Source organism: Streptomyces noursei (genome assembly GCF_001646665.1).
Lineage (GTDB): Bacteria > Actinomycetota > Actinomycetes > Streptomycetales > Streptomycetaceae > Streptomyces > Streptomyces lavendulocolor.
Map to the genome: position 1 here is coordinate 1 of NZ_LWBU01000017.1, position 221,181 is coordinate 221,181.

Consider the following 221,181-nt stretch of genomic DNA (forward strand, 5'->3'; position numbering starts at 1 on the left):
CCGCGGGGGCGCCCGCCGATGCCGGGGCCGCGCGGGCCGTGGAGGCCTGCCCCGTTCGGCGAGGGCCCGCCCGGGGCGGGGGGGGCGGGGGCCGGGGGGGTTCCGGCCGGGGGGGGGGGCGTTCCGCCGTCCGGCTCCGGCGGGGGGGCGGGGGGGGGTGCCGGGTCCGGGGGGGGGGGGTGCTCGGCCTCCCGCTGCGCTCGTCTTCCGCCCGAGCCCCCCCCGCCTCCGGCCCCGCCACCCTCACGCGCACGTGTGCCCCGGGGCCTCGACCCGCCCGCGGAAGGGGGACGCGCAGTGGGGGGTGTTCCGGGCGTAAGACGACCGAGCTTGCGAGGGAGAGCCCGGGGCACCCGCCACGGAGCGGACCCCAACGGCAACCGGCACCGGGCGGGCGACCCCGAACACGGCAACGCCCCGGGCGCGGAGCCCACGGCAACCGGCACCGGGCGGGCGACCCCGAGCACGGCAACGCCCGGGGCGCGGAGCCCACGGCAACCGGCCGCGAACCGCCCCCTACGCGAAGACGACCGTGCGGCGGCCGTTGAGGAGGATGCGGCGCTCCGCGTGCCACTTCACCGCACGGGCCAGCGCCTGGCACTCGACGTCACGGCCGATCGCGACCAGCTGCTCCGGGGTGACCTCGTGGCCGACCCGCTCGACCTCCTGCTCGATGATCGGGCCCTCGTCGAGGTCGGCCGTCACGTAGTGGGCCGTCGCGCCGATCAGCTTCACGCCCCGCGCGTGTGCCTGGTGGTAGGGCTTGGCGCCCTTGAAGCTGGGGAGGAACGAGTGGTGGATGTTGATGATCCGGCCGCTGAGCTGCTTGCACAGGTCGTCCGACAGGACCTGCATGTAGCGTGCGAGGACGACCAGTTCGACGTTCTCCGCGCGGACCAGCTCCAGCAGCCGGGCCTCGGCCTGCGACTTGGTGTCCTTGGTGACCGGAATGTGGTGGAACGGGATGTCGTACGAGGCGACCAGTTCGGCGAAGTCGGTGTGGTTGGAGACGACCGCCACGATGTCGACCGGCAGCGCGCCGATGCGCGTGCGGAACAGCAGGTCGTTGAGGCAGTGGCCGAACTTCGACACCATCAGCACGACGCGCATGCGCTCGTCGGCCCGGTGGATCTGCCAGTCCATCTCGAAGGAGTCCCCGACGGCCGCGAAGCTCGCGCGCAGCTTGTCCACCGTGACCGGCGCCTCGGCCGAGAAGTGGACCCGCATGAAGAACAGGCCCGTGTCCCGGTCCCCGAACTGCTGACTGTCCTCGATGTTGCAGCCGGTGATGAAGAGGTAACTCGAAACGGCGTGCACGATGCCCTGCTTGTCCGGGCAGGAGAGCGTGAGGACGTACTGGTCGGTCATCCTGGCAGGATGCCACATCCGCGGGAGGCGGCAGGACGCCGGTCCGTCACGCGGACCGGGTCATGATCCGCAGGACGTCCAGCGAGCGCGGCGGCGCGTCCGGGTCCTCACCGTCGTTGACGGCGAGCCGTACGTGGGCGTCGCGGGCCGCCCGCACCGCCTCCGGCCAGCCGTGGTGCCCCATGTAGGCGGAGACGGGCGCGTCCGGGCCGACCTGGTGCATGATCCGCAGCACCCGCAGCACCGCGACGTCGACCAGCGCGGCCTCGCCCGAGTCCCGGAATATGGTGCCGACGTACTTCTCGGCGGACCAGTTGTCCAGCCAGGTGTCCTCGACCAGCCGGTACACGGCGTCGGTGACGTCCCCGTACCCCTCCTGGCCCGTCAGCCAGCACTCCTGGTGGAAGACGGGGTCGGAGAGCATGTGCAGCGCCGAGCGCACGTTGGCGCGCCAGCGCCACCACGGCATGTCTGTGAGCGGCATGCCGCCCATGGTGGAGGAGCGACGGCCGCGACGGGAAGAGTTCACGGAAGCTGACACGTTTCGATCGTACGTTCCCCCGTGCGCCCCGGAGACCGGCCCCCGTAATTCACCTCGACGTCACCCAGCGTTGAACCGTCCTCACATCCGCGTTACCCATGGGGCGGAATTGTGCATGCCCATGACCGGTAATGGCAGGCGACGACCCTTCCCCACGTTCTCCCTCCTCAGGGCCACGGCGGTATTCGGCTCGGCCTGTCTCCTGGCCGGGTGCGGGGTCCTCCCCGGAGCCACGGGGGGCTCCGGGGAACCCCTCACCGTCATGACATGGGCGCCCGACAACACCCGTGCGACCAATATGCCCGGGATGCCCGCCATGGGGCAGGCGTACGCCCGCTGGATCAACGCCCGGGGCGGCATCAACGGCCGCGAGCTGCGGGTGCTCACCTGCAACGAGGGCAACGAGCCCATGGCCGCCGCCGCGTGCGCCCGGCGCGCGGTCCAGGAGGGCGCCGTCGCCGTCGTCGGCTCGTACAGCCAGAACAGCCGCGCCTTCATGCCTCCGCTGGAGGCCGCCGGCATCCCGTACATCGGCGGCTACGGGCTGACGGACGACGAGTTCAAGAGCCCGGTCTCCTACCCCGTCAACGGCGGCCAGGCCGCGCTGCTGGCCGGCAACGGCATCCAGCTCGCGGACGCGTGCGACCGCGTCTCGCTCGTCCGGCCCGACACCCTCACCGGCGCCGACCTGCCGCAGATCCTCAACACCGGCCTCGCGCAGGCGAACCACCGGACCGCCGTGGACATCCCGGCCGCCGACGACGCCGGCGAGTACACCCAGGAGGCCCGGCTGGCCCGCGCCCGGGCCGGCGAGAAGGGCGGCTGCGTCACCGCCGCGCTCGGCGAGTACACCGCCAACTTCTTCGACTCCTTCCGCCGGCTCCCGTCCGACGGGCGGGACGTCAAGGTCTCCTCCGTCCTCGGCAGCGTCGACCAGCCGCTGATCGACCGCACCGGCGGCGTGAACGGCCCCTTCGAGGGGGCGTACCTCACCGGCTGGTACCCGGACGCGGGCGACCCGCGCTGGGAGCCGATGAAGCAGGTGCTGCGCGAGCACGCCTTCGCCGACAACCGGATCGACCCGGCCGACACCGGCGTGCAGACGACCTGGATCGCCTACACCGTCCTGACGGCGGCCGTCGAATCGCTCGGTGACGAGGAGGTCACGCCGGGCCTGATCGGCCGCGCGCTCGACCGGGGGGTGCAGGTGGACACCGGCGGCCTCACCCCGCCCCTGCGCTGGCGCTACGAGGACATGCTCGGCACGCCGAGCGCCCCGAGGTCCGTCAACCACGACGTGACGTTCCAAGTGGTGCGCAAGGGGCGGCTGGTGGCGCAGAAGGAGGGCTTCGTGGACGTCGGCCCGACCCTCCGCAAGGCAGCCGCCCACTAGGCGGGAGCGGGGCCGCTACGTCCGGGGCGCGCCCCGGAGGATCACAGCTGGGCCGGCTGGCGCGGGGTCAGACCGTAGGTGCCCGCGATGCCGTTCCAGAGCTGCGACGCCTCCTTCTTCGCGGCCGTCGCCTCGCCGCTCGCCCGGTTGCCCTCGGCGAACTCGCCCGTGCTGCGCGCCTTGCCGCCCTTGCAGCCCTTCTTGCCCTTGACCTCGACGGCCCAGGCCGCGTAGTGGTCGTCGGCCGAGGCGGACGCCTGCCACGCCTTCGTCAGCGCGGCGCTCAGCTCCGTGTGGGACGGCAGCTTGTCGAGGGACAGGCCCTGGAGGCGGGTCACCAGGTCGCGGCGCTGGCCGGCGGCGCCGCGCAGGTCCGTGGCGGCCTGGTCGAGGCCCTGGCACTTCTTGATGTTCTCGACGGACCGGATCACCGTGTCGCGGCTGTTGTTGCTGTCGGCGAGCAGCTTGTCGAGCGCCTCCGCCTGCGTCCGGGCCGGGTCCGGGGCGGCCTGCGAGGGGTTCCCACCGCCGGGGGTCGGCGAGCTGGCGGCGGCGACGCCGGCCTTGTCGGCCCGGCCCTTCTGGTCGTCCTCGCCCCCGCTGAGCAGGGCGCCCGCGCCCAGCCCGAGGACCGCGCACCCGACGACGACGGCGGCGATCAGCGGCACCTTCGACGACCGGCGCGGCACCGGCTCCTGGTAGGCGTCCTGGTACTGCTGCGCGGCCTGAGGGGCCTGCGGCGCCTGGGGCCCGCGGTGCGGCTGCTGGGCCTGCGTGTGCGGCGGCTGGGCGGCGACCGGCGGCATGTGCTGCGTGGCGGCGGCGTCGTCGCGGAACAGGCTGTCGAACTCCGCCGGGGGCCGGCGGTCGCCCGGCGCCCCGGGACGGATCCCGAAGGGCGCGGCCGACGGCTGCGGCGGCACGGGCGGGAGGTACTGCGTGGCGTCCCCATCCTGGGCGGCGGCCGACCGGGTGCCGAGGAACTGCGTCGACTCGGCCGGGCTCTCCGCCGGTCCGGGCGCCGGCATGGGCATCGGCCCGGCGCCCGGTGCGGCGACGGGCGGGAGGTACTGGGTCGCGTCCGCGTCACCGCCGCCCGCGGGGACCTCGGGCGGCAGCGGCTGGGCCGCGGTCCCGTAGGTCTGGCCCTGCGGGTACTGCTGCTGCGGCGCCTGCGGCGGGTACGGCTGCTGGGGCTGCTGGTACGCCCCGGGCTGCTGGGGGTCGTACCCGCCCGGCTGCTGCGGCGGCACGGACTGCTGCTGCCCGTCCGGCGGGCCCCAGGGGCCGCCCCACGGCCGGCCGCCGGCCGGCTGGGAACCTGCCGCGCCCCAGGCCTCGCCGCCCTCGGCGGGCAGCACGACACCCTCGTGCGCGGGCCGCGCCGCGGGAAGGTGCGGCTCCTGGCCCTGTCCGCTCTGCGTCACCGGGACTCCTACGTGTGAACCTGTAAACCTACGGAAGCGTCGGCTCACGCTACCGGGTGACGAGGAGCCCGCGCACACGTGTGTGGCGGCAGTAACAAGAACCTCCCTCGCGACGCTGATGAGACGGGCCGCGCACCGGATTCAGGCGGCCTGGAGCTCCAGCCGGGCCCCGAACTCCCGCACGGCGGGCTCGTCCGCGTACGGCTCCAGGCGCTGCTGGAGGTCGTCCAGGTACTCCGCGCCCCTCGACGACCGCAGCGAGCCCAGCAGTTCGGCCGCGCGGGTGCCCGTGTGACAGGCGGCCTCCACCTCCCGCTGCTGGACCTGTGCCGTGGCCAGCAGAACCAGACCGATCGCCCGCCGCCGCGCCCGCGTCGCCGGGTGCCCGTCCAGCGCCTCGGTCGCCGCCCGCGCGGCGTCCTCCGGCCGGCCCAGGTCCCGGTAGCAGTGCGCCAGTTCGTCCGCCAGGTACGCCCGGTCGAAGTGGGCGATCCACGCCGGGTCGTCGCCCGACTCCGGGTCGACGCGGTCCATCGCGGTCACCGCCCGCGCCGCCACCTCCTGGCACGTGCGCAGATCACCGAGCAGGGCGTGCCCGCGCGCCTCGGCCGCCAGGAACATCGCCTCCGCCCGCGGCGGGACGTGCCCCCGCGCCCCCTCCTGCGCCGCCCGCGCCAGCTGCGCGATCTCGCGCGGGTTGCCGAGCTGGGCCGCCAAGTGGCTCATGGACGCGGCCAGTACGTACCCGCCGTAGCCGCGGTCCCCGGCGGCCTGCGCCAGCCGCAGGGCCTGGATGTAGTACCGCTGCGCCAGGCCGGGCTGCCCCGTGTCCACCGCCATGTACCCGGCCAGCTCCGTCAGCCGGGCCACGGCGGCGAAGAGCCGGCGGCCGACGTTGTCCCGGTACGAGCCGGAGAGCAGCCCCGACACCACGCTGTTCAGGTAGTGCACCACCACGGGCCGCACGTGCCCGCTGCCGAACCGGTGGTCCAGGTCGACCAGCGCCGCCGTCATCGCCCGTACGGCCTCGACGTCCGCCATCCCGACCCGCGACCCCGCCTGCCGGGCGACCTGCGGGTCGGCGGCCGTGATCAGCCAGTCCCTGCTGGGTTCGACCAGCGCGGAGGCGGCCACCGTCGAACCGGAGAGGAAGTCCCGCCGGCCCACGTCGCTGCGCCACAGCTCGCAGACCTGCTCGATGGCGCCGAGCACGGTCGGCGAGAACTGGAGACCCACGCCGGAGGCCAGGTTCTTGCCGTTGGCCATGCCGATCTCGTCGATCGTGACGGTCCGCCCCAGCTTGCGGCCGAGGGCCTCGGCGATGATCCCCGGCGCCCGGCCGCGCGGTTGCTGGCCGCGCAGCCAGCGGGCGACCGAGGTCTTGTCGTACCGGAGGTCGAGTCCGCGCTCCTGCCCGACCATGTTCACCCGGCGGGCGAGCCCGGCGTTCGAGCATCCTGCTTCCTGGATGAGAGCCTGCAGCCGTTCGTTCGGCTGACGGGCGACGAGCGGCCTCGCTGCCATGACTACCCCCTGTTGCCGCGGTGATCAGTCCCGCTGATCACTGCCCGGCTGATATGCGGAGAATGCAGAAGTTGACCTGCGAATACTGACGAAACCGATGAAGAGCGCGGCTGAGCACGCTCCGTGACCGAGGTACGCGGACGGGACCGGACCGGGCCGTCACCCCCCATGTGCCGACGTGGACCGACAGGTCGTGCGATGGCGTGAGATCGCCACATCCCCACCTCCCCGACTGTGGCTACCCGGGCTCCGCTCCCGGCGCTCACGCGCGCCCCCGTCCATGCATCCATGCGCCCCGAATGCGGAATCGATGCTCCTCGGCCTCCCTTCCCGCGCCCCGTAACCCCGGATCGGGCCGGTAGTTGAGCTGTCCGTGGAAGAGACCATCGGAGTCACGGAAGCCGCACAGATCCCCAAGCAGCGAGGCGAGCAGCTGCTGGACAGCGCCGTGCGGTACGCGGAAGAGCGGCACTGGGACGTGTTCCCCGGCACCTGGCTGGAGGCGGTCGACGGCACGGAGCGGTGCTCGTGCGGCGACACCGCCTGCCCCTCCCCGGGGGCGCACCCCGCGCGCCCGGACTGGGCGACGCAGGCCACCGGCAGCGCCGTGGTGGCGCGCCGGCTGTGGGGCAAGCAGCCCCGGGCGTCGATCCTGCTGCCCACGGGCCGCACGTTCGACGCGCTGGACGTCCCGGAGTCGGCGGGCTTCCTGGCGCTGGCGCGGATGGAGCGGATGGACCTGACGCTCGGCCCGGTCACCTGCACCCCGGACCGCCGGATGATGTTCTTCGTGCTGCCGGGTGCCGCCGCCAAGGTGCCGGACCTGGTGCGCAAGCTGGGCTGGTCGCCGACCGGCATCGACCTGGTGGCCCGGGGCGAGGGGCTGTACGTGGCGGCGCCGCCGACCCGGGTGGGCGGGCACGGCGCGGTGCAGTGGGCGCGCCGCCCCACACCGGCGAACCGCTGGCTCCCGGACGTCGAGGAGCTGATCTGCCCGCTGGCGTACGCGTGCGCCCGGGAGGCCGCCGATGCCCGGTCCCGGCAGGGCTGACCGTCGTTGACTGCCGGTTTCCGGCCCCTGTGCTCGTCCCGGCCCGTACGTACGCTGGCTCTCGTACGCACGGGGACCAGGGGAGGCAGTGACCATGCCGGAGCAGGTGACGGAGGGTCCCGCGGCCGCGGTGCGGGTCGAGGGGTTGTGGAAGCGGTTCGGTGAGCAGGTCGCGGTCGCCGGGGTCGATCTGGTGCTGCCGGCGGGCCGGTTCGTGGGGCTGGTGGGTCCGAACGGGGCGGGCAAGACGACGACCCTGTCGATGGTGACGGGGCTGCTCCGCCCCGACGGGGGCCGGGTCGAGGTGGTGGGGCACGACGTGTGGCGCGATCCGGCCGCGGTGAAGGCGCGGATCGGGGTGCTGCCGGAGGGGCTGCGGCTGTTCGAGCGGCTGTCGGGCCGGGAACTCCTGGCGTACACGGGGCGGTTGCGGGGGCTGCCGGGGGACGAGGTCGACAAGCGGGCGGCCCAGTTGCTGGACGTGCTGGACCTGGCGGGCGCGCGGGACAAGCTGGTGGTGGACTACTCGACCGGGATGCGCAAGAAGATCGGGCTCGCCGCCGCGCTGCTGCACAATCCCGAGGTCCTCTTCCTCGACGAGCCGTTCGAGGGGGTGGACCCGGTGTCGGCGCAGACGATCCGCGGGGTCCTGGAGCGCTACACGGGTTCGGGCGCGACGGTGGTGTTCTCCAGTCATGTGATGGAGCTGGTGGAGTCGCTGTGCGACTGGGTCGCGGTGATGGCGGCGGGCCGGATCAGGGCGCAGGGCACGCTGGCCGACGTGCGGGGCGGGGCCGGGTCGTTGCAGGAGGCGTTCCTGGAGCTGGTGGGCGCGGTGGGCCGTGACACGGGTGAGTCGCTGGACTGGCTGGGCGGTGCCCGGTGACGCTGACGGGGGTCTTCGTCCGGCTCAAGCTGTCGCTGCTGCGCAACGGTCTGCGGCAGTCCGCGGGCCGCACGGCGGCGTACGTCGTCTCCGCCGTGCTGGCGGTGCTGTGCGGGGCGGGTCTGGTGCTGGCGCTGGTGGTGCTGCGGGGCAGCGAACACGCGGCCACGGTCGCGGTGTTGCTGACGGGGCTGCTGGCAGTGGCGTGGGCGGTGATGCCGCTGTTCTTCCCCAGCGGGGACGAGACGCTGGATCCGACGCGGCTGGTGATGCTGCCGCTGCAACCGGGGCCGTTGGTGCGGGCGTTGCTGGTGTCGTCGTTGGTGGGGTTCGGGCCGCTGTTCACGCTGTGCCTGGCGGTCGGGTCGGCGGTGGCGCTGTCGCGCGGCGCGTTCGCCGCGGTGGTGGCGGTGGTGGCGGTGCCGCTGGTGCTGCTGGTGTGCGTGGCGCTGGCGCGGGCGGTCGCGGCGGGGAACGTCCGGTTGCTGACGTCCCGCAGGGGCCGGGACCTCGCGGTGCTGAGCGGGCTGGTGATCGCGGTGGGCATCCAGTTCGTCAACTTCGGCGTGCAGCGCCTCGGCCGGGCGGGCGGCCTGTCGGCGCTGGACCCGGCGGCCGAGGTGGTGCGGTGGGTTCCGCCAGCGTCGGCGGTCGCGGCGGTCGGCTCGGCGGGCGAGGGACGGTACGGGGAGGCCGCGGCGGGGTTGCTGCTGTCGGCGGCGGCGCTGGGGGCGCTGCTGTACGCCTGGCGGCGCAGCCTGGTGAAGCTGATGACGGCGCCGGACGGCTCCACCCTGGCGGCGGCCTCGCGCCCGTCGCGGGCCGGCTCGCCGGGGTGGCGGTGGCCCGAGGGGCGGGCCGGCACGGTGGTGGGGCGGAGCCTGCGGTACGTGGTGCGGGACCCCAAGACCAAGGCGGCGTGGGTGACGTCGCTGGCGATCGGCCTGATCGTGCCGCTGTTCAACGCCTTGCAGGGCACGGGGTCGGTGTACTTGGCGTGCTTCTCGGCGGGGATGCTCGGCATTTTGATGTACAACCAGTTCGGCCAGGACGCCTCGGCGTTCTGGATGGTCGCGCTGACGATCTCCTCGGCGCGGGACGCCTACGCGGAGCTGCGGGCGCGGGCCCTGGCCCTGACCGTGATCACCCTGCCGTTCGTGGTGCTGGTGACCGGGGTGACGGCGGCGGTGCTGGGCGACTGGTGGGCCCTGCCGGGGGCGCTGGGGCTGTCGTTCGGGGTGCTGGGCGCGATGCTCGGTACGGGCGCGGTGGCGTCGTCCCTGTTCCCGTACTCGATCCCGCAGGACAGCGGGTTCAAGAACGTGGCGCCGGGCCAGGCGGGGCTGGCGTGGATCTCCCTCACGGGCGGGATGGTCGCGGCGGCGCTGCTGTGCGCCCCGCTGGTCGCCCTCACGGTGTGGCTGGACGCGACGACGGGCCCGGCGGGGCGCCTGCTGCTGCTGGTCCTGGGGGCCGGCTGGGGCACGCTGCTGACCTGGGCGGGGCTCCGGCTGGCCGCGCCGCGCACGGCGGACCGGCTCCCGGAGATCCTGGCGGCGGTCAGCAGGGGCTGACGTCCTCCAGGAACGGGGCGAGGGCGGCGCGCCAGCCCTCCGGCTGGTCGTAGTGGACGAGGTGGCCGGCGTCCGGAACCTCCGCGTACCGCCCCTGGGGGAGGACGCGGACCATCTCCTGGGCCTCCGCGCGCCCCAGTTCGCCGTCGAGCCCGCGGACGACGAGTGTGGGGCAGCGGACCTGGGCGAGGGAGTCCCAGTGGGCGTCGAACACCCACGTCTCGCGGGAGGTGAGCATCTGGCGCCGGGAGAACAGGGGGCGCCACCCGTCGGGCCCCTCGGCCATGACCTCGGCGAAGAACGCGCCGCGTGCCGGGTTGGGGCGCTCCACCCGGGGGTCGTCCTCGCCGAACCACTTCCGTACGTCGGCGAGGGTGGCGAACGGCAGCGGCCAGGAGCGGAACCAGCTCTCCCACTCGCGCTGCGACGCGGCGCCCAGGGCGGAGGCCCGCATGTCGCTGATGACGAGGGCCTTCACGAGGTCGGGGCGCTCGGCGGCGAGCTGCCAGGCCGTCAGGGCGCCCATGGAGTGGCCGATCAGCACGGCCGGGGCGAGCCCGAGCTGTTCGACCGCGGCGGCGGCGTCGGCGACGTACGCCTCGCGGGTGAAGGGGCCTTCGGCGGGCTTGTCGCTCCGCCCGTGCCCGCGCTGGTCCAGCGCGACGGCCCGGTGCCGCTCGGAGAGCCAGCGGGCGGTCGGCGCCCAGTGGGAGGCGCGGCCCATCAGCCCGTGCAGGAGGAGCACCCCGGGTGCCTGGTCGGCGTCGGCGGACCGGCCCTTGGGCGGGTCGGTGAACTCCCAGGCGGCGAGGCGTAAGCCGTCGGCTCCGGTCAGGTCGATGCGTCGCACCATGTGTCCTGACACCCCCTTCTGTCACGTGCGCGAGCCAGACTATCGAACCTGCATTCGAAAAAGCGGCTCCCGCCCGCAACACCGCTCGTTCGAGTGACCCGGCTCAAGGATTGACGGCCGTCGCCGAGGGGAGATCTTCATCGGGAGGCGGGCCGCTCGGGGAAAACGGTCCGAAGGGGACGACCCTGAGAGCTCGGGGCTCCGGGTCAGCACAGGGGAGGTCGGGCCCCGGCGTCGCAAGGCGCCGGGGCTCTCGCCCTGTCCGGGACGTCCAGGCGGGCGCATCACCTGCTCCCTCCCCGCTCAGGTCATATGCCTGAGCCAAGACTGGCACGGGAGCCGCCCGAGCGCTGCCGTTCGCCCGAAAGCGCGTTCCGAACACCCCGGCCCGCAGGGGCCCGTGCCCCCGGCGGGCCGGTGCGGGGCCCTCTTCGCGGGGGCCGTCCGGCCCCTGGTCCGTGCACGCGGGCAGCCCGGACCGCCGGGGCGCCCGCCGCCGGGGCGGGCCGGGGCGGAAGTGCCGCGGCCTGACGCGACCGGGCAGCCCGACCGGCCGCGGCCCGCCGGGGCCGGGGCGACGCTCAGCGCTTGGCGACGAAGACGTGCGACGCGACGTCCGCGCCCAGCTCCGCGGCCTCGCCGCTGCTGCCGACCAGCACCCCGCCCGCCGACGCCGTGACGCTCACGACCGAACCGGGCTGCACTCCCGCGCGGCGCAGGGTGTACATCAGCTGCGCGTCGGTCTGGATGGGCTCGCCGATGCGGCGCACCACGACGGTCTTGCCCTCCGGGCCCGCGTCCAGCTCGGCCAGCGACACCATGCCCTCGTCCAGGAACGCCTCGGTCTCCGCCTCCTCGCCCAGCTCCTCGAGGCCCGGGATCGGGTTGCCGTACGGGGACTCCGTGGGGTGCCGCAGCAGCTCCAGCACACGGCGCTCCACCGCCTCGCTCATCACGTGCTCCCAGCGGCACGCCTCGGCGTGGACCTGCTCCCACTCCAGGCCGATCACGTCGACCAGCAGACACTCGGCCAGCCGGTGCTTGCGCATCACGCGCGTGGCCAGGCGGCGTCCCTCGTCGGTCAGCTCCAGGTGCCGGTCGCCCGCGACGGTCACCAGACCGTCCCGCTCCATCCGGGCGACCGTCTGGCTGACGGTCGGCCCGCTCTGGTCCAGCCGCTCGGCGATGCGGGCGCGCATGGGCACCACACCTTCCTCTTCGAGCTCGAGGATGGTGCGGAGATACATCTCCGTGGTGTCGATCAGTCCGGACATACGTGCCCCTCGAAAGATTCGTGCGCTGGCCCTGACTCAATTCTTGCGCATCGCGCCGACAACCGTGCCGCCCCGTGGAGATGCCGGTATTGACAGAGCAATGGTCCAGACCGCAACGTGATGCGCGACACGGAGAGAAGGGGCCTGACGCCATGCCTGACACCAGTGGCGGGAGCAAGACGGCCGGGCGGTTCTTCGACGCCGCGATCGGCCTGCTCCAGCGCGTACGGGACGAGGAGGCGCCGAGCGTCGCCGCCGCGGGCGAGGTCCTCGCCGACGCGGTCGCCGGGGGCGGCCGGCTGTTCGCCTTCGGTGCGGGCCACTCGTCGCTGGCCGCGCAGGACGTGGTCTACCGGGCCGGCGGGCTGGCGCTGGTGAACCTGCTCGCCGTGCCGGGGGTCGTCGGCGTCGACGTCATGCCCGCGACGCTGGGTTCCGCCCTGGAGCGGGTGGACGGCCTGGCCGGCGCGGTCCTGGACTCCTCGCCCGCCCGGGCGGGTGACGTGCTGATCGTCGTCTCGCTGTCCGGCCGCAACGCCCTGCCCGTCGAGATGGCGATGAACGCCCGCGCGCTGGGCCTGAAGGTCATCGGCGTGACCTCGGTGGCGTACGCGCGCGAGACGAAGTCCCGGCACTCGTCGGGCACCTTCCTCATGGACCACTGCGACGTCGTGCTGGACTCCAAGATCGCCGTGGGGGACGCCGAGCTGACCTGCGAGGGTGTCGAGGCCCCGTTCGCCCCCGCGTCGACCGTGGTGACGAGCGCCCTGATGCAGGCGACGATGGCGGCGGCCACCGAGGCCCTGGTGGCGCGCGGCATCGAGCCGCCGCTGCTCCGTTCGGGCAACGTCGACGGCGGCCACGAGTGGAACGGCCGGGTGATGAGCGACTACGCGGACCGCATCTTCTTCCGCCACTAGGGAGTGTCCGCAAAGTATCGGCGTCCGCCCGGGGGGCGGGGGCCGCGGTGGGCGTACGGGGCGACGGGGGCCGGGCGGAACCGTGCGGACACGGGCCGAGCACCGTCCGGCCGGGCCGGCGTCACTCGCGGGCCGCCCCCGCCAGGTCCACCGCGGCCGCCACGCGCGCCGCGACGCTCTCCGCGTACACCGCGTCCGGGCGCTCGAAGGCGGGGCGGTTGCCGGAGCGGAGGAAGGTCAGCACGCCCAGCGTCCTGCCGCGGCTGCGGAGCACCGTGCACAGGGCGTGGGCCGCCTCCCGGGGCCACTGACGCTCCGCCGCCCACGCCTCCGTCGAGGCGCCGGTGCTCGCGCTCGCGCTCGCCCGTACGGAACCGATGCGGTCCACCGCCTGGAGGGCGGGGTGGCCCGCCCCGTACCGGACCGGGATGCCCGCACCGGCCGGGCGGGCCATCGGGCCGGGCGCGCCGGCCGGGGAGGCCGCCGCCCGCACGAGGCGGTCGCCCTCGGCCAGGTCGACCAGGGCGTGGTCGGCGAAACCGGCCAGGGCGAAGTCCAGGTGGACGGCGGCCGCCTCCAGGGGGTCCTCGCACTCCGCGGCCGCGTAGCCCGCCCGGTGCAGCTGGCTGGTGCGGAACCGCAGCCGGTCGGCCTCCTGCTCCGCCAGTTTCGCGTCCGTGACGTCCTGGAACAGCCAGCCGATGCCCAGCGGCACCGGTTCCTCGGCGAGCGGTGACGCCAGCCGCAGGAAACCGCTGCGCCAGCAGCGCCGCCGCTCCCCCTCCGGCGTCCTGAGCGTCACCCACAGCTCGACGAGCGCACGCGGCGCGCCCTCGGCCAGTACGTGGTGTAGCGCGCCCTCCAGTTCCTCCACGCCCTGCACGACCAGCTCCCCGAGCGGCCGTCCGAGCAGGGACATCCGGGAGGCGCCGAGCGCCCGGGCGGCGTGGGCGTTGACCACGGTGGGGCGCAGGTCCACGTCGACCAGGACGACGCCCCAGGAGGCGTCGTCGAAGAGGGCCTCGCTGAGGGCGATCGACCGCTCCAGGTCGATCTGGGCGTGCACCTCGCTGAAGGCGCAGTACACCCCGGCCGGTCCGCCGTCCGCGCCGCGCACGCCGGCCGACTGGGTGCGCACCAGCACCCGGCCGCCGTCCTTGCGGAGCAGGGCGAACTCGTGCACCTGCCGGCCGGGCGCGTCCATGACGGCCATCAGCCGCCGGTGCACGTCGTCGGCGTCCGCGCTGCGCACGGCCCACCCGGCGAACCCGCTGCGTCCCACGGCCTCCTCGGCGCTCCACCCGAGGATCCGCTCGGCCTCGCGGTTCCAGTGGGTGACCACCCCGTCGGCGTCGAACGCGCACAGCGCGGCGTCCATCCCGTCGAGCAGCGCGGCGAGCAGGTCCGCCCCCGGCCCCAGGGCCCTCGCGGTCTCGCTCCTGGACGCACTCATCCCGGCACCCCCTGCAGGACGTGTACTCACGTGCATGTGCACGCCACCGGCCATTCAACTGGAACGTGACCCAGAGCACAGCCGGTTCCCGGAAATCACCCGGTGCGAAAAAAGCGGTTGTGGGGCGCGGGCGGGGTTCCTAGGGTGTGGAGCACACGAAGAAAGGAGGTGATCCGGAAGTGGTTTCTTTTCGGATGCGTGAGGTGACTGCGGGCTGAGGCCTGTTGTCGCACTCTGTGCAATGTCGGCAGGCCTCCTGCCGCAATCCCAAGCAGTCACCGACCCGCGGGTTCGCCGGCACATCCGGCCGGCCTCTCCGTCAGGAGAGCCAGAGCCCGCGGGTTTCTGCTTGCCCGGACCGGACGGCGGCGCGCCCCCGGCGCGAGCCGGAACCGGAACGGGCTCCGGACCGGGCTCCGGGACGGCTCTGAGTACGTACACGCGTACGAGGGTGAGTACCGGCGCCGATGCCCCGGCCGCCGCCCGCCGCGCACGATGGCCGCATGAACGCCACCGACCCGACCGCGACCGGAACCACGGCGACCGGCACGGCCGCGACCGCACCGGCGGCCGACGGCGGCCCCGGCGCCCTCGCCCCCGCCACCGCCCCCGGCGGCGACCCCTTCGCGCCGAGCACCGGGGCCGTGCGGGTCTTCGCGGGGACCGGGCTGGTGCTGCTGGTGGGCGCCTTCCTGGTGACCGTGGTCCTGATGCTGCGGCAGTCCTTCGCGGGCGACGGCGCGCCCGGCCCCCTCAAGGAGCTGGCGATGTGGTCCCTGAGCCTGTCCGGGCTGGTGGGACTGTGGGCGATGTGCCTGCCCGGCGACGCGGTGGGCCACCGGGTCCGGCGCGGGGCGGTGTTCGTCCAGTACGCGCTGATGGCCGGCGGTCCGCTGCTGGCGGCCTTCGACCCCTCGTAGCGCCTACGGTGCCAGCCGCTCGACCCGCCACGCCCCGCCCTCGCGCACGTACCGCAGCCGGTCGTGGAGGCGGTTCTCGTGGCCCTGCCAGAACTCGACCGTCCCGGGCACGACCCGGAACCCGCCCCAGTGCGGCGGGACGGGCACCTGCTCGTCCTCCGGGTAGCGGGCCGCGAGGTCCTCGTACCGGGCGAGCAGCTCGGCCCGCGAGGCGATCACCGAGGACTGCTCGCTCGCCCAGGCACCGAGCTGGGAGCCGTGCGGCCGGGTGCGGAAGTAGGCGGCCGTCTCGTCCCGGCCGACCCGGCTCGCGGTGCCCGTGACGAGCACCTGACGGGCGACGGGGTGCCAGGGGAAGAGGAGCGAGACGTGCGGGTTGGTCTCCAGCTCCATGCCCTTGCGGGAGTCGTAGTTGGTGAAGAAGACGAAGCCCCGCCCGTCGTAGTGCTTCAGCAGCACCGTCCGCGAGGAGGGCCGGCCGTCGGGCGTGGCGGTCGAGACGACCATGGCGTTCGGTTCGACGATCGCGTCGCTGTCGGCTGCCTGCGCGAACCAGCGTGCGAACTGTTCCATCGGATCGGCCGCGAGGTCCGCCTCCACGAACTCGGCGGTGCGGTACTGCTCGCGCATGTCGGCGGGATCGAGAGCTGCTGGATCGAGAGCGTCTGTCACAGGGCCATCCTGCCGTAGGGGGCATCTTGCGGATCAGGCCGGGCTCGCGTGCCCCGTCACGCGCATCTGCAGCGTTGTCGTCGGTCGCCGACGTCCCCCGTAGCCCCTTCGGGCACGGGAGGTGCCCCCACCGCGTCGGCTCCCTCCTCCGCCTTGCATCTGCACGCATCGGACCCCGCTCCCTGATCCGGCCTGATCCGCAAGACGCCCCCTGGCACCCGAGTCTGCCCGGCACCGCGTGCCACTAATCTCCCTGACCGGTTCGGCGCAGTGTGCCGGATGTCACGCTTCCCCGCATCGGGTGAACCCGACAGACTCTTGGGCTGGGTCACTGTTCCCTCCCTACGACGGTGAGGATGACCACCAGCCTTACGGGGCATCACCGCACCACCGGAAGACACCCCGACCTGTCGCACACCTCACGAGGAGCCGCCTGATGTCCGACTTCGTACCCGGACTCGAAGGAGTCGTCGCGTTCGAGACGGAGATCGCCGAACCGGACAAGGAGGGCGGCGCGCTCCGGTACCGCGGCGTCGACATCGAGGACCTGGTGGGCCAGGTCTCCTTCGGCAACGTCTGGGGCCTGCTGGTCGACGGGGCGTTCAACCCCGGCCTGCCGCCCGCCGAGCCGTTCCCGATCCCGGTGCACTCCGGTGACATCCGCGTCGACGTCCAGTCCGCGCTCGCCATGCTCGCCCCCGTGTGGGGCCTGAAACCGCTCCTCGACATCGACGTGGAGGAGGCCCGCCACGACCTGGCGCGGGCCGCCGTCATGGCGCTGTCGTACGTCGCCCAGTCGGCCCGCGGGCAGGGCCTGCCGATGGTGCCGCAGAGCGAGATCGACAAGGCCGAGTCGGTCGTCGAGCGGTTCATGATCCGCTGGCGCGGCGAGCCCGACCCCAAGCACGTCAAGGCCGTCGACGCGTACTGGACGTCCGCCGCCGAGCACGGCATGAACGCCTCCACCTTCACCGCCCGCGTCATCGCCTCGACCGGCGCGGACGTGGCCGCGGCCCTGTCCGGTGCCGTCGGCGCCATGTCGGGCCCGCTGCACGGCGGCGCGCCGTCCCGCGTCCTCGGCATGATCGAGGAGATCGAGCGCACCGGGGACGCCGGCGCCTACGTCCGCCAGGCCCTCGACAAGGGCGAGCGCCTGATGGGATTCGGCCACCGCGTCTACCGCGCCGAGGACCCGCGCGCCCGGGTGCTGCGCCGCACCGCCAAGGAGCTGGGCGCGCCCCGCTTCGAGGTGGCCGAGGCGCTGGAGAAGGCCGCCCTGGAGGAGCTGCACAACCGCCGCCCGGACCGGGTCCTGGCGACGAACGTGGAGTTCTGGGCGGCGATCATGCTGGACTTCGCGGAGGTCCCGGCGCACATGTTCACGTCGATGTTCACCTGCGCCCGGACGGCCGGCTGGTCGGCCCACATCCTGGAGCAGAAGCGCACCGGCCGCCTGGTGCGCCCCTCGGCGCGCTACGTGGGCCCGGGCCCGCGCAGCCCCCGGGAGATCGCCGGGTACGAGGACATCGCCGGCTGAGACGGGACACCGACGGCGCCGCACCCCGCGCGGGGTGCGGCGCCGTCGCCGTGGTGGGTGCGGCGGCCGGTCAGCCGAGCGCCTCGTCCAGCAGGGCCGCCCACTGGGCCACCACCCGCTCGCGGCGCGCCGTGTCGTCGGTGAGGAGGTTGGCCAGGCCCAGGCCGCGCGCCATGTCGAGCAGGCCCTGGACCGTCTCGCGGACACCGGGCCGGGACTCGTCCGCGCCCAGCAGCTCGACGGCGATGCGGTGCGTCTCGCGCCCGACCCGGGCCTCCAGCTCGGTGACCCGGGGGCGCAGCTGCTCCTCGTCGGAGGCGGCCACCCACAGGTGCAGCGCCGCCCGGAACAGGGGGCCGGTGTAGAGGCCGACCAGGGCGGCGACGACGGCGGCGCGGTCCTGGCCGGGCAGGGCGCGCAGCGCCTGGGAGCGCTCCTCGGCGACGTACTCGACCGCCGCCGTGAACAGGTCCTCGCGCGTCGGGAAGTGGTGCTGCGCCGCGCCCCGGGAGACCCCGGCGCGTTCGGCGACGACGGAGACGGTCGAGCCCGCCCAGCCGTGTTCGGCGAGGCAGGCGACCGCCGCCGCGAGGAGCCGCTGCCGGGTGGCCCTGCTGCGGTCCTGCTTCGGCTCCTTGGCGGCCGTCGTCACACCACCCATGCGGGGTCCCGTCGTTCGAGGAAGGCGGTCATCCCCTCGCGTGCCTCCGCCGAGGCGAAGAGCGAGGCCGAGCGCTGCACGAAGTCCTCCGCGTCGCGCTCGAAGGTCTCCAGCACCCTAGCCGTGACCAGCCTCTTGGCCTCCGCCAGCCCCTGCGGCGACGCCCGGCGCAGCCCGTCCAGGACGGGGGCGAGCGCCTCGTCCACGTCGTCCCCGACCACGGTGACCAGCCCGATCCGGGCCGCCTCGGCCGCGTCGAACCGCTCCCCGGTCAGGTAGTAGCGGGCGGCGGCGCGGGCGTCGAGGCGGGGCAGCAGGGTCAGGGAGATCACCGAGGGCGCCACCCCGATCCGCACCTCCGTCAGGGCGAAGTCCACGTCGGCCGCCGCCGCGACGATGTCGCACGCCCCGAGGACGCCCAGCCCGCCGGCCCGTACGTGGCCGGTGACCCGGGCCACCACGGGCTTGGGCAGCTCCACGATGGCCCGCAGCAGGGCCACGAACGTGTACGGGCTGGGCGGCGCCTTCAGGTCGGCGCCCGCGCTGAACGTGGCTCCGGCGTGGGTGAGCACCACCGCCCGTACCGCGGGGTCCTTGCCGCAGTCCTCCAGTGCCCGCGCCAGCTCGCCGACGAGCCGCGCCGACAGGGCGTTGCGGTTCTCCGGTGAGTCCAGCGTCAGGGTGGTGATGCCCCGCTCGTGCGCGGTGGTGACGAGACTCGTCATGCGCCTTCCCGCTCCCTCAGTTCGCGCCGGAGGATCTTTCCCGACGCCGCCCTCGGCACGCCGTCGATGAACTCGACGCGCCGGATCTTCTTGTACGGGGCGACCTTCCCCGCCACGAAGGCGATGATGTCGTCGCCGCTCAGGTGGTTCGCCCCCGGCTGCCGGACGACGTACGCCTTGGGGACCTCGTTGCCGTCCCGGTCGTACACACCGATGACGGCCGCGTCCGCGACCGCCTCGTGGCTGAGCAGCAGCGCCTCCAGTTCGGCCGGGGCGACCTGGAAGCCCTTGTATTTGATCAGTTCCTTGACCCGGTCGACGACGAACAGCCATCCGTCCTCGTCCACGCGTCCGACGTCCCCGGTGTGCACCCAGCCGTCGGGGTCGATCATCGCGGCGGTGGCGTCGGGGCGGCCCAGGTAGCCCTTCATGACCTGCGGGCCCCTGATGGCGATCTCGCCCTCCTCGCCGGGCGCGGCGTCCTTGGCCGGGTCGTCCAGGGACAGCAGCCGCATCTCGGTGTTGGGCAGCAGCCTGCCCACGGTGCCGGGCGGGGCGTCGGTGGCGTCCAGGGGGACGACGTGCGTGCCGGGGGACAGTTCGGTCATGCCGTACGCCTGGCGCACCGGCGGCAGGCCGAGGCGGGCGGAGCAGGCCTCGGCGAGGCGGGCGTCCAGCGGGGCGGCGGCGCTGACGACGTACTCCAGGCAGGACAGGTCGTACCGCTCGACCGCCGGGTGCTTGGCGAGGGCCAGGACGATCGGCGGGGCGACGTACAGGGCGTTGATGCGGTGCTTCTCGACGGCCGAGAGGAACTGGTCGATCTCGAAGCGGGGCAGGACGACGACGGTGGCGCCCTGCCGGAGGGGGGCGTTCATCAGGGCGGTCAATCCGTAGATGTGGAAGAACGGAAGCACCGCCAGGACGCGGTCGCCGGGGCCCATGGGGATGGTCGGCTCCAGCTGCGCCAGGTTGGTGGCGATGGAGCGGTGGGTGAGCATGACGCCCTTGGGGACGCCGGTGGTGCCGGACGAGTAGGGCAGGGCGGCGACGTCCTCGTCCGGGTCGATGGTGACGGCCGGTTCGGGGGCGGTGGAGCCGAGCATGTCCAGGACGGACCGGTGGCCCGGTGCCTCGTCGCAGACGAAGATCTCGGCGACGCCGCCCGCCAGCTCGGCCGCCCGCCGCGCGGTGGCGAGGAGCGGCGAGACGGTGACGATCCAGCGGGCGGAGGAGTCCCGCAGCTGCTTGGCGAACTCCTCCGGGGTGGCCAGGGGGTGGACGGTGGTGACGGCCGCCCCGGCGCGTGTCGCGCCGTAGAAGACGACCGGGTAGGCGACCGTGTTGGGGCTGTGCAGGGCGAGGACGTCGCCCTTGCCGACCCCGGCCTCCGCGAGCGCGGCGGCGACCCGCCGGTGGTAGGTGTCGAGCTGCCCGTAGGTGAGGGTCAGGTCGCCCGCCCCGTCGACGAGGGCGGTCCCGTCGGTGTGCGCGGCGGCCGACCGGGCCAGGACCGCTTCGTGGATGGGGAGGGAAACGGCGGGGACGTCCGCGTACGCGCTGTGGAACACCATCACGGCTCCTGTCGGTACGGCTCCGGCACTGGGGTCAGTACGACTTGGGCAGGCCCAGGGTCTGGTGGGACACGTAGTTCAGAATCATTTCCCGGCTTACCGGAGCGATGCGTGCCACTCGTGACGCGGTGATGAGCGAGGCGAGGCCGAACTCGCGGGTGAGGCCGTTGCCGCCGAGGGTGTGCACGGACCGGTCGACCGCGGCGACGCACGCCTCCGCCGCCGCGTACTTGGCCATGTTGGCGGCCTCACCGGCGCCGATGTCGTCGCCCGCGTCGTAGAGGCGGGCGGCCTTCTGCATCATCAGGCGGGCCAGTTCGAGTTCGATGTGGCTCTGGGCGAGCGGGTGGGCGACGGCCTGGTGGGCGCCGATGGGCGTCTTCCAGACCTGGCGTTCCCCGGCGTACGCGACGGCCCGCGCGAGGGCGTGGCGGCCCATGCCGACGGCGAACGCGGCGGTCATGATGCGCTCGGGGTTGAGCCCGGCGAACAGCTGGAGCAGTCCGGCGTCCTCCTCCCCCACCAGCGCGTCGCCGGGGAGGCGCACGTCGTCGAGGGTCAGCTCGAACTGCTTCTCGTGGGCGTCCAGTTCCATGTCGATCCGCCGGCGCCCGAAGCCGGGGGTGTCGCGCGGGACGACGAACAGGCAGGGCTTGAGCTTCCCCGTACGGGCGTCCTCGGTGCGGCCGACGACGAGGGTGGCGTCGGCGATGTCGACGCCGGAGATGAACACCTTGCGGCCGGTGAGGACCCAGTCGTCGCCGTCGCGGCGGGCGGTGGTGGTGATCCGGTGCGAGTTGGAGCCCGCGTCGGGCTCGGTGATGCCGAACGCCATGGTGCGGGTGCCGTCGGCGAGTCCCGGCAGCCAGCGGGCCTTCTGCTCGCGGGTGCCGAACCGGGCGATGACGGTGCCGCAGATGGCGGGCGAGACGACCATCATCAGCAGTGGGCAGCCGGCCGCGCCCAGTTCCTCCAGGACGATGGAGAGTTCGGCCATGCCGCCGCCTCCGCCGCCGTACTCCTCCGGCAGGTTCACCCCGAGGTAGCCGAGCTTGCCGGCCTCCGCCCAGAGCGCCTCGCGGTCGTGGGCGCGTCCGTGGCGCTGCCCGAGGGCGGCGACGGCGGCGCGCAGGGCGCGGTGCTCCTCGGTCTCGACGACGGTGCTCATAGGTCGGTCTCCTTCTCCGGTGCGTCCTGGACGACGGCGAGCAGGGTGCCGACCTCGACCTGGTGGCCGGGGGCGGCGTGGAGCGCGGTGAGCGTGCCGGAGGCGGGAGCGGTGACGCGGTGCTCCATCTTCATGGCCTCCAGCCACAGGAGCGGCTGGCCGGCCTCGACGCGGGCGCCGACCGCGAGGTCGGCGACCCGGACGACGGTGCCGGGCATGGGCGCGAGCAGCGAGCCGGGCGCGGTGCGTGCGGCCGGGTCGGTGAACCGGGGGTGGGTGGTCAGCCGGTGGCCGTCGACGTGGACGACGCCGTCGACGTGGGCGGCCACCTCGAAGGACCGGACGACACCGTCCACGTCGAGGCGCACGCGTGCGGGCGAGACGGCCACCACGCGCGCGTGCGGGTGCGATTCGACGGTGAACCCGCCGTCCCTGGTGTGCCGGTAGCGCACCTCGTGGTCGCCGTACCGGGCGGTCAGCGGCTGCGACGGTACGTTGCGGAAGGCGCCGAAGCGGCCGGTGCGGCCGGACGCGGCGGCGAGGGCGGCGGCGACGGCCGCGAGGTCCTCGCCGGGGGCGGGGGCGGTCAGCGCGGGCAGGTTCCGGTCGTAGAAGCCGGTGTCGGGCCGCCCCGCCGTGAAGTCGGGGTGCCGCAGCGACGCGAGGAGCAGGTCCCGGTTGGTGACCGGCCCGTGCACCCGGGTCCGCGCGAGGGCGTGCGCGAGCCGGCGGACGGCCTCGTCGCGGGTGGGCGCGTGGGCGATCACCTTGGCGAGCATGGCGTCGTAGTGGACGCCGACCGTGTCGCCGGCGGCGTACCCGGTGTCGACCCGCAGCCCGTCGCCCCGGGGGACGTCCAGCGCGTGCAGGACGCCGGTCTGGGGTGCCCAGTCGCGGGCGGGGTCCTCGGCGTAGAGCCGGACCTCCACGGCGTGCCCCTCGGGGGCGGGCGGCTCCGGCGGCAGTGCGGCGCCCTCGGCGATCCGGAGCTGGTGGGCGACCAGGTCGAGGCCGAAGACCGCCTCGGTGACGGGGTGTTCGACCTGGAGGCGGGTGTTCATCTCCAGGAAGTACGCCCGGTCGCCGGTGACCAGGAACTCGACGGTGCCGGCGCCGGTGTAGCCGACCGCCTTCGCGGCCGCGACCGCCGAGGCGCGGAGGGTCTCCAGCAGGGCGGGGCCGAGGCCGGGCGCCGGTGCCTCCTCGACGACCTTCTGGTGCCGGCGCTGGAGCGAGCAGTCGCGGGTGCCGAGCGTCCACACCGTGCCGTGCGCGTCGGCGAGGACCTGCACCTCGACGTGCCGGCCGCGTTCGACGTACGGCTCGGCGAACACCTCGCCGTCCCCGAACGCCGACCGGGCCTCGGCGGCGGCCGCAGCCAGTTCGCCGGGGAGGGCGGCCAGGTCCCGGACGACCCGCATGCCCCGGCCGCCGCCGCCCGCCGCGGCCTTGAGCAGGAGCGGGAGGTCCGCGTCCGTGGCCTTCGCCGGGTCGACGGGGTCCAGCAGGGGCACGCCGGCCGCCGCCATCAGCTCCTTGGCGCGCGTCTTGGACGCCATCGCCGCGATGGCGTCCGGCGGCGGGCCGATCCACGTCAGGCCCGCGTCGAGGACGGCCCGCGCGAAGTCCGCGTTCTCCGACAGGAACCCGTACCCGGGGTGCACCGCGTCGGCGCCCGCCGCGAGCGCGGCCGCCACGACCAGATCGCCGCGCAGGTACGTGTCGGAGGGCGCCGCCCCCGGCAGCCGTACCGCCGCGTCGGCCTCGCGGACGTGCAGCGCGTCCGCGTCGGGGTCGGCGTACACCGCCACCGTGTCGATGCCGAGCGAGCGGCACGTGCGGAAGACGCGGCAGGCGATCTCGGCCCGGTTGGCGACAAGGACAGAAGAGATCATGGAGTGGTCCTCACATCCGGAAGACGCCGAAGCCGCCTCGCGCGCCTTCGACCGGGGCGGTGTGGATCGCCGACAGGCACAGGCCGAGGACGGTGCGGGTGTCGCGCGGGTCGATGACGCCGTCGTCGTAGAGCCGTCCCGAGAGGAACATCGGCAGGGACTCGGACTCGATCTGCTGCTCCACCATGGCGCGCAGCGCCGCGTCGCCCTCGTCGTCGTAGGGCCGGCCCTTGGCGGCCGCGGAGGCGCGGGCGACGATCGACAGGACGCCGGCGAGCTGCTGCGGGCCCATGACGGCGGACTTGGCGCTGGGCCAGGCGAAGAGGAAGCGGGGGTCGTAGGCGCGCCCGCACATGCCGTAGTGCCCGGCGCCGTACGACGCGCCCATGAGGACCGACAGGTGCGGGACCTTCGAGTTGCTCACCGCGTTGATCATCATCGCGCCGTGCTTGATGATCCCGCCCTGCTCGTACTCCTTGCCGACCATGTAGCCGGTGGTGTTGTGGAGGAACACCAGGGGGATGTCGCGCTGGTTCGCCAACTGGATGAACTGCGCCGCCTTCTGGGACTCGGCGGAGAACAGGACCCCCTGGGCGTTGGCGAGTATCCCGACCGGATAGCCGTGCAGGGACGCCCATCCGGTGGTGAGGGAGGGCCCGTACAGCGGCTTGAACTCGTCGAAGTCGGAGCCGTCGACGATCCGGGCGATGACCTCGCGCGGGTCGAAGGGGATCTTCAGGTCGCCGGGGACGATGCCGAGCAGCTCGTCCGGGTCGTACTTCGGGGGCTCGGCCGGGGCCGGGTCGGGGTGCGCCTTGCGGTGGTTGAGGCGGGCGACGATCCGGCGGGCCCGGTGGATCGCGTCGGCCTCGTCGACGGCGTAGTGGTCGGCGAGCCCCGACACGCGCGCGTGCATCTCGGCGCCGCCGAGTGACTCGTCGTCGCTCTCCTCGCCGGTGGCCATCCTGACCAGCGGCGGGCCGCCGAGGAAGACCTTCGACCGCTCCTTGATCATCACGGTGTGGTCGGACATCCCGGGCACGTAGGCGCCCCCCGCCGTCGAGTTGCCGAACACGACGGCGATGGTGGGGATCCCGGCGGCGGACAGGCGGGTGAGGTCACGGAACAGCGCCCCGCCGGGGATGAAGATCTCCTTCTGGGACGGCAGGTCGGCGCCGCCGGACTCCACGAGGCTGATGCAGGGCAGCCGGTTGGCGTACGCGATCTCGTTGGCGCGCAGCGCCTTCCTCAGCGTCCAGGGGTTGGACGCGCCGCCGCGCACGGTCGGGTCGTTGGCGGTGATCAGGCACTCGACGCCCTCGACGACCCCGATGCCGGTGACGATCGACGCGCCCACCGGGTAGTCGCTGCCCCAGGCGGCGAGCGGGGACAGTTCCAGGAACGGGGAGTCGGGGTCGAGGAGCAGTTCGATGCGTTCGCGGGCGAGGAGCTTGCCGCGCTTCCGGTGCCGCTCGACGTACTTCTCGCCGCCGCCGGCGAGGGCCTTGGCGTGCTCGGCGTCCAGCTCGGCGAGCTTGGCGAGCATGGCCTCGCGGTGGGCGGCGTACTCGGGCCCGCGCGGGTCGAGGGCGGTGGGGAGGACGGTCACAGCAGGGCCTCCGGTATGTCGAGGTGGCGGGCGCGCAGCCATTCGCCCAGCGCCTTGGCCTGGGGGTCGAACCGGGCCTGGGCGGCGACGCCCTCGCCGAGGAGCCCGGTGACGGTGAAGTTGAGCGCGCGCAGGTTCGGCAGGACGTGCCGGTGCACGGGCAGGCCGTCCGTCTCGGGGAGCAGTGCGCGCAGCCGGTCGGCGGTCAGGGCGTGCGCGAGCCAGCGCCACGCCGCGTCGGTGGGCGCCCACACCCCGATGTTGGCGTCGCCGCCCTTGTCGCCGCTGCGCGCCCCGGCGACGAGCCCGAGCGGGGCGCGGCGGACGGGGCCGTCCGGGAGGGGGTCCGGGAGGGGCGGTCGCGGGACGGGGTCCAGGGGGCGGGTGCGCACCGGTGGCGGGACCACCAGGCGCTCACCGTCCGGCAGGACCGCGGTGTGCGTGACGGTGCCGGGGTCGACGTACACCGCCTCGAACACCCCGTAGGGCGCGCCCTTGCCCGGCGGGGCCGTGACGTGGAAGCCGGGGTAGCTGCCGAGGGCCAGTTCGACGGCGGCGCCGCTCACGGCGCGGCCCACGGCGTCGGGGTCGGCGTCCCGGACGACCAGCCGCAGCAGGGCGCTGGCCGTCTCCTCGGTGCCGGCGTCCGGCCGGTCGGTGCGGGCCAGCTCCCACCGCACCTCGGCGGGCCTCACCGTGAGGGCGTCCTCCAGCTGCTCGCGGACCAGCCGTGCCTTGGCCTCGACGTCCAGGCCCGTCAGCACGAACACGACCTCGTTGCGCCAGCCGCCGAGCCGGGTCAGCCCGGCCTTCAGCGTCGGGGGCGGCTCCTCGCCCCGCACGCCCGAGATCCGCACCCGGTCGGGGCCGTCCGGGTCCAGGCGGACGGTGTCGAGCCGGGCGGTGACGTCGGGGCCCGCGTACCGCGCGCCGGCCGTCTCGTAGAGCAGCTGGGCGGTGACCGTCCCGGTGTCGACGACCCCGCCCGTGCCGTCGTGCTTGGTGATGACGGCCGACCCGTCCTCGTGCAGTTCGGCGACCGGGAAGCCGGGCCGCCGCACGTCGTGCCGCGTGAAGAAGGCGTAGTTGCCGCCCGTCGCCTGCGTACCGCACTCCAGGACGTGCCCGGCGACGACGGCGCCCGCCAGCCGGTCGTACTCCTCCGGCCCCCAGCCGAACCACCAGGCCGCCGGCCCGCTGACCAGGGCCGCGTCCGTGACCCGCCCGGTGACCACCACGTCCGCGCCGGCGCGCAGGCACGCCGTGATGCCTGCGCCGCCCAGGTAGGCGTTGGCCGTCAGGGCCCCGTCCGGCACGGGCAGCTGGTCGCCCTCGACGTGGGCGACGCGCACGCCGGGGAGGCCGAGCCGCCGCGCGAGGGCGCGCAGCGCGTCGGCGAGCCCGGCCGGGTTGAGGCCGCCGGCGTTGGTCACGATCCGTACGCCGCGGTCGTGGGCGAGCCCGAGGCCCTCCTCCATCTGGCGCAGGAAGGTCCTGGAGTAGCCGAGTCCGGGGTCCTTCAGCCGGTCGCGGCCCAGGATGAGCATGGTCAGTTCGGCGAGGTGGTCGGCGGTGAGGACGTCGAGGCCGCCGCCGGTGAGCATCTCGCGCACGGCGTCGAAGCGGTCGCCGTAGAAGCCGGACGCGTTGCCGATCCGCAGGGGCCGCCTCACGCCGCCGCCCGGGGGGCGCGGCCGGGGCCGGCGGGCCCGGCGAAGGCCTGGGCGAGGGTGAGCCACCGTTCGGCGTCGGCGCCCTCGGCCCGTACGGCGACGTCGTCGCGGTGGGCGCGCTGGGTGACCAGGAGGCAGAAGTCGAGTGCGGGTCCGGTGATCCGCTGGGCGGCGTCCTCGGGGCCGTAGGTCCACAGGCCGGTCCCGTCGGGTGGGGTCAGCTCCACGCGGAAGGGTTCGGCGGGCGGGGTGAGTCCGCGCACCGCGTAGGCGTAGTCGCGGGCGCGGACGCCGATCCAGGCGACGTGGCGGAGGCGGGCGGTCGGGCGGCGTACGGCTCCGAGGGCGTCGGCGACGTCCTGGCCGTGGGCCCAGGTCTCCATCAGCCGGGCGGTCGCCATGGAGGCGGCGCTCATGGGCGGCCCGTACCAGGGGAAGCGGGCGCCCGCGGGGGCTGCGGCCAGGGCGGCGTGGAGGCGGGCGCGGCCGTCGCGCCAGCGGGCGAGGAGGGCGTCGGGCGGCGCGGCGGCGCCCGCCTCCGCACCGTCGTCGACGAAGGTGCCGGGCGCCTCGAGGGCCTCCCCCACGTGGGCGGTGAACCGGTCGGCGTCCGTGACGGCGAGCAGGGCCGCGTCGTCGGTCCAGGCAAGGTGGGCGATCTGGTGGGCGACGGTCCACCGGGGCGCGGGGGTGGGGGCGGCCCAGCCGTCCGGTTCCAGCGCCGCGACCAGCCGGTCCAGTTCCTCGCTTTCGTCGCGCAGATCATCCAGCAGGGCATCGGACACGGTGCGCTCCCTCCGGGACACGGCAGTGCGTGCCCCGGAGCATGGCAGCGCCCCGAGAAACAAGCAAGCATGCTTGCTTTACTTTTTCGCCACCTGTGACCGCACGGCCCCCATGCTGGCCGCGATGACCAGCGCGATCGCCAACGCGTCGGTGACGGAAAGGGCTTGATGCAGGACGAGGAACCCGGCGGTCGCCGCGATCGCGGGCTCCAGGCTCATGAGGACGGCGAAGGTCGGCGCGGGCAGCCGGCGCAGGGCGAGCAGTTCGAGGGTGTACGGCAGGACCGACGACATCAGCGCCACGGCGAGGCCCAGCCCGACCGTCGAGGGCACCAGCAGCTTGGCGCCGGCCTCGGCGACGCCCAGCGGCACGGTCAGCACCGCGCCGAACGCCATCGCGAGTGCCAGCCCGTCAGCCTGCGGGAACCGCCGCCCGGTACGGGCGCTGAAGACGATGTACGCCGCCCACATCGCGCCCGCCGCGAGGGCGAACGCCGCGCCCACCGGATCGAGCCGGTCGAACCCGCCGCCGCTCAGCAGCAGCACGCCGGCCAGCGCCAGTCCGGCCCACACGAGGCTGACCAGCCGCCGGGAGGCGATCACCGACAGGACGAGGGGGCCGAGCACCTCCAGGGTGACGGCGGCGCCCAGCGGGATGCGGTCGGCGGCCTGGTAGAAGAGGACGTTCATGCCCGCCATGGCGGCGCCGAACGCGAGGACCGTCCCCCAGTCCGCCCGGCCGTACCCGCGCACCCTGGGGCGGCACACCGCCAGCAGCACCACGGCGGCGAGCACCAGCCGCAGGGTGACCACCCCGAGCGCCCCGGCGCGCGGCATCAGCAGCACGGCGACGGCGGACCCGAACTGGACGGACAGCCCGCCGGCCACCACCAGCGCGACCGGTCCGGGGGCGGGCCGGCGCCGGCCGCCGCCCGACGGGTGCGCGGCGGCCGCCTCGGGCAGCGTGACGGCCGAGGCACCCGCGCCGCGGACGGCGGAATCCGTACGGGCGTCGTTCACTCCGTGACCCTCATGACTTCCTCTCGAACCAGGTGCCCCTCATTGCACTCGCGGTACAACATACTGCACCACAGGGAGCGGAACCCACCCTTCCACCGTACGGGCGCCCCGGCGCCGCGAGGCCCGGCCGCCGGTCGGGCGCCGGGCGGGCGCCGGGACTGCGCGGACGCGCCCCCATATGCCGCATCGAGCACCGTCCGTCCTGTGATGATGCGTCGGCTTGCCGTGCGGGGCGGCAGCGGACAATCGGAATGATCACGCGGGTAAGCGCGTGCGGGTAACGTTCACCAGCGCGGACCGGGACCGCGACGTGATCCACCACTCACCGTCGACGGTTTCGACTCCCTCCACCCCAAGCACAAGGGCGGCCTGCCGTTTCGGCCCGGAGCCTGGCCAAGCCGGCCGACTTCCCGGACCGCACCCGGTCGAGAAGCGCATCGCGATCGCCTGCGACAACCACTCCCCCCACCTGACGACGAAGCGGTGCCAGCGCTTCGGGACCCGGGCGGCGGCCAACAGGGCTGGAGATCGGCTGCACCCCCACCAACAGCTCCTGGCTCAACCGCATCGAGGCCCGGTTCACCGCCGTGCGCACCTGATGCTAGGAACGGTCGAGGGCGTGTTCTTTGAGAAAAGCGCCCGCATGGGCCGCTGCTTCTTCCGCGGTCGCGTACCGCGGCCCATCGGTGGCCGTGGCGGATGCTCCGTCAGCGCCCACGCCTGTCCACCCCCAGCCACCGGAAGGCGCCTGCACCAGTTCGGCAGTCCCCCCGAAGAGCGCGAGCGTGCTCCTGCCCGCTGTCGCGGGTGCTGAGCGGCGGACGGCGTCGGGCCATTTCTTACGGGCACCCTGCCGGGTGATGCCCCAGACAGCCCCCATCTGCTCGTAACTGGCGCCATAGGAGCCGGCGGTTGCTGCCGCCCGCGCGGTCAACCGCCTGACCTGGGCATCCATCACCTTCCAAGCGGCCAGGACGGACAGTGCCACTTCGACGGGATCCGCTTCCCACATACGGTCCGCGGGCAGCCCGGTCTTTCGGGAGCGAATCGCCGAGGCCAGCGGATTCAAGGCGTCGTACAGCGCCTTGTCGAGTTCGGCCTGCTCTTCCGGGGTGATCTCAGAGACCATCATATGGCAACTATAGTTTCCGAACTGCCCATATGGAAACCAAAGTTTGCAGACTGTCCCGCTCGCAACCCGGCCGCATCGGCGAGACAGGCCCTCCAGCGGGGTCGGCACCATTGAGGGCGAACGTTGCCTGATGCGGGCGCCGGGACGTCGCGGACGCGCCCCTAGGAATCCAGCCCCTCGGCCAGCACCTCCGCCAGGTGCCGGGCGCGCACCCCCGCCAGCTGGTCGAGCTGGGTGCGGCAGGAGTAGCCGTCCGCCAGGACGCCGGTGCCGGGGAGGGCCGCGCGGACGGCCGGGAGGAGCTGGTCCTCGGCGCAGGCGACGGACACCTCGTAGTGGCCGCGCGTGAAGCCGAAGTCGCCGGCCAGGCCGCAGCAGCCGCCGGCGAGGTCGCCGGTGAGCCCGGCGCGGGCGCGCAGGCGGCGGTCGGCCGCGTCGCCGAGGACGGCGTGCTGGTGGCAGTGCGTCTGCCCGGTGACCGCCCGGTCCAGGCGCGGGGGCCGCCAGTGGGGCGCGTACTCCTCCAGCGCCTCGGCGAAGGTCCGCACCGAGCCGGCCAGCCGGCGGGCGCGGGGGTCGTCGGCCAGCAGCTCGGGCAGGTCGGACCGGAGGGCGGCGGCGCAGCTCGGTTCGAGGACGACCACGGGCGTGCCCAGGGCGGGCTCCATGGTGTCGAGGGTGCGGCGCAGGACGGTCCGGGCCCGGTCGAGCTGGCCGGTGGAGACGTACGTGAGGCCGCAGCACACCCGGCCGGGCGGCAGGGCCGGGCGGAGCCCCGCCGCCTCCAGGACGGTGACGGCCGCGCGGCCCACGGACGGGCTCAGGTGGTCGGTGAACGTGTCGGGCCACACGAGCAGGTCGCCCGCCCCAGCGCCCCGGCGGGCGAACCAGGCGCGGAAGGTCTGCGGCGCCAGCCGCGGCAGGTCCCGTTCCGGGGCGACGCCCGCCGCCCGCTTGGCCAGGGCGGCGAGCGGGCGCACCCGCGCGGCGGCGTTGAGGGCCGGGGCGAACGGGGTCGCGAGGCGCAGCCACTGCGGCAGGCGGCCCATCGCGTAGTGGGCGGCCGGGCGGGGGCGCCCCGCGTAGTGGTGGTGCAGGAACTCCGCCTTGTACGTCGCCATGTCGACCCCGACCGGGCAGTCGCTGCGGCAGCCCCTGCACGACAGGCACAGGTCCAGCGCTTCCCGCACCTCCGCCGACCGCCACCCGTCGGTCACCACCTCGCCCGCGAGCATCTCGTGCAGCAGCCGGGCGCGCCCGCGCGTGGAGTGCCGCTCCTCGCCGGTCGCGCGGAAGGACGGGCACATCACGCCGGGGCCCTGGTTCGGCCCGTCCACCCGGCACTTGGCGACGCCGACGCAGCGCCGTACGGCGGTGGCGAAGTCCCCGCCGTCGTGCGGGTAGCCGAACGCAGCCTCCACGCGCTCGCGCGGCAGGACGGCGAAGCGGAGGTTCTCGTCGAGGCGGGCGGGCCGGGCGAGCATGCCCGGGTTCATGCCGCCGTCCGGGTCCCACAGGTCCTTGAACCGGCCGAAGAGGGCGACCAGTTCGTCCCCGTACATCCTCGGCAGCAGTTCGGCGCGGGCCTGTCCGTCGCCGTGCTCGCCGGAGAGCGAGCCGCCGTGGGCGACGACGAGGCCGGCGACCTCCTCGGAGAACCGCCGGAAGCGCCGTACGCCCTCCGGAGTGACCAGGTCGAAGTCGATACGGACGTGGATGCAGCCGTCCCCGAAGTGGCCGTAGGGCGTGCCGTGCAGCCCGTGGGCGGCGAGCAGGGCGCGGAAGTCACGGAGGTACGCGCCGAGACGGGCGGGCGGCACCGCGCAGTCCTCCCAGCCCGGCCACGCCTCGTCGCCCCCGGCGGTGCGCGTCGCCGTCCCGGCGGCGTCCTCGCGCACCCGCCACAGGGCGCGCCGGGCGGCCGGGTCGGTGACGACGGTGCCGTCCAGGGCGTCGGCGGTGCGCAGGAGCCGGGCCGCGTGCGCGGCCGCCTCGCCGGGCGTCGCGCCGCCGGTCTCGGCGAAGAGCCAGGCACCGCCCCGGGGCAGCACGGCGCGGGCGGCCGGGTCGCGGACCAGGTCCTCGGCCATGCCCTCGACGGTGAGGGGGCGGTGCGGGAGGAGGCCGGGCGCCGCCTCGGCGGCCGCGCTCTCGTCGGCGTACCCGAGGACGGCGAGGGCGCGGGCGGGCGGCGACTCGACGAGCCGTACCGTCGCCTCGGTCAGCACCCCGAGGGTGCCCTCGCTGCCGCAGAACGCGCGGGCCAGGTCGGTGCCGCGCTCGGGGAGGAGGGCGTCCAGGGCGTAGCCGGAGATGCGGCGGGGGAGGCCCGGCGGGAAGCCGGTGCGGATCGCCGCCAGGTGGTCGTGGACCAGCCGGGCGAGGCCGTCCGGCGCGCCCTGCCCGCCCGGTCCGAGGCGCAGTTCGGCGCCGCCGTACGTCACGACCGACAGCTCGTGCACGTTGTCGGCGGTGGTGCCCCAGGCGACCGAGTGCGCCCCGCACGCGTTGTTGCCGATCATGCCGCCGAGGGTGCAGCGGCTGTGGGTGGACGGGTCGGGGCCGAAGGTCAGTCCGTACGGGCGGGCCGCGTCGCGCAGCCGGTCCAGCACCGCGCCGGGCCGGACGACGGCCGTCCGTGCCTCGGGGTCGATCGAGACGATGTCCCGCATGTGGCGGGTGAAGTCGAGCACGACGCCGGTGCCGGTGGCCTGCCCGGCGATGGAGGTGCCCGCCCCGCGCGGCACGACCGGCACGCCGTGCTCGCGGCACACGGCCAGCGCGGCGGCCACGTCCGCCGCGTCGCGCGGGGCCACCACGCCGACGGGGACGCGGCGGTAGTTGGACGCGTCCATGGTGTGCAGGGCGCGGGCCGCCGCGCCGAAGTCCACGTCGCCGCGCACGGCGTCCCGCAGCGCCCGTGCGACGGCCGCCGTCTCCCGTAGCTGATCGCCCATGGGGCCAGGATGCCCTCCGCGGGGCCGGCCCGGGGCCGGGGACTCGGCGGGCACGCGGTGGGCGCGCTCGCGGCGGGCGCCGAGCGGGCACGCGGTGGGCGTTCGGCGGGCCCGGGGCGTGCACGGGGCGGGCGTCGGGCGTGCACGGGGCGGGCGCCGGGCGTGCACGGGGCGGGCGCCCACCCTCGGCCGGCTGCCGGTCCGTGTAAGAAAGCACACGGGTACTTCCCAAAGTGATCGTCAATTCTCTTATAGTGACCGGGAATTGTTCGGGAATTGACGGCTCCAGATGCCCCCACGCCCAGAGGACTGACGATTTGCGCCCCTCCCTCCGGCCGGCCGCGCCGACCCTGCTGATCTCGGCGGCCGTCACCGGCCTCCTGTGCGCGGGAGCGGTGGCCGTCGCGCCCGCCTCCGTGCGGGCCCCGCTCGCGTGGGGCTCGGCGGTGGCCGCCGTGCTGCTGACCGCCGCGCTCACCACCGCCGCGTACGCCCTCGACACGGCGCGCCGGCTGCGCGACCGGAACGCCGCGCTCACCACCGAGGCCGCCCGCCGCGCCGCCGACACCGCCCGGACGCTCGCCGAGGCCCGCGCGGAGGCAGCACGCGCCAGGACGGACGCCGACCGGGCCGTCGCCGAGGCCCGCGCCACCGCCGCCCGCGCCGTCGCGGAGGCCCGCGCGGAGGCCGACCGGGCCGTCGCCGAGGCGCGCGCCGAGGCGGAGCGGACCGTCGCCGGGACCCGCGACGAGGCCGAGCGGGCCGTCGCGGAGGCCCGCGCGGAGGCGGCCCGCGCCCGCGCCGACGCGGCGCGCAGCGAGACCAACCGGGCCGCCGCCGTGGCCGCCTGCGCCAACGCGGCCGGCCGCATGCAGGCGCTGGCCACGAGCATGCTCGCCGACCTCCGCGAGATGGAGCACCGGCACGCCGACGAGGACGTGCTCACCGACCTCCTCCACCTCGACCACCGCACCGCCCAGGCGGGCCGCCTCGCCGACTCCGTCGCCGTCCTCACCGGCGCCCGCTCGGGCCGCCGCTGGGCCAGGCCGATCGTGGTGGAGTCCATCCTGCGCGGCGCGATGGGCCGCATCGGCGGCTACCAGCGCGTGCGGCTCCACACCACCAGCGACGCCGCGATCGCCGGCCACGCCGCCGAGGGTGTCATGCACGCCCTGGCCGAACTCCTCGACAACGCGGCGAACTTCTCGCCGCCCACCGCCGAGGTGCACGTGTACGTCGAGGAGGTCCCGGCCGGTCTGGTGATCACCGTCGAGGACAGCGGCCTGGTCATGAGCGACGTCCAGCTGCGCCGCGCCGAGCGGGCCGTCGACCCCGCCGAGGGCACCGACCTGACCGGCCTGTCGGGCACGCGCCTCGGCCTCGCCGTCGTCGGGCGGCTCGCCCGCAAGCACGGCCTGACCGTCTCGTTCCGCCCGTCGGCCCGTGGCGGCACCGGCGCGCTGATGATGGTCCCGCACGAGCTGATCGCCCGTACCCGCCCCGAGGCCCTGCCCGCGCGCCGCGACGCCCTCGAAGCCCCGGCCCGCGAGGACCGCCCCGAGGACCGCGAGCCCCACACGGCCCAGCACCGCCCCGAGGGCCGCGAGCCGGACGAGGACCCGTCGCCCGCGCAGGCCCCCGGCGCCGCCACCACCCCCGGTGACGACGGCCCGTTCCGCGAGCCCCACGAGGTCCACGAGCGCCCCGCGTCCCCCTTCGCCGGCCAGGACGGCACCGGCGCGCGCCCACCCGGCGCCCTGCCCAAGCGCCGCCGGGGCCAGACCCTGGCCGCCGCCCACCCCGAAGGCACCCCCACCACCCCCGCCGAGCCCGCGGACCCCGCCTCGCGGACCCGGTCGGCGTCCCGTTTCAGCAGCTTCCGCCAAGCGGTACGCACCACCACGGAAGGCACCCCCCGATGACCACCGGTACCACCACCGACGAGAAGCTCAACTGGCTGCTGGAGAACCTCCTCCAGCGCACGCCGGGAGCCCGCCACGCGCTCGTGCTGTCCCGCGACGGCCTCAAGCTCTGCCGCACGCCGGAGCTCTCGGTCGACCAGGCCGATCAGCTGGCCGCCATAGCCGCCGGCATCCAGAGCCTGTCCCACGGGGCCTCCATGGAGTTCGGCGACGGGACCGGCGGCGTACGGTCGGCAATGGCGGAGTTCTACGGCGGCGTGCTGCTCATCGTCGAAGCGGGCGAGGGAGCGCACCTCGCGGTGGTCGCCGCCGAGGACTCCGACGTCGGCCTGGTCGGCCACAACATGAGCGAGCTCGTCGAGCAGCTGGGCGAGCACCTGCACGCCGAGCCCCGCACCTCGTGAGTCCGGCGAGCCACAGGGACGAGTCCCCGGACCGGCTGTACACCCTCACCGGTGGCCGCACCCGCTCCGCCCCGGACGCGCCGTTCGACCTGGTGACCCTGGTGGTGGCGGAGTCGGACCCGGCGCCCGGCATGCAGTCCGAGCACGCCGCGATCCTGCGCCTGTGCCGCCGCCCCACGGCGGTCGTCGAGGTGGCGGCCGAACTGGCGCTGCCCGTCGGCATCGTGCGGATCCTCCTCGCCGACCTGCTCGGCACGGGCCGGATCAGCGCCCGCCACCCCCGTACGAGCGGACCGGCCGACCCGTCCGGCTCGTACAGCCTCCCCGACCCCGACATCCTGGAGCAGGTGCTCGTTGGACTCCGCAATCTCTGAACGGACACCGCTCACCAGCACCGCCGACAACGGTCTGAAGATCGTCATCGTCGGCGGTTTCGGTGTCGGCAAGACGACCCTCGTCCGCTCGGTCAGCGAGATACGTCCCCTCAACACCGAGGAGACCATGACCCGTGCGGGCGAGGCCGTCGACGACGTCGCCCAGGTCCACACCAAGACGTCGACCACCGTCGCCTTCGACTTCGGCCGCATCACGCTCGACGCGCACAACGTCCTGTACCTCTTCGGCGCCCCCGGCCAGGAACGCTTCTGGTTCCTGTGGGACCGCCTCTTCGCCGGCACCCTCGGCGCGGTCGTCCTCGTGGACACCCGCCGCCTCGCCGACTCCTGGTACGCGATCGACCGCCTGGAGCACCACGGCATGCCGTTCATCGTCGCCTGCAACGACTTCGGCGGCCCGGCCCACACGGAACAGGAGATCCGCGAGGCGCTCGACCTCGCCGACCACGTACCGCTGGTCGAGTGCGACGCCCGCGACCGCTCGTCCAGCAAGTACGTCCTGATCACCCTCGTCACCCACCTCCAACGCCTGCACGCCCTCCGGGAGACCAGAACATGACCGCCCCCGTGCCCCTGTCCGGGCCCCGGTTCCAGACCGAACCCGCCCAGCTGTACCGGGAGATGCGGCGCGAGCACGGAGCCGTCGCCCCGGTCCTCCTCGACGGCGACGTCCCGGCCTGGCTGGTGCTCGACTACCGCGAACTGCACCAGGTCACCGGCGACCCGGTGCTGTTCAGCCGCGACTCCGACCTGTGGAACCAGTGGGACCGCATCCCCGACGACTGGCCGCTGCTGCCCATGATCGGCCGCAAGCAGCCGTCGATCCTCTACACGGTCGGCGAACGCCACCGCCAGCGCGCCGGCATGATCGCGACGGCGCTCGAATCGGTCGACCCCTTCACCCTGCGCCGGTACGCCGAGGGCTTCGCGGACGGGCTGATCGACGCGTTCTGCGGCAAGGGCGAGGCGGAGCTGATCTCCCAGTACGCCATGCTGCTGCCGGTCCGGGTGCTGGTGAAGATCTACGGCGTGCCCGACGAACAGGGCCCCGGGCTGGTCACCGCGCTCAACGACATGATCGACGGCCGGGAGCGGGCGCTGGACGGCCAGCGGCACCTGGCCGAGGCGGTGTTCGGCCTCCTCGCCGCCAAGCGGGCCGAGCCCGGCGACGACGTGGCCTCCCGCATGCTGGCCGACCCGTCGGGGTTCACCGTCGAGGAGATGGCGCAGGACCTGATGGTCATGATGGCGGCCGGGCACCAGCCGACGGCCGACTGGATCGGCAACTCGCTGCGCCTGATGCTGACCGACGACCGGTTCGCGGCGTCCCTCTCGGGCGGCCGGCACTCCGTCGCCGAGGCCATGAACGAGGTGCTGTGGGCCGACACCCCGACCCAGAACGTGGCCGGCCGGTGGGCGTCGCGCGACACCCACCTGGGCGGGCGGCACATCAAGGCGGGTGACCTGCTGCTGCTCGGCCTGGCGGCCGCCAACGCCGACCCGCAGGTCCACATCGACAACGCGGCCCTCACCGGCGGCAACAGCGCCCACTTCTCCTTCGGCCACGGGGAGCACCGCTGCCCGTTCCCCGCCCAGGAGATCGCCGAGGTCATCGCCCGGACCGGGATCGAGGTGCTGCTGGACCGGCTGCCCGACCTGGACCTGGCGACCGGGGCCGCCGCGCTGACCAGGCGCCCGTCGCCCTGGCTGCGCGGCCTCACCGACCTGCCCGTGACCTTCACCCCGACCCCCGCCCTCGGAGGCACCCCGTGATCCCCGTGAACCCCGCAGCGGAACCCCTCCCCGCCGGCCCCGCGCCCGCCGGCCCCGCGCCCCTCGACCCCATCCCGCTCGACCCCTTCGTCACCGACCTCGACGGCGAGAGCGCGGCCCTGCGCGCGGCCGGACCGCTCGCCCGGGTCGTCCTGCCGGGCGGGGTGCCGGTGTGGGCGGTGACGCGCCACGCCGAGGCGCGGGCGCTGCTCACCGACAAGCGGCTGGTGAAGGACATCGGGGTGTGGGGCGCCTGGCGGCGCGGCGAGATACCGCCGGACTGGCCGCTGATCGGCCTGGCCAACCCCGGCCGGTCCATGCTGACCGTGGACGGCGAGGACCACCGCAGGATGCGGGCCCTGGTGGCGCAGGCCCTCACCCCGCGCCGGGTGGAGCTGATGCGGGACCGGATCACCGAGCTGACCGAGGGCCTGCTGGACGGGCTGGCCGCGTACGGGCCGGAGGAGACGGTCGACCTCAAGGCCGCGTTCGCCTACCCGCTCCCGATGTACGTGATCAGCGACCTGATGGGCATCGACCCGGCGGACCACCCGCGCCTGAAGGTGCTGTTCGACCGGTTCTTCTCCACCCAGACGCCGCCGGAGGAGGTCGTGGCGACCCTGGGGGAACTGGCGGAGATGATGGGGAAGGTGGTGGCCGCCCGCCGCGCGGAGCCCGGCGACGACCTCACCAGCGCGCTGATCGCCGCCTCCGAGGACGGCGACCACCTCACCGACGAGGAGATCGTCTCCACCCTCCAGCTGATGGTGGCGGCCGGACACGAGACCACGATCTCGCTGATCGTCAACGCCGTCGTCAACCTGTCCGCCCACCCCGGACAGCTCGCCCTCGTCCGTTCCGGTGAGGCGGGCTGGGACGCCGTCGTCGAGGAGACCCTGCGGTTCTCCACCCCCACCTCCCACGTCCTGATCCGGTTCGCGACGGAGGACGTCGAGGTCGCCGGCCGGACGCTGCCCGCAGGGGACGCGCTGATCGTGTCGTACGGGGCGATCGGCCGCGACGAGGAGCAGCACGGCCCGACGGCCGGCGTCTTCGACATCACCCGCTCCCCCAACCGGCACATCTCCTTCGGGCACGGGCCGCACGTCTGCCCGGGGGCGGCGCTCTCCCGGCTGGAGGCGGGGGTCGCCCTGCCGGCGCTGTACGCGCGCTTCCCCTCCCTCACCCTCGCGGTGCCCGCCGCCGAACTGCGCCACAAGCCGGTGGTCACGCAGAACGACCTCTTCGAACTGCCCGTCCGGCTGGGTCCGGCCCGCCGCTGAACCTGCCGATCTGTGTCTCATCGGACGGACACGGTCCTCGACCGTGTCCGTGAGCGGCTAGGCTCCGATGCGTGGCTGAGATCCGGATTCCCGCTGACATCAAGCCCGCCGACGGCCGTTTCGGCGCGGGCCCCTCCAAGGTGCGTACGGAGGCGCTGGACGCCCTGGCCGCCACCGGCACCTCCCTCCTGGGCACCTCCCACCGCCAGGCTCCGGTCAAGAACCTGGTCGGCGAGGTCCGCGCGGGAGTGCGCGACCTGTTCTCCCTCCCCGAGGGCTACGAGGTGATCCTCGGCAACGGCGGCTCCACCGCCTTCTGGGACATCGCGACCCACGGGCTGATCGAGAACAAGTCGCAGCACCTGACCTTCGGCGAGTTCTCGTCCAAGTTCGCCAAGGCGTCGAAGCTGGCCCCATGGCTGGCCGAGCCGACCGTCATCTCCTCCGAGCCGGGTACGCACCCGGAGCCGGCGGCCGAGGCGGGCGTCGACGTCTACGCGTTCACGCACAACGAGACATCCACCGGTGTCGCCGCGCCCGTCAGGCGCGTCGAGGGCGCCGACGAGGGCGCGCTGGTCCTGGTGGACGCGACCTCCGGCGCCGGCGGCCTCCCGGTCGACATCACCGAGTCGGACGTCTACTACTTCGCCCCGCAGAAGTCCTTCGCCTCCGAGGGCGGCCTGTGGATCGGCGTGTTCTCCCCGGCGGCGCTGGAGCGGGCCGCCCGGGTCCACGCGTCGGGCCGGCACATCCCGGAGTTCTTCTCCCTGCCGACCGCGATCGACAACTCGCTGAAGAACCAGACGTACAACACCCCGGCCCTCTCCACGCTGTTCCTGCTGAACGAGCAGCTGAAGTGGATCAACGGCCAGGGCGGCCTGGACTGGTCGGTGCGCCGCACGGCGACCTCCGCGCGGACGCTGTACGGCTGGGCCGAGGAGTCCAAGTACGCGACGCCGTTCGTGGCGGACCCGGCGAAGCGCTCGCAGGTCATCGGCACGATCGACTTCTCCGACGAGATCGACGCGGCGGCGGTCGCCAAGGTGCTGCGCGCCAACGGCATCGTGGACACCGAGCCCTACCGCAAGCTGGGCCGCAACCAGCTGCGCGTCGCGATGTTCCCGGCGATCGACCCGGCGGACGTCGAGGCGCTGACGGCCTGCGTCGACCACGTGATCGAGAAGCTGTAGTCAGCGGTACGCCAGTGAAGGGCCCCGTCCCCCCGAGGGACGGGGCCCTTCCGCGTGCGGCCCGGTCGGGTGAGGGACGCGGCCCTTCCGCCTGCGGCCGATAACCGCTCTATCCGCCGCCGCCGCGGGTCCCTACCATCCGTAGCACCCCGGAGGCACTGCCCCCGGATGTGGTTGACATGTGCACAACATCCACGGTTGGACCCCCCACTTCGACCGGCAACCGATCGGAGATCCATGTCCAGAAGACCCCGAGCCCTGCTCGCCGGAGCGGCGCTCTCCACGGCCGTGGCGACGACCGTCCTCGCACCCACCCCCGCCTCGGCGGGCATCGTCGCCCCGCCCGACAAGATCGTCATCGAGATCGCGACCGTCAACGGTTCCGGTTGCCCCCAGGGCACGGCCGCCGTCGCCGTGGCCCCGGACAACACCGCCTTCACCGTGACGTACAGCGACTACCTCGCCCAGGTGGGCGTGGGCGCGAAGCCGACCGACTTCCGCAAGAACTGCCAGCTCAACCTGATCGTCCACGTCCCCGGCGGCTTCACCTACGCCGTCGCCAGCGCCGACTACCGGGGCTACGCCAAGCTGGAGCGGGGCGCCACCGCCGTACAGAAGGCGTCCTACTACTTCCAGGGCTCCCCCGACACGGCCCAGGCCAGCCACCCCTACCAGGGCCCGTACGACAACAACTGGCAGGCCACCGACCAGACCGACTGGGGGCAGCTGGTCTGGGCGCCCTGCGGCGCCAAGCGGAACTTCAACATCAACACCGAACTGCGGGTCAGCGCGGGCACCTCCGACCCCACGAAGACCAACAGCTTCATCGCCATGGACTCCACGGACGGGGACATCAAGACGGTCTACCGCCTGGCATGGAAGGAGTGCCCGAAGTAGACCCCCGGTGACCGGGTGGGCCCGCGCCCCCTCCGCGGGCCCACCCTCCGGCCGGGTGCTACCGGCTCAGCCGCTGGAAGCGCCGTACCGCCAGGGGCAGGAACACCGCGGTGATCACCACGGGCCACACCACGGCCATCAGGACGGCGTGCTGCTCGACCCAGCTGCCGCCCCCGGCCCCGGGGTTGCCGAACAGCTCGCGGGTCGCCGCCGCGGTGGAGGAGATGGGGTTCCAGGCGGCGACGGCGCCCAGCCAGTCGGGCATCGTGCCCGGCTGGACGAACACGCTGGAGATCATGGTGAGCGGGAAGGCCACCGCGAACAGCCCGCCGGCCGCCTCCGGGTCCGGGACCAGCAGCCCCAGCCAGATGCCGACCCAGGTCAGGCAGTAGCGCAGCAGGAGCAGCAGGCCGAAGGCCGCCACGGTGCCGAGGAACCCGCCGTCCGAGCGCCAGCCCATCACGAACGCCGTCGCCGCCAGGATGGTCAGCTCGGCGCAGGCGATGATCACGTCGGTGGCTCCGCGGCCGGTGACCACCGCGGACGGCGCCATGGGCATCGAGCGGAACCGGTCGATGACGCCCTTGTTGGCGTCGGTGACCACGGCGGTCGCGGTGTTGATGAACCCGAAGGCCATCGTCATCACGAACATGCCCGGCATCAGGAAGTCGCGGTAGTCGGCCGCCCCGCCGCCGCCCGGCGGCTTCATCGCGCCGCCGAACACGTACCCGTACAGCAGGACCGACAGGATCGGGAAGCCGAGCTGCCAGGCGATGTAGACGGGCTTGCGGCGGTAGTGGGTGAGCTGCCGGCGCACGATGTTCCCGCAGTCGGCGAGCGCCCAGTACAGCCGGCCGCGCCCGGCGACGGGCTGGAGGGTGCTGGTCATACGGCCACCGCCTCCTTCTCCTCCTCGGTCGCGTGACCGGTCAGGCGCAGGAACACGTCGTCGAGGCTCGGCCTGCGCAGCCCGATGTCCTCGACCTGGACGCCCTCGTCCTGGAGGGTCCGGGCCACCTCGGTGAGCGCCGTGACCCGGTCGGCGACCGGCGCGTGGACGCGCCGCGCCTCCTCGACCACGCGCGGCTCGCCGCTGCACACCCGGGCCACGGCCCTGGCGACGTGCGCGAGGTCGGCCGGGTCGGCGGCGACGACCTCGATGCGGTCGCCCCCGACCCGGTCCTTCAGCGCCTCGGGGGTGTCGTCGGCGATGGCGCGGCCCCGGTCGATCACGGTGACGCGGGAGGCCAGCTTGTCGGCCTCCTCCAGGTACTGCGTGGTGAGCAGGACGGTGGTGCCGCTCGCGACCAGGTCGCGCACCGCGTCCCACACCTCGCCCCGGCCGCGCGGGTCGAGGCCGGTCGTCGGCTCGTCGAGGAACAGCACGCGCGGGGCGAGGATCATCGAGGCGGCGAGGTCCAGGCGGCGCCGCATGCCGCCGCTGTACCCCTCGACGCCCTTGTCGGCGGCCTCCGTCAGCCCGAACCGCTCCAGCAGCTCGGCGGCGCGGGCGCGGGCCCCGCGCCCGCCGAGGTGGAACAGCCGGCCGAACATCTCCAGGTTCTGCCGGCCGGTCAGGATCTCGTCCACCGCCGCGTACTGGCCGGTGAGGCCGATCAGGGCGCGCACGCGGCGGGGGTCGCGGGCCACGTCGACGCCGGCGACCTCGGCGCGGCCGCCGTCGAGCCGGCGCAGCGTGGCCAGCACGCGCACGGCGGTGGTCTTGCCCGCCCCGTTGGGGCCGAGGAGGCCGTGGACGGTGCCGGGCCGCACCGCCAGGTCGAATCCGTCGAGCGCGCGTTTCTCCCCGTACCGCTTCTCCAGGCCCTCGGCCCGTACCGCCCAGTCGTCCATGACGCCCTCCCCTGAAACCGAGTACACCGTACTCACCGGAGCGTACACCGTACCCAGTTCTCGTCCAGTGATTTACGCTGACGCCATGACCAGGGACAGCACGACGGCGACGAGCGGCAGCGGTGACATCGTCCGCAGCCTGGACCTGCTCTGGGGCACCGGCGAGGCCCCCTCCCGGGGCCCACGGCGCGGCCTGACCGTCGACCGGATCGTCGCCGCCGCCGTGGAGGTCGCCGACGCGGAGGGACTCGACGCCGTCTCGATGCGGCGGCTCTCCGCCGACCTGGGCGTCGGGACGATGTCGCTGTACCGGTACGTCCCCGGCAAGGCCGAACTGCTGGACCTGATGCTCGACCGCGTACGGGGCCTGATGCTCGACCCCCGGCCGTCCGCGCCCTGCGACTGGCGGGCCGCCGTCGACGCGCTGGCCCGCGCCGAACTGGACCTCCACCGCCGCCACCCCTGGCTGCTCAAGGTCAACCAGACCCGCACCGTGCTGGGCCCCAGCGCCCTGCGCGGCCTGGAGCACGCCCTGCTGGGCCTGAAGGGCATGGGCCTGACCGACCCGGAACTCATCTCCGTGATCATCGCCGTCCAGAGCTTCGTCTCCGGCATCGCGCGCATGGAGGCCGAGGCGGTCGAGGCGGCCAGGGAGACCGGGGTCAGCGACGAGGAGTTCTGGACCCGGCAGGAGCCCTACCTCGACCGCGCGATGCGCACCGGCGACTACCCCCTGACGGCCGCGCTCTCCCCGGACGCCTTCTCCGCCGACTTCGACCACTTCGCGTTCGGTCTGCGGGCCCTGCTGGGCGGCTTCGAGACGATGGTGGCCGAAGCGGCCGGGCGGTAACGGCGGGCGGTACGGCCGGAGACCCGCGGCACGACGACGGCGGCCTGCCGGCCTGCCTGTCCGCGGTGACGGCGACGGCGACGGGCGCGGGGTGCGATGTTCGGGCGGCGCTCATACGGGGGGTTCGCGCGGCCCGTCATCCGTACGACAGCAGCCACCCGGCACGACGCACGACCACGAGGGGGAAGTCATGATCAGCGACACCCGCACGTCCGCCCGGGCCGACCGGCGGACGCGCCCGCGCAGGCCGTTGACCGCGGTCCTGGCCACGGCGCTGATGGCCGGCGCACTGGGGTTCCTCAGCCCCGCACCGGCCGCGCACGCGGCGGCGTCCGACTGCGAGGGCGGGCGCAACGGCTTCGTCGACATCTCCGACGAGGCGTACGACATGCAGGCCCGCGCCGTCACGCTGTGGGGCGAGGGCATCAACATCAGCGTGCAGTACGGCAACATCAACGGCGTCCAGCGCGGCTGGGCCCGCATCGCCGGTGACGTCCAGGCGGGCAACTCGGTGTGGCTGGACTGGTCGAGGGACGGCGGCCGTACCTGGCTGCAGTGCGGGCCCTTCACCTCCCGCAACGGCGAGAACAAGACCAGTGCCGCGCAGCGCACCAGCACCGATGCGAACTGGAAGTTCCGGGCCTGCGGCTCCACCCGCACCGGCATCCACTGCACCGACTGGTGGTGACCGGGCGCCCCACCGTCCCGGCCCTCCGACGCCCGCCGGCCATCCGGGTGCGGGCGGGAGGGCCGGGTGGCATCCCGGCGATCAGCCCTGCGCGATCAGCCCCGCGCGGTCAGTTCTGCGCGATCAGCCCTGCGCGGTCAGTTCTGCGCGATCGGTACGGCCCGTCCCGTGACCCGGACCCGGTCGTCCTCCGGGGACACACCGAGCAGCAGGTCGCTCGGCCGGCCCATGTCCTCGCCCTGGCGGATCGCGATCGTCGCCGGCCGGGCCACCAGGCCCAGCGCCCGGAGGTAGCCGCCCAGCGCCGCCGCGGCCGCCCCGGTGGCGGGATCCTCCACGACACCGCCGACCGGGAAGGGATTGCGGGCGTGGAACCGCTCCGGCGCCTCGCGCCACACCAGGTTCACCGTGGTCCACCCGTGCTCCCGCATCACCGCGGCCAGGGCGTCGAAGTCGTACGCCAGGTCCGCCAGGCGCTCCCGCGAGGCGGCGGCCAGCACCAGGTGGTCGTTGCCCCCGAACGCGACGTGCGGCGGAAGATCCGGGTCGAGGTCGGCGGCGGACCAGCGCAGCGCGCCCAGCGCGGCGTCCAGCGCGGCGCTCCCGGCCGGCCCGCTGCGGGTGGGGACACTGGTGAGCGTGGCCAGGACCGCGCCCGTGCCGTCCTCGGCCGTGGCCACCGGGATCTCGCCCACGGGGGTGTCGAGCAGCAGATCGCCCACCCCGAGCCGCTCGGCGAGCGCGACGGCGAGCGCGATCGTGGCGTGGCCGCAGAAGGCCACCTCCGCCAGCGGGCTGAAGTAGCGGACCCCGAACCTCCGCGCGGCGTCGTCGCGGCTCGTGACGAACGCGGTCTCCGAGTACCCGAGGGCGGCGGCGACCGCGAGCATCTCCGCCTCGCCGAGCCCGCCGGCGTCGAGGACGAGGCCGGCGGGGTTGCCGCCGCCGGGGTCACTGGTGAAGGCGGCGTAGCGCAGGGGAACTCCGGTGCTGGTCATGCGTCCATGCTGACGCCCGCAGAGGTATCGCGTCCAACGATGCTTTTCGATGACCCCCATGCGGAAAACGCATAGCCTGTCGGTGTGGACACCCGGCTGCTGCACACCTTCACCGTCCTCGCCCGCACCGGCAGCTTCACCGCCGCCGCGGCCGAACTGCACGTCGCGCAGTCCACGGTGACCGTGCAGATCCGCGCCCTGGAGCGGGAGCTCGGCGTCCCGCTCTTCGACCGCCTCCCCACCGGCGCGCTGCTCACCGACGCGGGGCGGCGCCTGCTGGAGGAGGCCGGGAACGTCCTCGACGCGGTGGCGAGGCTGCGGGCCGCGGCGCGCCCCGACGGCGCCGTGCGGGGACAGGTCGCCGTGGGCACCCCCGAGTCGCTGTGCTCCACCCGGCTGCCGGGCGTCCTGACCGCCCTGCGCGCCCGGCACCCCGAGGTCGACGTCCACCTCCACGCCGCCGGCACCGCGCAGTGCGTCGAGGGTTTGCGGTCCGGCCGCCTCGACGTGGCGCTGCTGCTGGAGGACGGGGCCGACTTCCCTGACGTCATGTCCGAACCGATCGCCCACGAACCCCTGGCCCTCCTGTGCGCCGCGAACCACGCGCTGGCCTCGCGGACGCGCCCGGCGTCGTGGGAGGACCTGGCGGCGGAGAACTTCTTCCTGCTGGAGCAGGGCTGTTCCTACAGCGACGAGCTGGAGCGGCGGCTGCTCGCCGTTCCCGGGGCCCGGCCCCGGCTCACCCGGTTCGGGAGCGTCGACGCGGCCCGCAACTGCGTCGCCGCCGGCCTGGGTCTCGCCCTGCTGCCGCTCACGACGGTGGAGGACCAGCTGCGGCAGGGGCGCCTGGCACGGGTGCCCGGTCCGCGCTTCCCCGACGTCCCGCTGCGGCTCGCCCGCCACCGCCGGCGGTGGGTCGCCCCGGCCGCGGAGGCGTTCGCGCGCGAGGCGGTACGGCACTTCACCGGCTGACGCCCCGCCCCGTCGAGGACCACCCGGCCCCGCGCGGCCATCCCGCCGCGCCCGCCGCCCTTCCGCCGTGCGTCAGCCCCGCCGCCGCGCCCGCCGCCACAGCAGGGCCAGCCCGGCGGCGCCCGCCAGCACCAGCGCGCCCGTCGTGGCGTTCCCCCCGCCGCCCTCGGCCGCGCCCTCGCGGCCCTCCGCCCCCGGCGTCGCACCGCTCGTGCCCGGGGCGGAGGAACCCCCGCCGCTCGGCACCGGGCGCGCCCCCTCCACGGGCACCCGCACGACCTCGCTGCCCGCGCCCTCCGAGCCGTACATCAGCGCCGAACCGTCCGCCGTGTACGTCACCGACTCCGACTGGCGCATGATCGGCGCGTTCAGCCGCTTCTCGGCGCCGGGCCGTCCGTCCTTCCACGCGTACGCCCGCGCGCTGAAGTAGCCGCGCAGCACCAGCTCGTCGCCGTCCGGCGAGAACGCCCCGTCCGTGACCCACGGCACCTCGCCGATCCGCCGGAACACGTTCGGGCCGCCCGTGCTCAGCCGGGCCGGGCCTTCGTACAGGCCCCCGCCGTCCTCGTTCTTCGACGCGATGTAGACCCGCCCCGTCGTGGGGTGGACCATGAGCGCCTCGGCGTTCCTCGGCCCGTCGGCGTAGGTGACCGTGTACTGGGTGGCGTCGACGGTCTGGTCCCGCAGCCGCTCAGGCTCCGGGAAGCGGTAGATCCACACGTGCTGCCAGGACCCGTCAAGGTTGTCGCCGATGTCCCCCACGTACACCGCCCCGTCCGCGCCGACCGAGATGGCCTCCATGTCGCGCGGCGTACCGACCCCGCGCAGCGTGACGGTGGCGACGGTCTTCCCCGTCCGGGAGTCCACCGCGAACACCCGGGGCTGGTCCTGGTCGTTGTGCGTCCAGTAGATCCCGGGGTGGGCGCGGCTCGCGGCGAGGCCGCTGGACTCGGTGATCCGGGGGTCCTCGACGGTGAACCCGTCGTCCTCACCCGCCGCCGCGGCGGGGGCCGCGGACAGCACCACCGCGGCGACGGCCGCTCCCAGGGTCGTACGCAACGAACGCATGCCACCAGTGTCCATGGTCACATCGCACACCTGAGCCCCGGTCGGCGATGATGACCCCCATGCGTTTCATGTTCGTCGGCGACTCCATGACCATCGGACGCGCCGGCGACTACACCTGGCGCTACCGCATGTGGCAGCACCTCGAAGCGACCGCCGCCGGCTCCTACGAGATCGTCGGCCCGCGCACGGAGCTGTACGAGGCGACCGCCGACGCCCCCGTGTCCCACGCGTACGCCGACCCCACCTTCCCGGCGGACGCCCGCAGGCACCTGGCCGGCTGGGGTGAGGGCTGGCTGCACATGGCGCCGCTGATCGGCGGGGCGGTCGCAGAGACGCAGGCGGACGTGCTCCTGGTGTCCCTGGGGCTGATAGACCTCGGCTTCTACACCAACAGCGACCAGACGTCCGAGAACGTCCACGCCTTCGCCGCCGCGGCCCGCGCCGCGAACCCGCGTGTCCGGGCCGTCCTGCTCCCCGTGATCCCCAACGTGCGCGCCCAGTACGACGCCCCCTTCGCCGCCGAGTGCGCCCGCTTCAACGAGCTGCTCGCCAAGGCCGTGGCCGACCTCGACGAGCCGGGCTCCCCCCTGCTGCTGGCCTCGGTGCCGGAGTCGTACGACATCGCCACCGACACCTACGACGGCACGCACCCCGGCCCCTCCGGCGAGCACAAGCTCGCGGCCGCCTTCGCGACGGCGATGCACCAGGCATGGGGTCTGGGCGGGCCGTACGCCCCGTAGCCGGCGCCGACCGGGGCCGGACCGCCCTCACCGCACCGCACGGCCGACCATCTCGTGCAGCAGACCCGGCTCCACGAACGGCACGTCCGCCGTGGGCCGCGACCTCCAGTCCAGCGGCCACGTCAGCCCGTGGAGCGCCGGGATCCCCACGAACGCGGCACTCCGACCGCTCCGGCTCAGCGCCCGCGCCCCGGCCGGCCACGCGTACCCGGCCGCCGTCCGCGGCGGCAGCAGGAAGTACACGTTCCGCTCCCCCGCCAGCTCCCGGACGATCGGCCCGGCCTCGAAGTGGGTGAACTCCATGAGCATGTAGGCCACTTCCTCACCGAGAAGCCCCCTGATGCGTACGGCGTCGAAGTGGATGCCCGCGTGCCGCAGGGCGTGCCCGGATGCGGGGATCCAGGACGTATCCCCATGGGGTGAGTTGCACGGATTCATGCGGCCAGCTTCGCGGTCCGGTCCTACCGTGACCAGCACCACAGGGCGTCTGTGCGGGACTGTGCACCCAGGGAGGACGGGCGTGAACATCGGCAGCAACGGCACTCCGGGCGCCGCGAAGGCGTTCGGCAGGCTCCTCCGCTTCCACCGCGAGCGGGCGAAGGTCTCCCAGGAGGCGCTGGGCCGGGAGACCGGTTACTCCAAGTCCCAGGTGGCCATGATCGAACGCGGCGAGCGAAGGCCGAGGGGCAACTTCGTGGAGCTGGCGGACGAGTTGCTGGGTGCACAGGGTGCACTGCTGGAGGTCGCGAAGGAGCTGAAGGCGAGCGGGGTGGCCGCTTGGCTGGAGGACTACCTAGCAGAGGAGGCCAGGGCAGCCGAGGTTCACAAGTATGAGACGCATGTGATTCCGGGGTTGCTCCAGAACGAGTCATACGCTCGCGCGGTGTTCCGCTGCGCCAGCCCACCTCTGGACGAGGACGAAATCGAAGCATCGGTCCGTGCGAGGCTGGCCCGCCAACAGGTGTTCCAGCGCAAGCCCCGCCCGCCGCTCATCAGCTTCGTTCTCGAAATGGCGGCACTCACCCGCCCCATCGGTGGGCCACAGGTGCTCAAGTCCAACCTGCTGCACATCTTGGAGGTCGGACGTCTACGCAACGTCGAAGTTCAGGTGATGCCGGGCGACCGGCATAGTCACGCCGGGTTGGATGGCCCCTTCATCCTGCTCGAAACGGCCCAGAGACGAAGTCAGCTCGTCTACGTCGAAGGTCAGGGCGGCCGGTATTTCCTCAGCGAACAGCCGGACGTAGGCGATGTGTTCGGACGGTATGGCATTCTGCGAGCGCAAGCCCTCAACCCCGAAGACTCGGCCAAACTCATCGAACAGGTGGCACGAGAGCTATGAGTACCAACCTCGACTGGTTCAAGAGCAGCTACAGCGGCAGTCAGCAGGGCGAATGTGTCGAGGTCGCCTTCGTCTGGACGAAGTCCACCTACAGCGGTGACCAGGGCGGCGCTTGCCTCGAAGTGGCAACCTTCCCCCACACCGTCCACGTCCGTGACTCCAAGGACGTGACCCGCCCCGCCCTGGACCTCTCCCCCTCCGCCTGGTCAGCCTTCCTTGTGGAAGACCACCTCCGGGTGCTCGGCGGTCGGGCCGTCGAGTAGCTTCCGGTCGACGCCCTTCAGGTGCAGGTCGAAGAAGGCCGTCACGTACGCGCGCGTGATCTCCTGCGACCGCTTGCCCTTCAGGGGCTCCTCCGGGGGCAGCAGGCCGAGCTGGTCACCGAGGACGGGCACGTCGGTGAACGTGAAGTGTTCCGCTCCGGTGACGTTGATCCAGCGCTTCCAGCCGTCCAGGAGCGGCCAGTCACGCACCCACGAGCGGTCGTCGTCGCCCGTGCCGAGCAGCATGAACGGGCGGCCGCTAAGGCCGGTCGCGGGGATGGGCTCCATGAAGGACCCGTCCATGTTGGCCCCGGCGCGGACCCGGGCGTCGCCCGCCATGGTCGTCGCGGCGGAGGCGCCGCCGATGGAGTGGCCGGCCATGCCGATCCGCTCCCGGTCGATCACGCGGGCGTGCCGCCAGGCGGGGCGCTTGTCGGCAATGAGCCGGTCGAGGAGGAAGGACACGTCCTTCGCCCGGCCCTGGGGCACCACCCCGTACCCGCCCGGCTTGATCTTGTCGCAGGCGACGCAGGTCAGGAGCCGCCCGCCGGGGAAGGCGGTGCCGACCGACTCGTAGGCGTGGTCGACGGCGGCGACGACGTACCCCTGGCTCGCCAGCTCCTCGGCGAGCAGGGTCAGGGTGGAGCGGTTGACGGTGAACCCGGGCGACAGCACCACGAGCGGGAACTTCCCGCGTACGGGGGCGGCGGCGGGACGGGCGTGGGTTCGGGTGCCGCTGAGCGTCGCGGCGGACACCGCGTCGGTCAGTTCGCGGTCGTCGATGAAGGCCTGGGCCTCGCCCTTGGTCATGTACGGGGCCGTCCGGCCACCGCCGGGCCGGGCCGGGTAGTACATCGACACCATCAGCTCGCGCGCCCGGGCCTCCGGGACCCAGGGGTCGGGGCGGCTGGGGTCGACGAGGTGCAGGGTGTCGCGGCCGACGGCGAACGCGCCAGTTGGGGCGGGCAGTTCGAGGCGTACGCGGGTGCGTTCGGCGGCCTCGGTGGCCGGAGACGCCGGTGTGGCCGGGACGGCGGAGGCGACGCCCGTACCGAGGAGGGCGAGGGACAGACCGAGCATTGCGGCGGCAGCGCCGCGGGGCAGTCGATTCATACCGCCGAGGCTAGGCAGCGGGCCCCTGCCGGGTCGTCCGTCCACGGCTTGAACGGGGTCCGACTCCAGGTCTACGGCCGTATCCGACCGGGGGCCGACGCGTTCGCGCGGCCCCCGGTCGGGCGATCACCCCTGTGCAGGGGGCGTCACAGCTTCGGGCATGCCGCCTGCGTGACCTTGCCGGCCTTGGCCGCACTCGTCGGGATGTCCAGCGTCAGGCACTTCCCCGTCCACTGGTTCACGAAGTAGAAGGCGGCCGGGCCGCCTTGCTGCTTCGCCGGAATGACGTTCCACAGCTGGCTGCCCGAGAACCACCGGGTCTCGCAGGGCCACCAGAACAACTGGGTGTCGTTGCCGGGCGGGGTGCCGTTGTTGTAGGGCACGGTCAGGCAGGAGCCGTTCCCGGCCTTGATCCAGAAGAAGTTCTTGCCGTCGTACGACGGCGGGGTGGCGGACCACTGGTGGCTGCTGGGCGCCGGGGTGGCGCAGTTGCGCTGGGTGACCAGGCCGCCCTGCCCGTCCTCGAACTCGTCGCCGCGCACCATGCACCGGTTGGTGGCGATCGTGCTGACGTACTGCTTGCTGGGGCTGACGGTCCAGAGCGCCTGGTGCGGGTCGATGATGACGGCGTTGCGGTTCAGTCCGTCGACCACCGACAGCGGGGTGACACCGGGTGTGTCGCTGTGCTGGTGGAAGTTCACGGCGACGTAGTTCGGTTCGCGCCTGGCGACGTCCCGGCAGTCCTTCTCGACGCGGTTCTTGAGGCTCTGCCCGTTGTCGCCGTGTGACTTGCTCTCAGGGTTGAGCACGCTGGAGTCGAACTGGTTGATGGTGAACAGCGGAGTCAGGTTCGTCCCCATCATCTTCGCGAGGTCCAGGCTGTTGCCGTTGCGCGACACGCACCCGCTCGGCCTGTTGCCGTCGTAGTCGTAAGTCGTCTCCACCGTGCGCTTCCAGGTGTACATGAGGCGCCCGTATTCGACTCCCGCGTCCTTGGTCGACGTGACGGGTACGTCGAAGTCCCACTTGTCCTGGAAGATGACCAGCCGCTCGTTGCGGGCGACCATGTTGCGCACGCGCGGCCAGTTGCTCTTGTCGATGTTGAAGCCCTGTTCCGAAGGCTGGAACAGCAGATCGGTCGCGTTCTTCTCCTCCAGCACCTGGGCGATGGCCTCGGTCAGCGTCTCCTGGCTCGCGTAGTTCTCCAGGAAGATGGTCACGACCTCCTGCGGGTTCTTCTTCAGGAAGTCCACGACCCGTGCGAACTCTGTCTTGAAAGGGCTGTAGCAGGCGATGGCGGAGTGACAGAGCATCACCCCCCTCACCGGTGCCGGATGGCCCTGCACCTTGTAGTGGGTGTCGAACATCAAGCCGCGCACCCCGTCGTCGAGCTGCTCGACGACGCTGCGCGACTGGTTCCGCGGCGGGAGCGCACCGATGTAGGCGTAGGAATTGTGCGTCGTCAGCCACGACCACTGGTCCAGCCGGGCGTCCCCGTACTTGCTCGCCGCCGCCGCGGGCGCCGGGGCGGGCAGCATCCCGGCCAGGAACAGCAGCGAGAGGACCGGAAGGGCCAGGAGGCGCAGCAGTCGGTGGCGGTGGGCGGGGCCCGGTCGCGGGACCGGGCCCCTGGCGTCTGCCGTCACGGCGCGGGCGCTTCGTGTACGCATGTCGTGTTCCGTCTCCCCCACGTGAGGTCGGCCGCCGGGCGCGGAAGGGCGTGGCGCCGGTGACCGGTGGTCGGTGTTGGTGGTCGGGGAGCGCGGATCGGTCGGTCGGCCCCCCGGGTCGCCCCCAGCCAACACCGGTGGATATGGGGTGGACCATGAGGTTCTCCCGGCAGAAGTACCGTCTTGCATACTTCTGCCGGTGGGCCCGTCCGTCCGGACGGACCACGCCGACCCGGGGGGGTACGCAGGCATGGACACCGGTACGCCGGTCACGGACGGGTTCGGCGAGCGGCTGCGCGCCCTGCGCTCGGCCGCCGGGCTCAGCCAGGAGGCCCTGGCGCACGCGGCGGGGGTGAGCGTCCGGGCGTTGTCGGACCTGGAGCGCGGCCGGTCACGGGGTCCGCAGCGTCGCACCGTGGAGGCGCTGGCCGCCGCGCTCGGGCTGGATGCCGCGGGCGCACGGGAGTTGGAGCGGGCCGCCAGTCTCGGCCGGCCGCGGCCCCGCCCCGCGCGGGCCGGCGCGGCCGGCACCGAAGCCACCGGCACGGACAGCGGGCCGGCCCCGTTCCACACGCTCGCGCTCCCCCGCGACCTGCACGACTTCACCGCCCGCGGTCCCGCCCTGGCCCGGCTGCGGGCGCTGGCCGAGCGGCTGGATGCCGCCCACCCGCCGGTCGCGGTGGTGTCCGGACAGCCGGGCCTGGGCAAGACCGCCTTCGCCGTGCACGCCGCGCACACCCTCACGCCGTACTTCCCTGACGGGCAGTTCGCCGTCGACCTGCGCGGCATGGACCCGCGGCCGACCCCTCCGCGCGACGCGTGCGCCCGGCTGCTGCACGCCCTGGGGGTCGCCGCCGGTGCCGTGCCCGCCGCCACCGACGACCGCTGCGGCCTGCTGCGTTCCGTACTGCGCGACCGGCGTGTGCTGCTCCTTCTCGACAACGCCGCCGACGAGGCCCAGGTCCGGCCCCTGCTGCCCGGCCACGGTCCGTCGCTCACCCTCGTCACCAGCCGCAGCAGCCTGGCGGGCCTCGAATCGGTGCACCGCGTCGACCTGGCGCTGCTGCGCCGCGAGGAGGCGGTGGAACTGCTCGGCCGGATCGTCGGCCCGGAGCGGGTACGGGAGGAGGCGCAGGCGGCCCGCGACCTGGCGCACCTGTGCGGGCACCTCCCCCTGGCCGTACGGATCGCGGGGCAGCGCCTGGCCTCCCGGCCGGCCGAACGCATCGGCAAGCTCGTCACCCAGCTCGCGGCGTACGGGAGTCGCCTGGACGGGCTGGAGGCGGGCTCGCTGCGGGTCAGGACCGCGTTCGCCCTCTCGTACCGGCAGCTGGACCCGCCGAGCCGTACCGTCTTCCGCCGGGCCTCGCTCGCCGCCGGCCCCGACTTCGGCCCCGAGACCGCGGCGCTGCTCGCGGGGCTGCCGGTCCGCCGGACGGCCCGGTGCCTGGAGGCCCTCACCGGCGCGGGACTGCTCCAGCCCCACCCGGCCGCCGACCGGTACCGCTTCCACGACCTCCTCGCCCTGTTCGCCGCCGAACAACTGGCGGAGGAGGACGATCCGGCCGACATCGCCGCCGCGGAGGACCGGACCGCCCGGTGGATGCTCCGCCGGGCCACCGCCGCCGCGCTGCGCTTCGACGCCGACCACCGGGGCGTGCCCGACGACGATCCGGACCCGGGCACCGCGCCCCGCGACAACGAGGCGGCCCACGGCTGGCTGGAGGCCGAACGGGCCCAGTGGCTGGCCGCCCTGGGGCGGGTGCAGGCGGCCGGCCGGCACCAGGAGGTCGTCGACGCGGCCGAGGCGATGCACTGGTTCTCCGACCGCACCCTGCAGTGGGAGCTGTGGGCGGAGGTCTTCCGGCGGGCCGTCGACTCCGCCCGCGCGCTGGGCAGCAGGCGTGACGAGGCGGTCCACCTCAACTACCTGGCGTGGGCCTACAACCAGTGCGTCTTCGACCCCGCCGCCGCCCTGCCGACCGCGGAGGCCGCGTTGGAAGCGGCGCGCGAGGTGGGGGACCAGCTCCAGGTCGGCTGGGCGCTGGGCTACGCGGCGGGAGCGCTGAACCGCCTGGGACGGGCCGACGAAGCCATCGCCCGGCTCCAGGAGTCCGCCGCCCACCTGGCCGGCCAGAGCTGCGCGCAGAGCCGCCTCGCCGAACTCAGCGCCCTCAACGCGCTCGGTCAGCAACTGCGCCAGGTCGGCCGCGCCGCGGAGGCCCTGGTCATCCACCGGCGCAGCGAGACCATCTGCCGGGCGGGCGTACCGGGGAAGCCGCAGGAGCTGATCGGCCTGTACCTGGCCGCGACCCGCCAGCACATCGGCAACGACCTGGCGGCCCTGCACCGGTGGAGCGAGGCCGAGGGCCCGCTGCGCCACGCGCTGGCCCACTTCGAGTCGGCGCGGATGCCCGCCTGGAGCGAGCCGTCCCGGCTGGACCTCGGCATCACCCTCCGCCACCTCGCCCGGTACCCGGAGGCGCGCGAAACCCTGACCGCCGCGCGCGAGGGCCTGGTCCGCCTGAACAACCCGCGCCAGCTGGAGGCCGCCGCCGAACTCCGCGCCCTGGAGAACGATCTGGCTACCGGACCTGCCTTGGGGCGGCCGGAGAGCCGGTAGCGCGGCCACCGGACCGGCGGCCCGCCCCGACGCCCGCGTGAGGCGGTCGGCGGACGCCGACAGGGGCCGCCGAGCGGGACGGCAAGGGCGTTGACCTCAATCGCGGTCGAGGTCCTAGCGTCTGCCCCATGACAACGACACCCACCGTCCCCGCCCCTGCCGACCCCGCCGTCACCGAGGCCGAACTCGCCTCCCAGCCGATCGGCTACTGGAGCGGGGTCGTGCACAAGGCCGTCATCACCCACATCCGCGACGCCATGGCCCGCGTCGACCTCACCCAGCCCATGTGGTGGACCCTCAACCGGGTCGACGCCGGCGGCCACGTCACCCGCGAGGTGGTCGCCACCGGGCTCGCCGGCGTCGCGGACACCCCGTACGACGGCTCCCGCGCCGTCGACCACCTGCTCCACCGGGGCTGGCTGCGCCTGGACGGCGACGAGGGCCTGCACCTCACCGACGAGGGCCGCGCCGCCAAGGCCCGCATCAAGGAGCTGGTCACCGGCATCCGGGCGCGGATCCATGACGGCATCACCGACGAGGAGTACGTCGCCGCCCTGAAGGTGCTGCGCCGCATGGCCGACAACGTGGCGGCGGCTACGCCCGCGTGAGGCGGTTGGCGAACGTCGACATGGTGTACGTGCCGATGCCCATGACCACCTCCAGGGCGTTGCGTTCGGTGTAGCCGTGGGCGAGGAAGGCGGCCAGGTCCTCGTCGGCGACCTCGCCCGTCGTGGCGTACACGGCCTCGACGAACCGCCGCACCGCCTCCAGGCGTTCGTCGGGCAGCGGGGTGCCCGCGCGGAGGGCGGTGACGACGGCGGGGGCCGCGCCCAGGGCGCGGAGCTTGCGGGTGTGTAGGTCCACGCAGACCTGGCAGCCGTTGCGGGTGGCGACGGTCATGACGACCGTCTCGCGGGCCACCGGGTCCAGGGTGGTGCGGTCGAACAGGGCGGTGAGGGTCAGGAAGCCCTCCAGCAGTTCGGGTGAGGCCGCCATCCGGGCGACGGCCGGTGGGATGTGGCCGCCCATGCGGTGGGCGACGGCCTCCATGACCGGGCGGGCGGCGGGCGGGGCGGTCTCCAGGGTGTGGTCGGTGAACACGGCCGCTCCTAAGATGGACAACATGGTTGACGACAAGAAGGTAAACCAGGTTGTCGATCCGGGCAAGGGGGATGTCCGGGGCTACGAGCTGCCCCTGCTCCTCTTCGCGGGCTTCCGCACCCTCATCGACCGGCTCCACGCCGAACTCGCCCGGCAGGGCCACCCCGACGTGCGCCCCGCGCACGGGTTCGCCATGCAGGCCGTCGGCGTCGGCGGGGCGACCGCCAGCGAGGTGGGGCGGCGGCTGGGCGTGTCCAAGCAGGCGGCCGGCAAGACGGTCGACCGGCTCGTCGCCCTCGGGTACGCCGAGCGCGCCGACGACCCCACCGACGCCCGCCGCAAACTCGTCCGCCTCACCCCGCGCGGCCTGGACGCCCTCACCCGCTCGGCCGCGATCTTCGACGACCTGCGCGCGGACTGGGCCCACACCCTCGGACCGGAACGCGTCCGGGACATGGAGGACGCCCTGCGCGCCGTCGTCCCCACCGACGCCTTCCGTCTCGACGCGGCGGGATGGCTGGGCGGGACGTGATCCGCCCGCTCGGCCAGTTGTCGCCACCGGCGTGTCGCCCCTGGCGTACGTATCGTTGAGATGCGCGGCTGCATGCGATCACGCGGCAGCGGGGAGGAGCGCCACGATGACCGTCGTAGAGAGCGACAGGATCGACATGGCCGAGAGCGACCCTGAGTGGACCCTCGACGAGATGTTCGAGGCCATCGAGCGGATGCCCCTCTTCGAGGGATACAAGGCCGAGATCGTCGAGGGGGTCGTCGTCATGTCGCCGCACCGGCACGTCCACGCGCGGATCATGCGCCTGATCATGCGAGCCCTCGAGGACGAGTTCGGCATGGACGCACTGGTGTCGTTCGACGAGCGCATCGACTTCCCCGGCCACTTGAACGGCTTCTGCCCGGACGTGGTGAAGCTGCGCGACACCGCCGAGCAGACCTCCAGGGGACTGTGGCGGTACCAGGACGTCGAGTTCGTCGCGGAGGTCGTCTCCCGGTCGACCGGCATGAACGACTACGGGCCGAAGAAGACCGCGTACGCCGCCGCCGAGGTGGCCGTCTACCTCATCGCCGACCCCTACCAGGGCAGGTGCCACGTGTACACCCGCCCCAAGGAGGACGACTACGCCATGGAGACGACCGTCGCCTTCGGCGAGCCCATCGACCTCACGGACACCCCCCTCGGACTCGTCCTCGACACCGCCGGCTTCCCCCGCGACTGACGCACGACCGCGCCGCGCCCGGTGCCCCCTTGCTTCGAGCGCGCTCCAAGGCGTTGGCTGTACGACCATGAAGTACACGCAGCTCGGACGCACCGGACTCAAGGTCAGCCGACTCGTCCTCGGCACGATGAACTTCGGGCCCCAGACCGACGAAGCCGGCAGTCACGCCATCATGAACGCCGCGATCGACGCGGGCATCAACTTCTTCGACACCGCCAACGTCTACGGCTGGGGTGAGAACAAGGGCCGCACGGAGGAGATCATCGGCTCCTGGTTCGCCCGGGGCGGTGACCGGGACAAGGTCGTGCTCGCCACCAAGGTGTACGGGAACATGGCCGCCGAAGGGCCGGTCTGGCCCAACCACGACAAGCTCTCCGCCGTGAACATCAGGCGGGCCGTCGAAGCCAGCCTCAAGCGGCTGAACACCGACTACATCGACCTCTACCAGTTCCACCACATCGACCGGCACACGCCGTTCGAGGAGATCTGGCAGGCCGTCGACGTCCTCATCCAGCAGGGCAAGATCCTGTACGCGGGGTCGTCGAACTTCCCCGGCTACAAGATCGCCCAGGCCAACGAGACCGCCGCCCGGCGCGGGATGGTCGGGCTCGTCAGCGAGCAGTGCCTCTACAACCTGGCCGAGCGCCGCGCCGAGATGGAGGTCATCCCCGCCGCTCAGGACTACGGCCTGGGCGTCATCCCCTGGTCGCCGCTGCACGGCGGGCTGCTCGGCGGCGTGCTCAGGAAGGAGGCGAAGGGCGGCCGCCGCACCAGCGGCCGATCGGCCGACGCGCTCGCCAACACCGACGTACGCCTCCAGATCCAGGCGTACGAGGACCTCCTCGACAAGCACGGGCTGGAGCCGGGCGAGGCGGCCCTGGCCTGGCTGCTGACCCGGCCGGGGGTGACGGGGCCGATCGTCGGGCCGCGCACCGCGGAGCAGCTCGACTCCGCGCTGCGGGCGGTGGAGCTGGAACTGTCGGACGAGGTCCTGAAGGAACTGGACGCGATCTTCCCGGGCACGGGGCCGTCCCCGGAGGCCTTCGCCTGGTGACGGGCGTCACCGCACGGCCGCGGCTCGGCGTCAGCCGAGCGCGGCCGCCACGGCGACGATCACGAACATCAGCACGAGCACACCGGCCATGATCCGGTTACGGGTCTTCGGGTCCACGCTCCGAGGTTAGCTGGCCCCTCCGAGCGGCCAGGACCCGGCCGTCTCGTAGCGCGGGCCCCGGCCCGCGGCGCCACCGCCCGGCAGGTTGCTGCGCACCAGCGTCAGCGCGTCCACCTCCCAGCGGGAGCCCTCGAACTCGCGCAGCCGCTCCACGAAGGGGCGCAGGTCCACCGCGTCCGTGCGGCCGCGGGCCACCGTCAGGTGGGCCTGGTACCGGCGGTGCTCGTCCATCGGGACGCCCGAGCGGCGGGCGGCCGCGTCCGCGCGGTCGGCGAGCAGCCGCATCTCGTCCAGCCCGCCCGCCGCACCGGCCCACAGGACGCGCCGGCCGAACCGGCCGCCGCCGTGCAGGCGCAGCGGGAAGGGCGCGGTGCGGTGGGCGGCGCGGGCGAGCCGGGTGCGCAGCTCCGGCAGCAGCGCCTCGTCCACCTCCCCCATGAACGCCAGCGTGAAGTGCCAGCCGGGACGTCCCGTCCAGCGCAGGTCACCGGCGCCCGGGAGGGCGCGCAACAGGTCCACTTCGGCGGCGAGTTCCTCTACGGCCGCGCTGCTCGGCAGCACGGCGGCGAAAAGCCTCATACCGCGAGTCTGGCATGATCCACGCGCCGTATCCTCGGCCGATGGACAAGGTGGAGATCAGGAGGGGCACGGCGGACGACGTCCCCGCGATACTCGCCGTGCTGGACAGCGCGGTGGTCTGGCTGAACGAGCGGGGGATCACCGACCAGTGGGGCACCGAGCCGTGGTCGTCGAGGCCGCGGGCCGTGCGGCGCGTGCGGGAGACCGTCACGGACGGCTCGCCGTGGATCGCCGAGGTCGGGGGCGTACCGGCGGGGACGCTGACGCTGACGCCGTACCCGGGGCCCGATGTGGCGCCCGCCGCCGAGCCGGAGCTGTACGTGCGCTTCCTGGCGACCGACGGCCGCTTCCACGGGCGGGGCGTGGGCGGCGCGCTGCTGGCGCACGCGGTGGAGGAGACCCGGCGGCAGGGCGTCTCGCTGCTGCGGGTCGACTGCTTCGCCGGGGGCGGCGGGCGGCTCGTGGACTACTACGTGCGCAACGGCTTCACGCCGACCGAGACGTTCACGGTCGGCGACTGGCCGGGGCAGGTGCTGGAGCGCCGGGTGTGACGCCGGGGCCGGCCCCGGCCGCCCCCGGCCCTGCCCTGCCCTGCCTGGGCACGGGGCGCCCCGGGCCCCGCACGGCCGACCGGGCGGGGGCCGGGCGGTCTACGCGGCCGTGGCCAGCCGCTCGCGCGGGACGAACCGCACGTGCGGGTGGCGGCCGTGCATCTCGACCTTCAGGCGCAGCCCGCCCACGCGGGCCAGCACCAGACCGATCACCACGGCGGCGGCCAGCGACACGGCACCGCCCGTGGCGAAGCCGGCGCGGGCGCCGTACGTGTCGGTGATCCAGCCCAGCAGCGGCGCGCCCACCGGCGTACCGCCGACGAAGACCATCATGTAGAGGCTCATCACCCGGCCCCGCATGACCGGGTCGGTGGCGAGCTGGACCGAGGAGTTGGCGGTGACGTTGACCGTCAGGCCGAACATGCCGATCGGGACCAGCAGCAGCGCGAAGAGCCAGAAGGACGGCGAGAACGCGGCGGCGATCTCCAGGACGCCGAACGCGACCGCGCCGCCGACGAGCAGCCGCAGGCGCGAGGTCCCGCGCCGGGCGGCGAGCAGGGCGCCGATGAGGGAGCCGACGGCCATCAGGGTGTTGAGGAAGCCGTACGTGCCCGCACCGGCGTGGAAGACGTCGTCGGAGAAGGCGGTCAACCAGATCGGGAAGTTGAAGCCGAAGGTGCCGACGAAGCCCACGAGGGCGATCGGCCAGATCAGCTCGGGGCGGCCGGCGACGTACCGCAGTCCTTCGCGCAGCTGCCCCTTGCCGCGCGGGGCCCGCTCCACCTGGTGCAGCTCGGCGGTGCGCATGAGCATCAGCGAGGCGAGCGGGGCGAGGAAGGACAGGCCGTTGACGAGGAAGGCGTAGCCGCTGCCGACCGACGCGATCAGCGCGCCCGCGACGGCGGGGCCGACGAGGCGGGCCGACTGGAAGTTGGCCGAGTTCAGGCTGACGGCGTTGCGGACCTGCGCGGGGCCGACCAGCTCGGAGTAGAACGACTGGCGGGCCGGGTTGTCGACCACGGTGACCAGGCCGAGCAGGAGCGCGATCAGGTAGACGTGCCAGACCTGGACGTGTCCGGAGAGGGTCAGGACGGCGAGGGCGAGACCGCACAGGCCGAGCGCGCCCTGGCTGATCATCAGCAGGTTGCGCTTGGGGTAGCGGTCGGCGATGACCCCGCCGTACAGGCCGAGGAGCAGCATCGGCAGGAACTGCAGCGCCGTCGTGATGCCGACGGCGGCGGCGGAGCCCGTGAGGCTGAGGACCAGCCAGTCCTGGGTGATGCGGGCCATCCATGTGCCGGTGTTGGAGACGATGGCACCGGTGAAGAACAGCCGGTAGTTGCGGACCTTGAGCGAGGAGAAGGTCCCGTTGCGGGGTGTCTTGCGGTCGTCGGGGTTGTGTGCGGGTGCGGAGAGTACTCCGGGTCCCGAACTCAAAAGAGGTCGCCTCCTTGGTGCGTCGGTCTACAGGTGCGCGAGCTTCTCCAGCACGGGAGCGGCGGCACGCAGCTTCGCCCACTCGTCCTCGTCCAGACCCTCGGCGAGGGTGGCCAGCCAGGCGTTCCGCTTGCGGCGGGACTCCTCGAGCATGGCCTCGGCCGTCTCGGTCTGGCTGACGACCTTCTGCCGGCGGTCCTCGGGGTGCGGCTCCAGCCGGACCAGCCCCTTGGCCTCCAGCAGCGCCACGATGCGTGTCATCGACGGCGGCTGCACGTGCTCCTTGCGGGCCAGCTCACCGGGGGTGGCGGAACCGCAGCGGGCGAGGGTGCCGAGCACCGACATCTCGGTGGGGCTCAGCGATTCGTCGACGCGCTGGTGCTTCAGGCGTCGGCCCAGCCGCATGACGGCGGAGCGCAAGGCGTTCACGGCGGCTGCGTCAGCGGGGTCGCCGTGGGAGAGGTCAGGCATGTATTTAGCGTAACTCATTACCCTGGCTAAATACCACCCGGTGGGCGGTGAGTGGTACGTGTCACCCGTACGAGTGAGACAAGGCCGGAAAGCGACGCGGCGGGCCGGGCGGGACGGCGACTCTGGCGCCATGGGATCGACCGTGCTCAGCCTGCGGATAGACGGAGAGCTGCTCGACCGGGTCCGGCGCCACGCGGCCCGCAGCGGCATGAGCGTCCAGGACTACGTGGTCCGGACGCTCGTCCGCGACGACTTCGACGAACGCCTCGAAACGGCCGTCGACCGGACCAACCGCTTCTACGACCCCCACGGCCCCCACGGCACCTGACCGCGTACGACCGCGTACGGCCCCGTACGCCCGTGCGGGCGACGGACCACGGCCGGGTACGCGGACGGCCCGGCGCCGCGCGGGGAGCACGGGGCCGGGCCGTCCGGTGGCGGGGCGCGGCGTCAGGTGAGACCGAGCGCCGGCATGGCGTAGTAGAAGGCGAACACCGCCGAGACGACGTACATCGCCGCCGGGACCTCGCGGCCGCGACCGGCCGCCAGGCGCAGGACGCTGAAGGCGATGAAGCCGATACCGATGCCGTTGGTGATGGAGTACGTGAACGGCATCATCACCATCGCCAGGAACGCGGGCACCGCGATCGTGAAGTCGCTCCAGTCGATGTCCTTCACCGACCCGGCCAGGATGAGGAAGCCCACCGCCAGCAGCGCGGGCGTGGCCGCCTGGGACGGCACCATCGTGGCGAGCGGGGTCAGGAAGAGCGCCACCGAGAAGAGCGCGCCGGTGACGACGGACGCCAGACCGGTGCGCGCGCCCTCGCCGACGCCCGCCGTGGACTCCACGAAGCAGGTGGTGGCCGAGGACGAGGTGGCGCCGCCGGAGGCGACGGCCAGGCCGTCGACGAGGAGCACCTTGTTGATGCCGGGGAAGTTGCCGTCCTTGTCCATCAGCTTGGCCTCGTCACCGACGCCGAGGATGGTGCCCATCGCGTCGAAGAAGCAGGACAGCAGCACGGTGAAGACGAACAGGGAGCCGGTCAGCAGGCCGACCTTCTCGAAGCCGCCGAACAGGCTGACCTCTCCGACGAGCCCGAAGTCGGGAGTGGCGACCGGGTTGCCGGGCCACTCCGGCGTGGTCAGGCCCCAGGACGGGATGGTCGCCACCGCGTTGATGACCATGGCGACGATCGTCATGACGACGATCGAGATGAGGATCGCGCCCGGCACCTTGCGGATGATCAGCGCCAGCGTCAGCAGCGTTCCCAGGACGAAGACCAGGACCGGCCAGCCGCCGAGGTGACCGTCGGCGCCGAGCTGGAGCGGCACGGTGGTGTGGGCGGCGTCGGGGATGCGGGAGACGAAGCCGGAGTCGACGAGGCCGATCAGCATGATGAACAGGCCGATGCCGATGGCGATGCCCTTGCGCAGCCCGACGGGCACGGCGTTCATCACCCGCTCGCGCAGGCCCGTCGCCACCAGCAGCATCACCACGACACCGGCGAGCACGACCATGCCCATGGCGTCCGCCCACGACATGCGGGGCGCGAGCTGGAGGGCGACGACCGTGTTGACGCCGAGCCCGGCCGCCAGCGCGATCGGCACGTTGCCGATGACGCCCATCAGCAGCGTGGAGAACGCGGCCGTCAGCACGGTCGCGGTGACGAGCTGGCCGCTGTCGAGCTGGTGCCCGTACATGTCCTTGGCGCTGCCCAGGATGATCGGGTTGAGCACGATGATGTAGGCCATCGCGAAGAAGGTCGCGAATCCGCCGCGTACCTCCCTGGCGACCGTGGAGCCGCGCTCCGAGATCTTGAAGAAGCGGTCCAGACGGCCGTGGGTCGGCTGCTGGGGGGACGGCGGCGTGGCGCCGGCGTCCGTCAGCGTGGTGGCCGAGGAGGGCATGCGAAACCTCAGGGTGCGGGGGTGGGGTGGGGGCCGGACCGGTCTTTTTTGGTCATTCACACTAAAGAAACCGGTCAGACACAAGCCGTTTCAGTATGAACGCATCATGCGAAGATCGGTATCTCCGCGCGTAGAGCCATGCCCCGCAAGGGCCCCGGGCCGCGCCCGGAGCCCCGCCTACACTGTGCGCATGGCGAAGTGGACCCCCAAGCACGAGGCACCCGAGCCCCTGGAGGGGCCCGTCGTCGCCACCATCACCGGCGGCACGATCCTCTGGTTCGTCCTCTTCCTGGTGCAGGTCCCCTTCTACGGCTGGTTCGCCGACCGCGACCTCACGTGGTGGGTGTGGACCTGCCTCGCCGGCGCCGGGCTCGGCCTCATCGGCATCTGGTACGTCCGCCGGCGCGACGCCGCCCTCAAGCGGGCGGCGGCCTCCCCGCCCCCGCACGGCGACACCGCCTGACGCACGCGGCACCGCCCGGCCGCCCGCCCGCGGCACCGCCCGGCCGGCACAGCGGCAGTGGACCACGGCAACGACGGCGACAGCGTCCCGGCGTACGCGTACGGCCACGGGACGATTCGCGTCGTACCGGGGACGGATCTTCCGGCCGCTCACGATGTGCGGGCGCCCGGACGGCCGTACCGTCGAAAACATGACGCAGCGGGCGAAGATCGACACCGACGGCTCCGAGAAACCCGGCGGGCCCACCATCGACGCCGGGGCCGAACTCGACCCCGTCCACCCGCAACGGCCACCCGTCCACCACCGGCCCGCCGGACTGACGGCCGCCGAGGTGGCCGAACGGGTCGCGCGGGGCGAGGTCAACGACGTACCCGTCCGCAGCTCCCGCTCCACCACCGACATCGTCCGCGGCAACGTCTTCACCCGCTTCAACGCGATCATCGGCGTCCTGTGGGTGATCATGCTGGTCGTCGCACCGATCCAGGACAGCCTGTTCGGGTTCGTCATCATCGCCAACACCGGCATCGGCATCATCCAGGAACTGCGCGCCAAGAAGACCCTCGACTCCCTCGCCGTCATCGGCGAGACCAAGCCCACCGTCCGGCGGGACGGGACCTCCACCGAGGTCCACACGTCCGAGATCGTCCTCGGCGACTGCATCGAGCTGGGGCCCGGCGACAAGGTCGTCGTCGACGGCGAGATCGCCGAGGCCGACAACCTGGAGGTCGACGAGTCGCTGCTCACCGGCGAGGCCGACCCCGTGGTCAAGAAACCCGGCGACCAGGTCATGTCCGGCAGCTTCGTCGTCGCCGGCGGCGGGGCGTTCACCGCCACCAAGGTGGGACGCGAGGCCTACGCGGCCCGGCTCGCCGAGGAGGCCTCCCGGTTCACGCTCGTCCGCTCCGAACTGCGCAGCGGCATCTCCACCATCCTCAAGTACGTCACGTGGATGATGGTGCCCACCGCGACCGGGCTCATCATCAGCCAGCTCGTCGTCAAGGACACCGACTTCAAGGACTCCGTCGCCCGGACCGTCGGCGGCATCGTGCCGATGATCCCCGAGGGCCTGGTGCTCCTCACCTCCGTCGCCTTCGCGATCGGCGTCATCCGCCTCGGCCGCAAACAGTGCCTCGTCCAGGAACTGCCCGCCATCGAAGGGCTCGCCCGCGTCGACGTCGTCTGCCTCGACAAGACCGGCACCCTCACCGAGGGCGGCATGGACGTCACCGGACTGCGCACCCTGAACGGCGCCGACGAGACCTACGTACGCACCGTCCTCGGCGCCCTCGGAGAGTCCGACCCCCGCCCGAACGCCTCCCTCCGGGCCATCATCGACGCCTACCCCGACGACGAGGACTGGCGGTGCACCCAGGCGCTGCCCTTCTCCTCCGCCCGCAAGTACAGCGGCGCCACCTTCAGCGAGGGCGACGGACGGACCAGCACCTGGCTGCTCGGCGCCCCCGACGTCCTCCTCCCCGACGGCGACCCCGTCCTCGACGACATCGACGAACTCAACCGGCAAGGGCTGCGCGTCCTGCTCCTCGCCGGCGCCGCCGGCGAACTGGACGACCCCGACGTCACCGCCGGCGCCCGCGCCACCGCCCTCGTCGTCCTCGAACAGCGGCTGCGCCCCGACGCCGCCGACACCCTGGCCTACTTCGCCGACCAGAACGTCGCCGCCAAGGTCATCTCCGGCGACAACGCCGTCTCCGTCGGCGCCGTCGCCGACAAGCTCGGCCTGCCCGGCGCCGCGCACACCGTCGACGCCCGCCGCCTGCCCGCCGAGCGCGACGAGATGTCCCGGGCCCTCGACGAGGGCTCCGTCTTCGGGCGCGTCACCCCCCAGCAGAAGCGGAACATGGTCGGCGCGCTCCAGTCCGGCGGCCACACGGTCGCCATGACCGGGGACGGCGTCAACGACGTACTGGCCCTGAAGGACGCCGACATCGGCGTCAGCATGGGCTCCGGCTCGGAGGCCACCAAGGCGGTCGCCCAGATCGTCCTGCTGAACAACAGCTTCTCCACCCTGCCCGCCGTCGTCGCCGAGGGCCGCCGCGTCATCGGCAACATCACCCGCGTCGCGACCCTCTTCCTGACCAAGACCGTCTACTCGGTGCTGCTGGCGATCCTGGTGGTGTGCAGCGGCATCGAGTACCCCTTCCTCCCCCGCCACCTCACCCTGCTGTCCACCCTCACCATCGGGGCACCCGCCTTCTTCCTGGCCCTCGCCCCCAACACGGAGCGGGCCAAACCCCACTTCGTCCGGCGGGTGATGCGGTACGCGATCCCCGGCGGCATCGTCGCGGCGGCGGCGACCTTCACCACGTACCTGCTCGCCCGCGCCCACTACGACGGGCCCGACGCGCTGAGCGCCGAGACCAGCGCGGCGACGCTCACCCTGTTCCTGGTGTCCATGTGGGTGCTGGCCATCGTCGCCCGGCCCTACACCTGGTGGCGGATCGCCCTGGTCGCCGTCATGGGCGGGGCGTTCCTGCTGGTCCTCGTCGTGCCCTGGCTCCAGGACTTCTTCGCGCTGCGGCTGGTGGGCACGACGATGCCCTGGATCGCCGTGGCCGTCGCGGCGGCGGGCGCCGCCCTCGTGGAAGCGGCGTGGCGCCTGGTGGACCGCAGGATGCCCACGTGAACGCCCCCGCCCGGGGCCGGGCGCGGCGGTGCGGCCGCGGGTCTCAGGTGTGCAGCATGAACGAGGCTTCCCCGTGGGGCCGGCCGTTGACCTGGAGCCGCACCTGGTGGACACCCGCGTGGTAGCGCCGGGTGCTGATCGGCTTGAAGGAGTGTCTGCGGGACGCGCGCCACGTCTCACCGGGAGCCAGGGACCGCGTGGTCAGCTTGAAGACCTTGGGGGTGCGCGTCCCGTTGGCCTTCATGTGGAGGACGACGTAGTCGACGACGAGGTGAGCGGTCCGGTCGTGCGTGTTGGTCACCGAGCAGTCGAACACCAGATGGTCGCCCACCCGGATCTCCGACGCGTGGAGGTGCGGCCCCTCGACGGCGACGGGGCTGTCCGGTGAGTGGCCGAGCAGCGTGAGCGCCCCGGCGTGGCCGGCCTTGATCAGGGTCCGCAGGCCGTGCCGTACCACCCGGTCCGTCGTCGGCGCCGGGTCGTCCAGCCAGCGCGCCGCGACCGCGACGGCGAGGTCGGGGTGGTCACGGCTGATGTCGTTGAGGTGGTTGGCCACCGACCTGCGGACGTACTCGGAGTCGTCCCGGTACAGCGCGTCGAGCAGGGGCAGCGCGGGCGTCGGATCCGCGATCAGCTCCGGCAGCCGGGGCGCCCAGGGCAGTCGCGGCCGTGTGCCCTCACTGACCAGCCGGCGCACGTGCGGGTCCGGATGCGCGGTCCACGGCATCATGACCCTGAGCGCGCGTTCCGGATCGTCGCGGAGGAAGGGCCGTACCGCGGTCTCCGCGGTCAGCCGCGGGGTGAGCTCCGCGAGCAGGGCGAGCGCCGGTTCGAAGACGTCCCGGCCCCGTACGGCCACGGCCTCCGCGACGGGGAAGGTCATCCACCCCGTGAAGTCGCCGTCCCGCAGTGCGGCGCGCAGCACGGCAGCGAAGTCCGGGTAGTCCGGCGGAAGGTCCGCCAGGACGGCGTCCCTGATCAGGGCGACCCGCCCGGTGAAGCTCAGCCCGTCCAGGACCGCGCCGCACGCCCGGGTCTCCCGCGCCGTGATCCCGTCCCCGGCCCGCACCAGGCATGCGGCGAGACCGGCGACGGTGTCCGCGCCGAGTAGTTCGTCTGCCAGGGGCACGGGTCGTTCTCCTCGCTCGCCGGGTCTCCGCCGTGTGCGGTGCGGTACCCGAGCATGCCGCACCGCACTGACAGTGCCGATCCGGCCGGAGACCCGTCCGCCCGTCACCGGTCCTCGCCGGCCCCGGCCTCCGCCTCCAGCCGGTCCAGCGCCGCCGACGCGGACTCCCCGCCGCGGACCAGCCGCCACGTCTCGACGCCGCACATCCCCAGCCCCGCCACCCCGGCCAGCAGGACCACGACGCGCAACGGCAGCCACCAGTGCTCCCGGGCCACCGCCGGCGCCCTCACGAACAGGCTCCCCCCCCTGTCGTCCCTCTAGTCGAACCAGCGGTCCCGGGCCAGCTCCGCCGTACGGGACGGGTCCTCCAGCAGCGCCGCCACCTCGAAGCGGCGCGGCCACTGGCCCGCCGCCCACGCCAGGCCCGCCGCGACGCCCTCCAGGGTGGCCGCGTGGACCGTGCCGTCCGGGGCGTGGCGCCAGTCGAGCTCGACACCGCCCGCCCGCAGCTCCTCGTGCTCCACGTACGTCGCGGGCGTGCCCGCACCGAGCAGGGCGTGCACCGACTCCGGCACCTCGTGCACCTCGCCCGCCGTGGTGACCTCCGCCTCCACGTCCTCGCTCAGCCGCCGCACCTGGAGCAGTTCCGCCAGCTCCGCCGCCCGCGCCGGGGCGACCGGCAGCAGGGCGCGGCGCCCGGCGAGCGGCAGCAGGTCCGGCGCGTCGGCGACCAGCGCGTCGGCCGCGTCCACCACCCGCACCTCGCCGTCGACGACCGCGCGCAGCTCGTCGGGGAGGGTGACCTGCTCGGGGTCGAGGCCGGCGAGCGCGGTGTACAGGCCGTGCAGCTGCGCGGCGGTCACCTCGCGGTCCGGGTCGGCGAGGCGCCCCAGCAGCTCGGCCGCGCCGCCCGGCTCGTCCAGCAGCGCGGCGACCGAGGTCCGCACCCCCAGGGCGCGCAGCACCTGCGGGTCGCGGAAGCCCGTCGCGATGTCGACCGCGTCGTACAGCCCCTCCAGCAGCGGGTCCACCCCGGCGGCCCGCAGCCCGGCCGGGCGGCGGCCGTCCAGCACCGGATGGTCGCGCAGCCACCAGGCGGTGTACGAACGGACCGTCTCGGTCGTGCCGTCCGGCAGCAGGACCCGCACCGGCTGGGTGAGCGCGTCGCGCAGCGGCGGCCGGGCGAGCAGCGCCAGCGCCTCGGGCCACGCGTCGTCGTCGACCAGGTCGAGGTCCCGCACGGCGACGATCTCGGTCGCCACCGGCGGCACCGGCGTCTCGGGCAGCCGGTCCAGCGCGTCCTCGCACCACACGTCGACGGCGTCCAGCAGGCCGACGTCGTCCGGTTCGGCGAAGTCCCCGTCACGGGGCTCCAGTTCGTCCGGGTCCAGGACGACGTCCGTGGCCCGTACGAGGGCGAAGTCCGCGAGCACGCCGCACGCGGCGAGCGGCTGCTCGCCCCACCGCTCGGCCAGTTCGGCGTCCACCAGCGCCAGCTCGTCCTCCCGCATGACGGCGGCGAACGGGCTGCCCGGCAGCACCAGTTCGCCCGCCGGGGCGAGCTCGCCGTCCTCGTCGGGGAGCGCGAGGGCGCCCAGCCACGGCTCGTCGCCCGGCTCCAGCCCGGCGTCGCGCACCAGGGTGAGGACGGTGTCCGCCAGCTCCTCCGCGTCCGGCGCCTCCTCGTCCCACACCTCCCCCGCGTCCAGCGACCCGGCGACGGCCGCCCGCACCTGCGGCGTGGTGAGCACCGCGCGCGGGGTGGCGGGCAGCGCGCCGAGCTTCTCCAGGATGGGGTGGGCCGCGTCCGGGTGCGCGACCTTCAGACCCAGCCTGGTCAGGTCGGTGGGCGTGTCCGCGAGCGGCAGCAGCACATGCCGCGGTCCGGTCGCCGTCCGGCCCCCGACCAGCGGCACGGGCAGGCCGGTCAGCCGGTCGGGATCGACGCCCGCGAGCGACTCGTACAGCCGGTGCCACCACGCGGGGGTGCGCTCGGTGCCCGCCAGCCGGTCGATGGCGTCACCGAGGGACAGGCGGGCCACGCCGAGGGCGCGCAGCTCGGTGCGGCGCTCCAGACCGGCGGGCAGAAGCGTCGGCAGCACCTCCGCCAGAACGCGTACCGTGTCGGCGCCGGCACCCTCGACGACCTCCGCCTCGAACGGGCGCAGCGCGTGCGGCACCTCGTCGCCGGGCGGCGCGGCCGGCGGCAGGAACGCCACCCGCGGCAGCAGTTCCAGCACGGCGCCGCGGATCGCCCCGTCGAGGACGCCCTTGCCGAGCGGGCCCGGCACCAGGTCGATCGACCCGGTGGAGACGGGCCGCCAGTCGGCCAGCAGCTCGGCGTACGCGTCGGCCGCGCGCCGCACCAGGAAGTCGGTGAGCGGACCGGGCGCCGGGTGGCGGCGCGTGGTGTCCAGCGGGAACGTCGCGATGAGCAGGGCGGGGATGCCGAGCGGCTCGTCGGTGGGCGTCGGGGCGTGCACCACGGGCGCGGTACGGGGACGGGCGGGCGCGCCCCCGTCGTCCACCGGCACGGCCCAGGTGACGGACCAGTGCGGCCGCAGGCGCTCCTCGACCGGACGGTCCTTCAGCAGCTCCGGCTCGATCGCGCCCCGGTGGCTGACGGTCCGCCAGCGGCGGGTGCCGGCGGCGGTGTCGTCGACGTGGACGTACCCGTCCTGCTCCCGCCGCGTGAGCGTCCGCGTCCCCTGCGGGGTCTCCACGACGACGTCGGCGAGACCCGGCAGGGTCAGCAGCAGGGCGTCGTCGATCCCGGCGAGCAGCCGTTCCACCAGGTCCACGGCGGCGGCGTCCCGCAGCGGCAGGATCACCACCGTGTCGTAGCCCTCGGGGGCGGTGCCCTCGGCGGGCAACGGCAGCCGCAGCAGCGGTACGTGGCCGTCGCGGCGGCGCAGCTCGTCGCCGAGACCGGGGCTGGCCTTCGCCGCGTCGGCCGCCAGCTCGCGGGCCTCGCGCAGCGACCACCGGACGCCGCCGTGCCGGCCCACGACCGCCGGCTCGTCGCTGACCGCCAGCACGGCGGCGAACCCGACACCGAACCGGCCGACCGCGCCCTCGTGGCCCTCCCGCTTCGCGGACGCGCGCAGTGTGCTGAGCGACTCGACACCGGTCGCGTCCAGCGGCGCGCCCGTGTTGGCGGCGGCGAGCACGGCGGGGCCGTCCGCACCGGCGGGGTGCAGTGTCAGCCGCAGCCGTCCAGGAACACCCGCACGGGCGGCGGCGTCGGCGGCGTTCTGCGCGAGTTCCACCACCAGCCGGTCGCGGTAGCCGCCGAGCGCGAGGTCCTCCTCGGCGTTGGCGTCCTCCCGGAAGCGCGCGGGCCCGGCGCCCCACGCGTCGAGCACCCCGCGCCGCAGCCGCGCGGTCCCGAACGGGTCGGCCCCATCGGTCGCCGTCGCCCTCACGCCCACGTCGTGCTCCGCTCTCTCGCCCTGCGCGTCGTTACGGAGCCCGAAGGTACCCCCTGCGACGGCGTCACCGGCCCGCGCCCTCCGCTCCCCCACCGCCCGGGCCGCCGCGGCGGGGCGCCGTCCGGCTCCTGCCCGGTGGGTGGGACGTTTCGCCGTTCGGCTCCTGCCGGTGGGCGGGACGTTTCGCCGTTCGGCTCCTGCCGGTGGGCGGGGGCGGGCGCCTGGTCCTGCGGCGGGGGATGCTCGGACTCTCGCTTCGCTCGTCTTACGTCCGAGCACCCCCCGCCTCCGGCCCCGACACCCTCACGCACGCGTGCCGCGGGGCCTCGGCCCACCCCGGAAGGGGGACGCGCAGTGGGGGGTGTTCCGGGCGTAAAACGAGCGAAGCGAGAGCCCGGGACACCCGCCACGGAGCGGACCCCAACGGCAACCGGCACCGGGCGGACAACCCCGGCCGCGGAAACCACGGCAACCGGCACCGGGGGGACCCGGACCCACGCCAACCGACGCCCGGACGGGCGACCCCGCGGGCGGGCAAAGCCCACGGCAACCGGCGGCCGGGCCCGCCGGCGAGCGCGCCCGCCCGGCGGGAGGGCTAGCTGTGGCCCAGGTCCTCGGAGGCCGCGTCCGGCGAGACCGGCGGCACCGAGCCGCTGTCGCGGGCCGGGCGCAGCGGGAACGCGTCGGCGCCCATCGAGTCCAGGACCGGCGGCGCGGGGCGCGGCGGCTTGGGCATGACGGCCGCCTCGGAGTGGCCGCCGCAGCCGTACGTGAGGGACACGACACGCCCGTCGGCCGGCGAGAACTCGTTGGCACAGACACCGAACGCCTGCTTCAGCGACCCGCCCAGCGGCATCAGGAACCCGCACGACACGCACGGTGCCGGCGCGGCCTGCGCCATCGGGGTCTTCGCGCCGAAGTTCTCCTCCCACCGGTCGGCCGCCACGTGCAGCCCGTACCGGGAGAGGACGCGGGCCCGGCGCAGGCCCAGCTCCTCCGCGACGGCCGCGATGGAGCCCCGCGACGGGGTGCGGGCGACGAGGTCGGCGTCCTCGGCGTCGACGAGCTCGGCCATCTCCTCCGACACGGGGGAGTTCGGCGGCGGCACGTCCTCGCCGGTGTAGCCGGGTTCCAGCCGCAGGTCGTCCTGCTCGGTCGGCAGCAGGTCGCCGGGGCCGAGGTCTCCGGGGCGCAGCCGCTCGCTCCACGGCACCCACTCGGGCGCCAGGAGGGAGTCGGGTCCGGGCAGGAGGACCGTCTCGTCGAGCGTGACGACCTTCGCGCGGGACGCGCGGGCGACCGTCACGGCCCAGCGCCACCCCCGGTAGCCGGGTTCCCGACACTCGAAGAAGTGCGTGACGACCCGGTCACCCTCGGCCACGACGCCGGTGTGCTCGCCCACCACCCCGGGCGCCGCCACCTCCGCGGCCGCCTCCCGGGCGAGGTCCACCGCCTCGGCGCACAGGCGGTCGGGGGCGGGGGTACGCGCAGTACGGCTTCGCGTCGTCGCAGCACTCACAGGTCTCGCTCATCTCCTACGCCGTCTCACAGATGCGCCGGCCGATTCGCGAAGTACGGGCGGCGGGCGGAGCGGACCAACGGGCCGCATCGACGTCCGCGCCCGACGTGTCTCGGGCACACCTCACGTCATCCATTCTGCGGGATGCCGAAGAGGCGCGCGGCCGAGAACTTCCGCCGGTGGCGCGCTACGCACGCTACCCCCTCCGCAGCCCGCCGCCCACCTGCCCGCCCCAAGTAGCCCTCATCACGGTTCGCCGAAGCGGCTGCTGGGGCACTATGACGGGGTGGCAGCCGTGAGGTCGTCCGACGATGCCGGGCCGCTCCAGAGGGCGGGCCGGCGGGTGGGTCGTGCCCTCCACCTGCCGTTCACCGGTACGGCGCGCGGTATCCGAAAAGCGACGCACGCCCATGGCGCCGGGGAATCGGGCCTCGGCAAGCTGATCGAACTGCACGCGGTGAACGGCGCCGGTGACGTCATGATCACCGTGGCGCTGGCGTCCACGGTGTTCTTCTCCGTGCCGACCGACGAGGCCCGCGGCCGGGTCGCGCTGTACCTGGCCATCACGATGGCGCCGTTCACGCTCCTCGCCCCGGTCATCGGCCCGCTGCTGGACCGGCTCCCGCACGGCCGGCGCGCGGCGATGGCGGGCGCGATGGCCACCCGGGTGGTGCTGGCGATCGCCCTGTCCGGGGCGGTCGCCACCGGCGGCCTGGAGCTGTACCCGGCGGCGCTCGGCGTGCTGGTGGCGTCGAAGGCGTACGGGGTGGTGCGCAGCGCCGTCGTACCGAGACTCCTGCCGCACGGCTTCTCGCTGGTGAAGGCGAACTCCCGGGTGACCCTCGCCGGGCTGCTGGCGACGGGCGTCGCCGCGCCGGTCGGGGTGGGGTTGCAGCAGATCGGGCCGCCGTGGCCGCTGTACGGGGCGTGCGTGCTGTTCACCGGGGGGACGCTGCTGGCCCTGTCGATGCCCCACAAGGTGGATTCGGCGAAGGGTGAGCGCAAGGCGCACATGCTGACCCACGGCGAGCGGAAGCCGAGCCTGCGGACGGTCGGCCCGTCCGTCCTGCACGGTCTCCAGGCCAACGCGGCGCACCGGGTGCTGTCCGGCTTCCTGATCTTCTTCCTGGCGTTCCTGCTGCGCGAGCATCCGCTGCCCGGGCAGAGCGCGGCGGTGTCGCTGGGCATCGTCGGTGTGGCGGCGGGGGTGGGCAACGCGTGCGGCACGGCGCTCGGCGCGCTGCTGAGGTCCCGGGCGCCGGAGCTGATCGTGGCCGCGATGGTGACGCTGGCGATGACGGCGGCGATCGTGGCGGCGGTGTTCTTCGGCGGGCTCGCGGTCGCCGTGCTGGGTGCGGTGGCGGGCCTGTCGCAGGCCCTGTCGAAGCTGTCGCTGGACGCGATGATCCAGCGGGACGTGCCGGAGGTGGTGCGGACGTCGGCGTTCGCCCGGTCCGAGACGCTGCTGCAGATGGCGTGGGTGGTCGGTGGCGCGATCGGGATCGCCCTGCCGCTGAACGGGACGCTCGGGATGTCGGTCGCGGCGGGGATCCTGGCGCTGGGTGTGGCGGTGACCGTCCGGGGCCTGCTGAGCGCCGCGCGGCGCGGCACGCCGCACCCCCGCGTGGCGTGACCGTGGGCGACGTATAGCCTTCGGGCCATGACCGTTGCGTTCTTTTCCGGTAGGGCCCGCCGGGCCGGCGTCGCTCTGGGTGCCGTCTCCGCCGGACTCCTCGTACTCTCCGCCTGCGACAAGCCGACGCCGCTCGCGACCGTGACGGTCGGGTCCGACTCGGTCAACGCCGAGGCGACCTGCTACAACGACGGCAAGGCCATCAAGGAGTCGCAGATCCAGTCCTGCCTGAACAAGAAGGCGGAGAAGACCATCACCGTCTCGGCGGACGACCGGATCCGCTTCGGCGTCGACCCGGAGGTCGCCGAGAACGGCTGGACGCTGTTCATCGGCGGCCAGCAGGCCGAGCAGGAGCCGTACAAGAAGACGTACCGGTCGATCCCGGCCAGCGCGTTCCTCTCCAGCCAGACCGGTGAGACCTCGAACACGGCGCAGATCAGCATCGTGGAGACCAGCGGGAAGAAGCTGACCGGCATCTGGCACTTCCAGCTGAAGAAGGAATCCTGACCCTGCGCGTCCTGGTCGTCACGGCGGTGGCGGCGGAGTCGGACTCCGTCGCCGCCGGTCTCGGCGGCTGTGCGGCGTCCGCCCCGCGCGTCCTGCCGTCGGGCCACACCCTGACGCGTCTGCACCACCCGTCCCCCGCCGTCCCGGCGGACCGGGACGGGGACCGGGACCGGGACTCCGGTCCCTCCGGCTCCCCCGGCGCGCCCTGCGTGGCGGGGCGGCCCGTCCCTGAGGGTGCCGTGGGGGTGGCCGTGGACGTCGTCGCGGGGGGCGTCGGGCCCGCCGCCGCGGCCGTCGCGACGGCCGTCGCGCTCGCCACCGCCCCGTCCGCGTACGACCTGGTCGTCTCGGCCGGCATCGCCGGCGGCTTCGCCCCGCACGCGCCCCTCGGCTCGGTCGTCGTCTCCGACGCGATCGTCGCCGCCGATCTGGGGGCCGACACGCCCGGCGGGTACGTCGCCGTCGAAGAGCTCGGCTTCGGCCGGTCCGTCCACCTCCCGCCGCCCGCGCTGACCGCCCGGATCTCCGGAGCGCTGCACGCGGGCGGGGTGCGGCACGTCGTCGCGCCCGTCCTGACCCTGTCCACGGTCACCGGCAGCGCCGCCCGCACCGCCGAGCTGACCGCCCGTCACCCGCGCGCCGCCGCGGAGGCGATGGAGGGCTTCGGCGTGGCCGAGGCCGCCGCCGCCCACGGTGTGCCCGTCGTCGAGATCCGTACCGTCTCCAACACCGTCGGCCCGCGCGACCGCGCCGCCTGGCGGATCGGTGAGGCGCTGGCCTCCCTGCGGGAGACGTTCCGGCTGCTCGGCTCCACCGTCTTCCTGGAGGACCTGTGAGGATCGCGTACTCCCCGTGCCCGAACGACACGTTCGTCTTCCACGCCTGGGCGCACGGCCTGGTGCCGGGCGCGCCCGCGCTCGACGTGACGTTCGCCGACATCGACGTCACCAACGGGATGGCGGAGCGGGGCGAGCTGGACGTGCTGAAGGTGTCGTACGCCGTGCTGCCCCATGTGCTGGACGAGTACGCCCTGCTGCCGTGCGGCGGCGCGCTCGGCCATGGCGTCGGGCCGCTGGTGCTCACCCGGGAGCCGGGCCATGGGGGTACCTCCCTGCTCGAGCGAAGCCGAGAGCTCGGGGGACTGACGGGCCGGACGGTCGCGGTGCCGGGCGAACGGTCCACGGCCTACCTGCTGTTCCGCCTGTGGGCGGCGGACGCCGTCCCCGGCGGGGTGGGCGAGGTCGTCGTGATGCCGTTCCACGAGATCATGCCCGCCGTGCGGGACGGCAGGGTCGACGCGGGCCTCGTCATCCACGAGGCCCGGTTCACCTACCAGCGGTACGGTCTGCACCGCCTCGCCGACATGGGCGAGCACTGGGAGTCCACGACGGGGCTGCCGATCCCGCTGGGCGCGATCATCGCGAAGCGGTCGCTGGGCGAAGACACCCTGGCGCTGCTGGCCGCGTCGGCGCGCGCGTCGGTCCGCATGGCCTGGGACGATCCGGAGGCATCGCGGCCGTACGTACGGGCGCACGCCCAGGAGATGGACCGGGCCGTGGCCGACCAGCACATCGGCCTGTACGTCAACGAGTTCACGGCCGACCTTGGCGAGGCCGGGTACGCGGCGGTGCGCGGGCTGCTGACCCGCGCGGCGGCGGAGGGCCTGGTGCCGGCCCTGAAGCCGGACGCGCTGTCGTTCCCCTGACCGGCCCCGGTCACGGGATCGGGAGCGGGAGCGGGGACGTGCGCGACGGCCGAGGGGCGGGTGCCGCCCCTCGGCCGTCGACGTGTGCGCGCCCGCGTACGGGTCAGACGTCCAGCTGGTCCGCCACCGCCCGCAGCAGGCCGGCGATCTTCTTGCCGTGGACCTTGTCGGGGTAGCGGCCCCGCTCCAGCATGGGGGTGATGTTCTCCAGCAGCGTCGTCAGGTCCTGCACGATCGACGCCAGCTCGTCCGGCTTGCGCCGCTGCGCCGCCGCGACCGACGGGGTCGGGTCGAGGACCGTCACCGAGAGCGCCTGGTCGCCGCGCTGGCCCGCGACCACGCCGAACTCGACGCGCTGGCCGGGCTTGAGGGCGTCGACCCCGGCAGGGAGCACCGACGAGTGCACGAAGACGTCGCCGCCGTCGTCACGGGAGAGAAAGCCGAAGCCCTTCTCGCTGTTGAACCACTTGACCTTGCCGGTAGGCACGTCTGTCCTCGTCCTCGTACTCGATGAGAAAAACTGGCTGTGGATAGCTGTGGATGGCCCTGCGGCGGGCCGCTCGGCCCTCCCCCGAGCTCTCGGCTTCGCTCGAGCAGGGGGACCCCCAACGCCCCAAGGCTAATGGTCCGGGGGCTGGTGACAAGACGTCGCCGGTCCGTTCCCCCGGCCAGGGAACTACCCTGGCCGGATGCATAGTGAAACCCCCGCGGGCGCCGCCGCGCCCGGTGACGGTCTCGTCCGTGCCGGCGGGATCGTCTTCATCGTCGGTGCCGTGGCCACTCTCGTCACGGTGGCCCCGCTGTTCCTGGGCACCGATCCGTTCCCGCCGATCGCGTACGCCGTGTGCATGCTGATGGGCGTCGGCTTCCTGATCGCCGGCGCCGGCGTGCTGCGTTCGATCGCCGCCCAGCGCCGTCAGGCGAAGTCGGCCCTGTAGGCGTCCCACCAGGCGGAAAAGGCCGTGAGGTCGGCCAGGACGACGTCCGCGCCGGCCGCCCGCAGCTCGTCCGCGCCGCACGGTCCGGTGGGTACGCAGACGGCGAGGGCGCCGGCCGCGCGGGCGCCGCGCACATCACCGACGTGGTCGCCGACGTACACCCGCGCACCGTGCTCGCGCAGCGCCTCCGCCTTGGCCTCCGCCCACAGCCAGCCGATCACGGCGTCCGGCTCGATGCCCAGGTGGGCGAGGTGCAGCTTGGCGTTCGGCTCATGCTTGGCGGTGACGACGACGGCCCGGCCGCCGGCCGCGCGAACGGCTTGAATCGCCTCCCGCGCGCCGGGCATCGCGGGCGTCGGCCCGATGGCGTACTCGGGGTAGATCTCCCGGTAGCGGTCGGCCGCCCCCCGGATCCGGTCCGCCGGGAACCAGTGGGCGAGCTCCTGCTCCAGGGGCGGTCCGAGCCGGGTGACGGCCAGGTCGGCGTTGATCCGGACACCCGTCTCGGCGGACAGCGCCCGGTAGGCGGCGCGGATGCCGGGGCGGGAGTCGATCAGCGTCATGTCGAGGTCGAAGCCGACCGTCAGCGGGAGTGCCATGGGGGCCATTGTGCCTGTCGGGCCGGGCCGCGCCCGGGCGTTCCGGGCGATCCGCCCCGGGCCCCCGTGCGGGGCGGTCAGGCGCGGCGGGCGCGCCACAGGAGGTAGAGGGCCGAGGCGAGGGCCGCCCCGCGCAGCGTCCAGGGCCAGGCGGCGCCCAGCGCGTCGCCCATGGCGTCGCCGCCCGGGGCGATCGGGTCGCCCCAGCGGCCGTCGAGGCGGCCCCACAGCCACACCGCGACACCGGCGGCGACCGCGCCGGGCAGGCCGAACACCGCCAGCTTCGCCTCCGTGCGGCTGAGGCGGCCCGAGGCGTACGCCAGGAGCCAGCCGCCGAGCAGCGCCAGCCACGAGCCGAGGACGACCCCGGCGACCAGCAGCGCCGCCGCGGCCACCAGCAGCGGGTGGCCGAGCCGCAGCGGTGGGCGGAGCCACGCCAGGCGGGCCCGCGCGGGTGCCGGGGCGCCGGCCGCCCCGGGCGGTGACGGGGGCCCGGCGTCGGGGCCGGCCTCCCCCTCCTCCTCGGGCTCGGGGTCCCGCGGCGGGGGCTTCAGCATGTCGGGGATCTCGACCCCGCCCCGGAAGCCCGGCGGCACGCCGTCCACGCCCCCGAACGCGCCCTCCTCGACACGCCACCAGTCCGGCTGCTCCACGGACGCGCCGACCTCGTCCATCCCGGCCAGGTGCGGGCTCCACGCCTCGGACGCGGGCGTCCCGCGCGGCGGCGGCACGTCCCCGGCGTCCGGCGCGCCCGCCCCGTCCGGGGAAGCCTCCGCGCGGCGGCGGAACCGGGTGCGCGGCGTGCGCTGTTCGGGCACGGCGGGCCGTTTCCGGCCACCCGGTGCCGGGCCGCCGGGCGCCGACCGCCCGGCCGACCCGCCCGGTGCGGTCGGGGCGGTCGGGGCGGTCGGGGCGGTCGGGGCGGTCGGCGCACCGGACGCACCGGACGCCGCCGCGGTGACGACCTCGTCCGGTGTGCCGAGGGCCGTCAGGATGCCCCGCACCGCGCCCGGACTGTCGTCCTTCGCGCGCCTGCTGTCGATCTCGCTGCGCAGCGACGCCACGAGCCGCATCCGCGCCTGCGAGGACAGCTGACGCTGCTGGGCCAGGTCACCCACCCGGCTCAGGTAGTCGAACACCAGCTGGTCGCTCTCGATCCCCACCGTCACGACGTTAGCGCCTGCGCAGGGGCTAACGTGGTCCGGATGGGGACCGGTGAGCTCGATCGGGAGGCGCACGTGGCCGCAGGGACCGAAGTCAACGGCGGTACGGCGGCTCCGCGCACCCTCGCGGAGGCCCTCCGGGCCCGCGGCGACGAGGGCTTGGCCGCGCTGCTGCGCGCCCGCCCCGACCTGCTGGTTCCCGTGCCGGGCGACCTGACGCAGCTCGCCACCCGGGCGGGGACCCGCGCCTCGGTCGTACGGGCCCTGGAACGGCTCGACCGGTTCGCGCTCCAGACCGCCGAGGCGCTCGCGGTGGCGCCGGACCCCGCCCCCTACCCGGTGCTGCTCGGGCTGATGGCCGGCGACGAGGGCGACGCGGACATCGAGGCGGCGCTGCCCCGCGCCGTCGGGATCCTGCGCGAACAGGCCCTGGTGTGGGGCGACGACGACCGGCTGCGCCTGGTGCGGACGGCGCGCGAGCTGCTGGCGCCGTCGCCGCAGCACCCCTCGCCCACGGGGCTCGGCCCGACGGTCGCGGAGGCGACGGCGGGCATGTCGCCGACCCGGCTCCAGGAGATCATCGCGACGGCCGGCCTGCCCACGACACACGATCCGGTGTCGGCGGTCGCGGCGTTGACGGACCTGTTCACCGACCGGGAGCGGATGGGCGGGCTGCTGGACACCGCGCCCATGGAGGCGCTCGGCATCCTGGACCGGCTGGTGTGGGGGCCGCCGTACGGCGAGGTGACGCCCGACCCGACGCCGCCGGTGCGCTGGCTGCGCGACCGGGGCCTGCTGCTGCCGGCGACGGCGCGCACCGTGGTGCTGCCCCGCGAGGCGGCCCTGCACCTGCGGGCCGGGCGCGCGCACCGGGTGCCCGAACCGGTGGCGCCCGCCGTCACGCCCGCCCGCGAATACCGTCCACAGGTTGTGGACAGCACGGCGGCGGGCCAGGCGTACACCGCGCTCGCGGCCGTCGAGGAACTCGGCAAGGAGTGGAACGAGGGCGGCCCCGCCGTGCTGCGCGCGGGCGGCATGTCCGTACGGGACCTCAAGCGCACCGCCGTGGCGCTGGACGTGACGGAGCAGGTCGCCGCGTTCTGGCTGGAGGTGGCGTACGGGGCGGGGCTGATCGCGCCGGACGGAGAGGCGGACGAGCGGTTCGCCCCGACCCCCGCGTTCGACGAGTGGCTCGGCCTGCCGGCCGCCGAGCGGTGGGCGCTGCTCGCCGGGACGTGGCTGGCCGCCACGCGCACCCCCGGCCTGGTCGGCTCCCAGGACACCAAGGGCCGCACGCTCGCGGTGCTCGGGCCCGACCTCGACCGGGGCGTCGCGCCCGAGGTGCGGCGCCGGGTGCTGACGCTGCTGGCCGGCCTCCCGGCCGGGGCGTCGCCCGACCCCGAGACGCTGCTGGCCCGGCTGCGGTGGGAGCGCCCGCTGCGGGGCGCCGCGCGGGAGACCGGCACCGACCTGCGGGCGCGCCTGGCGAGCTGGACGCTCACGGAGGCCGAACTGCTGGGGGTGACCGGGCGCGGGGCGCTGGCCGCCCACGGCCGGGCGCTGCTGCCGGGCGCCCCCGCACCGGGCACGGACCACCCCGTGGACGGGCACGCGCCGGAGCACCCGCACCGGGGCGCCGTCCCCGCCCCGGCGGCGGCCGGCCCCGAGGCGGTCGGCGGCCGGCGGCCGGCCCACGCCGCGGTGGCCGACCACGCGGGCGCCGCCGCGCTCCTGGCGCCGCTGCTGCCCGAGCCGGTCGACCACGTCCTGCTCCAAGCCGACCTGACGGCCGTCGCGCCCGGCCCGCTCCAGCGCCCGCTCGCCGACACGCTGGCCGTGCTGGCGGACGTCGAGTCCAAGGGCGGCGCCACCGTGTACCGCTTCACGCCCGGCTCCGTACGCCGCGCCCTGGACTCCGGACAGGCCGCCGCCGACCTGCACGCCTTCCTGGCCGCCCACTCGCGCACGCCCGTTCCGCAGCCGCTCGCGTACCTCATCGACGACGTCGCCCGCCGGCACGGCCACCTGCGGGTGGGCGCCGCCTCCGCGTACGTGCGGTGCGACGACGACGCCGTGCTGGGCGAGATCCTCGCCGACAAGCGGTCGGCGGGCCTGCGGCTGCGGCGCCTCGCGCCCACCGTGCTGGCCGCCCAGACCGACCCGGCGACCCTGCTGGAGGGGCTGCGGTCCATGGGCTTCGCCCCGGCGGCCGAGTCGGCGGAGGGCGACGTCCTGATCACGCGGGCGGACGCGTACCGCACCCCGGCGCGCACGGCGCCCGCGCCGGTGCCGGAAGGACCGCCCGAGCCGGACGCCACGCTGCTGGGCGCCGCCGTCAGGGCGATCCGCGCCGGCGACCGCGCCGCGACGGTCGTGCGCAGGGACGATTCCGCCGCCCCGGACACGGCCGGTGACGGCGCCCCGCCCCGGACCTCCGCCGCCGAGACCCTCGCCACCGTCCAGGCCGCCGCGATGACCGGCTCGGCCGTCTGGATCGGGTACGTCAACGCCGACGGGGCGGCCAGCCAGCGCGTCATCGCCCCGGTGCGGGTGGAGGGCGGCTTCGTCACCGCGTACGACCACACCGCCGACGAGGTCCGCACGTACCCGCTGCACCGCATCACGGGCGTCGCGGAACTCGCCGACGACGCGGGCTGACCCCGCCCGCCGCCGGATCATGCGCGCGGGCGGCGGATTTCCCGCCCGTGAGTGACCGATTGCCCACCCCAGGGGGACCTTCCGCATCCCCCCGGCGTGGCGCGGGCAGCCACCGGACGTCCCGAACCGCATCACACGTGAAAGAGGTCGTCCCCATGCGCCGAGCCGCCACCGTCCTGCTGACCACCGCCGCGTTCCTGTCCGCGCTGACCACCCAGGCCGCCGCCGTGGGCATCGATCTCGCGGGCAGTGTCGGACTGGTCTGACCGCCCTCCCCTCCGCCACCGGGCCCGCACCACCACGGAAGGTGCGGGCCCGGTCCGCTGCCGCCGCCGACGCGAAAGGAACCCGAGATGAGCCGACGCATCGCCCTCCTCCTGACGGGCGCCGCCCTGCTGTTCACCGCCCTCGCCACCCCGGCCGCCGCCACCCCGCTCCCACCCATCGGCGGCCCGCTGGCCGACCTCCAGATCGAGGGCCCGCTGTTCACCAGCCCCCTGATCTGACCCGCCGGCCCCCGCCCCCCTCACCGGTCGCGGCCCACCGTGGCCGGTGAGCGGCAGCACGGCCCGCCCCCCCCCACACACACAGGGCCCCCCGCGAGCCGCGCGTGTCCCGGTGTGGGGCGCCTCATCCCGCACGGCCCGGCCGATCACGCCGCCGATGGGCGACACTGGATGTTTGGCCATCGACCGAGGCCGCCAGGAAAGGGTGAGGCGTGAACGGACCGCTGATCGTCCAGAGCGACAAGACGCTGCTGCTCGAAGTCGACCACGAGCGGGCCGACGCCTGCCGCCGCGCCATCGCTCCCTTCGCGGAGCTGGAACGCGCCCCCGAGCACATCCACACCTACCGGGTCACCCCGCTGGGCCTGTGGAACGCGCGGGCCGCCGGGCACGACGCCGAGCAGGTCGTCGACGCGCTGGTGGAGTTCTCCCGCTACCCCGTGCCGCACGCCCTGCTGGTGGACGTCGCCGAGACGATGGCCCGCTACGGGCGGCTCACGCTCTCCAAGCACCCCACCCACGGGCTCGTCCTCACCACGACCGACCGGCCGGTCCTGGAGGAGGTCCTGCGCTCCAGGAAGATCCAGCCGCTCGTCGGCACGCGCATCGACCCGGACACGGTCGCCGTGCACCCTTCCGAGCGCGGCCAGATCAAGCAGACCCTCCTCAAACTGGGCTGGCCCGCCGAGGACCTCGCCGGTTACGTCGACGGCGAGGCGCACCGCATCGACCTGGCCGAGGACGGCTGGGCGCTGCGCCCGTACCAGCAGCAGGCCGTCGAGGGCTTCTGGCACGGCGGGTCCGGCGTCGTCGTCCTGCCCTGCGGCGCCGGCAAGACCCTGGTCGGCGCGGGCGCCATGGCGCGGGCCAAGGCGACGACGCTGATCCTGGTGACCAACACCGTCTCCGCCCGCCAGTGGAAGCACGAGCTGGTGAAGCGGACGTCGCTGACCGAGGACGAGATCGGCGAGTACAGCGGCACGAAGAAGGAGATCCGCCCGGTCACCATCGCCACCTACCAGGTGCTGACGACCCGGCGGAAGGGCGTCTACCCGCACCTGGAGCTGTTCGACTCCCGCGACTGGGGCCTGATCGTCTACGACGAGGTGCACCTGCTGCCCGCCCCGGTCTTCAAGTTCACCGCCGACCTCCAGGCGCGCCGGCGGCTCGGCCTGACCGCGACGCTGGTGCGGGAGGACGGCCGCGAGTCCGACGTCTTCTCGCTCATCGGACCCAAGCGGTTCGACGCGCCGTGGAAGGAGATCGAGGCGCAGGGCTACATCGCGCCCGCCGACTGCGTCGAGGTCCGGGTCAACCTGACGGAGTCGGAGCGGCTCGCGTACGCGACCGCCGAGACGGAGGAGAAGTACCGCTTCTGCGCCACGACCGCGACCAAGCAGAAGGTCGCCGAGGCGCTGGTGCGGAAGTTCGCGGGCCAGCAGATCCTGGTGATCGGCCAGTACATCGACCAGCTCGACGAGCTGGGCGAGCACCTGGACGCGCCGGTGATCAAGGGCGAGACGCCGAACGCGCAGCGGGAGAAGCTCTTCGAGTCGTTCCGCCAGGGCGAGATCAGCGTCCTGGTGGTCTCCAAGGTGGCGAACTTCTCGATCGACCTGCCGGAGGCGACCGTCGCCATCCAGGTGTCGGGCACCTTCGGGTCGCGCCAGGAGGAGGCTCAGCGCCTCGGCCGGGTGCTGCGGCCCAAGGCGGACGGCCACCAGGCGCACTTCTACTCGGTGGTCGCGCGGGACACGATCGACCAGGACTTCGCGGCGCACCGGCAGCGGTTCCTGGCGGAGCAGGGGTACGCGTACCGCATCGTCGACGCGGACGAGCTGCTCGCCCAGGACACGGACCCGGACCTCAGCGGCGCCTGACGACGCCGGCCTCCTCGGCGAACTCGCCGAGGACGACGACCCCGAACGCCGCTTCGGCGAACACCTTGATCGCACGCAGGGCGTTGCCGAGGCGGTGGGCGGGGTGCCGGGCAGTGCCGAGGGCGGTGGCGCCGGAGGCGTGGTGGTAGGTGGCTGTGGTCATGTCTCCATGATGGTTTCCGAGGCCGGGCGGCACATCGGTCCCCAGACCGAACCCCGGCGCCGTCCCCGTACGACTCCAGGCATACGGCATCCCCTACGGGACGGATATTCGGTCGCCCGCCCCCCGGCGGGCCGTTAGAATCGCCGGCTTGCCCGCCTCCCTTTCGTGGAGTGCCGCCCTCCGGTCGGAAACCGGTCGGCCCGCCATCACCCCGCGCACGACCCCGGAGGCTTTGCCGTGCCCGATCCGCTCGCGCAGGAGCGCGCCCACCTCGCCGCCTCGCGCGCCGCCCTGCGTGCCATGCGGGAGGACGTCCAGTCCCTCGACATCCGCGACGTCACGGCGAACTGGGTCAACGCCGCCGTGCTGTCCGCCCAGATCGACGAGCGGATCAAGGCGCTCGCCGACCTGTCGCACACCCCGCTGTTCTTCGGGCGGCTGGACTACCTGGACACCACCCAGGACGGCCGCCGGTTCTACATCGGGCGGCGGCACGTCCACGACGCGGACGGCGACCCGATGGTCGTCGACTGGCGGGCACCGGTGTCGCAGCCGTTCTACCGGGCGTCGCGGAAGGACCCGCAGGACGTCGCCCTGCGGCGCCGGTTCGGCTACACGGGCGGGCGACTGACCGCCTACGAGGACGAGCACCTGTCCGACCCGGCGGAGGCGGACAAGGCGTCCGAGCTGCTCCAGGCGGAGATCGAACGGCCCCGCGTGGGCCCCATGCGGGACATCGTCGCGACGATCCAGCCCGAACAGGACGAGATCGTCCGCAGCGGCCTGTCCGGCTCGGTGTGCGTCCAGGGCGGGCCCGGCACCGGCAAGACGGCGGTGGGCCTGCACCGGGTCGCCTACCTGCTGTACGCGCACCGGGAGCGGCTGGCCCGCACCGGGACGCTGGTCATCGGCCCGAACCGGTCCTTCCTCCACTACATCGAGCAGGTGCTGCCCGCGCTGGGCGAGCTGGAGGTGCGGCAGGCGACGGTCGCCGACCTCGTCGCCCACGTCGAGGTGCGCGGCGAGGACGAACCGGCGGCCGCCGTCGTCAAGGGCGACGCCCGGATGGCGGAGGTGCTGCGCCGGGCGCTCCGGTCGCACGTGACGCCGCCCACCGAGCCGCTGATGGTGGTGCGCGGCTCGCGGCGCTGGCGGGTACCGGCGTACGAACTGGCGGAGATCGTCACCCAGTTGCTGGACCGCGACATCCGGTACGGGGCCGCGCGGGACGCCCTGCCGCAGCGGATCGCGCACGCCGTGCTGGTGCGCATGGAGGAGGCGGGCGAGGCCCCGGACGACCGCGTGCAGGACGCGGTCGCGCGCAACGCCGCCGTGAAGGCGGTGGTCAAGGCGGTGTGGCCGGCCGTCGACCCGGCGAGACTCGTCCTGCGGCTGCTGTCGGACGCCGAGTTCCTGGCACGCCACGCCGAAGGGCTCCTCACCGCCGAGGAGCAGAAGACGGTGCTGTGGGCGAAGCCGCCCCGCTCGGTGAAGTCGGCCAGATGGTCGGCGGCGGACGCGGTCCTGATCGACGAGGTGGCCGACCTGGTGGAACGCACGCCGTCCCTCGGCCACGTCGTCCTGGACGAGGCGCAGGACCTGTCGCCGATGCAGTACCGGGCGGTGGGTCGGCGCTGCTCGACCGGTTCGGCCACGGTGCTCGGCGACCTCGCGCAGGGCACCACGCCGTGGGCGACCGCGAGCTGGGCGGAGGCGCTGGCGCACCTGGGCAAGCCCGACGCGGTGGTGGAGGAACTGACGGCCGGTTTCCGCGTGCCGCGCGAAGTCATCGCGTACGCGTCGCGGCTCCTGCCGTACATGTCGCCGGGGCTCGCGGAGGTGCGCTCGGTACGGGAGTCGCCGGGCTCCCTGGAGATCGTGACGTGCCGGGCGGAGGACCTGGCGGCGTCGGTGGTGGCGGCGTGCCGCGCCTCGCTGCGCCACGAGGGGTCGATCGGCCTGATCGCGGCGGACGCGCGGGTCCCGCTGCTCGCGGAGGCGCTGCGGGAGGCGGGCCTCGCCGTGCTGTCGCCGGGTGAGGAGACGACCGCCGAGTCCCGCCTCACGCTGGTGCCGGCCTCCCTGGCGAAGGGCCTCGAATACGACTACGTCGTCCTCGACGAGCCGGCGGCCGTGGTGGACGGCGAGCCCGACGAACGCACCGGCCTGCGACGCCTGTACGTCGCCCTGACGAGGGCGGTCTCGGGCCTCACGGTCCTCCACGCGGCCCCGCTGCCGCCGCAGCTGGCCCCCTGACGGGGCGCCGCCCCCTCGCCCCCGGGTCTCGCGGGTCGCCCGCCCGGTGCGGGTTGCCGTGGGCTCGGTGCCCCGGGCGTTGCCGTGCTCGGGGTCGCCCGCCCGGTGTCGGTTGCCGTTGGGGTCCGCTCCGTGGCGGGTGTCCCGGGCTCTCCCTCGCAAGCTCGGTCGTCTTACGCCCGGAACACCCCCCACTGCGCGTCCCCCTTCCGGGGCGGGCCCGAGGCCCGGGGTGGTTTCCGCCGGCGTGAGGGTGTCGGGGCCGGAGGTGGGGGATGCTCGGGCGTAAGACGAGCGAAGCGAGAGCCCGAGCACCCCCCGCCGCAGGACCCGGCACCCGACCCCGCCCACCGGGCAGAAGCCGAACGGCGAAACGTCCCACCCACCGGGCAGAAGCCGGCCCGACCGCACCCACCGGCAGGAGCCGGACGTCAGGCCGCGGGCTTGAAGCCGCGCAGGCGCAGGCTGTTGCCGACCACGAACACCGACGAGAACGCCATGGCCGCGCCCGCGATCATCGGGTTCAGCAGGCCCGCCGCGGCCAGCGGCAGCGCGGCGACGTTGTAGGCGAAGGCCCAGAACAGGTTGCCCTTGATCGTGGCGAGGGTGCGGCGCGAGAGGCGGATGGCGTCGGCGGCGGCACGCAGGTCGCCGCGTACGAGCGTGAGGTCGCCCGCCTCGATGGCGGCGTCGGTGCCGGTGCCCATGGCCAGGCCCAGGTCGGCCTGGGCGAGGGCGGCCGCGTCGTTGACGCCGTCGCCGACCATGGCCACCGACCGGCCCTCGGCCTGGAGGCGTTTGACGACGTCGACCTTGTCCTCGGGCATGACCTCCGCGAAGACCTGGTCGATGCCGACCTCGGCGGCCACGGCCTCCGCGACGGCCCGGTTGTCGCCGGTGAGCAGGATCGGGGTGAGGCCCAGCGCCCGCAGGCGGGTGATCGCCTCGGCGCTGGTTTCCTTGACCGCGTCCGCGACCTCCAGGACCGCGCGGGCCTCGCCGTCCCAGGCGACGGTGATGGCCGTGCGGCCGGCCGCCTCCGCCTCGTGCCGGGCGCGCCCCAGCGCGGCCGGCAGCTCGATGGCCCAGTCGGCCAGCAGCTTCTCGCGGCCGACGAGCACCGCGTGGCCTTCCACGACGCCCTGGACGCCCAGACCCGCGAGGTTGGCGAAGTCCTCGGGGGTGGGGAGCGCGCCGACGCGCTCGGCCGCTCCGGCGGCCACCGCGCGGGCGACGGGGTGCTCGGAGGCGTGCTCCAGCGCGCCCGCGAGGCGCAGGACGTCGCGCTCGTCGGTGCCCTCGGCGGTGTGGACGGCGATCAGCGTCATCCGGCCGGTGGTGACGGTGCCGGTCTTGTCGAGGACGACGGTGTCGACCTTGCGGGTGGTCTCCAGGACTTCGGGGCCCTTGATCAAGATGCCGAGCTGCGCGCCCCGTCCGGTGCCGACCATGAGGGCGGTCGGGGTGGCGAGGCCCAGTGCGCACGGGCAGGCGATGATCAGTACGGCGACGGCGGCGGTGAACGCGGCGGTGAGGCCGGCTCCGTTGCCGAGCCAGAAGCCGAGGGTGGCGAGCGCGAGGCCGATGACGACCGGTACGAAGACGGCGGAGATCCGGTCGGCGAGGCGCTGGGCGGCGGCCTTGCCGTTCTGGGCGTCCTCGACCAGCTTGGCCATGCGGGCCAGCTGGGTGTCGGCGCCGACGCGGGTGGCCTCGACGACCAGTCGGCCGCCGGCGTTCAGGGTGGCGCCGGTGACGGGGTCGCCGGGGCCCACCTCGACGGGCACGGATTCGCCGGTGAGCATGGAGGCGTCCACGGCGGAGGTGCCCTCGACGACCGTGCCGTCCGTGGCGATCTTCTCGCCGGGCCGGACGAGGAAGCGGTCGCCGACGCGCAGGTCGGCGGTCGGGACGAGGGTCTCGCGGCCGTCGCGCAGGACGGTGACGTCCTTGGTGCCCAGCTCCAGCAACGCCCTCAGCGCCGCGCCCGCCTTGCGCTTGGAGCGTGCCTCGAAATAGCGGCCGGCGAGGATGAACGCGGTGACCCCGGCGGCGGCCTCCAGGTAGATGTTCCCGGCGCCGTCGGTGCGGGAGATGGTGAACTCGAAGGGGTGGGTCATTCCGGGCGTGCCGGCCGTGCCGAAGAACAGCGCCCACAGTGACCAGAGGAACGCGGCGGACGTGCCGACGGAGATGAGGGTGTCCATCGTCGCGGCGCCGTGCCGGGCGTTGGTCCAGGCGGCGCGGTGGAACGGCCAGGCGGCGTAGGTGACGACCGGCGCGGCGAGGGTGAGCGAGAGCCACTGCCAGTACTGGATCTGGAGGGCCGGGACCATCGCCATGGCGATGACGGGTACGGAGAGGACGACGGCGGTGAGCAGCCGCTGTCGCAGCGGCAGCAGTTCGTCGGCCGGCCCGGTCTCGTCGTCCTCGGTCTCGGGCACCGGGGGTTCGGGTTCCTGGGCGGTGTAGCCGGTGGCCTCGACGGTGGCGATGAGGTCGGCGACCCGGACCCCGTCGGCGTACGCGACCTTCGCCTTCTCGGTGGCGTAGTTGACGGTCGCGGTGACGCCGTCCATGCGGTTGAGCTTCTTCTCGATGCGGGCCGCGCAGGAGGCGCAGGTCATGCCGCCGATGGCGAGCTCGACCTCGGCGGTGGGGCCGGGTGTCGTCGTCGTGGTGGTGCTCATGCGTGCTGCTCCTCGCCGATCGATACCCCAACAGGGTATGGCGTGCCGTGGGTCTCCTGTATACCCCCCGGGGGTAGTCGCCCGCAAGCGATCACCGGACTTGACTTGATACCCCCCAGGGGTATCGTGGGCGGCATCGGGACCACGCCTCGCCCAGGGAGTCGCCATGCACACCGGAGTGAAGATCACCGCATTCGCCGCAGCCCTCGCCGCCACCTTCGGCACGGCGTACGGGGTGGGCGCGGGCGTCGGCCCGGTCGTGGCGGAGGAGGAGCGCCCGGCCGCACGCCACGGCGAGCGGCAGCCGGGCGGGCACGGCGAGCGGGACGCGGCGGGGCACGGCGAGCCGGACGCGGCCGGGCACGACGCGCCGGCCGCCCGCGCGCCCGGCGGGCTCCAGGTCTCGGAGCGCGGTCACACCCTGGCCCTCGAACCCTCGGCGCTCAGGGCCGGCGAGCGGGGCGAGCTGCGCTTCCGCGTCACGGACGCGCACGGCCGGGCCGTCACGGCGTACGAGCGGGAACACGGCAAGGAGCTGCACCTCGTCCTCGCCTCGCGTGACCTGACCGTCTACCGGCACCTCCACCCCGTCCGGGGCGCCGACGGCACCTGGTCCACGCCGGTCGAGCTGCCCCGGGCCGGGGACTACCGGGCGTTCGCCGACTTCACTCCCGCCGGCGGCACGGCGCTGACGCTGGGGGCGGACCTGGCGGTGTCCGGGGCGTACCGCCCGGCGGCGCCGCCGGCGCCGAACCGGGTCGCCGAGGTCGACGGCTACCGCGTCGAGCTGGCCGGGACGCCCCTGCCGGGCCGGGCGACCCGACTGACCCTGCGCGTGAGCAGGGACGGGCGGCCGGTCACCGACCTCCAGCCCTACCTGGGCGCGTACGGCCACCTGGTCGCCCTGCGCGCCGGGGACCTCGCGTATCTGCACGTCCACCCGCACGAGGGACCGGCGGGGCCGGAGGTGTCCTTCACCGCGACGGCACCGAGCCCGGGGGCGTACCGGCTCTTCCTCGACTTCCGGCACGGCGGGAAGGTCCGTACGGCTGCCTTCACCGTGCACGCGCATTAGGGTGGCATTGGACTAGACCTGTAACGAATGGAGTCGGCAGTGAGCAACCGTGCAGTCCTGGAGGTGATCGCCCTCGACGCGGAGGACGCGATCGCCGCACAGGCCGGAGGAGCGGACCGCCTGGAGCTGGTCACGGACATCGCGGCGGACGGGCTCACCCCGTCCCGCGAGACGTACGGCCGGATCCGTGCCGCCGTGGACGTCCCGCTGCGCGTGATGCTGCGCCTCACGGACGGCTTCGCCGCGGGTGACGTCGACACGCTGGTGCGGGTGGCACGGGAGCTGCGCGAGGAGGGCGCCGACGAGTTCGTCCTCGGTTTCCTCGACGCCGAGGGCCACGTGGACCTGGTGACCGTGGAGCGGCTCGTCGCCGAGCTGGAGGGCTGCCGCTGGACGTTCCACCGCGCCCTGGACCGGGTGGCCGACCGCGACGCGGCGCGCAAGCAGCTCGCGGACCTCCCGGGCCTCGACACCTACCTGACGGCGGGCTCGGCGGCCGGGGTCGACGACGGTCTGCCGGTCCTGCTCGCCGAGGCCGAGGCGGCCCGGCGCGGCGAGCCGGGCTACACGCCCCGGCTGCTGGTCGGCGGCGGTCTCCGGCTGGACCACGTCCCCGCGCTGCTCGCGGCGGGCGTCACCGGCTTCCACATCGGCGGCGCCGCCCGCCCCTCCGGCTGGAGCGCCCCGGTCTCCCCGACGGCGGTCCGTGCCTGGCGCACCGCGGTCGACGCCCGCCCCTGACACGACTCCCGCCACGCCCCGGGGCCCGGCCCCGGGGCCGCGGCGGGAGGGCCGCCCCCTCCGCCGGGCCGAGGAAGCCCTCGGGCCCCCGCCGCACCTCTCTCCCCCCGCCCCCGGACCGCCGGGCGGGTGCCGGGCACCGGCACAATGGCGGCATGGCGCCCCTCCCCGCTCACCCCGCCCATGACGACCTCCGCCGCCGCTGGGCGTCGGCCGTGCGGGACGCGCCGCACGCCGACCGCTACGCCGACGACCTCCTCGCCCGCTGGGCGGAGCCGCAGCGCCGGTACCACACCACCGACCACCTCCTCGCCGTCCTCGACCGCGTCGACGAGCTCGCGGACCACGCGGACGACGCCGACGCCGTACGCCTCGCCGCCTGGTTCCACGACGCCGTCTACCTCCCGGACCGGTCCACCAACGAGGAGCGCAGCGCCCGGCTCGCCGAGCGCGCGCTGCCCGAGCTGGGCGTCGACGCCGCCCGAACGGCCGAGGTCGCCCGCCTGGTCCGGCTCACCGTCACCCACGACCCGGCGGACGGCGACCGCAACGGCGAGGTGCTGTGCGACGCGGACCTCGCCGTGCTGGCCGCCGCACCCGACGCGTACGCCGCCTACGCCGCCGCCGTACGGGAGGAGTACGGCTTCGTGCCGGACGACGCGTTCCGCGAGGGCCGCGCGGCGGTGCTGCGCCAGCTGCTGGGCCTGCCGTGCCTGTTCCGCACGCCGCACGGCGCGCGCGCCTGGGAGGACCGGGCCCGGCAGAACCTGACCACGGAACTGAAGCTGCTGGAGACGGCGGGAATGTAAGGGATCAACGAGGTGTTGACCCCTGGCATGCCGTCCTCCGCCGATCGCACCCGCATGCCCCTGGCCGTCTACATCCTCGGCCTGTCCGTCTTCGCGCTCGGCACGAGCGAGTTCATGCTGTCCGGCCTGCTGCCGCCGATCGCGGACGACATGGACGTGTCGATCCCGCAGGCGGGCCTGCTGATATCCGCGTTCGCGATCGGCATGGTGATCGGCGCGCCGCTCCTCGCGGTCGCCACGCTGCGACTGCCGCGCAAGACCACGCTCACCGCGCTGATCAGCACGTTCGGCGTCGGACAGCTCGTGGGCGCGCTGGCCCCCTCGTACGGGATCCTCTTCGCGTCCCGCGTGGTCAGCGCCCTCGCGTGCGCCGGCTTCTGGGCGGTCGGCGCGGCCGTGGCCATCGCTATGGTGCCGGTCGGCTCCCGCGCCCGCGCGATGGCCGTGATGATCGGCGGCCTGTCGATCGCCAACGTCCTCGGCGTTCCCGCCGGCGCCTTCCTCGGCGAGCACCTGGGCTGGCGCTCCGCGTTCTGGGCGGTCGGCGCCGCCTCCGCCGTCGCGCTGGTCGGCGTGGTGACCCTCATCCCCCGCATCCCCCTCCCCGACGAGAAGCCGCAGCTCCGGCGTGAGCTGGGCATCTACCGCGACCGGCAGGTCTGGCTCGCGGTGGCGGTCACCGCGCTCGCGGCGGGCGGTGTCTTCTGCGCGTTCTCCTACCTGGCGCCGCTCCTCACCGACGTCGCCGGACTCGACGCGGGCTGGGTCCCGACCGTGCTGGCCCTGTTCGGCATCGGCGCGCTGGTCGGGACGACGATCGGCGGCCGGGTCGCGGACGCCCACCTGTTCGGGGTCCTGCTGAGCGGCATCACCGCCTCGACGCTGTTCCTGGTGGCGCTCGCGGTCCTCGCCGCCAGTCCCGTCGCCACGGTCGTCCTCTCCTTCCTCCTCGGCGTCTCGGCGTTCTACACCGCCCCGGCGCTCAACGCCCGGATGTTCAACGTCGCCGGAGCGGCCCCCACCCTGGCGGGCGCCACCACGACGGCCGCGTTCAACCTCGGCAACACCGGCGGGCCCTGGCTCGGCGGCACGGTCATCGACGCGGGCCTCGGCTTCCCCGCGACGGCCTGGGCGGGCGCCGCGATGACCGTCCTCGGGCTCGCGGCGGCGGCCGTGGCCCTGCGCCTGCACTCCTCGACGTCCCGCGTGGTCACCCGGTCGGGCACCGCGAAGGACCGGGACCACGAGGCCGCCCGCCGCTGAGGCGCCCGGGGCACGCGGGCCGGTCAGTCCGCCGCCGGTCAGTCCGCCGGTCAGTCCGCCGGTCAGTCCGCCGGCCCGTCGGCCGCCCGGTCGACCGGCCGGTGCTTCGGCCGGCGCAGGCCCGCCTCCTTCAGCCGTCGTACGAGTTCCTTGGAGCCCACCTCGACGGCGCCCGCCGCCACCGCGTCCGCGTACCGCTCGGAGGGCACGTCGTAGTGGTCGCGGTCGAAGGCGCGGGGCGGGGCGCCGATCCGGGCGGCGAAGTCGTGCAGCTCCTGGTAGGACGTGTCGCTCACCATGTGCGACCACATGCGGCCGTGGCCCGGCCAGTTCGGCGGGTCGATGTACACCGTCACGTGAGGCCGCCGACCCGGGCGACCCGCACGCCGGCCTTGCCGCACACCCAGTGCGGGTCCGGGCCCAGTTCGGGCTCCACGTCCAGCGCGTGCGGATCGCCGGAGCTGCACACCGGGCACAGCGGCCACCGGCCGTACCGCTCCAGCAGGGCGTCCTGGACGTCCTGGGCGACCAGCCCGGCCACGTACTCGACGCCTTCCGGCCACTGCTCGACCCACCATCGGCGGTGCGTCACCGCGTCCTCCACCAGCGAGACCACCTCGGCCTCGGCGACGTTCCGCGCCATGAGGTCGGCGAGGACCAGGGCCCGCGCGGCGTGCAGGGCCTGCTCAAGGGGGTTCACGGCGTCCATGCAGCCCATTGTCGCCCCAGGTCCGGAGGGGTTGACGGCCCACCGGGCTGAAAATACCTTTCAGGAGTGACCAATGATGTGAAGGAAATTTTCAGCAACGGCACCGCCAAGGGAAGACCGGGCGGGGAAGCCGCCCCCGCTCCCGCCGCCCTCGCCGCCAAGGTCCGCACCCTCGCCCCCTCCATGACCCGCTCCATGCAGCGCGTCGCCGAGGCCGTCGCCGCCGACCCCGCCGGCTGCGCCGCCCTCACGGTCACCGGTCTCGCCGAGCTCACCGGCACCAGCGAGGCGACCGTCGTCCGCACCGCCCGCCTCCTGGGCTACCCCGGTTACCGCGACCTGCGCCTCGCCCTCGCCGGGCTCGCCGCCCAGCAGCAGTCCGGCCGGGCGCCGTCCGTCACCGCCGACATCGCGGTCGACGACCCGATCGCGGACGTCGTCGCCAAGCTCGCCCACGACGAGCAGCAGACCCTCGCCGACACCGCCGCCGGACTCGACACCATCCAGCTCGGCGCCGCCGTCACCGCCCTGGCCGCCGCCCGCCGCACCGACATCTACGGCGTCGGCGCCTCCGGCCTCGTCGCCCAGGACCTCGCGCAGAAGCTCCTGCGCATCGGGCTGGTCGCACACGCCCACAGCGACCCGCACCTCGCCGTCACCAACGCCGTCCAGCTCCGCACCGGCGACGTCGCCATCGCCATCACCCACTCGGGATCGACCGGCGACGTCATAGAACCGCTGCGCGTGGCCTTCGACCGCGGCGCCACCACGGTCGCGATCACCGGCCGCCCGGACGGGCCGGTCTCCCAGTACGCCGACCACATACTCACCACCTCCACCGCCCGGGAGAGCGAGCTGCGCCCCGCCGCCATGTCCTCCCGCACCAGCCAACTCCTCGTTGTCGACTGCCTGTTCACCGGAGTCACGCAGCGTACGTACGAGACGGCGGCCCCGGCGCTCTCCGCCTCCTACGAGGCCCTCGCCCACCGCCACTCGCCCCGCACCCGCTGACCGGCGCCACCCGGCCGCACGCCACCGCAGCCCCGCCCCACTCGCCCGAGAGAGCGCGCACCGATGAACCACTCGGAACTGTCCACCCTCGCCACGGAAGCCTTCCGCCCGGAGCTCGCGGACATCGACCGGCTGCCCACCGCCGAGATCGCCCGCATCATGAACGCCGGGGACCGGTCCGTCCCCGGCGCCGTCGCGGGCCAGCTCCCGCGCATCGCCGCCGCCATCGACGCCACCGCCGACCGCATGGCGCGCGGCGGCCGGCTCGTCTACGCCGGCGCGGGCACCGCCGGGCGGCTCGGCGTCCTGGACGCCAGCGAGTGCCCGCCCACCTTCAACACCGCCCCCGGCCAGGTCGTCGGGCTGATCGCGGGCGGCCCGACCGCCCTGCTGGCGGCCGTCGAGGGCGCCGAGGACTCGCGCGAGCTCGCGGCCGCCGACCTCGACGCGCTGTCCCTCACCGCCGACGACACCGTGGTCGGCGTCTCCGCCTCCGGCCGCACCCCGTACGCCGTCGGGGCGGTCGAACACGCCCGCGCCCTGGGCGCCCTGACGATCGGCCTGGCCTGCAACGAGGACAGCGCCCTGGCCGCCGCCGCCGACCACGCCATCGAGGTGGTCGTCGGCCCGGAACTGCTGACCGGCTCCACCCGCCTGAAGGCGGGCACCGCCCAGAAGCTGGTCCTCAACATGATCTCGACGATCACGATGATCCGGCTCGGCAAGACCTACGGGAACCTGATGGTCGACGTGCGGGCCTCCAACGAGAAGCTCCGCGCCCGGTCCCGCCGGATCGTCGCCCTCGCCACCGGCGCATCCGACAGCGAGATCGAGGCGGCCCTCACCGCCACGGACGGCGAGGTCAAGCCCGCGATCCTCGTCCTCCTCGCCGGCGTCGACGCCGACACGGCGACCCGGCTCCTCGCCAAGACGGACGGCCACCTCCGCGCCGCCCTCGACCACTGAGGCCACCACCCACCCGCACTACGCCCCCGCCCGGCGCGCGGCCCCCGCACGGACGCCACCACCCCCGCCCGCCGGACCGCGCCGCACCACCACCCACCCGGACCAGCCCCCGCCACACCACCACCCCGCCCGACGGACCACGGCGCTCGACCAATAGGCGGGCACCACCCGCCCACCGGCGCGCACCCGCCGCCCCGGGCCGCGCCCCCTGGCACCATCCGCGCATGACCGCAGCCGCACCCGCACCCGACGCCCGGACCACCGCCGGCGCCCTCCTCCCCCTCGTCGGCGGCGCCGCGAACGTCACCTCCGTCGCGCACTGCATGACCCGCCTCCGCCTCGGCCTCCTCGACCGGACCCTGGTGCAGGACGAGGCCCTCCGGGCCCACCCCGCCGTCCTCGGCGTCGTCGAGGACGACACGACGTACCAGATCGTCCTCGGCCCCGGCACCGTCGCCCGCGTCACCCCCGAGTTCGAGGCCCTGCTCCTCCAGGCCCGGGGCGCCGCCATCAAGGCCGCGCAGAAGGACAGGAACAGCACCCCCGGCAAGGTCCTCCTCCGCCGGGTCGCCGACATCTTCGTGCCCCTGATCCCCGCCCTCATCGGCTGCGGCATCATCGCCGGCATCAACGGCCTGCTCCTCAACCTCCACTGGCTCCCCGCCCTCACCCCCGCCCTCGCCGCCGTCGCCTCCGGCTTCATGGCGCTGATCGCCGTGTTCGTCGGCCTGAACACGGCGAAGGAGTTCGGCGGCACACCGATCCTCGGCGGCGCGGTCGCCGCGATCGTCGTGTACCCGGGCGTGGCCAAGGTGGAGGCGTTCGGCCAGCAGCTCTCCCCCGGCCAGGGCGGCGTCCTGGGCGCCCTGGCGGCGGCGGTGCTCGCGGTCCACGTGGAGAAGTGGTGCCGCCGCCACGTCCCCGAGGCGCTCGACGTGCTCGTCACCCCGACCCTCACCGTGCTCGTCGCCGGGCTGGTCACCGTCTACGGCCTGATGTTCGTCGCCGGCGGGGTGTCCACCGCCATCGGCACGGCCGCCGACTGGCTCCTCACCCACGCCGGTGCGGTGGCCGGGTTCGTCCTGGGCGGGCTGTTCCTGCCCCTCGTCATGCTCGGCCTGCACCAGGCCCTGATCCCGATCCACACCACACTGATCGAGCAGCAGGGCCACACCGTGCTCCTGCCCATGCTGGCGATGGCCGGCGCGGGCCAGGTCGGGGCGGCCGCCGCCGTGTACGTACGGCTCCGCCACCGCACCGACCTCCGCCGCACCATCCGGTCCGCGCTGCCCGCCGGGCTCCTCGGCGTGGGCGAGCCGCTCATCTACGGCGTCTCGCTGCCGCTCGGGCGGCCCTTCGTCACGGCCTGCGTCGGCGGGGCGTTCGGCGGCGGGTTCGTCGGGCTGTTCCACATGCTCGGCGCCCCGGTCGGCTCCACGGCGATCGGCCCGTCCGGCTTGGCGCTGTTCCCGCTGCTCGACGGCGGCTCCGGCCTGTCCGCGACCACCGTCGCCGTCTACGCGGGCGGGCTGCTGACCGGGTACGTGGCCGGGTTCGCCGCCACGTACCTCTTCGGCATCGGCAGGCCGCTGCTCAGCCCACCACCTGCTCCCTGATCGTCACCTGCCCCTTGCGGATCGTGGCGAGCCGGGGCGCGCGCCGTGCCAGGGCGGTGTCGTGGGTGACCATCACGAACGTCAGCCCGTTCTCCTCCCACAGCCCTTCCAGCAGGTCCATGATCTCGTCGCGCATCGACTCGTCCAGGTTCCCGGTCGGCTCGTCCGCCAGCAGCACCGCGGGCCGCTTCACCAGGGCCCGGGCGATCGCCACGCGCTGCTGCTGCCCGCCCGACAGTTCGCCGGGCAGGTGGCCGCGCCGCTCCCCCAGGCCCACCGACACCAGGGCCTCCGCCGCCCTCTCGCGCCGCTCGGAGGTCTTGAGCCCGAGCGGTACGAGGGCGGTCTCGACGTTCTCCTGGGCGGTGAGCGTCGGCACCAGGTTGAAGCCCTGGAACACGAACCCGATCTTCTCCGCCCGCACGCGCGTCAGCCGCGCCTCCGGCAGGGTCGCCAGGTCGGTGCCGTCCAGGAGCACGCGGCCCTCCGTCGGCCGGTCCAGGCCGCCGAGCATCTGGAGCAGGGTGGACTTGCCGCCACCGGTCGGGCCCTGGATCACCAGCCGCCCGCCGTCCTCGATGATCAGGTCGACCCCGTCGAGGGCACGGACGGTCTCCTTGCCGCGCCGGTAGCGCTTGGTGACGCCACTGAGCTGGTACATGCTGTCAACTCCAGTCGTACGTAAGGGGGGTGCGGGTGCGGGTCATCCGACGCGGCGCAGCGCGTCGGCGGGGCGCAGCCGCGCGGCCCGCCAGCCGCCGAACCCGCCCGCGACGAGGCCGCCCGTGACGGCGAGGGCCACGGCGAGCCCGATCGTGGTGAGCGAGACGGGCGCGGTGAGCGCGACGTCCAGGGCGCGGGTCGCCGTCTCGCGGACCGGCCCGCCCCCGCCTCCGGGCCCGCCGGCGAAGCGCTGCCCGCCGCCGCCACCGGCGCCGCCGCCCAGTTCGGCGGTGAGCGTCGGGCCGAACGCCGTGACGGCCCACGCCCCGGCCAGGCCCGCGCCGATCCCGAGCGCCCCGCCGATCAGCCCGTGCGCCAGCGCCTCGCCGGCCACCTGCCGGGTGACGCGCCCGCTGCGCCATCCCAGGGCCTTGAGGGTGCCGAACTCCCGGACGCGCCTGCTGACCGCCGACGACGTCAGCAGCCCGGCCACCACGAACGCCGCGCCCAGCACGACGATCGACAGCCACTTGCCGACGCCCGTGGCGAGGTCCGAGGCGGTCGACAGGGACCCGGAGACGGTGTCGGCGAGGTCGGCGGAGGTGGTGACGGTCGTGCCCGGGACGTTCTTCTGGACGGCGCCCTTCACCTCGTCGATGCGCTGCGAGGCGGTCGCCCGGACGTACACGGTCGTCACCCTGCCCTTCGCGTCGGCGAGGGTCTGCGCCTCGGCGAGCGGCAGGTAGACGTCGGCGGAGGCGTCGCCGCTGTCGGCGGTGGCGACACCGATGACGGTGTACGCGGTGCCGGAGACGGTGATCTTCTCGCCGACGGTCAGGCCCTGCTCCTTGGCGTGGGCGCTGTCGACGACGGCCACCTTGGCGGACGTCTCGCCGGCCGTGAACGTACGGCCGGAGGTGATCTTCGAGGAGGTGAGAGGTCCGAGACCCTGGTGGGCGACGTCGGTCCCGTACACGGTGTACGAGTCGACGCCGAAGTCCGCGCCGCCGCCGCGCACTTCACCGCCGGCCCCGCCCTGGCCCGGGGCCTGACCGGGCTGCGCGGGCCGGACCTCGCCGCTCGCGAAGCGCCCGTCGACCTTCATCACCCGGGCGCTGAGCCCGCCGACGGCGTCCGCGACCCCGTCCTGTGCGGCGACCTTGGCGACGGTCGACGCGGTGAGCGTCTCGAACCCCTGCACCATGACGACGTCCTGGCTCTGCTGCGCGCTGTCCGTGCCCGCGCCGGCGTCGAACCGGAAGCGGGGCCGCCGGACGGCGTCGCCCTCCCCGGGCGGGGAAGCGGCCTTCGTGACCGTCATGTCGGTGCCGAGTCCGTACAGCGACTCCAGCACCTTGGTCTGGGCCCGGCTCATGCCGGCGGTGACCGAGTCGACCACGATGACCAGCGCGATCCCGAGGGCCAGCCCCGAGGCGACGACGAGCGCCGCCTTGCGTCGACGGCGCAACTCGCGCCGGAGGTAGGTGAAGAACATGCCGCGAAAGCTATGGACGCGGCGTGATGGTGGGTTGAGGCCCCGGTGAGAGTCGTATGAGAAGCGGCAGCACCACCCGGACGGGTGAGAACTCCACGAGACGTCTAACATGTCGTAGACGACATATTACGGTCTGCGGCATGGACGACCTGCACGCGATCGAACTTGAGCCGGAGGTACGCGACTGGCTGGCACTTCTGCCCGACAAGCAGTACCGCAAAGTGGAGGAGTACGCCGGGTTACTGGCAACGCTGGGCACCAGGACCCCCATGCCCTTCGCGCGTCCGCTCAGAGACGGCGTGTACGAGCTCCGGCCGACGCTTGACGGCGAGGACACCCGTATCACCTACTGGTTCACCCCGGACCGGCGGATCGTCCTCCTGACCGTCTTCCGGAAGACCCGCATGCGTGAGGACGCCCAAGTGGACCGAGCCGTGATCGCCCGCAAGGTATGCGCGGAGGATCACGGACCCGCCCACACCACTTACAGCCGTGGCGAGAGGGGATGAGCACCATGAACCACACACGCTGGAAGCTCAACCGTGAGAGGGCGGTGAGCGACGGAAGCACCGAACCGGAGGAAGCCGCGTCCGACCGCGCCGAGATCCGGCTGGCCATGGCCTTTGCCAAAGCCGTCTACGACCGCCGCCAGAGACTCGGACTGTCCCAGTCGGAAGTCGCCCAGCGCGCCGGGCTGACCCAGGCGAAGGTCTCGCGCATCGAAGGGGCCGACGCGGTGCCGACCCTTCCCCTGCTTCGGCGCCTGGCTCAGGCCCTGGACGCCACGCTGAACATCGCCCTGGACAGCGATCGCGAAGAGGTGACGTTCATCGACCGTCGGGCAGCGTGAGGGGATCACGGCAGGCGTCCCCGTTGGTTCAACTCTCGAACGCGCGCCCGCAGCACCTCGCGCGGTGACGCGGGCGTCAGTTCGTCGGCCGGGCAGTCCCACTCCCGGCCGCCGCCCAGCGGGCGCAGCTGCACACGGCCACCGACGTGGCCCATCACCTCGCCGATCCGCCCGTCCCGGGCGTCGATCATGTACTCGGGAGCGCTCATCGCCGCACCTCGCGCAGGACCGCGACCAGCCGGAGGGCGGTGTCCACGTTGCAGCGCCCCAGGTCCACCAGCGGGTACGGCGCCTCGCCCGCGGCCGACACCGGGTCCACCCGCAGGGACGGCAGGGTCACCCCGACCCTGCCGAGTTCGTCGCGCAACTGGCTCACCACGTGCTCCACGGACACCATCCCCATGACCAGGCACCTCCACGCTGAGTGTTCGGCTTCTGTACACAGCGTGGTCGATTCCCGGCTAGTCTGAACACAAAGGCGGCCCAACAACCCCATCTGTGCTAACGGGAGTTGACACATGCCCGGTCCGAAGGATCTCGACCCTTCCTCCTCCCCCAGGGCACTGCTCGGCGCCGAGCTGCGCCATGCCCGCGAGAACGCCGGACTCAGCCAGGACGCGCTCGGCGAGAAGCTCTTCGTGAGCGGCTCGTTCATCGGCCAACTGGAGTCCGGTACGCGGCGGATGCAGCCGGAGATCGCTGCCCGGATCGACCGCATACTGGGCACGAACGGGTTCTTCCAACGCAACTGCCGGGCCGCCAACAAGTCGCGGTACCCCGACCACTTCGCGGAGGCGGCGGAGGTGGAAGCGGTCGCGACGGCCATCAGGGAGTACGCGCCGCTGCTGATCCCGGGCGTGCTGCAGACGGAGGCGTACGCGCGGGCCGTGTTCCGTGGCGGGCGTCCCACGGCTACGGATGACGTCATCGACGAGCTGGTGGAGGCGCGTCTCGCCCGCGCGCACATCCTCGACGACCCGACGAAGCCACTGTTCTGGGCGGTCCTGGACGAGGCGGTCCTCCGCCGGGAGGTCGGCGGACCGGCGGTGATGGCCGAGGCGCTCCGACACATCGCCGAGTTGGGCCGGGCTCACCGGGTGATCGTCCAGGTCATCCCGTTCGCGGCCGGCGCGCACATGGCCCTGGGGGGCGCACTCAAACTGATGGCCTTCGACGACGCGCCACCGCTCGCCTATCTGGAAAGCCTCGGCTCAGGACAGTTGCACGACGATCCCGCCACGGTCCGACACTACGAACTGTCCTACGATCTGCTCGGGGCCGGCGCACTGTCACCTCAAGAATCCCTGGCCCTGCTCACCTCAGTGGCGGAGGATTACGCCCATGAAGATCGACATCCTTGAGTGGCGCAAGTCGAGCTACAGCGATGCCAGTGGCGGCAACTGTCTGGAGGTCGCCCGGTGGCGCAAGTCCACGCACAGTGGCGCTAGCGGCGGTGACTGCCTCGAAGTCACCGACGGCAACCCGGACATCGTTCCCGTCCGTGACTCCAAGAACCCCACCGGCCCGAAGCTCGTGTTCCGGGCCGCCGCCTGGTCCGCGTTCGTAGCGGGCCTCAAGCGATAGAGCGCCACCGCGGCCCCGGGGCTCAGGCCCCGGGGCCGTACCGCGTCTCCAACAGGTGCCGCAGCAGCGCGAGGTCCTTGCGGTTGGCGCGGCGCATCGCGGCGGCCAGGACGCGGCTGCTGCCGCCGCCCCGGTTCCGGAGGGTCATCCGGGTGCGGTCGCCCGTATCTCCGTACGGCTCCCAGGTGTACGTGGTCTCCATGGGGAACGGCCCCTGGTCGGCCCGCATCACCAGCCGTCGGCCGGGCTCGTAGGCGACGATCTCGTACGTGTAGACCAGCCGCCGCCCCAGAAAGCGGGCGACGAACGCGGCTCGTGCGCCGACCGCGACCTCGGCGACCGTCTCCCACTCGACGGACACGATGTTGACGTACCACTCGGGCGCGTTCGACGGATCCGCGACGTACGCCGCGACGCGGTCGCACGGGGCGTCGATCACGGTCTCGGTCAGGACGTCGACGGCCATGACCCCAGCGTAGGCCCGAAGCTCCGGGGCCGGGCGCCGCACGCGGACCGGAGGCGCGTCCGGGCCGCCCGGGCCCGCGCGCGCCTCCGGCCCACCCCGTCAGGCACGGCCCTTCTCATAGGTGACCAGGCCCTCGGTGAGCTTGAGCGGCACGCCGATCAGCTCGACCAGAAGTGCCTTCCACGCGTAGAAGACGTTGACCATCTTGTTCATGTAGACGAACGGGAAGTTGCGGAGGATCCGCACCCACGACAGATGGCGGCGTTTTATCGCATAGATCAGCGGGAGCCACATCAACACCATCTCGAAGCCCAGCCACCACATCAGCGTGGTCCCGACGTCCTGGTGCAGGACGAAGATCAGGAAGAACGGCATGACGTACCAGAGGGGCGCGGTGACGATGTCCCAGCAGGCGATGAGGATCCACAGGAACAGCAGCGGCTTGTGGCAGAACATCTGCCCCGAGTGGATGCGGACGTTCTGGAAGAAGCCCGCCATCCAGCGCCAGACCTGCTTGCGGAGGTAGACGAGGTCGGTCGGGTCCGCCGCCCAGGCGACGGCGTCGCCGACGTAGACCGCGCGACGCCCCTCGATCTGCTTGCTCCACGTGTAGTCCATGTCCTCGACGATGGTCCGCTCGGGGAACCCGCCGAAGCGGCGCAGCTCGTCGGTGCGGAAGGCGGAGCAGCAGCCGGAGCAGACGACCGGGCTGTTGGCGGCGTTCTGGATCGGCCGCTGGAAGTGGAAGCCGAAGAGGTACTCGATGCACCGGCCCCGCTCGGTCGCCGTGTCGTCGAACCGCGTCTGGACGCAGCCGGCGGCGATCGCCACCCGGTCCTCGCGGAAGGGCGCCTTGATCAGTTCGACGTAGTCGGGGGCGAGGAGCGTGTCGGCGTCGACGGGCAGGACGAGGTCCGTGTGTACGTAGGGGAGCCCGTAGTTCTGTGCCTTCGCCTTGCTGCCCCGGTTGTGCTGGGGCCTGACGACGGTGACTCCGAAGGAGCGGGCGACGTCCCCGGTGCGGTCCGAGGAACAGTCGTCGACGACGATGATCTCGTCGAAGGGTTCGGACTGCGCGAGGAGGGACATCAGCGTGTCGCCGAGTCCCTCCTCCTCGTTGTGCGCCGGAACCAGGGCGGTGACGGTCAGGCGTTCCGTCCGGGGGCGGGATGCGGGCGCTGCCGCGAGGTCCGTGGTACCGGTGGCACTCATCAGCTGCCTCGGAACCAGCTCAGCAGCTTGCCGACCACTGCGGCGATGATGCCGATGAGTGCGTAGAGGGGCCAGGAGACTCCGGTGTGTGCGAGCGAGCCGTACATGGTGTCGCCGACTTTCCATAAGAACGGGTCGTGAAGGTGGTGAGAGGCGCACGCTTCTGCGCCGGGAGGATGGCCGCCCACTCCGGTGGGTGCCTGGAGCGGCTGTCCATCTGCTGTATGTTTACGTCGTATGTTTAGAGTGTCCATCTATATCCTGGAAAGTGTCAACCCGTACCGGCGCGTAAGTGGAGGGAACCCGCTTACGCCGTACACGTACGGTGGAACGGAGGCCGCTGTGCCCGGGGCATACCTGCCGAGGGGGACGATCGACGCGACGGAACGGATCGGTGAGCGCCGTGGCCCCTGAGGACGCGCCCGGACGACGTGCCAGCGACCGCGGGAGGTACGGGAAGCTGTCGCGGGAGCGTGTACTGGTCGCCGCCCTCGGGGTGGTCGACGCCGAGGGCCTCTCGGCGCTCAGCATGCGCCGGCTCGGTACCGAACTCGGCGTGGAGGCCATGTCCCTGTACCGGTACCTGCCGGGCAAGGGCGCGCTGCTCGACGGACTTGTCGAGGCGCTGTACCAGCAGGTCGAGGAGCACCTGGCGCGGGAGGCCGGCGACGTACCGGAGGGCTGGGGCGCGCCGGAAGCCGCGGACGTCCCCGCCACCGGCGCCCCGCCCGCATCGCGAGCCGCACCGGAAACACAGACCGCGCCCCAAGCACAGCCCGGCGCACCCGAAGCGCGGCCCGGATCCGAAGGCCCCGGCTGGCGGGCCGGCCTGCAGCGCATCGCGTACGCCGTCTACGCCGTCGGGCTGCGCCACCCGGAGGTGGTGCCGCTGCTCGCCACCCGGATGCTGAGCGTCCCCCTGGCGCGGCGGCCGGCCGCCGTGCTGCGCGTCGACGAGAACGTCCTGCGGCTGCTGCACGCGGGCGGGCTGGACACGGCCACGGCGACGGCCGCGCACCGGGCGTTCACGGCCTGGCTGCTCGGCTATCTCCTGGTGGACCTGCGCGCCATGGTCGACGCGCCCGAGGAACCGGACCCGGCGTTCCGGCTGGGGCTGCACCGCCTGCCCGCCCACGACTTCCCGAGGCTCCGGGAGAGCGCCCCCTCCCTCGCGGGGCGGGGCGGCCGGGCGGAGCTGTCCGCCGGGGTGGACGCGCTGCTGGACCGGGTGATCCGGGGGGCGGCCGGGGCGCGGTGAGCGCCACCGGGGCGGCCGGCCCCGAAAACGCCCGAGGGCGGTACCCCCCTGGGAGTGGGGGTACCGCCCTCGGAACGAAAGGACTGCGTCCGATCCGCGAGGATCAGAAGTCCATGTCACCGCCCGGCATGCCGCCCGGAGCACCGGCCGCGGCCTTCTCCGGCTTGTCGGCGATGACGGCCTCGGTGGTGAGGAACAGCGCCGCGATGGAGGCCGCGTTCTGCAGAGCGGAACGGGTCACCTTGGCGGGGTCGATGATGCCCTCGGCGATCATGTCGACGTACTCGCCGGTCGCGGCGTTCAGGCCGTGGCCGACGGGCAGGTTGCGCACCTTCTCGACGATGACGCCACCCTCGAGACCACCGTTGACGGCGATCTGCTTCAGCGGGGCCTCCAGGGCCAGGCGGACGGCGTTGGCGCCGGTCGCCTCGTCACCCTCGAGCTCCAGCTTCTCGAAGACGCTGGACGCCTGGAGCAGGGCCACGCCACCACCGGCGACGATGCCCTCCTCGACGGCGGCCTTGGCGTTGCGCACCGCGTCCTCGATGCGGTGCTTGCGCTCCTTGAGCTCGACCTCGGTGGCGGCACCGGCCTTGATGACGGCCACGCCGCCGGCCAGCTTCGCCAGACGCTCCTGGAGCTTCTCGCGGTCGTAGTCCGAGTCGGAGTTCTCGATCTCGGCACGGATCTGGTTGACGCGACCCGCGACCTGGTCGCTGTCACCGGCACCGTCGACGATGGTGGTCTCGTCCTTGGTGATGACGACCTTGCGGGCACGGCCCAGCAGGTCCAGGCCGGCGTTCTCGAGCTTGAGGCCGACCTCCTCGGAGATGACCTGGCCACCGGTGAGGATGGCGATGTCGTTCAGCATGGCCTTGCGGCGGTCGCCGAAGCCCGGGGCCTTGACGGCGACGGACTTGAAGGTGCCACGGATCTTGTTGACGACCAGGGTCGACAGGGCCTCGCCCTCGACGTCCTCGGCGATGATCAGCAGCGGCTTGCCGGACTGCATGACCTTCTCCAGCAGCGGGAGCAGGTCCTTCACCGAGGAGATCTTCGAGTTGACGATCAGGATGTACGGGTCGTCGAGCGACGCCTCCATACGCTCCATGTCGGTGGCGAAGTACGCCGAGATGTAGCCCTTGTCGAAGCGCATACCCTCGGTGAGCTCCAGCTCCAGACCGAAGGTCTGGGACTCCTCGACGGTGATGACGCCTTCCTTGCCGACCTTGTCCATGGCCTCGGCGATGAGCTCGCCGATCTGGGTGTCGGCGGCGGAGATGGAGGCCGTGGAAGCGATCTGCTCCTTGGTCTCGACATCCTTCGCCTGCTCCAGCAGCGCGCCGGAGACGGCCTCGACGGCGGTCTCGATGCCGCGCTTCAGGGCCATCGGGTTGGCGCCGGCGGCGACGTTGCGCAGACCCTCGCGGACGAGCGCCTGGGCGAGGACGGTCGCGGTGGTCGTACCGTCACCGGCGACGTCGTCCGTCTTCTTGGCGACTTCCTTGACCAGCTCGGCGCCGATCTTCTCGTACGGGTCCTCGAGCTCGATCTCCTTGGCGATGGACACACCATCGTTGGTGATCGTGGGGGCGCCCCACTTCTTCTCGAGGACGACGTTGCGACCCTTGGGGCCCAGGGTCACCTTGACGGCGTCGGCGAGCTGGTTCATGCCGCGCTCGAGGCCGCGCCGTGCCTCCTCGTCGAACGCGATGATCTTGGCCATGTGAAGTGGTCCTCCCGGACTGGGGTGGATGCTCCGGACCGCGCTGGCGCCCGCGACGGACGGTCTGCCTGCCTGAGGTGGTTCCTTGCCCCACCGGCCTGCGGACCTCACCGACCCGGTCCTTCGTTGTCACTCTCACCTTCAGAGTGCTAACGCAATGATTAGCACTCGACCCATGCGAGTGCAAGCGCCTCCCGCAGATCCGGGACGTCGTCCGGACATGCGCGAGGGGCCCGCGTCCCCTGGAACGCGGGCCCCTCGGCACTTGCGGTGTCGACAGTCGATGGTCGGTCGATCGCGACGCGGCTCTCAGCCGGCGGCGAGCTTGACCATGTCCGCCTGCGGACCCTTCTGGCCCTGCGAGATCTCGAACTCGACCCGCTGACCTTCTTCAAGGGTGCGGTAGCCGTCCATCTGGATCGCGCTGTAGTGGACGAAAACATCCGCACCACCGTCGACCGCGATGAAGCCGTACCCCTTCTCCGCGTTGAACCACTTGACGGTGCCCTGAGCCATGCCTAACTCCCCTATTACTGGCCCTTGCACAGGACCGCACTTCGCGGACCCGGGTCAGACCTCACCCACTGACAGGTGTGAGCGTGCGCCGTAACGCGTCGACCGCCGCTGAATGTATCTGCCCAACTGCCGTCTGCAACAGGTCAGTCGGACGAGAAATCCGAGCACGGATGAACGGAAAATGCGGCCGAAGGGGCCAGAATCCCGGGCAAGTCGGGCCCGGCAAAGGGGCGCAAATGGCGCAACTCGCGGGGGTACATTGACTGCATCTTGTCGCGGCCGCGCAATACTTCATATGCGTCCGGCACACGCGGCGGCGGGGACTTCCCCAACTCTACCGCGCTCAACCATGCAGAATTGCCCCCTCCGCTTCTCTCGCGGAGGGGGCAGGATCCGTCACGCTCGGTACGTCAGCAACCGCCGGCGACGGCCGGGATGATCGAGACGCCGGCGCCGTCGGGCGTGGCCGTCCCCAGACCGTCCTCGAAGCGCACGTCGTCGTCGTTGACGTACACGTTGACGAAGCGGCGCAGCTTGCCCTGGTCGTCCAGGACACGGGCGGCGATGCCCGGGTGGTTCTTCTCCAGCGACTCGATGACCTCGGAGAGGGTCGCGCCCTCCGCCGTGACCTCGGCCTGGCCACCGGTGTACGTACGGAGGATGGTGGGGATGCGGACGTTGACGCTCATGTCGTCGTGCTGCCTTTCGGTCGTTCAGGCCAGGCCGGCGTCGCGGAACGCGTCCAGGCTCGGGCGGATGGTGGCGGTCGGGCCCGTGGTCGGAGCGACCGCGTCGAGGGTCTTCAGGCCGTCGCCCGTGTTGAGCACGACCATGGTCAGCGACGGGTCCAGCGCACCCGCCTCGATCAGCTTCTTCGTCACGCCCACGGTCACCCCGCCCGCCGTCTCGGCGAAGATGCCCTCCGTACGGGCCAGCAGCTTGATCGCGTCGACCACCTGCGCGTCGTCCACGTCCTCCACCGCGCCACCGGTGCGGCGGGCGATGTCCAGGACGTAGGGGCCGTCGGCCGGGTTGCCGATGGCGAGCGACTTGGCGATCGTGTTCGGCTTCTGGGGCCGCACCACGTCGTGACCGGCCTTGAAGGCCGCCGACACCGGGGAGCAGCCCTCCGCCTGCGCACCGAAGATCTTGTACGGCTTGTCCTCGACCAGGCCCAGCTTGATCAGCTCCTGGAGCCCCTTGTCGATCTTCGTCAGCTGCGAGCCGGACGCGATCGGGATCACCAGCTGGTCGGGCAGCCGCCAGCCGAGCTGCTCGCAGATCTCGTACGCCAGCGTCTTGGAACCCTCGGCGTAGTACGGCCGCAGGTTGACGTTGACGAAGCCCCAGCCTTCGCCCAGCGGGTCGCCGATGAGCTCCGAGCAGAAGCGGTTGACGTCGTCGTAGGTGCCCTCGATGCCGACCAGGTCACCGCCGTACACCGCGGCCATGACGACCTTGCCCTGCTCCAGGTCGTGCGGGATGAACACGCAGGACCGGAAGCCCGCCCGGGCGGCGGCCGCACCGACGGCACCCGCCAGGTTGCCGGTCGACGAGCAGGACAGGGTGGTGAAACCGAAGGCGCGAGCCGCTTCGAGCGCCTGGGCGACGACCCGGTCCTTGAAGGAGTGGGTCGGGTTGCCCGAGTCGTCCTTGACGAACAGCTTGCCCGGCTCGACACCCAGCTCGCGGGCGAGGTTGTCGGCCTGGACCAGCTTGGTCCAGCCGGGGTTCAGGTTCGGCTTGCCGGCCACGTCCTCCGGGACGGGCAGCAGCGGCGCGTACCGCCAGATGTTCGCGGGTCCGGCCTCGATCCGCTTGCGCAGGCCCTCCGGGTCGCCGACCGGCAGGTCGTAGGCGATCTCCAGGGGCCCGAAACACAGCTCACAGGCGAAAATGGGACCGAGCTCGAAACGCTCGCCGCACTCGCGACAGGAGAGGGCGGAAGCAGGCCCGAGGTCGACGTTCTTGGCGGTGGCGACAGTCTGTACAGCCATGGAGGCGAGGCCCTTTCTCCTCATCTTCCTCATGGCGCACTTCGCCATGAGACGGATTTGGCACCTTCCCTAGCCGGGGCCTCGCGCAAGACATGCGAGTGCCGACTGGAGGGTTGCCGGGGCTTCAACGGGCCGTGTCCCTCTGCCCCTCTGGATGAGCGGTATTCGGTTGTGTGCGCGGGGGACCCGACATGCGACGGTCATCCGCGTTGTTCAAGACTGTAACCGAACCCCTGGACGCTTGAGATGGTCGTCCGATACGCGAGATGGAGATCACGTGCTGGAAGAGGTGGAGCGCTGGCTGGAGCGGCGGTCCTGGTCCGTGACCGATCGACCGCTCGACCGGCTGCTCGCGGCCAAGCACGGTACGACCGTCAGTGTCGTCCTGCCGGCGCTCAACGAGGAGGCCACGGTCGGCGACATCGTCACCGTGATCCGCCGCGAACTGATGTCCGCCGCGGCCCCGCTCGTCGACGAACTGGTGGTGATCGACTCCGGCTCCACCGACCGGACCTCCGAGGTGGCTGCCGCGGCCGGCGCACGCGTGGTGCACCGCGACGCGATACTCCCCCGCATACCCGCCCTCCCCGGCAAGGGAGAGGTGCTGTGGCGCTCCCTCCTCGCCACCACCGGCGACATCGTCTGCTTCGTCGACGCCGACCTGCGCGACTTCTCGGCCGACTTCGTCACCGGGATCGTCGGCCCCCTCCTCACCGACCCGTCCGTCCACTTCGTCAAGGCCATGTACGACCGCCCCCTCGCCGGCGCGCCCGGCCGGGGCGGGCGCGTGACGGAACTGGTGGCACGGCCCCTGCTGAACCTGCACTGGCCGCAGCTGGCCGGATTCGTCCAACCCCTCGGCGGCGAGTACGCGGCGCGCCGCTCCCTGCTGGAACGGCTCCCCTTCCCCGTCGGGTACGGGGTGGAACTCGGCCTCCTCGTGGACGCCCTGCACACCGTGGGCCTCGACGCCCTGGCCCAGGTGGACGTGGGCGTGCGCAAGCACCGGCACCAGGACGAACGGGCACTGGGCCGGATGGCGGCCGCGATCTACCGGACGGCGCAGCTGAGGCTGTCGCGCGGCCACCTGGTGCGGCCGCGGCTGACCCAGTTCGACCGCGGCGACGACGGGTTCGTACCGCGCACCCACGACGTCGACACCGAGGAACGCCCGCCGATGATCGAGGTGGCCGAGTACGTGCGGCGCCGCCGGGTGGCCTGAGCGCCGTACGTTTGAGCGTTTCCGCTACGGGCTAGGTTCGTTCCCATGGCAGCCCAGATTCTTGTCGCCTCGAACCGCGGTCCGGTCAGCTACGTGCCACGGGAGGACGGGACGTTCGACGCCCGGCGCGGCGGGGGCGGGCTGGTGTCGGGACTGTCCGCGATCGGGCCCGACGCGGGCGCCCTGTGGGTCTGCGCCGCCCTGAGCGACGGCGACCGGCAGGCCGTGCGGCAGGGCGCGGCGGCCGAGCCGGGCGTGAAGATGCTGGACATCGACGCGGCCGTGCACGCCGACGCGTACAACGGCATCGCCAACTCCGTGCTGTGGTTCGTGAACCACCTGCTGTACCAGACACCACTGGAACCCGCCTTCGACGCCGGCTTCCGCCGCCAGTGGGCCTCGTACCGCCTCTACAACCGCGCCTTCGCCGAGGCCCTCGCCGAGGAGGCGGCCGACGAGGCCGTCGTCATCGTCCAGGACTACCACCTTGCCCTCGTCCCCGGCATGCTCCGCGAACTCCGCCCCGACCTGCGGATCGGGCACTTCTCGCACACCCCGTGGGCGCCCCCCGAATACTTCGCCATGCTCCCCGACGACATCGCGGAGGAACTGCTCCTCGGCATGCTCGGCGCGGACCGGCTCGGCTTCCTGACCTGGCGCTGGCTCCAGGCCTTCCAGGCCTGCTGCGCCACGTCGCTGCGGGACATGGACGTGACGACGCAATGGCCCAAGGACCAGGCGCCGAGCGTGCAGTACTGGGCGCACGGCAAGCCCCACCGGACCGAGCTGGGCGTGCACGGCCTCGGCGCCGACGGCGACTTCCTGCGCGAGCGGTCGCGCCGCCCGGACGTCGACGACCGGATGGCGATGCTCCGCGACCAGATCGGTCCCGACCGCAGGACGATCGTCCGCGTCGACCGCACCGAACTGTCCAAGAACATCGTCCGCGGCCTGCTGGCCTACCGGCACCTGCTGTCCGAGCGCCCCGAGTGGCACGAGCGGGTCGTGCACCTCGCCTTCGCCTACCCCTCCCGCCAGGACCTCGCCGTCTACCGCGAGTACACCGCGGAGGTCGCCCGCCTCGCGGACGAGATCAACGCGGAGTACGGCCGCGACGGCTGGACCCCGGTGATCCTCCACGTCGAGGACGACTTCGCCCGCTCGCTGGCCGCGTACCGCCTGGCCGACGTCGCCCTGGTCAACCCCATCCGCGACGGCATGAACCTCGTCGCCAAGGAGGTCCCGGTCGTCTCCGACGCGGGCTGCGCGCTGGTGCTGTCCCGGGAGGCGGGCGCGTACGAGGAGCTGCGCGACGACGCGATCACCGTGAACCCGTACGACATCACGGGCACGGCGGACGCCCTCCACGAGGCGCTGTCCATGCCCCCCGCCGAGCGCGCCGACCGCACCAAGCGCCTCGCCGCGGCCGCCACGTCCCTCCCCCCGGCCCGCTGGTTCCTCGACCAGCTCAACGCCCTGCGCTCCCTCTGACCCCGCGCCCCCGCGTGGCCCCTCGCGGGGCGTGCGCGGGGCGTGCCTGTGCGGTCGGTTGCTGCCGGTGGGCGGGGTACGGGGCCCCTCCGGGCTCACCTCCTCGCGGTTGGCGGGGCGCCCAGCCGGCTTTGTCACCGTTGCTCGCCGCCAATCCGCTGCGGGGGCGACCCTGCACGGCCCCTCCTCGCCGAGTCCGGGAACATCCCGCCAACGCCCAGCAGACCGCCTACGCGCCGGTGCGAGGCTGCGCCCCCTACCCCACCGGCCGGCTGATGGCCGACGGCCCGAGGGTCGAAGCCACTCACCGGCCTGCAGCCGGGGGACGGCCCGGGGTGGGGCCGTGCAGGATCGCCCCCGCAGGGATGGGGGTACCCCCTGCTCGAGCGCAGCGAGAGCTTGGGGGAGGCAAGGGGCGGGCTCCCTTACGCGTGACCCAAGGCCGCCGGCCCCGAGGAGGTGAGCCCGGAGGGGCCACGCCCCGCCACCCACCGGACAGGCACCGCACGGGGGGCGCACCGGGAGGGGGGCGCCACCCGGGCGGCGGAGGGGTCAGGCGGCGGCCAGGGCGGACAGGAAGCCGGCCACCCCGGCGGGGCCGGGGACCTGGAGGTCGGCGCGGCGGGCGACTTCGGTGACCTCGTCGCTGCCGCTGCACACCAGCAGGCCGGGCACCCCGTCGGAGCGCAGCTTCTCGACGGCGGTGAAGGCGGGCAGGTCGCCCAGGTCGTCGCCGGCGTACACGACGGTCCGCGCGCCGGTCTCGCGTACGTACTCGGTGAGCGCCACGCCCTTGTCGACGCCCGGGGGGCGGAGTTCCAGGACCATGCGGCCCGGTTCGAGGACCAGGCCGTGGTCGGCCGCCAGGTCGGCGAGGGGGCCGCGCAGGGCGTCGAACGCGGCCTGCGGGTCGTCGGCGCGCCGGGTGTGGACGGCCACCGCGCGCCCCTTCTCCTCGATCCACGTGCCGCGCCACGCGCCCGCCCGGTCGAGGAAGCCGGGCAGTTCGGCGCGGACGGCGGCGACGCCCGGGTGCTCGGGGGCCGCCTGGACGGTGCCGGTGACGGCGTCCCACCGTTCGGCGCCGTAGTGGCCGAGGACCACCAGGTGCTCCAGGCCCGGGACGCCGGCGAAGCCGCCGTACCGTACCGCCACTCCGGCGGGGCGGCCGGTGATGACCACCACGGAGGCGACGCGCGGGGCGAGCGCGGCGATGGCGGGGACGGCGCCGGGGTGGGCGCGGGCCTGCTCGGGGTCGTCCACGATGTCGGCGAGGGTGCCGTCGAAGTCGAGTGCGACGACCGCCCGCTCCGGGTGGGCCAGGAAGGCCGCCAGGCCCTCGCGGCCGGCGGGCGTGGCGGGACGCGGCAAGGAATCCGGTTGGGTGCCCATGACCCGAAACCTATCCAGGGCCCCGGCCGCGCACACCTACCGCCGCGCCTCCCGCGACGCGCGCAGCCGCCGCAGCCGGTTGACGGTGACGGGGTCGTGGGCGAGGGCCGCCGGGTCGTCGAGGAGCGCGTTGAGCAGCTGGTAGTAGCGGGTGGGCGAGAGGCCCAGCTGTTCGCGTATGGCGCGTTCCTTGGCGCCGGGGCCGGGCCAGGAGAGCCGTTCCACGGCGAGGACGGCGCGGTCCCGGTCGGTCAGGCCCGGGCGCCCGCCCGGATCGGGGCGCTCACCCGGATCGGGGCGCGCGTCCGGCTCGGGGCGCGCATCCGGGGCCACGGCCTGGCTCGGGTCCGGTGCCGGGGCCGGGGCCCGGTCGGGGACGCGGTCCGGGGCCCGGTCCGGGCGGCGGGGAGAAGCGGTCATATGAGCAACATAGTTACTCGGCCGCCTCCGCGTCCTTCGCGTCCCGCGCGATGCCCGACAGCACCGCGTCCGGGTCGCCGCCCGGGGCGACGGCCTTGCCGATGTTCTTCTTGATGCTCTCGCTCACCTTGGCCCACGACGTGTGGCCGACCGGGTACAGCTCGGAGGTGGGCAGTTCCTCCAGGAACGGCCACAGGTCCTGGTGCTTGGGGTCGTTGCGCATCGCGGCGGTGGCGGTGGAGGTGACGGGGAGGATGTCGTACCGGTCGGAGAAGGCGAGCACGTTCTTGTCCTCGTACACGTACGTGAGGAACGTGCCGATCTCCTTGCGGTGGCCGTTCTGCTTGAACGCCATCATCCAGTCGGCCACGCCCATCGCGGGTCGGCCCTCGCCGTCGGGGCTCGGCAGGGGGAGCTTGCCGACCTTCACGCCGGCCTTCTCGGCGGCGTCCATCAGGGTGGGGTGGCCGTTGAGCATGCCGACGTCGCCCTGGACGAAGGCGTCGAAAGCCTCCTGGCGGTCGAGCTCGCCGGGGGCGACGGGGCCGGTGAGGCCCTTGCCGACGAGGTTGTTCTTCAGCCAGGTGAAGGTGGTGACGTTCTCGTTGGAGTTGATGTCGTAGGAGATGTTGCCGGAGTCGCGGTAGCCGCCGCCGCCCGCCAGCATCCACATCATGGTCTCGGCCTGGGACTCCTCGGTGCCGAGCGGGAGGGCGAAGGGGTACTTCACGCCCTCGCCCTTCAGCTTCTCGGCGGCCGTGCGGATCTCGTCCCAGGTCTTGGGCGGCTTGGCGCCGGCCTTCTCGAAGAGGCCCTTGTTGTAGAAGAGCAGGCGGGTGCTGGCCGCGAAGGGCATGCCGTACTGGGCCCGCTCGACCTGGCCGGCGCGGGCGAGGAGGGGCAGGAAGTTGGCCTGGGTGGGGATGGGGAGGATGTCGTCGACCTTGTACAGCCGGTCCGCGGCGGCGTGGTCGGCGTAGGCGCCGATCTGGGCCAGGTCGGGGGCCTCGCCCTTGGCGACCATCTCGGCGACCTCGCGGTCGACGTCCTTCCAGGACATGACGTCGACGTCGACGGTGATGCCGGGGTGGGACTTCTCGAACGAGGCGACGAGGTCGTCCCAGTACTTCTGGGAGGTGTTGGCGTCACCGCTGCCGTAGTCGGCGGCGACGAGTTTCAGCGTCACGTCCTCGGCGCCCTCGCCGGCTCCGCAGCCGGCGAGCGTCGCCGCCATGCCCAGTGCGGCCACCGCCGCGGTCAGTCGTATGTAGCGGCGCTGCACAGAGCTCATCCCCACTTTTGTTTCCTGCCTGCGTGGTGATTTTCCCACAACGCGGGATGAGGTCTACACCACCTGGGTATCGCTTGGCCGAAACCGTCTCCGCAGCCGTAGGAGCCCTGGCATGTCACGTACCGCAGCAGAGATCGCCACCCAGCCCGCCTGCTGGCGCCGGGCCGTCGAGGCGGCGGGGGCGTTCGGGGAGGGGCTGCCGCGCCCCGGGGAGCGGGTGGCGGTGACCGGCTGCGGGACGTCGTGGTTCATGGCGATCGCGTACGCGGCGCTGCGGGAGGCGGCGGGCGAGGGCGAGACGGACGCGTTCGCGTCGTCGGAGTTCCCGTCGTCGCGTGCGTACGACCGGGTCGTGGCGATCACCCGTTCGGGTACGACCACGGAGGTGCTGGACCTGCTGGGGGTGCTGCGCGGGCGGGGGGTGCCGGCGCTGGCGCTGACGGCCGATCCGAAGACGCCGGTCATGGGGGCGGCGGACGCGGTGGCGGTGCTGGACTGGGCGGACGAGGAGTCGGTGGTGCAGACCCGGTTCGCGACGACGGCGCTGGCGTTCCTGCGTGCCGGGCTGGGCGCGGTGCGGGGGGTGAAGCCGGTGGCGGAGGCGGCGGTGGACGCGGAGGCGGCGCTGGCGGAGCCGTTGCCGCCGGCGGTGACGGGGGCGGAGCAGTGGACGTTCCTGGGCCGGGGGTGGACGTACGGGCTGGCGCTGGAGGCGGGGCTGAAGATGCGGGAGGCGGCGGGGGCGTGGACGGAGGCGTACCCCGCGATGGAGTACCGGCACGGCCCGATCTCGATCACCGGTCCGGGGCGGGTGACGTGGGTGTTCGGGGACGTGCCGGAGGGGCTGGCGGGGGACGTGGCGCGGGTCGGCGGGACGCTGCACGCGCACGCGACGGCGGATCCGATGGCGGATCTGGTGCGGGCGCAGCGGCTGGCGGTGGCGGTGGCGGAGGCGAAGGGGTGCGACCCGGACCGGCCGCGGAACCTGACGCGCAGCGTGATCCTGTCCTCGTAGGGGGCGTGCCGGGTGCCGGGGCGGCGCCCGTTCCGTCCCGGTGGGCCCATTTGTATGCGCGGACAACAATCCGGGCGAGTGGACTAGACCTTTCACGGGTTCACGAGTGACACTGTCTCCCGTGAGACACGTCATCGCCCTCGATGTGGGCGGCACCGGGATGAAGGCCGCCCTGGTCGGAGCCGACGGGGCCCTGCTGTACGAGGCGCGCCGCGCGACCGGCCGCGAGCGCGGCCCCGACGCGGTCGTGGAGTCCATCCTCGGCTTCGCCGCCGAGCTGCACGCCCACGGCCGTGAGCGGTACGGCGCGGCTGCCGTCGCCGCCGGTGTCGCCGTGCCCGGCATCGTCGACCCGGACCGGGGCCTCGCCGTGTACGCGGCCAACCTCGGCTGGCGGGACGTCCCGCTGCGGGCCCTCCTCGCGGAGCGGCTGGGCGGCCTGCCGGTCGCCCTGGGGCACGACGTGCGCACCGGCGGGCTCGCCGAGGGCCGCGTGGGCGCCGGGCGGGGCGCCGACCGGTTCCTGTTCGTGCCGCTGGGCACCGGCATCGCGGGCGCGATCGGCATCGGCGGCGTCATCGAGGCGGGCGCGCACGGGTACGCCGGCGAGATCGGCCACATCGTCGTGCGCCCCGGCGGGCCGGCGTGCGGCTGCGGTCAGCGCGGCTGCCTGGAGACGCTCGCCTCGGCCTCGGCCGTGTCGCGGAACTGGGCGGCGGCGAGCGGCGACCCCGAGGCGGACGCGGCGGACTGCGCCAAGGCCGTCGCCTCGGGCGACGAGCGGGCGGTACGGGTGTGGCGGGACGCCGTCGACGCGCTCGCCGACGGGCTGGTCACCGCGCTCACCCTGCTGGACCCCCGCACGCTCATCATCGGTGGCGGTCTCGCCGAGGCCGGGGAAACGTTGTTCACACCCCTTCGGGCGGCCGTCGAGGAGCGCGTGACGTTCCAGAAGCTGCCCGCCATCGTGCCGGCGGCCCTCGGGGACACCGCCGGATGCCTGGGCGCGGGCCTCCTCGCCTGGGACCTACTCGCCAGTTCGGAGGTATCCGCCTGATGGCCGATCACAAGGTTCTCGCCGGCGCCCGCGTGGTGCTGCCGACCGGGATCGTGGACAGCGGGCGGGTGATCGTCGCAGGCGGCCGTATCGTGGGCCACGCCCCGGCGGACGCCCCCTCCGTCGACCTCACCGGGCACTGGGTCGTCCCCGGCTTCGTCGACATGCACAACCACGGCGGCGGCGGCGCGTCCTTCACCTCCGGCACCGTGGACGAGGTCCTCAAGGGCGTCCACACGCACCTGCTGCACGGCGCCACCACCGTCGTCGCCTCCACCGTCACCGGCGACATGGACTTCCTCGCGCACCGCGCCGGGGAGCTGTCGGAGCTGGCCGAGCAGGGCGACATCGCGGGCATCCACTTCGAGGGCCCGTTCATCTCGCCGTGCCGCAAGGGCGCCCACAGCGAGGACCTGCTGCGCTACCCGGACCCGGCCGAGGTGCGCAAGCTGGTCGACGCGGCACGCGGCCACGCCCGGATGGTCACCCTCGCCACCGAACTGCCCGGCGGCCTCGACTCCGTACGCCTGCTGGCCGAGCACGGCGTCATCGCCGCGATCGGGCACACGGACGCCACGTACGAGCAGACGGTCGCGGCCATCGACGCGGGCGCCACCGTCGCCACCCACCTGTTCAACGCGATGCCCGCCCTGGGCCACCGGGCGCCCGGCCCGATCGCCGCGCTGCTTCAGGACGAGCGGGTCACGGTCGAGCTGATCAACGACGGCACCCACCTGCACCCGGCCGCGCTGGAACTGGCGTTCCGTCACGCCGGACCGGACCGGGTCGCGTTCATCACGGACGCGATGGACGCGGCGGGCTTCGGCGACGGCGTCTACCACCTCGGCCCGCTGGAGGTCGAGGTGCGCGACGGCGTCGCCCGGCTGGTGGAGGGCGGCTCGATCGCCGGCTCCACCCTCACCCTCGACACCGCGTTCAAGCGGGCGGCGACCATCGACCGGCTGCCCGTCGAGTCCATCGTGCGCGCCGTCTCCGCCAACCCGGCGAAGGTGCTGGGCCTGTACGACAGGGTCGGATCCCTGGAGCCCGGCAAGGACGCCGATCTGGTCGTCCTGGACGCGGAGTTCACCCTGGTGGGTGTCATGCGCAAGGGTGAATGGGTGGTCGAGCCCCGGCCGGCCTGATGCCGGCCGCCGCGCCGCCGGGCGGTCGGGCCGGGGGACTGGGCCAACCGCCTTCCGTTTGGCATGATCAGAACCCGGAGGCCCCGACCACGGGGCAGGAGCAGGCGCGTACTTCTCGGGGGTGTGACGGGTGATCCTGACGGTCACGCTCAACACCGCGCTCGACATCACCTACAAGGTGGACGCCCTCACCCCGCACGCCTCGCACCGCGTCACCGACGTCGCCGAGCGTCCCGGCGGCAAGGGCGTCAACGTCGCCCGCGTCCTCGCGGCCCTCGGCCACGACACCGTGGTCACCGGCTTCGCGGGCGGCCCCACCGGAGACGTCCTGCGCGACCTGCTGGCCCCGCTGCCGGTGCGCGACGCGCTCGTCCCGGTCGCCGGCACCACCCGCCGCACCGTCGCCGTCGTGGACGCCTCCACCGGCGACACCACCCAGCTCAACGAGCCGGGCCCGGCGGTCACCGCCGACGAGTGGTCGGCCTTCCTCACCGGCTACGACGCGCTGGTGCGCGAGGCCGACGCGGTCGCCCTGTGCGGCAGCCTGCCGCCCGGCATCCACGTCGGGGCGTACGCCGACCTGGTGCGCCGCGCCCGGGCCGCGTCCGTCCCCGTGGTCCTGGACACCAGCGGCGAGCCGCTGCGCCGGGGCATCGCCGCCCGGCCCGACCTGGTCAAGCCCAACGCCGAGGAGCTGGCCCGGCTCACCGGCGCCCGGGAGCCGCTGCGCGCCACGCGCGACGCCCGCCGCCGCGGCGCCCACGCCGTGGTCGCCTCGCTCGGGCCGGAGGGGTTGCTCGCGGTGACCCCGGACGGCATCTGGCAGGCCGCCCCGCCGTCCGCGGTGAAGGGCAACCCGACCGGTGCGGGCGACTCGGCGGTGGCGGGCCTGCTGTCGGGTCTGGTGGAGGGCCTGCCGTGGCCCGATCGGCTGGCGCGGGCGGTGGCCCTGTCGGCGGCCACGGTGCTGGCACCGGCGGCGGGCGAGTTCGACATGACGACGTACCGGGAACTGCTGTCCCGAAGCACGGTGACGGAGCACGCCACGGCCGCTTGACGGAGGTACGCACATGCCCCTCGTTCCCACCGGTGAACTGATCGCCCGGGCCAGGTCCGCCGACGGCGCCGTCGCCGCGTTCAACGTCATCACCCTGGAGCACGCCGAGGCGATCGCGGCCGGGGCCGAACGGGTGGGACGGCCCGCGATCCTGCAGATCTCCGAGAACGCCGTCAGGTTCCACGGCGGCGACCTGTCCGCCGTCGCCGCCGCGGCGGCGGCCGTCGCCCGCGCGTCCTCCGCGCCGCTCGGCCTCCACCTGGACCACGTGGTCACCCCCGACCTGCTGCGCGCCGCGCACACCGAGGGCTTCAGCTCCGTGATGTTCGACGCGTCGGCGCTGGGCTACGGCGACAACGTGAAGGCCACCGCCGAGGCCGTGCGGTGGGGGCACGAGCGGGGCATCTGGGTCGAGGCCGAGCTGGGGCGGGTCGGCGGCAAGGACGGCGCGCCGCCGCCGGACGCCCACACGCCGGGTGTCCGCACCGATCCGGCCGAGGCGGCCGCGTACGTCGCGGACACGGGTGTGGACGCGCTCGCCGTCGCGGTCGGCTCGTCCCACGCGATGACGCGGCGCACGGCCGCCCTGGACCACGCGCTGATCGGCGCCCTGCGCGACGCCGTCCCCGTCCCGCTGGTCCTGCACGGCTCGTCGGGCGTCCCGGACGACGGGCTCCGCGCCGCGGTCGCCGCCGGCATGACGAAGATCAACATCGGTACGGCCCTGAACAGCGCGTTCACCGGCGCGGTCCGCGGCCACCTCGCCGAGCACCCCGACGCGGTCGACCCCCGGAAATACCTCGTCCCCGCTCGCGAGGCGATGGCGGGGACGGTGGCGCACTTCCTGTCGGTGGTCAGCCCTTGACCTGGCCCTGCTGGAGCCAGACCTGGTCGAGGTAGGCCTCGCACTGGTTGCCCGCCTCGCACGACATGGTCATCGTGTTGGAGCCCTTCTTCAGCTCGGCGTAGGAGTAGGTGTACGTCCACCCCTTCTCCCAGTCGCCCTCCGGCGCGTGCGCGAAGTTCTTCATCCGGATCTCGCGCGGCGACCCGCCGTTCACGGACAGCGTCGCGTTGGCGTCCTTGCCCGGGACGCTGTAGCTGAGGAACAGCGTGTAGGGGCCGTCCGCCGGGACGTCGACGGTCCAGCTCGCGGAGCCGCCGGTGCCGTTGAACATGACGTACGCGCCGTCGGCGCCCTTGGCGCCCTTGATGTCCGTGCCCAGCCGGGCCGGACCGCCCAGCCGGAGCGTCGCCGCGTCCTGCTTGGGCAGCTCCACCGGCTCCTCGGCGGACTGGGAGGGCTTCGGCGACGGGGACTGCTGGACCGCCGTCGGCGGCGCCGACCCGCCGCCGCCCGCGTTGCCGCCCTTGGGGTCGTCCTTGGTGTTCGTCAGGACGGCGACCGTGATGCCGATCACCACGACCAGGACGACCGCGATCGCGCCGATCAGCAGGCCCTTGGTGTTGGGGCCGCCGCGCTGCGGGGACGGGACCGGGGGCACCGGGCGGGTGCGGTCGGCGCCCGGGTAGGACTCGGGTGCCGCGTACTGCGGGTTCGGCTGGGCGTACTGCTGCTGGTACTGCGCCTGCGGCGGCACCTGGCCGCCACCGCCGCCGTACTGGCGCTCGCCCACCGCCCTGACCTGGTTGTACGACGTTCTGGGCACCCCCGGCTGAGCGGCCGGACCCGGGTAGCCGTAGCCGCCGCCCTGACGCGCCTGGGCGCCGGCCGTCTGTCCGTCCGCGTACAGGTAGCCGAACGGATCGTCGTCCTCGGGCGTGCTCGCGCCGTTGTTACCGGCAGCCATCCCTGGTCACTCCTCATTCCCTGCTCGCCAGCGGTCACCGACCGGGCGAGCCTACCCCGAACGGCCGAGGGGGGACGTGTTCCCCGATCCGGCCGGAGCCCCCCACAGCCCCTAGCCCGCCCGGCGGTGGACCTTGGAGCGGGAGCGCTTCTCGATGTACATCCGCTGGTCGGCGGAGTTCAGCACCTCTTCGACGGACATGCCGCACTCGGCCCAGCCGATGCCGAAACTGGCACCCACCCGCACCGCGCGCCCGTCCACCCGGATCGGCGGGATGATCGCGTTGCGCAGCCGCACGGCGAGGTCGGCGGCGTCGGCCGCGCCGAGCCCGTCGGCGAGGACGACGAACTCGTCACCGCCGAGCCTCGCCACGGTGTCCCCGTCCCGCACCCCGGCGGTCAGCCGGCGGGCCACCTCGATCAGCACCGCGTCACCGGTGTGGTGCCCGAACCGGTCGTTGATCGACTTGAATCCGTCCAGGTCGCAGAAGAGGACGGCGAGCCCCTTCGTCCCGTCGTCGACCTCGTCGTCCGGCGCCACGGCGTGCACGTGGTGGTCGTACGCGCCGCCCTCGGCGCCCGCCCCGAAGTCGAAGCCGTCGCCCCGGTAGGCGTGGTCCCCGTACTCGTAGTCGCCGCTGTCGTACGCGTCGGCCTCGTGCGTCCCGGCGGTCGACCGCACCGCGTGCGGCCGGGAGCAGAGCCGGGAGCTGAGCCGGGCGCGCAGTTCGGCGCTGTTGGGCAGGCCGGTCAGCGCGTCGTGCGAGGCGCGGTGGGCGAGCTGGAGCTCGTGCCGCTTGCGTTCCTCGATGTCCTCGACGTGGGTGAGCAGGAAACGCGGCCCGTCGGCGGTGTCGGCGACCACCGAGTTCCGCAGCGAGACCCACACGTAGCTGCCGTCCCGCCGGGCCAGCCGCAGCTCGGCGCGGCCGCCCTCGGCGGAGGTGCGCAGCAGGGTGCCGATGTCCTCGGGGTGGACGAGGTCGGCGAAGGAGTAGCGGCGCATCACGGAGGCGGGTCTGCCGAGCAGCCGGCACAGCGCGTCGTTGGCGCGCAGCAGCCGGCCGTGCTGGTCGCCGCCCATCTCGGCGATGGCCATGCCGGAGGGCGCGTACTCGAAGGCCTGGCGGAACGACTCCTCGCTGGCGCGCAGCGCCTGCTGCTCGCGCTCCAGGCGGACCAGGGCGCGCTGCATGTTGGCGCGCAGCCGGGCGTTGCTGATCGCGATGGCCGCCTGGGAGGCGTACATCTGGAGCGCCTCCTGGCCCCAGGGGCCGGGGCGGCGGCCGTTGCGGGGCCGGTCGACGGAGATGACGCCGAGGAGTTCGCGGCCGCTGCCGGAGGCGTACATCGGGGCGTAGAGGCGGTCGCGGGGGTGCCACTCGTCCTCGAAGCGCGGCTCGGGCCCGTCGGTGTGCCACTGGGGGACGTCGTCCTCTATCAGGACCCAGCCCTCGGTGTGCGGTATGAAGCGGAGCTCGCCCCACGCCTCGCCCATGCCGAGGCGGCGCTCCCAGGACGCGCGGGAGCCGACCCGGCCGGTGATCAGGGCCTCGGCCGCCGGGCTGCCGGCGAACGCGGCGACGACCAGGTCACCGTCGGGGCGGACGAGGTTGACGCAGGCCAGTTCGTAGCCGAGCCCGGCGATCACGCCGTCGGCGACGGTCTGCAGCGTGTCGGCCAGGCTGCGGGCCGTGTTGAGGTTGGCGACGACCTGATGCAGCTGCCGCAGGGTCGCAAGACGGACGTACGGCTCCGACTCGGTCTCCATTGCTCGCTCTCCCCGAGACCTCGACAGCAACTCCAGGGTTCTCATCGGCGCTCGTGTTGCACTGTCACGCCACTGAATCACAGCGAGCTGTGCCCCAGGTACACAGGGTCAACAAAACCTGCGCTCTGTGACTCAAGTCACAAAGGATGATGTTGTTCACGGAAGCCGGTCGAACCGGTGGTAACCGGCCGCTGAACTCCGCGTGAACGCACAGTATGGGGCCATGACCGCGCCGGGTCCTAGGACCGCGGTCCGGGCCCTCCGCCCGATGCGGGCGCGGCGGAGGCGCGACTAGCGTTCCCGGTGTGCTGCCGACGACCCAGACCCACGCCCCCGCCGTCCCCCATCCTGAGGGGGTGAGCAACGACGAGTTCCGGGCAGCGATGTCCCGACTGGCCGCCGGCGTGGTGCTGGTCACAGCCCATGACCCGGACGAGGGCCCGCGCGGCGAGGACGTCGGCATGACCGCGACGGCGTTCCTGTCCGTGTCCCTGGACCCGCCCCTGGTCATGGTGAGCCTGCGCGAGGGCTCCCGGATGGACGACCTGCTGGCCGAGCAGCCGCTGTGGGGCGTCTCGATCCTCGCGGAGGGCCAGCGGCAGGTGGCCGGCCGGTTCGCGATGAAGGGCCGGGTGAGCGACCGGCTGCTGTTCGCGGACCTGCCCACCGTGCGCGGCGCGGCGAGCGGCGCGCTGCTGGTCGGCGGGGCGCTGGCGACGCTGGAGTGCCGCACGGAGAAGCGCGTCGAGGCGGGCGACCACACGCTGGTCGTCGCCCGTGTCCTGGCGGTCGGCTTCCCGGGCCCGGACGCCGGCCCGCTCACCTACTTCCGCGGCAACTACCGCCACCTTTCCTGACCCCGGCGGGCCTGCGCCTCGGGGCGGCCCGGCGGTGTCCTCCGGTCCGGGCCCGGCGCGGGGCGTCAGGACCAGTCGCGGGCGGACCGGCCGCGCTTCGTCTCCGACCGCTGCTTCTTCTGCCGCAGACGCCGCTCGTTGATGCCCCGCGGCACCTTCGTCGCACGGCGCGGCTTCGGCGGCGGGGCCGTCGCCTCGGCCAGCAGGGACGCGAGGCGCACCGCGGCCGTCTCCCGGTTGCGCCACTGAGAGCGGTGCTCCGACGCGCGGACCGTGAGCACCCCGCCGACCAGCCGGGACGCCAGCCGCTCCAGCGCCCGCTCCTTCCAGACCGCCGGCAGCGCCTCCGTGCGCGCCAGGTCGAAGCGCAGCTCCACCTGGGAGTCGCTGGTGTTCACGTGCTGCCCGCCCGGCCCGGACGACCTGGAGAAACGCCACATGAGCTCGGCCTCCGGCAGGGAGACCGAACCGCGGATGACATGGGGACCGGACATGCCCTCCATGGTCCCCGCACAGAGGCGGTCGCGTCATCCCGTTTTCCGGTCGTGGAACCAGTCCGCCGCGCGGTGCGTTATCCGGTACGACGCTAGGTACGAGGAAAGGGACTCTCCATGGCTGTAAGCCTGTCCAAGGGCGGCAACGTCTCGCTGACCAAGGAGGCGCCGGGTCTGACCGCCGTCACTGTGGGGCTCGGCTGGGACGTCCGCACCACCACGGGTACCGACTTCGACCTCGACGCGTCCGCGATCGGCGTCGACGCGGCCGGCAAGGTCGCCTCCGACGCCCACTTCGTCTTCTTCAACAACAAGTCCACCCCGGACCAGACCATCGTCCACACCGGTGACAACCGCACCGGCGAGGGCGGCGGCGACGACGAGCAGATCAACGTCAACCTCGCGGGCCTCCCCGCCAACGTCGACAAGATCGTCTTCCCGGTCTCGATCTACGACGCGGTCAGCCGCTCGCAGAACTTCGGCCAGGTCCGCAACGCCTACATCCGCATCATCAACCAGGCCGGCGGCGCCGAGATCGCCCGCTACGACCTGAGCGAGGACGCCGCCACCGAGACCGCCATGGTCTTCGGCGAGCTGTACCGCAACGGCGCGGAGTGGAAGTTCCGTGCCGTCGGCCAGGGCTACGCCTCCGGCCTCGAGGGCATCGCCCGCGACTTCGGCGTCAACATCTGACCGGCGCCCCCACGTGGCGGCCCCGGCGGCGAAGTCCGCGCCGGGGCCCTACTGTTTCCGCATGATCGTCGAACCGCTGGAGGTGGGCGAGGACGGCGCGCTGCCCGGCCCGCTGCTCACCGAGCTCACCGAGCTGTACGCGTCCAACCGGGAGTTCCAGCAGCTCAGCGGGGACTTCCCGGACCCCGACGACATCCGGCCCGAGCAGGTCGCCGCGTCGCTCGCCCAGGAGCTGTCCCATCCGGACACCGAGGTGCTGCTGGCCCGTTCGGCCGGGCACGTCATCGGCGTCTCGGTGACCCGCGCCCACCACCCCGACCCGGACGACCCCGACCCGTGGATCGGGCTGCTGATGGTGCACGCCCGCGACCACCGGGCCGGCTTCGGCCGCGAGCTGGCCGAGATCGTCGAGAAGCGCTTCCGCGCGCTCGGCCGCGAGGGCATCCGCATCGCCGTCCTCGACAACAACCCGAACGGCATCGCGTTCTGGACGGCCCTCGGCTACGAGGAGGTCGACCGGCGCAAGGACCACCGGCTCGCCCGCGACTGCATCGTCATGAGGAAGGCGCTGTAGGCCGGTCCTGCCCGTACAGCCACACGTCCCACAGGTCCGTCAGGTCCTCGCCGGCCTGCTCCTCCACGTACCGGACGAAGTCCTCGGTCGAGGCGTTGGCGTGCCGGTACTTCGCCGGCCAGCCGCGCAGGACGGCGAAGAACGTCTCGTCGCCCACCGCCTCGCGGACCTTGTGCAGCACCATCGCGCCCCGGAAGTAGACCGGCGGGTCCGACAGGTCGACGGCCGCGGGCGGCGCGGCGGGCGGGAAGGCCCAGTTCTCCGCCTCGGCGAACGCCTCGTCGAAGTTGTCCTGCACGGGCGTGCCCTCGTAGTCCTCCGCGTACAGCCATTCCGCGTACGTCGCGAAGCTCTCGTTCAGCCACATGTCCCGCCACGACTTCGGCGAGACGGAGTTGCCGTACCACTGGTGGGCCAGCTCGTGCACCAGCGTGGCGGCGGTGAAGGTGCCCTTGTCGAAGAACGGCCGGCTCTGCGTCTCCAGCGCGTAACTGACGTCCAGCAGCGGCTCGACGATCGCGCCGGTCGAGGAGAAGGGGTACGGACCGAACTTCTCCACCTCCCAGGCGAGCAGCTCGGGGATCTCGCCGAGGAGGGCCGGCTCGCCCCGGGCGGCGGTGTGGACGGGCAGGCCCTCCGGCGTGCGGGAGGTCCGCGTCTCGTACCGGCCGATGGCGAGCGTCGCCAGGTAGCTCGCCATCGGTTCGGTGGAGCGCCAGGTGTACGTGGTGCGTCCGCCGCTGGTCCGTTCCGGGCCCGGTTCCCCGTTGGAGACGGCGCGCAGCCCCTGCGGGACGGTGACGGCCAGCGTGTACGTGGCCTTGTCGGACGGGTGGTGGTTGCCCGGGAACCAGGCCGTGGAACCGGTCGGCTCGCCGAGTGCGACCGCCCCGTCGGCGGTCCTGAGCCAGCCTTCCCGCGCCCCTTCGGCGTCGGTGATCGTGGCGGGTGTGCCGGAGTAGCGCACGACGGTACGGAAGGTGGCGCCGTCCGCGATGTCCTCGGCGGGGCGCAGGGTCAGTTCGCCGCCCGCGCGGCGGACGCCGGCGGGCTCACCGTCGACGGTGGCGCCGTGGACGGTGAGCCCGGTGAGGTCGAGGTTGAAGGCGCCGAGGTCCTGCGTGGCGCGGGCGGTGATGTCGGCGGTGCCGGTGAGGCGGCCGGTGCCCGGCTCGTAGGCGAGGGTCAGGGCGTAGTGGCGCACGTCGTAGCCGCCGTTGCCGAGGGCGGGGAAGTACGGGTCGCGCAGGCCGGCCGCGCCCCGGGCGGCCCGGTCGCCGCCGTCCCGGCCGTCCCGTTCGCCGGTGCATCCGGTGAGGGCGGCGGCGAGGAGGACGGCGACGGCGGCGAGAGCCCGGGGGCGGCGTGGGTCCACCCGGTGATCGTAGAGGGGCGGGGCGGGCGGCTCAGCGGGCGAGGGCGGCGACACCCGCCTGGGCGAACTTCTCGTCCAGGGCCCCGCTGGGGGCGCCGGCCACCCCGATGCCCGCGATCGGGGCGCCCTTGGCGGCGACGGGGGCGCCGCCCGCGAGGAAGAGGGTGCCGGGGATGTCCTTGAGGTTCGGGGCGCTCTTCAGCCGCTCGGCCAGTTCGGACGTCGGCGCGTTCCACGACACGGCGGTGAACGCCTTGCGGACGGCCGACTCGTACGACTGCGGCCCGGTGCCGTCGCCCCGCAGGGTGACGACGGTGTTGCCGTTGCGGTCGACGACGGCCACGGTGACGCGCTGGTTCTCGCTCTCGGCCGCGTCCAGGGCGGCCTGCGCGGCCCGGGTGGCGGCGTCGATCGTCAGGTGGGTGGACTGCGTCAGGTCGCGCGGGTGGGCGGCGGCCGCGGCGGCGGGTGCCGGGGCCGGCTCGGCGGCGTTCGCGGAGATCGCGCCGAAGGTGCCGGCGCCGAGCGCGGCGGCGGCGACGGTGCCGGTCAGGAGGCGGGCGCGCAGCGACATCGTGTTCCTGGTGTGCTTGGTCATGCCTTCGATCCTGGGCCCGGGAACGGGTGCCCCGGGTCAGCCGATCGGTTGATGCCCGCCGGGTCCGGCCGGGTGAGGATGGGCACGGAGATCGGTTACGAGGAGTGGTGGACGTGGAGCCGGACCCCGACGCCCGCGGGCTGGCGCGGGTGATGCACGCCGCGTTCTTCGCGCTGCTGGGCGCCTCACTGGCGCGGTTCCTGCTGCGCCACCCGTGGCTGGAGCTGGGCCCCTGGGTGGTGGCGCTCTCGGCGGCGCTGGCCGTGCTGTACGTGCTGCCCGTGCCGCGCAGGCTGGCGTGGCTGTGCTCGGTCGTGGCCGTGTGGATGGTGCTGGTGGTGCTGGCGCCGAGCTTCGCCTGGTGCGCGGTCCCGCTGTTCTACACCGGGCTGCGGACGCTGCGGCCGCGCGCCGCGCTGGTGCTGGTCGCCCTGCTGACGGTGTTCGTCGTGGTCGCGCAGCTCCGGCTCGCGGACGGCGCCCCCGACCCGAACCTGCTGGTCGCCCCGCCCGCCGTCGCGGCCATCGCCACCGCCGTGTTCGTGCACGCCCAGCGTCAGGCGGAGCGGCTGGCCGCGACCGAGCGCCGGGAGGGCACCCTCGCCGAACGGCAGCGGCTGTCGATGGAGATCCACGACAGCCTGGCCCAGGGGCTGTCCAGCCAGCGGATGCTGCTCCAGGCCGCCGACCGCACGTGGGACGCCGACCTGCCGGCCGCGCGCCGCCATGTCCGTACGGCCGCGTCGATCGCCGAGCACAGCCTGGCGGAGGCCCGGCGGTTCGTGCACGACCTGGCGCCCGCCGACCTGGCCGGGGGCGGCGGCCTGGAGGACGCGCTGCGCGCCCTGGCGGCCCGCGAGTCCGGGGCCGCGCTGCCGGTCGGTTTCCGGGTCGACGGCCCGCCCGTGGACCTGCCCGACCGGGTGGGGGCGGCGCTGCTGCGGATCGCGCAGGGCGCCCTGGCCAACGTACGGGAGCACGCGCGGGCCACGTCGGCCGCGGTGACGCTCACGTACCTGGGCGACCAGGTGGTGCTGGACGTCGCCGACGACGGGCGGGGCTTCGATCCGCGGGCCGTGCCGCCGCCCGGCGCGCGGGGCCACGGTCTGCCCGCCGTCCGGGCGCGCGCCGAGCAGCTGGGCGGCACCCTGACCGTCGAGTCCGCGCCCGGCGAGGGCACGGTGCTGTCCGTCTCGATCCCCTTGGAGGAACCCCGGTGATCCGCGTCCTGATCTGCGACGACCACGCCGTGGTACGCGCCGGGCTCCTCGCGCTCCTCGCCAGCGCGCCCGGCATCGAGGTGGTCGGCGAGGCCGCCGGCGGCGAGGAGGCGGTCGCGACGGCCGCGAAACTGGCGCCGGACGTCGTCCTCATGGACCTCCAGCTGGGTCCCGGCATCGACGGGGTGGAGGCCACCCGGCGCATCGCCTCCCCCGACGTCCGCGTCCTGGTCCTCACCACCTACGACACGGACGCCGACGTCACCCGGGCGATCGGTGCCGGCGCCACCGGCTACCTGCTGAAGGCCGAGCGTCCCGAGGAGCTGTTCGCCGCCATCCGCGCCGCCGCGCAGGGCCGTACCACCCTGTCGGCCCCCGTGGCCCGCCGCGCCGCCTCCGCACCGGCCGCCCCGGCGCTCACCGACCGCGAGCGGGACATCCTCGGCCAGCTCGCCCGCGGCCTGGGCAACCGCGAGATCGCCCGCGCGCTGTTCATCAGCGAAGCCACCGTCAAGACCCACCTGGGCCGCATCTACACCAAGCTCGGCGTCGACACCCGCGCGGGCGCGGTGGCCGTCGCCAAGGAGCAGCGCCTGCTGCCGTGACGGTCAGAACCGGCCGGTGTCGAGGTCGAAGCCGAGCGGATCGGGCAGCGGGACGACCTCGCCGAGCTTGTACGCGGCCTTGGCCCCGTAGTCCTCCCCGGACGGCTCCGTGCACACCACGGCCTGCTCGGACTCGCGGTCGATGAGCAGGTACACCGGGATCCCGGCACGGGCGTAGCCACGGATCTTCTTCACCCGGTCGTTGCCGGCGGTGGAGCGCGAGGTGACCTCGGCGACGAGCAGGACGGCGGAGGGGTCGTGGTACTCCGCCTGGTCGTCGAAGCTGCCCTTGGGGGCGAGGACGATGTCCGGTTCGACCTTGCCGCTGACGGAGGCGCCTGGCAGGAAGAGCCCGATACCGGTGTAGCGCCCCAGGTCCTTTCGGTGATCCCGCACCTGGCCGGTCACCTCGGACACGATCTCTTCGTGCTCACCATTGGCAGGAGGCGTCACGTGGATCTCCCCTTCGATCAACTCCACGCGCCACCCCTTAGGGGCGACCGCACTGAACATGTCGAAGGCTTCCTCCACGGACAGGCCCGGAACCTGGTCCTTGAGCAACTCGGCCATGGACCGGTAGTCGACCGGCTCGCGCTCGGGAACGGGCAGTGCCACGGCGGACCTCCTTCGATGCGGAGCAACGTTCCCAGCGTAGGCCGCGCCCCGTCCGGGAGATCGGGTGCCGTTCACTCGCACGTGTGAGCGCACGCCCGGCCGTGACACCATCGACCACGTGCTCGACATCGGCTACTCCCTCTCCCGCCGCTTCCCGGACCCGCCGCAGACGGACTACCGCCACGCGGACGTCCACGCGCTGCGGCACGACCTGTTCTGCGGGGACGTGTACGTCGCCGACACCAAGGCCGACCGCGAGATCTCGACGGCCTGGGGATGGGTGCCCGTGCTCGACTTCGCGTGGGCGCTGTGCGACATCGTCGAGCGGCTCGACCGCGACCCGCGCGGCAGCCGGTCGGCGCAGCCGCAGTACGCCGAGCTGGACTTCACCGAGTCCACGGACCGGATGCTGTTCGAGCGCCGCTTCGGGTGGGTGGACGTCGAGGCCGACTGGATGCCGGCCGAGGAACCGCCGCTGACGTTCAACCACGGGGTGCTGCGGCGGGAGGCCCGCGACTTCCTCCACGACCTGATCGCCGACCTCACGGACATGCACGAGGGCCTGGCGGACAACCCGGCGATCTGGACCCTCCAGTCCCGCTTCCCCCGCGTCCCCTGACCCCCACCGCCCGGACACCCACCCGCCCGGCGGCACCACACCCCACTGCCCCGCACCCGGCACACCACCCCGGCGGGGCCGTGCAGGGTCGTCCCCGCAGGGGTCGGCGGCTCCGTGACGGCTCCCTGACCGGCGCCCAGGGCCGCCGGCCCCGAGGAGACGAGCCCGGAGGGGCCACGCCGGCCACCCCCGGCCGGCCCCGAGGCCCACCGGCACCCGCACCGCCATGGACCCCCGCACCCTGCACCCGGCCCGCACCCACCCGCGCCCCCACCCGGCCCGCACCCGCGCCCGCGCCCGCCGAGGGCCCGCATCCGGCCCGATGTCACACATCGCACCGCCCCACCCGTCATCCCCGAGGAACGGCCACACAACCTTCGGGAGAGACACCATGCCCACCCCCATCACCATCATCGGCGGCGGCTTCGCCGGCCTCACCGCAGCCATCACCGCCGCCGAAGCCGGCGCTTCCGTCACCCTCCACGAGGCGCACCGCGGCCTCGGCGGGCGGGCCCGCACCGCCGAGGGCCCGTACCGCACGAACGAAGGCCCCCACGCCCTCTACAACCGGGGCCCGCACTGGTCCTGGCTGGCGCGGCGCGGCCTGCTGGGGCCGATGGCCGCGGTGCCGCCCCTCGAGGGCGCCCGGTTCCGCTTCCACCTGGACGGCGAGCTGCGCCGCATGCCGCCCCTCGGGATGCTCCGCCTGACGCGCCGCAGGCCCGAGAAGGCCCCGGTGGACCTGGACTTCGCCACCTGGTCGCAGAATCTCGTCGGCCACCCCGCCGGCCGCGCCGCCGCGCACTTCGCGGCCGTCGCGCTGTTCCACCACGACCCCGGCTCCCTCTCCGCCCGCTTCGTGCAGGAGCGGCTGCGCCGGGCCACCGCGCTGCCGCCCGAGGCGCACTACCCGCGCGGCGGCTGGGGCGGGGTCATCGACCGGATGGCCGCCCGTGCCCGGAACCTCGGTGTACGGATCGAGACCTCCGCACGTGTCGACGCGCTGCCCGACCGGGACGGCCCGGTCGTCGTCGCCACGTCCCTGGACGCCGCAAGCCGCCTCCTCGGCGACCCGTCCCTCACCTGGCCCAGCGGGCGCACCGTCCTGCTCGACCTCGCGCTCCGGCCGCACCGCGGCGACCCGTTCGTCATCTCCGACCTGGACGCACCCGGCTGGCTGGAACGGTTCACCGCCCAGGACCCCTCCCTCGCCCCGGCCGGGCGGACCCTCCTCCAGGGCCAGTTCCCGATCGCCGCGCACCAGTCGAAGGCGGACGGCGTCGCCCATGCGGAGCGGCTGCTCGACAAGGGCTTCCCCGGCTGGCGGGAGCGCACCCTGTGGCGGCGCGAGGCCGTCGCCAACGGCCGTACGGGGGCGGTCGACCTGCCGGGCACCACTTGGCGCGACCGCCCGGCGATCGACCGGGGCGACGGGGTCCTCCTGGCGGGCGACCAGGTCGCGGCGCCCGGTGTCCTGAGCGAGGTGTCGTTCACCAGCGCGGTCGAGGCGGCCTCCCTCGCCCTGCGGGCCGCGCGTGTCACGCCGTCCCGTACGCCCGCCCCTTGACCTCAAGCGAACTTGAGGCTGAAGGCTCTCCCCGTACCCGCGGAACAGCGGCACCGCGAGCCCGCACCACCGCGAGCCCGCGGCTCCGCACGCCGTCCGCCCCGCCCAGCAAGCAAGCAAGCAAGGGAGAGCCCGCCATGCACGCCATCCGCCTCCACGCCTTCGGCCCCGCCGAGAACCTCGCCCTCGAGGAGGTGCCGGACCCCGCGCCCGCCCCCGGCCAGGTCCGGATCGCCGTCACGGCGGCCGGGGTGCACGTCCTGGACACCGCCCTGCGCCGGGGCATGACCGGCCCGTACCCCGTCCCCGTCGAGCTGCCCACCGTTCCCGGCCGCGAGGTCGCCGGCACGGTGGACGCCCTCGGCGAGGGCACCGACCCCGCGTGGCTGGGCAAGCGCGTGGTCGCCCACCTCGGCATGGTGCCGGGCGGCTACGCCGAGCTGGCCGTCACCGATGCCGCCCGGCTCCACGAGATCCCGCCCGCGCTCGGTGACGCCGAGGCCGTCGCCATGATCGGCACCGGCCGCACCACCCTCGGCATCCTCCAGTTCACCGACCTCGGTCCGGACGCCGTCGCGCTGGTCACCGCGGCGGCCGGCGGCATCGGCACGCTCCTCGTCCAGTACGCCAAGAACGCCGGCGCCACCGTGATCGGCCTCGCCGGCGGCCCCGAGAAGGTCACCCGGGTGCTGGCCAACGGCGCGGACCTCGCGGTCGACTACCGGCGGCCGGACTGGCCGGACCGGGTCCGCGCGTACCTGGACGGCCGGCGGGCGACCGTCCTGTTCGACGCCGTCGGCGGCGCCACCGGCCGCGCCGCCCTCGACCTCCTCGGCAGGGGCGGGCAGCACGTGGTCTACGGCTGGGCGGGCAAGGGGCCGCACGACGGCGAGCCGCTGACCCTCACCGACGAGGAGCTCACCCGGCGCGGCATCACCGCCCCGCCGATCCTCGGACCCGCCATGATCGAGAAGGCCGGCGGGGACATCCGCACCCTGGAGCTCCGCTCCCTGGACGAGGCCGCCGCCGGCCGCCTCCGCCCCGCCGTTCAGCGCTTCCCGCTCGCCGACGCGGCCGGCGCCCACCGCGCTCTGGAGACCCGCGCCACCATGGGCAAGGTGGTCCTCGTCCCGTGACCGGGCTCCCCGGCCGGTCGGGCTCCCCGGCCAGGACCCCGGACCCGCCCGGGTTCCGTGGCCGGGGTCTCGGGACCGGGTCCCGGGACCGGCCCGCCCATGACGCCGCCCGGGTGAACCGGCGTAAGGGAACCGGCGCAGTCCCCGCGTGGGGCGGACGTCACGGGCGTGCGCCTCCCGCACCATCCAAGCCGTCCGAGCCGACCGGGCCACCGAGCCCGCCGAGCAGGAGGCACCGATGAGCACGAGACCCCCCGCCAGGCTTCACGTACTGGGCGCCCTGGGCGCGCTGCTGCTGTGGACCGTCACCGCCGCGCACGCCACGCCGCCGCCCGCCCGGGCCGGCGCGGCCGCGCCGCCGCCCGCCACCGGCCCGGTCACCCACTGCGCCCCCGGCGGCACCCTGCGCGGCCCGCACGGCCAGTACGCCGACATCGCCCTGTGCGTCACCAACACCGGCGCGACCATGACCGTGTCGGCCGCGGCCACCTGCCGCCGGGGCACCACGCGGGTCCGGCCCGTCTGCCGCACCTCCGGCACCTGGACCGCCCATCTCGCCGGCGGCCCCGCCGACCGCCCCGCCGCGACCGGAACCCTCGCCGGGCGCGCCGACTACCCGGGCCCGGGCACCTACGAGATCGACGCGGCCGTCCACGTACGCTCCGACGCGCAGGAGACCGACCTGCACGGCGACGCGCACGCCACCGTCACCCTCACCGACGCCAAGCCGCAGCCCAGCCACCGCGTCGACGTGACCACCGCGGGCGGCGCACCCGGCGTCCTGCGGCCGGGCACCACGTCCACCCTCACGTACACCGTCGCCCGCGTCGGGGACCAGGGCGACGGCAGCGCCCGGCTCGGCCTCATCGGCGAGGAGTCCTCGGGCATCCGGCTCACCACGACGGACCCGCGCTGCGTCAACCCGCTGCCCGGCCGCTACCCGTCCACGGCCCGGAGCATGTACGCGCTCGACTGCGCGCTCACCGACCTCCAGCCGGGCCGCCCGGCGACCGTCACCGTCCGGGCCACCCTGGCCGCCGCCTGCTCCACGATCGTGTCCAAGCTCGGCTACTGGACGCCCCGGGGCCAGGAGAGCACCGGGGGAATGCTCACCGGCCCCACCCTCACCTGCGACCCCGCGCGCACCTGACCGCACACGCTGCCGCACCCGCGCACATGGGCCCGGGCCCGCACCCGCCCCGGGCCCGCACCCGTCCGAGCCGCGCACCCGTCCGGGCCCGCCCCCGCCCCGGGCCGCGCACCCGTCCGAGCCCGCCCCCGCCCCGGGCCGCGAGCCCACCCGGGCCAGGCCGGCCCGGGCCCGCCCCGCCCCGCGCCTACCCGCGTCGGCCCAGCTCCGCCAGCGCCTCGTCGGTCAGCCGGTACACCGTCCACTCGTCCTGCGGCCGCGCGCCCAGCGACTCGTAGAAGTCGATCGACGGGGTGTTCCAGTTCAGCACGGACCACTCCAGCCGTTCGTACCCCCGGGCCACACAGATCCGCGCCAGCTCCCGCAGCAGCGCCTTCCCGTGCCCGCCGCCGCGCAGCTCGGGCCGCACGTACAGGTCCTCCAGGTAGATGCCGTGCACCCCGCGCCACGTCGAGAAGTTGAGGAACCACAGGGCGAAGCCGGCGACCTCCCCCTCGTCGGTCTCCGCGATGTGCGCGAAGGCCGCGGGTCGCTCGCCGAAGAGCGCCTCCCGCAGCTGCTCCTCGCTCGCCCGCACCTCGTGCAGGGCCTTCTCGTACTCGGCGAGTTCACGGACCATCGCGTGGATGGCGGGTACGTCGTCGACGACAGCGCTACGAATCATGACCGCAGCCTGCCCCGCGCACCCCCCGCCGCGCCAGTAGCGTCCACACCCTGAACCCCTTACCGGCCCAGCAGCAGCCGCGCCACCTCCGGCCGCTCGCCCTCCAGCACCGTCTCCCCGTCCTCCACGCACCACAGCGCGTCCTGCAGCACCCGCCCGAGCGTCCACGCCCCGGCCCGTTCCCGGTCCAGGCCCAGGACCTCCGTCAGCAGGTCGAACCGCCACAGCACCTCGTCCCGGTCGAAGCGGTTGAAGAGCGCCGGCAGCAGTTCGAACCCCGGGTCCCCCGCGAGCGGCTTGGGGTCGATCGCCAGCCACGGCTCCCGACGGGACGCCAGTACGTTGCCGAAGTGCAGGTCCCAGTGGAGCAGCCGGTCCCCCGGCTCGCCGGCCACCTCCCGCACCGCCGCCGCGCAGTCCCGCACCAGCCGCCGGTCGTCCTCCCGCTCCAGCTCCCCCACCGCTTCGGTGACGTCGTCGAGCATCTCCGCCGCCATGTCGCCCAGGTTCCGCATCCCGGCCGGCGCCGCCACGGCCACCAGCCGCGCCATCAGCCCGGCCAGCACCCGCGTCGCCTCCCGCGAGTCGGCCGTCCCCGCCAGGTCACGTCCCTCGTCCAGCCGTTCCAGCAGCAGCGTGCCGGTCCCCGGGTCCTCGGCCAGCAGCCGCACCGCGCCGTCACCGTCCCAGGCGCGCAGCGCCGCCGCCTCCCCCTCGTTCTCCTCGTCCAGCAGCTGCAACTTCAGCGCGGCCGGCGCCCCGTCCGCCACCACCGTCACCGGCAGCACCAGCGACACCATCCCGTACATCGCGGGACCGGTCCGCCGCAGTCCCCACTCCTCCAGGAACCGCTCCGCCCGCGCCGGCAACGCGGCGACGAACGCCCGCCCCTCCTCGCCGTTGAACCGGTCCTGCGCCGCGGCCAGCTCGGCCGGCACCTCGATCACCACGCACCCCATCCGATAGCGTCCACACCCACTCACCGGCGACGCACCCGAGGAACCACATGAACACCGTCAACGGCGGCATATCGTTCTGGTACGCCCAGGAGGGCACGCCCGCAGCGCGAGAGCCCCTCCCCGGCGACACCACGGCCGACGTCTGCATCGTCGGCGGCGGCTACACCGGCCTGTGGACGGCGTACTACCTCAAGAAGGCCGTCCCGTTCCTCAACATCATCGTCCTGGAAGGCCACTTCTGCGGCTACGGCGCTTCCGGCCGCAACGGTGGCTGGCTCTACAACGGCATCGCCGGCCGCGACCGCTACGCCAAGGCGCACGGGCACGAGGCCGCCGTACGGCTCCAGCAGGCGATGAACGCCACCGTCACCGAGGTGATCGAGACGGCCGCGGCCGAGGGCATCGACGCCGACGTCCACCGCGGCGGCGTCCTCGAGGTCGCCCGCACTCCGGCGCAGCTGGACCGCCTGAAGGCGTACCACTCCGTCGAGGTCGCCTTCGGCGAGACCGACCGCCGGCTGCTCGGCGCCCGCGAGACCGCCGAGCGCGTCCGCGTCACCGGAGCCGTCGGCTCGACGTGGACCCCGCACGGCGCCCGCATCCACCCGGTCAAGCTGGTCAAGGGCCTCGCCGCCACCGTGGAGGCCCTCGGTGTCACCATCCACGAGGGGACGCCGGTCACCGGGATCGAGCCCAAGCACGCCGTCACCCCCTACGGCACGGTCCGCGCCCCCTACGTCCTGCGCTGCACCGAGGGGTTCACCGCCGGCATCAAGGGCCACCGGCGGACCTGGCTCCCCATGAACTCCTCCATGATCGTCACCGACCCGCTCTCCCCGTCCGACTGGGACGACCTCGGCTGGACCGGCCGCGAGACCCTCGGCGACATGGCGCACGCCTACATGTACGCGCAGCGCACCGCCGACGACCGCATCGCCCTCGGCGGCCGCGGCATCCCCTACCGCTACGGATCGCGGACCGACAACGACGGCCGCACGCAGCCCGCCACCGTCGACGCGCTCCGCGAGGTCCTCATCCGCATGTTCCCCCGGCTCGCGGGCACCGGCATCGCCCACGCCTGGTCCGGTGTCCTCGGCGTCCCGCGCGACTGGTGCGCCACCGTCACCCTCGACCGCTCCACCGGCCTCGGCTGGGCCGGCGGTTACGTCGGCTCCGGCGTCGCCACGGCCAACCTCGCCGCCCGCACCCTCCGCGACCTGATCCAGCAGGACTCCGGCCAGTCGGGGCCCACCGACCTCACCACCCTGCCGTGGGTGAACCACAAGGTCCGCCCCTGGGAGCCCGAACCCCTCCGCTGGCTCGGCGTCCGCACCCTCTACGCCGCCTACCGCGCCGCCGACCGCCGCGAGGCCACCGCCCACACCCCCACCACCGACCGCGTCGCCGCCCTCGCCGACCGCGTCTCCGGCCGCCACTGACCCCGCCCGCGACGAGGGCCCCGGACGTCGTCGCCCGGGGCCCTTCGGCTCCGCTCCCGCCCGCGCGTCTCCCGCCCGCGCGTCTCCCGCCTACGCGACCTCGATGCCGAAATCACCCACCAGGGCCGCGAGACCTCCCGGGTAGCCCTTGCCGCCGAGGACGAAGTCCCAGTCGCCTCCCGCCCGGCGCCGGAAGGACCCGAGCACCAGGGCCGTCTCCCCGGCCCGGCCGTCCGACACCGTCAGCCGGTCGAGCTCCACGCCCGACGCGTCGCGCAACCGGATCCCGGCGTCCGTGAACCCCGACAGGTCCGCGTCCGGATTCACCTCCGGGTCCACGGCGGCCACCAGCACCAGGCGGTCGGCCCGTTCGGGCAGCCCGTCGAACTCCACCCGGACCGCGGCCCGGTCTCCGGAGAACGCCCGCATCATGCGCACCGAACCGTCCGGTGTCCCCGGGTTGTTGAAGAAGACGAAGTGATCGTCACTGATGACGCGCGAGCCCGTGCACACCAGCGCGCACACGTCCAGGGCCACCGACCCCGACCAGTCCATGCCCAGGACGTTGAAGTCGGCCGTGTCGTCGTCGACCGACGCGTGGGAAGCCCCCGGTCCCGGATCGGACCCCGCCGCCGTCCCCGCCCCCGTGCCCGTGGCGGTCCCCGCGCGCGCCCCCGGCCCCGCCCCCGGTCCCGTCGCCGTCGCCGTTCCCGTCGCCGAGGACGTGTTCCCGAGCCGCCCGCGCAGACCATGCCGGTGCAGCAGGTCGACCAGTTCGGGACCGGAGACCAGCGTCAGCGGCTTGCCGTTGGCGAAGGCGTACGAACCGGGCCCGAAGCCCGACGTGGTGACCAGCACCCCTTTGTTCGCGCCCGCGCCCTGCACCGTCCCGTACAGGTCACGCACCGCGCTCGGCGGAACCGTGTTCCGGTACCGCTTCACCTGGACGATGATCGACCCGCCGCTGATCGGATCCGGGTCGACGGCGTCGACGTCCACGCCACCGTCGTTCGACCGCTGCGTCGTCACCGCCTGGAGCCCCCGGGCCCGGAACAACTCGGCGACCAGCCCCTCGAACTCCACCGGGTCCATCGCCAGCAGGTCCGGCTCCTCACCACCTCCGTGCGACGCGACCCCCGACCCCACCCGGTCGGGCGAGCGAACCGGCCGCACCGCCGCGCGCTGATCGGGCCGTGCCGACAACTGCCCCCGCAGCGCGACCGTCAGGCACTCGACGGCGTCCACCAGCTCCAGGTGGAGCCCCTCGAACACCTCCCGCTCCACCGCGACCGTCGCGAGCACCACCCGCGCCGGCCGCCCCGTCGCGGGGTCCCGATCGTCCACGAACCCGTTGAGCGCCACCGACCCGAGCGCACCCGCCTCGTCCGCGACGAACACCTCGCGCAGCGCCAGCAGCACGCACTGCGCCACCACGTCCCGGTAGAGCGCACGCCGCTGCGTCACCGGCCGGGGAACCGGCTTCTCCTGATCCGTACCGACCAGGTACCGCACCCCCTTCGCCTCCGGCACCACGTCGAACCCCGGCAGCGCCCAGTCCAGCACCAGCTGCCGGGCCCCCCGGTCGTAGGCGGCCGACACCTCCCGCGGAAAACCCTCCGGCCAGGCGGACGACGCGTACAGGGCGGCCGAGAAGAACTCCACCACCGTCTCCGGCTCGCCCCGCCGCATCGCCTCGGCCAGGCCCGCGAGCCCCGCGTTGTGCTCCCGCGCCTGCCGCACCGTGTCGGCGGCCCACTCGTCGTACTGCCGCCGGTACTCCCGCAACTGTTCCGCGCGCCGGCTCTCCGCCGCCTGCGCCGCGTACCAGTCCCGCTCGTAGCGGGCCCTCGCCTCCCGCTCCGCCTGCGCCCGCCCGCTCGCCGTCCATCCGCCCTGCGCCTGGTACAGCGCCGGGTCCGGCATCGCCACCGGCCGGCCCAACGGCCCCGGCGAGAAGGGCTCCACGGACTCGTCGCGCCGCAGCGCCGACACCCGGAACGCCGGCGCACCGCACCCCGCCGCGAGCAGCCCCTCCAGCTCCGCCACCCGGGCGTCCAGCTCCTGCGTCCGCCGCAGGACGTCGGCCTCCCGGCGGCGCCGGTACTCCGCCCGCTGCTCCCGGTGCATCCGCGCCATGTCCCGCTCGTACGCCCGCTGCTCCCGCTCCGCCCGCTGCCGGTCGCGCACCACGGCCGTCCGCCGGGCCTCCGCCTGCCGCTGCTGCTGCCGCTGGGCCTCCGCCCACGCACCGATCAGCCCACCGGAACGACGACTCATCCGACGCACCCCTCCCCAGGCACACCAGCCATTCACCCTCGAACGCAAAGTGTCCCGGACCAGAACGGTCCGGGACACGGTTTTGCTGGAGCCTCCTGTCGGAATCGAACCGACGACCTCGAGATTACAAGTCACGCGCTCTAGCCAACTGAGCTAAGGAGGCAACGCCCACGTGCCGCGCACGTGAGAGGCATCACCACTCTACACAGCACCACATCCCCGGACCATGGAGTTCCCCGGCGCCACCGGGCACCGGCCGCGCTGCCGCCGGGGTGCGGCGCTCCGCCGCCGCCAGACCGCGGAATATCTTTCCGCCGCCTGCTGACAGACCGCATATCGGCAGGTAGCGTCACCCCAGGTCCGTTTGCCCGGACCAGACCACTCCCTCCCTCTACTCGGATCGTCCGGCACGTTCCTGCCGGTGAAGGGACTGCATCACCATGGCTTCTGTCACGTTCGACAAGGCGACCCGGATCTACCCCGGGGGCACCAAGCCCGCCGTCGACCAGCTGGAGATCGAGATCGCCGACGGCGAGTTCCTCGTCCTCGTCGGCCCCTCCGGCTGCGGCAAGTCCACCTCGCTGCGCATGCTCGCCGGTCTGGAGGACGTCAACGGCGGCGCCATCCGCATCGGTGACCGCGACGTCACGCACCTGCCGCCGAAGGACCGGGACATCGCCATGGTGTTCCAGAACTACGCGCTGTACCCGCACATGACCGTCGCCGACAACATGGGCTTCGCGCTCAAGATCGCCGGCGTGAACAAGGCGGAGATCCGCAAGAAGGTCGAGGAGGCGGCGAAGATCCTCGACCTGACCGAGTACCTGGACCGCAAGCCCAAGGCGCTCTCCGGCGGTCAGCGCCAGCGGGTGGCGATGGGCCGTGCCATCGTGCGCGAGCCGCAGGTGTTCCTCATGGACGAGCCGCTGTCGAACCTCGACGCCAAGCTCCGTGTCTCCACCCGTACGCAGATCGCCAGCCTCCAGCGGCGGCTCGGCATCACCACCGTCTACGTCACGCACGACCAGGTCGAGGCCCTCACCATGGGCGACCGGGTCGCGGTGCTCAAGGACGGTCTGCTGCAGCAGGTCGACACCCCGCGCAACATGTACGACCGCCCGGCGAACCTCTTCGTCGCCGGCTTCATCGGCTCCCCCGCCATGAACCTGGTCGAGGTCCCGATCACCGACGGCGGCGTGATGTTCGGCAACAGCGTGGTGCCGGTCTCCCGTACGGCGCTGTCGGCCGCGGCGGACAGGGGCGACCGCACCGTGACCGTCGGTGTCCGCCCCGAGCACTTCGACGTCGCGGGCGCCGAGAGCGACCAGGGCCTGGCCGTCTCCGTCAACGTCGTCGAGGAGCTGGGCGCCGACGGGTACGTCTACGGCTCCACCAGCGTGGGCGGCGACGCCAAGGACCTGGTGGTCCGCGTCGGCGGCCGCTCCATCCCGGAGAAGGGCTCCGTGCTGCACGTCGTGCCGCGCCCGGACGAGATCCACGTCTTCTCGACCTCGACCGGCGAGCGCCTCACCGGCTGACCTTCCGGCAACCCGCCCGCACGGCCCCGTACTTCGGTGCGGGGCCGTCGGCGTACCGTCCGGGACCGCCCTGGCCGACGGCCGGGAAGACGGTCAGGATGTCGACAAATACCCCGGCACAACAGGCAATCCGGACAGTTGTCGTCAACATGTGATTCGAAAAGGAGCATCGAACCATCCCCCGTGGGGGTGACTGCGTGTCTCCTAATCATCACTGCCCGCTACGCTCACGTCCGTGACCCACACCGCACGCCGAATCGGCCGCTCCCTCGCCCTCGTCCTGCCCGTCGTCCTGGTGCTCTCCGGAACTCTCGCGGTCACCAGTGTCCCGTGGGCCGGAGGCAGCTCCCAGACCCAGATGCTCACCGCCTCCTCCGAGAACGTCTCGGTACGGGCCAAGCCCCGCGCCCCGCAGGACGTTCTCCGCGACAAGCTCCTCGCGGAGCTCCAGGAGAAGGACCCGGGCGTCGCGCTGACGCACCTCCAGCGCACCGTGGAGGAGCGCCCGTCGCTCGCCAAGCACTGCATGTCGATCGCCCGCGCGCTCGGCAAGGCCGCCGTCCAGCACTACGGACCCGTCCGGGCGCAGACCTTCTCCCGGCCCGTGTGCGACACGTCCTACGCCGCCGGCGTCGCCCACGAGAGCTGAGCCTGTCAGCCGCACCCGGGTGCGCCTATCGTGCGCGGTATGCACACCTCTCCGACGCAGGCCGTGGTCCTGGCGGGCGGCCAGGGTTCACGACTGCGCCCATACACCGACGACCGCCCCAAGCCGATGGTCGAGATCCCGGGAACCGGGACCCCGATCATCGGCCATCAGCTTTCCTGGCTGGCCGCCGAGGGCGTGACCGACGCCGTCGTCTCCTGCGGCCACCTCGCCGAAGTCCTCCAGCGATGGCTGTCGACGGCCGAACTGCCCCTGCGGGTCACCACCGTTGTGGAGCCGGAGCCGCTGGGCCGCGGCGGCGGCCTCAAGTACGCGGCGGCGCGCCTGCCGCACCCCGACGAGCCGTGGTACGCCACGAACGGTGACATCTGGACCCGTTTCTCGCTGCGCGAGATGGCCGCGTTCCACGCCGAGCGCGACGCCACCGCGACCCTCGCCCTGGCCCGTCCCCGTATCCCCTGGGGGGCCGTCGAGACGGACACCTTCGGGCACATCACCGACTTCATCGAGTCGCCGCCGTCGCCGTTCCTCATCAACGCGGGCGTGTACGTCTTCTCCCCGGCCTTCACGGCCGCCCTGCCCGACCGCGGGGACCACGAGCGCACCACCTTCCCCCGGCTGGCCCGTGAGCGGCGCCTGGCGGGCTTCCCGCTGCCCCAGGGGGCGTACTGGAGGGCCATCGACACCGCGAAGGACCTCCAGGAGGCGGCGAAGGAGCTGGCGGCCTCCTGACGGCGCCCGAAGGACCGCTGAGTGGCCCTGAGAGGCCCTGAGAGGTCCTGAGAGGCTCCCGCGCCCGCCGGCCGGAAGGACGACGCACGGCACGCACCGCGCGGGCCGGGGGCGGGACCGACGGCAGGAGGGGCGGGCACCGTGGTCCGGTGCCCGCCCCTCCTGCGTGGGTGTGCGTCAGCCGAGCAGGCCGCCGATCGGGTTGCGGTTGCCGCCGGTGGACGAACCGCCGTCGTTCCCGCCGGAGCCGTTGCCGCCGCTCGTACCGGTGTCGTCGCCGCCGCCACCGCCGGTGCTGCCGCCGGTGCCGGAGCCGCCCGTGGAGGTGGGGCCGGCGCTGCTGGTCGGCGGGGGAACCGGCTCGGACTCCTCCGGCGCCTCCTGGCCGGTGCCCTGCGAGGCGGTCGGCCGCTCCTCCTCGATGCGCTCCTCCTCGGTGACCGTCTCGGCCGGGGAGGACGACTCCTCCTCGGCGGTCGGGCCCTCGGACGCGGACACCGACGGCTCGGGGCTCGGGGAGGACCGGCGGGCCGACGGGGTGCTCTCGCCGGGCTCCTCGGGGAGCGGCCGGCCGGGCAGGTGGTTGGTCGGGTCGTCGTTGGGTCCGGGGACGGTGACCATCTCCGTGGACCGTACGGCGCCGCCGAGGACCGAGCCGATCAGCAGGGTGAGGCCGACGACCACGGTGGCGACGACCACGCCGCGCCGCAGCACCCGGCGGCGCAGGTCCCAGAGGGCGGAGCGGGGGCCGAGGGTGCGCCAGGCCTCGCCGGCGAGGCGTCCGTCGATGGAGTAGACGGGCGCGCCGGCGATGATCAGCGGGGACCAGGCGGCGAGTTGCATGATGTCGGGCGCGTCGTAGACGGGGACGGTCTTCCAGCTGACGGTGAGGAGCAGCGCGGCGGAGAGCATCACCCCGAACACGGCGGCGACCCGCTGCCAGAGGCCCAGCACGGTGAGGACGCCGACGATGACCTGGGCGAAGGCGACGGTGAGGCCGGCGCCGACGGGGTGGGCGAGGGCGAAGTCGCGCAGCGGCTCCGCGAGGGCCCACGGGTGGAGGGAGTTGAGCCACTTCACCATGGAGCCGCGCTCGCCGCCGTCGAAGTAGACGGGGTCGCAGAGCTTGCCCATGCCGGCGTAGATGGAGATGAAGCCGAGGAACACGCGCAGCGGCAGCAGGACGACGCCGAGGTTCATCCTGCGGCCGGGGTAGTACGCGTGCCGGTGGGCCGGTCCGGTGTACGCGCCGTCCGCCGCGCGGTCGTCGTCGCGGCCGGGGCGGCGGTCGTCGCCGTCGTACGGATCGGTGGGGGAGTCGGTGTACGGGGCGGGCTGTTCGTCGTAGTCGCTCATGGCGCGGCGCATGGGCGGCAGGAGCGGGGGGGCGTCGGGGCCGCGGCGGGTGCCGACGACGGGGGTCGGCATGGTGTCGTCGAGGCGGGGGATGACCTGGGTGGCGCCGGCGTCGAGGGTGTCGACGGCCGTGGATTCGCGCACCGCCTGGAGCAGTCCGGTGGCGCCCGGGTCGCCGGGCGAGGACTTCCCGCTCCAGACGACGGGGGCGCGCCGCCGGGCCACCGCGCCGCCGGCGCCGCTCATGGCGGGCACGCGGGCGGGGCCGGCCGACCGGGGCTTGTTCGCCGGGGCGAGCTGCACACGGAAACTGGCGTGGTTCACGATGACCTGCGCGGGATCGCAATCCACCTTGACCATGCTCAGCGCAGGCTGATCGTCGAAACCGGGCCGGGGCGTTCTGGTGTCCACACTCATCTAACCGAGTGACGGTGGTTTAGGACACTGCCTTGACGGCCGGGAAATGTCCGAGACCCGTCAAGATCATGACGGGTCCCGGGGTCGTGCGGGGTCAGGCGCGGCGGCGGGCCGCCTCGTACAGCACCACACCGGCGGCGACACCGGCGTTGAGGGACTCGGCGCCGCCCGGCATGGGGATGCGGACGAGGTGGTCGCACGTCTCGCCCACGAGGCGGGACAGGCCCTTGCCCTCGCTGCCGACGACGATGACGACCGGGCCGCCGAGGGCCTCCAGCTCGCCGACCTCCATGTCACCGTCGGCGGCGAGGCCGACGACCGTGATGCCGGCCTTCTGGTACGCCTCCAGGGCGCGGGTGAGGTTGGTGGCGCGGGCGACCGGGGTACGGGCGGCGGTGCCCGCGGCGGTCTTCCAGGCACCGGCGGTCATCCCGGCGGCGCGCCGCTCGGGCACGACCACGCCGTGGCCGCCGAAGGCGGAGACGGAGCGGACGACGGCGCCGAGGTTGCGCGGGTCGGTGACGCCGTCGAGGGCGACGATCAGCGGGTCCTCGCCGTTGTCGAAGGCGACCGCGGCCAGGTCCTCGGGGTGGGCGTACTCGTAGGGCGGGACCTGGAGGACGAGGCCCTGGTGGTTCAGGCCGTTGGTCATCCGGTCGAGCTCGGGCCGCGGGGCCTCCATGAGGTTGATGCCGCCGCGGTCGGCCGCGAGCTTGAGCGCGTCGCGCACCCGCTCGTCGTTGTCGATGAACTGCTGGACGTAGAGCGTCGTCGCCGGGACGCCGTCGCGCAGCGCCTCGAAGACGGGGTTGCGGCCGACGACCATCTCGGAGAGGCCCTTGCCGCCGCGCCGGGCGACCTGGCGGCGGTGCGCCTGCTTGGCCTTGGCGTTGGCGGCCCGGTTCTTCACATGGCCCTTGCGGGCGGACGCGGGCGGCGTGGGGCCCTTGCCTTCCAGGCCCCGGCGCCGCTGGCCACCGCTGCCGACCGTCGCGCCCTTCTTGTTGGACGTGCGGCGGTTCCTGCGCTGGCTGTTCCCGGCCATGACTTACCTGCTCTGTCGATGCGTGTCGTACGTACGTGTATATGAAGTGTGCCAGCGCGGGGCTCAGCGCGCGCCGAGCGTCCAGCGCGGCCCGTCGGGGCCGTCCTCGATGACCAGTCCGGACTGGCCCAGCTGGTCGCGGATGGCGTCGGCCGTGCTCCAGTCCTTGCGCGCCCGGGCGGCCTCGCGCTGGTCCAGGACCATGCGTACGAGGCTGTCGACGACGCCGTGGAGGTCCTCGCCGCGGTCGGTCTCGCCGGCCCAGTGCGGGTCGAGCGGGTCCAGGCCGAGGACGCCGAGCATGGCGCGGACCTCGGCGAGGCGCGCGACGGCGGCTTCCTTGTCGTCGGCGGCGAGCGCGCTGTTGCCCTGCCGGACGGTGGTGTGGACGATCGCGAGCGCCTGCGGGACGCCCAGGTCGTCGTCCATCGCCTCGGCGAAGGCGAGCGGGACCTCGGCGGCCGGCTCGACGGGCCCGGCCTTCTCGACGACGCGCTGGACGAAGCCCTCGATGCGGGCGAAGGCCGACTCGGCCTCGCGCAGGGCCTCCTCGCTGTACTCGATCATCGACCGGTAGTGCGGGGTGCCCAGGTAGTAGCGCAGGACGATGGGGCGCCACTGCTTGACCATCTCGGAGACCAGCACCGAGTTGCCGAGCGACTTGGACATCTTCTCGCCGCTCATGGTGACCCAGGCGTTGTGCACCCAGTAGCGGGCGAACTCGTCGCCGTACGCCTTGGCCTGGGCGATCTCGTTCTCGTGGTGCGGGAAGACGAGGTCGAGGCCGCCGCCGTGGATGTCGAAGGCGGAGCCGAGGTACTTGTGCGCCATGGCCGAGCACTCCAGGTGCCAGCCGGGGCGGCCGCGGCCCCACGGCGTCTCCCAGTCGGGCTCGCCGGGCTTGGTGGCCTTCCACATGGCGAAGTCGCGCGGGTCGCGCTTGCCGGCGACGCCCTCGTCGGGCTGCCGCAGGTCGTCGATGTCCTGGTTGGACAGCGACAGGTAGGCGGGGAAGGAGCGGACGTCGAAGTAGACGCTGCCGTCGGCGACGTAGGCGTGGCCGCGCTCGATGAGGCCGCGCATCATCTCGATCATCTCGGGGACGTGCCCCGTGGCGCGCGGCTCGTAGGTGGGCGGGAGGCAGCCGAGGGCCCGGTAGCCGTCGTTGAACGCGCGCTCGTTCTCGTACCCGATCGACCACCAGGGGCGGTCCTGGTCGGCGGACTTGGCGATGATCTTGTCGTCGATGTCCGTGACGTTGCGGACGAACGTCACGTCGTAGCCCCGGTGGGAGAACCAGCGGCGCATGATGTCGAAGTTGAGCCCCGACCGGATGTGGCCGATGTGCGGGGCCGCCTGCACGGTGGCACCACACAGGTAGATCGAGACACAACCCGGTGTGAGCGGGACGAAGTCACGGACCTGCCGGGCGCTGGTGTCGTACAGACGAATAGTCACCACTCCAGGGTAGTGGGCCGGTGCCGGTGCCCCGTCCCCCAGGTGCTCGCGGGGTCCCGCCGGGCGGGGCGCGACGGCGGGACGTACCGGGCCGCCCGCGCGGTCCGGCGCGGCCGGGCGGGGCGCCCCGGGCGGCTGCTCAGACGTGCCGGACGAGCAGGGCGGTGGCGACGGCCGCGAGGCCCTCGGCGCGGCCGGTCAGCCCGAGGCCGTCCGTGGTGGTGCCGGACACCGACACGGGGGCGCCCGCGGCCGTGCTCAGCGCCTTCTGGGCCTCGTCGCGCCGCTTGCCGATCTTCGGGCGCACGCCGATGACCTGGACGGCGATGTTGCCGATCTCGAAGCCCTCGGCGCGGACGATCCGGGCGGCCTCGGCGAGCAGGGTCACCCCGGAGGCGCCCGACCACTCGGGGCGCGAGGTGCCGAAGTGGGCCCCGAGGTCGCCGATGCCGGCGGCGGAGAACAGCGCGTCGCAGGCGGCGTGGGCGGCCACGTCGCCGTCGGAGTGGCCCGCGAGCCCGTACTCCTCGCCCTCCCAGAGAAGGCCGGCGCACCACAGCTCACGGCCGCGTTCGAAGGCGTGGACGTCGGTGCCGATGCCGACGCTGGGCAGGCTAGAAGCCATCGTTGGCCCTCCTCCGGGCGAGCACGGCCTCGGCGAGCACGAGGTCGAGGGGGCGGGTCACCTTGAACGCCTCCTCGTGGCCGGGCACGACGACGACCGGTTCGCCGAGCTGCTCGACCATGCTCGCGTCGTCGGTCACGTTGTCGGTGACGGTGGCGTGGGCGCGGACGAGGGTGTCGCGGGCGAAGCCCTGCGGGGTCTGCACGGCGCGGAGGGCGGCGCGGTCGGGTGTGGCGAGGACCCGCTCGGGCTCGCCCTTCCCGCGCGGCTCGACCTGCTTGACGGTGTCGGCGAGCGGTACGGCGGGCACGACGGCGACGGCGCCGTCGCGGACGGCCTCGATGACCGCGTCGACGGTGTCGACGGGCACGAGCGGGCGGGCCGCGTCGTGGACCAGGACGGTGGTGATGCCGTCGGGCAGCGCGTCCAGGCCGAGGCGGACGGACGCCTGGCGGGTCTCGCCGCCGGGCACGACCAGGTAGTCGGTCCTCTCGGGCAGCGCGTGCGTGTCGAGCAGGTTCTTGACCTCGGGCGCGCCGTCGGGCGGGGCGACGACCACGACGAGGGACACCGCGCGGGAGGCCGCCATGGCGCGGACCGCGTGGATCAGCATGGGCGTGCCGCTGAGGGCACGGAGCGCCTTGGGGGCGCCCGGGCCGAGCCGTACACCGCGGCCGGCCGCGGGGATCACCGCGGCGGTGCGGGCGGGGGGGCTTGCGTCTGACATCGGTTGCACTCCGGCAGGTTTGTCGACTCGGCCGACGTGGGTATGGCCTCTGCGGGGCGGTGCGACGCCTCGTCCGGGACCCTTTCCGTGACCCCGGGCGAAACGGGCGCCATCCGCCCGGCAGGAAGCACGTGCGGGCTGTGGCCGGGCTTGGAGCTGGACATGCCGCAGCGCCCGGCGACATTGCTGCTTGTCACAGCATGTCAGCGGGCACCGCGGCATCGCTTCACATCAGCTGCGCGTCACGCCGGCCCGTGGCCGCGCGGGACGCGTCAGGACGCGAGGACCTCGTCGAGCAGGGCCTCGGCCTTGTCCTCGTTGGTGTTCTCGGCGAGTGCGAGCTCACTCACCAGGATCTGGCGCGCCTTGGCGAGCATGCGCTTCTCTCCGGCGGAGAGACCGCGCTCACGCTCACGGCGCCACAGGTCGCGCACCACTTCGGCGACCTTGATGACATCGCCGGAGGCGAGCTTCTCGAGATTTGCCTTGTAGCGACGGGACCAGTTCGTCGGCTCTTCGGCGTACGGCGCGCGAAGCACCTCGAAGACCCGGTCCAGTCCGTCCTGACCGACCACATCGCGCACGCCGACGAACTCCGCGTTGTCCGCTGGCACACGAACCGTCAAGTCGCCCTGGGCGACCTTGAGCACCAAGTAGGTCTTGTCCACGCCTTTGATCTGGCGAGTTTCGATGGCCTCGATCAGCGCGGCCCCGTGATGGGGATAGACCACGGTGTCGCCAACCTTGAACGTCATGTGACAGGTACCCCTTCCGTGGCTATCCAGGGTAACACGGATACGGCTTCTTCTGAATGGCGTTTTCGCAGGTCAGGGCATATCTCGGGGCTTGACAACAGCGATGCGAACGTGCTTCGGAGGGCTTCCGGAAGGGGGTATTCGCAGGTCGGAGCGGCTGCGCGGGCGGCCCGAAACGGGCACGTCACACCCCTTGACGGGACGCCGCGCGGGTCGAATCATCCCGATATGTCGGGTTCCACGAGGTGAACTTCCCGTACTCCGTTCGGCCGCCGCTCACTCGTACGGACGGCAGTCCCGGTTGTTTGTCGAAATTGACGGCCACGGGCCGCGCGTTGACGGCGGAGCTTGATCGGGAGCGCGATCGGGAGGGGCTTTTCCCGGGAATGCGGGACGGCCGCGGAATTGATCAAGAGCGGTTTTGTGAACGCGGTGCGAAGAACCGGGACGGGCGGGCGCGCCGCCGGAGCGGGGCGGACGGGAGCCGAGCCCGAGGGGGGCGTGGGGCGGGTCGGGTGCGGGGCGGGGTGGAGGGGTCGGTAACCTGAGCGCGCCGACTGATCTCCGGGCCGTGTCAAGGCGGGTTCCGGGGTCGGCCGGACACAGCCAGTACCACCAGACCGTGCCCGTCCCTCCGTCCGTACGTCCTAGGAGTTGCCGCCGCCGTGAGCCGCAGCCTTCGACGCGGCGCCCTCGCCGCCACCGCCATCGTGTTCTCGATCGCCTCGCTCTCCGCCTGCGGTGCGGGCAACGACGCCCAGACCCTCGGGGTCAAGCCGGACAACGCCGCCACCTCGGTCGGCACCGTCAAGGTCCAGAACGCCGTCGTGATCACGCAGCCGAAGCCGGACGCGGAGGGTCCCGCCGTCGTGTCGGCGATGCTCTTCAACAACGGCGCCAAGGCGGAGACGCTGGAGGCGATCGAGCTGCCCGGCTCGAAGCTCCCGGTCAAGCTCACCGCCGCGGGCGGCTCCGGCCCCATCACCGTCCCCGCGGGCGGCTCGGTCCTGATCGGCGGCAAGAACAACGCGTCGGCGGTCATCGAGCAGGGCCGTGAGACGGCGAAGAACGGCGACGTGCAGGAGGTCGTCTTCAAGCTCAGCGAGACGGGTGACGTCCGGCTGAAGGCGTTCGTCGTCCCGGCGACCAGCTACTTCGCGGGCTACGGCCCGGAAGAGGTGCCGCAGAAGCCGGCGGAGCAGCCGTCGTCCACCCCGCCCGCGCCGCCGTCGGGCGCCCCCACCGCCAGCCCCAGCGGCTCCCCCGCCGCCCCGGACGCCCCGGCGGAGGGCGACGAGGCCCCGGAGGTCCCGTCGGACTCCGCCTCGGCCTCGCACGGCGAGGACCACTGACGTACGCGAAGGGAGGGGCGCCCCACCGGCCGGTGGGGCGCCCCTCCCTCATGTCCGCGCGGCCCGCGCTCCCGGGCGGGCGGCCCGGGCGGGGCGCTCCCGCGCCGGCGGACCGGGCACGCGGCGGGCACCCGGCCGGTCCGCCCGGCCCGCGGCGTCCCGCGCGGCCGGACCGGCGGGGCGCCGGCCCCCTCAGGGCTCGAACTTGTAGCCGAGGCCGCGGACGGTGACCAGGTACCTGGGGGCGCCCGGGTCCGGCTCGATCTTGGCGCGCAGGCGCTTGACGTGGACGTCGAGCGTCTTGGTGTCGCCGACGTAGTCCGCGCCCCACACCCGGTCGATCAGCTGCATCCGGGTCAGCACCCGGCCGGCGTTGCGCAGCAGCATCTCCAGCAGGTCGAACTCCTTCAGCGGCAGGTCGACCTTGCCGCCCGCGACGGTCACCACGTGACGGTCGACGTCCATCCGGACCGGCCCGGCCTCCAGGGCCGCCGGGGCGACCTCCTCCGGCTCGCCGCGGCGCCGCAGCACCGCGCGGATCCGGGCGACCAGCTCGCGGGACGAGAAGGGCTTCGTGACGTAGTCGTCCGCTCCTATCTCCAGGCCGACGACCTTGTCGATCTCGCTGTCCTTGGCGGTCACCATGATGACCGGGACGTTCGACCGGCCGCGCAGCTGGCGGCAGACCTCGGTGCCGGGCAGGCCGGGCAGCATGAGGTCGAGCAGGACGAGGTCGGCGCCGTTGCGCTCGAACTCATCCAGCCCCTCGGGCCCGGTGGTCGCCACGGCGACCTCGAAGCCTTCCTTGCGGAGCATGTAGGACAGGGCGTCGCTGAAGGATTCCTCATCCTCGACGACGAGCACTCGGGTCACGGAAGGACCTCCGGGGCTGTGAGCGGTTCGGTGGTGGTGTGGTCGTGGTGGGACCGCGTGGCGCGGTCCCGGCCGGCGCCGGCCTCGGGGAGGCGGAGGGTGAAGGTGGAGCCCTGACCCTCGGTGCTCCACACGGTGACCTCCCCGCCGTGCGAGGCGGCCACGTGCTTGACGATGGCGAGGCCCAGTCCCGTGCCGCCGGTGGCGCGGGAGCGGGCGGGGTCGACGCGGTAGAAGCGCTCGAAGATGCGCTCCTTGTCCTTGTCGGGGATGCCGATGCCCTGGTCGGTGACGGCGATCTCTATCAGGTCGCCGCCGGGCGCGGTGACGCGGCGGGCGGCGATGCCGACGCGGGTGTGGGCCGGGGAGTAGTTGACGGCGTTCTCGACGAGGTTGCCGAGGGCGGCGGCGAGCTGGCCGCGGTGGCCCCAGACGTGCAGGTCGGCGGTGCCGCCCGCGGCCATGGTGATCTGCTTGGTGGAGGCGGGCTGCCGGGAGCGGTCGATGGCCTCGGCGACCAGTTCGTCCACCCGGACGGGCTCGGCGTCCTCCAGCGGGTCGTCGTTCTGGACGCGGGAGAGGTCGATGAGCTCCTGCACGAGGTTGGTGAGGCGGGTGGCCTCTATCTGCATGCGCCCGGCGAAGCGCATGACCGCCTCGGGGTCGTCGGAGGCGTCCATGACAGCCTCGGAGAGCAGGGAGAGGGCGCCGACCGGGGTCTTGAGCTCGTGGCTGACGTTGGCGACGAAGTCGCGGCGTACGGCTTCGATGCGGCGGGCCTCGGTGAGGTCCTCGACCAGGAGCAGGACGAGGCGGGAGCCGAGGGGGGCGACGCGGGCGGAGACGGCGAGGGCCTCGCCGCGTCCGGTGCCGCGGCGGGGGAGGTCCAGCTCCACCTGGCGTATCTCGCCGTCGCGGCGGGTGTCGCGGGCCATGTGGAGCATCGGCTCGACGGCGAGCTTGCCGCCGCGGACGAGCCCGAGGGCGTACGCCGCCGAGCTGGCCTTGACGACGGAGTCGCTCTCGTCGAGGACGACCGCGGAGGAGCGCAGCACGGACAGGACCGTGTCCACGCCGGGCGGCAGCACCGCGTCGGTGTGCAGGGAGGTCCTGGTGGGTCTGGCCTGGTCGCGCTCGCTCCAGCGGAACGCCAGCATGGCGATCACGCCGGTGCACGCCCCGGCGATCGCGGCCACTGCGGCGACCGCCGCGTTCACGTCCATGCGTCCAGGTTATGCGGGTGCTCGGACACTCTCCCAGCCGTCGGGGGGCGACCTCGGACAGTCGTCGCCCAGAGTTCACCGAGGGGAAAGTGACGGTTCACTTGTGAGGGAGGCCCCGGACTTTTTGGACTCCGACCGTGGGAGCGTGGGGGTCCGAGGCCCCACCGGACCCCTGTTGGGCGTAGTGAGAGAGGGACATCCATGCGGGACGCGTACCACGAGGAACTGGACTCGATCGGCGAGAGTCTGGTCGAGATGGCCCGGCTGGTCGGGTCGGCCGTCGGGCGCGCCACCACGGCGATGCTCGACGCGGATCTGAAGCTGGCGGAGGCCGTGATCGCCGCCGACCAGAAGGTCGACGACCTCCAGCACGAACTGGAGGCCAGGGCCATAGCCCTGCTGGCGCGCCAGCAGCCCGTCGCGACGGACCTGCGGATCGTGGTGACCTCGCTGCGGATGAGCGCGGACCTGGAGCGCTCCGGCGACCTGGCGCAGCACGTGGCCAAGCTGGCGCGGCTGCGGTTCCCGGACGCGGCGGTGCCGCGGGACCTGCACGCCACGATCCTGGAGATGGGCCAGCTGGCGCAGCGTCTGATGGCGAAGGCGGCGGAGGTCATCATCACCAAGGACGTCGACCTGGCGCTCCAGCTGGAGCACGACGACGACGAGATGGACCGGCTGCACCGGACGCTGTTCCAGCACCTGATGGACGACCGCTGGAAGCACGGCATCGAGACGGCGGTCGACGTCACCCTGCTGGGCCGCTACTACGAGCGTTTCGCCGACCACGCGGTGTCGGTCGCCAAGCGGGTGGTCTACCTGGTCACGGGCGAGCACGCCGACGAGCTCCAGCAGTCGGAGGCTCCGGTCGAGGGCGCGTAGGGGGTGGCCCGGGGGGTGCGGGCGCAGGGCGCGCCGGCGGGGGTTCGCACATCTGTGCGCCGTTGATGCGCCTTGGCGGCTGGGCATGCAATGGGGAGAGGCGACGTACGCCTTGGAACGTACGGCCTTCGAGGAGGGACCCCATGGCAGACACGCCCATGACCGACCCCGAGCAGGAAGTATCCGTCGAAGTGCTCCGCCTGCCCGTGCTGGGTGCCTGCGGCTGCGGCTCGGGCTGCGGCTGCGGGTGCCAGTCGGGCGCACCGTGCCAGTGCGGCGGCTGCTGCGGCTGACCGGCCGGGCGTTCCCGGCAGGGCCCCGTCCGTGCCCCGGGCGGGGCCCTTTCCCGTGCGCTCGGGCGGGGTGCGGGAAGCCCGGTCCGGTTGTTACCGGTGAGGACCCGTTGACATGGGTGGGCGGCCGGAGAAACGTGGCCCTCGGACGCCGCATCGTCCGTCCCGCAGGTGAAGACGGATCGAGGAGGCTGAGCGTCAGATGACTTCGACCAGAAAGCGCGTGGGCGCGGCGATCGCCACGGTGGCCGCTTCCTTCGCCCTCGGGCTCGGTGGCGCGAGCATCGCCGAGGCGAAGATCCAGCCGGTGGACGTCTCCTGTGAGAACCGGGGCGGCCAGGAGCCCGGCGGCCAGCAGCCGTCGTGCAAGGGCGGCGGCCTGGTGCAGGAGAGCGAGAACCAGAACCCGTCGGGCCACGCACCGCCCGGACAGAACTGACCGTCGCACAGGAGAGCGAGCCCCCGGCGCCATCTGCCGCGTCCGGGGGCTCGGCGCGTCCCGCGGCCCGGGCCGGGGCCCGGACGGACCGGCTCCCCCGCTCGCCCGGGGCGGGGCGGGCGGGGGAGCCGGTCACGCGGAGGGCGGGGCTCCCGCCCTACTTCTTCTTGCCCTGGTTCTTGACCGCCTCGATGGCCGCCTTGGCCGCCTCGGGGTCCAGGTAGGTGCCGCCCTTGACGAGGGGCTTGAAGTCGGCGTCCAGCTCGTAGGCGAGCGGGATGCCGGTCGGGATGTTCAGGCCCGCGATGTCCTCGTCGGAGATGCCGTCCAGGTGCTTGACCAGGGCGCGCAGGCTGTTGCCGTGGGCGGCGACGAGGACCGTGCGGCCGGCGAGGAGGTCGGGGACGATGCCGTCGTACCAGTACGGCAGCATGCGGACGACGACGTCCTTGAGGCACTCGGTGCGGGGGCGCAGCTCCGGCGGGATGGTGGCGTACCGGGCGTCGTCGGCCTGCGAGAACTCGTTGTCGTCGGCGAGGACCGGCGGCGGGGTGTCGTAGGAGCGGCGCCACAGCATGAACTGCTCCTCGCCGAACTCGGCGAGCGTCTGCGCCTTGTCCTTGCCCTGGAGCGCGCCGTAGTGCCGCTCGTTCAGGCGCCAGGAGCGGTGCACCGGGATCCAGTGGCGGTCGGCGGCCTCCAGCGCGAGCTGCGCGGTGCGGATGGCGCGCTTCTGGAGGGAGGTGTGCAGCACGTCGGGGAGCAGACCGGCGTCCTTGAGCAGCTCACCGCCGCGGACTGCCTCCTTCTCGCCCTTCTCGGTGAGGTTGACGTCCACCCAGCCGGTGAACAGGTTCTTCGCGTTCCATTCGCTCTCGCCGTGGCGGAGGAGGATCAGCTTGTACGGTGCGTCGGCCATGTGTACGAGATTAATGGACGCCGGGACACTTGACGGCTCCCGTCAAACGAGTGGCTCCCCGCGGTGCGCTGCCCGTAATTTTCACTCACCGGGTCGGCCACTTACGGGGGGTTACACATGTCCGTCTCCACGCTCAAACGGGCGGTGAGGGAGAGCGTCTCGGGCCTGCCGCGGGCCTTCTGGTGGCTGTGGGCCAGCACACTGATCAACCGGCTGGGCGCCTTCGTGGCCACCTTCATGGCCCTCTACCTGACCCTGGACCGGGGCTACTCCGCCTCGTACGCGGGTCTCGTCGCCTCCCTGCACGGCCTGGGCGGTGTCATGTCGTCGGTCGCCGGCGGGGTGATGACCGACCGGCTCGGCCGGCGGCCCACCATGCTGATCGCCCAGGTGGCCTCGGCCGTCTCCGTCGCCGTCCTCGGTTTCATGGAGCACCCGGTCGCCATCGCCGCGGTCGCCTTCTTCGTCGGCGCCGCCTCGAACGCCTCGCGGCCCGCCGTGCAGGCGATGATGGCGGACATCGTGCGCCCCGAGGACCGGGTGCGGGCATTCTCGCTCAACTACTGGGCGATCAACCTGGGGTTCGCCGTCTCGGCGGCGGGCGCCGGTTTCCTCGCCGAGTACAGCTACCTCGCCGGTTTCCTCGGCGAGGCCGCCCTGACCCTGGCCTGCGCGGTGCTCGTGTTCCTGCGCGTCCCGGAGTCCCGGCCCGTCCGCGCCGCCGCCGGCCCCGGGAAGGCCGCGGAGCCGGAGATCGGCATGGGCGGCGTGCTGCGCGACGGCCGGTTCATGGGCGTGGTGGGGCTGTCCTTCCTCATCTCGCTGATCTTCCAGCAGGGGTACGTGGGGCTGCCGGTCGCCATGGGCGCCGACGGCTTCGGCTCGGCGGACTTCGGGCTGGCCATGGCGGTGAACGGCGTCCTCATCGTGGCGCTCCAGATCCCCGTCACGCGCGTCATCGAGCACCGCGACCCGCGCGGACTGCTGATCGCCTCGTCGCTGCTCGCGGGGTACGGGTTCGGGCTGACCGCCTTCGCCGGGTCGGTCGGAGTGTACGCGCTGACCGTCTGCGTCTGGACGCTCGCCGAGATCGTCAACGCCCCGACCCAGACGAGCCTGGTGGTGCGCCTCTCCCCGCTCCACGGGCGGGGCCGCTACCAGGGCGTGTACGGCATGTCGTGGTCGGTCGCGGCGCTGATCGCGCCGCTGATGTCGGGGTGGACCATCGACCGGTACGGCGCGGAGTGGCTGTGGGCCGCGTGCGCGGTCATCGGGACGGTGGCCGGGCTCGGGTACTGGCTGCTGATGCGGAGCCTGCCCGAGGAGGACGGGACGCCCGCGCCGGTGCCGGCCGCGCAGGCCCCGGAGACGGTCGGCGCCTGAGGGGCGGCGGCCGGGAGGGGCGCACAGGTTCCGGGGGCGGACGGTCACGGGGGTGCCGTACGCCCCCGGTCGGCGGTGGCCGGCAGGGGTGTCGCCCGTCGGGGCGCGCCGGTGGGGGCTACTTGTCCGGGCGGGTCAGATGGGCGAACGCCTCCAGGTTGCGCGTGGACTCGCCGCGCGCGACCCGCCAGGCGTACTCCTTGCGGATCGCCGTCGCGAAGCCCAGCTCCAGGAGGGTGTTGAACGCCCCGTCCGCCGCTTCCAGGACCGAGCCGAGCACCCGGTCCAGCTCCTCCGGGGTGACCACGGAGAGCGGCAGTCTGCCGGTCAGGTAGACGTCGCCGAGGCTGTCGACCGCGTACGCCACGCCGTACAGCCGCAGGTTCCGCTCCAGCAGCCAGCGGTGGACGGCCGTCTCGTTCTCGTCGGGGTGCCGGATCACGAACGCGTTCAGCGACAGCGAGTGCCGGCCGAGGCGCAGCGACAGGGTGGTGGAGAGCTTGCGCGTACCGGGAAGGGTGACGACGTACGAGCCGGGCTCCGGGGACTCCCAGGTCAGCTCGGCGTCGGTCAGCGCGGATTCGATGATCTTCCGGGCGTCAGCCATGACGCGAGCGTACGCCACGGCGGTGTTCGTGCATGGCGGCGGTGTACACGTCCGCCGTACCCGCCGCCGCGGTGTCCCAGCCGAACGAGCCGGCGTGCCGGGCCGCCGCCTCGCCCAGGCGCCCGGACAGCGACGGGTCGGCGACGAAGCGGCGCAGCGCGGCCGCGTAGTCGCCCGGGTCGTGGCCGCGCACCAGGTAGCCGGTCGAGCCGTCGCGCACCGCCACCGGCAGCCCGCCCACCGAGGCGGCCACCACCGGCGTCCCGGCCGCCTGCGCCTCGATGGCGACGAGCCCGAACGACTCGCTGTACGACGGCATGACGAGCACCGACGCCGCCCGGAACCAGTCGGCGAGCCGTTCCTGGTCGACCGGCGGGTGGAAGCGCACCACGTCGGCGATGCCGAGGCGGGCGGCGAGCTTCTGCAGGCCCTCGGGCTTGGCCAGGCCGCTGCCGCTGGGCCCGCCGACGACGGGGACGAGCATCCGGCCCCGCAGTGACGGGTCCTGCTCCAGCAGCAGGGCGGCGGCGCGCAGCAGGATGTCGGGGGCCTTCAGGGGCTGGATGCGCCCGGCGAAGACGGGGATGAACGCGTCGGCCGGGAGTCCGAGCCGGGCGCGGGCGGCGGCCCGCCCGTCGGCCGGCCGGAACCGGTCGAGGTTGACGCCCGGATGCACGACGGCGACCTTCGACGGCTCGGCCTCGTAGAAGCGGACGAGCTCGTCGGCCTCCCCCGCGGTGTTGGCGATCAGCCGGTCGGCGGCCCGCACGATCTGGGTCTCGCCGATGACCCGCGCCGCCGGTTCCGGGGTGTCGCCGTGGGCCAGCGAGGCGTTCTTGACCTTGGCCATGGTGTGCATGGCGTGCACCAGCGGGACGCCCCACCGCTCGGCGGCGAGCCAGCCGACGTGGCCGGAGAGCCAGTAGTGGGAGTGGACCAGGTCGTAGTGGCCGGGCCGGTGCCCCGCCCAGGCCCGCATGACGCCGTGCGTGAAGGCGCACAGCTGGGCGGGCAGCTCCTCCTTGGCGAGCCCTTCGTAGGGGCCGGCGTCGACGTGCCGGACGAGGACGCCGGGCGCCAGCTCCACGGCCGGGGGGAGCCCGCCGGTGGTGGCCCGGGTGAAGATCTCGACCTCGATGTTGATCGCCGCCAGGCGCTTGGCCAGCTCGACGATGTAAACGTTCATGCCGCCGGCGTCGCCCGTGCCGGGCTGGTGCAGGGGGGAGGTGTGGACGCTGAGCATGGCGACCCGGCGCGGCGCCCGCGCCCGGCCGGGCAGCCGCAGCCGGTGGGGTCCGGCGGCCCGGTGCGGCCCGGCCAGGGTGCCGGCGAACCGGGACACGTACTGGCTCACGTCGGCAGTCCTTCCGCTGTGCGGGCATGGCAAGCGGAGGACACGCCCGCGCCTGTGCGTACGGCCCTCCCGACAGCGACAACAGCGGACGGGGTCCTCCGCATTTCCGCTTTGCCAATTCATTACGCGCGCGGGGAGGCGCCCGCGCGCGTACCGCACCGCCCGGCGCGGGGAGGCGCCCGCGCGTACCGCACCGGCCGGGGCTCCGGCCGCGCACCGCTTACCCTCGTGCCCATGGCCCCGCGCACCGCCCGCCCCGCCGGGACCCGCCCCGTCGGCACCCCGACCCGCGGGACCACCAACCCCAACCGCCTGCGCCGCATGGACCGGTGGATCGCCGCCGTCCACGGCGCCGGGCTGCGGCGTGCCGAGCGGGCCCCCACGGCGGTGGACCTGGGGTACGGGGCCGCTCCGTGGACCGCCGTCGAACTGCTCCGGCGGCTGCGCGACGACGCCGATCCGCGCACCCGGGTGGTGGGCGTCGAGATCGAGCCGGCCCGGGTGGAGGCCGCCCGGCCGTACGAGCGGGACGGGCTGACGTTCGTCCACGGGGGCTTCGAGGTCCCGGTGGACGGTTCCCCGGCGCTGATCCGGGCGGCGAACGTGCTGCGCCAGTACGACGAGGACCAGGTGGCGGCGGTGTGGGCGCGGCTGTGCGCGCGGCTCGCGCCGGGCGGGCTGCTGGTGGAGGGGACGTGCGACGAGATCGGGCGGCGTCACGTGTGGGTGGCGCTCGGGCCCGAGGGGCCGCGGACGGTGACGTTCGCCACGCGGCTCGCTTCGCTGGAGCGGCCGTCGGACCTGGCGGAGCGGCTGCCGAAGGCGCTGATCCACCGGAACGTGCCGGGTGAGCCGGTGCACGCGTTCCTGCGGGACTTCGACCGGGCGTGGGCGGCGGCCGCTCCGTACGCCTCGCTGGGGGCCCGGCAGCGGTGGATCAGGACGGCGGCGGACCTGGCGGCCGACTGGCCGCTGGTGGACGGCCGACGGCGGTGGCGCCAGGGCGAGGTGACGGTCCGGTGGTCGGCGCTGGCGCCGGGCTCGTACTGAGCGGAACGCTTCTCCACGATCTTTCGTCCCCCCTGTGGGTGACACCCTGTCGTTTTCGCCACCGCCGTGGCACCATCTCGATCGGCACCCGAAGTTACTGACGGTAAATCAGATGGGGAGATGGGGGACGTCCGTGAACCGACGCCGCTGTGCCACCGCCGCGCTCACCGTGGTCTGCGCGCTGACCGTGCTGGCGTCTCCGGCCCAGGCGGCGTACGCGGCGCCCGTCCCGCCCGTCGCCCCTCCCCCGCCCGTGGCGGCCACCCCGCCCCCGGCCTCCGCCACCTCGGGCAGGAGCCTCGAAGAGGTGCGCCGCGAGATCGACGCCCTCTACCGCCAGGCCGCCTCCGCCACCGACGCGTACAACCTCGCCGACGAACGGGCCAGGAAGCAGTCGGCCGAGATCGTCCGGCTGTCGCAGGCGATCGTGGACGGGCAGGCCCGGATCGCGGACCTGAGGAACCGGGCCGGTGCCGCCGCCCGCGCCCAGTACCGCAACGGCGGGATTCCCGACGAGGCGCAGCTCGTGCTCGCCGACGACCCGCAGCTCTTCCTGAGCGGCGTGGGCCGCCTCCAGCAGGGCCAGAAGGCCACCCGCGACCTCCTGGCCGAACTGGCGGGGCGGCAGGCCGACTTGGAGGCCTACACCAAGGAGGCCAGCGCGCACTGGACCCGGCTGGAGGCCAACCGGCTCCAGCAGGCCAGGACGAAGAAGCAGGTCGAGACCAAGATCGCTGCCGCGAAGGCGCTGGAGTCCCGGCTGGAGACCGAGGAGCGCGAGCGGCTGCTGAGGCTGGAGCAGGCCGAGCAGGCACGGGCGCAGACCGCGTGGCTCGGGTCCGGAGTGCTCGACCGGGCCGGGCGCGAGGCCGGGCCCCAGGGAAGCAGGGCGATCGCGTACGCGAGGGCTCAGCTCGGCAAGCCGTACGTGTGGGGCGCCGAGGGTCCGGGGTCGTTCGACTGCTCGGGGCTGACGTCGCAGGCGTGGGCCGCGGCCGGCACGGACATCCCCCGCACCTCGCAGGAGCAGTGGCGGCTGCTGCCCCGGATCGACGTCGAGGACATGCGCCCCGGCGACCTGATCATCTACCACGCGGACGCCAGCCACGTCGGCCTCTACATCGGCGACGGTTCGATCATCCACGCCCCCCGGCCGGGACGGAACGTGACGGTGGCGGGCGCCGGCTCGATGGCGATCCTCGGAGTGGTCCGCCCCGGCGGGTGACGCTTCCCGCGCCCCGCGCCCCGGCCGATGAGACCCGCGCCACCCTGTCGTATACGTCCGGGATGTGACGGGGCCTACACGCGGCGCGTGACGTTCGTCATGAGGGGCTGCCCAACTACCTCCCACTGCGCGGCATATGCCAACGGCTCTTCGCCGATCACCATTCCGTTCGGCCGCCGCGGGCCGCTATGGTCCCCGTCGGTGGTGTGTCGTCCGACGCGCCACCGTGCCCTCGGGGGGAGGGAAGGAAACCGAACCGATGCCCGTACCCGTACCGCGACAGAGGGTGAGCACGCCGAGCAGTCCCAGTGCCCCGGGCACGCCGGGCGGCTCGAGCACCCCGGACACCCCGGCGGCCGCCCCCGCCGCGCCCGGAACCAGCGACCTCGTCCTCCTGGTGATCGAGGACGACCCCGCGGGCACGTTCACCGTCCCCGAGCTGGTCGACCCGTCCGGCAACCGGGTCCGCATCCGCACCGCCCGCAACCTCACCGAGGCCGAGCGGCTGCTCACCGACGACGTGCACTGCGTGCTCGTCGACCTGGCGCTCGCCTCCTGCCGGACCGGCGACGACCGGCTCGGCGCGCTCCACCACGTGCTGCGCCTCGCGCCGCGCCACGCCGTCCTGGCGCTGACCCCGTCCGGTGACGCCGAGCTGGCGGCCGAGGCGGTACGCGTCGGGGCGCAGGACCACCTGTGCCGCGAGGAGCTGGACGGGCCGCTGCTCAGCCGGGCCATCCGGTACGCGGTGGAGCGCAAGCGGGCCGACTCGGTGCAGGTCAAGCTGGCCGAGTCCCGGCTGCGCGCGCAGGAGAACGCCCGCCTGGAGCGGGGCCTGCTGCCCACGCCGCTGCTCCAGGGCTCCGAGCTGCGCTTCGCCGCCCGCTACCGGCCCGGACGCTCCCGCGCGCTGCTGGGCGGCGACTTCTACGACACCGTCCGCACCCCGGACGGGACCGTGCACGCCATGATCGGCGACGTCTGCGGGCACGGGCCGGACGAGGCCGCGCTCGGTGTCGAGCTGCGGATCGCCTGGCGGGCGCTGACGCTGGCGGGCCTGTGCGGCGACGAACTCCTCTCGACGCTCCAGCAGGTGCTGGAGCACGAGCGGGACAACGAGGAGATCTTCGCGACCCTCTGCACGGTGGACATCGCGCCGGACGGGCGCCGCGCGGGGCTGTGCCTGGCGGGCCACCCCTCGCCGCTGATCGCCCGGCACGGCAGCCAGGCGCGCCTCCTGCCGTACGAGGACAGCGGTCCCGCCCTGGGGCTGCTGCCGCGCGCCCGCTGGCCGCGCCGCCAGGTGGAGCTGGGCGGCTCGTGGAGCCTGATGATGTACACGGACGGCCTGATCGAGGGCCGGTCGGCGGGCCCCGGCTCGCCCCGGCTGGGCCAGGACGGCATGGTCGAGATGATCAACCGCCAGCTGTCGCAGGGCCTCGGCGGCGAGGAGCTGCTGGAGGCCGCGGTGGCGGAGGTGCGGGAACTGAACGGCGGCGAGCTGACGGACGACGTGGCGGTGCTGCTGCTCGCCCGTGAGCGGACGGCCGCCGACCGGGCGGCGCGCCCGGACCGCGCGCCGGGCCGGCGCGCGTCCCGCCGCCGCTGAGCCCCGGGCCGGGGGCGCAAGGGGCCCGGTGGCGTGCGGAACGGCGGCGTGAGGGGCCCGCTGGTGCCGGGAGCCCGCGGCTTCAGGGCCCGGGGTGCCGGAGGCTCGCGCCGGTCGATGCGGTGACGCGGCCGGTCAGCGGCCGCCGTTGTACGGGCCGTAGGGCCCGTCGCTGCTCGACCCGCCGCGCCGGCGGCCCTTGCCGCCGGAGACCTGCTGGAGCGCGGGCCGTACGTCGACCATGAAGACGATCGAGGCGACGAGCCCGGCGATCTGCAGGAACAGCATCGGCACGAGCAGGTTCACCGCGACCGTGACGCCCAGGATGATCAGCCAGAACGTCTTGGTCTGCTTGTCGGCGGCGCGGTAGGCGTCCTCGCGGGCCGTGACCGCGATGAACAGCGCGACCACGGCGATCAGGAGCATCGCCAGGTTGAGCAGGAAGAGGAACGTGCTGAATCCAGCGAGCAACATGCTGAGCACCGCCTAGTCAGTGAAGGGGACACCTCGCGGCCAAGGTACCCGTACAACGTCCCGGCCACCCCGTACGTGCCCGGCCGGGGCCGCGCGCCGCCGGGGGTGACCGACGGGCGGGCGGACCCGGCCGGGTGCCGCGCCGGGGCGGACCGTCAGGAGTCCGAGGCCGTCGCCTTCTTCGCGGCGGGCTTGCGCGGCGCCGGGGCCTTCTTGGCCTGGGCGGCCTTCTTGGCGGCCGCCGCCTCCGGCTCGGCGGCGGCCCTGGGCTCCGGGTCGGGCTCGACGGCGATGGCGATCTCGTTGATCTCCTCGGCCGCCTCACCGCGCCACTGCTTCACGGCCTGCTCGCCGTGCTCGGCGACCTTTTCGTAGGCCTCCCGGGCCCGGACCGCGTACTCGGCGGCCACGCCGACGCCGCGCAGCGCCAGGTGCTGGGCGTTCTCGCCGAGCTTCTTGAGGTCCGTGTCCAGGGAGCCGAGCACCTCGGTGACCTTGGCCTGGGCCTCCTTGGCCTGGACGGTCACCTTCTCCTGCACGGCCTTGGGGTCGGTGTTGCGCACCGCGTCGATGCGGGCGGGCGCCTCCGCGGCGATCTGCTCGATCAGACCGGGCACCTTCCTGGCCTGCCGCACGGCCAGGTCGGCCGTACCGGCGGCGAAGTAGAGGGGCGTGCGGAGTTCTTCGATGATGGCCACGACTGTGGTCCTCCCGGATCGCAGAGTCAGAGTTCGGGTGAGGTGCCGTCCTCAGTGGTGTTGTCGGCACCTTTCGTCTCCGTATCGAGTCCGTTCTCCTTGCGGAACGATTCGTAGATCTGGAGCAGCACCTGCTTCTGCCGCTCGTTGATCGACGGGTCGGCGAGGATGACGGCACGCGTCTCCACGTCCTCGCGCTCCCGCTCGTCCAGGATTCCGGCCCGCACGTACAGCGTCTCGGCGGAGATCCGCAGGGCCTTGGCGACCTGCTGGAGCACCTCCGCGCTCGGCTTGCGCAGCCCGCGCTCGATCTGGCTCAGATACGGATTGGACACCCCGGCGGCATCGGCGAGCTGCCGCAGCGACAGCTGGGCGTTACGCCGCTGTTCGCGCAGGTACTCACCGAGATTGCCGACGTTGAGTGATGCCATGCCTCGATGGTGCACCCACTTGCTAACTATTGCAAGCGAGTGCTTGCAAGAGTGCACTATCGAGCCATCCACACCACCCCCTCGCACGGGGACGACGGTGTCCGTTCTCAGTAGATGTGGCGAGTCCCCGTGGTCCTGGCTAACGACCTGACGGAGTCCCGGCGAAGCTGGCCTGTACGGTCCACCGCATGGTTGACGAGTTCGATGTGGCTCAAGTTCTGCGCGGCGGGATACCCCACAGGGCACGAGCCTGGGCCTTCGTTCGGGACTTTGCCGCAACGTGGGCGGAGCCGCTCGCCGACAACGCCGGTGCGCGATTGGAGGAGCTGGAGCGAGCCGAAGAGACGCTGGGGCTCGCACTGCCGACTGCGTTGCGTGAGGCCTACTCGCTTCTCGGCACGCGCCACGACCTCACCGGCAACCAGGACCCTTTGCTACGGCCCTCCGAACTGTTCGTGCATGACGAGTTCGGCGGAGTACTCGTCTTCCGCACCGAGAACCAGGGGTGCGCATTCTGGGGAGTCCGACTGCGGGATCTCGACCAGGACGATCCGCCGGTGTTCGTCCAGTCACGGGACGGCTGGGTTCTCTTCCTGGAGCGAGTCTCCCTGACCTGGATCGAGCTCATCCTCAGCGAGACGCTACTCGGCCGCGAAGAACGGCTCTACAACGCCTGTGAACTTCCCGCCGGGCTGATCCGAGAGCTGCCGAGCCAGTTCTCGCGGGTGGAGTTTCCCGAGTACCCGATGTGGACGGGGAAGGAAGAGTCACCCGTGTGCTGGTTCTCCGCACCGGGGAAGCTCTTGCGGCTCGACGGCCTGAGTGACCACAGCTGGCTGCACGTCCGGGGGAGGACGCCGGCCGACCTGGAGTCGCTCTGCGCGACCGTTCCCGGGCACTGGGTACGTGGGTACTCAGAACCGTTGGAAGCCGACGAACTGCCTTTCTAGTCACCCGGTGGTCTGCTTGGATGGCTGGGAAGGTCTGTGAATCGAGCGCAACGGGGGTGTGGGAATGGCTGATCCGTACATCACTCTCAACGAGCTCGCCCAGGAGCTTCGGCCGATGTCACAGGGCATCGAGTGGTTCGAGAGCCTCTCCGCTGAAGAGCAGTCCAACACCCTGCGCCTCCTTTCACATTTCTGCATCCAGGCCCGCGCCACCACCGAGGACGGCCCGGAAAGTATCCGACGTGCCGGACTTCGCGCCACGCACACACCGGCAGTTCTGATCGCACGAGGGCGGATCGACCAGCAACTCGGGAAGATCGTCAGCCTCACTCCCCACGACGAGCGCCTCAAGTCATTCCGGCTACTGATCGCGGTGCTGGCCGTCGCCGACGGACGTCGACGGGAGCGCTACTGCTCCGACGGTTGCAGCCACGAATGGCATCGCCTGTCCGTCGACACCCTTGCCGAAACGCTGACCTGATTCCTCGAGCTGTCGCCCCTACCGGGCTAGCGGCCCCAGAGGAAACATCGCGCTCAGCCGAGGCAGTTTGCGCGCCGCCTCGGCTTCGCTCCGCACGTCCCACTGCTCGCCGAGCGGCCCTCGGCTGCGCCCCATATCGCCTTGCTCGGCTTCGACGGCTTCATAGAAGGCGTCGCCGCAGTCGTCGATGCCGGTAAGGAGCCCGTACGCCTCCTTGGCGGCGTAGTCGAGAGACTCCCACTCGGGCCAATCGTCGTTCCAGAGCTCGTGAGGGCGAGCCACCAGGCACTGGACCTCAGGGGCATCGGCCAGAGTGTCGGGATCGGCCACTGCCCGAGAAAAGGCGTCCCGGCCGAGCCCCACCATCCACAGGCCGAAGTAGCAGAACCCGTCGTCCGAACACCAGCCGCCGAAGATACGCTCCGCCGCAGCCCATAGATCCCAGGTGAAGGCTTCATGCGTCACTTCGTCCAGGCGAACCTGGAATTGCACAATCTCTGTCAGCGGCCTCCGCAACAACTCGTCACGCAACCACGCCAGGCCTTCGTCCCGGTCCCGCGTCTGCCGTCGGCACTCTTCGATGAGCTTCCAGAAGGAATCGATGTCCACGGCGGCACTGTGCCAGGCACCTCTGACACCGCGTGGTCGGCGAACTATGTTCGAGCAGTGGAGAACGCGGAGATCATCATCAAGCTCACCCCTGATGAGGCACTGGTCCTGTCCGATTGGCTGGAGAGGGTGCAGATGACGGACCTCAGCCGTCTCGTCGACGATGAGGCGGTCTGGGCACCCATTCATAGGCTGGCCGGCACGCTCGACAAGTCCCTGCCGGGGATCTTCGCGGCGGACTACGACGAACGCCTGTCTGCGGCACGTCGCAGGCTTCGACCCGCCTCAGACGATGCCGCCAATGATCACACAACCTCTGACTGAGCTGGCTCGCAGCATCACTCACTTGAGGGGTTTCATCCCAAAACTTCTGGTGGATTCCCGTTGATTCTGGACAGTGAAGTCCATGGGGCTGGGTGGGACGAGCGATACGGCACCGCTACACGTAGACGAATTCGAGGTCGGTTGGCGGGATGCCAGAGGTGAACACCGACGACCGCTGAGTGAGGCGGAAGAGGTCGAGTTCGAGACGGGACTACCAGTACGTGGCTTCCCTTCATACCGCGGTCAGCGGAACTTCCCGGGCCTGTACTGGTCGGCCACGACGGGCGGGCACGTGGTCGGCGTCCCGATCGACATGCTGCAACGCTCCCTCCCCGCCTTCGCCCGTCTCGCCGCCCGCGCCAACGGCACTGGAGAATCCGTCCACGCCCACTACGACCTCTACGTCGTCTGTCGGCTCTGCATGCTGCGACATGGCATCCACGAGCCCGTGCTGGCACACATGGCTCCGGCCCTTCGGCTCTGCCGCAGGCACGCCATCTGGCTCGACGGTGCATGCCACCCCCACGTCGGCCATCTCGACGGACTGATCAAGGCACAGCGCCAGCACTTCGGGCTGGTCCGTCGTTTCCCCGACACTATCGACATGGCCACGAAGGAGGCGGACAAACTCGTCCGCTCCTGGTTGATGACGAACTACCAGCCAGTTCTTCAAAAGCGTTGGCAGAAACGGCTGGTGCAGCTCCCTCGGGAGGAACCGCGCTACAGCGACGTGGTCCGCCAACGCCATGATGAGTGGGAGCGCATCGTGACCTACCCCGAGTTCGTCAGCCTCCTGGGACTCATCGCTGATCCACGTTGGCGAGCCCACCGCGTCCCCACTGACCGGCACGTCAGCGTTGAAGATCACCACGACGCCATCGCCGTCATTTTCGCCGAGGCCGAACGCCGGCTCTCCGTTCCGACGCTCCGCGTCATGCCCGAACGCAGGACCTTCCACAACGACCCCCTGTTCCGCTGGACCGACCCCAGCGGCAGAGTCCGCTTTCCACGCAGAGACGAACCGCACACCGTCATCCGACGTCCCAGCCACGCTGGATGAGCACAGGTCAACCGCACCGGCCGCCGCCAGTTCTACTGGGACACCATGAGGCCAGCGATCACACGAATTCCCACAACCACATGCGCTGGGACGCCAAGGACTCACGGTGTTCCGCTCCAACTGACGGGACTCTGGTCAGAGGCGTCGCTCTCCGCCGCTTCTACGGGGAACGGACAACGACGGGCGCTCAAGACGTCTCTTTTCGAACAATCCGCTACGGACCCACTGGGTACGCTGGGGGAATGACCGCCATGTCGCCCGCCCGTACCGAGCCCGACCTCTCCTTCCTCCTGGACCACACCAGCCATGTGCTGCGTACCCGGATGTCGGCCGCGCTGGCCGAGATCGGCCTCACGGCGCGGATGCACTGCGTCCTCGTCCACGCCCTGGAGGAGGAGCGCACCCAGATCCAGCTCGCCGAGATCGGCGACATGGACAAGACGACCATGGTGGTGACGGTCGACGCCCTGGAGAAGGCCGGGCTCGCCGAGCGCCGTCCGTCCAGCACCGACCGGCGCGCCCGGATCATCGCGGTCACCGAGGAGGGGGCCCGGGTCGCCCGGCGCAGCCAGGAGATCGTCGACCGGGTGCATCAGGAGGCGCTCGGGTCGCTGGACGCCGGGGACCGCGAGGTGTTCCTGCGGGCGCTCGGGCAGCTGGTCGGAGGGCATCTCGCCACCCCGGTGGAGGGCCCCCGGCCGGCCCGGCGGGCACGGCAGCGCGAGAAGTAGGCGTCACAGCATCCGAAACAGATCGTCTATAACAAAACTATCTGCTACGGTCTCTCCTGTCGGGTCCCATGACAGGAGAGACCGCCATGTCCCTCGCTCCACGCACCCTCGCCCTCGGCGTCATCGCCACCGGCATGCTGATGACCGTCCTCGACGGCAGCATCGTGACCGTCGCCATGCCGGCCATCCAGAACGACCTGGGCTTCTCCGCGGCCGGCCTCAGCTGGGTCGTCAACGCCTACCTGATCGCCTTCGGCAGCCTGCTGCTGCTGGCCGGCCGGCTGGGCGACCTCATCGGCCGCAAGCGGATGTTCCTCGCCGGAACCGGCGTGTTCACGGCCGCCTCGCTGCTGGCGGGCGTGGCGGGGTCGCCCGCCGTGCTGATCGCCGCCCGCTTCCTCCAGGGCGCCGGGAGCGCGATGGCCTCCGCCGTCAGCCTCGGCATCCTCGTCACGCTCTTCACCGAACCCCGCGAACGCGCCAGGGCCATCGCCGTGTTCAGCTTCACCGGCGCGGCGGGCGCCTCGCTCGGCCAGGTCCTCGGCGGAGTCCTCACCGACCTCCTGGACTGGCACTGGATCTTCTTCATCAACCTGCCGATCGGGGTCGCCGCGCTCGCCGTCGCCGTCCCCGCGCTCCCCGCCGACCGCGGCCGCGGAGGGGCCGCCGGCGCCGACGTGCTCGGCGCGGCACTGGTCACGGCCGGCCTGATGCTCGGCATCTACACGGTGGTCGGGGTCGAGACGTACGGCTGGACCTCCGCGCACACCCTGGGCCTGGGCGCCCTCTCCCTGGTGCTGCTCGTCGCCTTCGCCGTACGCCAGGCCACCGCCGCCGACCCGCTGATGCCGCTGCGGATACTCCGCTCGCGCAGCGTCGCCGGAGCCAACCTGGTCCAGGTCCTCATGGTCGCCGCGCTGTTCTCCTTCCAGGTCCTCGTCGCGCTCCACCTCCAGAAGGTCCTCGGGTACGGGGCCGCCGCCACCGGCCTCGCGATGCTGCCGGCCGCCGCCGTGATCGGTGCCGTCTCCCTCGGCGTGTCCGCCCGCCTCAACGCCCGCTTCGGCGAACGGACCGTCCTGCTGGCCGGACTGGTCATGCTGATGGGCGTCCTCGGACTGCTCACCCGCGTCCCGGTGGGGGCCGACTACGTCGTCGACCTGCTGCCCGTGATGCTGCTCGCCGCCGGCTTCGGGCTCGCCCTCCCCGCCCTCACCGCGCTCGGCATGTCGGACGCCGGCGAGGACGACGCCGGCCTGGCGTCCGGGCTGTTCAACACCACCCAGCAGATCGGCATGGCGCTCGGCGTCGCCGTCCTGTCCACCCTGGCCTCCTCCCGCACGGAGAGCCTGCTGGCGGCCGGCAGCGGACGGGCCGAGGCCCTCACCGGCGGCTACCGGCTCGCCTTCGGCGTCGGCACCGGGCTCCTCGTCGCCGCCTTCGCCGTCGCGCTCACCGTGCTGCGCCGGCCGCGCCCCACACCCGGCGCCCCCGCCGGGCAGCCCCTCAAGCCCGCCGCAACGGCGTAGGCAGCGGCAGGCCGTGCACCACGTCGAGGCGCGAGACCGCGCGGGTGAGGACCACGTACAGGCGGTTCAGCCCGCGCGGCTCGGCCGCGACCACCTCGGCGGGTTCGGCCACCACGACGTGGTCGTACTCCAGGCCCTTGGCGAGCGTGGCGGGCAGGAGCGTCACCCGGGGGCCGGTGAGGCCCGCGGCGTCCAGCGCGGCGCGCAGCCCGGCGACCGCCCGCTCGGCGGCGATCACGCCGACGGAGCCCTCGCGGTCCAGCGCCGCCCGCACCGCGGCGACCACGCCCTCCCGCACGTCCCGCACCTCGCGGAACGTCACCTCGCCGTCCCGGCGCAGCGACCGGCCGGGCGGCACGTCCACGCCGAGCGCGCCGAGCAGCCGGTTCGCCAGGGCCACGACCCCGGCCGGCACCCGGTAACCGGTCGTCAGGGCGACCACCGGCACCGACGTCCGCCCCAGGTGCGCCAGTTGCTCCGCCCAGTCGCGGGCGGCCCACGGGGTGGTGCCCTGCGCCAGGTCGCCGAGGACGGTCAGGGTGCCGAAGTCCGCGCGGCGGGCGATCGCCCGGCACTGCATCGGGGAGAGGTCCTGGGCCTCGTCGATCACGATGTGCCCGTAACCGGCGGGGCGTTCGATCAGCCCGGCCAGCTCGTCGAGCAGCAGCAGGTCGGCCGCGCTCCAGGGCGCCGAGCGGTACGAGCGCGGTGACCGCCGCCGGCGGATCGCCTCCCGCTCCGCGCCGGTGAGCGCCGGGTCGGACGGGTCGGCCAGCACCCCGGCGAGGACCTCCTCGGGCGTGACCTTCGGCCAGCAGGCGTCCACCAGCGCGGTCACGGCCCGCGTCCGCCCGATCCGCCGCGCCCACGCCGCGCCCCTCGGCCCGGCCCGCCGCTCCGCCCGCAGCCGGACCGCGGACACCACGCGGCTGAGCACCCGCTCCCTCCCCACCGCGTAGGGCGGCGCCTCCTCCCGTACCGCGGTGACGACGGCGGCGAGCTCGCCGGCCGGCACCCGCCAGCGGTAGGAGCCGTCCGGGACGACCAGGTCCTCGGTGGGCGGGGCGACCCGGGCGTACAGGGCGCGGTGCAGGACGCCGGCCATGCGGGCGTCGTGCTTGACCGCCTCGGCCTCGGGCGCGTCCGTCTCCCGCACCGGGTGGCCCCGGTCGATCTCCTCCTCGATCGTGGACTGCCGGACGTCCGACTCGCCGAGCGCGGGCAGGACTTCGGAGACGTACGACAGGAACGTGCGGTTGGGGCCGAGGATCAGCAGGCCGCCGCGCCGGATGCGCTGCGGGTGGGTGTAGAGCAGGTACGCGGCCCGGTGCAGCCCCACGGCGGTCTTCCCGGTGCCGGGGGCGCCCTGGACGCAGAGGGACTCGGTGAGCCCGGCCCGCACCAGGTCGTCCTGCTCGGGCTGGAGGGTGGCCGCGATGTCGCGCATGGGCCCGACGCGGGGGCGCTCGATCTCCCCGGTGAGGATCGCGCCGGGCGGGGCGTCCTCCCCGGCGGCCAGGTGCTCGTCCTCCAGCCCGGTCAGGTCGGCGGAGTCGCCGTCGCTGAACGGCGCCCACCCGAACCGGCGGCGCACCAGCACGCCCTGGGGGTCGCGGGTGCTCGCCCGGTAGAAGGCGCGGGCGACGGGGGCGCGCCAGTCGACGACCAGGGGCGGCGCCGCCGGGTGCTCCCCGATGCGGCGGCGGCCGATGTGGTGGTGCCGGCCGTCCTCGTGGTCGACGCGGCCGAAGAACAGCGGGCCCGGTGCCTCCTCGCGCAGCGCCTTGGCGCGGCTGCGCAGGTGACGGCCGAGGGTCTCCGCGTCGGCGCCCGAGGCGGAGACGTCCTCGCCGGTGACGACGTGGTGGGCGGCCCCGTCGATCATGCGGCTCAGGGCGGCGCGGCAGGCGTCGTGGTGGGCCCGTTCCCTGCTCAGTTCCTCGTCGAGTGATGTCATGGGCCCAGAATAAAGCAACTCGGTAATATTTTTGTCTCGGTTGCTCAATGCCGGGGACGAGTGGCACGCATGGTGATGGCATGCGTACGCACCGGTAACGGCCGAGCGTCCATTGACACTCTCCGTGTCCGGAAGCTAACTTCACGGCGTCGTCGCCACACCAGGAGCACGAGGCTCCTTCCGGGACTAGCGACGCGAAGGACTTCCCAGTTGACGACTGAAGCCGTCTTCGAGATTCGGCCCTTCACCTCTCCGGACACCGCTGCCGGACCGTTCACCGTCCGGCCCTACACCGCCCACTGCGGGGTGATCCACGCCGAGGGCGCCCACGCCGTGATCGGCGTCTCGCCGGGCAACAGCTACTTCTCCGCGGGGCGCGTCACCGACCTGGCCCGCTGGGGCGCCGCCCACTTCGACCGGGTGGACCTCGTCTACACCGACCTCCACGTGGCAGAGATGTACGAGGCCTCCGGCTACACGCCCGAGGACGCCCGCCGCAAGGCGGTCAAGAACCTCCGCGGCGTACGGGCCAAGGTCACCAACGCGGTGGCCGCCGTCGACCCCGAGGGGCGGCGCCTGCGGGCCCGGCCCATGTCGGCCTTCCGCGACGAGCCGGCCTACCGGGAGATCCACCGGCACCTGCTGCGCCGGCTGGAGACCGACACCGACTTCCGCGCCACCTGCGACGCGCTCATCGACGCGTTCCTCTCCTCCAAGGTCCTGGCCGGCAGGACACCCACGGCACGGCAGCGCGAGGTGTGTTTCGCGTACGTGTGCGCCGAGGCGCCGCTGTTCCTCGACACCCCGGCCATCGTGGGCGTCCCGTCCTCCCTGAACTGCTACCACCAGCTGCTGCCGCTGGCCGAGTTGCTCTACGCGCGCGGCTCCGGGCTGCGCGCCTCGCGCAACCAGGGCCACGCCGTCGTCACCCCCGTACGGCGCGGCCGGCACGCCGCCGAAGGAGAGCCCTCCCATGTCCGTTGAGACACCGCCCGACCAGCTTCCCGACTTCCCCTTCTCCTGGCGCGGCGACCGGCTGCCCCCCGAGATCGAGCTGCTGCGCGGCGAACCGGTCAAGCGGGTGCGGACCATCGCCGGTGACGAGGCGTGGCTGGTGTCCTCCCACGCCCTGTGCAAGCAGGTCCTGGAGGACCCGCGCTTCAGCCTGAAGGACACCTCGGCGCCGGGCGTGCCCCGGCAGTACGCGCTGACGATCCCGCCCGAGGTCGTCAACAACATGGGCAACATCACCGGCGCCGGCCTGCGCAAGGCCGTGCTCAAGGCGCTCAACCCGAAGGCTCCCGGACTGGTGGAGTGGATGCGGTCGGCCGCCGCCGACCTGGCCGACCGCATCCTCGGCGACGGCGCGCCGGGGGACCTGCGCGGCTCGTTCGCCGACCCCTACTCCGCCGCCCTGCACTGCCACATCCTGGGCATCCCGCAGGCGGACGCGCCCCGGCTGATGCGCAGCCTGGACATCGCGTTCATGAACTCCGCCTGCCCGGTCGCCGGCGCCCGGCTCAACTGGGACCGCGACATCGCCTACATGGTGGAGCGCCTCGACGACCCGTCCACGACCGGGCTGATGGCCGAACTGGCGGCGCTGCGCGGGGATCCGCAGTACGCCCACCTCACCGACGAGATGCTGGCGACGGTCGGGGTGACCATGTTCGGCGCCGGGGTGATCTCCACCTCCGGCTTCCTGACCATGGCCCTGGTCTCGCTGATCCAGCACCCGGAGCTGAAGGACGCGCTCCTCGCCGACCGCGGGCTGATCCCGGCGGCCGTCGACGAGCTGCTGCGGATCAACCTCTCCATCGGCGACGGGCTGCCCCGCCTGGCGACGCGGGACGTGACGCTCGGGGACGTGGAGGTGCGCGAGGGCGAGCTGGTCCTGGTGCTGGTCGAGGGCGCCAACTTCGACCCGGAGGTGTTCGCCGACCCGCACACCGTGGACCTCGCGCGGGAGAACAGCGCCGCCCACCTGTCGTTCGGCGGCGGCCGGCACTACTGCCCGGCCACCGCGCTGGGCAAGAGGCACGCGGAGGTCGCGCTGGAGACCCTGCTCGACCGGATGCCCGGGTTCCGGCTGGCGGTGCCGATCGAGCAGCTGGTGTGGCGCACCGGCTTCATGAAGCGGATCCCGGAGCGGCTGCCCGTGATGTGGTGACGGCGACCGGGGGTCCGCGGGCTCCAGGCGGGGCGGCGGACCCCCGGACGCACGCCGCCGTTCACAGGGGCAGGCCCTCCGCCAGCCGTCGGAAGGCCAGCCCCGCGGCGGCCAGCGCGTCCGGCTCCACCGCGCCGGCGGTCTCGCCCGCCTCGATCCGCCGCCAGTTCTCCTCCGCGAGGATCCGCTGCACGGCGACGATCTGGCCCGCCGCGATCCGGTCCTGGACACCGCCTCCCCCCAGCGCGCCGGCCAGCGCCGCCTCGGACTCCCGCTGGTACGCGTACAGGCGCGCGACCAGCGCGGGGGTGCCGTACAGCAGCCGGTGGAAGGCGAGCACGTCCGGGTCGTCGCAGAGCCCGGTCACCGGGTCGCGGCGCAGGAGCCCGCCGGTGAAGTGGCGGTGCAGCGCCTCCAGCGCGCCGACCCCGCCGGGTCGGCCCGCGACCACGCGCGCCGCCTCCTCGCGGTGGTCGGCGAACCGGTGCAGGACCAGGTCCTCCTTGGCGGGGAAGTACCGGAAGAGCGTGGGCTTGGAGACCTCGGCGGCCGCGGCGACCTCGGCGACCGACACCCGGTCGAAGCCGCGCTCCAGGAAGAGGGCGATCGCCGTCTCGGAGATCGTCCGGTACGTCCGCTGCTTCTTGCGCTCGCGCAGACCCGTCTCACCGCTCATGCCGCCGAGCCTACGCACCTGTTGACCTCAACCGGACTTGACGTTCCAGACTCGTCCCCGCGGGCGCCGGACGGACCGGCCGAGCCCGCCTGCGGGAGGGGTGTGAGCGTGATGCGCGTGGCACGGGCGACGGGGTTCGGCGGACCGGAGGTCCTGGTGACGGCGGACGTGCCGGAACCGGCGGCGGGGCCGGGGCAGGTGGTGGTGGAGGTCGCCGCGGCGGACACGATCTTCCTGGACACCCAGCTGCGGTCCGGCTGGGGCGGCGAGTACTTCACCCTCGAACCGCCGTACGTCCCCGGCGGCGGCGTCGCCGGGACGGTCCGGGCCGTCGGGGCGGGCGCCGACGCGGCCGCGTGGCTCGGCCGCCGGGTGGCCGCCTCGATCGGCTTCACCGGCGGGTACGCCGAGCGGGCGGTCACCGGCGTCGAGTCGCTTGCGGCGGTCCCGGACGGGCTGGCGCTCACGGACGCGGCGGCCCTGGTGCACGACGGGGTCACGGCGACCGCGCTGCTGGACCTGACGGAACCGAAGCCCGGCGAGACGGTCCTGGTGGTCGGCGCGTCCGGCGGGATGGGCACGCTGCTGGTCCAGCTGGCGAAGGCGGCCGGCGCCCGGGTCGTCGGCACCGCGCGCGGCGGGCGCAAGACCGCGCTCGTACGGGAGCTGGGCGCCGACGCGGTGATCGACGCGGGCGCCCCCGACTGGGTCGTGCGGGCCCGCGAGGCGCTCGGGCCCGCCGGGGCGGACGTCGTGCTGGACGGGGTGGGCGGCGAGGTGGGCGCGGCGGCGTTCGCGCTGGTGGCGGACGGTGGCAGGTTCTCCGCGCACGGGGCGCCGACCGGCGGTTTCGCCCCGGTCGACCCGGCCGCGGCGCGGCGGCGGGGGGTGCGGCTGCTGGGCATCGGGGACGTCCAGCTGTCGGTGCGGGAGCACGCGGCGCTCCTGGAGCGGGTGCTCGCCGAGGCGGCGGGCGGGCGGCTGCGGCCGGTGATCGGCGGGCTGTTCCCGCTGGAGCGGGCGGCCGGGGCGCACGCGGCGATCGAGGACCGGAGCCTGCTGGGCAAGGTGGTCATCCGGGTGTGACCCGGTCCACCAGCACCTGGATCCCGTCCAGGACGCGGTCCAGCCCGAAGGTGAACTCGAAGTCCGGGTCGTCCGGCTCGTCCATCACTCCCGAGGCCAGCATCCGCGCGACGGCCGGGTAGCGGTCGGGGTCCGCCAGCCGGCGCAGCGTGCGGGCGTGACGGCTCATCACCTGCTGGGGTGTCCCACCGGTCGCGCGGATCGCTGCGTCGAGGTCGGCCATGAGGCCGGCCTCGCTGCGCACATAGCCGCTGACCAGCAGGATCACCGAGATCTTGGCGCCCTCGTCGAGTCCGGTGCCGTCGAGGGCGACCATGCCCCGCTCCCACCAGGCGACCGAGTTCGGGGTGATCGGCGGTCCCGAGACGGGGACGCGCAGCATCCAGAGGTTGCGCCGCAGGGCGTCGCGCTGCTGCCACGCCCAGGCGGCGAGGGCCTCGCGCCATCCGGTGCCTGGGGCGGGCGGCGGGGGCGGGGCGCCGATGGCGCGGTCCAGCATCAGCACGTACAGCTCGTCCTTGGCGCCGACGTACCGGTAGAGGGACATCGTGGAGGCGCCGAGCTCCTTGGCGACACGGCCCATGGAGACCGCTCCGAGCCCCTCGGCCGCGGCCAGGCCGACCGCCGCGTCGACGATCCGCTCCAGGCTCAGCCCCGGCCTGGGGCCCTTGCCGGGGCGTTCCCGCAGGCCCCAGGCGGCCTCGAGGCTCGCCGACAGCCCCGTACCGTCGCTGTCGCTCATCGGTCCGCCTCCCTCTGCTTGACGCCCATCCTAGTTATGCGTAACCCTTACGCAGTAGTGCGTATGGCATACGCAGAAGGGGGAGCCCCATGACCCGGCACCCGGCCATCGAGGCCACCGGCCTCCGCAAGACCTACGACGACGTGCCCGTGCTGGACGGGATCGACCTGCGCGTCGAACCCGGCACCGTCCACGCCCTGCTCGGCCCCAACGGCGCGGGCAAGACGACCACCGTCCGCATCCTCGCCACGCTCACCCGCGCGGACGCGGGCACGGCCCGGGTCGCCGGGTACGACGTGGTCACCGAGCGGGCCCGGGTCCGCCGCGCCCTCAGCCTCACCGGACAGTTCGCGGCGGTCGACGCCATGCAGACCGGCGAGGAGAACCTGCGGATGATGGCCCGGCTGACGGGACTCTCCCGCACCGCCGCCGCCCGCCGCGCCGACGAGCTGCTCGAACGCTTCGGACTCGGCGACGCCCGGAGCCGTCTCGCCGGCACCTACTCGGGCGGCATGCGACGGCGCCTCGACCTCGCGGCCGGCCTGGTCGGCGACCCCGAGGTCGTCTTCCTCGACGAGCCCACCACCGGCCTCGACCCGCGCAGCCGCCGCGAACTGTGGCAGGTGGTCGCCGAGGTCGCGGCCCGGGGCGCGACGATCCTGCTCACCACCCAGTACCTGGAGGAGGCCGACCGGCTGGCCGACCGCATCGGCGTGCTGAACGCCGGGCGGCTGGTCGCCGAGGGCACCGCCGACGAACTGAAGACCCGCGTCGCCGGACACCGCCTCGACCTCGTCCTCGCCGACCGGGCCGCCTACCGGCGCCTCGCCCCGCACGCCGTCCACGAGGCCCCGGAGACCCTCACCCTCGGCATCCCCACGGACGGCACCGCCGCCCACGTACGCGCCCTGCTCGACGAACTCGACCCCGCCCGCACCGACATCACCCGCTTCACCCTGCACAGCGCCACGCTCGACGACGTCTTCCTCGCCCTGACGGCCAAGGAGCCGGCCCATGCCTGACACCGTCACCCACGCCCTGACCCTGACCGGGCGCGGCATCCGGCTCAGCCGCCGCAACGTCGACGCCGTCATCACCGCGCTGGCCCTGCCGGTCATGCTGATGCTGATCTTCGTCTACTTCTTCGGCGGGGCCATCGACACCGGCACCGCGTACGTGACCTACGTCGTCCCCGGCGTCCTGCTGCTCTGCGCCGGCTTCGGCTCCTCGACCACCGCCGTGCGCGTCAGCGAGGACATGAAGGAGGGCATCGTCGACCGCTTCCGGTCGATGGACGTCGGCGCCACCCCGATCCTCGCCGCGCACGTCGCCGCGAGCACCGCCCGCAACCTGCTGTCGACGGCCCTCGTCCTCGGCGTCGCGTTCCTGATCGGCTTCCGCCCCTCGGCCTCGGCGGCCGGGTGGCTCGCCGCCCTCGGCGTCCTGCTCGCCTTCGTGCTCGCCGTCTCCTGGCTGTCGGCGGCGGTCGGACTGCTGGCCCGCACCCCGGAGGCGGCGAGCGGCTTCACCTTCCTCATGATGTTCCTGCCCTACCCGAGCAGCGCCTTCGTCCCCATCGACACCATGCCGTCCTGGCTCCACGGCTTCGCCGACCACCAGCCGGTCACCCCGGTGATCGAATCGCTCCGCGGCCTGCTCCTCGACCAGCCGGTCGGCACCGCCCCCGCCCTGGCCCTCGCCTGGTGCGCCGGGATCCTCGCCGTCGCGGCCGGCCTGTCAGGCGCGCTGTTCCGAGTACGTACCCGCTGAGCGCCGGGCCGCCGCGCGCACGGCGGCGAGCACCGGCTCCAGCGACTCCACCACCCGCTCCGCCCCCGCCCCGCGCAGCAGGTCCACCGCCCGCTCGTCGGGGCCGTGGCCCAGGAACGGCACCCCCGCCTCCCGCGCCGCCGCCAGCTCCGCGGGCGTGGCGCCGACCATCAGGGACGCGGCCGGGCGGGCCCCCAGCGCGGCGAGCGCGCCGGCGACGTCCCCGTACACGTGCGTGCCGAAGCAGCCGGCCAGGCCCCGGCCCGCGAGGTAGGCGCGCACCGTGGGCGCGGGCGTCGCGCCGCCGACCACGGCGAGGCCGGTGCCGACCGCGGCAAGGGTGCGGACCAGGGGATCGGCGTACGGGGTGGGCCAGGCGGCCGCCCCGCCGCGGGTGCGGCACAGGGGGCCGTCGAAGCCGAACAGGACGTGCTCGGTGCCGCCGATGACATCGACGAGGTCGTCGTACACAGCTGCCGCCTGGGGGTCGGGGGCGGGGGGTAGGTCGAGGGTGCCAGATCCCGGCGGGCCCGCACAGGCCCCCGCCCGCGGGGCGCCCGCCCGGCGGACCGCCGTCCGGGTCGGAACGCGGTCAGAACATGTCCGGGCACCACGGCCGGCGCGAGGTGCGCAGCAGCGCGTCGGCCGCCGCCGCCGCGCCCGGCCGGCACTCCTCCACCCGCCCGAGGGCCGCGAGCCGCACCGCGGACTCGTCCCCCAGGTACAGCGTCCCCAGCGCCGCCACGTCCATGGAGAGGTCCGCCGACGCGGTGGTGGGCACGCACGACGCGCCCTGCGGGGAGGCGTCCAGCCGGTAGCGGCCGCCCGCGAGCCCCGCCGGGTCGGCCAGCTCCAGCACGAGGGCGCCGGAGGCCGCGTACGTACGCGTCTCCAGGGCCCGGACGACGTCGAGGATCCGCAGCCACACCAGGTCGGCATGGGTCGTGACGCGCGCCGCCCGCGGGTCGGGCAGCAGCAGCGGCAGCAGGTCGTCGGGGGCGCGGTGACCGGACCTCACCGTGGTCGTCCAGTCGTGCGAGCAGACGAAGTGCCACAGGGCCCGCTCGGCCGCCGGGGTCACGGCGATCAGGTCGCGCACGGTCGCGCTGCACAGCGGCTGCTTGTCCTCCCAGGTGTCGTCCGTGGTGTAGCAGACGTACCCCTCCACCTCCCCCGCCGCCGAGCGGTACGTCGCATACAGGGGCTCCGTCCACGGCCGGCCGGGCAGCACCACGGCGCCCGTGCCGATCTCCCAGGCCCGCCGGTCCCGGTCCACCACGCCGTGCCGGACGGCGCCGAGCCGGTCGTGGAGGCCGGGGCCGAACGCCCGGACGTCCGCCGCCTCGACCAGGTCGACGCGGCCGCCGTCGTCCGGCCCCGCCCAGCGGGGGTCCAGACCGGCCCGCCGCACGTCGACGGTCCACTCGGTGATCCAGGTCGCCGGGCCGTACCCGTACCGCCCGTAGATCGGGTACTCGGCGGCGACCAGCGTCGACACGGCGTCCCCGCGCTCCTTGGCCTCCGCCAGCTCCGCCGCCATCAGACGGCTCAGCAGCCCGCGCCGCCGGTGCGTCGGCAGGACGCTCACGTTGGTCACCGCGCTCGCGCCGATCCGGGCACCGCCGGGCACCGTCAGCCGCTGCGCGAACGACCGCAGCGTCGCGACGCAGCGCCCGCCGTCGAACACCCCCCGGGTGCGCCGGAGGTCCACGTACGGGAGCCGCTGCGCGACCTCCTCGTCCGGGACGACGGGCGGCTGCAGGAACGCGATGCGGCGGGCGCGCAGCCAGTCGGGGAACTCCGACTCGGTGACCGTACGGACCTCATGGCTCATGGCGGCCACGCTAGGCGCGGCATTCCGCCGCCCGCATCCGGTTTTCCGGCGCCCCCGCGCGGGCCGTACGGGGGCACCCACCGGGCCCGCCCACCGGGGCCCGCGCCCGGGCACCCCACCGGGGCCCGCCCGGGCCGGCGTACCGCCCGCGTCCGCGCCTCCCGGGCCCGTCAGAAGGCCGCCCGGACCTCCCCCACCCGCTGCCCGCCGCCCAGCAGCGGGACGTCGGCGATGCGGTCCACCACCGGGGAGTCGACGCCGAGGATCCGCAGCGCCCGCGCGAGGACCGGGCCCGTCGCCCGCCCGGAACCGTCGTCGATCTTGAAGGCGAGCGCCCGCCCGTCCGCGAGGGCGACCGCCTGGACGGCCTCGGCGCCCATCTTGGACAGCGCCCCCGGCACCTCCCGCATCAGCCACGTGTCCGGCCGCCGGGTCCCCGCCACGTACTCCGGGTGCGCCCGCATCGCGTCCGCGACCCGCCGCTGCGGCGTCCCCGGCTCGGCGAGCACGTACGAGCGGAACGCCCGCGCGAGGCCCACCAGGCCGACCGCCATCAGCGGCGCACCGCACCCGTCGGTGCCGACCACCGCCACCGTCTCGCCGGTCGCGGTCTCGATCTCGTCGCGGACGAGCCGCTGCAGCGGGTGCTCCGGGTCCAGGTAGGCGGCCGGGTCCCAGCCGTTGTGCGCGCAGGCGGCCAGCATCGCCGCGTGCTTGCCCGAGCAGTTCATGACGACCCGCTCCCGGACGCCGCCGGCGGCCAGGTGCGCCTCGGCCTCCACCTGGTCGAGCGGCAGGCCGGGCGGGGTCCGCAGGTCGGACTCGGTGAACCCGTGCTCGGCGAGCATCTTGCGGACCAGGTCCAGGTGGAACGGCTCGCCGGAGTGGCTGGAGGTGGCCAGCGCCAGCCGCTCCCCGGTCAGCTCCGCACCGGCCCGCAGCACCGCCGCGGCCTGGAGGGGCTTGTTCGACGAGCGCGGGAACACCGGGGCCGACGGGTCGCCGGCCGACATCTCGACGGTGCCGTCCGCGCCGAGCAGGACGAGCGACCCCCGGTGGTGCCCCTCGACGTACCCGGAGCGGACCACCTCGGCGAGGACCGGGGGGATGACTGCGGTGCTGGTGGAGGAACTCATGGCGGCCGGCCTTCCTTCCGGGGAACGGTGCCCCGCCGCCTCGCGGCCTCAGCGGAGCAGGTCGTCCACTTGTGCTTCGCCCTCACGGTACCGGCGGGCGATCTCGGCGCTGCAGTCGTCGGCCGTGCGCTGGAGCTGCTGCCGGCGCCGGGAGACCTGCTGTTCGTAGCGTGCCAGCCGTCCCATCGCGGCGTGCAGCTCTTCGTCCGTTCGGGCGGTCAGGTCGGACAGCTCGACCTCCGCCAGCATCTCGGCGGCCAGCCGCCGGTACTCCTCGCCGCGGGGGGTGGCCACCGTCACGTGGCGGGCGGACGACCGGTGCCGCGACGGGGTGTCGGCGAGGATCTCCGACAGCCGGTCGACCACCGGCACCTCCGTCCCGCCCCGCCGCGCCAGCTCGGCGCGGAGGATGTCGATCCGGCCCTGCAGCAGCCTGCGCACGTAGCTCAGGTCCGCCTCGTCGCCGTGCGAGTCCCGGCGCAGGGCCCGCAGCTCCGGCAGCCGCAGGTTCGTGAGGTCGTGCTGCCGCGCCTCCGGCAGGACGGCATCACCGGTCCGCTGGGTGGGGGGCCGCAGCGGCCCCCTGCCGGCGGCACATGTCATCGGTACGGGATGCGGCGTCTGCCCGGCGCCTGGTGTGCTCATAGGAATCCGTCCCCTCGACCGGTGCTCGAGGTCTCCCCGGGCCCGAAGGGCCGAGGGGAAGCACCGCCTGAGAGGCATGGTGCCATTTGTGCCGGTGCCGATGCAGTCGCGTGCACCCGTTCGGACGCGGATAGGTTGGTCCGCATGCGTGCAGTGGTACAGAGGGTCGACGGGGCCGAGGTCGTCGTCGACGGTGAGACGGTCGGCGCGATTCACGGCGAGGGGCTGTGCGTCCTGGTGGGCGTGACCCACGAGGACACAGCCGAGAAGGCCGCGACGCTGGCCCGGAAGCTGTGGTCGGTGCGGATCCTGGAGGGCGAGAAGTCCTGCTCGGACGTCGGGGCACCCCTGTTGGTGATCTCGCAGTTCACCCTCTACGGGGACGCCCGCAAGGGCCGTCGCCCCACGTGGAACGCCGCGGCGCCGGGCGAGGTCGCCGAGCCGCTGGTCGACGAGGTGGTGGCGCGGCTGCGGGAGCTGGGGGCGACGGTGGAGACGGGCCGGTTCGGGGCGGACATGCGGGTCTCGCTCACCAACCACGGCCCGTTCACCATCGTCATCGACGTGTGAGGCGCCCGGATCCAGGCGCCCCGGCGGCGCCTACGCCTCGACCACGACCTCCTGGGCGGCGGCCGTACCGCCCGCCAGCAGGTCGGCGTCCACCGGCACGTTCCGCTTCACCAGGGCGAGCGCGATCGGGCCCAGCTCGTGGTGGCGTACGGCGGTGGTGACGAACCCGAGCTGCCGGCCCTCCTCGCCGTCGGCCTTCAGCCGGATCGGGGTCCCGTGCGCGGGCAGGTGCACCTCGCTGCCGTCGAGGTGCAGGAAGACCATCCGGCGCGGCGGCTTCCCCAGGTTGTGGACGCGCGCCACGGTCTCCTGACCGCGGTAGCAGCCCTTCTGGAGGTGGACGGCGGTGCCGATCAGGCCGATCTCGTGCGGGATGGTGCGGTGGTCGGTCTCGAACCCGAGCCGGGGCCGGTGCGCCTCGACGCGCAGCGCCTCGTACGCCCAGATGCCGGCGAGCGGGCCGTGGCTCCCGGCGTACGCCTCCAGGTCGCCGCGCGGCAGGAACAGGTCCCGGCCGTGCGGGGTCTCCCGGACGACGACGCCCTCGGGGACGTCGGCGATCGAACCGGCCGGCAGGTGGACGACGGCGATCTCGTCGGTCCGGTCGGCCACCTCGACCCGGTAGAAGAACTTCATCGACTCCAGGTAGCCGATCAGCGCCTCCTGCGTGCCGGGCTCGACGTGCGCCCAGACCGTCTCGCCGTCGTCGACCAGGTACAGCGCGTGCTCGATGTGGCCGTTGGCGGAGAGGATCAGCGCCTCGGTGGCCTGCCCGGCGGGGAGTTCGCTGACGGCCTGCGTGAGGAGCAGGTGCAGCCAGCCGAGCCGGTCGGGGCCGGTGACGGTGACGACACCGCGGTGGCTCAGGTCGACCAGGCCGGTGCCGGCGGCCAGGGCACGCTGTTCGCGGAACAGGTCGCCGTAGTGCGCGGCGACGCCCTCGTCCGGCCCCTCGGCGGGCACGGCGCCTGGCAGGGACAGCAGGGGGCTGGTCGGTGATGGTCGCAGCATGTGATCAGCCTACGACTCGCCGCCGGACGGGGCGTCGGCGTCCTCGGCCTCTTCGCCCGTCCCGGCCTTCCGCGCACAGTTCTCGCACAGCCCGAAGATGGCGAAGTGCTTCATGTCGGTGTCGAAGCCGAAGGTGCGGCGGAGCTTCGCGGTGAACTCGGCGGCCACCTCCACGTCCGCCTCGATGACGCCGGTGCAGTCGCGGCACACCAAATGCAGGTGGTGGTGCCGGTCGGCGAGGTGGTAGGTCGGGGCGCCGTGGCCCAGGTGGGCGTGGCTGACCAGGCCCAGTTCCTCCAGCAGCTCCAGCGTCCGGTAGACGGTGGAGATGTTCACGCCGGAGGCGGTCCTGCGCACCTCGCCGAGGATGTCGTCGGGCGTCGCGTGCCCCAGGACGTCCACCGCCTCCAGGACAAGCTGGCGCTGGGGAGTCAGCCGGTAGCCGCGCTGCCGCAGGTCGCTCTTCCAGTCGGTGCTCACCACGCGCTCCAGTGTAGGAGCACCGACCGCGAAGCCCCAGGGCTACTTGAAGAACGCGATGCCGTCGTCCGGCAGGTCGCCGAGGTCCTTGGCCCAGGCCTCGACCTGCTCGGGCGTGACGACCTTCTTCAGGTGGGCCGACATGTACGGGCGCAGCGGCACCTCGGGCGTCGACTTCTCGCCGACCCACATCAGGTCGCCCTTCACGTAGCCGTACAGCCGCTTGCCGCCGCTGTACGGCCCGGAGGCGGCCGTCCGCGCGACGGCGTCGGTGACCAGGTCGATCTGCGGCTTCTGGTCGGCGAGCTCGCCGTACCAGACCTCGACGATGCCCTGGTCGCGCACCATCACGATCTCGACCTTGCGCTCCTTGTCGATGCGCCAGTAGCCGCTCTCGGACTCCAGGGGCTTGACCTTGTTGCCCTCGGCGTCCAGGACCCAGGTGCGGGAGGTGTACTCGATGAAGTCCCGGCCGTCGTGGCTGAAGGTCACGGACTGGCCGAAGTTGCACTTCTCGGCGCCGGGGAAGTCGGAGACGCCCGCGCCCTCCCACGTGCCCAGGAGGAACGCGAGGGGGACGAGGTCGGGGTTCAGGTCGGACGGAATCTCGATCATGAGCAGCTCAGTCGATCTGTAGGAGTGGTCAGCGCTGGCCCTGGTACAGCTTCTTCACGGTCAGCACGGCGAAGCCGAGCACGCCGACGCAGACCAGGACCAGCAGGGCGGAGAAGAAAGCCTCAAGCACAGGGTGCTCCTCGGTGAGCGGTATGGGCGAAGAAAAGGGCCGGGTCCCAGCGTAATGGGTGGGGGCACGGCCCTCCGTGTGAGGTTGCGCCCAGGCGGGCGCACTACAGTTCCGCACATGGCGAAGAAGCTCGTGATCAAGGTGACCGCAGGTGCCGACGCCCCCGAGCGCTGCTCGCAGGCCTTCACGGTCGCGGCGGTCGCCGTGGCCAGCGGGGTGGAGGTCTCGCTCTGGCTGACCGGCGAGTCCTCGTGGTTCGCGCTGCCGGGGCGGGCGGCGGAGTTCGAGCTGCCGCACGCGGCGCCGCTGCCGGACCTGATCGACTCGGTGCTGGCGGCCGGGAAGGTCACGCTGTGCACGCAGTGCGCGGCGCGGCGCGGCATCACGGAGGAGGACGTGCTGGAGGGCGTGCGGATCGCGGGGGCGCAGGTGTTCGTGAGCGAGGCGCTGGGCGACGGCACTCAGGCGCTCGTCTACTGACGCCCGCGCACGGCGGTACGCCGGCCCGGGGTCCCGGGGCCGGCCGTCACCGGCGTCTCCGCTTGCCGTCGAGCTCGTCCCACCACTCGTCGGACTTCGGGTCGCCGCTGGGGTCGTCCCACCAGCGGTCCTCCGGGCCGCGCCGGTTCGCGACCATCGCGGCGACCGGCGGGATGACCATGGCGACGAAGCACATGGCGACGGCGGCGGGCGTGGACCACAGCCGTACGACGGCCCAGGCGCCCACGAAGAGCACCAGGCAGGCCGTCATCATCGCGAAGTAGACGTGCCGACGCCGGGCGTACATACGTCCAGCGTAGGACGGGAACGACCGAAGGGCCGCACCTCGGTCCCGGTAAGCGTCCAACCCCCAGGAGGCGCGGCCCTTCGGCCAGTACAGCGGTGCCGTCAGACGGCGATGGCGACCTCGGCCAGGCCGCCCTGCTGGGCGACGACCGTGCGGTCGGCGGTGCCGCCGGGGACGAGGGCACGGACGGTCCAGGTGCCCTCGGCCGCGTAGAAGCGGAACTGTCCGGTCGCGGAGGTCGGGACCTCGGCGGTGAACTCGCCGGTCGAGTCCAGCAGGCGCACGTAACCGACGACGGGCTCGCCGTCCTTGGTCACCTGGCCCTGGATGGTGGTCTCACCGGGCTTGATCGTCGAAGCGTCCGGGCCGCCGGCCTGTGCTCCACACATGGGTACTCCTGAGGGGTCTTCGGGGGAGGGGGAGGACGGGAGGTCCGGGACTACTTGTTGGCGCCGAGCTCGATCGGCACGCCGACGAGGGAGCCGTACTCGGTCCACGAGCCGTCGTAGTTCTTGACGTTCTCCTGGCCGAGCAGCTCGTGCAGCACGAACCAGGTCAGGGCCGAGCGCTCACCGATGCGGCAGTAGGCGATGGTGTCCTTCGCCAGGTCGACCTGCTCGTCGGCGTAGAGCGCCTTGAGCTCCTCGTCGGACTTGAAGGTGCCGTCGTCGTTGGCGTTCTTCGACCACGGGATGTTGCGGGCGCTGGGCACGTGGCCGGGGCGCTGCGACTGCTCCTGCGGGAGGTGCGCCGGGGCGAGCAGCTTGCCGCTGAACTCGTCGGGGGAACGCACGTCGACCAGGTTCAGGTTGCCGATCGCGGCCACGACGTCGTCGCGGAAGGCGCGGATGGAGGTGTCCTGGGCCTTGGCCTTGTACTCGGTGGCCGGGCGGCTGGGGACCTCGGAGCCGTCGACCAGGTCGCGGGAGTCGAGCTCCCACTTCTTGCGGCCGCCGTCGAGGAGCTTGACGCTCTCGTGGCCGTACAGCTTGAAGTACCAGTAGGCGTACGAGGCGAACCAGTTGTTGTTGCCGCCGTAGAGGACGACGGTGTCGTCGTTGGCGATGCCCTTCGCGGAGAGGAGCTTCTCGAAGCCCTCCTGGTCGACGAAGTCGCGGCGGACCGGGTCCTGGAGGTCCTGCTTCCAGTCGATCCGGACGGCGTTCTTGATGTGGTTCTTGTCGTACGCCGACGTGTCCTCGTCGACCTCGACGATGACGACCTTCGGGTCGTCGATGTGGGCCTCGACCCAGTCGGCGTCTACCAGGACGTCGCTGCGGCTCATGCTGTTTCTCCTCCGGGGCAGTGTGCGGCGGGGTGTGGCGGGGTGGTGCCGGGTGCTCTTCGCCTCTGCGCGCTTCCCGGTACGGGGGGTACGGGTCCACGCGGCGGATTCGGCACAGGGGTGGGCCTCGGGGTGCGTGACGGGCCCTGGGATACGGGAGGCCGGGCTCCCGCTCAGACGGAGCGACAGAGCATGGCGGCGACGCGGCACAGGTCTACTGCCCGCCGCTTCGTGAGGTCCGCCTGTCGCTTCATGACGCCGATCGTAGGGACGGTCGGGCCGCCGTGTCACCGGCGTGTCGTATCGTGAGACACGATCGTCCGCGATGTGGGACGACGTACCGCCCGGGAGGGGCTCCGCCGGGCGCGGGGCGGAGTCCGGCCGCCGACCATCTGCGGATCGGACGCCACCGTCTCACCATGTGGCCGAAGAGCGGTTTTTCAGCCGGTCAGCACGACGTCCTCGCCGGTGACGGTGACCACGACGCCCTCCGGCGTCGCCTCGACCTTCCGCAGCTTCAGACCGGCCGGCAGCCCGCCGACCTGGCGGTCGAAGTCGGTGCGCTCGCGGACGCGCTCCTCCACACCCGGCAGCCCCTCGCCGGGGACCTTGTCGGCGCGCACGCGGATGGTGTCGTCACCGGCCAGGCTGACCGAGGACAGCACGCTGCGGGTGACCCGGCCCAGCACCGGGATCTCGACCGAGCCGGTGACCTTGACCTTGCCGTTGCCGCCGTAGCCGACGGTCACGTCCTCGCTGGACGCCGCGCCGAGGTCGGCGTACGAGATGCGGGCGGTGCCGTCGGCGGAGGCGGCCACCGCCCGCGAGAAGTTGCTCTCCAGCCGTACGTCGTGCAGGGCGGCCTTCATCTCGGTCACCCGGACCTTCCGCCCGCCGGCCGTCGCCTCGACGTCGGTGAGGGTGACGTCGACCCGGTCCAGCTCCTTGCCCATGACCTGGGTCAGGAAGGGGAAGCCCGCTATGCGGACGTCGGCGGAGCCGGCCCGGCCCTGAGCCGCCCGTATGCGCTCGGCCGCCTCGGACTCGGCGTAGTTCACCGCCAGGCGGTCGGCGATGACGAAGAGGCCACCGAGGACCACGGCGGTGATCAGCAGTATTCGCAGTGCTCGCATTGCTCGGTGTTCCCCCACCCTGTCCGCGACCGGCCCCCCGTCACGTCATGATCGACGCGCGGGTCCGCTCGTTGGTTCCCCTTCCCCCACACACGCCGCTCAGGCCAGCGCACGCCCCAGCAGGTACACGGCGGGCGCGGCGAGCGCGAGCGGCAGCGCCACCCCGGCCGTCATGTGGACGAAGCGGGACGGGTAGTCGTAGGCGGCCACCCGGTGCCCCACCAGGGCGCACACCCCGGCGCCCAGGCCCAGCAGCGCGCCCTGCGCCCCCATGCCGGTCAGCCCGCCGGCGGCGGCACCCGCGCCGGCGGCCGCGAGGAGCGCCACCACCAGCGTGGCGACGCCCGGCAGCGGCAGGGCGCGGGCCACGATCGTGACGGCGACCGCGAGGCCGCCCACGACGACCGCGTCGGACGCGGCGGCCAGGTACCCGGTGGCGACGACCGCGAGGGCCGACGAGGCGACGGTGGCCATCAGGCCGTACTGGCGCTCGTCGGAGCCCGCGTGGCTGCGCAGCTGGAGCACGATCACCAGCAGGACCCACACGCCGAGCGTGCCGAGGATCGCGGCGGGCGCGTGCTCCTTGCCGACCGCCAGCAGCGCGGCGTCCGAGACGAGGCCGCCCGCGAAGGCGAGCGCGATGCCCTGGCGGGCGGGCCACATGCCGTTGAGCCGGAACCAGCCGGCGGCGGTGACGGCCTGGAGCAGGACGAGCGGGACGAGCAGCCCGTACGGCCCGAGGGCGGCGCCCGCCGCGAGGAGGCCGCCCAGGGCGGCGGTCAGCACGGCCGGCTGCATGCCCGGGTCGATGATCGGCGAGCGGCCCTCGGCGCGGGCCCGCTGGGCGTCGGTCAGCCGCACGTGCCCCGCGGTGGTGGGCGCGCCGTACCCCGGTGCGGCGGCCTCGGCGGGTGCGGGGGCGGGCGTGGGGGCAGCGGCGGCGTGCGCCGGGCCGTGCGCGTGCGGCTGCGCCTGGTCGTAGGCGTGCGCCTGCTCGTACGCGGCTGCCTGGTCGTACGCCGGTGCCTGGTCGTACCCGGGCGCGGGCTCCTCGCCGGGGGTCACCGGCCGCAGATACGCCGTGGGTGTGTCGTACGGGACCTCCGGCGGCAGCGGGTGGCCGGCCGGGCCCTCCGGAGGCAGCGCGTGGGCCCCCGGGCCACCGGCGCCCTGTGCCGGGAGGTGGGCGGAGTCCGCCGCGTACGGCGGGCCGGGCTGCTGCTGCGGCTGCGGCTGCGGCTGCGGCTGCGGCTGCTGGTACGCCACGGGGTGGACGGCCGGCTGGTACTGGGTGTCCCAGGTCTGGCCCTCCCACGTCTGCGCGACGTCCGGGTCCTGGTACCCCTGTCCGTACGGGTACTGCTGATCGCTGCTCATGCTGTGGGGTTCACCCTCCTGCGAACGGCGGGAGCACCTCGACCGTGCCGCCCTCGGCCAGCCGTACGGTCTCATGGCTCCGGGTCCCGACGGGGTCACCGTCGACCAGGAACGAACACCGCAGGAGCACCCGCGTCAGCTCCCCGGGGTGCCGCTCGCGCACGGCGGCCAGCGCCTCGGCCAGGTTCTCCGCGGCGTACGGCTCCTCGGCGGTCCCGGCGGCCGCCTTGGCCGCGGCCCAGTAGCGGATGGTCCCCGCTGCCATAGCGGCACTCCTTTCGTCGGCCTCGTCGGCATCCATCATGAGCTATGGCACGGACAGCCAGTCCGCGATGCGGGCGAGCAGGGCGTCGCCGGCCGCGTTCTCGGCGTGGCCCATGCCCTCCTCCAGCCACAGTTCGGCGGGGCCCGCGGCCGCCAGCGCCCGCGGGTGGTCGACCGGGAAGTACGTGTCCCGGTCGCCGTGCACGATCAGCAGCGGCGTCGGGGCGATCAGCGGTACCGCCTCCACCGGTGGCATGGGCACCGGGTCCCAGTCCCGGTGGTGGATGCGGGTCCGCAGCCCGTAGCGGCCCACCAGCCGCCCCGCGGGCCGGGTGATCACCCAGTGGACGCGCCGCATAGGAGCCGTACCCCGGTAGTACCAGCGCGCGGGCGCGCTCACCGCGACCACGGCGTCCGTGTGCTCCGGCGCCGCGTCCTTGAACAGCGCCGCGTGCCGCAGCACCACCGAGCCGCCCATCGAGAACCCGACCGTCGCCACGCGCGCGTACCCCAGCTCACGGGCCCACCGCACCGCCGCGGCCAGGTCCAGCACCTCGCGATCGCCGACCGTGGACCGGCCGCCGGAGCCGCCGTGCCCGCGGAAGGAGAAGGTGACGACCCCGGCCCGCCGGGCGAACGCCCGTGCCGCGCGCCGCACCGCGGGCCGGTGGACCGAGCCCGTGAAGCCGTGGGCGACAACGACGGCCGTGTCCGTGACACTGGCTGTATGCGGTGGCGCGAACGGCGTATGGACCGCCTCGATCCGGACCCCGTCGGATGTACGCAGCATGGCGCGGAGCGGACGGGGCGTGAGCGAGGGAACATCCACGATGTGAAATGCGCCCTCTTCCTCGGGAGTCATGTGGGCTATTCTCCTGGGCAGAGGATCCGGGCGACGCAGCCCCCGGATCCTTTTGTGTTTTCCGTCCGTTGTTACAGACAGGTGAACAAGGGCTCTCAGGGCGCGGGAGCCTCGTACGAAGCAGTGCCGCAACGTCCTCGCAGGGACCGAGGAGGGACCGACGTCATGGGCCGGCTAACCGTGCACGACCACAGGACCACCCGGGTACGGAGGGCGCGATGAGCTCTCTGCTGCTCCTGACCAATGCCCTCCAGCCGTCGACGGAGGTGCTCCCCGCCCTCGGACTGCTGCTGCACAACGTGCGCGTGGCCCCCGCCGAGGGGCCTGCGCTCGTGGACACCCCCGGCGCGGACGTGATCCTCGTCGACGGCCGCCGCGACCTGCCGCAGGTGCGGTCGCTGTGCCAGCTGCTCCGCTCCACCGGGCCGGGCTGCCCGCTGATCCTGGTCGTCACGGAAGGCGGCCTCGCGGCCGTCACCGCCGACTGGGGCATCGACGACGTGCTGCTGGACACGGCCGGACCGGCCGAGGTCGAGGCGCGGCTGCGGCTCGCGACGGGCCGCCAGCAGATCACCGCGGACGACTCCCCCATGGAGATCCGCAACGGCGACCTGTCGGTCGACGAGGCGACGTACAGCGCCAAGCTCAAGGGCCGGGTCCTGGACCTGACCTTCAAGGAGTTCGAGCTGCTGAAGTACCTGGCGCAGCACCCGGGCCGGGTCTTCACCCGCGCGCAGCTCCTCCAGGAGGTGTGGGGCTACGACTACTTCGGCGGTACGCGCACGGTCGACGTCCACGTGCGGCGGCTGCGCGCCAAGCTGGGCCCCGAGCACGAATCGCTCATCGGCACCGTCCGCAACGTCGGCTACCGCTTCGTGACGCCCGAGAAGGTGGAGCGCGCGGCGGAGGAGGCCCGGACGAAGGAGACGAAGGCGCCCAAGGCGACCGCCGTCACCCGTCCGGAGGACACCGATCAGGTGGAGGAAGCCGCCGTACGACCTGCCCAGAGGTAGGTCACCCCGCGTAGACTGCCGCGCGTGGCCAAGGTGACGCGGGACGACGTGGCACGACTTGCGGGTACTTCGACCGCGGTCGTGAGCTACGTCATCAACAACGGACCCCGGCCGGTCGCACCGGCCACGCGCGAGCGGGTACTCGCAGCGATCAAGCAGCTGGGCTACCGGCCCGACCGCGTCGCGCAGGCGATGGCCTCGCGGCGCACGGACCTCATAGGCATGATCGTCCCCGACGCCCGGCAGCCGTTCTTCGCCGAGATGGCGCACGCGGTCGAGAGGGCCGCCGCCGACCGCGGGAAGATGGTCCTGGTCGGCAACTCCGACTACCGCGACGAGCGGGAGATCCACTATCTGCGCGCCTTCCTCGGCATGCGGGTCGCCGGGCTGATCCTCGTCAGCCAGGGCATGAGCGAGCGGGCCGCCCAGGAGATCGAGGCGTGGGACGCGCGCGTGGTGCTGCTGCACGAGCGGCCCGAGGCCCTCGACGACGTCGCGGTCGTCACGGACGACATCGGCGGCGCGCAGCTCGCCACCCGCCACCTCCTGGAGCACGGCCACGAGTACGTCGCCTGCCTCGGCGGCGTGGAGAACACCCCCGCCGTCGGCGACCCGGTCGCCGACCACGAGGAGGGCTGGCGCCGCGCGATGCTGGAGTCCGGCCGCTCGGTCGAGGGCCGGCTGTTCCAGGCGCCCTACAACCGCTACGACGCCTACCAGGTGGCTCTGAAGCTCCTGGCGGGCCCGGACCGCCCCCCGGCCATCTTCTGCTCCACGGACGACCAGGCCATCGGCGTGCTGCGCGCGGCGCGCGAGCTGCGCCTGGACGTGCCGGGCGACCTGGCGGTGGCCGGCTTCGACGACGTCAAGGAGGCGGCGCTCACCGACCCGCCGCTGACGACGGTCTCCTCCGACCGCCCCGCCATGGCCCGCGCGGCGGTGGACCTGGTGCTCGACGACGGCCTGCGGGTGGCGGGGTCGCGCCGGGAGCGGGTCAAGCAGTTCCCGTCGGCGCTGATAGTGCGCCGGTCCTGCGGCTGCGACGGCCAGTAGCGCCGCACGCGGCGGCACCTCCGGCGGGCCGCGGCCCGCACGGCGGGAGCCCGCCCGGCCCCGCCTCCTCGCGCGGACCGGCCCGCCTCCTCGCCCCGCCCGGCCCCGCCTCCTCACCCGGACCGGCCCAGCTCCTCGCCCCGACCGCCCCACGTCCTTACATCGGGCATACGAGACTCTTCCCGGACTCTCAGGGCGTCCTCAGACGGCTCTCATGTACGGATCCGAGAGTCGTACCCATGACGGACCACTCCTCCCCCGAGCCGCACTCGCCCTTCGCCTTCCCGCCGCCCCCGTCGTACCCGCCCACCGCGCACCGCCGCGCGGGGAGCAGGCGGCCGGTGGGGCTGATCGCCGCCGTCGCCGTCGCCGCCGCCCTCGTCGGCGGGGGTGCCTCCGCGGCCGTGCAGGAGTTCACGGGCGGCCCGCACACCGCTTCCGGCACCGGCGCGGTGTCCGGCACCAACGTGTCGCGCTCCGGCAAGGGCACCGTCGCGGATGTCGCCAGGGCGGTGTCCCCCAGCATCGTGGAGATCGCCGCGACGACCGGTTCCGGCTCGTCCACCGGATCAGGGGTGATCATCACCGCCGGGGGCGAGATCGTCACCAACAACCACGTCGTCGCCGGCGCCTCCACCGTCAAGGTCCGGCTCGGCGACGGCAGGACCTACAAGGCGGACGTCGTCGGCACCGACCCCGCCAAGGACCTGGCCCTGATCGCCCTGCGGGGCGCGTCGGGACTCCCGGCCGCCACCCTCGGCGACTCCGGCAAGGTCCGGGTCGGCGACCAGGTCGTCGCCATCGGGTCCCCGGAGGGGCTCACCGGCACCGTCACCAGCGGCATCGTCTCCGCGCTCGACCGCGACGTCACCGTGGCCAAGGACGACGGCGGCGCCCAGCAGGAGCAGCCGGACACCGGCGGTGCCCGGGGATGGCCGTTCGAGTTCGACGGGCAGCGGTTCAACGGCGACACGGGCGACTCGAAGACCACGTACAAGGCCATCCAGACCGACGCCTCGCTCAACCCCGGCAACTCGGGCGGCGCGCTGATCGACATGAACGGCGAGATCATCGGCATCAACTCCGCCATGTACTCCCCCAGCTCCGCCACCGGCTCCACGGCCGGCAGCGTCGGCCTGGGCTTCGCCATCCCCGTCGACACCGTCAAGGCCGACCTGGACGACCTCCGGTCCGGTTCCTGACCGCGTGCGACGCTGACCCCATGAACACTGACGCCGACCGCATCCTGATCGTCGACGACGAGCCCGCCGTGCGCGAGGCGCTCCGGCGCAGCCTCGCCTTCGAGGGGTACGGGACGGACGTCGCCGTCGACGGTGCCGACGCGCTCGCCCGGATGGACGCGTACGCCCCCGACCTCGTCGTCCTCGACGTCCAGATGCCCCGCATGGACGGCCTGACCGCCGCGCGCCGCATCCGCGCGGCCGGCTCGACCGTGCCCATCCTGATGCTCACCGCCCGCGACACGGTCGGCGACCGCGTGACGGGGCTGGACGCGGGCGCGGACGACTACCTGGTGAAGCCGTTCGAGCTGGACGAGCTGTTCGCGCGGATCCGCGCGCTCCTGCGGCGCAGCTCGTACGCGGCGGCCTCCGGCGCGCCCCGGCCCGAGGGTGACGCCCTGGCCTTCGCGGACCTGCGGATGGACCTGGCCACGCGTGAGGTGACGCGCGGCGGGCGGCCGGTGGAGCTGACCCGCACAGAGTTCACGCTCCTGGAGATGTTCCTGTCGCACCCGCGGCAGGTGCTCACCCGCGAGCAGATCCTCAAGGCGGTGTGGGGCTTCGACTTCGAGCCCAGCTCCAACTCGCTGGACGTGTACGTGATGTACCTGCGGCGCAAGACCGAGGCGGCGGGCGAGCCCCGCCTGGTGCACACCGTCCGGGGCGTGGGGTACGTGCTGCGCGGCGGGGCCGCCGAGTGACCGGACCGCTGCGCCGCTTCCGCGCGCTGCCGCTGCGCTCCCGGCTCGCCCTGCTGACGGCGACGGCGGTGGCGGTCGCGGTCGCGGCGGTGGCCGTGACGTGCTGGTTCTTCACCCGTGCCCAGCTGCACGGCGAACTGGACACGTCGCTGAAGAACACCAGCGCGCCCGACGAGGTGCTGCGCCAGGCGTTCGGCGCGTGCGGGGTCCGCCCGCCGCAGCCGTCCGCGCAGGGGGCCAACTTCGCCTACGTCCAGCTCGTCCTGCCCGACGGTCGGCGCTGTGTCGCCCCGTACTATCCGCCGGTCAAGGTGCGGCCGGAGGACCTGGAGGTGCTGGGCGGCGGGCCGGCGGACTCGCTGCACGACAGCTCGACCGACGGCGGCGCCCCCGTGCGCGTGCACAGCTACCGGACCACGGTCGGCGGGGTGCCGGTGACCGCCTCGGTGTCCCGGCCGCTGGCCGAGATCGACGCCACGCTCAGCCGTCTCGCCCTGGTGCTCACCGCGCTGGCCGGCATCGGGGTCGTCGGTGCCGGTGCCGCCGGGCTGTGGGTGGCGCGGACGGGGCTGAAGCCGGTGGACCGGCTGACCGGGGCGGTGGAGCACGTGGCGCGCACGGAGGACCTCACGGTGCGGATCCCGGTGGACGGCGAGGACGAGATCGCCCGCCTCTCGCGGTCGTTCAACGCCATGACCGCCGCCCTCGCCTCCTCCCGCGACCGGCAGGCGCAGCTGATCGCCGACGCGGGGCACGAGCTGCGCACGCCGCTGACGTCGCTGCGCACGAACGTCGAGCTGCTGGCGCGCAGCGAGGAGACGGGGCGGCCGATCCCGCCGGAGGACCGGCGGGCCCTGATGGCGTCGGTGAAGGCGCAGATGACGGAGCTGGCGGCGCTCATCGGCGATCTCCAGGAGCTGTCCCGGCCGGACGCGGCGGCGCCGGGGAGGCTGGAGGTGGTCGCGCTGCACGGCGTCCTCGCCACGGCGCTGGACCGGGTGCGGCTGCGGGGCCCGGAGGTGTCGGTCACGGCGGACGACGTGCGCCCCTGGTACGTGCGGGCGGAGCCCGCGGGGCTGGAGCGCGCGCTGGTGAACGTCCTGGACAACGCGGTGAAGTTCTCGGCCCCCGGCGGGACGGTGGAGGTGGCGCTGGTGGACGGGGAGCTGACGGTGCGGGACCACGGGCCGGGCATCCCGCCGGACGAACTGCCGCACGTCTTCGACCGGTTCTGGCGCTCGCCGTCGGCCCGCAGCCTGCCGGGCTCGGGACTCGGCCTGTCGATCGTGGCGCGGACGGTGCGGCAGTCGGGCGGCGAGGTGGTGCTCACGGCGGCGGAGGGCGGCGGTACGCGGGCGGTGATCCGGCTGCCGGGCGCGCCGACGCCGCCGCCGTCCGAACCCTCCGAACCCTCCGAACCGTCCTCGCCGTCCGAACCATCCGCGCCCGGAGCGGTGTGAGGCGTCCGGCCGGGGCCGGTTCCCCCTCGGTCCCGGCCGGACGTGCGCCTACATAGCTATCCGGCCACGAAGGCGTGGCGCAAACCGGATGGGCCGATGTACGCCATGACGTTTTTCACCGCCGGTCCGGGGAACCCCGGGGCGGGAAATCCCGTGCGCCCGCTCAGGGGTTGTGGCGGATCAGGGACTCGACGAGCCCGGCCCGGGTGTTGGGGAAGTCCATCGGGACGATGCCGAGGCCCTTCCAGCCGGAGGCCTCGGCCCCGTCGAGGAAGCCGTGGACGCGCGGGTTGAGCCGGTCGGCGTTCCAGCGGGGCGGGAGCAGCGCGGCGGTGGAGACGTGGTTGACGTACAGCCTGCCGGGCTGCGTGGCTGCCCTGCGGAAGTGGGCCTCGATCTTCGGGTACTTGGCGGACGGTTCGGCCATGTAGTCGTCCTGGACGTCGAAGAGCGCGCCGTCGCCGTACCGGACCCCGGGCAGGCCGCCGTTGTCGGCGAGGAGCACGACCCTGCCGCGTGCCTCGCCGAGCGCGGGGAGGCCGTCGCCGATGCGGAAGAGGGGGCGCCAGCCCTTGGCGTCCAGGTAGAGGTCGAAGATCCGCCGGAAGGTGGCGTCGGGCTCCTCGGAGTACTCCTGCTTGACCCGCATCAGCACCGTCTCGGTGGGGTGCGCGGCGAGGAAGTCGCGGCAGGCGATGAGGACGTCGCCGAACATCTGGTTCTGGTAGTACGCCCCGTGGTGGATGGCGAACGCGTCGCCGGTGACCCGGCACCGTACGTCCAGGTAGCGGATGCCGCTGCTCAACTGCTGGGCGACGCCGGTGTTCTGGCACGCGACCCACGGCCCGCCGGCGGGGGCCGCGGAGTTGTGCGTGCCGGGGATGGTCAGCGTCCGCAGCGGGGTGTCGCCGGGGAGGCGGGCCATCCAGTCCTGGGTGCCGAGCGTCCGGGTGCGGGCGCGGGCGGGGGTGCCCAGCAGGGCGGTGGCGGATACGGCGGCGGTGGCCGCGAGGAAACTCCGTCGGCTCAGGTCCGGGGCGAGGTCCATGCGCGGCAGTATGACGCGTACACGACATTGACGGCCAGACGTGTGCGCGGACGGACCCACCGGCCCGGGCCCCCGAAGACGGGCGCGGGGCGGGGGAACCGTTTCACCGGCTCCGCCGCCCCGCGCTCGTACCGCGTCCTACTTGACGACCGTGATCCGGTCGGCCTTCGGCGGCGCGATCGGCGCGCTCGCCGACGAGTTGGCCGCCAGGTAGGCGTTGAAGACGTCCAGGTCGGACGCGCCGACCAGCTTGTTCTTGCCCTGCGCCAGGGCCGGGAAGCCGTCGCCGCCGCCCGCGAGGAACTCGTTCATCGCGACGCGGTAGGACTTGGCCGGGTCGATCGGCTCACCGTTCAGCTTCACGGAGTCGACCACCACACGCGCCGCGCCCGTCCTGGTCATGTCGAGCGTGTAGGTGAAGCCCTTCGAGACCTGGAGGATCTTGGGGGAGGCCTCGTTCGAGCCGCTGACCTGCTGCTGGAGACCCGCGATGAGCTGAGCACCGGTCAGGTCGACCACGTTCATCATGTTGGTGAACGGCTGCACGGTGAACGCCTCGCCGTACGTCACCACCCCGTCGCCCTCGGCGCCGGACGCCTTGTACACCAGGTCCGAGCGGATGCCGCCCGGGTTCATCAGCGCGATCTGCGCACCGCCCTTGTCGGCGGGGGCGAGCCCGGCGAGCTGCGCGTCGGTGATCAGGTCGCCCAGCGGCTTCTCGTAGTCCGTGGAGCCGCGGCCGTTGATGTCGGCGGAGATGTAGCCCTGCGGCCTGTTGGCGATCGGCGCGGCCAGCGTGTTCCAGCGCTCGATCAGCGACGTCATGTCGGCGGCCTTCGGCACGTCACGCGACACGACGTGGTTCGCCGACTCCACCGACGTACGCACGATGTCCTTGGTCCGGCGGTCGTACGTCAGCGTCGTGTCCGTGTAGAGCTTGCCGTACGAGGACGCCGAGGTGACCATGCGCGGCTTGCCGGACGGGTCCGGGACGGTGCACACGTACGCCTGGTGGGTGTGGCCGGTGACCAGGGCGTCGACCTGCGGGTTCAGCTTCTTCGCGATGTCGACGACCGGGCCGGAGATGCCGTCGCCGGCCCCCGGGCTGTCGCAGTTGTAGTTGTACGAGGACGAGGCCGGCGCACCGCCCTCGTGGATCAGGGCGACGATCGACTTGACGCCCTTGCGCTCCAGGACCTTGGTGTACTTGTCGATCGTCTCGACCTCGTCACCGAACTTCAGGCCCTTGACGCCCTCGGCGGTGACGATGTTCGGCGTGCCCTCCAGGGTCACCCCGATGAAACCGATCTTGACGCCCTTGCGCTCCCAGATGAAGTACGGGTCCAGGATCGGCTTGCCCGTCTTCTCGTTCGTCACATTGGCGGCGAGGTACGGAAAGTTGGCGCCGGGGAAGGTCTTGCCCTCCTCGTAACAGCCGCCGGTCGGGTGGCAGCCGCCGTTCTGCATCCGGGCCAGCTCCTTGGCCCCCTCGTCGAACTCGTGGTTGCCCACGGACGAGACGTCCAGCTTCAGCTTGTTGAGCGCCTCGATGGTCGGCTCGTCGTGGAAGAGGCCCGACATCAGCGGGGAGGCGCCGATCATGTCACCGGCGGCGGCGGTGACGGAGTACGGGTTGCCCTGGCGCGCGGTGCGCAGGTGCGTGGCGAGGTACTCGACGCCACCCGCCTTGATCTTCTCCGTGGTGCCGTCCGCGTGCTGGTGGACGACCTCCCCGGACGAACCGGCCGGCGGCTCCAGGTTGCCGTGCAGGTCGTTGAAGGAGAGCAGCTGCACGTCGACGGTGCGGCCCGGGTGGTGGCCGGCGGGCTTGCCGCGGTCGTCGGCGCCGGCCGGCAGGGCGGCGACCATCGCGCCGACGGTGGCCAGTCCGGCGGCGGTGGCGAGTATCCGCCGCCCCGCACGGTTCTTCTTCGGTGTCGCTGACATCTGTCCCCTCGTGGTCAACAAGTCGTGTACGGCCCAGCGCAGCCTAGGGTCAACGCGCGTAGCGCAACAGGGGGTGGAGGGTTACAAGCCGGTTGCCATCGGCCGCCGTAGGCTCGTACGCATGACGACTGACGCCCCGGTACCGGCCCTCGAGCCCGGCCGCCGTATCGACACCTTCGACGAGCTCACCCACGAGCAGGCCCAGGACGTCCTCGCCCTCCTCGCCGAGGCCGCCCGCGCCGACGGCATGCAGGCCGTCTCCGAACAGGGGCGGCTCCAGCTGCGCGGCGGTCGCCGCGAAGGGGTGTCGCACCTGCTGCTCACCGTCCGCGGCGAGCTCGTCGGCTACGCCCAGCTGGAGGACACCGACCCCGTCGAGGCGCCGGCCGCCGAGCTGGTCGTCCACCCCTCGCACCGCGGCCGGGGGCACGGCCGGGCGCTGGGCTCCGCGCTGCTGGCGGCCTCCGGCAAGCGGCTGCGCGTGTGGGCGCACGGCGGCAAGTCGGCCGCCCGCCACCTGTCCCAGGTGCTGGGGCTCACGCTCTTCCGGGAGCTGCGGCAGATGCGGCGCCCGCTCGCCGGCCCGGCGGACGTCCCGGAGCCGGTGTTCCCGCCCGGCGTCACCGTCCGCACGTTCGTGCCCGGCCAGGACGACGCCGCCTGGCTGGCCGTCAACGCCGCCGCGTTCGCGCACCATCCCGAGCAGGGCGCGCTGACGCAGCGGGACCTGGACGACCGCAAGGCCGAGCCGTGGTTCGACCCGAAGGGCTTCTTCCTCGCCGTACGGGAGCCGGACGGCGAGATCGTGGGCTTCCACTGGACGAAGGTCCACGCCGAGGAGCAGCTGGGCGAGGTGTACGTCGTGGGCGTCAGCCCCGAGGCGCAGGGCGGCGGCCTGGGCAAGGCACTGACCTCGGTCGGGCTGCGGCACCTCGCGGCGGAGGGCCTGCCCACGGCGATGCTCTACGTGGACGCGGACAACACCGCGGCGGTGCGGGTGTACGAGGGGATGGGCTTCACCACGCACGAGGTGGACCTGATGTACCGCTCGGAGACGTGACGGCAGAGGTCTGAGAGACGGGCGGGGCATTGACACCCCGCCCTCTCTTGCACCACCCTTTCACTACTTCATTAGTGAAAGGGTGGTGCAGGACGTGGTCGAGTACCGCATCGACCGGCGCAGCGGCGTCGCCACCTACCTCCAGATCGTCCAGCAGACCAAACAGGCCCTCCGCCTCGGCCTGCTGGAACCCGGCGACCGGCTGCCCACCGCCCGCGAGGTCGTCGAAGCCACCGCCATCAACCCGAACACGGTGCTCAAGGCCTACCGCGAACTGGAACGCGAGGGCCTCGTCGAGGCCCGCCGCGGCCTCGGCACCTTCGTACGGAGAACCCTGGGCAGCGCCCCCGCCGACTCCCCGCTGCGCGGCGAACTCGCCGACTGGGCCGCCCGCGCCCGCGCGGCCGGACTGGAACGGGACGACGTGACCGCGCTCCTCGCCTCCGTACTCGACCAGCTCTACGAGGGGGACGACACATGACCAGCGCACTGGAGGCCCACGGCCTCACCAAACGGTACGGACGGCGAGGCTCTCCCGCCCTGGCCGACTGCGCCTTCCGGGTCCCCGCCGGCCGCGTCTGCGCGCTCGTCGGCCCCAACGGGGCGGGCAAGTCCACGCTCCTCACCCTGGCCGCGGGGCTGACACGGCCGACCGCCGGCACGGTCCGGGTCCTCGGCACCGACCCGGCGACCGCCCGCGACCGCATCGCCCACGTGGCGCAGGACAAACCGCTCTACCCCCAGCTCACGGTCGCCGACACCCTCCGCATGGGCGCCGAGCTCAACCCCGGTCGCTGGGACGCCGCCACCGCCGACCGCATCGTCGCCCCGCTCGACCGAGGGGCCCGCGTCCGCGCCCTCTCCGGCGGCCAGCGCACCCGCGTCGCCCTCGCCCTGGCGCTCGGCAAACGGCCCGAACTGCTCCTGCTCGACGAGCCGATGGCCGACCTCGACCCGCTCGCCCGCCACCAGCTGATGGGCACTCTCATGGCGGACGCAGCCGAGCGCGGCACCACCATCGTGATGTCCTCGCACGTCCTGGGCGAACTCGAGGGAGCCTGCGACCACCTCCTGCTCGTCGCCGGCGGCCGCGTCCGCCTCGGCGGCGACATCGACGACGTCCTCGCCGCCCACACCCTGCTCACCGGCCCCGTCGGCGACCTCGCCCCGCACACCGTCGTCGAGTCCCGCGTCACCGGCCGCCAACTCACCGCGCTGGTCCGCCACGACGGCCCGGTCGACCCCACTGCCTGGCACGCCAGGACACCGACCCTGGAGGACCTGTTGCTCGCCCACCTCCGCTCCCCCGAAGCCCCACCGCTCCTCACCCCGAGCACGTCCCCCGGCACGGACGGGACGGTGGCGGCGTGAGCACCCTCGCCCCCCGGGGGCTGACCTGGACGGTGCTCCGGGTGCACCGGAGGGCGCTGCTGATATCCGGCGCCTTCCTCGCGCTCGCCGCCGTCGCCCTGGTGTGGCTGCGCACGGAAGGGCGGGAGGCCGCGACGTCACCCACGTCGTGCGCCACCCCCGCGAGGCCCGGGGTACCGCTCTGCGACGCCGCGTTCTTCCAGGCGCCGCTCTCCGACTTCCCCGGAGACATGAGCCTCGCCGCCACCGTCATCGCCTGGCTCCCGCTGGCCGTCGCCCTCTACGCCGGCGCCGTGCTGTTCGGCGGGGAGATGGAACGCGGCACGGCCCGCCTCGCCTGGACCCAGTCCATCACTCCCGGCCGCTGGTTCGCCACCAAGCTCGTGCTCCCCGCCGTGGTGATCACCGCCGGATTCGCGCTGCTCTCGCTGCTGTACGGCTGGGCCCGCGGCTCCGCCCCCCGAAGGCTGTCCGACCGGTGGTACTACACGGACGTCTTCGTCGCGACGGGCCCCGCGGTCCTCGCGTACGCCCTGCTCGCCCTGGCCGTCGGCGCGCTCGCGGGCCTGCTGGTGCGGCGGGCGCTGCCCGCCGGGGGCATCGCACTCGCCGTCACCGGCCTGGTGATGGTCCTGTGCGAACGGTGGCGGTCCGACTTCTGGACCCCCGTGGAGCAGGTGTGGAAGAACTCCCGGGGCGAGCTGGGCAACAGCGCCTGGCAGCTCGACATGGGCCTGATCACACCCTCCGGCCGGCGCATCCACGACTGCCTGCAGCCGGGCGTCCCGGCGCCTCCGGGCTGCTACGAAGCCCGCTCGGCCCGCCAGTGGTACGCCCTGCACCACCCCGGCGACCACTTCTGGCCCATCCAGCTCGTCGAGACCGGCATCGTCCTCGCCCTCGCCGCACTGGCCACGGTGCTGGCCTTCCGGGTGCTGCGCCGCCACCACGCGTGACCTCGGCCCCCGGGGCGGACGGCCGGGACGGGGGTCCGGCCGTCCGCCCCCAGCGCGTCACGTCACCGTTACCGACCATTCAGACACGCTTGCGAAGCTCGCTCAATGAAGCCCGCCGTGTCCGCGGCCCCCTCCGACGCGCTTGACCAGCCCATCGCGCGGAAGAATGGTGCCATGAGCCAGCAGCCCGCCGAGGTCCAGGTCCCGCAGTCCCAGCCGTCCGTCGGCTCCATAGCCGCGCACCGGCCGCACACCGTGGCACACGTGCCCGTGTCCGACCTGGCGCGGGATCTGGACGCCGACCTCGACACCTACGAGGAGGACGGCACCGGCGCCGAACTGCCCGCCGGCCGCTTCCTCGACCGGGAGCGCAGCTGGCTGGCGTTCAACGAACGGGTGCTGGAACTCGCCGAGGACCCGGCGACCCCCCTCCTCGAACGGGCGAACTTCCTCGCGATCTTCGCCTCGAACCTGGACGAGTTCTTCATGGTCCGCGTGGCCGGCCTCAAGCGCCGCATCGCCACCGGCGTGGCCACCCGCTCCGCCTCCGGACTCCAGCCCCGCGAGGTCCTCGACCTCATCTGGACCCGGTCCCGGGAACTCATGGCCCGGCACGCGGCCTGCTTCCAGCAGGACATCGCCCCCGCCCTGGCCGACGAGGGCATCCACCTCATCCGCTGGCCCGAACTGACCGAGAAGGAGCAGGCCCGGCTCTTCACGCTGTTCCGCCAGCAGATCTTCCCCGTCCTCACCCCGCTCGCCGTCGACCCCGCGCACCCCTTCCCCTACATCTCCGGCCTCTCCCTCAACCTGGCCGTCGTCGTGCGCAACCCGGTCAGCGGCCACCGCCACTTCGCCCGCGTCAAGGTTCCGCCGCTGCTCTCCCGCTTCCTCGAAGCCTCCCCGCAGCGCTACGTCCCCCTCGAGGACGTCATCGCCGCCCACCTGGAGGAGCTGTTCCCGGGCATGGAGGTGCTGGCGCACCACATGTTCCGCGTGACCCGCAACGAGGATCTGGAGGTCGAGGAGGACGACGCCGAGAACCTGCTCCAGGCCCTGGAGAAGGAGCTCATGCGGCGCCGCTTCGGGCCGCCGGTGCGCCTGGAGGTCGAGGAGTCGATCGACCCGTACGTCCTCGACCTCCTCGTCCGCGAGCTGAAGGTCTCCGACGCCGAGGTCTACCCGCTGCCCGGCCCGCTCGACCTGACCGGCCTGTTCGGCATCTCCGCCCTGGACCGGCCCGAGCTGAAGTACCCCAAGTTCGTCGCCGGGACGCACCGCGACCTCGCCGAGGTCGAATCGGCCTCCGCCCCGGACATCTTCGCCGCCCTGCGCGAACGGGACGTGCTGCTCCACCACCCCTACGACTCGTTCTCCACCTCCGTCCAGGCCTTCCTGGAACAAGCGGCGGGCGACCCGGACGTCCTGGCCATCAAGCAGACGCTCTACCGCACCTCCGGCGACTCGCCGATAGTCGACGCCCTCATCGACGCCGCCGAGTCCGGCAAGCAGGTCCTCGTCCTCGTCGAGATCAAGGCCCGCTTCGACGAACAGGCGAACATCAAGTGGGCCCGCAAGCTCGAAGAGGCCGGCTGCCACGTCGTGTACGGCCTCGTCGGCCTCAAGACCCACTGCAAGCTGTCGCTCGTCGTCCGCCAGGAGGGCGACACCCTGCGCCGCTACAGCCACGTCGGCACCGGCAACTACCACCCCAAGACCGCCCGCCTCTACGAGGACCTGGGGCTGCTGACCGCCGACCCGCAGGTCGGCGCCGACCTGTCCGACCTCTTCAACCGGCTCTCCGGCTACTCCCGCCGCGAGACCTACCGCCGGCTCCTGGTGGCACCCAAGTCGCTCCGCGACGGCCTGGTCTCCCGCATCAACAAGGAGATCGTCCACCACCGCGCCGGACGGCCCGCCCACGTCCGCATCAAGGTCAACTCGATGGTCGACGAAGCCGTCATCGACGCCTGCTACCGCGCCTCGCAGGCCGGCGTACCGGTGGACATCTGGGTGCGCGGCATCTGCGCCGTACGGCCGGGAGTGGCCGGCCTGTCGGAGAACATCCGGGTCCGCTCCGTCCTCGGACGCTTCCTGGAGCACTCCCGCGTCTTCGCCTTCGGCAACGGCGGCGAGCCCGAGGTCTGGTTCGGCAGCGCCGACATGATGCACCGCAACCTCGACCGCCGCATAGAGGCACTGGTACGGGTCTCCGACCCGGCCCACCGGGCCGCCCTCAACCGGCTGCTGGACACCGGCATGGCCGACACCACCTCGTCCTGGCACCTCGGACCGGACGGCGACTGGACACGGCACGCCACCGACCACGACGGCCAGCCCCTGCGGCACGTCCAGGAGATGCTGATCGACGCGCGGAGGCGCCGACGTGCCAAACCCTGACCTGATCCCGCCCGGTTCCGCGGGCGAGGCCCTGACGCCCTACCTCCACGCCCGGGCGGCGGACTTCCTCCGCAGCCTGCGCCACCACACCGAGTGCGGCGCGGACACGGCGGGCGCCGAGGAGGCCACCCGCGGGCTGCGCGCCGCGGCCCGCCGCATCAGCGGGACGCTGCACACCTTCCGGCCCCTGCTGGACCCCGCCTGGGCGGACCAGCTGCGTGCCGAACTCGCGTGGCTGTCCGGCACCCTGGCGGCCGAGCACGCCTGTACGTCACGGCTCGTCCGGCTCGTCGACGCGCTCGCCCGGCTGTCCGGCGGCACGGCCACCGTCCCCGCCCCGCGCAGCGGCGGAGGCTCCGGTGCGCAGTCCCTGGCCGTCGGCGCGGCCCGCGCGGGCGCCCTGCTGGAACGGCAGCTCACCCTCGCCAGGACCCGAGCCCACTCCGCCGCCCTCCAGGCCCTGGGCTCGTCCCGGTTCCACGCGGTCGCCGACGCGGTCGCGCTGCTCGCCTCGGAGGTGCCGCTGGGGCCGGCCGCCGCCGCGCCGGCCTCCGAGGTGCTCGGCCCGCCCGCGGAGGTCGTCGAACGGCTCCTGCTGGACGCCGTGGCCGCCCTGCCGATGGCCCCCGCGGTGGGCGGCGAACAGCTCGACGGGCCCTGGCACCAGGTACGGCTCCTGCTGCGGCTGCACCGGTACGCCGGTGAGGTGCGGGGCGCGGAGCCCCTGCTGTACGAGGCGGGCCGGGCGCTGGACCGCCACCGGGACGCCGCCGAGGCCGCGGCCGCCGCCGCGACCGCCGCGCGCACGCCGCGCATCGCCCCCGCGACGGCGTACGCGCTCGGGGTCCTGCACGCGGACCAGCGGCACGAGGTGGAGGCGGCGCGGTACGCCTTCCAGCGCGCCTGGCAGCGCACGGCGGTGACGACGTGATCCGCGCGGCGGGCTGCGTGCTGTGGCGCCGGGCCCCGTCGGGCGACGGGATCGAACTGGCGGTGATCCACCGGCGCAAGCACGCCGACTGGTCGCTGCCGAAGGGCAAGCTGGAGCCCGGCGAGGAATCCCGGCACGCGGCGGTACGGGAGGTGCTGGAGGAGACCGGCATGACGTGCGCGCCCGGCCGGGAGCTGCCGACCGCCCGCTACAAGGTCGCCGGCCGCGCCAAGGAGGTCCGGTACTGGTCCGCCGAGGCCACGGGCGGCGTCTTCCGCCCCAACCGGGAGGTCGACGAACTGGTCTGGCTCACCCCGGACGCCGCCCGCGCCCGCCTGACCTACGACAAGGACAAGGACCTCGTCACCGCGTTCCTCTCCCTGGGCCCGGCCACCTGACGGCGCCGCCGCCCCCGGACCACCTCGCCCCCGCCGGGGCGCGCCCCGGCGGGTGGCAGGTCGCGGCCCCTCCGGCCTCGCCCCCCGGGGGCCCGGCGACCGGCCTCCGCACGGTTCCGCCCGGTGCGGCACCGGTCCGGCGGGTGGCGGGGTGCGGCCCCTCCGGGCTCACCCCCCGGGGGCCCGGCGACCGGCTTCCGCCCGGTGCGGCACCCGTGCGGTGCCTGTCCGGTGGGTGGCGGGGTGTGGCCCCTCCGGGCTCACCTCCTCGGGGCCGGCGGCCCTGGGTCACATGCAAGGGAGCCCACCCCTTGCCTCCCCCAAGCTCTCGCTGCGCTCGAGCAGGGGGCACCCCCATCCCTGCGGGGGCGACCCTGCACGACCCCACCCCGGGCCGTCGCCCGTCTGCCGGCCGGTGGGTGAAGGGCTCGGCCTCGTACCGGCGTGTATGCCGTCTGCAGGTTGACTACGGCGGGTTGTGCCCCGGAGTACGGCGAGGAGGGGCCGTGCAGGGTCGCCCCCGCAGCGGATTGGCGGCGAGTGACGGTGACAGAACCGGCTGGGCGCCCCGCCAACCGCGAGGAGGTGAGCCCGGAGGGGCCCCGTACCCCGCCCACCGGCAGCAACCCATGCCGGCCACGTGGCGCAGGCGCCCGCACCGGACAGGGACTCCCCGCACCCCGCACCCCGCCGGGACCCGCACCCGCACCCCGCCACCCGCCCCGGAGGGGCCACGCGCCCGTCTCACACCAGCGGGGTACCCCGCCGCCCCCCGCGCGCCCCCCGCTCGGGTGGTCGGCGCACCGCCCCGCGTACCGCACGCACCGGCGCACGCCCCCGCCCCCGGCCCGCGGCGCACCGTGCCGTCCCGCGCGGGAGGCATCACGCGGCCGGCAGCACACCGTCCCGCCCCGCGCAAGAGGCACCGCGGGGCCCCGCCGCGCCGCTGGAAAATGAGCCGCGCCACGCCTCACCACGGCTTCCGTCACGGTTCACCTGCCGTTCACTCTCCTCGGTCGGCCACTTCACCTGTTCTGCCTAATTTCGGCCGTACACGGTGAACGGCGCCGCCCACCCGCGGCGCGCCGACCGCCATCCGCTCCCCGACACACGCCGCCCACGACGTACACCGCATGTACACCGGACCGGCGGCTTCTGGAAGGAACACCCGAAAGTGAAGCTTCAGCGCAAGAACGGGCTTCGCGCCACCGCGCTCGGCGCCCTCGCCGTCTCCGGCGCCCTGGTCCTCACGGCGTGTGGTTCGGACGACAACACCGGCGCCTCCACCGGCGGCAAGAAGACCGGCGCCGCGTCGAACATCGCGTGCGAGGGCGCCAAGGGCCAGCTCCTGGCCTCCGGCTCCTCCGCGCAGAAGAACGCCATGGACCTGTGGGTCAAGAACTACATGGCCGCCTGCACGGGCGTGGAGATCAACTACAAGTCCTCCTCCTCCGGCGAGGGCATCGTCGCCTTCAACCAGGGCACCGTCGGCTTCGCCGGTTCGGACTCCGCGCTGAAGCCCGACGAGGTCGCCGAGTCGAAGAAGATCTGCAAGGGCGGCCAGGGCATCAACCTGCCGATGGTCGGCGGCCCGATCGCGATCGGCTACAACCTGCCCGGCGTGAAGGACCTGGTCCTCGACGCCCCCACGATCGCCAAGATCTTCAACGACAAGATCAAGAAGTGGGACGACCCGGCGATCGCCAAGCTCAACCCGAACGCCAAGCTCCCGAGCACGCCGATCCAGGCCTTCCACCGCTCCGAGGACTCCGGCACCACGCAGAACCTCGGCAAGTACCTGGGCAAGGCCGCCAAGGCGGACTGGCCCTACGAGGCCGAGAAGAAGTGGCCCGCCCCCGGCGGCCAGGCCGCGTCCGGCTCCTCCGGCGTCGCCGCCCAGGTGAAGCAGGCCGAGGGCGCCATCGGCTACTTCGAGCTGAGCTACGCCACCTCGCAGAGCATCCCGACCGTCCAGATCAACACCGGCGCCGCCGCCCCGGTCGCGGCCACCTCGGAGAACGCCTCCAAGGCCATCGCCGCCGCCAAGGTGAAGGGCACCGGCAAGGACCTGGCGCTCGAGCTGGACTACGCCACCAAGGCCGAGGGCGCGTACCCGATCGTCCTGGTGACCTACGAGGTCGTCTGCGACACCGGCAACAAGGCCGAGACCCTCGACACGGTCAAGTCCTTCCTGACGTACACCTCCTCCGACGAGGGCCAGAAGGTCCTCACCGAGGCCGGCTACGCCCCGATCCCCGCCGAGATCAACGCCAAGGTCCGCGAGACCGTCAAGGGCCTGTCCTGACCGAGGGCCGGCCCGGCCGCTCGCCGGGCCGGCCCCCACCCATCCGGTGCACCGCCGCCAGGGGAGCCGCCACAGCGGACTTCCCCCACACAGACCGGAAAGACCATGGCTATAACGACTGACAACGCACCGGCTCCGCCGGTCGCCGGAAAGCCGGGCGCCACCTCGACCGGCCGAGCGGGCGACAAGATCTTCCTGGGCCTCTCGCAGGGCTCGGGCATCCTGCTCCTGGTGATCATGGCGTCGATCGCCGTGTTCCTCACCTACCGCGCCTCGCTCGCGCTGGCCGAGAACGAGGGCAACTTCCTCACCACCTTCGACTGGAACCCGGCCGGCGACCCGCCCGTCTTCGGCATCGCGGTCCTGCTCTTCGGCACGATCGTCAGCTCGATCATCGCGATGGTGATCGCGGTCCCGATCGCCGTCGGCATCGCGCTGTTCATCTCGCACTACGCGCCCCGCAGGCTGGCCGCGCCCCTCGCGTACGTCGTCGATCTGCTGGCCGCCGTGCCGTCGATCATCTACGGCATCTGGGGCGCCCTCTTCCTCGTCCCGTACCTGGAGGGCCTGAACTCCTGGCTGGACGAGTTCCTGGGCTGGACGTACATCTTCGAGAAGACCGAGGTCGGCGTCGCCCGCTCGCTGTTCACCGTCGGCATCCTGCTCGCGATCATGATCCTGCCGATCGTGACCAGCGTCAGCCGTGAGGTCTTCCTCCAGGTGCCGCGCATGAACGAGGAGGCCGCCCTGGCCCTCGGCGCCACCCGCTGGGAGGTCATCCGCCTCTCGGTGCTGCCGTTCGGCCGCTCCGGTGTCATCTCCGCCTCGATGCTGGGCCTCGGCCGCGCGCTCGGCGAGACGATGGCCGTGGCCACGGTCCTCTCCCCGAGCTTCGTGATCTCGCTGCACCTGCTCAACCCGGGCGGCGGGACGTTCGCCCAGAACATCGCCGCGAAGTTCGACGAGGCCAACGAGCTCGGGCGGGACGCCCTGATCGCCTCCGGCCTGGTGCTCTTCGTCCTCACCCTGCTGGTCAACGGCGCGGCCCGCCTGATCATCGCGCGCCGCAAGGAGTACTCGGGGGCGAACGCCTGATGAGCAACGTGATCCAGGACGCGACCCCCGCCCAGGCCGTCACCGGCCCGGGCAAGGACACGCTCAGCCAGCGGCACCTGCCGCGCTGGGCCCCGGCCGGCTTCGCCGCCGTGTCGGTCGCCCTCGGCATCGGCATCGGCGCGGGCGCGGGCCTGCAGAGCCGCATCCAGTGGGGCCTGATCTCCGCCGCCCTGTTCGTCGTCATCTCCTACGTGGTGACCTCGACCGTCGAGAACCGCCGCCAGGCCAAGGACCGGCTCGCCACCAGCGTCGTCTGGGTGTGCTTCCTCCTCGCCGTGATCCCGCTGCTGTCCCTGATCTGGACGACGGTCAGCCGGGGCATGAAGGTCCTCGACGCGTACTTCCTCACCCACTCGATGGCCGGCGTGCCCGGCTTCGAGGCCGGCGGCGGTGTCTACCACGCGCTGATCGGCACGCTGGAGCAGGTCGGCCTCGCCACCCTCGTCTCCGCACCGATCGGCCTGCTGACGGCCGTCTACCTCGTCGAGTACGGCAAGGGCGCGCTCGCCAAGGCGGTGACGTTCTTCGTCGACGTCATGACCGGCATCCCGTCGATCGTCGCCGGCCTGTTCATCCTGTCGATCATGCTGATCGCGGGCCTGGCACCGTCCGGCCTGATGGGTGCGCTGGCGCTGGCGATCCTGATGATCCCGGTCGTGGTCCGCTCGACCGAGGAGATGCTCAAGCTCGTGCCCAACGAGCTGCGCGAGGCCGCGCTCGCCCTCGGCGTACCGAAGTGGCGCGTCATCCTGAAGGTGGTCATCCCGACCGCGATCGGTGGCATCACGACCGGTGTGATGCTCGCCATCGCCCGCATCGCCGGCGAGACCGCCCCGATCATGCTGCTGGTCTTCGGCAGCCAGCTGATCAACACCAACCCGTTCGAAGGCGCCCAGTCCTCGCTCCCGTTCTACATCTGGGAGCAGTACAAGGTCGGCAGCGAGGCGTCGTACGACCGCGCCTGGGCCGCCGCCCTCGTCCTGATCGCCTTCGTCATGATCCTCAACCTGGTCGCCCGCGGCATCGCCCGCTGGAAGGCCCCGAAGACCGGCCGCTGAGGCCACCCGGAAGTGAGTGAAATGGCCAAGCGAATCGACGTCAGCGGCCTCACCGCCTATTACGGCTCCCACAAGGCGATCGACGACATCTCGATGACCGTCGAGCCCCGCTCCGTGACGGCCTTCATCGGCCCGTCCGGCTGCGGCAAGTCCACCTTCCTGCGCACCCTGAACCGGATGCACGAGGTCACCCCCGGTGGCCGCGTCGAGGGCAAGGTGATGCTGGACGACGAGAACCTGTACGGCAAGGACGTCGACCCGGTCGCCGTGCGCCGCACGGTCGGCATGGTCTTCCAGCGCCCGAACCCCTTCCCCACCATGTCGATCTTCGACAACGTGGCGGCGGGGCTGCGCCTCAACGGCTCGTACAAGAAGAACCAGCTCGCGGAGGTCGTCGAGCGCTCCCTCAAGGGCGCGAACCTCTGGAACGAGGTCAAGGACCGCCTCAACAAGCCCGGCTCCGGTCTCTCCGGCGGCCAGCAGCAGCGCCTGTGCATCGCCCGTGCCATCGCGGTCGAGCCGGACGTGCTGCTGATGGACGAGCCCTGCTCGGCGCTCGACCCGATCTCCACGCTCGCGATCGAGGACCTGATCAGCGAGCTGAAGGAGCGGTTCACGATCGTGATCGTGACGCACAACATGCAGCAGGCGGCGCGCGTGTCCGACCGTACGGCGTTCTTCAACCTGGCCGCGGTCGGCCAGCCGGGCAAGCTGGTCGAGATCGACGAGACGGAGCGCATCTTCTCCAACCCGTCGGTGCAGGCGACGGAGGACTACATCTCCGGCCGCTTCGGCTAGGCCGGCGACGTGCCGGTCCGCCCGGGAGAGCGGGCCGGCGACGTGCCGGTGTCCGCCCGGGAGGGCGGGGCCGGACGGGCGTCGCGGCCACGGCCGGAGCGCCGCGGGGTCGTCCCAGGACGTCCGGCCCCGCGGGCGGGAAGACCACCGGGGCAGGCAGGCCCGCCCCGGGACGTACGTCCTGCGGTGCTGCATGGCGGTGCCACCGCAAGGCGAAGGGCCCGCCCCCTGTCCCAGGGGGCGGGCCCGTTTCACCTGCGTGCCGCTCCGACCGCGGCGGCGCCGGCCGCGTCAGCCGAAGAACAGCTGGACCACGAAGAAGCTCACCGCCGCGACCAGTGCCGCCGCCGGCATGGTGATGAACCAGCCGAGGATGATGTTCTTCGCGACGCCCCAGCGCACCGCGTTCACGCGCTTCGTCGCACCCACACCCATGATCGCCGAGGTGATCACATGCGTGGTCGAGATCGGCGCGTGGAAGATGAACGCCGAACCGAACATGATCGACGCGCCCGTCGTCTCCGCCGCGAAGCCCTGCGGCGGGTCCAGCTCGATGATCTTGCGGCCCAGCGTGCGCATGATGCGCCAGCCACCCGCGTACGTACCCAGCGACAGCATCACCGCGCAGGCGACCTTGACCCAGATCGGGATCGCGTCGCCCGCGTCCTGCACATCGGCGATGACCAGGGCCATCACCACGATGCCCATGGTCTTCTGGGCGTCCTGGAGGCCGTGCCCGAGCGCCATGCCCGCCGCCGAGACGGTCTGGGCGATGCGGAAGCCGCGCTTGGCCTTGTGCGGGTTCGCCTTGCGGAAGAGCCACAGGATCACGCACATGACCAGGTAGCCGGCGATCAGGCCGACCACCGGCGAGACGAACATCGGGATGACGATCTTGTCGACGACGCCGCCCCAGTAGACGGTCGTGCCGCCCGCGAGCGCGGCGCCGACCATGCCGCCGAAGAGCGCGTGCGAGGACGACGAGGGCAGCCCGAAGTACCAGGTGATCAGGTTCCAGACGATCGCGCCGACCAGCGCCGCGAACAGGATGCCCATGCCGCGCTGGCCCTCGGGCGTCTGGATCAGGCCCTCACTGACCGTCTTGGCCACGCCGCTGCCCAGGAAGGCACCGGCGAGGTTCATGACCGCGGCCATGGCGAGCGCCGCGCGCGGGGTCAGCGCCCGGGTGGAGACCGACGTGGCGATGGCGTTCGCCGAGTCGTGGAAGCCGTTCGTATATGTGAAGCCGAGCGCGACACCGATGGTCACGACCAGTGCGAAGGTGTCCACGAAGCTCAGGACTCCTTGACCGCGATGGTCTCCACCGTGTTGGCCACGTGCTCGAACGCGTCGGCGGCCTCTTCCAGCACGTCCACGATCTGCTTCAGCTTGAGGACCTCGATGGCGTCGTACTTGCCGTTGAAGAGGTGGGCCAGCAGCTTGCGGTGGATCTGGTCCGCCTGGTTCTCCAGCCGGTTGACCTCGATCCAGTACTCGGTGAGGTTGGTCATCGTCCGCAGGTGCGGCATGGCCTCGGCCGTCAGCTCGGCGGCCCGGGCCAGCACCTCGATCTGCTGCTCGACACCCTTCGGCAGCTCCTCCACGTTGTAGAGGACGACGAGGTCGACGGCCTCCTCCATGAAGTCCATGATGTCGTCGAGCGACGACGCGAGGGAGTAGATGTCCTCACGGTCGAACGGCGTGATGAACGACGAGTTCAGCTGGTGGAAGATCGCGTGGGTGGCATCGTCGCCCGCGTGCTCCGCTGCCCGCATCCGCTCCGCGATCTCGGCCCGGGCGGAGTGTTCCGCTCCGAGCAGTTCCATCAGGAGCTTGGAGCCCGTGACGATGTTGTCCGCGGAAGCGGAGAACATGTCGTAGAAGCTCGTCTCCCTGGGGGTCAGACGAAAGCGCACGTGGGGTCCTCTAGGTGCATGGGTTCGGTCAGGCTGATGCTAGGCGCATCATCCGGCCACGGCTAACCGGCGTTCTTCAGTGTCGCCCATCAGGCACAGTGAACAGAACCGGCCCCCGCCCGCGCGGACAAAGGATCGGTACCATATACCCACGAGGGGTATGCATGGCCCTCGAAGGACAACGGGAGGACGCGATGACGACCACCGAGGCGGCCGGCCTTCCGGTCACGGAAGACGGCTCCGCGGCGACGGACCACGACCACGGCGTGCACGGCTACCACAAGCAGAAGAGCGAGCACCTGAAGCGCCTGCGGCGGATCGAGGGCCAGATCCGGGGTCTGCAGCGCATGGTCGACGAGGACGTCTACTGCATCGACATACTCACCCAGGTCTCCGCGTCCACGAAGGCCCTCCAGTCCTTCGCCCTCCAGCTGCTTGAGGAGCACCTGCGGCACTGCGTCGCCGACGCCGCCGTCAAGGGCGGGGACGAGATCGACGCGAAGGTCGAGGAGGCGACGAAGGCGATCGCCCGCATGATGCGGACCTGACCCGGGACCCGGTCCGGCGCCTGACCCGGGAGCCGGTGCGGGCCCGGTGCCCGAGCCGGCGGTCGGAGCCGGTCCGGCCCCGCCCGGCGCGCTCCGGCCGGGCGGAATCCGGCCATCGAGAACCCGGCTCTCGAGAACCCGGCGCGGGTGTGCCGGGTTCTCACCGGGGCGCTGCTGCTCCGCCGCGCCCCTCGGGTATCACGTTCAGCACCGCGTCGATGAGGTCGGAGCTGAGCCGCTCACCGTCCGCGGCGGACGCCGCGATCATCAGCTCTCCGCACAGCTCGATCTCGGCGAGGGCCACGTGGTCCTGGACTGTCGTCGGAGTGGGCGGGGCCACGCGCATCACCTCTTCCTGCCGGTGTCGGCTTCCTAGCGTAGGGAGCACGACACGCACCGCGCATGGCACGTCCGGACCATTCTGCGATGGTCAGGCCCTGACCCTGCCGGAGTAGATGTCCTCGCGGGCCGGCAGCCGTACGTCGACGGGGGCGCCGAACTCGTACAGCAGCGTGGTGGAGGCGACGGCGACCGTACGCCCCTGGTTGGTGAAGCTGAACCGGTGGCGCACCTTGCGCAGCCGCCCCTCGCGGTCCAGGTACGCGTCGAACGGCACCGCGTCCTTGGCGAACCCTTTCGCCGCCGCCTCGAGCGCCCCCCGCACCTGCGGTGACGCCCCCCGCGCCGCCCGGCCCAGGTCGCTGACCCCGCGGTAGTGGACGACCCGCACGCCCGCGAGGTCCTCCTCGCCGACGCGGGTCACGTCCCGGGCGCCGCGCAGCAGCTCGGCCGCGGCGGCCGGATCGGTCGCCCCGCCGGTGACGAGGTTGCCGTCCTCCAGCGTGGTGGTGTCGACGCGCACCCACTTGTCGGCGGGCACGCCGGCGCCGCGGTTCTTCATGTACAGGGCGCCGGGGGCGAGGAGTTCGGTGATCGGGCGGTGCCCGTCCGTCCCGGAGGGGTCCTCGGGCAGGACGACCCGGAGCCGGCCATGACGTCTGGCGAAGTCGTACACGCCCTCGCCGCGGATGGTGACGCGCGTCCCGCCGGTCGCCATCTCCATGGACGTACGCGCCTTGGACGTGCCCGCCCGCGTCAGGGCGTCGGGGGCACCGCGCACCGCGTCGCCCGGGTCCGTGCCGGGCGAGGCGTCGGCCGCCGCCGAGCATCCGCTGACGAGCGCGCCCACCACGGCGACCGTGACGGCGAACGCGCCGACCCCGTGCCTCTGCTGCACCACCATCGCCTGCCAACCCCCAACACTGTGCCGCCGGCTGCCGGGGCCCGTCCCTCCCCGGGGCTCTGGGGAAGCCGGGAGACCCCAACCACCTAACGAACGCCCGGGCGCACCGTCACGCCGGTACCGTGGAGGGGTGCACGCGCATGATCAGACGCCCGCAGTCCCGGACGTCGGGAACGGCCACGACGCCACCACCACCGAGCGGGGTTCCTTCGCGGTCGCCCGCTGCATCTGCGGCTGGGCCGGGCCGGCGAGGAGGTCGCGCGACCGGGCGCGGCTGGACGCCGCGGGGCACATGGCCGCGCCTCCGGGGGTCCGGGGCGCCTAGGGCGCGGCTTCTCGGACCGGGCCGGACCGGGCCGGATCGGGGAGCGGGATCCGGTGCGTGCGGACGCGCGGCGGAGGAAGGGGCCGACGGGCGGGGGCCCGGGTCTCAGGCCGCGAGGTCGTTCTCGTCCGGGCCGGAGGCGGAGCCGGACCCGAGCCGTGGATCGGCGATGTCCAGCGTCTCGTGCCGCTCGCGCGCGGGGGCCCTGCGCGACCGGACGAGCCGGCCGGCCCGCCCGGAGCGCGCCACGGCGGACACCAGCGGCGTCAGCAGGGCGAGGGCGACGGGGGCGAGGAGCAGCGCGACCGCCGTACCGAGGGCGAAGCCCCCGACGACGTCCGTCGGGTAGTGCACGCCCATGTAGACGCGGCAGAAGCCCTCGACGAGGGCGAGGCCGATCGCGGCGAGGCCGAAGCGGCGGTTGGCGACGAAGACCCCGACGCCGATGGCCATCGCCATGGTGGCGTGGTCGCTCACGAACGAGAAGTCGGTCTTGCCGTCCACCAGGACCTCGAGCCCCTGATGGTCCTTGAACGGCCGCGGGCGTTCCACGAATCCGCGGATGGGGATGTTGACGAGGAGGGCGATCCCGGCGGCGAGGGGCGCCCAGAGCAGTCCGGCGACCGCGGTGACGGAGTCCTCGGGACCGCCGCGCCGGCGCACGCTCCACCAGCACCAGAGCACGACCAGCACCATCGCCAGCATGATCCCGTACTCGCCCGTGAACTCCATGACGCGGTCGAACCACGAAGGGGCGTCCTTCGCCAGGCCGTTGATGTCGTAGAGCAGGCCGACATCGGGGTTCGAACCGTCCGATGCGAGAACAGCCATCTGCTGCGGCCCCTTGCCTTGTGTCACCCGGTGAGTGTCGCCATCGTCAGTCCAGGGAACGACCCGCAGGAGGGGTACGTTCCACTCTCCACGGAACGATCACGACGACGTTACCGAAGAGTGATACGTACGCGCAGCTCAGGGCCGGGTCGTGGGGAGCGCTTTCGCGCCATCCTCGGTCACCCGGGTGGCTCCGAAGTAGTCGGGCGTATCGATCTTGTCGAACCGGATGACGGCCCCGGTGTACGGGGCGTTGATCATGTATCCGCCGCCCACGTAGAGCCCCACGTGCCGGATGGCGCGCGAATTGTTCAAGTCATCCGAGAAGAAAACCAGATCACCCGGCAGCAGCTCGTCGCGCGACGGGTGCGGACCGGCGTTGTACTGGTCGTTGGCGACGCGCGGCAGCTCGATGTCCACCGTCCGGTACGCGGCCTGCGTCAGGCCCGAGCAGTCGAACCGGCCCTGTTGTTCGGGGGTTCCGTTGCCGCCCCACAGGTAGGGCGTGCCGAGCTTCTTCTGGGCGAAGTAGATGGCTCCGGCCGCCTGGCGGGACGGTTCGACGCGGCCGACGGGCCGGGCGAAGCTCTTCTCCAGGGAGCGGATGATCCGCACGTAGTTCTGCGTCTCGCTGATCCCGGGCACCCCGCCGGCCTTTATGACCCGGTAGGCGCCGGCGTTGTAGGCGGCGAGCATGTTGTTCGTCCTGTCGCCGGGCACGTTCTTCACGTACCCGGCCAGTTCGCAGTCGTACGAGGCGGCGGACGGGATGGCATCCGCCGGGTCCCAGACGTCCCGGTCGCCGTCCTTGTCGCCGTCGATCCCGTGCGAGGCCCATGTGCCGGGGATGAACTGGGCGATGCCCCGGGCGTCGGCGTGGCTGACCGCCCGGGGGTTCCATCCGCTCTCCTGGTACAGCTGGGCGGCGAGCAGGGCCGGGTTGATGGCGGGGCACAGGTTCCCCCACTTCTGCACCAGCGGCTGGTACGCGGCGGGCACGGCGCCCTTGGCCAGCCCGACGGCCCCGCGCAGGGCGCCCCCGGCGCCGCCGAGCAGTCCGGCGGCGGCCGAGTACGTCCCGACGACGAGCAGCGCGACGAAGCTCAGGCACGCCCCTACGGACACCCCGGCGACGAGCCACGCCTTACGCACCGTCAACCACCCCTCACGACATGGCAGTCCACCGAGCGTCAGTGTAGGCGGCGGGTCCCCCTTTCAGGGGGTGGTCCGGCCGCTATGGCTTGCGGCCGACACCGCCGTACATGGCGACCGGGTCCGCGGGGGCGTCGGGGCGCCACTGGGAGCAGGGCACGACGCCCGGGTCGAGCAGTTCCAGGCCGTCGAAGTAGCGGGTGACGGCTTCCGGTGTGCGCTGGGTGAGCCGGGGGGTGCCGTTCTCGTTCCAGAAGGCGACCGCCGCGTCCACGTCCGGCATCGAGGGGTGCACGACCGTGTGGGAGAGGACGAGGTGGCTGCCCGGCGCCAGGGCGTCGAGGAGGCGGCGGACGACGGCGTACGACTCGGCGTCGTCCTCGACGAAGATGACGACGCCGAGCAGCATGAGCCCGACCGGCCGGTCCAGGTCGAGCGTCCTGGCCGCCGCCTCCAGGATGGTGTCGACGTCGCGGAGGTCGGCGTCCAGGTAGTCGGTGCGGCCCGCGGGGGTGCCCACGAGGAGCGCGCGGGCGTGGGCGAGGACGAGCGGGTCGTTGTCGACGTACACCACGCGCGCGTCGGGGGCGACGCGCTGGGCGACCTCGTGCGTGTTGTCGGCACTCGGCAGTCCGGTGCCGATGTCCAGGAACTGGCGGATGCCCGCCTCCTCGGCCAGGTGCCGCACGGCCCGGCCGAGGAAGAGCCGGTCGGCGCGGGCGTACGCCCCGATGCCGGGGTGGAGTTCACGGATCCGGTCGCCGGCCTCCCGGTCGACGGGGTAATTGTCCTTGCCGCCGGTCCAGTAGTTCCATATGCGGGCCGTGTGGGGGCGGCTGGTGTCGATCCTCGCTTCGATGTCGGTCACGCCACCACCGTAGGGCCGCCGCGCTCACGCGGAGGGCCGCTTCAGGATCTCCACCAGGCTCGACGTGCTGTCCGCGCCGTGCCCGGCGGCCACCCCGCGCCGGAAGACGTCCAGGACGGCTGCGGGGAGGGTGGTGTCGACGCCCGAGTCCCTGGCCGTGTGGAGGACGTGCTCGACGCTGGCCGTGCCCATGGTGAGCCGGTCGACGTCGCCGGAGTGGTCGCCGGCGTCGACGCGGGGCGTGTAGAACTCCAGGAACGGGCGGAGGTCGAGGGCGTCGACGGCGAAGGGCAGGACGTCGGCGGCCTTCAGGCCGTTCGCGGCGGCCATGGCGACGGTCTGCCAATAGCCCGTCAGGGCGGTCCAGAACATGGTCATGTTGAGCTGGTAGAGCAGCGCGGCGAGTCCGGGGTCCTCGCCCCGGTGGTCGGCGGCGGTCAGCACCTCCAGGGTGGCCCGGTGGGCGTCGAAGGCGTCGCGGGGGCCGCTGTAGAAGGCGGCGGAGCCGGGTTCGCCGATGCCGGAGGGCGGGACCAGCACGCCGCCGGTGAGCTGCGTGGCGCCCCGGTCGGCCGCCCAGGCGGCGGCCTTGCGGGCCCGGTCGGGGGTGTCGGAGGTGAGGTTGGCCAGCACGCGGCCGGTAAGCGCGGCGGGGTCGGCGTCGCCCAGTACGGCGTACACGGCCTCGTAGTCGGTGAGGCTCAGCACGACCAGCTCGGAGGCGGCGAGGGCCTCGTCGACGGTGGCCGCGCGGTGGGCGCCGCGCGCCACGAGGGCGTCGGCGCGGGAGGCGGTGCGGTTCCAGACGGTGACGCGGTGGCCGCGGTCGAGGTACGTGCTCGCCATGGCGTGGCCCATGGGGCCGAGACCGATGACGGTGACGGGTGCGGCGCCGGGTGTGGTGGGCATGGAGGACTCCTGACGAACTAGAACGAACGCTCTATCCAGAGCACGGGCACGACCGTAGCACGGCTCTAGAACGAACGCTCTACTCAATTGCTCGTTAGGATCGGGGCATGCAGACCAGCACCCGCGACCGCATCGTCCTCGCCGCCTCCCGCCTCGTTCAGCGGCAGGGCTACGTCGGCACGGGCATCAAGCAGATCGCCAAGGAGGCCGACGCCACGCTGGGCTCCGTCTACCACTTCTTCCCGGGCGGCAAGGAGGCCGTGGCCGTCGCCGCCATCCGCCACGGCGACCAGGAGTTCGCGGCGCTCCTGCGCGAGGCGCTCGACAGCCAGGAGGACCCGGCCGCGGCCGTCGACGCCTGCGCCCGCCTCCTCGCCACCGCCCTGCGCGCCTCGGACTGGGTCGACGGCTGCCCCGTCACGGCCGCCGCCCTGGAGACACTCGGCACGGACTCCGAGATCCAGCAGGCGTGCGCCGACGCGCTCCGCGGCTGGCAGGACGTCGTCGCCGACAAGCTCGTGCGCGCGGGCATCGCCCGGGCCGACGCCCGGGAACTGGCCGGCACGGTCATCAGCGCCCTGGAGGGTGCCGAGGTGACGGCCCAGGTCATGCGCAGCGAGGAGCCCCTGCTCCAGGCCGGCCGCCAGCTCGCGCGCCTGGTGGCCACGTACCGCTGACCTCGGCCTCAACGGCCCCAAGAGTGCACCAACGACAGTCATTGCCCGGAGTCACCCTCCGTGATACACAGAGTGACGATACGCGCACTCGCACCCGTCCGGTCCGCCGCCTTCGCAGGTCAGGGCACCCGGACCGGTCAAAGGTGCGGGGATCGGGTAAAGAGACCAGCCAAGTCGGCGCACATGGGCGGTTTCATCAGCGAAGATAGTGCGGTGACCCGTGCCATGGGGCAGGGGCGTCGAACTACCCAACAGGGGCGGTGAGTTACATGTACCTGGCGGCCGAAAAAGGCGACATCACCACCATCATTGGAGGAATCGCCCCCAACTGGGGGCCCTTCGGGAGCCTGGGGAACGAGGCCCGCGTGATGATCGAGGTGGTCATGGCCGTGGCCATCCTGCTGTGCCTCGGCATCGCGATCTGGGGTGCGGCCAAGCAGCGCATCGGCGCGACCGCACTCCGGGACACGTTCAGCGCCGAACAGGGCAAGGGGCTGATCGTGGCGGGCCTCACCGGGGTCTTCATCATCGGATCACTGGGAACGCTGTTCACCATCGTGTACGGAATGGCCGTCTAACCCTCCGTCAGCGCAGTAACCCGTCCGATGTCCAGTCACCAAGCAGATCAGCAACCGGTTGAGGGGGCGTACCCGTCATGAGCCTCGGCGACGAGCACGACGGCGCCAGCGCGGGAGGCGGCGGTACGGGACAGACCCGTACCCGCCTGCCCGACAGCGGCGCCGGTGACGTCTACGGCGGCGTCTACGGCGGCGCCCGCCGCCCAGCCCGCAACTCACGGTCGCTGATCACCGTGGTGGGCGTGGTGGTGCTGCTGATCGCCGCCATCGCCTTCGCCAACCGCAGCGGTGGCGGCGACGACACCCCCTCGGACGCCCCGGCCGACCGCGCCGCCGCCCCCACGGCCGCGACCGGCGTCAGACCCGTCGCGGGCAAGAACGGCACGATCCCCTCGGGCTACGCCCGCGACGAACAGGGCGCCCAGAGCGCGGCGGCGAACTACGCGGTGGCGCTCGGATCTGACGGAATGTTCAATCCAGTGCGACGCCAGGAAATCGTCCGGGCGGTTGCGCACGCCGACTCCCTGACCAAACTTCAGTCGGGCTTCGACGCCGACTACTCGGAGGCGTTCCTCAGCCAGATCGGCCTGAAGGCGGACGGCAGCGCGCCGTCCGGTTCGACGTTCGTCAACCGGACGCTGCCGGCCGGAACGAAAGTCAAGAACTTCGCGGCGGACACCGCCGACGTCGACGTTTGGTGCATGGGCCTCTTCGGCCTGACGGGCGAGTCGTCCACCAAGCCGGTGACCAGCGGCTGGTTCACCGTGAGCCTGAAGCTGCGGTGGAACGGCTCCGACTGGAAGGTTCTGGAAACGTCCCAGAAGACCGGGCCGACGCCGGTCACCGGAGACAACCCCGTCTCGGGCTCCGACGAGATCGCAGGAGCGGTCAACGAATACGGAGGGTTCACGTATGCCCGTTAACCCTCGGCACCGCGGACGTTCCGTCCTCGTGACGCTGGCGGCCGTCCAATCCGCCCTGTTCCTCTTCGCGACCCGTGCCACCGCAGCACCCACTCCGACGCCCTCGCCCAGTCCGAGCGGCAATGGCTGCGAGCTGATTGCGGGACCCGCCCGCGACCTGTGCGAGAACGGCGCGCCCGGCGGCGCCGCCCGCTCCACCCCCGCCAACCCCGCCGACCCCACCGCCGCCCTCGACCCGCTCGCGTCCCTCGCGCGGGGCTGCGCGGACGCCGCCGCGTGGATCGTGGGCAAGCTCAGCGAGGCCGTGAAGAGCACCGCCGAGGTGGACTTCACCAACCCCAAGTTCCTCCAGCAGTACGCCGTCGTCTTCGCCGCCTCCACCGTCCTGACCCTCGTCCTGTGGCTCCTCGCCGTCGCCAAGCGCGCCATCCGCGGCGTGCCCCTGGCGACCGCGATCTCGGAGGCCATCGGCTTCCTGTGGCTCACCGTCCTGGCGTCGGCGTTCACCCCACTCATCCTCTACACCGTCGTCTCCGCGACCGACGGCGTCACCGAGGTGATCGCC

The 221,181-nt window shown here is 73.4% G+C and carries 221 protein-coding genes, 1 tRNA gene and 1 riboswitch (1 of these 223 only partly in view); of the genes, 114 read left to right on the forward strand and 108 right to left on the reverse strand.

Translation table 11 applies throughout. The annotated features are described in order from the left end of the window. Positions 1-516 precede the first annotated feature (516 nt). Entirely contained in the window at positions 517-1,368 is an 852-nt protein-coding gene (gene purU / locus A4V12_RS02130) for a formyltetrahydrofolate deformylase (RefSeq protein ID WP_064067442.1), read from the reverse strand. 46 nt (positions 1,369-1,414) lie between these two features. Further along, complete coding sequence (locus A4V12_RS02135; RefSeq protein ID WP_064067443.1) at positions 1,415-1,861, reverse strand: SCO4402 family protein; 447 nt, start codon at positions 1,859-1,861, stop codon at positions 1,415-1,417. Positions 1,862-2,030: 169 nt separating this feature from the next. On the opposite strand from A4V12_RS02135, the gene A4V12_RS02140 reads away from it, so the two are divergent. Continuing rightward, complete coding sequence (locus A4V12_RS02140; RefSeq protein ID WP_064067444.1) at positions 2,031-3,302, forward strand: ABC transporter substrate-binding protein; 1,272 nt, start codon at positions 2,031-2,033, stop codon at positions 3,300-3,302. Between the two features lie 41 nt (positions 3,303-3,343). Here A4V12_RS02140 and A4V12_RS02145 read toward each other — a convergent pair whose 3' ends face one another. Further along, positions 3,344-4,729 (reverse strand): hypothetical protein, encoded by a 1,386-nt coding sequence (locus A4V12_RS02145; RefSeq protein WP_199831202.1) that lies wholly within the window; start codon positions 4,727-4,729, stop codon positions 3,344-3,346. 141 nt (positions 4,730-4,870) lie between these two features. Next, positions 4,871-6,253, reverse strand: a complete 1,383-nt coding sequence (locus tag A4V12_RS02150) for a hypothetical protein (RefSeq protein WP_064067445.1) — start codon at positions 6,251-6,253, stop codon at positions 4,871-4,873. Positions 6,254-6,626: 373 nt separating this feature from the next. On the opposite strand from A4V12_RS02150, the gene A4V12_RS02155 reads away from it, so the two are divergent. The 3 genes from A4V12_RS02155 to A4V12_RS02165 all read left to right on the forward strand — a co-directional run bounded on the left by A4V12_RS02155 (position 6,627) and on the right by A4V12_RS02165 (position 9,764). Further along, positions 6,627-7,304, forward strand: coding sequence for a bifunctional DNA primase/polymerase (locus A4V12_RS02155; RefSeq protein WP_064067446.1), 678 nt, complete (start codon positions 6,627-6,629; stop codon positions 7,302-7,304). A 94-nt stretch (positions 7,305-7,398) separates the two neighbouring features. Beyond that, entirely contained in the window at positions 7,399-8,190 is a 792-nt protein-coding gene (locus tag A4V12_RS02160) for an ABC transporter ATP-binding protein (protein ID WP_064067633.1), read from the forward strand. Beyond that, positions 8,187-9,764 (forward strand): transporter, encoded by a 1,578-nt coding sequence (locus A4V12_RS02165; RefSeq protein ID WP_234372044.1) that lies wholly within the window; start codon positions 8,187-8,189, stop codon positions 9,762-9,764. The genes A4V12_RS02160 and A4V12_RS02165 overlap by 4 nt, the downstream gene beginning before the upstream one ends. Here the strand turns inward: A4V12_RS02165 and A4V12_RS02170 are convergent. Both A4V12_RS02170 and A4V12_RS02175 read right to left on the reverse strand, forming a co-directional pair. Then, entirely contained in the window at positions 9,751-10,617 is an 867-nt protein-coding gene (locus tag A4V12_RS02170; protein ID WP_064067448.1) for an alpha/beta fold hydrolase, read from the reverse strand. The two genes, A4V12_RS02165 and A4V12_RS02170, sit on opposite strands and share 14 nt — an antisense overlap. A gap of 581 nt (positions 10,618-11,198) precedes the next feature. Next, positions 11,199-11,891, reverse strand: coding sequence for a metal-dependent transcriptional regulator (locus tag A4V12_RS02175; protein WP_064067449.1), 693 nt, complete (start codon positions 11,889-11,891; stop codon positions 11,199-11,201). Positions 11,892-12,043: 152 nt separating this feature from the next. Between A4V12_RS02175 and A4V12_RS02180 the strand changes: the two genes are divergently transcribed. Then, positions 12,044-12,811, forward strand: a complete 768-nt coding sequence (locus A4V12_RS02180; RefSeq protein WP_064067450.1) for an SIS domain-containing protein — start codon at positions 12,044-12,046, stop codon at positions 12,809-12,811. A gap of 121 nt (positions 12,812-12,932) precedes the next feature. On the opposite strand, the gene A4V12_RS02185 is transcribed toward A4V12_RS02180, so the two are convergent. Continuing rightward, complete coding sequence (locus A4V12_RS02185) at positions 12,933-14,264, reverse strand: PAS domain-containing protein (RefSeq protein ID WP_064067451.1); 1,332 nt, start codon at positions 14,262-14,264, stop codon at positions 12,933-12,935. Positions 14,265-14,767: 503 nt separating this feature from the next. On the opposite strand from A4V12_RS02185, the gene A4V12_RS02190 reads away from it, so the two are divergent. Further along, positions 14,768-15,184, forward strand: a complete 417-nt coding sequence (locus tag A4V12_RS02190; protein ID WP_064067452.1) for a hypothetical protein — start codon at positions 14,768-14,770, stop codon at positions 15,182-15,184. A gap of 3 nt (positions 15,185-15,187) precedes the next feature. Here the strand turns inward: A4V12_RS02190 and pdxH are convergent, their stop codons facing one another. Further along, entirely contained in the window at positions 15,188-15,814 is a 627-nt protein-coding gene (gene pdxH, locus A4V12_RS02195) for a pyridoxamine 5'-phosphate oxidase (RefSeq protein WP_064067453.1), read from the reverse strand. Positions 15,815-16,292: 478 nt separating this feature from the next. Here pdxH and A4V12_RS02200 point away from each other — a divergent pair, with 478 nt between their 5' ends. Beyond that, entirely contained in the window at positions 16,293-17,393 is a 1,101-nt protein-coding gene (locus tag A4V12_RS02200) for a citrate synthase 2 (RefSeq protein WP_064067454.1), read from the forward strand. A 70-nt stretch (positions 17,394-17,463) separates the two neighbouring features. Here A4V12_RS02200 and A4V12_RS02205 read toward each other — a convergent pair whose 3' ends face one another. From A4V12_RS02205 to A4V12_RS02255, 11 genes are all read right to left on the reverse strand, one after another. Next, a complete protein-coding gene (locus A4V12_RS02205) occupies positions 17,464-18,054 on the reverse strand; it encodes a TetR/AcrR family transcriptional regulator (protein WP_064067455.1) in 591 nt (196 codons plus the stop codon). Then, positions 18,042-18,779 (reverse strand): enoyl-CoA hydratase family protein, encoded by a 738-nt coding sequence (locus A4V12_RS02210; protein ID WP_064067456.1) that lies wholly within the window; start codon positions 18,777-18,779, stop codon positions 18,042-18,044. Before A4V12_RS02210 ends, A4V12_RS02205 begins: the two co-directional genes overlap by 13 nt. Continuing rightward, the gene (locus tag A4V12_RS02215; RefSeq protein ID WP_064067457.1) at positions 18,776-20,353 is read right to left on the reverse strand and encodes a 4-coumarate--CoA ligase family protein; all 1,578 of its coding nucleotides are present in this window, start codon (positions 20,351-20,353) and stop codon (positions 18,776-18,778) included. Before A4V12_RS02215 ends, A4V12_RS02210 begins: the two co-directional genes overlap by 4 nt. A 34-nt stretch (positions 20,354-20,387) precedes the next feature. After that, positions 20,388-21,521 (reverse strand): acyl-CoA dehydrogenase family protein, encoded by a 1,134-nt coding sequence (locus tag A4V12_RS02220; RefSeq protein WP_064067458.1) that lies wholly within the window; start codon positions 21,519-21,521, stop codon positions 20,388-20,390. Continuing rightward, positions 21,518-23,416, reverse strand: coding sequence for an acetyl/propionyl/methylcrotonyl-CoA carboxylase subunit alpha (locus A4V12_RS02225; protein ID WP_064067459.1), 1,899 nt, complete (start codon positions 23,414-23,416; stop codon positions 21,518-21,520). Before A4V12_RS02225 ends, A4V12_RS02220 begins: the two co-directional genes overlap by 4 nt. A gap of 10 nt (positions 23,417-23,426) precedes the next feature. After that, positions 23,427-25,025: an acyl-CoA carboxylase subunit beta gene (locus A4V12_RS02230; protein ID WP_064067460.1), complete on the reverse strand. Its 1,599-nt coding sequence runs from the start codon at positions 25,023-25,025 to the stop codon at positions 23,427-23,429. Then, on the reverse strand, positions 25,022-26,698 hold the full coding sequence (locus tag A4V12_RS02235) for an acyclic terpene utilization AtuA family protein (RefSeq protein WP_064067461.1): 1,677 nt from the start codon (positions 26,696-26,698) through the stop codon (positions 25,022-25,024). The genes A4V12_RS02230 and A4V12_RS02235 overlap by 4 nt, the downstream gene beginning before the upstream one ends. Beyond that, positions 26,695-27,483 carry a TIGR03084 family metal-binding protein gene (locus tag A4V12_RS02240; RefSeq protein WP_064067462.1) on the reverse strand — a complete coding sequence of 263 codons (789 nt, stop codon included), beginning with the start codon at positions 27,481-27,483 and terminating at the stop codon, positions 26,695-26,697. The genes A4V12_RS02235 and A4V12_RS02240 overlap by 4 nt, the downstream gene beginning before the upstream one ends. Before the next feature lie 78 nt (positions 27,484-27,561). Next, the gene (locus A4V12_RS02245) at positions 27,562-28,503 is read right to left on the reverse strand and encodes an EamA family transporter (protein ID WP_064067463.1); all 942 of its coding nucleotides are present in this window, start codon (positions 28,501-28,503) and stop codon (positions 27,562-27,564) included. Positions 28,504-29,104: 601 nt separating this feature from the next. Beyond that, the gene (locus tag A4V12_RS02250) at positions 29,105-29,635 is read right to left on the reverse strand and encodes a hypothetical protein (protein ID WP_064067464.1); all 531 of its coding nucleotides are present in this window, start codon (positions 29,633-29,635) and stop codon (positions 29,105-29,107) included. A 161-nt stretch (positions 29,636-29,796) separates the two neighbouring features. Beyond that, positions 29,797-32,592: an FAD-binding and (Fe-S)-binding domain-containing protein gene (locus A4V12_RS02255; RefSeq protein ID WP_064067465.1), complete on the reverse strand. Its 2,796-nt coding sequence runs from the start codon at positions 32,590-32,592 to the stop codon at positions 29,797-29,799. Between the two features lie 317 nt (positions 32,593-32,909). On the opposite strand from A4V12_RS02255, the gene A4V12_RS02260 reads away from it, so the two are divergent. From A4V12_RS02260 to A4V12_RS02295, 8 genes are all read left to right on the forward strand, one after another. Then, positions 32,910-34,514, forward strand: coding sequence for an ATP-binding protein (locus tag A4V12_RS02260; protein WP_064067466.1), 1,605 nt, complete (start codon positions 32,910-32,912; stop codon positions 34,512-34,514). After that, entirely contained in the window at positions 34,511-34,918 is a 408-nt protein-coding gene (locus tag A4V12_RS02265; RefSeq protein ID WP_064067467.1) for a roadblock/LC7 domain-containing protein, read from the forward strand. The genes A4V12_RS02260 and A4V12_RS02265 overlap by 4 nt, the downstream gene beginning before the upstream one ends. Continuing rightward, positions 34,915-35,292 (forward strand): DUF742 domain-containing protein, encoded by a 378-nt coding sequence (locus A4V12_RS02270; RefSeq protein ID WP_064067468.1) that lies wholly within the window; start codon positions 34,915-34,917, stop codon positions 35,290-35,292. The genes A4V12_RS02265 and A4V12_RS02270 overlap by 4 nt, the downstream gene beginning before the upstream one ends. Continuing rightward, the gene (locus A4V12_RS02275; RefSeq protein WP_064067469.1) at positions 35,273-35,872 is read left to right on the forward strand and encodes a GTP-binding protein; all 600 of its coding nucleotides are present in this window, start codon (positions 35,273-35,275) and stop codon (positions 35,870-35,872) included. Before A4V12_RS02270 ends, A4V12_RS02275 begins: the two co-directional genes overlap by 20 nt. Continuing rightward, positions 35,869-37,086 (forward strand): cytochrome P450, encoded by a 1,218-nt coding sequence (locus A4V12_RS02280; RefSeq protein ID WP_064067470.1) that lies wholly within the window; start codon positions 35,869-35,871, stop codon positions 37,084-37,086. The genes A4V12_RS02275 and A4V12_RS02280 overlap by 4 nt, the downstream gene beginning before the upstream one ends. Before the next feature lie 71 nt (positions 37,087-37,157). After that, complete coding sequence (locus tag A4V12_RS02285) at positions 37,158-38,369, forward strand: cytochrome P450 family protein (protein WP_064067634.1); 1,212 nt, start codon at positions 37,158-37,160, stop codon at positions 38,367-38,369. A gap of 71 nt (positions 38,370-38,440) precedes the next feature. Continuing rightward, positions 38,441-39,559 (forward strand): phosphoserine transaminase, encoded by a 1,119-nt coding sequence (gene serC / locus A4V12_RS02290; RefSeq protein ID WP_064067471.1) that lies wholly within the window; start codon positions 38,441-38,443, stop codon positions 39,557-39,559. Between the two features lie 237 nt (positions 39,560-39,796). After that, the gene (locus tag A4V12_RS02295; RefSeq protein WP_064067472.1) at positions 39,797-40,456 is read left to right on the forward strand and encodes a DUF4360 domain-containing protein; all 660 of its coding nucleotides are present in this window, start codon (positions 39,797-39,799) and stop codon (positions 40,454-40,456) included. A gap of 58 nt (positions 40,457-40,514) precedes the next feature. Here the strand turns inward: A4V12_RS02295 and A4V12_RS02300 are convergent, their stop codons facing one another. Both A4V12_RS02300 and A4V12_RS02305 read right to left on the reverse strand, forming a co-directional pair. Further along, positions 40,515-41,345 carry an ABC transporter permease gene (locus A4V12_RS02300; protein ID WP_064067473.1) on the reverse strand — a complete coding sequence of 277 codons (831 nt, stop codon included), beginning with the start codon at positions 41,343-41,345 and terminating at the stop codon, positions 40,515-40,517. After that, positions 41,342-42,310, reverse strand: a complete 969-nt coding sequence (locus tag A4V12_RS02305) for an ATP-binding cassette domain-containing protein (protein ID WP_064067474.1) — start codon at positions 42,308-42,310, stop codon at positions 41,342-41,344. Before A4V12_RS02305 ends, A4V12_RS02300 begins: the two co-directional genes overlap by 4 nt. Positions 42,311-42,395: 85 nt before the next feature. On the opposite strand from A4V12_RS02305, the gene A4V12_RS02310 reads away from it, so the two are divergent. Both A4V12_RS02310 and A4V12_RS02315 read left to right on the forward strand, forming a co-directional pair. Continuing rightward, positions 42,396-43,160 carry a TetR/AcrR family transcriptional regulator gene (locus A4V12_RS02310; protein WP_064067475.1) on the forward strand — a complete coding sequence of 255 codons (765 nt, stop codon included), beginning with the start codon at positions 42,396-42,398 and terminating at the stop codon, positions 43,158-43,160. Between the two features lie 190 nt (positions 43,161-43,350). After that, on the forward strand, positions 43,351-43,848 hold the full coding sequence (locus A4V12_RS02315; RefSeq protein ID WP_064067476.1) for a hypothetical protein: 498 nt from the start codon (positions 43,351-43,353) through the stop codon (positions 43,846-43,848). Between the two features lie 137 nt (positions 43,849-43,985). Here A4V12_RS02315 and A4V12_RS02320 read toward each other — a convergent pair whose 3' ends face one another. Next, positions 43,986-44,846 (reverse strand): PhzF family phenazine biosynthesis isomerase, encoded by an 861-nt coding sequence (locus A4V12_RS02320; protein ID WP_064067477.1) that lies wholly within the window; start codon positions 44,844-44,846, stop codon positions 43,986-43,988. Between the two features lie 84 nt (positions 44,847-44,930). Between A4V12_RS02320 and A4V12_RS02325 the strand changes: the two genes are divergently transcribed. Next, on the forward strand, positions 44,931-45,818 hold the full coding sequence (locus A4V12_RS02325) for a LysR family transcriptional regulator (protein WP_064067478.1): 888 nt from the start codon (positions 44,931-44,933) through the stop codon (positions 45,816-45,818). Positions 45,819-45,890: 72 nt separating this feature from the next. Here the strand turns inward: A4V12_RS02325 and A4V12_RS02330 are convergent, their stop codons facing one another. Beyond that, a complete protein-coding gene (locus tag A4V12_RS02330; protein ID WP_079136750.1) occupies positions 45,891-46,886 on the reverse strand; it encodes a hypothetical protein in 996 nt (331 codons plus the stop codon). A 59-nt stretch (positions 46,887-46,945) separates the two neighbouring features. Between A4V12_RS02330 and A4V12_RS02335 the strand changes: the two genes are divergently transcribed. Continuing rightward, positions 46,946-47,626, forward strand: coding sequence for a GDSL-type esterase/lipase family protein (locus tag A4V12_RS02335; protein WP_064067479.1), 681 nt, complete (start codon positions 46,946-46,948; stop codon positions 47,624-47,626). A gap of 27 nt (positions 47,627-47,653) precedes the next feature. Here A4V12_RS02335 and A4V12_RS02340 read toward each other — a convergent pair whose 3' ends face one another. Then, entirely contained in the window at positions 47,654-48,064 is a 411-nt protein-coding gene (locus A4V12_RS02340; protein ID WP_064067480.1) for a hypothetical protein, read from the reverse strand. An 82-nt stretch (positions 48,065-48,146) separates the two neighbouring features. On the opposite strand from A4V12_RS02340, the gene A4V12_RS02345 reads away from it, so the two are divergent. Both A4V12_RS02345 and A4V12_RS02350 read left to right on the forward strand, forming a co-directional pair. Continuing rightward, positions 48,147-48,968, forward strand: a complete 822-nt coding sequence (locus tag A4V12_RS02345; RefSeq protein WP_064067481.1) for a helix-turn-helix domain-containing protein — start codon at positions 48,147-48,149, stop codon at positions 48,966-48,968. Then, positions 48,965-49,231 (forward strand): DUF397 domain-containing protein, encoded by a 267-nt coding sequence (locus A4V12_RS02350; RefSeq protein WP_064067482.1) that lies wholly within the window; start codon positions 48,965-48,967, stop codon positions 49,229-49,231. The genes A4V12_RS02345 and A4V12_RS02350 overlap by 4 nt, the downstream gene beginning before the upstream one ends. Here A4V12_RS02350 and A4V12_RS02355 read toward each other — a convergent pair. Continuing rightward, positions 49,175-50,344 (reverse strand): alpha/beta hydrolase family protein, encoded by a 1,170-nt coding sequence (locus tag A4V12_RS02355; RefSeq protein WP_064067483.1) that lies wholly within the window; start codon positions 50,342-50,344, stop codon positions 49,175-49,177. The genes A4V12_RS02350 and A4V12_RS02355 overlap by 57 nt on opposite strands. Positions 50,345-50,490: 146 nt before the next feature. After that, complete coding sequence (locus A4V12_RS02360; protein WP_159028808.1) at positions 50,491-52,014, reverse strand: hypothetical protein; 1,524 nt, start codon at positions 52,012-52,014, stop codon at positions 50,491-50,493. A gap of 250 nt (positions 52,015-52,264) precedes the next feature. Here A4V12_RS02360 and A4V12_RS02365 point away from each other — a divergent pair, with 250 nt between their 5' ends. Both A4V12_RS02365 and A4V12_RS02370 read left to right on the forward strand, forming a co-directional pair. After that, the gene (locus A4V12_RS02365) at positions 52,265-54,637 is read left to right on the forward strand and encodes a helix-turn-helix domain-containing protein (protein WP_079136752.1); all 2,373 of its coding nucleotides are present in this window, start codon (positions 52,265-52,267) and stop codon (positions 54,635-54,637) included. 128 nt (positions 54,638-54,765) lie between these two features. Then, positions 54,766-55,245, forward strand: coding sequence for a MarR family winged helix-turn-helix transcriptional regulator (locus A4V12_RS02370; RefSeq protein WP_064067485.1), 480 nt, complete (start codon positions 54,766-54,768; stop codon positions 55,243-55,245). Here A4V12_RS02370 and A4V12_RS02375 read toward each other — a convergent pair. After that, the gene (locus tag A4V12_RS02375) at positions 55,232-55,762 is read right to left on the reverse strand and encodes a carboxymuconolactone decarboxylase family protein (RefSeq protein ID WP_199831203.1); all 531 of its coding nucleotides are present in this window, start codon (positions 55,760-55,762) and stop codon (positions 55,232-55,234) included. The two genes, A4V12_RS02370 and A4V12_RS02375, sit on opposite strands and share 14 nt — an antisense overlap. Between A4V12_RS02375 and A4V12_RS02380 the strand changes: the two genes are divergently transcribed. From A4V12_RS02380 to A4V12_RS02390, 3 genes are all read left to right on the forward strand, one after another. Further along, positions 55,761-56,270: a MarR family winged helix-turn-helix transcriptional regulator gene (locus A4V12_RS02380; protein ID WP_234372045.1), complete on the forward strand. Its 510-nt coding sequence runs from the start codon at positions 55,761-55,763 to the stop codon at positions 56,268-56,270. The two genes, A4V12_RS02375 and A4V12_RS02380, sit on opposite strands and share 2 nt — an antisense overlap. Positions 56,271-56,376: 106 nt before the next feature. After that, entirely contained in the window at positions 56,377-56,970 is a 594-nt protein-coding gene (locus tag A4V12_RS02385) for a Uma2 family endonuclease (RefSeq protein ID WP_064067488.1), read from the forward strand. Positions 56,971-57,037: 67 nt separating this feature from the next. Next, a complete protein-coding gene (locus A4V12_RS02390) occupies positions 57,038-58,024 on the forward strand; it encodes an aldo/keto reductase (protein WP_064067489.1) in 987 nt (328 codons plus the stop codon). Between the two features lie 126 nt (positions 58,025-58,150). Here A4V12_RS02390 and thpR read toward each other — a convergent pair whose 3' ends face one another. Beyond that, positions 58,151-58,723, reverse strand: coding sequence for an RNA 2',3'-cyclic phosphodiesterase (gene thpR / locus A4V12_RS02395; RefSeq protein WP_064067490.1), 573 nt, complete (start codon positions 58,721-58,723; stop codon positions 58,151-58,153). A 41-nt stretch (positions 58,724-58,764) separates the two neighbouring features. Between thpR and A4V12_RS02400 the strand changes: the two genes are divergently transcribed. Beyond that, complete coding sequence (locus A4V12_RS02400) at positions 58,765-59,274, forward strand: GNAT family N-acetyltransferase (protein ID WP_064067491.1); 510 nt, start codon at positions 58,765-58,767, stop codon at positions 59,272-59,274. Between the two features lie 99 nt (positions 59,275-59,373). On the opposite strand, the gene A4V12_RS02405 is transcribed toward A4V12_RS02400, so the two are convergent. Beyond that, entirely contained in the window at positions 59,374-60,711 is a 1,338-nt protein-coding gene (locus A4V12_RS02405) for an MFS transporter (protein ID WP_064067492.1), read from the reverse strand. Positions 60,712-60,738: 27 nt separating this feature from the next. After that, positions 60,739-61,182, reverse strand: a complete 444-nt coding sequence (locus A4V12_RS02410; protein ID WP_064067493.1) for a MarR family winged helix-turn-helix transcriptional regulator — start codon at positions 61,180-61,182, stop codon at positions 60,739-60,741. A 130-nt stretch (positions 61,183-61,312) separates the two neighbouring features. Between A4V12_RS02410 and A4V12_RS02415 the strand changes: the two genes are divergently transcribed. Continuing rightward, positions 61,313-61,510, forward strand: a complete 198-nt coding sequence (locus A4V12_RS02415) for a hypothetical protein (RefSeq protein ID WP_064067494.1) — start codon at positions 61,313-61,315, stop codon at positions 61,508-61,510. A 122-nt stretch (positions 61,511-61,632) separates the two neighbouring features. Here A4V12_RS02415 and A4V12_RS02420 read toward each other — a convergent pair whose 3' ends face one another. Beyond that, positions 61,633-63,090: an NCS2 family permease gene (locus A4V12_RS02420; protein ID WP_064067495.1), complete on the reverse strand. Its 1,458-nt coding sequence runs from the start codon at positions 63,088-63,090 to the stop codon at positions 61,633-61,635. A gap of 190 nt (positions 63,091-63,280) precedes the next feature. Between A4V12_RS02420 and A4V12_RS02425 the strand changes: the two genes are divergently transcribed. After that, positions 63,281-63,553 (forward strand): DUF2530 domain-containing protein, encoded by a 273-nt coding sequence (locus A4V12_RS02425; protein ID WP_064067496.1) that lies wholly within the window; start codon positions 63,281-63,283, stop codon positions 63,551-63,553. 190 nt (positions 63,554-63,743) lie between these two features. Next, on the forward strand, positions 63,744-66,197 hold the full coding sequence (locus A4V12_RS02430) for an HAD-IC family P-type ATPase (RefSeq protein WP_064067637.1): 2,454 nt from the start codon (positions 63,744-63,746) through the stop codon (positions 66,195-66,197). A gap of 43 nt (positions 66,198-66,240) precedes the next feature. On the opposite strand, the gene A4V12_RS02435 is transcribed toward A4V12_RS02430, so the two are convergent. The 4 genes from A4V12_RS02435 to A4V12_RS02450 form a co-directional block, all read right to left on the reverse strand. Next, a complete protein-coding gene (locus A4V12_RS02435; RefSeq protein ID WP_064067497.1) occupies positions 66,241-67,326 on the reverse strand; it encodes a hypothetical protein in 1,086 nt (361 codons plus the stop codon). A 104-nt stretch (positions 67,327-67,430) separates the two neighbouring features. Beyond that, on the reverse strand, positions 67,431-67,616 hold the full coding sequence (locus A4V12_RS02440) for a hypothetical protein (protein WP_064067498.1): 186 nt from the start codon (positions 67,614-67,616) through the stop codon (positions 67,431-67,433). Between the two features lie 27 nt (positions 67,617-67,643). After that, on the reverse strand, positions 67,644-70,757 hold the full coding sequence (locus A4V12_RS02445; protein ID WP_423551029.1) for a sacsin N-terminal ATP-binding-like domain-containing protein: 3,114 nt from the start codon (positions 70,755-70,757) through the stop codon (positions 67,644-67,646). A 595-nt stretch (positions 70,758-71,352) separates the two neighbouring features. Continuing rightward, positions 71,353-72,276, reverse strand: coding sequence for a DUF3027 domain-containing protein (locus tag A4V12_RS02450; protein WP_064067499.1), 924 nt, complete (start codon positions 72,274-72,276; stop codon positions 71,353-71,355). A 286-nt stretch (positions 72,277-72,562) separates the two neighbouring features. Between A4V12_RS02450 and A4V12_RS02455 the strand changes: the two genes are divergently transcribed. From A4V12_RS02455 to A4V12_RS02470, 4 genes are read left to right on the forward strand one after another with little or no spacing between them, the layout of a single operon-like run. After that, positions 72,563-73,909 carry a hypothetical protein gene (locus A4V12_RS02455; protein WP_064067500.1) on the forward strand — a complete coding sequence of 449 codons (1,347 nt, stop codon included), beginning with the start codon at positions 72,563-72,565 and terminating at the stop codon, positions 73,907-73,909. A gap of 27 nt (positions 73,910-73,936) precedes the next feature. After that, positions 73,937-74,416, forward strand: coding sequence for a hypothetical protein (locus A4V12_RS02460; RefSeq protein ID WP_064067501.1), 480 nt, complete (start codon positions 73,937-73,939; stop codon positions 74,414-74,416). After that, positions 74,413-75,252, forward strand: a complete 840-nt coding sequence (locus A4V12_RS02465) for a futalosine hydrolase (protein ID WP_267893177.1) — start codon at positions 74,413-74,415, stop codon at positions 75,250-75,252. The genes A4V12_RS02460 and A4V12_RS02465 overlap by 4 nt, the downstream gene beginning before the upstream one ends. Positions 75,253-75,254: 2 nt before the next feature. Further along, entirely contained in the window at positions 75,255-76,121 is an 867-nt protein-coding gene (locus A4V12_RS02470; protein WP_064067639.1) for a 1,4-dihydroxy-6-naphthoate synthase, read from the forward strand. Positions 76,122-76,224: 103 nt separating this feature from the next. Here A4V12_RS02470 and A4V12_RS39660 read toward each other — a convergent pair whose 3' ends face one another. Then, on the reverse strand, positions 76,225-76,608 hold the full coding sequence (locus A4V12_RS39660; protein ID WP_031073201.1) for a cold-shock protein: 384 nt from the start codon (positions 76,606-76,608) through the stop codon (positions 76,225-76,227). A 202-nt stretch (positions 76,609-76,810) separates the two neighbouring features. Between A4V12_RS39660 and A4V12_RS02480 the strand changes: the two genes are divergently transcribed. After that, positions 76,811-77,059 (forward strand): hypothetical protein, encoded by a 249-nt coding sequence (locus A4V12_RS02480; protein WP_064067503.1) that lies wholly within the window; start codon positions 76,811-76,813, stop codon positions 77,057-77,059. On the opposite strand, the gene A4V12_RS02485 is transcribed toward A4V12_RS02480, so the two are convergent. Together A4V12_RS02485 and A4V12_RS02490 are read right to left on the reverse strand one after the other, a co-directional pair. Next, positions 77,038-77,667, reverse strand: coding sequence for an HAD family hydrolase (locus A4V12_RS02485; protein WP_064067504.1), 630 nt, complete (start codon positions 77,665-77,667; stop codon positions 77,038-77,040). The two genes, A4V12_RS02480 and A4V12_RS02485, sit on opposite strands and share 22 nt — an antisense overlap. A gap of 68 nt (positions 77,668-77,735) precedes the next feature. Beyond that, complete coding sequence (locus tag A4V12_RS02490; protein WP_064067640.1) at positions 77,736-78,821, reverse strand: hypothetical protein; 1,086 nt, start codon at positions 78,819-78,821, stop codon at positions 77,736-77,738. 42 nt (positions 78,822-78,863) lie between these two features. On the opposite strand from A4V12_RS02490, the gene A4V12_RS02495 reads away from it, so the two are divergent. The 3 genes from A4V12_RS02495 (at position 78,864) to A4V12_RS02500 (ending at position 83,865) form a co-directional block, all read left to right on the forward strand. Beyond that, positions 78,864-81,479, forward strand: a complete 2,616-nt coding sequence (locus A4V12_RS02495) for a helicase C-terminal domain-containing protein (RefSeq protein WP_064067505.1) — start codon at positions 78,864-78,866, stop codon at positions 81,477-81,479. A 353-nt stretch (positions 81,480-81,832) separates the two neighbouring features. Further along, the gene (locus tag A4V12_RS37335; RefSeq protein WP_159028809.1) at positions 81,833-81,985 is read left to right on the forward strand and encodes a hypothetical protein; all 153 of its coding nucleotides are present in this window, start codon (positions 81,833-81,835) and stop codon (positions 81,983-81,985) included. A 212-nt stretch (positions 81,986-82,197) separates the two neighbouring features. Next, positions 82,198-83,865 carry a DNA repair helicase XPB gene (locus tag A4V12_RS02500; RefSeq protein WP_064067506.1) on the forward strand — a complete coding sequence of 556 codons (1,668 nt, stop codon included), beginning with the start codon at positions 82,198-82,200 and terminating at the stop codon, positions 83,863-83,865. On the opposite strand, the gene A4V12_RS37895 is transcribed toward A4V12_RS02500, so the two are convergent. Then, on the reverse strand, positions 83,852-84,028 hold the full coding sequence (locus A4V12_RS37895; protein ID WP_199831204.1) for a hypothetical protein: 177 nt from the start codon (positions 84,026-84,028) through the stop codon (positions 83,852-83,854). The genes A4V12_RS02500 and A4V12_RS37895 overlap by 14 nt on opposite strands. A gap of 300 nt (positions 84,029-84,328) precedes the next feature. On the opposite strand from A4V12_RS37895, the gene A4V12_RS02505 reads away from it, so the two are divergent. Further along, positions 84,329-86,284: a HelD family protein gene (locus A4V12_RS02505; protein WP_199831206.1), complete on the forward strand. Its 1,956-nt coding sequence runs from the start codon at positions 84,329-84,331 to the stop codon at positions 86,282-86,284. A gap of 431 nt (positions 86,285-86,715) precedes the next feature. Here A4V12_RS02505 and A4V12_RS02510 read toward each other — a convergent pair whose 3' ends face one another. Then, on the reverse strand, positions 86,716-88,974 hold the full coding sequence (locus A4V12_RS02510; RefSeq protein ID WP_064067508.1) for a heavy metal translocating P-type ATPase: 2,259 nt from the start codon (positions 88,972-88,974) through the stop codon (positions 86,716-86,718). 166 nt (positions 88,975-89,140) lie between these two features. Here A4V12_RS02510 and A4V12_RS02515 point away from each other — a divergent pair, with 166 nt between their 5' ends. The 4 genes from A4V12_RS02515 to A4V12_RS02530 all read left to right on the forward strand — a co-directional run bounded on the left by A4V12_RS02515 (position 89,141) and on the right by A4V12_RS02530 (position 92,862). After that, positions 89,141-90,049, forward strand: coding sequence for a hypothetical protein (locus A4V12_RS02515; RefSeq protein ID WP_064067509.1), 909 nt, complete (start codon positions 89,141-89,143; stop codon positions 90,047-90,049). 39 nt (positions 90,050-90,088) lie between these two features. Then, the gene (locus A4V12_RS02520) at positions 90,089-90,790 is read left to right on the forward strand and encodes a copper homeostasis protein CutC (protein WP_064067510.1); all 702 of its coding nucleotides are present in this window, start codon (positions 90,089-90,091) and stop codon (positions 90,788-90,790) included. Positions 90,791-90,945: 155 nt separating this feature from the next. Then, positions 90,946-91,599 (forward strand): HD domain-containing protein, encoded by a 654-nt coding sequence (locus tag A4V12_RS02525; RefSeq protein ID WP_064067511.1) that lies wholly within the window; start codon positions 90,946-90,948, stop codon positions 91,597-91,599. Between the two features lie 54 nt (positions 91,600-91,653). Then, positions 91,654-92,862: a Cmx/CmrA family chloramphenicol efflux MFS transporter gene (locus A4V12_RS02530; RefSeq protein WP_064067642.1), complete on the forward strand. Its 1,209-nt coding sequence runs from the start codon at positions 91,654-91,656 to the stop codon at positions 92,860-92,862. A gap of 62 nt (positions 92,863-92,924) precedes the next feature. Here the strand turns inward: A4V12_RS02530 and A4V12_RS02535 are convergent, their stop codons facing one another. Then, positions 92,925-93,218, reverse strand: coding sequence for a DUF4031 domain-containing protein (locus tag A4V12_RS02535; RefSeq protein ID WP_064067512.1), 294 nt, complete (start codon positions 93,216-93,218; stop codon positions 92,925-92,927). Next, entirely contained in the window at positions 93,215-93,571 is a 357-nt protein-coding gene (locus tag A4V12_RS02540) for a hypothetical protein (protein WP_064067641.1), read from the reverse strand. Before A4V12_RS02540 ends, A4V12_RS02535 begins: the two co-directional genes overlap by 4 nt. A 66-nt stretch (positions 93,572-93,637) precedes the next feature. Here A4V12_RS02540 and A4V12_RS02545 point away from each other — a divergent pair, with 66 nt between their 5' ends. The 3 genes from A4V12_RS02545 (at position 93,638) to A4V12_RS02555 (ending at position 97,164) form a co-directional block, all read left to right on the forward strand. Further along, on the forward strand, positions 93,638-94,582 hold the full coding sequence (locus A4V12_RS02545; protein WP_064067513.1) for a MurR/RpiR family transcriptional regulator: 945 nt from the start codon (positions 93,638-93,640) through the stop codon (positions 94,580-94,582). Between the two features lie 63 nt (positions 94,583-94,645). Beyond that, positions 94,646-95,548, forward strand: a complete 903-nt coding sequence (murQ, locus tag A4V12_RS02550; RefSeq protein ID WP_064067514.1) for an N-acetylmuramic acid 6-phosphate etherase — start codon at positions 94,646-94,648, stop codon at positions 95,546-95,548. 224 nt (positions 95,549-95,772) lie between these two features. Next, complete coding sequence (locus A4V12_RS02555) at positions 95,773-97,164, forward strand: PTS transporter subunit EIIC (protein WP_079136754.1); 1,392 nt, start codon at positions 95,773-95,775, stop codon at positions 97,162-97,164. On the opposite strand, the gene A4V12_RS02560 is transcribed toward A4V12_RS02555, so the two are convergent. Both A4V12_RS02560 and A4V12_RS02565 read right to left on the reverse strand, forming a co-directional pair. Continuing rightward, on the reverse strand, positions 97,142-97,825 hold the full coding sequence (locus A4V12_RS02560) for an ABC transporter ATP-binding protein (RefSeq protein ID WP_064067515.1): 684 nt from the start codon (positions 97,823-97,825) through the stop codon (positions 97,142-97,144). The genes A4V12_RS02555 and A4V12_RS02560 overlap by 23 nt on opposite strands. Before the next feature lie 42 nt (positions 97,826-97,867). Further along, positions 97,868-99,322 carry an ABC transporter permease gene (locus tag A4V12_RS02565; protein ID WP_064067516.1) on the reverse strand — a complete coding sequence of 485 codons (1,455 nt, stop codon included), beginning with the start codon at positions 99,320-99,322 and terminating at the stop codon, positions 97,868-97,870. Positions 99,323-99,462: 140 nt separating this feature from the next. Between A4V12_RS02565 and A4V12_RS02570 the strand changes: the two genes are divergently transcribed. Then, a complete protein-coding gene (locus A4V12_RS02570) occupies positions 99,463-99,831 on the forward strand; it encodes a type II toxin-antitoxin system RelE/ParE family toxin (RefSeq protein ID WP_064067517.1) in 369 nt (122 codons plus the stop codon). Further along, entirely contained in the window at positions 99,828-100,172 is a 345-nt protein-coding gene (locus tag A4V12_RS02575; RefSeq protein ID WP_423539837.1) for a helix-turn-helix domain-containing protein, read from the forward strand. Before A4V12_RS02570 ends, A4V12_RS02575 begins: the two co-directional genes overlap by 4 nt. A 5-nt stretch (positions 100,173-100,177) precedes the next feature. Here the strand turns inward: A4V12_RS02575 and A4V12_RS02580 are convergent, their stop codons facing one another. Continuing rightward, positions 100,178-100,381 carry a hypothetical protein gene (locus A4V12_RS02580; RefSeq protein WP_064067518.1) on the reverse strand — a complete coding sequence of 68 codons (204 nt, stop codon included), beginning with the start codon at positions 100,379-100,381 and terminating at the stop codon, positions 100,178-100,180. Beyond that, positions 100,378-100,575 (reverse strand): hypothetical protein, encoded by a 198-nt coding sequence (locus A4V12_RS02585; RefSeq protein ID WP_064067519.1) that lies wholly within the window; start codon positions 100,573-100,575, stop codon positions 100,378-100,380. Before A4V12_RS02585 ends, A4V12_RS02580 begins: the two co-directional genes overlap by 4 nt. Positions 100,576-100,690: 115 nt before the next feature. Here A4V12_RS02585 and A4V12_RS02590 point away from each other — a divergent pair, with 115 nt between their 5' ends. Beyond that, entirely contained in the window at positions 100,691-101,533 is an 843-nt protein-coding gene (locus A4V12_RS02590; RefSeq protein ID WP_064067520.1) for a helix-turn-helix domain-containing protein, read from the forward strand. Further along, a complete protein-coding gene (locus A4V12_RS02595; RefSeq protein ID WP_064067521.1) occupies positions 101,514-101,756 on the forward strand; it encodes a DUF397 domain-containing protein in 243 nt (80 codons plus the stop codon). The genes A4V12_RS02590 and A4V12_RS02595 overlap by 20 nt, the downstream gene beginning before the upstream one ends. A 22-nt stretch (positions 101,757-101,778) precedes the next feature. Here A4V12_RS02595 and A4V12_RS02600 read toward each other — a convergent pair whose 3' ends face one another. Continuing rightward, positions 101,779-102,222 (reverse strand): SRPBCC family protein, encoded by a 444-nt coding sequence (locus A4V12_RS02600; protein ID WP_064067522.1) that lies wholly within the window; start codon positions 102,220-102,222, stop codon positions 101,779-101,781. Between the two features lie 99 nt (positions 102,223-102,321). After that, positions 102,322-103,434, reverse strand: a complete 1,113-nt coding sequence (locus tag A4V12_RS02605) for a glycosyltransferase (RefSeq protein WP_079136755.1) — start codon at positions 103,432-103,434, stop codon at positions 102,322-102,324. Positions 103,435-103,837: 403 nt separating this feature from the next. On the opposite strand from A4V12_RS02605, the gene A4V12_RS34170 reads away from it, so the two are divergent. Next, positions 103,838-104,692, forward strand: coding sequence for a TetR family transcriptional regulator (locus tag A4V12_RS34170; protein WP_234372054.1), 855 nt, complete (start codon positions 103,838-103,840; stop codon positions 104,690-104,692). 103 nt (positions 104,693-104,795) lie between these two features. Here A4V12_RS34170 and groL read toward each other — a convergent pair whose 3' ends face one another. The 4 genes from groL to thrC form a co-directional block, all read right to left on the reverse strand. After that, positions 104,796-106,418: a chaperonin GroEL gene (gene groL, locus A4V12_RS02615; protein WP_064067523.1), complete on the reverse strand. Its 1,623-nt coding sequence runs from the start codon at positions 106,416-106,418 to the stop codon at positions 104,796-104,798. 309 nt (positions 106,419-106,727) lie between these two features. After that, positions 106,728-106,934 carry a cold-shock protein gene (locus A4V12_RS02620; RefSeq protein ID WP_008743607.1) on the reverse strand — a complete coding sequence of 69 codons (207 nt, stop codon included), beginning with the start codon at positions 106,932-106,934 and terminating at the stop codon, positions 106,728-106,730. Positions 106,935-107,344: 410 nt separating this feature from the next. Then, entirely contained in the window at positions 107,345-107,623 is a 279-nt protein-coding gene (locus A4V12_RS02625) for a ubiquitin-like small modifier protein 1 (protein ID WP_064067524.1), read from the reverse strand. 24 nt (positions 107,624-107,647) lie between these two features. Beyond that, positions 107,648-108,955 (reverse strand): threonine synthase, encoded by a 1,308-nt coding sequence (thrC, locus tag A4V12_RS02630; protein ID WP_079136756.1) that lies wholly within the window; start codon positions 108,953-108,955, stop codon positions 107,648-107,650. Beyond that, positions 108,949-109,092, reverse strand: a riboswitch (SAM riboswitch). Its footprint overlaps the gene before it by 7 nt. 116 nt (positions 109,093-109,208) lie before the next feature. On the opposite strand from thrC, the gene A4V12_RS02635 reads away from it, so the two are divergent. Both A4V12_RS02635 and A4V12_RS02640 read left to right on the forward strand, forming a co-directional pair. Further along, positions 109,209-110,153 (forward strand): glucosyl-3-phosphoglycerate synthase, encoded by a 945-nt coding sequence (locus A4V12_RS02635; protein WP_064067526.1) that lies wholly within the window; start codon positions 109,209-109,211, stop codon positions 110,151-110,153. Positions 110,154-110,198: 45 nt separating this feature from the next. Next, positions 110,199-111,644: an alpha,alpha-trehalose-phosphate synthase (UDP-forming) gene (locus A4V12_RS02640; RefSeq protein WP_064067527.1), complete on the forward strand. Its 1,446-nt coding sequence runs from the start codon at positions 110,199-110,201 to the stop codon at positions 111,642-111,644. Positions 111,645-112,196: 552 nt separating this feature from the next. Here the strand turns inward: A4V12_RS02640 and otsB are convergent. The 3 genes from otsB to A4V12_RS02655 form a co-directional block, all read right to left on the reverse strand. Then, entirely contained in the window at positions 112,197-113,036 is an 840-nt protein-coding gene (otsB, locus tag A4V12_RS02645; protein WP_064067528.1) for a trehalose-phosphatase, read from the reverse strand. 36 nt (positions 113,037-113,072) lie between these two features. Beyond that, positions 113,073-113,369: a DUF3263 domain-containing protein gene (locus A4V12_RS38240; RefSeq protein WP_064067645.1), complete on the reverse strand. Its 297-nt coding sequence runs from the start codon at positions 113,367-113,369 to the stop codon at positions 113,073-113,075. Positions 113,370-113,469: 100 nt separating this feature from the next. Next, positions 113,470-114,747, reverse strand: coding sequence for an extracellular solute-binding protein (locus A4V12_RS02655; RefSeq protein ID WP_064067529.1), 1,278 nt, complete (start codon positions 114,745-114,747; stop codon positions 113,470-113,472). A 112-nt stretch (positions 114,748-114,859) separates the two neighbouring features. Between A4V12_RS02655 and A4V12_RS02660 the strand changes: the two genes are divergently transcribed. From A4V12_RS02660 to A4V12_RS02680, 5 genes are all read left to right on the forward strand, one after another. Next, positions 114,860-115,762: an SIS domain-containing protein gene (locus A4V12_RS02660; RefSeq protein WP_064067530.1), complete on the forward strand. Its 903-nt coding sequence runs from the start codon at positions 114,860-114,862 to the stop codon at positions 115,760-115,762. Positions 115,763-115,883: 121 nt separating this feature from the next. Continuing rightward, positions 115,884-116,819 carry an ROK family protein gene (locus tag A4V12_RS02665; protein WP_064067531.1) on the forward strand — a complete coding sequence of 312 codons (936 nt, stop codon included), beginning with the start codon at positions 115,884-115,886 and terminating at the stop codon, positions 116,817-116,819. Next, on the forward strand, positions 116,819-117,964 hold the full coding sequence (nagA, locus tag A4V12_RS02670) for an N-acetylglucosamine-6-phosphate deacetylase (protein ID WP_064067532.1): 1,146 nt from the start codon (positions 116,819-116,821) through the stop codon (positions 117,962-117,964). The genes A4V12_RS02665 and nagA overlap by 1 nt, the downstream gene beginning before the upstream one ends. 130 nt (positions 117,965-118,094) lie before the next feature. Next, positions 118,095-119,021 carry a 1-phosphofructokinase family hexose kinase gene (locus A4V12_RS02675; RefSeq protein WP_064067533.1) on the forward strand — a complete coding sequence of 309 codons (927 nt, stop codon included), beginning with the start codon at positions 118,095-118,097 and terminating at the stop codon, positions 119,019-119,021. A gap of 13 nt (positions 119,022-119,034) precedes the next feature. After that, a complete protein-coding gene (locus A4V12_RS02680) occupies positions 119,035-119,886 on the forward strand; it encodes a class II fructose-bisphosphate aldolase (protein WP_064067534.1) in 852 nt (283 codons plus the stop codon). Here the strand turns inward: A4V12_RS02680 and A4V12_RS02685 are convergent. Both A4V12_RS02685 and cdgB read right to left on the reverse strand, forming a co-directional pair. Beyond that, positions 119,876-120,832, reverse strand: a complete 957-nt coding sequence (locus tag A4V12_RS02685) for a hypothetical protein (protein ID WP_064067535.1) — start codon at positions 120,830-120,832, stop codon at positions 119,876-119,878. The genes A4V12_RS02680 and A4V12_RS02685 overlap by 11 nt on opposite strands. 111 nt (positions 120,833-120,943) lie before the next feature. Continuing rightward, complete coding sequence (cdgB, locus tag A4V12_RS02690; RefSeq protein ID WP_064067536.1) at positions 120,944-122,602, reverse strand: diguanylate cyclase CdgB; 1,659 nt, start codon at positions 122,600-122,602, stop codon at positions 120,944-120,946. Positions 122,603-122,907: 305 nt separating this feature from the next. On the opposite strand from cdgB, the gene A4V12_RS02695 reads away from it, so the two are divergent. Next, the gene (locus tag A4V12_RS02695) at positions 122,908-123,459 is read left to right on the forward strand and encodes a flavin reductase family protein (RefSeq protein WP_064067537.1); all 552 of its coding nucleotides are present in this window, start codon (positions 122,908-122,910) and stop codon (positions 123,457-123,459) included. 65 nt (positions 123,460-123,524) lie between these two features. Here the strand turns inward: A4V12_RS02695 and arfB are convergent, their stop codons facing one another. Then, positions 123,525-123,962 carry an alternative ribosome rescue aminoacyl-tRNA hydrolase ArfB gene (arfB, locus tag A4V12_RS02700; protein ID WP_064067538.1) on the reverse strand — a complete coding sequence of 146 codons (438 nt, stop codon included), beginning with the start codon at positions 123,960-123,962 and terminating at the stop codon, positions 123,525-123,527. A 108-nt stretch (positions 123,963-124,070) separates the two neighbouring features. On the opposite strand from arfB, the gene A4V12_RS02705 reads away from it, so the two are divergent. Together A4V12_RS02705 and A4V12_RS02710 are read left to right on the forward strand one after the other, a co-directional pair. Next, the gene (locus A4V12_RS02705; protein WP_064067539.1) at positions 124,071-124,646 is read left to right on the forward strand and encodes a TerD family protein; all 576 of its coding nucleotides are present in this window, start codon (positions 124,071-124,073) and stop codon (positions 124,644-124,646) included. 61 nt (positions 124,647-124,707) lie between these two features. Further along, positions 124,708-125,220, forward strand: coding sequence for a GNAT family N-acetyltransferase (locus A4V12_RS02710; protein WP_064067540.1), 513 nt, complete (start codon positions 124,708-124,710; stop codon positions 125,218-125,220). Here A4V12_RS02710 and A4V12_RS02715 read toward each other — a convergent pair. Both A4V12_RS02715 and A4V12_RS02720 read right to left on the reverse strand, forming a co-directional pair. Next, positions 125,201-126,595: a M1 family metallopeptidase gene (locus A4V12_RS02715; RefSeq protein WP_064067646.1), complete on the reverse strand. Its 1,395-nt coding sequence runs from the start codon at positions 126,593-126,595 to the stop codon at positions 125,201-125,203. The genes A4V12_RS02710 and A4V12_RS02715 overlap by 20 nt on opposite strands. 31 nt (positions 126,596-126,626) lie before the next feature. After that, positions 126,627-127,193 carry a GlcG/HbpS family heme-binding protein gene (locus tag A4V12_RS02720; protein WP_423563754.1) on the reverse strand — a complete coding sequence of 189 codons (567 nt, stop codon included), beginning with the start codon at positions 127,191-127,193 and terminating at the stop codon, positions 126,627-126,629. Positions 127,194-127,345: 152 nt separating this feature from the next. On the opposite strand from A4V12_RS02720, the gene A4V12_RS02725 reads away from it, so the two are divergent. Together A4V12_RS02725 and A4V12_RS02730 are read left to right on the forward strand one after the other, a co-directional pair. Next, complete coding sequence (locus tag A4V12_RS02725; protein ID WP_064067648.1) at positions 127,346-128,413, forward strand: sensor histidine kinase; 1,068 nt, start codon at positions 127,346-127,348, stop codon at positions 128,411-128,413. After that, complete coding sequence (locus A4V12_RS02730; protein WP_064067541.1) at positions 128,410-129,018, forward strand: response regulator; 609 nt, start codon at positions 128,410-128,412, stop codon at positions 129,016-129,018. The genes A4V12_RS02725 and A4V12_RS02730 overlap by 4 nt, the downstream gene beginning before the upstream one ends. 3 nt (positions 129,019-129,021) lie before the next feature. Here the strand turns inward: A4V12_RS02730 and A4V12_RS02735 are convergent, their stop codons facing one another. Further along, the gene (locus tag A4V12_RS02735; protein ID WP_423563756.1) at positions 129,022-129,633 is read right to left on the reverse strand and encodes a Uma2 family endonuclease; all 612 of its coding nucleotides are present in this window, start codon (positions 129,631-129,633) and stop codon (positions 129,022-129,024) included. Between the two features lie 118 nt (positions 129,634-129,751). Here A4V12_RS02735 and A4V12_RS02740 point away from each other — a divergent pair, with 118 nt between their 5' ends. The 4 genes from A4V12_RS02740 to A4V12_RS02755 all read left to right on the forward strand — a co-directional run bounded on the left by A4V12_RS02740 (position 129,752) and on the right by A4V12_RS02755 (position 134,105). Then, on the forward strand, positions 129,752-130,252 hold the full coding sequence (locus A4V12_RS02740) for a hypothetical protein (protein WP_064067650.1): 501 nt from the start codon (positions 129,752-129,754) through the stop codon (positions 130,250-130,252). A 391-nt stretch (positions 130,253-130,643) separates the two neighbouring features. Continuing rightward, positions 130,644-131,819, forward strand: coding sequence for an FAD-dependent oxidoreductase (locus A4V12_RS02745; protein ID WP_064067542.1), 1,176 nt, complete (start codon positions 130,644-130,646; stop codon positions 131,817-131,819). A 137-nt stretch (positions 131,820-131,956) separates the two neighbouring features. After that, entirely contained in the window at positions 131,957-132,955 is a 999-nt protein-coding gene (locus tag A4V12_RS02750; protein WP_064067543.1) for a zinc-binding dehydrogenase, read from the forward strand. Positions 132,956-133,193: 238 nt separating this feature from the next. After that, positions 133,194-134,105 carry a hypothetical protein gene (locus tag A4V12_RS02755; RefSeq protein WP_064067544.1) on the forward strand — a complete coding sequence of 304 codons (912 nt, stop codon included), beginning with the start codon at positions 133,194-133,196 and terminating at the stop codon, positions 134,103-134,105. A 187-nt stretch (positions 134,106-134,292) separates the two neighbouring features. Here A4V12_RS02755 and A4V12_RS02760 read toward each other — a convergent pair whose 3' ends face one another. Continuing rightward, positions 134,293-134,769 carry a GNAT family N-acetyltransferase gene (locus A4V12_RS02760; protein ID WP_079136760.1) on the reverse strand — a complete coding sequence of 159 codons (477 nt, stop codon included), beginning with the start codon at positions 134,767-134,769 and terminating at the stop codon, positions 134,293-134,295. Positions 134,770-134,828: 59 nt separating this feature from the next. After that, positions 134,829-135,728 carry an aminoglycoside phosphotransferase family protein gene (locus A4V12_RS02765; protein WP_423563759.1) on the reverse strand — a complete coding sequence of 300 codons (900 nt, stop codon included), beginning with the start codon at positions 135,726-135,728 and terminating at the stop codon, positions 134,829-134,831. A 47-nt stretch (positions 135,729-135,775) separates the two neighbouring features. Here A4V12_RS02765 and A4V12_RS02770 point away from each other — a divergent pair, with 47 nt between their 5' ends. After that, on the forward strand, positions 135,776-137,167 hold the full coding sequence (locus tag A4V12_RS02770) for an NAD(P)/FAD-dependent oxidoreductase (protein ID WP_064067546.1): 1,392 nt from the start codon (positions 135,776-135,778) through the stop codon (positions 137,165-137,167). A 90-nt stretch (positions 137,168-137,257) separates the two neighbouring features. Here the strand turns inward: A4V12_RS02770 and A4V12_RS02775 are convergent, their stop codons facing one another. Both A4V12_RS02775 and A4V12_RS02780 read right to left on the reverse strand, forming a co-directional pair. Beyond that, on the reverse strand, positions 137,258-139,444 hold the full coding sequence (locus A4V12_RS02775; RefSeq protein WP_064067547.1) for a restriction endonuclease: 2,187 nt from the start codon (positions 139,442-139,444) through the stop codon (positions 137,258-137,260). An 86-nt stretch (positions 139,445-139,530) separates the two neighbouring features. Further along, a tRNA-Thr gene (locus A4V12_RS02780) sits at positions 139,531-139,607 on the reverse strand. Positions 139,608-139,884: 277 nt separating this feature from the next. Between A4V12_RS02780 and A4V12_RS02785 the strand changes: the two genes are divergently transcribed. The 3 genes from A4V12_RS02785 (at position 139,885) to A4V12_RS02795 (ending at position 142,381) form a co-directional block, all read left to right on the forward strand. Further along, on the forward strand, positions 139,885-140,982 hold the full coding sequence (locus A4V12_RS02785) for an ABC transporter ATP-binding protein (RefSeq protein ID WP_064067548.1): 1,098 nt from the start codon (positions 139,885-139,887) through the stop codon (positions 140,980-140,982). A gap of 235 nt (positions 140,983-141,217) precedes the next feature. After that, a complete protein-coding gene (locus tag A4V12_RS02790; protein ID WP_064067549.1) occupies positions 141,218-141,631 on the forward strand; it encodes a hypothetical protein in 414 nt (137 codons plus the stop codon). 39 nt (positions 141,632-141,670) lie between these two features. After that, positions 141,671-142,381 (forward strand): nucleotidyltransferase family protein, encoded by a 711-nt coding sequence (locus tag A4V12_RS02795; RefSeq protein WP_064067550.1) that lies wholly within the window; start codon positions 141,671-141,673, stop codon positions 142,379-142,381. A 177-nt stretch (positions 142,382-142,558) separates the two neighbouring features. Here A4V12_RS02795 and A4V12_RS02800 read toward each other — a convergent pair whose 3' ends face one another. The 6 genes from A4V12_RS02800 to A4V12_RS02825 all read right to left on the reverse strand — a co-directional run bounded on the left by A4V12_RS02800 (position 142,559) and on the right by A4V12_RS02825 (position 148,764). Further along, positions 142,559-144,154, reverse strand: coding sequence for a DoxX family membrane protein (locus tag A4V12_RS02800; protein WP_079136761.1), 1,596 nt, complete (start codon positions 144,152-144,154; stop codon positions 142,559-142,561). Positions 144,155-144,248: 94 nt separating this feature from the next. Continuing rightward, on the reverse strand, positions 144,249-145,199 hold the full coding sequence (gene rlmB / locus A4V12_RS02805; RefSeq protein WP_064067552.1) for a 23S rRNA (guanosine(2251)-2'-O)-methyltransferase RlmB: 951 nt from the start codon (positions 145,197-145,199) through the stop codon (positions 144,249-144,251). Positions 145,200-145,262: 63 nt separating this feature from the next. After that, complete coding sequence (gene cysS / locus A4V12_RS02810; RefSeq protein ID WP_064067553.1) at positions 145,263-146,657, reverse strand: cysteine--tRNA ligase; 1,395 nt, start codon at positions 146,655-146,657, stop codon at positions 145,263-145,265. Between the two features lie 139 nt (positions 146,658-146,796). After that, positions 146,797-147,282, reverse strand: coding sequence for a 2-C-methyl-D-erythritol 2,4-cyclodiphosphate synthase (ispF, locus tag A4V12_RS02815; protein ID WP_064067554.1), 486 nt, complete (start codon positions 147,280-147,282; stop codon positions 146,797-146,799). Further along, the gene (gene ispD, locus A4V12_RS02820; RefSeq protein ID WP_064067555.1) at positions 147,272-148,009 is read right to left on the reverse strand and encodes a 2-C-methyl-D-erythritol 4-phosphate cytidylyltransferase; all 738 of its coding nucleotides are present in this window, start codon (positions 148,007-148,009) and stop codon (positions 147,272-147,274) included. The genes ispF and ispD overlap by 11 nt, the downstream gene beginning before the upstream one ends. A gap of 272 nt (positions 148,010-148,281) precedes the next feature. After that, positions 148,282-148,764, reverse strand: a complete 483-nt coding sequence (locus A4V12_RS02825) for a CarD family transcriptional regulator (RefSeq protein ID WP_003953493.1) — start codon at positions 148,762-148,764, stop codon at positions 148,282-148,284. A gap of 665 nt (positions 148,765-149,429) precedes the next feature. Between A4V12_RS02825 and A4V12_RS02830 the strand changes: the two genes are divergently transcribed. After that, positions 149,430-150,116, forward strand: a complete 687-nt coding sequence (locus A4V12_RS02830; RefSeq protein ID WP_064067556.1) for a hypothetical protein — start codon at positions 149,430-149,432, stop codon at positions 150,114-150,116. Between the two features lie 192 nt (positions 150,117-150,308). On the opposite strand, the gene A4V12_RS02835 is transcribed toward A4V12_RS02830, so the two are convergent. Both A4V12_RS02835 and A4V12_RS02840 read right to left on the reverse strand, forming a co-directional pair. Beyond that, a complete protein-coding gene (locus A4V12_RS02835; RefSeq protein ID WP_064067557.1) occupies positions 150,309-150,989 on the reverse strand; it encodes a response regulator transcription factor in 681 nt (226 codons plus the stop codon). Then, positions 150,986-152,212 (reverse strand): sensor histidine kinase, encoded by a 1,227-nt coding sequence (locus tag A4V12_RS02840; RefSeq protein WP_064067558.1) that lies wholly within the window; start codon positions 152,210-152,212, stop codon positions 150,986-150,988. The genes A4V12_RS02835 and A4V12_RS02840 overlap by 4 nt, the downstream gene beginning before the upstream one ends. Before the next feature lie 201 nt (positions 152,213-152,413). On the opposite strand from A4V12_RS02840, the gene phoU reads away from it, so the two are divergent. From phoU to A4V12_RS02850, 3 genes are all read left to right on the forward strand, one after another. After that, the gene (gene phoU, locus A4V12_RS02845; RefSeq protein WP_064067559.1) at positions 152,414-153,094 is read left to right on the forward strand and encodes a phosphate signaling complex protein PhoU; all 681 of its coding nucleotides are present in this window, start codon (positions 152,414-152,416) and stop codon (positions 153,092-153,094) included. Positions 153,095-153,237: 143 nt separating this feature from the next. After that, positions 153,238-153,387 (forward strand): hypothetical protein, encoded by a 150-nt coding sequence (locus tag A4V12_RS37900; protein WP_199831205.1) that lies wholly within the window; start codon positions 153,238-153,240, stop codon positions 153,385-153,387. A 202-nt stretch (positions 153,388-153,589) separates the two neighbouring features. Beyond that, the gene (locus A4V12_RS02850; protein WP_064067560.1) at positions 153,590-153,826 is read left to right on the forward strand and encodes a hypothetical protein; all 237 of its coding nucleotides are present in this window, start codon (positions 153,590-153,592) and stop codon (positions 153,824-153,826) included. 157 nt (positions 153,827-153,983) lie between these two features. On the opposite strand, the gene A4V12_RS02855 is transcribed toward A4V12_RS02850, so the two are convergent. Further along, a complete protein-coding gene (locus tag A4V12_RS02855) occupies positions 153,984-154,745 on the reverse strand; it encodes a phosphoglyceromutase (protein WP_064067561.1) in 762 nt (253 codons plus the stop codon). 117 nt (positions 154,746-154,862) lie between these two features. On the opposite strand from A4V12_RS02855, the gene A4V12_RS02860 reads away from it, so the two are divergent. After that, a complete protein-coding gene (locus A4V12_RS02860) occupies positions 154,863-156,128 on the forward strand; it encodes an MDR family MFS transporter (protein ID WP_064067562.1) in 1,266 nt (421 codons plus the stop codon). A 118-nt stretch (positions 156,129-156,246) separates the two neighbouring features. On the opposite strand, the gene A4V12_RS02865 is transcribed toward A4V12_RS02860, so the two are convergent. Both A4V12_RS02865 and mshA read right to left on the reverse strand, forming a co-directional pair. Beyond that, positions 156,247-156,735, reverse strand: coding sequence for a YbjN domain-containing protein (locus A4V12_RS02865; protein ID WP_064067563.1), 489 nt, complete (start codon positions 156,733-156,735; stop codon positions 156,247-156,249). After that, entirely contained in the window at positions 156,728-158,089 is a 1,362-nt protein-coding gene (gene mshA / locus A4V12_RS02870) for a D-inositol-3-phosphate glycosyltransferase (RefSeq protein ID WP_064067564.1), read from the reverse strand. The genes A4V12_RS02865 and mshA overlap by 8 nt, the downstream gene beginning before the upstream one ends. Before the next feature lie 234 nt (positions 158,090-158,323). Between mshA and A4V12_RS02875 the strand changes: the two genes are divergently transcribed. From A4V12_RS02875 to A4V12_RS02885, 3 genes are all read left to right on the forward strand, one after another. Further along, the gene (locus tag A4V12_RS02875; RefSeq protein WP_064067565.1) at positions 158,324-159,139 is read left to right on the forward strand and encodes a class I SAM-dependent methyltransferase; all 816 of its coding nucleotides are present in this window, start codon (positions 158,324-158,326) and stop codon (positions 159,137-159,139) included. Positions 159,140-159,272: 133 nt separating this feature from the next. After that, positions 159,273-160,364: a C40 family peptidase gene (locus A4V12_RS02880; protein ID WP_064067566.1), complete on the forward strand. Its 1,092-nt coding sequence runs from the start codon at positions 159,273-159,275 to the stop codon at positions 160,362-160,364. 259 nt (positions 160,365-160,623) lie between these two features. Beyond that, complete coding sequence (locus A4V12_RS02885) at positions 160,624-161,973, forward strand: PP2C family protein-serine/threonine phosphatase (protein ID WP_064067567.1); 1,350 nt, start codon at positions 160,624-160,626, stop codon at positions 161,971-161,973. A gap of 135 nt (positions 161,974-162,108) precedes the next feature. Here the strand turns inward: A4V12_RS02885 and A4V12_RS02890 are convergent, their stop codons facing one another. The 3 genes from A4V12_RS02890 to A4V12_RS02900 all read right to left on the reverse strand — a co-directional run bounded on the left by A4V12_RS02890 (position 162,109) and on the right by A4V12_RS02900 (position 163,576). Then, entirely contained in the window at positions 162,109-162,447 is a 339-nt protein-coding gene (locus tag A4V12_RS02890; RefSeq protein ID WP_064067568.1) for a DUF2516 family protein, read from the reverse strand. Between the two features lie 155 nt (positions 162,448-162,602). Then, positions 162,603-163,145: a hypothetical protein gene (locus A4V12_RS02895; RefSeq protein WP_064067569.1), complete on the reverse strand. Its 543-nt coding sequence runs from the start codon at positions 163,143-163,145 to the stop codon at positions 162,603-162,605. 26 nt (positions 163,146-163,171) lie between these two features. Then, positions 163,172-163,576 carry a helix-turn-helix domain-containing protein gene (locus A4V12_RS02900; RefSeq protein WP_064067570.1) on the reverse strand — a complete coding sequence of 135 codons (405 nt, stop codon included), beginning with the start codon at positions 163,574-163,576 and terminating at the stop codon, positions 163,172-163,174. A 188-nt stretch (positions 163,577-163,764) separates the two neighbouring features. On the opposite strand from A4V12_RS02900, the gene A4V12_RS02905 reads away from it, so the two are divergent. Then, on the forward strand, positions 163,765-164,526 hold the full coding sequence (locus A4V12_RS02905; RefSeq protein ID WP_064067571.1) for a hypothetical protein: 762 nt from the start codon (positions 163,765-163,767) through the stop codon (positions 164,524-164,526). Positions 164,527-164,590: 64 nt separating this feature from the next. Continuing rightward, positions 164,591-165,007 carry a DUF5958 family protein gene (locus tag A4V12_RS02910; RefSeq protein WP_064067572.1) on the forward strand — a complete coding sequence of 139 codons (417 nt, stop codon included), beginning with the start codon at positions 164,591-164,593 and terminating at the stop codon, positions 165,005-165,007. Between the two features lie 18 nt (positions 165,008-165,025). On the opposite strand, the gene A4V12_RS02915 is transcribed toward A4V12_RS02910, so the two are convergent. After that, entirely contained in the window at positions 165,026-165,616 is a 591-nt protein-coding gene (locus A4V12_RS02915) for a DUF4240 domain-containing protein (protein WP_064067573.1), read from the reverse strand. Between the two features lie 57 nt (positions 165,617-165,673). Here A4V12_RS02915 and A4V12_RS02920 point away from each other — a divergent pair, with 57 nt between their 5' ends. The 4 genes from A4V12_RS02920 to A4V12_RS02935 all read left to right on the forward strand — a co-directional run bounded on the left by A4V12_RS02920 (position 165,674) and on the right by A4V12_RS02935 (position 169,260). Then, complete coding sequence (locus A4V12_RS02920) at positions 165,674-165,940, forward strand: hypothetical protein (RefSeq protein ID WP_064067574.1); 267 nt, start codon at positions 165,674-165,676, stop codon at positions 165,938-165,940. Between the two features lie 82 nt (positions 165,941-166,022). Next, on the forward strand, positions 166,023-167,000 hold the full coding sequence (locus tag A4V12_RS38245; protein ID WP_234372047.1) for a hypothetical protein: 978 nt from the start codon (positions 166,023-166,025) through the stop codon (positions 166,998-167,000). A 242-nt stretch (positions 167,001-167,242) separates the two neighbouring features. After that, positions 167,243-167,731, forward strand: a complete 489-nt coding sequence (locus tag A4V12_RS02930; RefSeq protein ID WP_064067576.1) for a MarR family winged helix-turn-helix transcriptional regulator — start codon at positions 167,243-167,245, stop codon at positions 167,729-167,731. An 86-nt stretch (positions 167,732-167,817) separates the two neighbouring features. Then, entirely contained in the window at positions 167,818-169,260 is a 1,443-nt protein-coding gene (locus tag A4V12_RS02935; RefSeq protein ID WP_234372048.1) for an MFS transporter, read from the forward strand. Here the strand turns inward: A4V12_RS02935 and A4V12_RS02940 are convergent. Then, the gene (locus A4V12_RS02940) at positions 169,238-171,217 is read right to left on the reverse strand and encodes a HelD family protein (RefSeq protein ID WP_064067578.1); all 1,980 of its coding nucleotides are present in this window, start codon (positions 171,215-171,217) and stop codon (positions 169,238-169,240) included. The genes A4V12_RS02935 and A4V12_RS02940 overlap by 23 nt on opposite strands. A gap of 210 nt (positions 171,218-171,427) precedes the next feature. Between A4V12_RS02940 and A4V12_RS02945 the strand changes: the two genes are divergently transcribed. Both A4V12_RS02945 and A4V12_RS02950 read left to right on the forward strand, forming a co-directional pair. Then, entirely contained in the window at positions 171,428-172,201 is a 774-nt protein-coding gene (locus A4V12_RS02945) for a tRNA-dependent cyclodipeptide synthase (protein ID WP_234372049.1), read from the forward strand. Beyond that, positions 172,191-173,387 (forward strand): cytochrome P450, encoded by a 1,197-nt coding sequence (locus A4V12_RS02950; protein ID WP_064067579.1) that lies wholly within the window; start codon positions 172,191-172,193, stop codon positions 173,385-173,387. The genes A4V12_RS02945 and A4V12_RS02950 overlap by 11 nt, the downstream gene beginning before the upstream one ends. Positions 173,388-173,448: 61 nt before the next feature. Here A4V12_RS02950 and A4V12_RS02955 read toward each other — a convergent pair whose 3' ends face one another. Then, positions 173,449-174,063: a TetR family transcriptional regulator gene (locus A4V12_RS02955; protein ID WP_064067580.1), complete on the reverse strand. Its 615-nt coding sequence runs from the start codon at positions 174,061-174,063 to the stop codon at positions 173,449-173,451. A gap of 111 nt (positions 174,064-174,174) precedes the next feature. On the opposite strand from A4V12_RS02955, the gene A4V12_RS02960 reads away from it, so the two are divergent. Beyond that, complete coding sequence (locus tag A4V12_RS02960; protein ID WP_064067581.1) at positions 174,175-175,149, forward strand: zinc-binding dehydrogenase; 975 nt, start codon at positions 174,175-174,177, stop codon at positions 175,147-175,149. Here the strand turns inward: A4V12_RS02960 and A4V12_RS02965 are convergent. Then, entirely contained in the window at positions 175,136-175,891 is a 756-nt protein-coding gene (locus A4V12_RS02965) for a TetR/AcrR family transcriptional regulator (protein ID WP_064067582.1), read from the reverse strand. The genes A4V12_RS02960 and A4V12_RS02965 overlap by 14 nt on opposite strands. Before the next feature lie 89 nt (positions 175,892-175,980). Here A4V12_RS02965 and A4V12_RS02970 point away from each other — a divergent pair, with 89 nt between their 5' ends. Both A4V12_RS02970 and A4V12_RS02975 read left to right on the forward strand, forming a co-directional pair. After that, positions 175,981-176,913, forward strand: a complete 933-nt coding sequence (locus tag A4V12_RS02970; RefSeq protein WP_064067583.1) for an ATP-binding cassette domain-containing protein — start codon at positions 175,981-175,983, stop codon at positions 176,911-176,913. Next, on the forward strand, positions 176,906-177,661 hold the full coding sequence (locus A4V12_RS02975) for an ABC transporter permease (protein WP_064067584.1): 756 nt from the start codon (positions 176,906-176,908) through the stop codon (positions 177,659-177,661). The genes A4V12_RS02970 and A4V12_RS02975 overlap by 8 nt, the downstream gene beginning before the upstream one ends. Here A4V12_RS02975 and A4V12_RS02980 read toward each other — a convergent pair. The 4 genes from A4V12_RS02980 to A4V12_RS02995 form a co-directional block, all read right to left on the reverse strand. Continuing rightward, entirely contained in the window at positions 177,629-178,132 is a 504-nt protein-coding gene (locus A4V12_RS02980; RefSeq protein ID WP_064067585.1) for an HAD family hydrolase, read from the reverse strand. The genes A4V12_RS02975 and A4V12_RS02980 overlap by 33 nt on opposite strands. A gap of 121 nt (positions 178,133-178,253) precedes the next feature. Further along, entirely contained in the window at positions 178,254-179,495 is a 1,242-nt protein-coding gene (locus tag A4V12_RS02985; RefSeq protein ID WP_064067653.1) for a GNAT family N-acetyltransferase, read from the reverse strand. 170 nt (positions 179,496-179,665) lie between these two features. Beyond that, entirely contained in the window at positions 179,666-180,631 is a 966-nt protein-coding gene (locus A4V12_RS02990) for an asparaginase (protein ID WP_064067586.1), read from the reverse strand. A gap of 48 nt (positions 180,632-180,679) precedes the next feature. Next, entirely contained in the window at positions 180,680-181,276 is a 597-nt protein-coding gene (locus A4V12_RS02995) for an RsiG family protein (protein ID WP_079136764.1), read from the reverse strand. 144 nt (positions 181,277-181,420) lie between these two features. Between A4V12_RS02995 and dtd the strand changes: the two genes are divergently transcribed. Further along, positions 181,421-181,846: a D-aminoacyl-tRNA deacylase gene (gene dtd / locus A4V12_RS03000; RefSeq protein WP_064067588.1), complete on the forward strand. Its 426-nt coding sequence runs from the start codon at positions 181,421-181,423 to the stop codon at positions 181,844-181,846. A 30-nt stretch (positions 181,847-181,876) separates the two neighbouring features. On the opposite strand, the gene A4V12_RS03005 is transcribed toward dtd, so the two are convergent. From A4V12_RS03005 to A4V12_RS03015, 3 genes are read right to left on the reverse strand one after another with little or no spacing between them, the layout of a single operon-like run. After that, entirely contained in the window at positions 181,877-182,857 is a 981-nt protein-coding gene (locus A4V12_RS03005) for a YgfZ/GcvT domain-containing protein (protein ID WP_064067589.1), read from the reverse strand. A 9-nt stretch (positions 182,858-182,866) separates the two neighbouring features. Beyond that, on the reverse strand, positions 182,867-183,340 hold the full coding sequence (locus A4V12_RS03010; RefSeq protein ID WP_064067590.1) for a Fur family transcriptional regulator: 474 nt from the start codon (positions 183,338-183,340) through the stop codon (positions 182,867-182,869). A 39-nt stretch (positions 183,341-183,379) separates the two neighbouring features. Beyond that, complete coding sequence (locus A4V12_RS03015; protein ID WP_064067591.1) at positions 183,380-183,952, reverse strand: FABP family protein; 573 nt, start codon at positions 183,950-183,952, stop codon at positions 183,380-183,382. Between the two features lie 247 nt (positions 183,953-184,199). On the opposite strand from A4V12_RS03015, the gene A4V12_RS03020 reads away from it, so the two are divergent. Then, entirely contained in the window at positions 184,200-184,562 is a 363-nt protein-coding gene (locus A4V12_RS03020) for a DsrE family protein (RefSeq protein ID WP_064067592.1), read from the forward strand. 46 nt (positions 184,563-184,608) lie between these two features. Here the strand turns inward: A4V12_RS03020 and A4V12_RS03025 are convergent, their stop codons facing one another. The 8 genes from A4V12_RS03025 to A4V12_RS03055 form a co-directional block, all read right to left on the reverse strand. Beyond that, a complete protein-coding gene (locus A4V12_RS03025; protein ID WP_064067593.1) occupies positions 184,609-184,869 on the reverse strand; it encodes a DUF3099 domain-containing protein in 261 nt (86 codons plus the stop codon). Between the two features lie 101 nt (positions 184,870-184,970). Then, complete coding sequence (locus A4V12_RS03030) at positions 184,971-185,258, reverse strand: DUF1416 domain-containing protein (protein WP_064067594.1); 288 nt, start codon at positions 185,256-185,258, stop codon at positions 184,971-184,973. Positions 185,259-185,308: 50 nt separating this feature from the next. Continuing rightward, on the reverse strand, positions 185,309-186,154 hold the full coding sequence (locus A4V12_RS03035; protein WP_064067595.1) for a sulfurtransferase: 846 nt from the start codon (positions 186,152-186,154) through the stop codon (positions 185,309-185,311). A 173-nt stretch (positions 186,155-186,327) separates the two neighbouring features. Then, positions 186,328-186,408 (reverse strand): putative leader peptide, encoded by an 81-nt coding sequence (locus A4V12_RS39665; RefSeq protein ID WP_350497993.1) that lies wholly within the window; start codon positions 186,406-186,408, stop codon positions 186,328-186,330. A 186-nt stretch (positions 186,409-186,594) separates the two neighbouring features. After that, positions 186,595-187,287 (reverse strand): LmeA family phospholipid-binding protein, encoded by a 693-nt coding sequence (locus tag A4V12_RS03040; RefSeq protein ID WP_064067596.1) that lies wholly within the window; start codon positions 187,285-187,287, stop codon positions 186,595-186,597. A gap of 99 nt (positions 187,288-187,386) precedes the next feature. Continuing rightward, the gene (locus A4V12_RS03045) at positions 187,387-188,664 is read right to left on the reverse strand and encodes a hypothetical protein (protein WP_064067597.1); all 1,278 of its coding nucleotides are present in this window, start codon (positions 188,662-188,664) and stop codon (positions 187,387-187,389) included. A gap of 10 nt (positions 188,665-188,674) precedes the next feature. Further along, positions 188,675-188,929 (reverse strand): MoaD/ThiS family protein, encoded by a 255-nt coding sequence (locus A4V12_RS03050; protein WP_064067598.1) that lies wholly within the window; start codon positions 188,927-188,929, stop codon positions 188,675-188,677. Between the two features lie 42 nt (positions 188,930-188,971). Beyond that, entirely contained in the window at positions 188,972-189,790 is an 819-nt protein-coding gene (locus A4V12_RS03055) for an alpha/beta hydrolase (protein WP_064067599.1), read from the reverse strand. Positions 189,791-190,008: 218 nt separating this feature from the next. Here A4V12_RS03055 and A4V12_RS03060 point away from each other — a divergent pair, with 218 nt between their 5' ends. Genes A4V12_RS03060 through A4V12_RS03080 form a run of 5 tightly spaced genes read left to right on the forward strand, consistent with a single transcriptional unit; the run spans position 190,009 to position 195,258 of the window. After that, positions 190,009-190,803, forward strand: coding sequence for a response regulator transcription factor (locus tag A4V12_RS03060; protein ID WP_064067600.1), 795 nt, complete (start codon positions 190,009-190,011; stop codon positions 190,801-190,803). Between the two features lie 24 nt (positions 190,804-190,827). Continuing rightward, positions 190,828-191,856 (forward strand): LacI family DNA-binding transcriptional regulator, encoded by a 1,029-nt coding sequence (locus tag A4V12_RS03065; RefSeq protein WP_064067601.1) that lies wholly within the window; start codon positions 190,828-190,830, stop codon positions 191,854-191,856. Further along, positions 191,841-193,058, forward strand: a complete 1,218-nt coding sequence (locus A4V12_RS03070) for a S1C family serine protease (protein ID WP_423563779.1) — start codon at positions 191,841-191,843, stop codon at positions 193,056-193,058. The genes A4V12_RS03065 and A4V12_RS03070 overlap by 16 nt, the downstream gene beginning before the upstream one ends. Before the next feature lie 20 nt (positions 193,059-193,078). After that, complete coding sequence (locus A4V12_RS03075; RefSeq protein ID WP_064067603.1) at positions 193,079-193,798, forward strand: response regulator transcription factor; 720 nt, start codon at positions 193,079-193,081, stop codon at positions 193,796-193,798. Then, complete coding sequence (locus A4V12_RS03080) at positions 193,795-195,258, forward strand: sensor histidine kinase (protein WP_064067604.1); 1,464 nt, start codon at positions 193,795-193,797, stop codon at positions 195,256-195,258. The genes A4V12_RS03075 and A4V12_RS03080 overlap by 4 nt, the downstream gene beginning before the upstream one ends. A gap of 163 nt (positions 195,259-195,421) precedes the next feature. Here the strand turns inward: A4V12_RS03080 and A4V12_RS03085 are convergent, their stop codons facing one another. After that, entirely contained in the window at positions 195,422-196,306 is an 885-nt protein-coding gene (locus A4V12_RS03085) for a phosphatidylinositol-specific phospholipase C (RefSeq protein WP_064067605.1), read from the reverse strand. A gap of 138 nt (positions 196,307-196,444) precedes the next feature. Continuing rightward, a complete protein-coding gene (locus tag A4V12_RS03090; protein ID WP_064067606.1) occupies positions 196,445-198,253 on the reverse strand; it encodes a bifunctional metallophosphatase/5'-nucleotidase in 1,809 nt (602 codons plus the stop codon). A 121-nt stretch (positions 198,254-198,374) separates the two neighbouring features. Between A4V12_RS03090 and mshD the strand changes: the two genes are divergently transcribed. The 11 genes from mshD (at position 198,375) to pstB (ending at position 210,646) form a co-directional block, all read left to right on the forward strand. After that, a complete protein-coding gene (mshD, locus tag A4V12_RS03095; protein WP_064067607.1) occupies positions 198,375-199,313 on the forward strand; it encodes a mycothiol synthase in 939 nt (312 codons plus the stop codon). A gap of 94 nt (positions 199,314-199,407) precedes the next feature. Continuing rightward, entirely contained in the window at positions 199,408-199,794 is a 387-nt protein-coding gene (locus A4V12_RS03100; RefSeq protein WP_064067654.1) for a GntR family transcriptional regulator, read from the forward strand. Beyond that, on the forward strand, positions 199,791-200,684 hold the full coding sequence (locus A4V12_RS03105; protein WP_064067608.1) for an ABC transporter ATP-binding protein: 894 nt from the start codon (positions 199,791-199,793) through the stop codon (positions 200,682-200,684). Before A4V12_RS03100 ends, A4V12_RS03105 begins: the two co-directional genes overlap by 4 nt. Then, positions 200,681-201,640, forward strand: coding sequence for a hypothetical protein (locus A4V12_RS03110; protein ID WP_064067609.1), 960 nt, complete (start codon positions 200,681-200,683; stop codon positions 201,638-201,640). Before A4V12_RS03105 ends, A4V12_RS03110 begins: the two co-directional genes overlap by 4 nt. Before the next feature lie 174 nt (positions 201,641-201,814). After that, positions 201,815-204,040 (forward strand): RNA degradosome polyphosphate kinase, encoded by a 2,226-nt coding sequence (locus A4V12_RS03115; protein WP_064067610.1) that lies wholly within the window; start codon positions 201,815-201,817, stop codon positions 204,038-204,040. Continuing rightward, positions 204,027-204,971, forward strand: a complete 945-nt coding sequence (locus A4V12_RS03120) for a CHAD domain-containing protein (protein WP_064067611.1) — start codon at positions 204,027-204,029, stop codon at positions 204,969-204,971. Before A4V12_RS03115 ends, A4V12_RS03120 begins: the two co-directional genes overlap by 14 nt. Next, entirely contained in the window at positions 204,968-205,369 is a 402-nt protein-coding gene (locus A4V12_RS03125; RefSeq protein ID WP_234372052.1) for an NUDIX hydrolase, read from the forward strand. The genes A4V12_RS03120 and A4V12_RS03125 overlap by 4 nt, the downstream gene beginning before the upstream one ends. A gap of 1,174 nt (positions 205,370-206,543) precedes the next feature. Next, positions 206,544-207,674, forward strand: a complete 1,131-nt coding sequence (gene pstS, locus A4V12_RS03130; RefSeq protein WP_064067613.1) for a phosphate ABC transporter substrate-binding protein PstS — start codon at positions 206,544-206,546, stop codon at positions 207,672-207,674. A gap of 105 nt (positions 207,675-207,779) precedes the next feature. Further along, complete coding sequence (gene pstC / locus A4V12_RS03135) at positions 207,780-208,769, forward strand: phosphate ABC transporter permease subunit PstC (protein WP_064067614.1); 990 nt, start codon at positions 207,780-207,782, stop codon at positions 208,767-208,769. Then, positions 208,769-209,848, forward strand: coding sequence for a phosphate ABC transporter permease PstA (gene pstA, locus A4V12_RS03140; protein WP_064067615.1), 1,080 nt, complete (start codon positions 208,769-208,771; stop codon positions 209,846-209,848). The genes pstC and pstA overlap by 1 nt, the downstream gene beginning before the upstream one ends. A gap of 21 nt (positions 209,849-209,869) precedes the next feature. After that, the gene (pstB, locus tag A4V12_RS03145) at positions 209,870-210,646 is read left to right on the forward strand and encodes a phosphate ABC transporter ATP-binding protein PstB (protein WP_064067616.1); all 777 of its coding nucleotides are present in this window, start codon (positions 209,870-209,872) and stop codon (positions 210,644-210,646) included. A 291-nt stretch (positions 210,647-210,937) separates the two neighbouring features. On the opposite strand, the gene A4V12_RS03150 is transcribed toward pstB, so the two are convergent. Further along, a complete protein-coding gene (locus tag A4V12_RS03150) occupies positions 210,938-211,936 on the reverse strand; it encodes an inorganic phosphate transporter (RefSeq protein ID WP_064067617.1) in 999 nt (332 codons plus the stop codon). A 5-nt stretch (positions 211,937-211,941) separates the two neighbouring features. Continuing rightward, positions 211,942-212,562: a DUF47 domain-containing protein gene (locus A4V12_RS03155; protein WP_064067618.1), complete on the reverse strand. Its 621-nt coding sequence runs from the start codon at positions 212,560-212,562 to the stop codon at positions 211,942-211,944. Positions 212,563-212,756: 194 nt separating this feature from the next. Here A4V12_RS03155 and A4V12_RS03160 point away from each other — a divergent pair, with 194 nt between their 5' ends. Further along, positions 212,757-213,110, forward strand: a complete 354-nt coding sequence (locus A4V12_RS03160; RefSeq protein WP_064067655.1) for a metal-sensitive transcriptional regulator — start codon at positions 212,757-212,759, stop codon at positions 213,108-213,110. Between the two features lie 160 nt (positions 213,111-213,270). Here the strand turns inward: A4V12_RS03160 and A4V12_RS03165 are convergent, their stop codons facing one another. Both A4V12_RS03165 and A4V12_RS03170 read right to left on the reverse strand, forming a co-directional pair. Beyond that, positions 213,271-213,456, reverse strand: coding sequence for a hypothetical protein (locus A4V12_RS03165; protein WP_064067619.1), 186 nt, complete (start codon positions 213,454-213,456; stop codon positions 213,271-213,273). Between the two features lie 84 nt (positions 213,457-213,540). Continuing rightward, positions 213,541-214,353: a hypothetical protein gene (locus tag A4V12_RS03170; RefSeq protein WP_064067620.1), complete on the reverse strand. Its 813-nt coding sequence runs from the start codon at positions 214,351-214,353 to the stop codon at positions 213,541-213,543. Between the two features lie 130 nt (positions 214,354-214,483). Here A4V12_RS03170 and A4V12_RS34200 point away from each other — a divergent pair, with 130 nt between their 5' ends. Beyond that, complete coding sequence (locus A4V12_RS34200; protein WP_079136765.1) at positions 214,484-214,678, forward strand: hypothetical protein; 195 nt, start codon at positions 214,484-214,486, stop codon at positions 214,676-214,678. A gap of 105 nt (positions 214,679-214,783) precedes the next feature. Here A4V12_RS34200 and A4V12_RS03175 read toward each other — a convergent pair whose 3' ends face one another. The 4 genes from A4V12_RS03175 to A4V12_RS03190 all read right to left on the reverse strand — a co-directional run bounded on the left by A4V12_RS03175 (position 214,784) and on the right by A4V12_RS03190 (position 218,438). After that, complete coding sequence (locus A4V12_RS03175) at positions 214,784-215,509, reverse strand: phosphatase PAP2 family protein (RefSeq protein ID WP_064067621.1); 726 nt, start codon at positions 215,507-215,509, stop codon at positions 214,784-214,786. A 138-nt stretch (positions 215,510-215,647) separates the two neighbouring features. Continuing rightward, complete coding sequence (locus tag A4V12_RS03180; RefSeq protein WP_064067622.1) at positions 215,648-216,661, reverse strand: NlpC/P60 family protein; 1,014 nt, start codon at positions 216,659-216,661, stop codon at positions 215,648-215,650. Between the two features lie 82 nt (positions 216,662-216,743). Further along, positions 216,744-217,529, reverse strand: coding sequence for an SAM-dependent methyltransferase (locus A4V12_RS03185; protein ID WP_064067623.1), 786 nt, complete (start codon positions 217,527-217,529; stop codon positions 216,744-216,746). Between the two features lie 24 nt (positions 217,530-217,553). Beyond that, a complete protein-coding gene (locus tag A4V12_RS03190) occupies positions 217,554-218,438 on the reverse strand; it encodes an NAD(P)-dependent oxidoreductase (protein ID WP_064067624.1) in 885 nt (294 codons plus the stop codon). 107 nt (positions 218,439-218,545) lie between these two features. On the opposite strand from A4V12_RS03190, the gene A4V12_RS03195 reads away from it, so the two are divergent. From A4V12_RS03195 to A4V12_RS03210, 4 genes are all read left to right on the forward strand, one after another. Beyond that, on the forward strand, positions 218,546-219,115 hold the full coding sequence (locus tag A4V12_RS03195) for a TetR/AcrR family transcriptional regulator (protein WP_064067625.1): 570 nt from the start codon (positions 218,546-218,548) through the stop codon (positions 219,113-219,115). Positions 219,116-219,384: 269 nt separating this feature from the next. Then, entirely contained in the window at positions 219,385-219,693 is a 309-nt protein-coding gene (locus A4V12_RS03200) for a hypothetical protein (RefSeq protein WP_017945892.1), read from the forward strand. A gap of 77 nt (positions 219,694-219,770) precedes the next feature. After that, complete coding sequence (locus A4V12_RS03205) at positions 219,771-220,616, forward strand: hypothetical protein (protein WP_064067626.1); 846 nt, start codon at positions 219,771-219,773, stop codon at positions 220,614-220,616. Continuing rightward, positions 220,606-221,181 carry the 5' portion of a hypothetical protein gene (locus A4V12_RS03210; protein ID WP_064067627.1) on the forward strand. The gene runs 804 nt beyond the window's last position, so 576 of the gene's 1,380 nt are visible here — the first part of the coding sequence; its start codon is at positions 220,606-220,608; its stop codon lies off the right edge, out of view. Before A4V12_RS03205 ends, A4V12_RS03210 begins: the two co-directional genes overlap by 11 nt.

Excerpts from the sequence above, each read along its gene's own strand:
- A4V12_RS03190 (WP_064067624.1), bottom strand. The coding sequence starts at position 218,438 with ATGCCCACCACACCCGGCGCCGCACCCGTCACCGTCATCGGTCTCGGC.
- A4V12_RS02720 (WP_423563754.1), bottom strand. The coding sequence starts at position 127,193 with ATGACCAAGCACACCAGGAACACGATGTCGCTGCGCGCCCGCCTCCTG.
- ispD (WP_064067555.1), bottom strand. The coding sequence starts at position 148,009 with ATGTCAGACGCAAGCCCCCCCGCCCGCACCGCCGCGGTGATCCCCGCG.
- A4V12_RS02745 (WP_064067542.1), top strand. The coding sequence starts at position 130,644 with ATGCCCACCCCCATCACCATCATCGGCGGCGGCTTCGCCGGCCTCACC.
- A4V12_RS02705 (WP_064067539.1), top strand. The coding sequence starts at position 124,071 with ATGGCTGTAAGCCTGTCCAAGGGCGGCAACGTCTCGCTGACCAAGGAG.
- A4V12_RS02860 (WP_064067562.1), top strand. The coding sequence starts at position 154,863 with ATGTCCGTCTCCACGCTCAAACGGGCGGTGAGGGAGAGCGTCTCGGGC.
- A4V12_RS02565 (WP_064067516.1), bottom strand. The coding sequence starts at position 99,322 with ATGTTCTTCACCTACCTCCGGCGCGAGTTGCGCCGTCGACGCAAGGCG.
- A4V12_RS02570 (WP_064067517.1), top strand. The coding sequence starts at position 99,463 with ATGGACGACCTGCACGCGATCGAACTTGAGCCGGAGGTACGCGACTGG.
- A4V12_RS02190 (WP_064067452.1), top strand. The coding sequence starts at position 14,768 with ATGAACGCCACCGACCCGACCGCGACCGGAACCACGGCGACCGGCACG.
- A4V12_RS02760 (WP_079136760.1), bottom strand. The coding sequence starts at position 134,769 with ATGATTCGTAGCGCTGTCGTCGACGACGTACCCGCCATCCACGCGATG.
- A4V12_RS02620 (WP_008743607.1), bottom strand. The coding sequence starts at position 106,934 with ATGGCTCAGGGCACCGTCAAGTGGTTCAACGCGGAGAAGGGGTACGGC.
- A4V12_RS02680 (WP_064067534.1), top strand. The coding sequence starts at position 119,035 with ATGCCCCTCGTTCCCACCGGTGAACTGATCGCCCGGGCCAGGTCCGCC.
- pstB (WP_064067616.1), top strand. The coding sequence starts at position 209,870 with ATGGCCAAGCGAATCGACGTCAGCGGCCTCACCGCCTATTACGGCTCC.
- otsB (WP_064067528.1), bottom strand. The coding sequence starts at position 113,036 with ATGGGCACCCAACCGGATTCCTTGCCGCGTCCCGCCACGCCCGCCGGC.
- pdxH (WP_064067453.1), bottom strand. The coding sequence starts at position 15,814 with ATGCGCGAGCAGTACCGCACCGCCGAGTTCGTGGAGGCGGACCTCGCG.
- A4V12_RS02640 (WP_064067527.1), top strand. The coding sequence starts at position 110,199 with ATGGCAGCCCAGATTCTTGTCGCCTCGAACCGCGGTCCGGTCAGCTAC.
- A4V12_RS02785 (WP_064067548.1), top strand. The coding sequence starts at position 139,885 with ATGGCTTCTGTCACGTTCGACAAGGCGACCCGGATCTACCCCGGGGGC.
- A4V12_RS02605 (WP_079136755.1), bottom strand. The coding sequence starts at position 103,434 with ATGAGTGCCACCGGTACCACGGACCTCGCGGCAGCGCCCGCATCCCGC.
- A4V12_RS03090 (WP_064067606.1), bottom strand. The coding sequence starts at position 198,253 with ATGTCAGCGACACCGAAGAAGAACCGTGCGGGGCGGCGGATACTCGCC.
- A4V12_RS02890 (WP_064067568.1), bottom strand. The coding sequence starts at position 162,447 with ATGTTGCTCGCTGGATTCAGCACGTTCCTCTTCCTGCTCAACCTGGCG.
- A4V12_RS03020 (WP_064067592.1), top strand. The coding sequence starts at position 184,200 with ATGGCGAAGAAGCTCGTGATCAAGGTGACCGCAGGTGCCGACGCCCCC.
- A4V12_RS02950 (WP_064067579.1), top strand. The coding sequence starts at position 172,191 with ATGTCCGTTGAGACACCGCCCGACCAGCTTCCCGACTTCCCCTTCTCC.
- purU (WP_064067442.1), bottom strand. The coding sequence starts at position 1,368 with ATGACCGACCAGTACGTCCTCACGCTCTCCTGCCCGGACAAGCAGGGC.
- thrC (WP_079136756.1), bottom strand. The coding sequence starts at position 108,955 with ATGAGGAGAAAGGGCCTCGCCTCCATGGCTGTACAGACTGTCGCCACC.
- A4V12_RS03055 (WP_064067599.1), bottom strand. The coding sequence starts at position 189,790 with ATGACTCCCGAGGAAGAGGGCGCATTTCACATCGTGGATGTTCCCTCG.
- A4V12_RS03175 (WP_064067621.1), bottom strand. The coding sequence starts at position 215,509 with ATGGCTGTTCTCGCATCGGACGGTTCGAACCCCGATGTCGGCCTGCTC.
- A4V12_RS02205 (WP_064067455.1), bottom strand. The coding sequence starts at position 18,054 with ATGGGTGGTGTGACGACGGCCGCCAAGGAGCCGAAGCAGGACCGCAGC.
- A4V12_RS02970 (WP_064067583.1), top strand. The coding sequence starts at position 175,981 with ATGACCCGGCACCCGGCCATCGAGGCCACCGGCCTCCGCAAGACCTAC.
- A4V12_RS02425 (WP_064067496.1), top strand. The coding sequence starts at position 63,281 with ATGGCGAAGTGGACCCCCAAGCACGAGGCACCCGAGCCCCTGGAGGGG.
- A4V12_RS02315 (WP_064067476.1), top strand. The coding sequence starts at position 43,351 with ATGATCAGCGACACCCGCACGTCCGCCCGGGCCGACCGGCGGACGCGC.
- A4V12_RS39665 (WP_350497993.1), bottom strand. The coding sequence starts at position 186,408 with ATGAAGCGACAGGCGGACCTCACGAAGCGGCGGGCAGTAGACCTGTGC.
- arfB (WP_064067538.1), bottom strand. The coding sequence starts at position 123,962 with ATGGAGGGCATGTCCGGTCCCCATGTCATCCGCGGTTCGGTCTCCCTG.
- A4V12_RS02530 (WP_064067642.1), top strand. The coding sequence starts at position 91,654 with ATGCCCCTGGCCGTCTACATCCTCGGCCTGTCCGTCTTCGCGCTCGGC.
- A4V12_RS03195 (WP_064067625.1), top strand. The coding sequence starts at position 218,546 with ATGCAGACCAGCACCCGCGACCGCATCGTCCTCGCCGCCTCCCGCCTC.
- A4V12_RS02480 (WP_064067503.1), top strand. The coding sequence starts at position 76,811 with ATGCATAGTGAAACCCCCGCGGGCGCCGCCGCGCCCGGTGACGGTCTC.
- A4V12_RS02355 (WP_064067483.1), bottom strand. The coding sequence starts at position 50,344 with ATGAATCGACTGCCCCGCGGCGCTGCCGCCGCAATGCTCGGTCTGTCC.
- A4V12_RS02825 (WP_003953493.1), bottom strand. The coding sequence starts at position 148,764 with ATGACGTTCAAGGTTGGCGACACCGTGGTCTATCCCCATCACGGGGCC.
- A4V12_RS02250 (WP_064067464.1), bottom strand. The coding sequence starts at position 29,635 with ATGATGGTCTCTGAGATCACCCCGGAAGAGCAGGCCGAACTCGACAAG.
- A4V12_RS02770 (WP_064067546.1), top strand. The coding sequence starts at position 135,776 with ATGAACACCGTCAACGGCGGCATATCGTTCTGGTACGCCCAGGAGGGC.
- A4V12_RS02330 (WP_079136750.1), bottom strand. The coding sequence starts at position 46,886 with ATGCGTTCGTTGCGTACGACCCTGGGAGCGGCCGTCGCCGCGGTGGTG.
- A4V12_RS03060 (WP_064067600.1), top strand. The coding sequence starts at position 190,009 with ATGAGCTCTCTGCTGCTCCTGACCAATGCCCTCCAGCCGTCGACGGAG.
- A4V12_RS03160 (WP_064067655.1), top strand. The coding sequence starts at position 212,757 with ATGACGACCACCGAGGCGGCCGGCCTTCCGGTCACGGAAGACGGCTCC.
- A4V12_RS02380 (WP_234372045.1), top strand. The coding sequence starts at position 55,761 with ATGGTTGACGACAAGAAGGTAAACCAGGTTGTCGATCCGGGCAAGGGG.
- A4V12_RS02885 (WP_064067567.1), top strand. The coding sequence starts at position 160,624 with ATGCCCGTACCCGTACCGCGACAGAGGGTGAGCACGCCGAGCAGTCCC.
- A4V12_RS03205 (WP_064067626.1), top strand. The coding sequence starts at position 219,771 with ATGAGCCTCGGCGACGAGCACGACGGCGCCAGCGCGGGAGGCGGCGGT.
- A4V12_RS02555 (WP_079136754.1), top strand. The coding sequence starts at position 95,773 with ATGACCGCAGCCGCACCCGCACCCGACGCCCGGACCACCGCCGGCGCC.
- A4V12_RS02595 (WP_064067521.1), top strand. The coding sequence starts at position 101,514 with ATGAAGATCGACATCCTTGAGTGGCGCAAGTCGAGCTACAGCGATGCC.
- A4V12_RS03085 (WP_064067605.1), bottom strand. The coding sequence starts at position 196,306 with ATGGACCTCGCCCCGGACCTGAGCCGACGGAGTTTCCTCGCGGCCACC.
- nagA (WP_064067532.1), top strand. The coding sequence starts at position 116,819 with ATGGCCGATCACAAGGTTCTCGCCGGCGCCCGCGTGGTGCTGCCGACC.
- A4V12_RS03035 (WP_064067595.1), bottom strand. The coding sequence starts at position 186,154 with ATGAGCCGCAGCGACGTCCTGGTAGACGCCGACTGGGTCGAGGCCCAC.
- A4V12_RS02515 (WP_064067509.1), top strand. The coding sequence starts at position 89,141 with ATGCACACCGGAGTGAAGATCACCGCATTCGCCGCAGCCCTCGCCGCC.
- A4V12_RS02225 (WP_064067459.1), bottom strand. The coding sequence starts at position 23,416 with ATGATCTCTTCTGTCCTTGTCGCCAACCGGGCCGAGATCGCCTGCCGC.
- A4V12_RS02220 (WP_064067458.1), bottom strand. The coding sequence starts at position 21,521 with ATGAGCACCGTCGTCGAGACCGAGGAGCACCGCGCCCTGCGCGCCGCC.
- A4V12_RS02755 (WP_064067544.1), top strand. The coding sequence starts at position 133,194 with ATGAGCACGAGACCCCCCGCCAGGCTTCACGTACTGGGCGCCCTGGGC.
- A4V12_RS03170 (WP_064067620.1), bottom strand. The coding sequence starts at position 214,353 with ATGGTGGTGCAGCAGAGGCACGGGGTCGGCGCGTTCGCCGTCACGGTC.
- rlmB (WP_064067552.1), bottom strand. The coding sequence starts at position 145,199 with ATGGCCGGGAACAGCCAGCGCAGGAACCGCCGCACGTCCAACAAGAAG.
- A4V12_RS02840 (WP_064067558.1), bottom strand. The coding sequence starts at position 152,212 with ATGGACGTGAACGCGGCGGTCGCCGCAGTGGCCGCGATCGCCGGGGCG.
- A4V12_RS02990 (WP_064067586.1), bottom strand. The coding sequence starts at position 180,631 with ATGAGTTCCTCCACCAGCACCGCAGTCATCCCCCCGGTCCTCGCCGAG.
- A4V12_RS02865 (WP_064067563.1), bottom strand. The coding sequence starts at position 156,735 with ATGGCTGACGCCCGGAAGATCATCGAATCCGCGCTGACCGACGCCGAG.
- A4V12_RS02415 (WP_064067494.1), top strand. The coding sequence starts at position 61,313 with ATGGGATCGACCGTGCTCAGCCTGCGGATAGACGGAGAGCTGCTCGAC.
- A4V12_RS02310 (WP_064067475.1), top strand. The coding sequence starts at position 42,396 with ATGACCAGGGACAGCACGACGGCGACGAGCGGCAGCGGTGACATCGTC.
- A4V12_RS02750 (WP_064067543.1), top strand. The coding sequence starts at position 131,957 with ATGCACGCCATCCGCCTCCACGCCTTCGGCCCCGCCGAGAACCTCGCC.
- thpR (WP_064067490.1), bottom strand. The coding sequence starts at position 58,723 with ATGAGGCTTTTCGCCGCCGTGCTGCCGAGCAGCGCGGCCGTAGAGGAA.
- A4V12_RS03005 (WP_064067589.1), bottom strand. The coding sequence starts at position 182,857 with ATGCTGCGACCATCACCGACCAGCCCCCTGCTGTCCCTGCCAGGCGCC.
- A4V12_RS02900 (WP_064067570.1), bottom strand. The coding sequence starts at position 163,576 with ATGGCATCACTCAACGTCGGCAATCTCGGTGAGTACCTGCGCGAACAG.
- A4V12_RS02460 (WP_064067501.1), top strand. The coding sequence starts at position 73,937 with ATGACCGTTGCGTTCTTTTCCGGTAGGGCCCGCCGGGCCGGCGTCGCT.
- A4V12_RS02585 (WP_064067519.1), bottom strand. The coding sequence starts at position 100,575 with ATGGGGATGGTGTCCGTGGAGCACGTGGTGAGCCAGTTGCGCGACGAA.
- A4V12_RS03165 (WP_064067619.1), bottom strand. The coding sequence starts at position 213,456 with ATGCGCGTGGCCCCGCCCACTCCGACGACAGTCCAGGACCACGTGGCC.
- ispF (WP_064067554.1), bottom strand. The coding sequence starts at position 147,282 with ATGGCTTCTAGCCTGCCCAGCGTCGGCATCGGCACCGACGTCCACGCC.
- pstC (WP_064067614.1), top strand. The coding sequence starts at position 207,780 with ATGGCTATAACGACTGACAACGCACCGGCTCCGCCGGTCGCCGGAAAG.
- A4V12_RS02940 (WP_064067578.1), bottom strand. The coding sequence starts at position 171,217 with ATGACATCACTCGACGAGGAACTGAGCAGGGAACGGGCCCACCACGAC.
- murQ (WP_064067514.1), top strand. The coding sequence starts at position 94,646 with ATGAACCACTCGGAACTGTCCACCCTCGCCACGGAAGCCTTCCGCCCG.
- A4V12_RS02775 (WP_064067547.1), bottom strand. The coding sequence starts at position 139,444 with ATGAGTCGTCGTTCCGGTGGGCTGATCGGTGCGTGGGCGGAGGCCCAG.
- A4V12_RS02905 (WP_064067571.1), top strand. The coding sequence starts at position 163,765 with ATGGTTGACGAGTTCGATGTGGCTCAAGTTCTGCGCGGCGGGATACCC.
- A4V12_RS02505 (WP_199831206.1), top strand. The coding sequence starts at position 84,329 with ATGCGGGAGGACGTCCAGTCCCTCGACATCCGCGACGTCACGGCGAAC.
- groL (WP_064067523.1), bottom strand. The coding sequence starts at position 106,418 with ATGGCCAAGATCATCGCGTTCGACGAGGAGGCACGGCGCGGCCTCGAG.
- A4V12_RS02200 (WP_064067454.1), top strand. The coding sequence starts at position 16,293 with ATGTCCGACTTCGTACCCGGACTCGAAGGAGTCGTCGCGTTCGAGACG.
- A4V12_RS02375 (WP_199831203.1), bottom strand. The coding sequence starts at position 55,762 with ATGTTGTCCATCTTAGGAGCGGCCGTGTTCACCGACCACACCCTGGAG.
- A4V12_RS02965 (WP_064067582.1), bottom strand. The coding sequence starts at position 175,891 with ATGAGCGACAGCGACGGTACGGGGCTGTCGGCGAGCCTCGAGGCCGCC.
- A4V12_RS02210 (WP_064067456.1), bottom strand. The coding sequence starts at position 18,779 with ATGACGAGTCTCGTCACCACCGCGCACGAGCGGGGCATCACCACCCTG.
- A4V12_RS02580 (WP_064067518.1), bottom strand. The coding sequence starts at position 100,381 with ATGAGCGCTCCCGAGTACATGATCGACGCCCGGGACGGGCGGATCGGC.
- A4V12_RS02420 (WP_064067495.1), bottom strand. The coding sequence starts at position 63,090 with ATGCCCTCCTCGGCCACCACGCTGACGGACGCCGGCGCCACGCCGCCG.
- pstA (WP_064067615.1), top strand. The coding sequence starts at position 208,769 with ATGAGCAACGTGATCCAGGACGCGACCCCCGCCCAGGCCGTCACCGGC.
- A4V12_RS02540 (WP_064067641.1), bottom strand. The coding sequence starts at position 93,571 with ATGGACGCCGTGAACCCCCTTGAGCAGGCCCTGCACGCCGCGCGGGCC.
- A4V12_RS02960 (WP_064067581.1), top strand. The coding sequence starts at position 174,175 with ATGCGCGTGGCACGGGCGACGGGGTTCGGCGGACCGGAGGTCCTGGTG.
- A4V12_RS03015 (WP_064067591.1), bottom strand. The coding sequence starts at position 183,952 with ATGATCGAGATTCCGTCCGACCTGAACCCCGACCTCGTCCCCCTCGCG.
- A4V12_RS03075 (WP_064067603.1), top strand. The coding sequence starts at position 193,079 with ATGAACACTGACGCCGACCGCATCCTGATCGTCGACGACGAGCCCGCC.
- A4V12_RS02495 (WP_064067505.1), top strand. The coding sequence starts at position 78,864 with ATGGGGACCGGTGAGCTCGATCGGGAGGCGCACGTGGCCGCAGGGACC.
- A4V12_RS03105 (WP_064067608.1), top strand. The coding sequence starts at position 199,791 with ATGACCAGCGCACTGGAGGCCCACGGCCTCACCAAACGGTACGGACGG.
- dtd (WP_064067588.1), top strand. The coding sequence starts at position 181,421 with ATGCGTGCAGTGGTACAGAGGGTCGACGGGGCCGAGGTCGTCGTCGAC.
- A4V12_RS03040 (WP_064067596.1), bottom strand. The coding sequence starts at position 187,287 with ATGCGAGCACTGCGAATACTGCTGATCACCGCCGTGGTCCTCGGTGGC.
- A4V12_RS02560 (WP_064067515.1), bottom strand. The coding sequence starts at position 97,825 with ATGTACCAGCTCAGTGGCGTCACCAAGCGCTACCGGCGCGGCAAGGAG.
- A4V12_RS38245 (WP_234372047.1), top strand. The coding sequence starts at position 166,023 with ATGGGGCTGGGTGGGACGAGCGATACGGCACCGCTACACGTAGACGAA.
- A4V12_RS02140 (WP_064067444.1), top strand. The coding sequence starts at position 2,031 with ATGACCGGTAATGGCAGGCGACGACCCTTCCCCACGTTCTCCCTCCTC.
- A4V12_RS02335 (WP_064067479.1), top strand. The coding sequence starts at position 46,946 with ATGCGTTTCATGTTCGTCGGCGACTCCATGACCATCGGACGCGCCGGC.
- A4V12_RS02340 (WP_064067480.1), bottom strand. The coding sequence starts at position 48,064 with ATGAATCCGTGCAACTCACCCCATGGGGATACGTCCTGGATCCCCGCA.
- A4V12_RS02625 (WP_064067524.1), bottom strand. The coding sequence starts at position 107,623 with ATGAGCGTCAACGTCCGCATCCCCACCATCCTCCGTACGTACACCGGT.
- A4V12_RS02710 (WP_064067540.1), top strand. The coding sequence starts at position 124,708 with ATGATCGTCGAACCGCTGGAGGTGGGCGAGGACGGCGCGCTGCCCGGC.
- A4V12_RS02180 (WP_064067450.1), top strand. The coding sequence starts at position 12,044 with ATGCCTGACACCAGTGGCGGGAGCAAGACGGCCGGGCGGTTCTTCGAC.
- A4V12_RS02725 (WP_064067648.1), top strand. The coding sequence starts at position 127,346 with ATGCACGCCGCGTTCTTCGCGCTGCTGGGCGCCTCACTGGCGCGGTTC.
- A4V12_RS03025 (WP_064067593.1), bottom strand. The coding sequence starts at position 184,869 with ATGTACGCCCGGCGTCGGCACGTCTACTTCGCGATGATGACGGCCTGC.
- A4V12_RS02305 (WP_064067474.1), bottom strand. The coding sequence starts at position 42,310 with ATGGACGACTGGGCGGTACGGGCCGAGGGCCTGGAGAAGCGGTACGGG.
- A4V12_RS02795 (WP_064067550.1), top strand. The coding sequence starts at position 141,671 with ATGCACACCTCTCCGACGCAGGCCGTGGTCCTGGCGGGCGGCCAGGGT.
- A4V12_RS02510 (WP_064067508.1), bottom strand. The coding sequence starts at position 88,974 with ATGAGCACCACCACGACGACGACACCCGGCCCCACCGCCGAGGTCGAG.
- A4V12_RS02185 (WP_064067451.1), bottom strand. The coding sequence starts at position 14,264 with ATGAGTGCGTCCAGGAGCGAGACCGCGAGGGCCCTGGGGCCGGGGGCG.
- A4V12_RS02910 (WP_064067572.1), top strand. The coding sequence starts at position 164,591 with ATGGCTGATCCGTACATCACTCTCAACGAGCTCGCCCAGGAGCTTCGG.
- mshD (WP_064067607.1), top strand. The coding sequence starts at position 198,375 with ATGACGACTGACGCCCCGGTACCGGCCCTCGAGCCCGGCCGCCGTATC.
- A4V12_RS02170 (WP_064067448.1), bottom strand. The coding sequence starts at position 10,617 with ATGGTGCGACGCATCGACCTGACCGGAGCCGACGGCTTACGCCTCGCC.
- A4V12_RS02930 (WP_064067576.1), top strand. The coding sequence starts at position 167,243 with ATGACCGCCATGTCGCCCGCCCGTACCGAGCCCGACCTCTCCTTCCTC.
- A4V12_RS37895 (WP_199831204.1), bottom strand. The coding sequence starts at position 84,028 with ATGACCACAGCCACCTACCACCACGCCTCCGGCGCCACCGCCCTCGGC.
- A4V12_RS03200 (WP_017945892.1), top strand. The coding sequence starts at position 219,385 with ATGTACCTGGCGGCCGAAAAAGGCGACATCACCACCATCATTGGAGGA.
- A4V12_RS02350 (WP_064067482.1), top strand. The coding sequence starts at position 48,965 with ATGAGTACCAACCTCGACTGGTTCAAGAGCAGCTACAGCGGCAGTCAG.
- A4V12_RS02175 (WP_064067449.1), bottom strand. The coding sequence starts at position 11,891 with ATGTCCGGACTGATCGACACCACGGAGATGTATCTCCGCACCATCCTC.
- A4V12_RS02360 (WP_159028808.1), bottom strand. The coding sequence starts at position 52,014 with ATGCGTACACGAAGCGCCCGCGCCGTGACGGCAGACGCCAGGGGCCCG.
- A4V12_RS02590 (WP_064067520.1), top strand. The coding sequence starts at position 100,691 with ATGCCCGGTCCGAAGGATCTCGACCCTTCCTCCTCCCCCAGGGCACTG.
- A4V12_RS37335 (WP_159028809.1), top strand. The coding sequence starts at position 81,833 with ATGAGCCGACGCATCGCCCTCCTCCTGACGGGCGCCGCCCTGCTGTTC.
- phoU (WP_064067559.1), top strand. The coding sequence starts at position 152,414 with ATGCGGGACGCGTACCACGAGGAACTGGACTCGATCGGCGAGAGTCTG.
- A4V12_RS03045 (WP_064067597.1), bottom strand. The coding sequence starts at position 188,664 with ATGAGCAGCGATCAGCAGTACCCGTACGGACAGGGGTACCAGGACCCG.
- A4V12_RS02655 (WP_064067529.1), bottom strand. The coding sequence starts at position 114,747 with ATGAGCTCTGTGCAGCGCCGCTACATACGACTGACCGCGGCGGTGGCC.
- A4V12_RS02365 (WP_079136752.1), top strand. The coding sequence starts at position 52,265 with ATGGACACCGGTACGCCGGTCACGGACGGGTTCGGCGAGCGGCTGCGC.
- A4V12_RS03115 (WP_064067610.1), top strand. The coding sequence starts at position 201,815 with ATGAGCCAGCAGCCCGCCGAGGTCCAGGTCCCGCAGTCCCAGCCGTCC.
- A4V12_RS02390 (WP_064067489.1), top strand. The coding sequence starts at position 57,038 with ATGAAGTACACGCAGCTCGGACGCACCGGACTCAAGGTCAGCCGACTC.
- A4V12_RS02955 (WP_064067580.1), bottom strand. The coding sequence starts at position 174,063 with ATGAGCGGTGAGACGGGTCTGCGCGAGCGCAAGAAGCAGCGGACGTAC.
- A4V12_RS02295 (WP_064067472.1), top strand. The coding sequence starts at position 39,797 with ATGTCCAGAAGACCCCGAGCCCTGCTCGCCGGAGCGGCGCTCTCCACG.
- A4V12_RS02280 (WP_064067470.1), top strand. The coding sequence starts at position 35,869 with ATGACCGCCCCCGTGCCCCTGTCCGGGCCCCGGTTCCAGACCGAACCC.
- A4V12_RS02575 (WP_423539837.1), top strand. The coding sequence starts at position 99,828 with ATGAGCACCATGAACCACACACGCTGGAAGCTCAACCGTGAGAGGGCG.
- A4V12_RS02525 (WP_064067511.1), top strand. The coding sequence starts at position 90,946 with ATGGCGCCCCTCCCCGCTCACCCCGCCCATGACGACCTCCGCCGCCGC.
- A4V12_RS02875 (WP_064067565.1), top strand. The coding sequence starts at position 158,324 with ATGGCCCCGCGCACCGCCCGCCCCGCCGGGACCCGCCCCGTCGGCACC.
- A4V12_RS02935 (WP_234372048.1), top strand. The coding sequence starts at position 167,818 with ATGTCCCTCGCTCCACGCACCCTCGCCCTCGGCGTCATCGCCACCGGC.
- A4V12_RS02255 (WP_064067465.1), bottom strand. The coding sequence starts at position 32,592 with ATGGGCGATCAGCTACGGGAGACGGCGGCCGTCGCACGGGCGCTGCGG.
- A4V12_RS02800 (WP_079136761.1), bottom strand. The coding sequence starts at position 144,154 with ATGAGTGTGGACACCAGAACGCCCCGGCCCGGTTTCGACGATCAGCCT.
- A4V12_RS02370 (WP_064067485.1), top strand. The coding sequence starts at position 54,766 with ATGACAACGACACCCACCGTCCCCGCCCCTGCCGACCCCGCCGTCACC.
- cdgB (WP_064067536.1), bottom strand. The coding sequence starts at position 122,602 with ATGGAGACCGAGTCGGAGCCGTACGTCCGTCTTGCGACCCTGCGGCAG.
- A4V12_RS02300 (WP_064067473.1), bottom strand. The coding sequence starts at position 41,345 with ATGACCAGCACCCTCCAGCCCGTCGCCGGGCGCGGCCGGCTGTACTGG.
- A4V12_RS03030 (WP_064067594.1), bottom strand. The coding sequence starts at position 185,258 with ATGTGTGGAGCACAGGCCGGCGGCCCGGACGCTTCGACGATCAAGCCC.
- A4V12_RS02855 (WP_064067561.1), bottom strand. The coding sequence starts at position 154,745 with ATGGCCGACGCACCGTACAAGCTGATCCTCCTCCGCCACGGCGAGAGC.
- A4V12_RS02410 (WP_064067493.1), bottom strand. The coding sequence starts at position 61,182 with ATGCCTGACCTCTCCCACGGCGACCCCGCTGACGCAGCCGCCGTGAAC.
- A4V12_RS02600 (WP_064067522.1), bottom strand. The coding sequence starts at position 102,222 with ATGGCCGTCGACGTCCTGACCGAGACCGTGATCGACGCCCCGTGCGAC.
- A4V12_RS02995 (WP_079136764.1), bottom strand. The coding sequence starts at position 181,276 with ATGAGCACACCAGGCGCCGGGCAGACGCCGCATCCCGTACCGATGACA.
- A4V12_RS02385 (WP_064067488.1), top strand. The coding sequence starts at position 56,377 with ATGACCGTCGTAGAGAGCGACAGGATCGACATGGCCGAGAGCGACCCT.
- A4V12_RS02265 (WP_064067467.1), top strand. The coding sequence starts at position 34,511 with ATGACCACCGGTACCACCACCGACGAGAAGCTCAACTGGCTGCTGGAG.
- A4V12_RS02160 (WP_064067633.1), top strand. The coding sequence starts at position 7,399 with ATGCCGGAGCAGGTGACGGAGGGTCCCGCGGCCGCGGTGCGGGTCGAG.
- A4V12_RS02975 (WP_064067584.1), top strand. The coding sequence starts at position 176,906 with ATGCCTGACACCGTCACCCACGCCCTGACCCTGACCGGGCGCGGCATC.
- A4V12_RS02660 (WP_064067530.1), top strand. The coding sequence starts at position 114,860 with ATGTCACGTACCGCAGCAGAGATCGCCACCCAGCCCGCCTGCTGGCGC.
- A4V12_RS02215 (WP_064067457.1), bottom strand. The coding sequence starts at position 20,353 with ATGGTGTTCCACAGCGCGTACGCGGACGTCCCCGCCGTTTCCCTCCCC.
- A4V12_RS02765 (WP_423563759.1), bottom strand. The coding sequence starts at position 135,728 with ATGGGGTGCGTGGTGATCGAGGTGCCGGCCGAGCTGGCCGCGGCGCAG.
- A4V12_RS02985 (WP_064067653.1), bottom strand. The coding sequence starts at position 179,495 with ATGAGCCATGAGGTCCGTACGGTCACCGAGTCGGAGTTCCCCGACTGG.
- A4V12_RS02485 (WP_064067504.1), bottom strand. The coding sequence starts at position 77,667 with ATGGCCCCCATGGCACTCCCGCTGACGGTCGGCTTCGACCTCGACATG.
- A4V12_RS02685 (WP_064067535.1), bottom strand. The coding sequence starts at position 120,832 with ATGGCTGCCGGTAACAACGGCGCGAGCACGCCCGAGGACGACGATCCG.
- A4V12_RS02150 (WP_064067445.1), bottom strand. The coding sequence starts at position 6,253 with ATGGCAGCGAGGCCGCTCGTCGCCCGTCAGCCGAACGAACGGCTGCAG.
- A4V12_RS37900 (WP_199831205.1), top strand. The coding sequence starts at position 153,238 with ATGGCAGACACGCCCATGACCGACCCCGAGCAGGAAGTATCCGTCGAA.
- A4V12_RS02320 (WP_064067477.1), bottom strand. The coding sequence starts at position 44,846 with ATGACCAGCACCGGAGTTCCCCTGCGCTACGCCGCCTTCACCAGTGAC.
- A4V12_RS02430 (WP_064067637.1), top strand. The coding sequence starts at position 63,744 with ATGACGCAGCGGGCGAAGATCGACACCGACGGCTCCGAGAAACCCGGC.
- A4V12_RS03050 (WP_064067598.1), bottom strand. The coding sequence starts at position 188,929 with ATGGCAGCGGGGACCATCCGCTACTGGGCCGCGGCCAAGGCGGCCGCC.
- A4V12_RS02850 (WP_064067560.1), top strand. The coding sequence starts at position 153,590 with ATGACTTCGACCAGAAAGCGCGTGGGCGCGGCGATCGCCACGGTGGCC.
- A4V12_RS02135 (WP_064067443.1), bottom strand. The coding sequence starts at position 1,861 with ATGGGCGGCATGCCGCTCACAGACATGCCGTGGTGGCGCTGGCGCGCC.
- A4V12_RS02400 (WP_064067491.1), top strand. The coding sequence starts at position 58,765 with ATGGACAAGGTGGAGATCAGGAGGGGCACGGCGGACGACGTCCCCGCG.